Origin of the sequence: Paraburkholderia phenazinium, from assembly GCF_900100735.1 — a bacterium.
Taxonomy (GTDB): Bacteria; Pseudomonadota; Gammaproteobacteria; order Burkholderiales; family Burkholderiaceae; genus Paraburkholderia; species Paraburkholderia phenazinia.
In genome coordinates this window covers 460,697-688,579 of record NZ_FNCJ01000002.1, presented here as the reverse complement: position 1 = coordinate 688,579, position 227,883 = coordinate 460,697, and the positions used below count along the sequence as shown (strand labels likewise).

Annotated in this window: 207 protein-coding genes and 4 pseudogenes (1 of these 211 running past the window's edge); 80 read left to right on the top strand and 131 right to left on the bottom strand. The window is 61.1% G+C overall.

Annotated features, from left to right (window positions below; translation table 11 throughout):
* Positions 1–44 precede the first annotated feature (44 nt).
* The 3 genes from BLQ92_RS06910 to BLQ92_RS06900 all read left to right on the top strand — a co-directional run bounded on the left by BLQ92_RS06910 (position 45) and on the right by BLQ92_RS06900 (position 6,923).
* On the top strand, positions 45–1,586 hold the full coding sequence (locus BLQ92_RS06910; protein WP_090682789.1) for a methyl-accepting chemotaxis protein: 1,542 nt from the start codon (positions 45–47) through the stop codon (positions 1,584–1,586).
* A gap of 63 nt (positions 1,587–1,649) precedes the next feature.
* Positions 1,650–3,389, top strand: coding sequence for an arginine--tRNA ligase (gene argS, locus BLQ92_RS06905; protein WP_090682787.1), 1,740 nt, complete (start codon positions 1,650–1,652; stop codon positions 3,387–3,389).
* 795 nt (positions 3,390–4,184) lie between these two features.
* On the top strand, positions 4,185–6,923 hold the full coding sequence (locus BLQ92_RS06900) for a TonB-dependent receptor (protein WP_090682786.1): 2,739 nt from the start codon (positions 4,185–4,187) through the stop codon (positions 6,921–6,923).
* A 194-nt stretch (positions 6,924–7,117) separates the two neighbouring features.
* On the opposite strand, the gene BLQ92_RS06895 is transcribed toward BLQ92_RS06900, so the two are convergent.
* Positions 7,118–7,762 (bottom strand): HD domain-containing protein, encoded by a 645-nt coding sequence (locus tag BLQ92_RS06895; protein WP_090682999.1) that lies wholly within the window; start codon positions 7,760–7,762, stop codon positions 7,118–7,120.
* A gap of 145 nt (positions 7,763–7,907) precedes the next feature.
* Here BLQ92_RS06895 and BLQ92_RS06890 point away from each other — a divergent pair, with 145 nt between their 5' ends.
* Positions 7,908–8,210 (top strand): hypothetical protein, encoded by a 303-nt coding sequence (locus BLQ92_RS06890; protein WP_090682784.1) that lies wholly within the window; start codon positions 7,908–7,910, stop codon positions 8,208–8,210.
* 97 nt (positions 8,211–8,307) lie between these two features.
* Here the strand turns inward: BLQ92_RS06890 and BLQ92_RS06885 are convergent, their stop codons facing one another.
* Positions 8,308–8,559: a hypothetical protein gene (locus BLQ92_RS06885; RefSeq protein WP_090682783.1), complete on the bottom strand. Its 252-nt coding sequence runs from the start codon at positions 8,557–8,559 to the stop codon at positions 8,308–8,310.
* A 151-nt stretch (positions 8,560–8,710) separates the two neighbouring features.
* On the opposite strand from BLQ92_RS06885, the gene BLQ92_RS06880 reads away from it, so the two are divergent.
* Entirely contained in the window at positions 8,711–9,544 is an 834-nt protein-coding gene (locus BLQ92_RS06880) for an AraC family transcriptional regulator (RefSeq protein WP_090682781.1), read from the top strand.
* On the opposite strand, the gene BLQ92_RS06875 is transcribed toward BLQ92_RS06880, so the two are convergent.
* From BLQ92_RS06875 to BLQ92_RS06865, 3 genes are all read right to left on the bottom strand, one after another.
* A complete protein-coding gene (locus BLQ92_RS06875) occupies positions 9,475–9,963 on the bottom strand; it encodes a hypothetical protein (protein WP_090682780.1) in 489 nt (162 codons plus the stop codon). The genes BLQ92_RS06880 and BLQ92_RS06875 overlap by 70 nt on opposite strands.
* Complete coding sequence (locus BLQ92_RS06870) at positions 9,960–10,943, bottom strand: hypothetical protein (RefSeq protein ID WP_090682779.1); 984 nt, start codon at positions 10,941–10,943, stop codon at positions 9,960–9,962. The genes BLQ92_RS06875 and BLQ92_RS06870 overlap by 4 nt, the downstream gene beginning before the upstream one ends.
* A 275-nt stretch (positions 10,944–11,218) precedes the next feature.
* Positions 11,219–12,796 carry a methyl-accepting chemotaxis protein gene (locus BLQ92_RS06865; protein ID WP_090682777.1) on the bottom strand — a complete coding sequence of 526 codons (1,578 nt, stop codon included), beginning with the start codon at positions 12,794–12,796 and terminating at the stop codon, positions 11,219–11,221.
* A 201-nt stretch (positions 12,797–12,997) separates the two neighbouring features.
* On the opposite strand from BLQ92_RS06865, the gene BLQ92_RS06860 reads away from it, so the two are divergent.
* Entirely contained in the window at positions 12,998–13,423 is a 426-nt protein-coding gene (locus tag BLQ92_RS06860; protein ID WP_090682775.1) for a PRC-barrel domain-containing protein, read from the top strand.
* A 108-nt stretch (positions 13,424–13,531) separates the two neighbouring features.
* On the opposite strand, the gene BLQ92_RS06855 is transcribed toward BLQ92_RS06860, so the two are convergent.
* The 3 genes from BLQ92_RS06855 to BLQ92_RS06845 form a co-directional block, all read right to left on the bottom strand.
* On the bottom strand, positions 13,532–14,191 hold the full coding sequence (locus BLQ92_RS06855) for a M24 family metallopeptidase (RefSeq protein WP_090682773.1): 660 nt from the start codon (positions 14,189–14,191) through the stop codon (positions 13,532–13,534).
* A gap of 225 nt (positions 14,192–14,416) precedes the next feature.
* Entirely contained in the window at positions 14,417–14,923 is a 507-nt protein-coding gene (locus tag BLQ92_RS06850) for a GAF domain-containing protein (RefSeq protein ID WP_090682771.1), read from the bottom strand.
* Positions 14,924–15,108: 185 nt separating this feature from the next.
* A complete protein-coding gene (locus tag BLQ92_RS06845) occupies positions 15,109–15,888 on the bottom strand; it encodes a DUF899 family protein (RefSeq protein WP_090682770.1) in 780 nt (259 codons plus the stop codon).
* 518 nt (positions 15,889–16,406) lie between these two features.
* On the opposite strand from BLQ92_RS06845, the gene BLQ92_RS06840 reads away from it, so the two are divergent.
* Positions 16,407–17,924 carry a GGDEF domain-containing protein gene (locus BLQ92_RS06840; protein WP_090682768.1) on the top strand — a complete coding sequence of 506 codons (1,518 nt, stop codon included), beginning with the start codon at positions 16,407–16,409 and terminating at the stop codon, positions 17,922–17,924.
* A gap of 47 nt (positions 17,925–17,971) precedes the next feature.
* Here BLQ92_RS06840 and BLQ92_RS06835 read toward each other — a convergent pair whose 3' ends face one another.
* Positions 17,972–19,036, bottom strand: coding sequence for a HoxN/HupN/NixA family nickel/cobalt transporter (locus BLQ92_RS06835; protein WP_090682767.1), 1,065 nt, complete (start codon positions 19,034–19,036; stop codon positions 17,972–17,974).
* 160 nt (positions 19,037–19,196) lie between these two features.
* On the opposite strand from BLQ92_RS06835, the gene nikR reads away from it, so the two are divergent.
* From nikR to BLQ92_RS06815, 4 genes are all read left to right on the top strand, one after another.
* Entirely contained in the window at positions 19,197–19,664 is a 468-nt protein-coding gene (nikR, locus tag BLQ92_RS06830; protein ID WP_090682765.1) for a nickel-responsive transcriptional regulator NikR, read from the top strand.
* 95 nt (positions 19,665–19,759) lie between these two features.
* Entirely contained in the window at positions 19,760–20,878 is a 1,119-nt protein-coding gene (locus tag BLQ92_RS06825) for a 3-deoxy-7-phosphoheptulonate synthase (RefSeq protein WP_090682764.1), read from the top strand.
* Between the two features lie 21 nt (positions 20,879–20,899).
* The gene (locus tag BLQ92_RS06820; protein ID WP_143016520.1) at positions 20,900–21,538 is read left to right on the top strand and encodes a TetR/AcrR family transcriptional regulator; all 639 of its coding nucleotides are present in this window, start codon (positions 20,900–20,902) and stop codon (positions 21,536–21,538) included.
* Between the two features lie 40 nt (positions 21,539–21,578).
* Entirely contained in the window at positions 21,579–22,517 is a 939-nt protein-coding gene (locus BLQ92_RS06815) for a CPBP family intramembrane glutamic endopeptidase (RefSeq protein ID WP_090682761.1), read from the top strand.
* A gap of 5 nt (positions 22,518–22,522) precedes the next feature.
* Here the strand turns inward: BLQ92_RS06815 and BLQ92_RS06810 are convergent, their stop codons facing one another.
* The 6 genes from BLQ92_RS06810 to BLQ92_RS06785 form a co-directional block, all read right to left on the bottom strand.
* Positions 22,523–23,086 (bottom strand): GNAT family N-acetyltransferase, encoded by a 564-nt coding sequence (locus BLQ92_RS06810; RefSeq protein ID WP_175772111.1) that lies wholly within the window; start codon positions 23,084–23,086, stop codon positions 22,523–22,525.
* A gap of 97 nt (positions 23,087–23,183) precedes the next feature.
* Positions 23,184–24,653 carry a heavy metal sensor histidine kinase gene (locus BLQ92_RS06805; RefSeq protein ID WP_090682757.1) on the bottom strand — a complete coding sequence of 490 codons (1,470 nt, stop codon included), beginning with the start codon at positions 24,651–24,653 and terminating at the stop codon, positions 23,184–23,186.
* Positions 24,650–25,336 (bottom strand): heavy metal response regulator transcription factor, encoded by a 687-nt coding sequence (locus BLQ92_RS06800; protein WP_074295923.1) that lies wholly within the window; start codon positions 25,334–25,336, stop codon positions 24,650–24,652. Before BLQ92_RS06800 ends, BLQ92_RS06805 begins: the two co-directional genes overlap by 4 nt.
* An 83-nt stretch (positions 25,337–25,419) precedes the next feature.
* A complete protein-coding gene (locus BLQ92_RS06795; RefSeq protein ID WP_090682997.1) occupies positions 25,420–26,859 on the bottom strand; it encodes an efflux transporter outer membrane subunit in 1,440 nt (479 codons plus the stop codon).
* Between the two features lie 38 nt (positions 26,860–26,897).
* Positions 26,898–28,121: an efflux RND transporter periplasmic adaptor subunit gene (locus BLQ92_RS06790; RefSeq protein ID WP_090682756.1), complete on the bottom strand. Its 1,224-nt coding sequence runs from the start codon at positions 28,119–28,121 to the stop codon at positions 26,898–26,900.
* A gap of 22 nt (positions 28,122–28,143) precedes the next feature.
* Positions 28,144–31,347, bottom strand: coding sequence for an efflux RND transporter permease subunit (locus BLQ92_RS06785; protein ID WP_090682754.1), 3,204 nt, complete (start codon positions 31,345–31,347; stop codon positions 28,144–28,146).
* A 645-nt stretch (positions 31,348–31,992) separates the two neighbouring features.
* Between BLQ92_RS06785 and BLQ92_RS06780 the strand changes: the two genes are divergently transcribed.
* The 3 genes and pseudogenes from BLQ92_RS06780 to BLQ92_RS06770 all read left to right on the top strand — a co-directional run.
* Positions 31,993–33,090, top strand: a complete 1,098-nt coding sequence (locus BLQ92_RS06780) for a DMT family transporter (protein WP_090682996.1) — start codon at positions 31,993–31,995, stop codon at positions 33,088–33,090.
* Positions 33,091–33,188: 98 nt separating this feature from the next.
* The gene (locus tag BLQ92_RS06775) at positions 33,189–34,946 is read left to right on the top strand and encodes an IlvD/Edd family dehydratase (RefSeq protein WP_090682753.1); all 1,758 of its coding nucleotides are present in this window, start codon (positions 33,189–33,191) and stop codon (positions 34,944–34,946) included.
* Between the two features lie 209 nt (positions 34,947–35,155).
* Positions 35,156–35,641: pseudogene (locus tag BLQ92_RS06770) on the top strand (dihydrodipicolinate synthase family protein); the annotation flags it as partial.
* Between the two features lie 37 nt (positions 35,642–35,678).
* Here the strand turns inward: BLQ92_RS06770 and BLQ92_RS06765 are convergent.
* Positions 35,679–36,113, bottom strand: coding sequence for a VOC family protein (locus BLQ92_RS06765; protein ID WP_090682749.1), 435 nt, complete (start codon positions 36,111–36,113; stop codon positions 35,679–35,681).
* A gap of 126 nt (positions 36,114–36,239) precedes the next feature.
* Here BLQ92_RS06765 and BLQ92_RS06760 point away from each other — a divergent pair, with 126 nt between their 5' ends.
* The 3 genes from BLQ92_RS06760 (at position 36,240) to BLQ92_RS06750 (ending at position 38,458) form a co-directional block, all read left to right on the top strand.
* Positions 36,240–37,109, top strand: a complete 870-nt coding sequence (locus BLQ92_RS06760; RefSeq protein WP_090682747.1) for a LysR family transcriptional regulator — start codon at positions 36,240–36,242, stop codon at positions 37,107–37,109.
* A 226-nt stretch (positions 37,110–37,335) separates the two neighbouring features.
* Positions 37,336–37,974 (top strand): LysE family translocator, encoded by a 639-nt coding sequence (locus BLQ92_RS06755; protein ID WP_090682745.1) that lies wholly within the window; start codon positions 37,336–37,338, stop codon positions 37,972–37,974.
* Between the two features lie 103 nt (positions 37,975–38,077).
* Positions 38,078–38,458 carry a hypothetical protein gene (locus BLQ92_RS06750; protein ID WP_090682744.1) on the top strand — a complete coding sequence of 127 codons (381 nt, stop codon included), beginning with the start codon at positions 38,078–38,080 and terminating at the stop codon, positions 38,456–38,458.
* A gap of 86 nt (positions 38,459–38,544) precedes the next feature.
* Here BLQ92_RS06750 and BLQ92_RS06745 read toward each other — a convergent pair whose 3' ends face one another.
* Positions 38,545–39,285, bottom strand: coding sequence for a hypothetical protein (locus BLQ92_RS06745; RefSeq protein ID WP_090682742.1), 741 nt, complete (start codon positions 39,283–39,285; stop codon positions 38,545–38,547).
* Positions 39,286–39,803: 518 nt separating this feature from the next.
* Between BLQ92_RS06745 and BLQ92_RS06740 the strand changes: the two genes are divergently transcribed.
* Positions 39,804–40,988, top strand: a complete 1,185-nt coding sequence (locus BLQ92_RS06740; protein ID WP_090682741.1) for an aromatic ring-hydroxylating oxygenase subunit alpha — start codon at positions 39,804–39,806, stop codon at positions 40,986–40,988.
* A 340-nt stretch (positions 40,989–41,328) separates the two neighbouring features.
* On the opposite strand, the gene BLQ92_RS06735 is transcribed toward BLQ92_RS06740, so the two are convergent.
* The 4 genes from BLQ92_RS06735 to BLQ92_RS06720 form a co-directional block, all read right to left on the bottom strand.
* The gene (locus tag BLQ92_RS06735) at positions 41,329–43,038 is read right to left on the bottom strand and encodes a SulP family inorganic anion transporter (protein WP_090682739.1); all 1,710 of its coding nucleotides are present in this window, start codon (positions 43,036–43,038) and stop codon (positions 41,329–41,331) included.
* Positions 43,039–43,378: 340 nt separating this feature from the next.
* A complete protein-coding gene (locus tag BLQ92_RS06730) occupies positions 43,379–44,746 on the bottom strand; it encodes an MFS transporter (RefSeq protein ID WP_244106068.1) in 1,368 nt (455 codons plus the stop codon).
* A 13-nt stretch (positions 44,747–44,759) separates the two neighbouring features.
* Positions 44,760–45,938: a porin gene (locus BLQ92_RS06725; protein WP_090682737.1), complete on the bottom strand. Its 1,179-nt coding sequence runs from the start codon at positions 45,936–45,938 to the stop codon at positions 44,760–44,762.
* A 65-nt stretch (positions 45,939–46,003) separates the two neighbouring features.
* Positions 46,004–47,191 (bottom strand): M20 aminoacylase family protein, encoded by a 1,188-nt coding sequence (locus BLQ92_RS06720; RefSeq protein ID WP_090682736.1) that lies wholly within the window; start codon positions 47,189–47,191, stop codon positions 46,004–46,006.
* A 189-nt stretch (positions 47,192–47,380) separates the two neighbouring features.
* Between BLQ92_RS06720 and BLQ92_RS06715 the strand changes: the two genes are divergently transcribed.
* Positions 47,381–48,283 (top strand): LysR family transcriptional regulator, encoded by a 903-nt coding sequence (locus BLQ92_RS06715; RefSeq protein ID WP_090682734.1) that lies wholly within the window; start codon positions 47,381–47,383, stop codon positions 48,281–48,283.
* Positions 48,284–48,577: 294 nt separating this feature from the next.
* Positions 48,578–49,435, top strand: coding sequence for a PA4780 family RIO1-like protein kinase (locus BLQ92_RS06710; protein ID WP_090682992.1), 858 nt, complete (start codon positions 48,578–48,580; stop codon positions 49,433–49,435).
* 18 nt (positions 49,436–49,453) lie between these two features.
* Here the strand turns inward: BLQ92_RS06710 and BLQ92_RS06705 are convergent, their stop codons facing one another.
* From BLQ92_RS06705 to BLQ92_RS06680, 6 genes are all read right to left on the bottom strand, one after another.
* Complete coding sequence (locus tag BLQ92_RS06705) at positions 49,454–50,557, bottom strand: LacI family DNA-binding transcriptional regulator (protein WP_090682733.1); 1,104 nt, start codon at positions 50,555–50,557, stop codon at positions 49,454–49,456.
* A gap of 24 nt (positions 50,558–50,581) precedes the next feature.
* A complete protein-coding gene (locus BLQ92_RS06700) occupies positions 50,582–51,664 on the bottom strand; it encodes an ABC transporter ATP-binding protein (protein WP_090682731.1) in 1,083 nt (360 codons plus the stop codon).
* Positions 51,665–51,679: 15 nt separating this feature from the next.
* Positions 51,680–52,630 carry a carbohydrate ABC transporter permease gene (locus BLQ92_RS06695; protein WP_090682729.1) on the bottom strand — a complete coding sequence of 317 codons (951 nt, stop codon included), beginning with the start codon at positions 52,628–52,630 and terminating at the stop codon, positions 51,680–51,682.
* Positions 52,630–53,565, bottom strand: coding sequence for a carbohydrate ABC transporter permease (locus tag BLQ92_RS06690; protein ID WP_090682728.1), 936 nt, complete (start codon positions 53,563–53,565; stop codon positions 52,630–52,632). Before BLQ92_RS06690 ends, BLQ92_RS06695 begins: the two co-directional genes overlap by 1 nt.
* Positions 53,566–53,573: 8 nt before the next feature.
* Positions 53,574–54,812, bottom strand: a complete 1,239-nt coding sequence (locus BLQ92_RS06685; protein WP_090682726.1) for an ABC transporter substrate-binding protein — start codon at positions 54,810–54,812, stop codon at positions 53,574–53,576.
* Positions 54,813–54,873: 61 nt separating this feature from the next.
* Complete coding sequence (locus BLQ92_RS06680) at positions 54,874–56,265, bottom strand: GH1 family beta-glucosidase (RefSeq protein ID WP_090682724.1); 1,392 nt, start codon at positions 56,263–56,265, stop codon at positions 54,874–54,876.
* A gap of 295 nt (positions 56,266–56,560) precedes the next feature.
* Here BLQ92_RS06680 and BLQ92_RS41360 point away from each other — a divergent pair.
* Positions 56,561–56,641 (top strand): annotated as a pseudogene (locus BLQ92_RS41360) (GCG_CRPN prefix-to-repeats domain-containing protein); the annotation flags it as partial.
* Between the two features lie 20 nt (positions 56,642–56,661).
* On the opposite strand, the gene BLQ92_RS06675 reads toward BLQ92_RS41360, so the two are convergent.
* Together BLQ92_RS06675 and BLQ92_RS06670 are read right to left on the bottom strand one after the other, a co-directional pair.
* Complete coding sequence (locus BLQ92_RS06675; RefSeq protein WP_090682722.1) at positions 56,662–57,354, bottom strand: response regulator transcription factor; 693 nt, start codon at positions 57,352–57,354, stop codon at positions 56,662–56,664.
* A gap of 41 nt (positions 57,355–57,395) precedes the next feature.
* Positions 57,396–58,724 (bottom strand): sensor histidine kinase, encoded by a 1,329-nt coding sequence (locus tag BLQ92_RS06670; protein ID WP_090682720.1) that lies wholly within the window; start codon positions 58,722–58,724, stop codon positions 57,396–57,398.
* A gap of 395 nt (positions 58,725–59,119) precedes the next feature.
* On the opposite strand from BLQ92_RS06670, the gene BLQ92_RS06665 reads away from it, so the two are divergent.
* From BLQ92_RS06665 to BLQ92_RS06640, 6 genes are all read left to right on the top strand, one after another.
* Positions 59,120–59,656: a universal stress protein gene (locus BLQ92_RS06665; RefSeq protein WP_090682718.1), complete on the top strand. Its 537-nt coding sequence runs from the start codon at positions 59,120–59,122 to the stop codon at positions 59,654–59,656.
* Positions 59,657–59,668: 12 nt separating this feature from the next.
* A complete protein-coding gene (locus tag BLQ92_RS06660; protein ID WP_090682716.1) occupies positions 59,669–59,854 on the top strand; it encodes a DUF3563 family protein in 186 nt (61 codons plus the stop codon).
* Positions 59,855–59,926: 72 nt separating this feature from the next.
* Positions 59,927–60,433, top strand: coding sequence for a universal stress protein (locus BLQ92_RS06655; RefSeq protein WP_090682715.1), 507 nt, complete (start codon positions 59,927–59,929; stop codon positions 60,431–60,433).
* A 180-nt stretch (positions 60,434–60,613) separates the two neighbouring features.
* Positions 60,614–61,015 (top strand): biotin/lipoyl-containing protein, encoded by a 402-nt coding sequence (locus BLQ92_RS41355; RefSeq protein ID WP_090682713.1) that lies wholly within the window; start codon positions 60,614–60,616, stop codon positions 61,013–61,015.
* Between the two features lie 482 nt (positions 61,016–61,497).
* Positions 61,498–63,393 (top strand): DUF3857 domain-containing protein, encoded by a 1,896-nt coding sequence (locus tag BLQ92_RS06645; protein ID WP_175772115.1) that lies wholly within the window; start codon positions 61,498–61,500, stop codon positions 63,391–63,393.
* A 242-nt stretch (positions 63,394–63,635) separates the two neighbouring features.
* A complete protein-coding gene (locus BLQ92_RS06640; RefSeq protein ID WP_090682709.1) occupies positions 63,636–64,403 on the top strand; it encodes a DUF4410 domain-containing protein in 768 nt (255 codons plus the stop codon).
* Positions 64,404–64,410: 7 nt separating this feature from the next.
* On the opposite strand, the gene BLQ92_RS06635 is transcribed toward BLQ92_RS06640, so the two are convergent.
* Together BLQ92_RS06635 and BLQ92_RS06630 are read right to left on the bottom strand one after the other, a co-directional pair.
* Positions 64,411–65,772, bottom strand: a complete 1,362-nt coding sequence (locus tag BLQ92_RS06635) for an ATP-binding protein (protein ID WP_090682708.1) — start codon at positions 65,770–65,772, stop codon at positions 64,411–64,413.
* Positions 65,769–66,431 (bottom strand): response regulator, encoded by a 663-nt coding sequence (locus BLQ92_RS06630; RefSeq protein ID WP_090682706.1) that lies wholly within the window; start codon positions 66,429–66,431, stop codon positions 65,769–65,771. Before BLQ92_RS06630 ends, BLQ92_RS06635 begins: the two co-directional genes overlap by 4 nt.
* A gap of 205 nt (positions 66,432–66,636) precedes the next feature.
* Here BLQ92_RS06630 and BLQ92_RS06625 point away from each other — a divergent pair, with 205 nt between their 5' ends.
* Positions 66,637–67,425: a COG4705 family protein gene (locus tag BLQ92_RS06625; protein WP_090682990.1), complete on the top strand. Its 789-nt coding sequence runs from the start codon at positions 66,637–66,639 to the stop codon at positions 67,423–67,425.
* 309 nt (positions 67,426–67,734) lie between these two features.
* Here BLQ92_RS06625 and BLQ92_RS06620 read toward each other — a convergent pair whose 3' ends face one another.
* From BLQ92_RS06620 to BLQ92_RS06590, 7 genes are all read right to left on the bottom strand, one after another.
* The gene (locus BLQ92_RS06620) at positions 67,735–69,051 is read right to left on the bottom strand and encodes an MFS transporter (RefSeq protein ID WP_090682705.1); all 1,317 of its coding nucleotides are present in this window, start codon (positions 69,049–69,051) and stop codon (positions 67,735–67,737) included.
* A 77-nt stretch (positions 69,052–69,128) separates the two neighbouring features.
* Entirely contained in the window at positions 69,129–70,097 is a 969-nt protein-coding gene (locus BLQ92_RS06615) for an alginate lyase family protein (protein ID WP_175772117.1), read from the bottom strand.
* A 161-nt stretch (positions 70,098–70,258) separates the two neighbouring features.
* Positions 70,259–71,179, bottom strand: a complete 921-nt coding sequence (locus tag BLQ92_RS06610) for an SMP-30/gluconolactonase/LRE family protein (protein ID WP_090682987.1) — start codon at positions 71,177–71,179, stop codon at positions 70,259–70,261.
* Between the two features lie 5 nt (positions 71,180–71,184).
* Entirely contained in the window at positions 71,185–72,027 is an 843-nt protein-coding gene (locus BLQ92_RS06605) for an NAD-dependent epimerase/dehydratase family protein (protein ID WP_090682702.1), read from the bottom strand.
* Positions 72,028–72,046: 19 nt separating this feature from the next.
* A complete protein-coding gene (locus BLQ92_RS06600; RefSeq protein WP_090682700.1) occupies positions 72,047–72,817 on the bottom strand; it encodes an HpcH/HpaI aldolase family protein in 771 nt (256 codons plus the stop codon).
* Positions 72,818–72,853: 36 nt separating this feature from the next.
* Complete coding sequence (locus BLQ92_RS06595) at positions 72,854–74,092, bottom strand: porin (protein ID WP_090682698.1); 1,239 nt, start codon at positions 74,090–74,092, stop codon at positions 72,854–72,856.
* A gap of 178 nt (positions 74,093–74,270) precedes the next feature.
* Positions 74,271–75,026, bottom strand: coding sequence for an SDR family NAD(P)-dependent oxidoreductase (locus BLQ92_RS06590; protein ID WP_143016519.1), 756 nt, complete (start codon positions 75,024–75,026; stop codon positions 74,271–74,273).
* 217 nt (positions 75,027–75,243) lie between these two features.
* Here BLQ92_RS06590 and BLQ92_RS06585 point away from each other — a divergent pair, with 217 nt between their 5' ends.
* From BLQ92_RS06585 to BLQ92_RS06570, 4 genes are all read left to right on the top strand, one after another.
* The gene (locus tag BLQ92_RS06585; protein WP_090682695.1) at positions 75,244–76,302 is read left to right on the top strand and encodes a LacI family DNA-binding transcriptional regulator; all 1,059 of its coding nucleotides are present in this window, start codon (positions 75,244–75,246) and stop codon (positions 76,300–76,302) included.
* Positions 76,299–77,561 (top strand): glucarate dehydratase family protein, encoded by a 1,263-nt coding sequence (locus BLQ92_RS06580; protein WP_090682694.1) that lies wholly within the window; start codon positions 76,299–76,301, stop codon positions 77,559–77,561. Before BLQ92_RS06585 ends, BLQ92_RS06580 begins: the two co-directional genes overlap by 4 nt.
* A gap of 135 nt (positions 77,562–77,696) precedes the next feature.
* Positions 77,697–78,581, top strand: a complete 885-nt coding sequence (locus tag BLQ92_RS06575; protein ID WP_090682692.1) for a 2-hydroxy-3-oxopropionate reductase — start codon at positions 77,697–77,699, stop codon at positions 78,579–78,581.
* On the top strand, positions 78,578–79,516 hold the full coding sequence (locus BLQ92_RS06570) for an aldose epimerase family protein (RefSeq protein ID WP_090682691.1): 939 nt from the start codon (positions 78,578–78,580) through the stop codon (positions 79,514–79,516). The genes BLQ92_RS06575 and BLQ92_RS06570 overlap by 4 nt, the downstream gene beginning before the upstream one ends.
* A gap of 62 nt (positions 79,517–79,578) precedes the next feature.
* Here BLQ92_RS06570 and BLQ92_RS06565 read toward each other — a convergent pair whose 3' ends face one another.
* Positions 79,579–80,160 (bottom strand): hypothetical protein, encoded by a 582-nt coding sequence (locus BLQ92_RS06565; protein ID WP_244106071.1) that lies wholly within the window; start codon positions 80,158–80,160, stop codon positions 79,579–79,581.
* 250 nt (positions 80,161–80,410) lie between these two features.
* Between BLQ92_RS06565 and BLQ92_RS06560 the strand changes: the two genes are divergently transcribed.
* Complete coding sequence (locus BLQ92_RS06560) at positions 80,411–80,752, top strand: hypothetical protein (RefSeq protein ID WP_244106072.1); 342 nt, start codon at positions 80,411–80,413, stop codon at positions 80,750–80,752.
* Between the two features lie 2 nt (positions 80,753–80,754).
* Positions 80,755–81,666 carry a 4-hydroxy-tetrahydrodipicolinate synthase family protein gene (locus BLQ92_RS06555; protein WP_090682689.1) on the top strand — a complete coding sequence of 304 codons (912 nt, stop codon included), beginning with the start codon at positions 80,755–80,757 and terminating at the stop codon, positions 81,664–81,666.
* Here BLQ92_RS06555 and BLQ92_RS06550 read toward each other — a convergent pair.
* From BLQ92_RS06550 to BLQ92_RS39240, 4 genes are all read right to left on the bottom strand, one after another.
* The gene (locus tag BLQ92_RS06550; protein ID WP_090682688.1) at positions 81,651–82,562 is read right to left on the bottom strand and encodes a PTS sugar transporter subunit IIA; all 912 of its coding nucleotides are present in this window, start codon (positions 82,560–82,562) and stop codon (positions 81,651–81,653) included. The genes BLQ92_RS06555 and BLQ92_RS06550 overlap by 16 nt on opposite strands.
* 160 nt (positions 82,563–82,722) lie before the next feature.
* Positions 82,723–82,938, bottom strand: coding sequence for a hypothetical protein (locus BLQ92_RS06545; RefSeq protein WP_143016518.1), 216 nt, complete (start codon positions 82,936–82,938; stop codon positions 82,723–82,725).
* An 80-nt stretch (positions 82,939–83,018) separates the two neighbouring features.
* Complete coding sequence (locus tag BLQ92_RS06540; RefSeq protein WP_090682685.1) at positions 83,019–83,312, bottom strand: hypothetical protein; 294 nt, start codon at positions 83,310–83,312, stop codon at positions 83,019–83,021.
* A gap of 218 nt (positions 83,313–83,530) precedes the next feature.
* Positions 83,531–83,659, bottom strand: a complete 129-nt coding sequence (locus BLQ92_RS39240; protein WP_425194895.1) for a hypothetical protein — start codon at positions 83,657–83,659, stop codon at positions 83,531–83,533.
* Positions 83,660–83,689: 30 nt separating this feature from the next.
* Here BLQ92_RS39240 and BLQ92_RS41350 point away from each other — a divergent pair.
* Positions 83,690–83,982, top strand: a pseudogene (locus tag BLQ92_RS41350) (IS6 family transposase); the annotation flags it as partial.
* Between the two features lie 3 nt (positions 83,983–83,985).
* On the opposite strand, the gene BLQ92_RS06530 reads toward BLQ92_RS41350, so the two are convergent.
* A complete protein-coding gene (locus tag BLQ92_RS06530) occupies positions 83,986–85,494 on the bottom strand; it encodes a helix-turn-helix transcriptional regulator (RefSeq protein ID WP_090682683.1) in 1,509 nt (502 codons plus the stop codon).
* A 262-nt stretch (positions 85,495–85,756) separates the two neighbouring features.
* On the opposite strand from BLQ92_RS06530, the pseudogene BLQ92_RS39865 reads away from it, so the two are divergent.
* A pseudogene (locus BLQ92_RS39865) lies at positions 85,757–85,871 on the top strand (IS5/IS1182 family transposase); the annotation flags it as partial.
* Between the two features lie 107 nt (positions 85,872–85,978).
* On the opposite strand, the gene BLQ92_RS06525 reads toward BLQ92_RS39865, so the two are convergent.
* The 4 genes from BLQ92_RS06525 to metC are packed head-to-tail and all read right to left on the bottom strand — an operon-like array spanning position 85,979 to position 89,441.
* A complete protein-coding gene (locus BLQ92_RS06525; protein ID WP_090682681.1) occupies positions 85,979–86,749 on the bottom strand; it encodes an amino acid ABC transporter ATP-binding protein in 771 nt (256 codons plus the stop codon).
* A complete protein-coding gene (locus BLQ92_RS06520; RefSeq protein ID WP_090682679.1) occupies positions 86,746–87,396 on the bottom strand; it encodes an amino acid ABC transporter permease in 651 nt (216 codons plus the stop codon). The genes BLQ92_RS06525 and BLQ92_RS06520 overlap by 4 nt, the downstream gene beginning before the upstream one ends.
* Positions 87,397–87,398: 2 nt before the next feature.
* On the bottom strand, positions 87,399–88,238 hold the full coding sequence (locus BLQ92_RS06515; protein WP_244106074.1) for an ABC transporter substrate-binding protein: 840 nt from the start codon (positions 88,236–88,238) through the stop codon (positions 87,399–87,401).
* Positions 88,239–88,277: 39 nt separating this feature from the next.
* Positions 88,278–89,441, bottom strand: coding sequence for a cystathionine beta-lyase (gene metC / locus BLQ92_RS06510; protein WP_090682675.1), 1,164 nt, complete (start codon positions 89,439–89,441; stop codon positions 88,278–88,280).
* Positions 89,442–89,542: 101 nt separating this feature from the next.
* Between metC and BLQ92_RS06505 the strand changes: the two genes are divergently transcribed.
* Positions 89,543–90,535, top strand: a complete 993-nt coding sequence (locus BLQ92_RS06505; RefSeq protein WP_244106075.1) for a LysR substrate-binding domain-containing protein — start codon at positions 89,543–89,545, stop codon at positions 90,533–90,535.
* A 66-nt stretch (positions 90,536–90,601) separates the two neighbouring features.
* Here the strand turns inward: BLQ92_RS06505 and BLQ92_RS06500 are convergent, their stop codons facing one another.
* On the bottom strand, positions 90,602–91,849 hold the full coding sequence (locus BLQ92_RS06500) for an NRAMP family divalent metal transporter (protein WP_175772120.1): 1,248 nt from the start codon (positions 91,847–91,849) through the stop codon (positions 90,602–90,604).
* Between the two features lie 542 nt (positions 91,850–92,391).
* On the opposite strand from BLQ92_RS06500, the gene BLQ92_RS39860 reads away from it, so the two are divergent.
* Complete coding sequence (locus tag BLQ92_RS39860; protein ID WP_175772121.1) at positions 92,392–92,532, top strand: hypothetical protein; 141 nt, start codon at positions 92,392–92,394, stop codon at positions 92,530–92,532.
* Positions 92,533–92,637: 105 nt separating this feature from the next.
* Positions 92,638–92,874: a hypothetical protein gene (locus BLQ92_RS06495; RefSeq protein WP_090682673.1), complete on the top strand. Its 237-nt coding sequence runs from the start codon at positions 92,638–92,640 to the stop codon at positions 92,872–92,874.
* A 75-nt stretch (positions 92,875–92,949) separates the two neighbouring features.
* Here the strand turns inward: BLQ92_RS06495 and tcuC are convergent, their stop codons facing one another.
* From tcuC to BLQ92_RS06465, 6 genes are all read right to left on the bottom strand, one after another.
* Entirely contained in the window at positions 92,950–94,269 is a 1,320-nt protein-coding gene (tcuC, locus tag BLQ92_RS06490) for an MFS transporter (protein ID WP_090682672.1), read from the bottom strand.
* Between the two features lie 142 nt (positions 94,270–94,411).
* Positions 94,412–95,188: an FRG domain-containing protein gene (locus tag BLQ92_RS06485; protein ID WP_244106076.1), complete on the bottom strand. Its 777-nt coding sequence runs from the start codon at positions 95,186–95,188 to the stop codon at positions 94,412–94,414.
* A gap of 75 nt (positions 95,189–95,263) precedes the next feature.
* On the bottom strand, positions 95,264–95,995 hold the full coding sequence (locus BLQ92_RS06480) for an ABC transporter permease (RefSeq protein WP_090682668.1): 732 nt from the start codon (positions 95,993–95,995) through the stop codon (positions 95,264–95,266).
* Between the two features lie 26 nt (positions 95,996–96,021).
* Positions 96,022–96,771 (bottom strand): ABC transporter permease, encoded by a 750-nt coding sequence (locus tag BLQ92_RS06475; RefSeq protein WP_090682666.1) that lies wholly within the window; start codon positions 96,769–96,771, stop codon positions 96,022–96,024.
* Between the two features lie 45 nt (positions 96,772–96,816).
* Positions 96,817–97,674 carry an ABC transporter ATP-binding protein gene (locus BLQ92_RS06470; protein ID WP_090682665.1) on the bottom strand — a complete coding sequence of 286 codons (858 nt, stop codon included), beginning with the start codon at positions 97,672–97,674 and terminating at the stop codon, positions 96,817–96,819.
* Positions 97,671–98,669, bottom strand: a complete 999-nt coding sequence (locus BLQ92_RS06465) for an ABC transporter substrate-binding protein (RefSeq protein WP_090682664.1) — start codon at positions 98,667–98,669, stop codon at positions 97,671–97,673. Before BLQ92_RS06465 ends, BLQ92_RS06470 begins: the two co-directional genes overlap by 4 nt.
* Positions 98,670–98,984: 315 nt before the next feature.
* Between BLQ92_RS06465 and BLQ92_RS06460 the strand changes: the two genes are divergently transcribed.
* Complete coding sequence (locus BLQ92_RS06460; protein WP_090682662.1) at positions 98,985–99,698, top strand: alanyl-tRNA editing protein; 714 nt, start codon at positions 98,985–98,987, stop codon at positions 99,696–99,698.
* Between the two features lie 28 nt (positions 99,699–99,726).
* Entirely contained in the window at positions 99,727–100,578 is an 852-nt protein-coding gene (locus BLQ92_RS06455; protein WP_090682660.1) for an AraC family transcriptional regulator, read from the top strand.
* Between the two features lie 41 nt (positions 100,579–100,619).
* Here the strand turns inward: BLQ92_RS06455 and BLQ92_RS06450 are convergent, their stop codons facing one another.
* The 6 genes from BLQ92_RS06450 to BLQ92_RS06425 all read right to left on the bottom strand — a co-directional run bounded on the left by BLQ92_RS06450 (position 100,620) and on the right by BLQ92_RS06425 (position 107,255).
* Entirely contained in the window at positions 100,620–101,078 is a 459-nt protein-coding gene (locus tag BLQ92_RS06450) for a GNAT family N-acetyltransferase (RefSeq protein WP_090682658.1), read from the bottom strand.
* Between the two features lie 81 nt (positions 101,079–101,159).
* Positions 101,160–102,338 carry a glycosyltransferase gene (locus BLQ92_RS06445; RefSeq protein WP_090682657.1) on the bottom strand — a complete coding sequence of 393 codons (1,179 nt, stop codon included), beginning with the start codon at positions 102,336–102,338 and terminating at the stop codon, positions 101,160–101,162.
* On the bottom strand, positions 102,335–103,195 hold the full coding sequence (locus tag BLQ92_RS06440; RefSeq protein WP_090682655.1) for a polysaccharide deacetylase family protein: 861 nt from the start codon (positions 103,193–103,195) through the stop codon (positions 102,335–102,337). The genes BLQ92_RS06445 and BLQ92_RS06440 overlap by 4 nt, the downstream gene beginning before the upstream one ends.
* Positions 103,196–103,484: 289 nt before the next feature.
* Entirely contained in the window at positions 103,485–103,703 is a 219-nt protein-coding gene (locus BLQ92_RS06435; RefSeq protein WP_090682653.1) for a hypothetical protein, read from the bottom strand.
* Positions 103,704–103,755: 52 nt separating this feature from the next.
* Positions 103,756–104,265 (bottom strand): lysozyme inhibitor LprI family protein, encoded by a 510-nt coding sequence (locus BLQ92_RS06430; protein ID WP_143016517.1) that lies wholly within the window; start codon positions 104,263–104,265, stop codon positions 103,756–103,758.
* A 314-nt stretch (positions 104,266–104,579) separates the two neighbouring features.
* Complete coding sequence (locus BLQ92_RS06425) at positions 104,580–107,255, bottom strand: TonB-dependent receptor (RefSeq protein WP_090682650.1); 2,676 nt, start codon at positions 107,253–107,255, stop codon at positions 104,580–104,582.
* Positions 107,256–108,427: 1,172 nt separating this feature from the next.
* Between BLQ92_RS06425 and BLQ92_RS06420 the strand changes: the two genes are divergently transcribed.
* The 4 genes from BLQ92_RS06420 (at position 108,428) to BLQ92_RS06405 (ending at position 111,767) form a co-directional block, all read left to right on the top strand.
* On the top strand, positions 108,428–109,327 hold the full coding sequence (locus BLQ92_RS06420; protein WP_090682647.1) for a phosphate/phosphite/phosphonate ABC transporter substrate-binding protein: 900 nt from the start codon (positions 108,428–108,430) through the stop codon (positions 109,325–109,327).
* On the top strand, positions 109,324–110,184 hold the full coding sequence (phnC, locus tag BLQ92_RS06415; RefSeq protein WP_244106077.1) for a phosphonate ABC transporter ATP-binding protein: 861 nt from the start codon (positions 109,324–109,326) through the stop codon (positions 110,182–110,184). The genes BLQ92_RS06420 and phnC overlap by 4 nt, the downstream gene beginning before the upstream one ends.
* Positions 110,181–110,981, top strand: a complete 801-nt coding sequence (gene phnE, locus BLQ92_RS06410; RefSeq protein WP_090682646.1) for a phosphonate ABC transporter, permease protein PhnE — start codon at positions 110,181–110,183, stop codon at positions 110,979–110,981. Before phnC ends, phnE begins: the two co-directional genes overlap by 4 nt.
* A gap of 129 nt (positions 110,982–111,110) precedes the next feature.
* On the top strand, positions 111,111–111,767 hold the full coding sequence (locus BLQ92_RS06405; protein ID WP_090682644.1) for an LbetaH domain-containing protein: 657 nt from the start codon (positions 111,111–111,113) through the stop codon (positions 111,765–111,767).
* Between the two features lie 157 nt (positions 111,768–111,924).
* Here BLQ92_RS06405 and BLQ92_RS39855 read toward each other — a convergent pair whose 3' ends face one another.
* Positions 111,925–112,245 (bottom strand): hypothetical protein, encoded by a 321-nt coding sequence (locus tag BLQ92_RS39855; protein WP_175772123.1) that lies wholly within the window; start codon positions 112,243–112,245, stop codon positions 111,925–111,927.
* A 697-nt stretch (positions 112,246–112,942) separates the two neighbouring features.
* On the opposite strand from BLQ92_RS39855, the gene BLQ92_RS06395 reads away from it, so the two are divergent.
* Complete coding sequence (locus BLQ92_RS06395) at positions 112,943–113,416, top strand: hypothetical protein (RefSeq protein WP_090682643.1); 474 nt, start codon at positions 112,943–112,945, stop codon at positions 113,414–113,416.
* A 24-nt stretch (positions 113,417–113,440) separates the two neighbouring features.
* Here BLQ92_RS06395 and BLQ92_RS06390 read toward each other — a convergent pair whose 3' ends face one another.
* Positions 113,441–116,383 carry a chemotaxis protein CheB gene (locus tag BLQ92_RS06390; RefSeq protein WP_090682641.1) on the bottom strand — a complete coding sequence of 981 codons (2,943 nt, stop codon included), beginning with the start codon at positions 116,381–116,383 and terminating at the stop codon, positions 113,441–113,443.
* Positions 116,384–116,647: 264 nt separating this feature from the next.
* Between BLQ92_RS06390 and BLQ92_RS06385 the strand changes: the two genes are divergently transcribed.
* From BLQ92_RS06385 to BLQ92_RS06375, 3 genes are read left to right on the top strand one after another with little or no spacing between them, the layout of a single operon-like run.
* Positions 116,648–116,923, top strand: coding sequence for a hypothetical protein (locus tag BLQ92_RS06385; protein ID WP_090682640.1), 276 nt, complete (start codon positions 116,648–116,650; stop codon positions 116,921–116,923).
* 30 nt (positions 116,924–116,953) lie between these two features.
* Positions 116,954–118,243: an NRAMP family divalent metal transporter gene (locus BLQ92_RS06380; RefSeq protein WP_090682638.1), complete on the top strand. Its 1,290-nt coding sequence runs from the start codon at positions 116,954–116,956 to the stop codon at positions 118,241–118,243.
* Positions 118,244–118,284: 41 nt separating this feature from the next.
* The gene (locus BLQ92_RS06375) at positions 118,285–119,004 is read left to right on the top strand and encodes a Crp/Fnr family transcriptional regulator (protein WP_090682636.1); all 720 of its coding nucleotides are present in this window, start codon (positions 118,285–118,287) and stop codon (positions 119,002–119,004) included.
* An 80-nt stretch (positions 119,005–119,084) separates the two neighbouring features.
* On the opposite strand, the gene BLQ92_RS06370 is transcribed toward BLQ92_RS06375, so the two are convergent.
* The 3 genes from BLQ92_RS06370 to BLQ92_RS06360 all read right to left on the bottom strand — a co-directional run bounded on the left by BLQ92_RS06370 (position 119,085) and on the right by BLQ92_RS06360 (position 120,764).
* Positions 119,085–119,903: a PRC-barrel domain-containing protein gene (locus BLQ92_RS06370; protein ID WP_090682635.1), complete on the bottom strand. Its 819-nt coding sequence runs from the start codon at positions 119,901–119,903 to the stop codon at positions 119,085–119,087.
* A gap of 69 nt (positions 119,904–119,972) precedes the next feature.
* On the bottom strand, positions 119,973–120,119 hold the full coding sequence (locus BLQ92_RS06365) for a DUF3096 domain-containing protein (protein WP_090682633.1): 147 nt from the start codon (positions 120,117–120,119) through the stop codon (positions 119,973–119,975).
* A gap of 57 nt (positions 120,120–120,176) precedes the next feature.
* Positions 120,177–120,764 (bottom strand): BPSL1445 family SYLF domain-containing lipoprotein, encoded by a 588-nt coding sequence (locus tag BLQ92_RS06360; protein ID WP_090682631.1) that lies wholly within the window; start codon positions 120,762–120,764, stop codon positions 120,177–120,179.
* A 231-nt stretch (positions 120,765–120,995) separates the two neighbouring features.
* Between BLQ92_RS06360 and BLQ92_RS06355 the strand changes: the two genes are divergently transcribed.
* On the top strand, positions 120,996–121,208 hold the full coding sequence (locus BLQ92_RS06355; protein ID WP_090682629.1) for a hypothetical protein: 213 nt from the start codon (positions 120,996–120,998) through the stop codon (positions 121,206–121,208).
* 40 nt (positions 121,209–121,248) lie between these two features.
* On the opposite strand, the gene BLQ92_RS39850 is transcribed toward BLQ92_RS06355, so the two are convergent.
* Positions 121,249–121,389 carry a hypothetical protein gene (locus BLQ92_RS39850; RefSeq protein WP_175772124.1) on the bottom strand — a complete coding sequence of 47 codons (141 nt, stop codon included), beginning with the start codon at positions 121,387–121,389 and terminating at the stop codon, positions 121,249–121,251.
* A gap of 311 nt (positions 121,390–121,700) precedes the next feature.
* Between BLQ92_RS39850 and BLQ92_RS06345 the strand changes: the two genes are divergently transcribed.
* Positions 121,701–122,186, top strand: coding sequence for a universal stress protein (locus BLQ92_RS06345; RefSeq protein ID WP_090682977.1), 486 nt, complete (start codon positions 121,701–121,703; stop codon positions 122,184–122,186).
* A 60-nt stretch (positions 122,187–122,246) separates the two neighbouring features.
* Here the strand turns inward: BLQ92_RS06345 and BLQ92_RS06340 are convergent, their stop codons facing one another.
* The 16 genes from BLQ92_RS06340 to BLQ92_RS06265 all read right to left on the bottom strand — a co-directional run bounded on the left by BLQ92_RS06340 (position 122,247) and on the right by BLQ92_RS06265 (position 139,978).
* Positions 122,247–122,714 carry a hydrogenase maturation protease gene (locus tag BLQ92_RS06340; protein ID WP_090682626.1) on the bottom strand — a complete coding sequence of 156 codons (468 nt, stop codon included), beginning with the start codon at positions 122,712–122,714 and terminating at the stop codon, positions 122,247–122,249.
* Positions 122,711–124,225, bottom strand: a complete 1,515-nt coding sequence (locus BLQ92_RS06335) for a Ni/Fe hydrogenase subunit alpha (RefSeq protein WP_090682625.1) — start codon at positions 124,223–124,225, stop codon at positions 122,711–122,713. The genes BLQ92_RS06340 and BLQ92_RS06335 overlap by 4 nt, the downstream gene beginning before the upstream one ends.
* A 20-nt stretch (positions 124,226–124,245) precedes the next feature.
* Entirely contained in the window at positions 124,246–124,821 is a 576-nt protein-coding gene (locus BLQ92_RS06330) for an NADH-quinone oxidoreductase subunit B family protein (RefSeq protein WP_090682624.1), read from the bottom strand.
* A complete protein-coding gene (locus tag BLQ92_RS06325; RefSeq protein WP_090682622.1) occupies positions 124,818–125,549 on the bottom strand; it encodes a 2Fe-2S iron-sulfur cluster-binding protein in 732 nt (243 codons plus the stop codon). Before BLQ92_RS06325 ends, BLQ92_RS06330 begins: the two co-directional genes overlap by 4 nt.
* The gene (locus BLQ92_RS06320) at positions 125,546–127,366 is read right to left on the bottom strand and encodes an NAD(P)H-dependent oxidoreductase subunit E (RefSeq protein WP_244106078.1); all 1,821 of its coding nucleotides are present in this window, start codon (positions 127,364–127,366) and stop codon (positions 125,546–125,548) included. Before BLQ92_RS06320 ends, BLQ92_RS06325 begins: the two co-directional genes overlap by 4 nt.
* A gap of 15 nt (positions 127,367–127,381) precedes the next feature.
* Positions 127,382–128,416, bottom strand: coding sequence for a zinc-dependent alcohol dehydrogenase (locus tag BLQ92_RS06315; protein WP_090682620.1), 1,035 nt, complete (start codon positions 128,414–128,416; stop codon positions 127,382–127,384).
* A gap of 33 nt (positions 128,417–128,449) precedes the next feature.
* Complete coding sequence (locus BLQ92_RS06310; protein ID WP_090682619.1) at positions 128,450–129,901, bottom strand: NAD(P)(+) transhydrogenase (Re/Si-specific) subunit beta; 1,452 nt, start codon at positions 129,899–129,901, stop codon at positions 128,450–128,452.
* Between the two features lie 10 nt (positions 129,902–129,911).
* Complete coding sequence (locus tag BLQ92_RS06305) at positions 129,912–130,283, bottom strand: NAD(P) transhydrogenase subunit alpha part 2 (RefSeq protein ID WP_090682617.1); 372 nt, start codon at positions 130,281–130,283, stop codon at positions 129,912–129,914.
* Positions 130,284–130,344: 61 nt separating this feature from the next.
* On the bottom strand, positions 130,345–131,520 hold the full coding sequence (locus tag BLQ92_RS06300) for an NAD(P) transhydrogenase subunit alpha (protein ID WP_090682616.1): 1,176 nt from the start codon (positions 131,518–131,520) through the stop codon (positions 130,345–130,347).
* A 21-nt stretch (positions 131,521–131,541) separates the two neighbouring features.
* Positions 131,542–132,924 (bottom strand): NAD-dependent succinate-semialdehyde dehydrogenase, encoded by a 1,383-nt coding sequence (locus BLQ92_RS06295; protein WP_090682615.1) that lies wholly within the window; start codon positions 132,922–132,924, stop codon positions 131,542–131,544.
* Positions 132,925–132,953: 29 nt separating this feature from the next.
* A complete protein-coding gene (locus BLQ92_RS06290; RefSeq protein WP_090682613.1) occupies positions 132,954–133,235 on the bottom strand; it encodes a hypothetical protein in 282 nt (93 codons plus the stop codon).
* A 65-nt stretch (positions 133,236–133,300) separates the two neighbouring features.
* Positions 133,301–133,888, bottom strand: coding sequence for a hemerythrin domain-containing protein (locus tag BLQ92_RS06285; protein WP_090682611.1), 588 nt, complete (start codon positions 133,886–133,888; stop codon positions 133,301–133,303).
* An 84-nt stretch (positions 133,889–133,972) separates the two neighbouring features.
* Positions 133,973–134,389 (bottom strand): phasin family protein, encoded by a 417-nt coding sequence (locus tag BLQ92_RS06280; protein WP_090682610.1) that lies wholly within the window; start codon positions 134,387–134,389, stop codon positions 133,973–133,975.
* Between the two features lie 109 nt (positions 134,390–134,498).
* Entirely contained in the window at positions 134,499–135,098 is a 600-nt protein-coding gene (locus BLQ92_RS06275; protein WP_090682608.1) for an acetate uptake transporter, read from the bottom strand.
* A 125-nt stretch (positions 135,099–135,223) separates the two neighbouring features.
* Positions 135,224–137,206 (bottom strand): acetate--CoA ligase, encoded by a 1,983-nt coding sequence (acs, locus tag BLQ92_RS06270; protein WP_090682607.1) that lies wholly within the window; start codon positions 137,204–137,206, stop codon positions 135,224–135,226.
* A 405-nt stretch (positions 137,207–137,611) separates the two neighbouring features.
* Positions 137,612–139,978, bottom strand: coding sequence for an HAD-IC family P-type ATPase (locus tag BLQ92_RS06265; RefSeq protein ID WP_175772125.1), 2,367 nt, complete (start codon positions 139,976–139,978; stop codon positions 137,612–137,614).
* A gap of 182 nt (positions 139,979–140,160) precedes the next feature.
* Between BLQ92_RS06265 and BLQ92_RS06260 the strand changes: the two genes are divergently transcribed.
* Positions 140,161–140,403 (top strand): hypothetical protein, encoded by a 243-nt coding sequence (locus BLQ92_RS06260; RefSeq protein ID WP_090682604.1) that lies wholly within the window; start codon positions 140,161–140,163, stop codon positions 140,401–140,403.
* Between the two features lie 12 nt (positions 140,404–140,415).
* Positions 140,416–140,628, top strand: coding sequence for a hypothetical protein (locus BLQ92_RS06255; RefSeq protein ID WP_090682602.1), 213 nt, complete (start codon positions 140,416–140,418; stop codon positions 140,626–140,628).
* Between the two features lie 12 nt (positions 140,629–140,640).
* On the opposite strand, the gene BLQ92_RS06250 is transcribed toward BLQ92_RS06255, so the two are convergent.
* A complete protein-coding gene (locus BLQ92_RS06250; RefSeq protein WP_090682601.1) occupies positions 140,641–141,711 on the bottom strand; it encodes a DesA family fatty acid desaturase in 1,071 nt (356 codons plus the stop codon).
* A gap of 300 nt (positions 141,712–142,011) precedes the next feature.
* Here BLQ92_RS06250 and BLQ92_RS06245 point away from each other — a divergent pair, with 300 nt between their 5' ends.
* From BLQ92_RS06245 to BLQ92_RS06230, 5 genes are all read left to right on the top strand, one after another.
* Positions 142,012–142,521 carry a Spy/CpxP family protein refolding chaperone gene (locus BLQ92_RS06245; RefSeq protein ID WP_244896624.1) on the top strand — a complete coding sequence of 170 codons (510 nt, stop codon included), beginning with the start codon at positions 142,012–142,014 and terminating at the stop codon, positions 142,519–142,521.
* A gap of 57 nt (positions 142,522–142,578) precedes the next feature.
* The gene (locus tag BLQ92_RS06240; RefSeq protein ID WP_090682599.1) at positions 142,579–142,890 is read left to right on the top strand and encodes a hypothetical protein; all 312 of its coding nucleotides are present in this window, start codon (positions 142,579–142,581) and stop codon (positions 142,888–142,890) included.
* A 69-nt stretch (positions 142,891–142,959) separates the two neighbouring features.
* Positions 142,960–143,091 (top strand): entericidin A/B family lipoprotein, encoded by a 132-nt coding sequence (locus BLQ92_RS06235; protein ID WP_425194898.1) that lies wholly within the window; start codon positions 142,960–142,962, stop codon positions 143,089–143,091.
* A gap of 63 nt (positions 143,092–143,154) precedes the next feature.
* Positions 143,155–143,316 (top strand): hypothetical protein, encoded by a 162-nt coding sequence (locus BLQ92_RS39845; protein WP_175772126.1) that lies wholly within the window; start codon positions 143,155–143,157, stop codon positions 143,314–143,316.
* Positions 143,252–144,208, top strand: coding sequence for a lysylphosphatidylglycerol synthase transmembrane domain-containing protein (locus BLQ92_RS06230; protein WP_244896623.1), 957 nt, complete (start codon positions 143,252–143,254; stop codon positions 144,206–144,208). The genes BLQ92_RS39845 and BLQ92_RS06230 overlap by 65 nt, the downstream gene beginning before the upstream one ends.
* Here BLQ92_RS06230 and pgm read toward each other — a convergent pair.
* Positions 144,205–145,872: a phosphoglucomutase (alpha-D-glucose-1,6-bisphosphate-dependent) gene (gene pgm / locus BLQ92_RS06225; protein ID WP_090682595.1), complete on the bottom strand. Its 1,668-nt coding sequence runs from the start codon at positions 145,870–145,872 to the stop codon at positions 144,205–144,207. The two genes, BLQ92_RS06230 and pgm, sit on opposite strands and share 4 nt — an antisense overlap.
* A gap of 247 nt (positions 145,873–146,119) precedes the next feature.
* Here pgm and BLQ92_RS06220 point away from each other — a divergent pair, with 247 nt between their 5' ends.
* Positions 146,120–148,105, top strand: coding sequence for an AI-2E family transporter (locus tag BLQ92_RS06220; RefSeq protein ID WP_090682593.1), 1,986 nt, complete (start codon positions 146,120–146,122; stop codon positions 148,103–148,105).
* On the opposite strand, the gene BLQ92_RS06215 is transcribed toward BLQ92_RS06220, so the two are convergent.
* The 6 genes from BLQ92_RS06215 to BLQ92_RS06190 form a co-directional block, all read right to left on the bottom strand.
* A complete protein-coding gene (locus BLQ92_RS06215) occupies positions 148,090–148,305 on the bottom strand; it encodes a glycine zipper 2TM domain-containing protein (protein WP_090682592.1) in 216 nt (71 codons plus the stop codon). The two genes, BLQ92_RS06220 and BLQ92_RS06215, sit on opposite strands and share 16 nt — an antisense overlap.
* Positions 148,306–148,360: 55 nt before the next feature.
* Entirely contained in the window at positions 148,361–148,519 is a 159-nt protein-coding gene (locus BLQ92_RS06210) for a DUF3309 family protein (RefSeq protein WP_090682590.1), read from the bottom strand.
* 103 nt (positions 148,520–148,622) lie between these two features.
* The gene (locus BLQ92_RS06205; RefSeq protein WP_090682589.1) at positions 148,623–148,817 is read right to left on the bottom strand and encodes a hypothetical protein; all 195 of its coding nucleotides are present in this window, start codon (positions 148,815–148,817) and stop codon (positions 148,623–148,625) included.
* A 272-nt stretch (positions 148,818–149,089) separates the two neighbouring features.
* Positions 149,090–150,610 (bottom strand): amino acid permease, encoded by a 1,521-nt coding sequence (locus BLQ92_RS06200; RefSeq protein ID WP_090682587.1) that lies wholly within the window; start codon positions 150,608–150,610, stop codon positions 149,090–149,092.
* Positions 150,611–150,637: 27 nt separating this feature from the next.
* Entirely contained in the window at positions 150,638–152,023 is a 1,386-nt protein-coding gene (gene gad, locus BLQ92_RS06195) for a glutamate decarboxylase (RefSeq protein WP_090682585.1), read from the bottom strand.
* A gap of 155 nt (positions 152,024–152,178) precedes the next feature.
* Positions 152,179–152,940, bottom strand: coding sequence for a sensor histidine kinase (locus BLQ92_RS06190; protein WP_175772127.1), 762 nt, complete (start codon positions 152,938–152,940; stop codon positions 152,179–152,181).
* A gap of 498 nt (positions 152,941–153,438) precedes the next feature.
* Between BLQ92_RS06190 and BLQ92_RS06185 the strand changes: the two genes are divergently transcribed.
* The 4 genes from BLQ92_RS06185 (at position 153,439) to BLQ92_RS06165 (ending at position 155,616) form a co-directional block, all read left to right on the top strand.
* Complete coding sequence (locus BLQ92_RS06185) at positions 153,439–153,627, top strand: hypothetical protein (protein WP_090682582.1); 189 nt, start codon at positions 153,439–153,441, stop codon at positions 153,625–153,627.
* A gap of 139 nt (positions 153,628–153,766) precedes the next feature.
* On the top strand, positions 153,767–154,012 hold the full coding sequence (locus BLQ92_RS06180) for a hypothetical protein (protein WP_090682579.1): 246 nt from the start codon (positions 153,767–153,769) through the stop codon (positions 154,010–154,012).
* 16 nt (positions 154,013–154,028) lie between these two features.
* A complete protein-coding gene (locus BLQ92_RS06175) occupies positions 154,029–155,072 on the top strand; it encodes a rod shape-determining protein (protein WP_090682578.1) in 1,044 nt (347 codons plus the stop codon).
* Positions 155,073–155,364: 292 nt separating this feature from the next.
* Positions 155,365–155,616 (top strand): DUF1488 family protein, encoded by a 252-nt coding sequence (locus tag BLQ92_RS06165; protein ID WP_090682575.1) that lies wholly within the window; start codon positions 155,365–155,367, stop codon positions 155,614–155,616.
* Between the two features lie 58 nt (positions 155,617–155,674).
* On the opposite strand, the gene BLQ92_RS06160 is transcribed toward BLQ92_RS06165, so the two are convergent.
* The 9 genes from BLQ92_RS06160 to BLQ92_RS06120 form a co-directional block, all read right to left on the bottom strand.
* Entirely contained in the window at positions 155,675–158,455 is a 2,781-nt protein-coding gene (locus BLQ92_RS06160) for a winged helix-turn-helix domain-containing protein (protein WP_090682573.1), read from the bottom strand.
* 107 nt (positions 158,456–158,562) lie between these two features.
* The gene (locus tag BLQ92_RS06155; RefSeq protein ID WP_244106081.1) at positions 158,563–158,910 is read right to left on the bottom strand and encodes a RidA family protein; all 348 of its coding nucleotides are present in this window, start codon (positions 158,908–158,910) and stop codon (positions 158,563–158,565) included.
* Positions 158,911–158,948: 38 nt separating this feature from the next.
* Positions 158,949–160,382, bottom strand: coding sequence for an NAD(P)/FAD-dependent oxidoreductase (locus BLQ92_RS06150; protein WP_090682570.1), 1,434 nt, complete (start codon positions 160,380–160,382; stop codon positions 158,949–158,951).
* On the bottom strand, positions 160,379–160,687 hold the full coding sequence (locus BLQ92_RS06145) for a (2Fe-2S)-binding protein (RefSeq protein ID WP_090682568.1): 309 nt from the start codon (positions 160,685–160,687) through the stop codon (positions 160,379–160,381). The genes BLQ92_RS06150 and BLQ92_RS06145 overlap by 4 nt, the downstream gene beginning before the upstream one ends.
* Positions 160,665–161,768 (bottom strand): NAD(P)/FAD-dependent oxidoreductase, encoded by a 1,104-nt coding sequence (locus BLQ92_RS06140; RefSeq protein ID WP_090682566.1) that lies wholly within the window; start codon positions 161,766–161,768, stop codon positions 160,665–160,667. Before BLQ92_RS06140 ends, BLQ92_RS06145 begins: the two co-directional genes overlap by 23 nt.
* Positions 161,765–162,559 carry an ABC transporter permease gene (locus tag BLQ92_RS06135; protein WP_090682565.1) on the bottom strand — a complete coding sequence of 265 codons (795 nt, stop codon included), beginning with the start codon at positions 162,557–162,559 and terminating at the stop codon, positions 161,765–161,767. The genes BLQ92_RS06140 and BLQ92_RS06135 overlap by 4 nt, the downstream gene beginning before the upstream one ends.
* Entirely contained in the window at positions 162,556–163,455 is a 900-nt protein-coding gene (locus BLQ92_RS06130) for an ABC transporter permease (protein ID WP_090682563.1), read from the bottom strand. The genes BLQ92_RS06135 and BLQ92_RS06130 overlap by 4 nt, the downstream gene beginning before the upstream one ends.
* 14 nt (positions 163,456–163,469) lie before the next feature.
* Positions 163,470–164,534, bottom strand: coding sequence for an ABC transporter ATP-binding protein (locus tag BLQ92_RS06125; RefSeq protein WP_090682562.1), 1,065 nt, complete (start codon positions 164,532–164,534; stop codon positions 163,470–163,472).
* 86 nt (positions 164,535–164,620) lie between these two features.
* A complete protein-coding gene (locus BLQ92_RS06120) occupies positions 164,621–165,649 on the bottom strand; it encodes an ABC transporter substrate-binding protein (protein WP_090682560.1) in 1,029 nt (342 codons plus the stop codon).
* A gap of 140 nt (positions 165,650–165,789) precedes the next feature.
* On the opposite strand from BLQ92_RS06120, the gene BLQ92_RS06115 reads away from it, so the two are divergent.
* On the top strand, positions 165,790–166,689 hold the full coding sequence (locus BLQ92_RS06115; protein ID WP_090682559.1) for a LysR substrate-binding domain-containing protein: 900 nt from the start codon (positions 165,790–165,792) through the stop codon (positions 166,687–166,689).
* Between the two features lie 16 nt (positions 166,690–166,705).
* Here the strand turns inward: BLQ92_RS06115 and BLQ92_RS06110 are convergent, their stop codons facing one another.
* From BLQ92_RS06110 to BLQ92_RS06095, 4 genes are all read right to left on the bottom strand, one after another.
* Positions 166,706–167,977: a type II toxin-antitoxin system HipA family toxin gene (locus BLQ92_RS06110; RefSeq protein WP_090682557.1), complete on the bottom strand. Its 1,272-nt coding sequence runs from the start codon at positions 167,975–167,977 to the stop codon at positions 166,706–166,708.
* Positions 167,974–168,525, bottom strand: a complete 552-nt coding sequence (locus BLQ92_RS06105; protein ID WP_090682556.1) for a helix-turn-helix domain-containing protein — start codon at positions 168,523–168,525, stop codon at positions 167,974–167,976. Before BLQ92_RS06105 ends, BLQ92_RS06110 begins: the two co-directional genes overlap by 4 nt.
* A gap of 194 nt (positions 168,526–168,719) precedes the next feature.
* Positions 168,720–169,085 (bottom strand): GFA family protein, encoded by a 366-nt coding sequence (locus BLQ92_RS06100; RefSeq protein ID WP_090682555.1) that lies wholly within the window; start codon positions 169,083–169,085, stop codon positions 168,720–168,722.
* A gap of 200 nt (positions 169,086–169,285) precedes the next feature.
* The gene (locus BLQ92_RS06095; RefSeq protein WP_280517435.1) at positions 169,286–171,322 is read right to left on the bottom strand and encodes an arabinofuranosidase catalytic domain-containing protein; all 2,037 of its coding nucleotides are present in this window, start codon (positions 171,320–171,322) and stop codon (positions 169,286–169,288) included.
* 600 nt (positions 171,323–171,922) lie between these two features.
* Here BLQ92_RS06095 and BLQ92_RS06090 point away from each other — a divergent pair.
* Positions 171,923–173,155, top strand: a complete 1,233-nt coding sequence (locus tag BLQ92_RS06090) for an NAD(P)/FAD-dependent oxidoreductase (protein ID WP_090682971.1) — start codon at positions 171,923–171,925, stop codon at positions 173,153–173,155.
* A gap of 38 nt (positions 173,156–173,193) precedes the next feature.
* On the opposite strand, the gene BLQ92_RS06085 is transcribed toward BLQ92_RS06090, so the two are convergent.
* On the bottom strand, positions 173,194–174,348 hold the full coding sequence (locus BLQ92_RS06085) for an MFS transporter (RefSeq protein ID WP_090682969.1): 1,155 nt from the start codon (positions 174,346–174,348) through the stop codon (positions 173,194–173,196).
* Positions 174,349–175,359: 1,011 nt separating this feature from the next.
* On the opposite strand from BLQ92_RS06085, the gene vgrG reads away from it, so the two are divergent.
* The 8 genes from vgrG to tssJ all read left to right on the top strand — a co-directional run bounded on the left by vgrG (position 175,360) and on the right by tssJ (position 188,596).
* Entirely contained in the window at positions 175,360–177,729 is a 2,370-nt protein-coding gene (vgrG, locus tag BLQ92_RS06080; protein WP_090682551.1) for a type VI secretion system tip protein VgrG, read from the top strand.
* Between the two features lie 5 nt (positions 177,730–177,734).
* Positions 177,735–180,056 carry a M23 family metallopeptidase gene (locus BLQ92_RS40580; RefSeq protein WP_244106084.1) on the top strand — a complete coding sequence of 774 codons (2,322 nt, stop codon included), beginning with the start codon at positions 177,735–177,737 and terminating at the stop codon, positions 180,054–180,056.
* 87 nt (positions 180,057–180,143) lie between these two features.
* Positions 180,144–180,794, top strand: coding sequence for a hypothetical protein (locus BLQ92_RS06070; RefSeq protein WP_090682549.1), 651 nt, complete (start codon positions 180,144–180,146; stop codon positions 180,792–180,794).
* 211 nt (positions 180,795–181,005) lie between these two features.
* A complete protein-coding gene (locus BLQ92_RS06065) occupies positions 181,006–181,269 on the top strand; it encodes a PAAR domain-containing protein (RefSeq protein ID WP_090682547.1) in 264 nt (87 codons plus the stop codon).
* Positions 181,269–182,597, top strand: a complete 1,329-nt coding sequence (locus tag BLQ92_RS06060) for a hypothetical protein (RefSeq protein WP_090682545.1) — start codon at positions 181,269–181,271, stop codon at positions 182,595–182,597. Before BLQ92_RS06065 ends, BLQ92_RS06060 begins: the two co-directional genes overlap by 1 nt.
* Complete coding sequence (locus BLQ92_RS06055; RefSeq protein ID WP_090682544.1) at positions 182,563–186,222, top strand: ImcF-related family protein; 3,660 nt, start codon at positions 182,563–182,565, stop codon at positions 186,220–186,222. Before BLQ92_RS06060 ends, BLQ92_RS06055 begins: the two co-directional genes overlap by 35 nt.
* Positions 186,219–188,078, top strand: coding sequence for a type VI secretion system baseplate subunit TssF (gene tssF / locus BLQ92_RS06050; protein WP_090682542.1), 1,860 nt, complete (start codon positions 186,219–186,221; stop codon positions 188,076–188,078). Before BLQ92_RS06055 ends, tssF begins: the two co-directional genes overlap by 4 nt.
* On the top strand, positions 188,078–188,596 hold the full coding sequence (tssJ, locus tag BLQ92_RS06045) for a type VI secretion system lipoprotein TssJ (RefSeq protein ID WP_090682540.1): 519 nt from the start codon (positions 188,078–188,080) through the stop codon (positions 188,594–188,596). The genes tssF and tssJ overlap by 1 nt, the downstream gene beginning before the upstream one ends.
* A 116-nt stretch (positions 188,597–188,712) precedes the next feature.
* Here the strand turns inward: tssJ and BLQ92_RS06040 are convergent, their stop codons facing one another.
* Both BLQ92_RS06040 and BLQ92_RS06035 read right to left on the bottom strand, forming a co-directional pair.
* Complete coding sequence (locus BLQ92_RS06040) at positions 188,713–189,273, bottom strand: GNAT family N-acetyltransferase (protein WP_090682539.1); 561 nt, start codon at positions 189,271–189,273, stop codon at positions 188,713–188,715.
* 204 nt (positions 189,274–189,477) lie between these two features.
* Positions 189,478–190,491, bottom strand: coding sequence for a succinylglutamate desuccinylase/aspartoacylase family protein (locus BLQ92_RS06035; RefSeq protein WP_090682537.1), 1,014 nt, complete (start codon positions 190,489–190,491; stop codon positions 189,478–189,480).
* A gap of 376 nt (positions 190,492–190,867) precedes the next feature.
* Here BLQ92_RS06035 and BLQ92_RS06030 point away from each other — a divergent pair, with 376 nt between their 5' ends.
* From BLQ92_RS06030 to BLQ92_RS06020, 3 genes are read left to right on the top strand one after another with little or no spacing between them, the layout of a single operon-like run.
* A complete protein-coding gene (locus BLQ92_RS06030) occupies positions 190,868–191,209 on the top strand; it encodes a helix-turn-helix domain-containing protein (RefSeq protein WP_090682965.1) in 342 nt (113 codons plus the stop codon).
* Between the two features lie 29 nt (positions 191,210–191,238).
* Positions 191,239–191,907, top strand: a complete 669-nt coding sequence (locus BLQ92_RS06025; RefSeq protein WP_143016516.1) for a HipA N-terminal domain-containing protein — start codon at positions 191,239–191,241, stop codon at positions 191,905–191,907.
* Positions 191,908–191,909: 2 nt separating this feature from the next.
* Complete coding sequence (locus BLQ92_RS06020; protein WP_090682534.1) at positions 191,910–192,431, top strand: dihydrofolate reductase family protein; 522 nt, start codon at positions 191,910–191,912, stop codon at positions 192,429–192,431.
* A 72-nt stretch (positions 192,432–192,503) separates the two neighbouring features.
* Here the strand turns inward: BLQ92_RS06020 and BLQ92_RS06015 are convergent, their stop codons facing one another.
* From BLQ92_RS06015 to BLQ92_RS06000, 4 genes are all read right to left on the bottom strand, one after another.
* The gene (locus BLQ92_RS06015; protein WP_090682532.1) at positions 192,504–195,203 is read right to left on the bottom strand and encodes a CoA-binding protein; all 2,700 of its coding nucleotides are present in this window, start codon (positions 195,201–195,203) and stop codon (positions 192,504–192,506) included.
* A 28-nt stretch (positions 195,204–195,231) separates the two neighbouring features.
* Positions 195,232–196,518 carry an ATP citrate lyase citrate-binding domain-containing protein gene (locus tag BLQ92_RS06010; protein WP_090682530.1) on the bottom strand — a complete coding sequence of 429 codons (1,287 nt, stop codon included), beginning with the start codon at positions 196,516–196,518 and terminating at the stop codon, positions 195,232–195,234.
* A gap of 32 nt (positions 196,519–196,550) precedes the next feature.
* Entirely contained in the window at positions 196,551–197,897 is a 1,347-nt protein-coding gene (locus tag BLQ92_RS06005; RefSeq protein WP_090682529.1) for a 2-hydroxycarboxylate transporter family protein, read from the bottom strand.
* 380 nt (positions 197,898–198,277) lie between these two features.
* Entirely contained in the window at positions 198,278–198,772 is a 495-nt protein-coding gene (locus tag BLQ92_RS06000) for a hypothetical protein (protein WP_244106086.1), read from the bottom strand.
* Positions 198,773–200,646: 1,874 nt separating this feature from the next.
* Between BLQ92_RS06000 and BLQ92_RS05990 the strand changes: the two genes are divergently transcribed.
* Both BLQ92_RS05990 and BLQ92_RS05985 read left to right on the top strand, forming a co-directional pair.
* Positions 200,647–203,016: a YjbH domain-containing protein gene (locus BLQ92_RS05990; protein WP_244106087.1), complete on the top strand. Its 2,370-nt coding sequence runs from the start codon at positions 200,647–200,649 to the stop codon at positions 203,014–203,016.
* 21 nt (positions 203,017–203,037) lie between these two features.
* A complete protein-coding gene (locus tag BLQ92_RS05985; protein ID WP_090682522.1) occupies positions 203,038–203,763 on the top strand; it encodes a hypothetical protein in 726 nt (241 codons plus the stop codon).
* A gap of 122 nt (positions 203,764–203,885) precedes the next feature.
* On the opposite strand, the gene galU is transcribed toward BLQ92_RS05985, so the two are convergent.
* Positions 203,886–204,770, bottom strand: coding sequence for a UTP--glucose-1-phosphate uridylyltransferase GalU (gene galU / locus BLQ92_RS05980; protein ID WP_090682520.1), 885 nt, complete (start codon positions 204,768–204,770; stop codon positions 203,886–203,888).
* 574 nt (positions 204,771–205,344) lie between these two features.
* On the bottom strand, positions 205,345–206,355 hold the full coding sequence (locus BLQ92_RS05975; protein ID WP_090682518.1) for a GlxA family transcriptional regulator: 1,011 nt from the start codon (positions 206,353–206,355) through the stop codon (positions 205,345–205,347).
* A 591-nt stretch (positions 206,356–206,946) separates the two neighbouring features.
* Here BLQ92_RS05975 and BLQ92_RS05970 point away from each other — a divergent pair.
* Positions 206,947–207,414 (top strand): GDP-mannose mannosyl hydrolase, encoded by a 468-nt coding sequence (locus BLQ92_RS05970; protein ID WP_090682516.1) that lies wholly within the window; start codon positions 206,947–206,949, stop codon positions 207,412–207,414.
* Here the strand turns inward: BLQ92_RS05970 and BLQ92_RS39235 are convergent.
* From BLQ92_RS39235 to BLQ92_RS05955, 4 genes are all read right to left on the bottom strand, one after another.
* Positions 207,361–207,678 (bottom strand): hypothetical protein, encoded by a 318-nt coding sequence (locus tag BLQ92_RS39235; protein WP_143016515.1) that lies wholly within the window; start codon positions 207,676–207,678, stop codon positions 207,361–207,363. The two genes, BLQ92_RS05970 and BLQ92_RS39235, sit on opposite strands and share 54 nt — an antisense overlap.
* 47 nt (positions 207,679–207,725) lie before the next feature.
* Complete coding sequence (locus BLQ92_RS05965) at positions 207,726–209,135, bottom strand: UDP-glucose dehydrogenase family protein (RefSeq protein ID WP_090682515.1); 1,410 nt, start codon at positions 209,133–209,135, stop codon at positions 207,726–207,728.
* 61 nt (positions 209,136–209,196) lie between these two features.
* Complete coding sequence (locus BLQ92_RS05960; RefSeq protein ID WP_090682513.1) at positions 209,197–210,432, bottom strand: glycosyltransferase WbuB; 1,236 nt, start codon at positions 210,430–210,432, stop codon at positions 209,197–209,199.
* Positions 210,433–210,697: 265 nt separating this feature from the next.
* On the bottom strand, positions 210,698–212,701 hold the full coding sequence (locus BLQ92_RS05955) for a right-handed parallel beta-helix repeat-containing protein (protein WP_090682511.1): 2,004 nt from the start codon (positions 212,699–212,701) through the stop codon (positions 210,698–210,700).
* 300 nt (positions 212,702–213,001) lie between these two features.
* Between BLQ92_RS05955 and BLQ92_RS39230 the strand changes: the two genes are divergently transcribed.
* The gene (locus BLQ92_RS39230) at positions 213,002–213,532 is read left to right on the top strand and encodes a hypothetical protein (RefSeq protein ID WP_143016514.1); all 531 of its coding nucleotides are present in this window, start codon (positions 213,002–213,004) and stop codon (positions 213,530–213,532) included.
* A gap of 112 nt (positions 213,533–213,644) precedes the next feature.
* Here the strand turns inward: BLQ92_RS39230 and BLQ92_RS05950 are convergent, their stop codons facing one another.
* The 14 genes from BLQ92_RS05950 to BLQ92_RS05885 all read right to left on the bottom strand — a co-directional run.
* On the bottom strand, positions 213,645–214,217 hold the full coding sequence (locus BLQ92_RS05950; RefSeq protein WP_175772149.1) for a putative colanic acid biosynthesis acetyltransferase: 573 nt from the start codon (positions 214,215–214,217) through the stop codon (positions 213,645–213,647).
* Positions 214,217–214,960, bottom strand: coding sequence for a glycosyltransferase family 2 protein (locus tag BLQ92_RS05945; protein WP_090682510.1), 744 nt, complete (start codon positions 214,958–214,960; stop codon positions 214,217–214,219). The genes BLQ92_RS05950 and BLQ92_RS05945 overlap by 1 nt, the downstream gene beginning before the upstream one ends.
* On the bottom strand, positions 214,954–216,096 hold the full coding sequence (locus BLQ92_RS05940) for a hypothetical protein (protein WP_143016513.1): 1,143 nt from the start codon (positions 216,094–216,096) through the stop codon (positions 214,954–214,956). Before BLQ92_RS05940 ends, BLQ92_RS05945 begins: the two co-directional genes overlap by 7 nt.
* A gap of 44 nt (positions 216,097–216,140) precedes the next feature.
* Positions 216,141–217,376 (bottom strand): glycosyltransferase, encoded by a 1,236-nt coding sequence (locus BLQ92_RS05935; protein WP_090682506.1) that lies wholly within the window; start codon positions 217,374–217,376, stop codon positions 216,141–216,143.
* A 4-nt stretch (positions 217,377–217,380) separates the two neighbouring features.
* The gene (locus BLQ92_RS05930) at positions 217,381–217,854 is read right to left on the bottom strand and encodes a DapH/DapD/GlmU-related protein (RefSeq protein ID WP_218133029.1); all 474 of its coding nucleotides are present in this window, start codon (positions 217,852–217,854) and stop codon (positions 217,381–217,383) included.
* A gap of 26 nt (positions 217,855–217,880) precedes the next feature.
* On the bottom strand, positions 217,881–218,735 hold the full coding sequence (locus BLQ92_RS05925) for a glycosyltransferase (protein WP_090682505.1): 855 nt from the start codon (positions 218,733–218,735) through the stop codon (positions 217,881–217,883).
* Positions 218,736–218,747: 12 nt separating this feature from the next.
* Entirely contained in the window at positions 218,748–219,812 is a 1,065-nt protein-coding gene (locus BLQ92_RS05920) for a hypothetical protein (RefSeq protein WP_090682503.1), read from the bottom strand.
* A gap of 35 nt (positions 219,813–219,847) precedes the next feature.
* Complete coding sequence (locus BLQ92_RS05915) at positions 219,848–221,290, bottom strand: lipopolysaccharide biosynthesis protein (RefSeq protein ID WP_090682501.1); 1,443 nt, start codon at positions 221,288–221,290, stop codon at positions 219,848–219,850.
* Positions 221,291–221,333: 43 nt separating this feature from the next.
* On the bottom strand, positions 221,334–222,284 hold the full coding sequence (fcl, locus tag BLQ92_RS05910) for a GDP-L-fucose synthase (RefSeq protein WP_090682500.1): 951 nt from the start codon (positions 222,282–222,284) through the stop codon (positions 221,334–221,336).
* Between the two features lie 5 nt (positions 222,285–222,289).
* Positions 222,290–223,408: a GDP-mannose 4,6-dehydratase gene (gene gmd, locus BLQ92_RS05905; RefSeq protein WP_090682498.1), complete on the bottom strand. Its 1,119-nt coding sequence runs from the start codon at positions 223,406–223,408 to the stop codon at positions 222,290–222,292.
* Between the two features lie 69 nt (positions 223,409–223,477).
* Positions 223,478–225,727 (bottom strand): polysaccharide biosynthesis tyrosine autokinase, encoded by a 2,250-nt coding sequence (locus BLQ92_RS05900; RefSeq protein ID WP_090682497.1) that lies wholly within the window; start codon positions 225,725–225,727, stop codon positions 223,478–223,480.
* A 4-nt stretch (positions 225,728–225,731) separates the two neighbouring features.
* Complete coding sequence (locus BLQ92_RS05895) at positions 225,732–226,172, bottom strand: low molecular weight protein-tyrosine-phosphatase (protein WP_090682495.1); 441 nt, start codon at positions 226,170–226,172, stop codon at positions 225,732–225,734.
* Positions 226,169–227,332, bottom strand: a complete 1,164-nt coding sequence (locus BLQ92_RS05890) for a polysaccharide biosynthesis/export family protein (protein WP_244106088.1) — start codon at positions 227,330–227,332, stop codon at positions 226,169–226,171. Before BLQ92_RS05890 ends, BLQ92_RS05895 begins: the two co-directional genes overlap by 4 nt.
* 130 nt (positions 227,333–227,462) lie before the next feature.
* A protein-coding gene (locus tag BLQ92_RS05885; RefSeq protein WP_090682493.1) for an undecaprenyl-phosphate glucose phosphotransferase crosses the window boundary here: on the bottom strand, positions 227,463–227,883 show its 3' end. 959 nt of this gene lie beyond the right edge of the window; only the last 421 of its 1,380 coding nucleotides appear in the window; its start codon lies beyond the right edge, outside the window; the stop codon is at positions 227,463–227,465.

Here is a 227,883-nt window from a genome sequence, read left to right as displayed (position 1 = left end):
AATGCTAGTCCAGACGTCAAACCAGCCGGAGCCTTCACCGCACCATGTTCTCTCGATTCTCAATCAAAATCCGCATCTGGGCGACGGTCGGCTGTCTGGTCGCGCTACTGCTGGCCCTCGGCGCCCTGGACCAGTTCAGCACCGAGTCCGGCCGGGCCGCGCTGCGCGAAACCTACTCCGTGCAGCTCGCCTCGGCAGTCGCTATGGGCGACAGCAAGTACAACCTTGCGATTGCCCGCGTGACCATGGACCGCGCGCTGCTGCACCCCGAGTCCCCTGACCTGCCGACCCTGATCACGAAGACGCGCGGCTATCTGGCCACCTCGAAGCAGGCGCTCGCGCGTTACCTCGCGCTACCCCATGATGCTGACGAACAGCGCCTGGTCGACGCGGTATCCGCGAATTTCGACAAGCTGCTCAACGAAGGCATCGAGCCGTCCTTGCAGGCGCTGCAGCACGGCGACCCGAAGACCGCCGACACGATCACGATGACGACCATGCCGGTCCTCTCGCTTGCGTTGACCAAAAGCACCGACCAGTTGAACGCCTATCTGCTCAAACGCGGCGCCGACAACTACGACAGCTTCCAGCAGACGCTGAAAACCATGAGCATCGTTTCAGCCGCCGCGATGCTGCTAGGTATTGCGATCGCCGCGCTCTGCGCGCTCGGTTTGCAGCGCGCGATCTCGGTGCCCCTCGCCAACGCCTTGCGCGCCTGCGCGGCGATTTCGAAGGGCGACCTTACCCATTCGATCGCAAGCAGCGGGCACGACGAAATGGGTCAATTGATGCGTGGGCTAGCGGCGATGCGCGACGGTTTGCTGGGCACAGTGTCGTCGGTGCGCGACGGCAGCGCGACCATGGTGACGGCAACCCAGGAAATTGCCGCCGGCAACGCCGACCTGTCGCGCCGTACCGAATCGCAGGCGGCCGCCCTCGAACAGACGGCCGCCAGCATGGAGCAACTCACGGCCACCGTGCGGCAGAACAACGCCAACGCGACCCACGCGAGCCAGTTAGCGAAAGAAGCGTCGGAGATCGCTGCGAGCGGCGGCGGCGTGATGGATCGCGTAGTGGGCACGATGGCCGATATCCACGACCAGTCGGCCAAGATGTCGGCCATTATCGGCGCGATCGAAGGCATTGCCTTCCAGACCAACATCCTCGCCTTGAACGCCGCCGTCGAAGCGGCTCGTGCCGGCGAGCAGGGCCGCGGTTTCGCCGTGGTGGCGAGCGAGGTGCGCACGCTGGCGCAGCGCTCCGCCGCCGAGGCGAAGGAAATCAAGGCGCTGATCCAGGCCGGAGCGAGTCGCGTCAGCGACGGCACGGGTCTGGTCGAGACCGCCGGCGCCACGATGCAACAGATCGTGCAAGCGATCCGGCGCGCCAGCGACATCATGACCGAAGTCGCCGCCGCTTCCGGCGAGCAAAGCGACGGCATCGAACAGGTCAACCGGGCCGTCTCGCAGATGGACGAAGTGACCCAGCAAAACGCGGCGCTCGTCGAACAGACAACCGCCGCAGCGCTCTCACTGGATGAGCAGGCCAAGGCGCTGCAACTGGCGGTATCGCGGTTCAGGGTTTGATCGGCCCATGTAGAATCGCTGCAGGGGTCTCCTCGCGCCCCAAAAAACTCAAACCCCAGATCGATGCCGAATCAGACCCTGCTCCAGCTTCTCAACGCCCGCGTCCAGGAAGCCCTCGTGGCAGCCGGCTGCGCGGATGCCACCGCGAACGTTCAACCCGCCGGCCGTCCCGAGCATGGGGACTATCAGGCTAACGGCATCATGGCGGCTGCCAGGTCGCGCAAGCTCAATCCGCGTACGCTCGCGCAGACGGTGGTCGATCATCTGCAACTCGACGGCATCGTCAGCCGCATCGAAATTGCCGGGCCCGGCTTCATCAACATGACCGTCGAGCCAGAGTATCTGGCGAACTGGGTGACGGCCGCGCTCAACGACGGCGGCGGCCTCGCGGTTCCGCGCGTGGCCGAGAGCGCCGCACAGTGTGTCGCGATCGATTACTCGTCGCCCAATCTCGCCAAGGAAATGCACGTCGGGCATCTGCGCTCCACCGTGATCGGCGACGCGTTGGCAAGAGTGCTGCGTTTCGTCGGCCACAAGGTGATCGCACAAAACCACGTCGGCGACTGGGGCACGCAATTCGGCATGCTCACAGCGTGCATGGACGAAGCCGGTCCGGACGATGCCTCGAACCTCGCCCTCGCCGATCTGGAAGTGTTCTACCGCAACGCCAAGAAACGCTTCGACGAAGACCCGGCATTCGCCGACCGGGCGCGCGACTACGTCGTCAGGCTGCAAGGCGGCGACCCACGCGTGCTGGGGTTGTGGAAGCGTTTTCTCGAAGTCTCCATGAATCATTGCGAGGAGATCTATCGCCGGCTCAACGTCGGCCTGACGCATGCCGATGTGTACGGCGAAAGCGCCTATAACGACGATCTGCCGGTCGTCGTGGCCGACCTCCAGGCGAAAGGGCTCGCCGTCACGAGCGACGGCGCCCAGGTCGTGTTTCTCGACGAGTTCAGCAGCAAGGACGGCGAGCCCGCGGCGTATATCGTGCAAAAGCAGGACGGCGGCTATCTCTACTCCACCACGGATCTCGCTGCGACCCGCTATCGTGCCGGCACGCTCAAGGCCGACCGGATGCTGTACGTCGTCGACGCGCGGCAGAAACTGCATTTTCAGCAGGTGTTTGCAGTCGCGCGCAAGGCGGGTTACGTGCCGCCCGAGGTCCAACTGGAGCATGTGGGATTCGGCGTGGTGCTGGGCGACGACGGCAAGCCGTTCAAGACGCGCAGCGGCGACACCGTCAAGCTCGCCGAGTTGCTGGACGAGGCTACGCAACGCGCCTTCAATCTGGTCACTGAAAAGAGTCCGGAATTGCCGGAGCAAGAGCGGCGCGCCGTGGCTCAGGTCGTCGGCATTGGTGCGATCAAGTACTTCGACCTCGCCAAGAACAGGAGCACCGATTACGTTTTCGATTGGGCCAGCATGCTGTCGTTCGAAGGCAATACGGCGCCTTACCTTCAGTACGCTTACACCCGGATCCAGAGCGTGTTGCGCCGTGCCGGTGCATGGGACGCCAACGCTGCCGTGATCCTCGCGGAACCCGCCGAACGGCAACTTGCCCTGCAACTCGCGCGCTTTTCTGACGCTGTACTGGCCGTCGCCCAGGACGCGCTGCCGAATTATCTGTGCGCCTACCTGTATGACCTGGCCGCCGCCCTGATGCGCTTTTACGAAGCGTGCCCCGTGCTCAATGCAAGCGGCGCGACGCGTACGAGCCGCTTACAGTTGTGCAGCCTGACTGCCGATACGCTGCGCACCGGACTCGGCTTGCTCGGGATCGATGTTCTCGAAACGATGTAAGTTCACCACGCTGGCTCAATTAGAATAAAGATTCTAGATGCGCGATCTGCCGATTCAAATCCGCGCATCGAGCATCCTCTCCGACCTCCCCCGCCGCCGCCCTGCCCCCTTCAGTCGGCCTTGCGACCGCCCGATGCACCGCGCATAGCATGTGCCGCCGACGGCGATATCGGCCGCTCTCCCCTCGCTCCGATGCTTCGGCGAGGAAACAACAAGATTTATTTCTATCAAACAAATTTTGACTAGGGCATTGTGTCTTGGTAGTGTCTTGCAACTACTCGTAAGGCATGACTGAAGGTGTATTACAAACCGGTCTACAACCGCGGCGTAGCATCTCCGGCGTGCCGGCGGCGTATCTCAGGCGAGCGCGGCAAGGTGTGCCGAAGCTCGCTCCGAGGCAGGGTTTCCCCCGTGGTTCGTTTCCCGTTGTGCGGTTAAGTTAGTGCAAAACGTGAAGCTGGATTAAAGCATTTCGTAAGGAATGCAGAATGTTTTTGTGTGCTTGAACAAAAGGTGGAGGTGTCGGCAGCATGTCTTGAGCATCAAGTTTCGACGCCCGCCTAGCAAGATAAAAAACGCTGCGCAATTCGATAAAAATCAATTAGTAGTCCGATACTAATAGCAGGCTCCATTCCGCTTTTGCCGTGCTTCGAGCGCGTCAGCAGAGGCACGCGGCAACGCGTGGGAGCTTTAAAGGGAATACGGCGGAGTGACGCCGTGCATCGAGTAGAGAGGTCCAAAAGGCCTCTCTTCGCATAACAGCGTATGGCCTTACTGACAAGTGTGAGGGGAATAATGAAACAAAGGGCATTAGCAATCGCCATCAGAAGAATAATCTGGGCGGAACTGGCACTCTCTGCCGCAATCGCCGTTCCGGCGTTCGCGCAGAGCCAGCCGGCCACAGCGGAGAGCACGCCAGCAGCACCTGCTGCAACGGCACCAAGCGGCACCTCGGGCACCACGCCGGGCACGACTGGCGCGCAAAACGGCACTTCGGGCACGACTGGCACCACCGGCTCCAACGGCAAGGTGCAGCAGTTGCAGCGCTTCGAAGTGACCGGCTCGCTGATCCGCAGTTCGGACAAGGTCGGTTACAACCAGGTTCAGACGGTTTCGCAGAAGCAGATTCAGGACAGCGGCTCGACGACGGTAGCCGACTTCCTGCGCACGACCTCGGCCAACTCGGCCGACAGCTGGAGCGAAGGCCAGTCCGGCAACTTTGCCGCGGGCGCCGCCGGTATTGCCCTGCGCGGTCTGAGCGAGAAATACACGCTCGTGTTGGTCGACGGCCAGCGTGTCGCGCCGTTCGCGTTCTATTCGAACAGCGTCGATTCGTTCTTCGACCTGAACACGCTTCCGCTGAACGACATCGACCGCATCGAAATCGTGAAGACCGGCGCCGTTTCGCAATACGGCTCTGACGCCGTCGCCGGCGTGGTCAACATCATCACCAAGCACAATTTTCAGGGTCTGCAACTCGACGGCAGCGCGGGCAGCACGATCGCGAGCGGTGGCGGCAACGGTACTTACAAGTTTGGCGTGCTCGGCGGCTTCGGCGATCTGAACTCCGATCGCTTCAACGTCACCGTAGCGGCGAGCGCCTATAAGGACAACGGCTCTACGCTGGCCGACCGCAATTCGACGCAGAACCAGGACTTCACCGGTCAGCCGGGCGGTTTGTCGTTGCTCGCGCCGTCGTACTGGAATACGGCCAACGGTCCTCAGGCATTGAACGGCTGCCCGTTCGGCGGCGCGGTGCGTCCGTCGGCCAGCAACTCGCTGACCTCAGGCTCGGCGGGGACGGTCTGCAGCTACAACACGGCGGAGAGCCAGTCCATCGCGCCGATGACGGAGCGTCTCAACGCGAAGATTCACGCTGACTTCAAGATCAACGACACCACGACGGCGTACGCTGATTTTCTGGAAAGCAACAATACGACCACCCAGAACAACGGTCTGTGGGGCAACGTAATCGGCAATCCGCAGTCACCCGCGCTCGTGTGGAATCCGCAGACGCAACTGCTCACGCCATTCAACACGACCGTTCCGGTGACCAACCCGTACAACACGACGGGCGCGGCCACACCGCTCACCTATGCTTTCCCGAACGCGGTATCGGAAAAGACCGACGCCAACTATTACCGCGCGGCAGCAGGCTTGAAGGGTTCGTTCACCCTGCCGTACGGGGACTGGGACTGGTCGGCGGCGCTCAGCCACTCGCAAAGCACGGTGTCGAACACGTACAGCAATGAGCTGAACGTGAACCAGCTGACCAACATCTACCAGAACGGTGCGCTCAACTTCGCCAATCCGGCGGCTACGCCGGGCGCATTCAACGGCCTGTACCAGGACGCGAACAACCTGGGTATCTCGAAGCTCGAAACGGTTGACGCGACGCTGTCCACGCCAAACCTGTTCCATCTGCCGGCGGGTGATGTGGGCATCGGCTTTGGTGCGCAGTTTACCCACCAGAGCGAAGACATGACCCCGGGTTATGAGTTTTCGCAGGGCGTGGTCGTCAGTCCGAATCTTCAAACGGTGGAAGGCCAGCGTAACGTGGCCGCCGTGTACTACCAGATCGACGTTCCAATCATCCACAACCTGACGTTTAGCCAATCGGGTCGTTACGACCACTATAGCGATGTCGGCGGTGCGTTCTCGCCACGCTTCGCCCTGCGCTATCAGCCGGTGCAAGCGCTGACGATGTATACGTCGTACAGCCGCGGGTTCCGTGCACCGACGTTCGTTGAGGACAGCAAGTCGCAAACGCTGGGCCTCCAGGTGAGTCAGTCCGGCCAGAACTATACGTCGATCACGGAGGGCAATCCGAACCTCGCGCCCGAGCGGACGAAAAACCTGAACATCGGCTTCGAACTCTCGCCAACGCGTACAACCGACGTCGGCCTCGACTGGTACAAGATTCGCGTCGACAACGTGATCGGCCAAGGCGCGCCTTCGCAGACTGCCTACGACGCGAATGGCAACCTCCTCTACGCGGTGATCCCGTACCAGAACCTGGGCTACCTCGACACGAACGGTTTCGAAGGCACGTTCCGTCAAGCGCTGCCGACGAAGGTCGGTACGTTCACCGTGTCGGCTGACTGGGCTTACGTGAACAGCTTCAAGATCGGCGCCCCGGGTCAGTCGCCGATCAACGGCGCAGGCAACAACTACACCATCACGCAACCGTTCGGCGGCAGCTTCCCGCGCTGGAAGGGCAACACCACTGTGGACTGGGCTTACCAAAAGTGGGATACAGCGTTGACGTGGGAGTTCACGGGCCCGTACGCGCAGAATCTCTTGCCGGCGCCCGCTCCGAACAAAGTCGGATCGTATAGCCAGTTCAACCTGATGGTGACGTACTCGGGCATCAAGCATTGGACGATTTACGGCGGCGTCGACAACATCCTGAACCGCAAGCCGCCGTACGATCCGATCTTTGCGAACGGCACGTTGGATCAGACGGGCTACGACACGTCGATCTACAACTACCTCGGCGTTTTCGCCCAGATCGGTGCGACGTACAAGTTCTAAAGATCTAAAGACGTAGCAGAGTCAGCAGTACTCGAGTTCCTCTCGGGCCGCTCCGGTTCCCCTTTCTCAGCCACCGGAGCGGCCATTTTTATGGACCAACACAATCGCTAGACGGCTTTCCCCCTTCGCGCCACGCATCGCCCGGTTGTATCAGCAGGACACCTCATTTTTTCTGCAGCACCCTCCGTTGCCATTCAGATTTCATCCGCGAATTCGTCGAGAAAGCGCTCAAGCCGCTCGTGCCTGAGCCGCGCGAGGCGCGCGCCCGTCTCCGTCTGAAATCCCGACGCAAGTTTTAGCAGCTTGGCGCGGAAATGATCGAGCGCATAGCGTGTGTCGTCGAGCGGCCGCGCCTCTGCGTGAGGGTCAAGCGGATCGTATAAGGCGCTGCCCATGCGGCCCGCCACGTAAAAGCAGCGCGCCACCCCCAGCATGCCGATCGCGTCGAGACGATCCGCATCTTGCAGCGTTTTAGCTTCCACCGTGAGCGGCGTCACGCCGGCTGAAAAACTGTGCGCTGCCACCGCGTGCGCCACCGCTTCGATCTTCTGCGGCGGCCACTCGAGCGCATTCAGCAACTGAGCGGCCTTCTGCGCGGACAGGCGCGACGCCTGCGAGCGCAGCGGCGAATTTTTCTCGGTGGGCACGCAGTCGTGCAAGAGAGTCGCGGCGAACAGCACCTGCGCGTCGCCGCCCTCCTCGGCCTGAATGGCCGCGGCATTCTTCCAGACCCGCTGCAAGTGCGACGTATCGTGCGAACCGTCGTCGTTCGCTGCGCCGGCGTGCGACAGCAAGGTTTTAGCGAGGTCCTCAAAGGGGCAAAAGGCTGGGTTCGTCATGGGCATCATCGGTTGAACAGGCCGAGGATTATCGCCTGGCGCAGCCATACCCGCAGGGTATGCATTTCGCTTGCTGCATGCATTGGCAATGCAACGTGCGTCAACCTATTCTGGAAGCGTGTTTACGACGCCCCCGGAGAAAATCATGACTCGCACGCCGACACTAGCGGAGACCGGCTCCGATGCCGGCAACCTGTTGCAGTTCCTCGCATGGGTGGCGGCGCAACCGCGTACCTACGAGGAGACCATGGACGCGTGGCGGACCTCCTGTCCGCGGCTCTGCGCCTGGGAAGACGCCACCACCGGCGGACTGGTGGATGTGATACGCGAAGACGGCACGGCGCGCGCCGACGCCACCGTCCGTTTGACCAGCAAAGGCGCGGCTTGGCTCGACTCGGCGCGCACCGCCGCAACGCGGCCCGAGGCAAGCGGAGCCGCTCGCCTTTAGGCGCGAAAATTCGTATGACAATTTGTTCCGCAACAGATGAATGCGGCAGGCGGAGTGCGCACGCAGCCCCTGCCTGCAGGTTGCCGCGCGCCCAAACTCAATGCGCTTCGATGAGCGTACGCAACGCGGCATCGCGGATCTCCATCACCTCGAAGAGGCCCAGGGCCTGCAACGCCGGCAAGGCGTCGAGGATATCGCGCTCGGCGGCCGCCCGGGTTTGCGCACTGGCGCTACGGTCAGTCCAGACCATGGCGTTGAAAAGAAACGCGCCGACGGTGCCCTTGCGCACGGTCACGCCGTTGAGGTCCGCTTGATTCAGGTGGTCCGGCAACATCTGTTCCGCTCTCATCGCTGCTTTCCTTGATAAGTGAGTAGTGAAGTGGCTGGTCAATCGTCCGCCAGCTTGCGGCGCTAAGGCCACCCTGTGGCGTGACTCCACTGTAGATGGACGACCCCGGCGAGTCTCCGGTATAAAGGCCATTCGATACGTTGTTTCGGCCATGTCCAATCCTTTGATTTCCCCGAGTCGCGCGGAGTCAGCCAGCGGCCCCTTTCTTTTCGCCGTCGAGCAGGCCGGCATGGAGACGCGCGTCACGGCCTCGCACCGTCACGCTCGCGGCCAGTTGCTTGGAGCGATGCGCGGGCTGTTGTCGGTTGGCGTCGACAACCAGCAGTGGGTCGTGCCAGCCATCCATGCGGTCTGGATTCCACCGTATCGCGCGCATTCGCTGCGCTCGCACGGCGCCTACTCGGGCTGGAGCGTCTATATCGAAGAAGCGGCCTGCGCGCTGCTCCCCACCGAGCCTTGCACGATCCGCATGTCCGCGTTGCTGCGCGAGGCGGTGAAGCGTGCTGCCGGTTGGCACAGCGACGTGCTCGACGAGGCGCAGTTGCGCATTGCGGGCGTGATCGTCGATGAGATCCGCGGCTTGCCACGCGAGCGCCTCGGCTTGCCGATGCCGGAAGATGCCCGCTTGCAGCGCATTGCCGAGGCGCTGAGCCGCGACCTCGCGGACAACCGCCGGCTCGAGGAATGGGCCGCGTGGGCGGCTGTCTCGCCGCGTACGTTGAGCCGCCGCTTTGTCGACGAAACGGGTTTCAGTTTTGCCGAGTGGCGTCAGCAAGCCCGTCTGCTGCGAGCGCTCGAGATGCTCGCTACCGACCTGCCGGTTACAACGGTGGCGCTCGAACTCGGCTACGACAACGTGAGTGCCTTCATCGCCATGTTCAAGCGCGCCCTGGGTACCACACCGAGCCGCTATTTTCAGTCGTACGAGGAAACTGCCGCGCCTGCGCGAGGCACATCTGCTGGACCGGACGACGCGGCTGCATAGCGTTCGTCGGTGCGGCAAACGTCGAGCTGATTCGCTACGCTGCCGAAGGCATGCCGATAGGCATGAGAGCCTTTGCCGTACTGACGTGCGAGTTCGGCGAGGTCAAGCACCACCGCATAGTGCAATCCGCAAGACAATGAATCCGGCCGATAAAGCGGGTGTGGCGCCGGCGGCGCATGCAGCGGCAAATCGTCCGAGAGCGGCACCTCCGTAAGCCGCACCTCCGCAAACGGCACCGGCAGCGCGAATGCGTTCGCCGCACCGCCGGTCGTGGCGGCAATCGCGACCACTGCCGAGAGTGCCGCCACCAGCAGCGCTACGCCACCGCCTTTGCGCAAGCAGCGAGTACGTGAGCCGGACGCAGGCGAGCGCATCGCCCTCATATCCTCTTGTGAGTCCAGTTGCATATTGTCGTTCATGCCCAGTGCGCCGGAATCCAGACCGCCCCGACCCAACGGCCCGGCACCCAGACCAACGGCCGTGGCGGCGGTGCGACGTAGACGGCGCGCGGCGCCACATACACCACCGGCGAAGGCGGCGGCGGTGGGACATAGACGACGGGCGGCGGCGGGACATAAACAACCGGCGGCGGCGGAACGTAAGCAACCGGGGGAGCGACGATCACCGCAGGCGAGCGGACCACGACGGCGGTGCTGCCCGTTGTGACGGTGCCAGTCGTGACCGTGCCGCCGGCAACCACCGTGCCGCTGCCCGTGACGGTCGTGGCGTGCACACCGGTCACGCTGCTGGAGGTGGTCACCACACCCGGCGCAACCCGGGTCGCGGAACCCGAGTGATTAACGGTGCCGCCATCGGCGCCGGTCACGGTGCCCGAGCGATAGCAGGAATTCCCGGCGCAATCGGTCGAGGCCGAATGGTTGACCGTATTGCCGTTCGCGCCCGTGACCGAGCCGGAGGACGAATACTGCCCGGGTGCATCACGCGTCACGCTGCCCGAGGTGGTGGCGGTCTTGCCATCCGGGCCGGTCAGCGAGCCGGTGTGGGCGCAGGTGCCGCCTGCGCAACTGGTATCGCCGGCGTGCTGGACCGAATTGCCATAGCGTCCGGTTGCGGTACCCGAATTCGAAAACTGGCCAGGCGCGGTGCGCGTCACGGTGCCGGTGTTGGTCGCCACCCCGCCCCACGGACCCGCCACGCCACCCGCATGCGAACAGCTTCCGCCACCGCAGGAGCCTGCGTGCGCGCCGTTATAGACGCCGCGCGACGTATAGGCCGTGCCACGCGAGCTCCACGCGGACGCGGGCGCACTGGCCAGCACCAATACAGCAGTGGTCGCCGCAACGGCGAGTTTTTGTACGGTAAGGCGGACGCGCAGGGCGCTCGCGAGAGAAGCCAGCGAAGCGCCGGCAGCAGGGAGAGAGAATGATGAGAGGTTCACGGCATGTCCTTCACGGTTCGGGCCACATGGAGCACTTCGACGTGGCGACGAACGGAATATAGAAGGACGGGAGAACTTGAACTATCGAGAAGATATGTCGTGCGATTTCATCGCCGCAGGGGCGGCTGGAACGCCCGCTGGGCGGCCCTGTGCGGGCGCGACCCAAACGGCGTGACATCGCGTGACATAAAGTGTTGCACGGGCAAACCTCGCTGGCGGCGCCGCAGCGTCAGCGCTGCGTCGTTCGACTGAGCGCCAGCGTGGTCACCCTCACCTCAGCGCATCCGCGCCGGCGCAGCCCCCTCCGGCAGCGTGAACACGGCGATGGCCGCTTCGAGCTGGGCGGTCTGCGCCCTCAGTACGTCCGCGGACGCGCTGGCCTCTTCCACCAGCGCCGCGTTTTGCTGCGTGGTCTGATCCATGCTGGCGACCGCAATATTCACCTGCTCGATGCCGGAACTCTGCTCGACCGAGGCGGCGCTGATTTCGCCCATGATGTCCGTCACGCGACGCACGGCCTGCACGACTTCCTGCATGGTCGCACCCGCGCGGTCGACAAACTGCGAGCCCCCCGCGATCTGCGCCGCCGACTCTTCGATCAAGGCCTTGATTTCCTTCGCCGCCGCCGCGCTGCGTTGCGCCAGATTGCGCACCTCGCCCGCCACCACCGCAAACCCGCGCCCCTCCTCGCCGGCACGCGCAGCTTCGACCGCCGCGTTCAGCGCGAGGATGTTGGTCTGAAACGCGATCCCTTCGATCACGCCGATGATGTCGCCGATCCGATGAGAGGACTGCGAAATACCGTGCATCGTATCCACCACCTTGCCGACCACTTCGCCGCCGCGCACCGCCGTCTCCGATGCGTTGTGCGCCAGTTGGCTAGCTTGTTTGGCGTTATCCGCATTCTGTTTCACGGTCGCAGTGATCTGTTCCATGCTGGAGGCCGTTTCGCCGAGCGCCGTGGCCTGCTGTTCGGTACGCCGCGACAGATCGGCATTCCCGGAGGCGATCTCGCTCGACACCGTGGAAATCAGCGTGGCGCCGCTGCGAATCTGCGCGATCGCCTGGGCGAGACGCAGTTGCATGCGCTGCATGGCCGCCAGCAGGCTGTGCGTGTCGCCGCTGCGGGTCTCTACAACCACGTCGAGCTCGCCGTCGGCGATGCGGCTGGCGATCTGCGCGGCATATGCGGGTTCGCCGCCGAGTTGGCGCAAGATGCTGCGTGCAATCAGGCCGATCACAATCGACACCGCGAGGCAGAGAACCAGTGCCGCGACGACGTACTCGGCGAGCGTCATATAAAACACCGCGTCGATGTCGTCGGTGAACACGCCGGTGACGATGGTCCAGTCCCACGGCTTGAAGAGACGCACATAGTTGATCTTCGGCGCCATCTTGTTGGTCACGGGCTTCAGGAACTGCAGATGGATGAAGCCTTCGCCGTCGCGTTCGGCGAGGTCCGAGCCTTCCTGGAACACGCGATGGCCCGCTGGATCCTTGAACTCGCTCATGTCCTTGCCTTCGAGATCGGCCCGCACGCCATGCATCAGCACTTTCGCATGTGCGTCCTCGATCACCAGATAGCCGCCTGCGCCGTCGTAGTGCATCACTCGCAGATCGGCCAACGCGTTGCGCTGTGCGTCGGCGAGCGGCATCGTGCCGGCCGCAGCGAGACCGCTATAGCGCTCCAGTACGCCATGGGCCACGCTCACCACGCTCTTCAGTTCGGCCTCGCGGCCCGCGATCATGGTGTCGCGCGCCTTGAACGCTCCCCATAGTCCAATCGCCAGAATGCCCATGCACATCACCGCCAGCGCCAGCCAAAGCCGCACGTTGAGCCGAAAGCGTTCCATCTCCACACCTTTTCCAGATTGGCGAACGCCTGCACGATACGTGCGTGCAGGCTAGTTATGTCCCTCAGAGGAGTTAACGGCGGCACCGGCGAAAAACTTCAGTCGATACCGAGCGGGCCTAAGCTACGCTGCAAGCAGGCGGTTCGAAAGGTATGATGTGTGAACGCGTCAAACACCGGATCCAACCACGGAGTGAACGATATGGCTTTGTACAAGGCAGTATGCGTAGCAGTGGCACTTGCGGCATGCATCGATGCTCACGCCCAGGTCGCCGGCACTCAGCCTCTGAGTGTCACGGTCGAGCAATCCCAGGCGCTTCTGCAAGGCTGGAGCGTCAAGAAGAGCGTGCTCGGCAAAGCGGTCTATAACGACCAGAATGAAAAAATCGGCACGGTGCGCGATCTGATCGTGGCGCCGGACGGTTCGGTCTCCGCCGCGATCGTCTCGGCAGGCGGCTTCCTCGGCGTCGCCACGCATGATGTCGCGGTGCCCATCGCGGCGCTCGACGTGCACGGCGGCAATCTGTATCTGCCGGGCGCGACCAAAGACGCGCTCAAGGCCACGCCTGAGTTCCAGTACGCCAAGGTGCAGTCGCCGCCCAAGCCCAAGAAGATCGAAGCGCAGTAACGGGATTGGGGAGTCTTTAATCCAGTGCGTCGGGGTTGTTGCGGCTGGCGGAGCCCGCTGCAACAACCCCCCGCCGTCGCGACCTTGTCCGGCGGCCGGCCCGCAAGCTTAGCCGAGCAGGTCTTCGTAAAACGCGCCGAAAGGCCGCGTGGGATGTGCGATCTGTATTTCCAGAATCCACAGGCATGCGTCGGGCCGCTCTTCATAGTCGCTCAGGTTCCCAGCCTTATAGATGGCATGCGGGAAGTCGCTGACGCGATGCCCTTTGATGTCCACGTTCAAACGCCAGCCCAGTGCCTCGGCCCGCTGCGCTGCATACTCGTAGAGCGCCTTGCCGCCCGCACCGGTGGTACGCCAATGCTGCTCGACCTCCGCAAAAATCGTCTTCACCGCTTCCGCGCAGGCTTTCATCCCCGGATCGTCGCCCACCACGAAGGTGGCGCCGGCGTCGCCTTCATGACGGTCCCATACCACGCCGAGATCGACGAAGAAAATATCGTTAGCCGCCAGTTGCGGGTCGGCCTGCGGGGGTTGCTTGAAGGTCTTGAGCGTGTTTTCGCCAAAGCGGATCAGGATTGGATGCCAGATCCGGTCCATACCGAGCTCGTGCAGAATCTCTTTGCAAAGCGCATTGGCCTCCGACTCGCGCATGCCCGGACGGATTTTCTGCGCCACTTCATCAACCACTTTCCAGGTCATCGTGCGTGCGTGATGCATCGCCTCGACGGAAAAATTTTCACCAACCGCCTGCTTCAGATTGCTATTCAAAAATTACCTCGGTTCGATTATCTGTGTATGCGCCGCGGTCGTCATGCGGGCGTAAAAATACGTATGCGCTTGAGTTGAAGGTTTCACCTCAAGTCAATCCACGTTATATCCAGGAAAATATAACGCGAATGCCGACGGCGGTAAATTGAAGCAACCGTCAAAAGGAAATCAAGGATGAAAGGCCGTCGCGAGCGGACGGCCCTGGCTAATGGGGCTGCGAAGCGACTACTTCGAAGCTGGTGCCCACGCGAGTTCGATAAAGACCCGGCACAATGCCTCCATGCCCTTCGCGTCTTCGTCATCGAAGCGCGCAACCAGGGGGCTATCGACATCCCAGACGCCGATCAAGCTGCCATCCGCAGCGACGAGCGGCACCACGATCTCCGACTGCGAAGCCGAATCGCAGGCGATATGCCCCGGAAACTCATGGACATCGCGCACCACCTGGGTAGCGCGAGTCTGCGCGGCGGTACCGCACACGCCCTTGCCAAGCGGAATGCGCACACAGGCCGGCTTGCCCTGAAACGGCCCGACCACCAGTTCGGCACCATCGAAGAAATAAAAGCCCGCCCAGTTCAACCCTTGCAGCGAATTGAACACCAGCGACGAAAAATTCGCCGCATTGGCGATGCGATCGGTTTCGCCGGCCATCAGCGAGCGTGCCTGGGCGACCAGTTCGTCGTATTGGGCCGGTTTGGAAAGTTGCGATGAGGGGGTGGAAGCCTGAAACATGAATGACGCCGTCCGTAGCGGAAACCAAGGGAACGGGGCGGCGCTCGGCGTGGCTCGCCGATCAAGCCGTCCCGTCGTTATGCGAACGCGTATCTTACGCCGCTCGGTTCAGCGGCGCTCGGTGCGCCTGCGGTGTGTCCTCAGTGCCCCTTCTGCTCGAGGCGTCCAGGCTCCAGGCACCCGCATCAGGCGCCGTCCGCCTCCGGCTCGCAGTGACACCGGCTCCCCGCCGTAGTGGCCGCCGCCGGCGCGCCGTACTCCAGCCGCGGATACCAGTCCGTGCCACGGCCGCCCGGCGTCATATCGAGCACCGTCCAGAGCGGCATGATGTCGGGCGCGCCACGCGGATCCTGACCGGGGTCGGCCGTCTCCGGGCCCATCTCGGTGCCCCAGAAATGCCGCAGCACGCCGCCCGAACGGGTGAACACGTTGAAGGTCGAGTTATCCTCACCGTCAGGATCTTCGTCCGAATAGTCGCGGTTGAAACTGTTGCCGCCCGACGAATACACGCGCAGATGACGCCAGCCGCGCTCCTCTTTGAACGCCACAAGGCGCTCGATCGGCGAGCGGGCGATCACCGCGAAGGCGACGCGCTGCAGGATATCGGCCATCTCGCCATCCAGTGCGCTCAGACACGACGTGCACATCGGACACGACCGTTCGGTTCGCGGCCCATACATCCAGTTGTAGGTCACCAGCGTATCGTGAGCGCCGAACATCTCCGACAACGTCACCGGTCCATGCTCGCCCTCGAACCGGTAGTCCTGCGGCACCTGTCCACCGGGCGGCAGCGCCCGCCGCAGGGCCGCGACGCGTTCTATGTGGCGGCGCAGTTCGATTTCTTCGGCTAGCAACGCGTTGCGCGCCTCGCGGTAGCGCGCGTTCTCGCCCGGAAACCGCCGGGCCGACACGCCCAGCAGCCGCGCCGGCTTCAATCCCTGCGAAAATCCATCCGTGTAAATCATTCATCACCTCCTGCCAGGTTTCGGGAAAATCACGGAGCGAAAGGGGCGGCGAAAGGAGCGGCCAAAGGCCCGGCCTTGTTGCGCCACTCGCCCTACTGACACGACGAACCAGCCACCGAAAAATCGACATGCGGCGCCGCCAATCCAAACAGCGGTTTGAAAATGGCTTCGCCGCAGCGACGTATTGGCCAGTAACAAATTGAGCACGAATACGATAGAAGGGATTGTCGTGCTAAAGCGAAAAATGCGACACTGCATTAAAGGCTGCGGGTCCGCATCTAATTTGCCAACAGGCACGGGCATCTTTACCGGCCTCGCGGTATTGGCGTTGCATTTTGAGTGATATAGGGGATAACCATTGGTCATACGGCGGTCCATTCATGGCGTTCAAGCTTTAGCCAGGGGTGCCGTAGACCGGAGTATGTGGATTGCCGGCATAAACGAGCAAAGAAAGCCTTGAAGCGGCGTCAGCCCTTCCGCCAGCTTTCCATTGCCTTCCTGAACTCCGGGGTGAAACCGTGCACCGCCCGCCGAAGCTCTCGCATCTCGCACTGTTAGCTGTCTCGTTCGCCGGTCTGCACGCGATAGGTCTACTGTTATTTCGCGCCCAGGCCACGCTCGTTACCTATCCCTTCCTGGTACTGGCGCCGTTGGCGGGCTTCGCTGGTTGCTGCTGGCGAATCGTAGCCGAGGAGCCCGAGTCGCGCTCATCCTGGATATTGCTGGCTGCCGGGCTATTCCTGTGGACCTGCGGCATCTTTCTGAGCGCCTGGGAGGATCTGCTCCAGCACATCCCGCAGAGCGCCGCGTGGTTCTCCGATTTTTCCTTCTTCCTGTATGGCGTGCCGGTGCTGCTCGCCATTTCGTCGGCTTCGGCGAAACAGAACATTCCTTTCTTCGTCTGGATGGATACCGCGCAGGCCCTGCTAACCGGCTTCCTGTTCTACGTCAGTGTCTTTTCGGTGATGCCGTTTGCGGCCACACCGCTCGAACCCATTTCGAGCACGACACTCGTCCTGCTCTATAACGCCGAAAACGTCATCCTTGCCGCGGCGGCCACCTTGCGCCTTCTGGCGCAGCCGCGCGGCCACGAACGCCGCTTCTACGCAATCCTGTTCTGCTTCCTGTGGATCTACGCGATCGCCGCCGGCGTGTACAACAACTGGGCCGCCTCGAACGACGGGCATACGCTGATGGACCTGCTGATCGACCTGCCCTTCCTCTACCTCGCCGTGGCCGCGGTGGCGCCACGAACGCTGCGCGAGGAGTCCGAACGGACGCCGCACAAGCAGACGCTGGCCCTGTTCATCGAAAACGTCAGCCCCATCTTCTATACGGTGGCGTTGCTCGCGCTCAGCATCTCGCTGATGCGCCAGCACTTTTCTGCGGGGACGGTGGGCATCTTCACCGCCCTCGTCGTCTATGCGATCCGTTCGACCACACTGCAGGGCCGCTATATCCGGGTGCAACGCGAATTGCATGAGGCGCACGACCGCCTCGAACAAATGGCGCTCACCGACGCGCTGACCAATACCGCCAATCGCCGCCGTTTCGACGCGGCGCTCGCGCTCGAGTGGAATCGCGCGATCCGCAACCGCTACCCGCTGGCGCTGCTGCTGGTCGATATCGACTACTTCAAGATGCTCAACGACCGTTACGGTCATCCGGCCGGAGACCGCTGTCTGGTCTCCGTAGCGCTTGCCCTGCAATCGGCCTTGCCGCGCAGCGGCGATCTGCTCGCCCGCTATGGCGGCGAGGAGTTCGCGGCCATCCTGCCCGCCACCGACGAGAGCGGTGCACGCATGGTCGCCCGGACCATGCAGGAGGCCGTGCACTCGCTGAAGATCCGCAACGAAACGTCGACGGGGCCCTTCGTGACCGTCAGCGTCGGAGTAGCCGTGTTCGACTCGCCGCAGTCCGCCGTGCCCGAACTGATCGAGGCGGCCGATCAGGCGCTATACCGCGCCAAGCAGGGAGGCCGCAATCGCATCGAAGCGACCGCGCAGTGCGACTTTCTACGCGACGGCACTCACTAGAAGTATCAGAAACACCAGGCGCGCCAAGGCGCGACCCCGCATAGGGTTCAGAGCGAGTCCGCCCGAACCTCCACCTCTTCGAACCGCTTCCACCGGTAGATGGCCGCCGAGAGCAGCCAGCTGACAATGAATACGCCGATGATCACATAGCCGATCATGCCGAAGTTGTCGTTCAGGCTGCCGATCGCGTCCCAGAACGCGCCCGACAGATGCAACTGGTCGGCGAGCAGCCCGAGCCCCTCGATGCCGCCCACCAGCAAGGCCACCAGCACCGAGATCGTCGTGATGGTGATGTTGTAATAGAGCTTGCGGATCGGCTTGACGAAAGCCCAGCCATACGCGCCCAGCATCAGGATGCTGTCGGTCGAATCGATCAGCGTCATGCCTGCGGTGAACAACACCGGAAACACCAGGATCGACCAGATCGGCAAGCCCTGCGCCGCGCTCGCCGCAGAGATGCCCAGCAGACCGACCTCCGTCGCGGTATCGAAGCCGAGGCCGAACAGAAAGCCGAGGAAGTACATGTGCCAGCTCTTCGTAATCAGCCGGAACAACGGCCGGAAGATGCGCGCGAGAAAACCGCGGTCGGCGAGCAGCATGTCGAAGTCTTCATCCGTATAGGGCTCGCCATTGCGCACGCGGCGAAACGCGCGAATCACCGAGCGCAGGATCACCAGGTTCATCAGCGCAATCGCAAACAGGAATAGCGTGGAGACGATCGTCCCGATCACCCCACCGACCTCCTTCAGGCCGTCCATGCGGCTTTGCAGCGCGAGCGCGGTCGCCGCGATGGCCGCCGAGGCCAGCACCACGATGGTGGAATGCCCCAACGAAAACATCAGCCCGACGCTGACGGGCCGCTTGCCGGCTTGCATCAGCTTGCGGGTGACATTGTCGATTGCGGCGATATGGTCGGCGTCCACCGCGTGGCGCAGGCCGAACGAGTACGCGAGCAGGCTCGTCCCCATCAGCAGCGGGTAATGGTGAAACGCGATGAAAGCCCACACCCACGCAGCCACGTTAAAGGCCAGCAGCAACGCGTATAGCGCGACGATTTTCTGCCGCAATTGAGCGCTGCCGTCGCCAAACAGGGCTTTCATCAGATGTGTCATGGCATGTTTTCCTGAATCCGCCAGGCGGCGTGTGCAGTAGCAAGCGCGCCGTGACGCGCCTGGTTGTTCTTTCCACAATAATACTTATTTCAAAAAAGATCATATCGATCGCGTTCAGATTACGATTAGAGATCGAGCCATCTGACGCAGGGAGACCGACATGCAACGCATCACGATCACGATCGACGACGACCTGCTCGCAGCAGTCGATGCGCTGGTGGCGCAACGCGGCTATACGAGCCGCTCGGAAGCGTTCCGCGATATCGTGCGCGAGACCCAGGTGACCCAGGTGCGCGAGCAACAGGACGCCTCGGATAGCCAGTGCGTCGCCACGCTGACCTATGTGTACGACCACGCCACCCGCGATCTGGCGCGCCGCATCACCCAGGCGCATCACGACCGGCACGATCTCGCCGTTGCCAGCATGCGGATTCATCTGGACCACGAGAGCCTGCTCGAGTCGTCGGTGTTGCGCGGCCGCGCTCATGATGTCGCCGCCTTCGCGGACGGCCTCACGAGCCAGCGCGGGGTGCGCTACGCGCATCTGCATACGATTCCAGTGACCATCGAACACGCGCGGCACCACCACGGCGACGACGCACCGCATCACGAGCATCTGCATGTTTGAGGCGAGGTTTGCGCAGCATGGACAGCACTCGCGCACGAAATGAGCGCCGAGAGTGCCATAATTGAGGGTTAGCAGCGCGCACCCAGGAGAACATTTTGAGCAACATCGACAATCCTTTACATGACCGGGAAGTCGGCGTCGCCGACGCGACCCAGGACACGACCCGCATTGACGACGTCCGGATCGGCGCGGTCCGCCCGCTGATTTCGCCCGCCCTGCTGCAGGACGATCTGCCCGTGCCGCCCGATGTGCAGGCGCTCGTCGAGCAAAGCCGCGCGGCAATCGCCGGCATCCTGCACGGCCGCGACGACCGGCTGGTGGTGGTGGTCGGCCCCTGCTCGATTCACGACCACGACCAGGCGCTCGATTACGCCCGCCGCCTCAAGCACGCCGCCGATGCATTGCGCGACGACCTGCTGATCGTCATGCGGGTGTACTTCGAAAAGCCGCGCACCACGGTGGGCTGGAAGGGCTATATCAACGATCCACGGCTCGACGGCAGTTTCCGCATCAACGAAGGGCTGCGCCGGGCGCGCCAGTTGCTGCTGGAAATCAGCGCCCTCGGCTTGCCCACCGCCACCGAATTCCTCGACCTGCTGAGCCCGCAATACATTGCGGACCTCGTGGCGTGGGGTGCAATCGGCGCGCGGACCACGGAAAGCCAGAGCCATCGTCAGCTCGCCTCGGGGCTGAGTTGCCCGATCGGTTTCAAGAACGGCACTGACGGCGGCGTGCAGATCGCCTCCGACGCGATTGTCGCGGCCCGCGCGAGCCATGCGTTCATGGGCATGACCAAGATGGGCATGGCGGCGATCTTCGAAACGCGCGGCAACGACGACGCACACGTGATTCTGCGCGGCGGCAAGAAAGGCCCGAACTACGATGCCGCGTCGGTGGAAGCAAGCTGTGAGGTGCTGCGGGCAGCGGGCCTGCGCGAACAGGTGATGGTGGACTGCTCGCACGCCAATTCCGGCAAGTCGCACCTGCGTCAGATCGACGTGGCGCAGGACATCGCGCAGCAACTCGCCCAGGGCGAGCAGCGCATTATCGGCGTGATGATCGAGAGCAATCTGGAGGAAGGCCGCCAGGACCTGAAGCCGGGTGTGCCGCTGCGTTGCGGCGTATCGATCACCGATGCGTGTTTGAGCTGGGCCCAGACCGAGCCGGTGCTGGACACGCTGGCCCAGGCGGCGCGTGCGCGGCGCGCACGCTAAGGCGCCCCGGGATGGCGCCGGTTGCGCGCGACCGGCCCTGACGCCTGCCGGCTCCTTCAAAAAAATAGCTTGAGTGAAGCGATCGCTTCATGTACCGTTCGCTTCATGGAACGAAAAGACGAACTGATCGCGAAGGCGCTCGACTATTTCCTCGCCCACGGGGTAGCCGATCTGTCGCTGCGCCCCTTGGCCGAACAGATCGGCAGCAGCTCGCGCCTGCTGATCTATCACTTCGGCACCAAAGACGAACTGATCACGACCGTGATGGATGAAGCGCGCCATCGCATCCAGCAATCGATGGAAGCGATGATGCGCGACGGCGGCAACGCCAACGGCATGATGTCCTTCTGGAAATGGTCGGTCGATCCGGAAAACAGTCCGTATATCCGGCTGTTTTTCGAAGTACACATGCTGGCCATGCAGAACCCGGCGGCCTATGCCCGCTATGTGGAGCGCAATTCTTCCAGTTGGCAAACCCTGATTGAGAATGCGCTGCCGCCCTCGCCGGAACGCCCCGCCATCGCAACCTTATGCGGCGCCGTCATGGACGGTCTGATGCTGGAATTTTTAGGCAGTGGAGACCTTAGTCGTACTACGCAAGCGCTGGAGATTTTCAGCTCGATGTTGAAGCAACGCTTCGCCCCCCGCAGCAAATCCTGAACCTGCTCCCTATCCCTCACTCAATCAGAGGATCATCAGCATGGACAACCCGGCAAGTGCAGCGCCGCGCGCCTCCGCGCGGTTTCGTTTCGGCGGTATCTGGATCGGCCGCGACGGCTTGCGAGCCGGCTGGGCAATCCTGTTGTTTCTGGTGCTCTGCATAGCGGTGATCTTCGCCATTGGGCACGTCGCGTACGTCCTGCATCATCCGTTTCAACTGCATGGCGACTTGACGCCCGGCAACTCGCTCCTGCTTGAAGCAGCGATGTGCTGCGCGGCCTTGATCGCCACTCTGGCGATGAGCCGGCTCGAGCGGAAATCGTGGCTCGACTCTGGTCTGCGCTCGGCGCGGCGGGCGGCGGATTTTGGGCAAGGGGCGTTCTGGGGCGTGGCAGCCATCTCTGCCTTGATGGGTATGCTGGCGCTCACGCACGGCGCGCGGATCGAATTCTCCGGCGCCTCCGCCCAATCCTTGCTCGAGTCGGGTCTGGTCTGGGCTATCGTCTTTATGCTGGTGGGAATCACCGAGGAATTGACCTTCCGCGGCTACCCCTTTTTCAGGCTGGCCCGCGGCACTAATCCGCTTATCGCGGCAACCCTCCTGTCCTTGCTGTTCGGCGCCGTCCATCTGACGAATCACGGCGAAAGCCTGATCGGCGTCACACAGGTGTTCCTGTTTGGTCTGGTCGCGTCGCTAGCCGTGTGGCGCACGGGTTCGGTGTGGTGGGTCATCGGCCTGCACGCCGCATGGGACTGGAGCGAAACCTTCCTGTTCGGCACCGCCGACAGCGGACTCGGCGCACAAGGGCATTTGCTCAGTACCCATCCAGGCGGCCCAGTCTGGCTAAGCGGCGGCTCGGTCGGGCCGGAAGCCAGTGTGTTGATGTTGCCGGTGCTCGGTCTGCTGGCATGGATCGTCGTAAAGACGTTACCGCAGGTTGAGAGAGCGGCGGCAACACGTACGCTTCGGGTTGCCTGAGGCAGTTAAGCCAGGTTGCGGCCTGCTTCGCGGCAGGTCTGCAACCAATTCTCGCGTGAAATGGAACAGATGTGCAGGCCACTGAGGTCGCTATCCCGTTGTTCGCTGTCGACAGGCTGCAGGCCGAGCTTGTCGAGGGTCTTGATGCTGCGCTGATTCCAGAGCGCCGCGCCCGCCCACACTTCCCCGACCGTCATGACGGTGAACGCATAGCGGATCATGGCTCGCGCCGCCTCCGCCGCGAGGCCCGCGCCCCAATACGACGAATGCAGCCAGAACGCCAGATTCCAGCTCGCCGACGTGCCCCGTCGCACGAGCGAGACCTGCCCGATGCCGCGAGCGCCGCTCTGCAGATCGATTGAAAATACGCAGGCCTTACCTTCCTGCGACATGACCAGTATCGAATCGAACCAGGCTTGCAGCTTGCCTTGTCGATAGAGGTCAGGAAGCGGGAGTTCCTGCGGAAATGCCGGTGACTCGATGGCCGCGATTATCGCGTCGTAATCGTCGCGAGTGGCAGGTCTGAGCAAACAACGATCGGTGGGAACAAGGATGGGGGCATTTTCCATTTTTTTCTCAGACTGAACGTTGGACCGAAGTCTCGTTCGGCAGCGCAATCCCCACCACCGCGTACAGCCCACGCGATAAAGAGGCGCTGCCCCAACCTCACATCGCCACTCGTCCTGCAGGCGCCGCCTCCGCCGTGCCCCCGACCGCAGGCACGCCGCGCTCGACCGTGAACGGCGGCGTCTCGCGTACGCCCGGCACTTCGATGCGCGACGCATCGACCGAAAACGCGAAAGTATTGACACCATCGCGGCTTTCGACCGACACAGTACCACGATGCATCTCGGCAATCGCCTTGACGATCGCCAGCCCCAGGCCGTGGTTTTCGCGGCTATTCGTACGCGATGCTTCGGCCCGGTAGAAGCGATCGAACAGGTGATCCAGCTTCGAAGGATCGATCGGCTTGCCCGGATTCGCGACGGCGATGCGCACCCGGTCGTCCGCACGCGAAATCGTCACCGTGACCGTGTCGCCAGGCGCGCAATGCTGGATCGCGTTCATCAGCAGATTGGTGCAGGCGCGACCGAACAGCGAGCGGTTCACCGGCGCCATTGCATCGCCACGCGAGACGGCGCGCACCCGCGCCTCGTCGAAGGGAATCTCGAGAAACTCGAGCGTGCGCGCCACTTCCGCGGCGAGCGACACTTCCACCAGCCCTGTAGCACGCTCGCCCTGATCGGCACGCGCGAGGAACAGCATGTCGTTGATGATGGCGCGCATGCGCTCGAACTCTTCCAGGTTCGATTGCAGCGTATGGCGCAGATCCTCGACCGAACGGTTGCGCGTCAGCGCCACCTCGGTCTGCCCGATCAGGATCGTGACCGGCGTGCGCAGTTCGTGTGCAACGTCCGCGTTAAACGATTCGAGCCGGCCATAGGCGCCGTCCAACCGCTCGAGTGCTCCGTTGAAGGAGTTGGCAAGGTCGTTCAGTTCAAGCGGCAGCGAGGCCGTGTTCAAGCGCTGCGAGCGGTTGTTCGGACTAACCTCGGAAGCGTCCTTGGTGAGACGCCGCAGCGGCGCGAGACCGATACGGGTCACCGAGTAGCTGAGCAGCAGCACCGCGAGACTGCCTAAGGTCGAAAGCGCCGCCAGCGCTGCGCCGAAGGCCCGCATGGTGCGCACGTTCGGCTGGCAGCTAGCAGCCACCTGCAGTTGCACCGTGGGCCGCACGCCGCTCGCCGGAATCGACAAGGTGTTCGTCAGCATAGGCTGCCCGCCCGCCGCCGGCTCCACCCGCGTATACCCGCCGGGCCAGCTACCCGTGACGCGGCCCTGAACCGGCTGGCCGTAGTGGAAACTCGGATCGTCACTGGAAACCGAATACATGGTGGTGCCATCGCGCGGCGACATGTCGGTCAGCTTCTCGCGCGCCATGCGCCACTTCTCTTGCGTCACCGAGTGGGTCACGATGATCTTCGCAATCTCCATGCGGTCGTCGAGCGACTCGCGCAAGTGGCGGTCCAGTTGCATGCGCATCACGAGAAACAGCCCCGTACCGACCAGCGTAAAGACCGACAACGCGACGAGTGCGAACATCATTGCGAGCCGGCGGGCAATCGAGCGGTTCATGACAATTCCGCCTCCTCCCGGACTTCCAGCACATAACCCATGCCGCGCACGGTGTGCAGCAGCTTGGTACGGAACGGACCGTCGAGCTTGGCGCGCAGGCGCTTGATGGCGGTCTCGACCACGTTCGTATGACTGTCGAAATTGACGTCCCAGACCAGTTCGGTAATTGCGGTCTTCGACAGAATATCGCCCTGACGGCGCGCCAGCACGCTCAACAACTGGAATTCCTTGGCGGTGAGGTCGAGCCGCACACCGTCGCGAGTGGCACGGCGGCCGATCAGATCGACAAACAGATCGCCGACGGAGATCAGCGTCGACTCCTGCGAGCGAGTGCGGCGCGCCAGCGCGTGCAGCCGCTCCACCAGTTCGAGGAACGAGAAGGGTTTGGTCAGATAGTCGTCCGCGCCTTCGCGCAGGCCGCGCACGCGGTCGTTAATGTGGTCGCGGGCGGTCAGCATGATGACCGGCGTGGATTTGCGCATGCGCAACGCCTTCAACACGCTAAAGCCATCACGTTTGGGCAGCATCACGTCGAGAACGATCACGTCATAGTCGAACTCGGTGGCCAGATGCATGCCTTCCTCGCCGTCGAGCGCAATGTCGACCACCCAGCCCTGCTCGGTCAGCCCCGAGCGCAGGTAGTCCACCACTTTGTGTTCATCTTCAACGATGAGCAGTTTCATTCGCGCCCCCTGGTTCCTTACATTATACGAAACGCCTCGTTTTCCCGTCCGCGGGCCATGCACATCCTCTCTCGTTGCGAAACTCAGTTGGGATGATTTAGCGCCTGTTTTTCCTCGGCGGGCGCACTGACGTCCCAACCGCCACCTAGCGCCTTGACCAGCGAAACCGACAGGGTCATCTGCTGGCCGTGAATCTGCACGTCCTGGCGCTCGCTCGTGAGCAGCGACTGCTGCGCGGTGATCACGTCCAGATAGGCGACGAGACCGCCTGAATAGCGATCGTTGGCGAGCGACAGGAGCCGTTGCGCGTCGGCCACGGCGTCGTGCGACTGCCGGGCCGCGCCATCGAGCACGGACAATCCGGTCACGCCGTCCTGCACTTGCTGGAATGCGGTGAGCACAGTCTGGCGGTAATTCGCCTCGGCGGCCTGGTAGCCCTCGCTGGCAAATTTGACGTTGGCCGAGCGGCGCCCGCCGTCGAACACCACCTGCGAGACCGCCGCGCCGAGTGTCCACATCAGGCTCGGTGCGCTCAACAGATCGGCAAAATTGGTGCTCTGCCAGCCGATGTTCGGCGTGAGCGTGAGCGTCGGGAAAAAGGCCGCCTTGGCCACGCCGATCTGTGCATTCGCCGCTGCCATCGCGCGCTCGGCCGAGGCCACGTCAGGACGCCGCTGCAGCACATCGCTCGGCACGCCCAGGGGAATCTCCGGCACCTTGGTGTCGATCACCTTCGGCTCGATCGAAAACTGTGGTGCCGGCACGCCGACCAGCGCGGCAATCGCGTGTTCAAACTGCGCCCGTTGCACGAGCAGCAGTTGCGCCTGTACCTTGGTCGAATCCAGTTCCGATTTCTGCTGCAACACGTCGAGCCCGGACACCGAACCCAGATCGTGCTCCGAGGTCACATAGTCGAGCGCCTTTTGCTGCAGGATCACGGACTGGTTCAACACGTCGATCTCGGCGTCGAGTTCGCGCATCGAGAAGTAGTCCGTAGCAAGATCGGTGGTCAGCACGAGCCGCGCGTTGGCGAGATCGTCGCGCGATTGCTCGGCGGACGCCTTCGCCCCTTCCACTTCGCGACGGATCCGGCCGAACAGGTCGGTGTCGTAGTTGATCGACGGACCGACGATCAGGCCGTTCTGCACGGTCTGCTGGTTTGGCGTGCCATAGGAGGTGAGCGGCCGGTTCTTCGAGATCTTCAGCCGTTCGGCCGTGCCGCCGAGATCCACCTCGGGTATCTGCTGCGCGGAGGTATTCGCGAGCGTCGCCTTGGCCTGCTCGTAATGCGCCACCGCAGCGGCGAGCGTCTGGTTCTGGTCGAGCGCCTGGGTCTCCAGGGTGTTGAGCGTCGAATCGCTAAAGCTCATCCACCACGTTGGAGCGAGCGGCGCATGCGACGGCTCCGCCACATGCCAGTACGAGTCGGTGCGCCACTCGGGCGGCGCATCGGCATGCGGCTGCTGATAATCGGGGCCCACGGTGCAGGCTGCCAGCAGCGCGGCACCGAGCGCCGCCGCCATCGTCCGGGCGGGCGGCACGGCAAGCGGGCTCACGCGCTTCACGTCGCCCCCTTGGTCGTATTCGACGCTTGCTGGACGCGCACATGATCGCCGTCGGCAATCGAATCGCTCGGATTGATGATGATCTTGTCGGTCGGCTCGATACCGCTTTCGATTTCGAGCGACTGTCCGAGATCCTGGGCGATCACGATCTTGTGCAGATGCACGACGCCGTTACTGTCGACCACGGCCATCCGCGGACCCTCTGCACGGAACAGCAAGGCATTGCCCGGCACCATGATGTCGGCATGCGCGGTCGCCGGAACAGCCACCTGAACATAGGCGCCCGGGCGCAGCGCGCCGTCGGGATTGGGCAGCCGCACTTCGATCTGCAGCGAACGGGTCGGCACATCGATCGCGCCGGCAATGTGCGTGATGGTGCCGTGGAACTGCTGCCCCGGCAATTCGGCCTGGGTCACCACCACCTGCTTGCCGACCGCGACGTTCTGCGCGTAAGCCTGCGGCAGTTGCACATAGACCCGCAGCGGATCGGACTGGGCCAGCGCGAACAGCGCACGGCTCGTGCCGCTGCCTGCATCGATCAGGTCGCCCACGTCGACGTTGCGCTGCGTCACCACACCGGCGAACGGCGCGACGATCCGCTTGAACGATTCGAGCTGACGCAGGCGCTGCACATTCGCGTCGGCCGCGGCGAGATTCGCCACGCCCTGGGTATAGCTGCTCTGACGTTCGTCCAGTTCCTGTTGCGAGACCGCATCGCGCTGACGCAGTTGCTGCCAACGTTCATACGAACTCTTCGCCAGTCCGAGGCTCGAGTTGATCTGATCGCGCTGCGCCACGGCCTGCGCCAGTTCCTGATCGATTTCCGGTGTGTCGAGGTCAGCCAGCAACTGGCCCTGCTTCACCTGTGCGCCGATATCGACGTACCAGTGCAGCAGGTAACCGGTTGCGCGCGCATAGATCGGCGACTCGACGTAACCGCGCAGCGTACCCGGCAACAGCGTGTTGCCGCTGCCGTCGGTCTGGGTGGGCGAGACCACGTTCACGTATTCCACCGCGTCTTGCTGGGTCGTTTCCGCCACCGAGCGGTTTTGCAGAATGTCCGCCACCACGGTGCGCAAGGCGCCCAGCGCCAGCAGAATCAGCACGACCCAGATGGCCAGTTTGGCGCGTTTCCACTCGCGGTTGCGGGGTGGCAACGCGTGCCCATCCTCGGTTTCCCGCGCGGGGATCGCTAGCGAAGCGTGTGTTTTTTCAGTCATCTCGATCAGCCGTCATTTAACGTTACGCGTGCTTGCCAGCGCCGGCGCTGCCGCCGTCGTCGGAGCCCTGCCCGCCATGCGCGCCACCGTTACGGCGGGCGAGGCGCGTATGGATCGCCGCAAAAACCAGCGGCACAAAAAAGAGCGTTGAAACAGTTGCAAACAGCAGGCCGCCGATCACCGCGCGACCGAGCGGCGCATTCTGCTCCGCGCCCTCGCCGAGACCGAGCGCCATCGGGATCATGCCGATGATCATCGCGAAGGCGGTCATCAGCACCGGCCGGATCCGGCTCGCGCCAGCCTCGAGCGCGGCGGTCAGCGGCGGCGCGCCGGCATGGAGCCGCTGCCGCGCGAACGCCACCATCAGAATACTGTTCGCGGTCGCCACACCCATCGTCATGATGGCGCCGGTCAGCGCCGGCACGCTCAGGTGAGTGCCGGTGAGGAACAGCATCCACATGATCCCGGCCAAAGCCGCCGGTAACGCGCTGATGATGATGAGCGGATCGACCCACGACTGGAAGTTCACCACGATCAGCAGATACACCAGCACGATGGCCATTGCGACACCCACGCCCAGACCGAAGAACGAGGTGCGCATGGTCTGCACCTGGCCGCGCACCACGATCTGGCTGCCGCGCGGCAACGAGGCGCGGGCCTGATCCACCAGCTTGTTCACCTGGGTCGCCACGCTGCCGAGGTCGCGCCCTTCCACACTCACATACAGGTCGATCACCGGCCGGATGTTGTAGTGCGACACGACGGCGAACTGGCTCTCCGGGCTCACCTGCACGAGGTTGCCTAGCAGTTGCGTCGGCCCGTTGGCCACTGCAGAGACCGGCGTGCGCAGCAACTGGTCGATCGACGAGATTTCATACTGCGGCGTCTGCACCGCGACGCTGTATTCGACCCCGTTCTTGTTGTTGAACCAGAAGCTCGGTGCCGTTTGCGAACTGCCCGACAACGAGATGAGCACGTTCTGCGCCACGTTGTTGGCGTTGAGGTTCAGTTGCTGCAAGCGTGTGCGATCCATCTGAAGATTGATCACCGGCTCGTCGAGCTTCTGCTGGATGTGCGTGTCCACCGTACCGGGAATCAGCCTCACCTGCTTGTAGAGCTTGCGCGCTACGTCGAAGTTGCCTACCTGGTCGTTGCCGACAATCTGCACATCAATGGCTGCAGGCAATCCGAAGTTCAGGATCTGCGTCACGATGTCAGCCGGCTGGAAGAAAAATTCCACGCCTGGAAAGCGTTGCGGCAAGACCGCCCGCAGTTTGTCGATATAGCGCTGGGTAGGCTTGTGATCCTCGTTAAGCGCCACCTGAATCTCGCCGTCCAGCGTGCCGATCGTGCCGGCATTGCTATAGGATAGGTTGATCCCGCTATACGGCAATCCCAGGTTGTCGAGAATCGTCTTGAGTTCCGTCTGCGGCACCACCTGGCGCACGACCTTTTCCACCTCGTCGGCAAGGCGCGCGGTTTCTTCGATGCGCGTGCCGGTTGGCGCGCGCATGTGCATGCGGATATCGCCCGCGTCGACCGTCGGGAAGAAGTCTTCGCCGAGCACGAACACGAGGCCCAGCGAGACCACGCAGAAGCCCAGGAAGATACTGCCGAACGTGCCACGGCGCACCAGCACACTGCTCAGGATCACGATATAAGCGGCACGCATGCGCTCGAAGCCGGCGTCGAAGCGGTGGTAGATCCGCATGAACGGATTCGGCTTGCCACCCTCTTTCGGCTTATGGGCATGGCCCATCAGCAGCATCGCAAGCGTCGGCACCAGCGTACGCGAGAGGATGTACGACGCCAGCATCGCGAACACCACCGCTTCGGCGAGCGGCACGAACAGGTATTTCGCCACGCCCGTGAGGAAGAACATCGGCACGAAGACGATACAGATACATAGCGTGGAGACGAGCGTGGGTACCGCGATTTCGCCGGCGCCTTCGAGAATCGCCTCATGCAGGTCGGTTCCCATATGCAAGTGCCGCTCGATGTTCTCGATGGTCACCGTGGCGTCGTCCACCAGAATCCCGACCGCGAGCGCGAGCCCGCCCAGCGTCATGATGTTGATGGTCTGGCCTAAGGCATGCAAGGCGATCAATGAGGTGAGAATCGACAGCGGGATCGACACCGCAATGATGCAGGTGCTGCGCCAGTTGCCGAGGAACAGCAGGATCATCGCTGCGGTCAGTGCCGCTGCAATCAGCGCTTCGCGCACCACGCCCTGCACCGCCGCCTTGACGAAGATCGACTGGTCGAATAGCGCCGTGATGTGCAGATCAGGCGGCAATGCAGCCTGAGCGGTGGGCAGCAGATCATGCAGCGAGTTGACGATCGCCAGGGTCGACGCACTGCCGGTCTTGAGCACCGACATCAGCACGCCCCGGTGGCCATCCTGGCGCACCACGTTGGTCTGAGGAGAGAAACCGTCGCGCACGTGCGCGACCTCCCGCAGATAGGTGGTCGCGCCATTGAGCGTGCGCACGGGGATATCGTTGAGGCCCGCCACGGTGGGGGGCGACCCGTTCATGTTGACGGTGTATTCCTTGGCGCCGATCTTGGCCGTGCCCGTCGGCAAAATCAGGTTTTGTGCATTGAAGGCATTCACCACGTCGGCCGGTGTCAGCCCTTTTGCGAGCAACGCCCGGGTGTCGAGGTCGACTGAGATCAGACGCGACTTACCGCCGTACGGGTAAGGCACAGCGGCGCCGGGAATGGTCACCAGTTGCGGGCGCAGGAAGTTAAGCGCCGTGTCGTTGAGATCCTGCTCCGAGAGTTTCGGACTGGATAACCCGAGCTGGATCACCGGAATACTGGAGGCCGAATAGCTGATCACCAGTGGCGGCGTAGCGCCCGGCGGCATCTGCTTCAACTGCGCCTGTTCGACCGCGACGGTCTGCGCAATGGCAGTCTGAATGTTGGCGTTCGGCTGCAGGAACAGCTTGATGATCGTGATACCCTGGAGCGACTGCGATTCAATGTGCTCGATGTCGTTGACCGTGGTGGTCAGACTGCGCTCATTGACCGACGTGATCCGGTTGGCCATATCCTGGGCCGACAGCCCCGTATAGTTCCAGATGATGCTAACGACCGGAATGTTGATTTCCGGCAGCACGTCGACTGGCGTCGTCAGCAGCACAAATGGCGTCGCCAGCAGAATCAGAATAGCCATCACGATGAACGTGTATGGCCGCTTTAGCGCAACGTTGACAATCCACATTGAAACGCGCCCGAAAAAATGCTGGAAAGAATGAGAAGTCGCCGTAGCGCGAACCTAGGCGCCACGCTAGCGGACGCAATGCCAGAACCGGCAGCCGCGCAAACAGGCACGCCCCCGAAAGCGATGCCGGTCCCACGTTAAATCTGCGCTTATGCTAGATCGTAGGCACCAACGGCTGCATGGCGCCAAAATGGCAAAACCGTCAGGAAGGTAAATGTAAGTTTATGCGGTTCCACACGCGAGTTTCATCTCGTGCCTGACGAGGCTCTACCCTCATTCAGCATAGCCGCTTCCCCTGCCGGCGCGCATCGGGTGTGCTCCCACCCAAAACCGCGTGCATGGCATTCGCTGCCCATCGATCGCGAAGCCGTCGAATCGTCTATTCGGTCAAGAAGACGTCTTGTATTATTGAACGATCAGTCATAATATTCGCATGAATTCCGAGACGTCAGTGTTGCACGTTCAGCGACTCAGGAGCGCTCTGAACGAACTGGCGTGTCCTCCTCAGATTGAATAATTCGGCGGAAATTTAGCGGAATTTGAGCAGGCGAAGTAAACGTCAAGCAATCGGTGTCCAACTGGTCCGATTCGATGACGACGTATGCACTCGTCCTCGTCTTTCATCTATTTTTTGAACAATCATTCATGAATAAACCTCTCGAACCGCCGGTCTCCTTGAACCTTGGGCGCGACGCAACGGCTGCAGCGGCCGTGCCTACGCCGCTCGTCTCCGCCTACGGAAGCTACGCGAAAGGGGTGCTCTGCTGCCTCATCGCGACGGTCTCGTTCGGCCTGATGTTCCCGGTCATGACCAGCGCGCTCACACGGGTCGACCCGTTCACCTTCACTTCATTGCGCTACCTGGTCGCGGGTGCAGCGTTTCTGGTGTTGCTGCAGCGTAGGGAGGGCACGGCGGCGCTCAACCTGAAGGGCGAGCCGCTTGTGCTTGCGTGGCTGCTCGGTTCGATCGGCTTTGCCGGTTTCGGTGCGTTCGTCTTTCTCGGTCAGCAACTGGCAGGCCGGGACGGTGCGCTTACCGCGTCGATCATGATGGCGACTCAGCCCATGCTGGGCCTGCTGGTCAACTCCGTCGTACGGCGCGTGTTGCCGCCGCTCTATTCCTTCCTGTTCATCCTGCTGTCGTTTTGCGGCGTGGCGCTCGTCGTCACCAAGGGCGATATCGGCGGGCTGCTGCATGCGCCGCAGGACTATGCAGCGAATGCGCTGATCGTGGTGGGTGCGCTGTGCTGGGTCATCTATACGTTCGGCGCGACGTTCTTCAAACAATGGTCGCCGCTGCGCTACACGACGATGACGATCTGGCTCGGCCTGACCACCATCATCGGCCTCAACCTGGTGCTGTTCGCGGTGCACGCGCTCCCGGTACCGCGGCTCGCGGCGCTAGGAGCAATCGTGCCGCATCTGCTTTATATGGGATTTTGGGCGGGCTTCGTCGGCATCCTGAGCTGGAACATGGGCAACCGCATCCTGACGCCGCTAAACGGCATGCTCTTCATGGACGTCGTGCCGATGACGACCTTTATCGCGTCCGCGTTGGCCGGCGTCGTCGCGACGCCGGTCCAGATTGCGGGGGCGTGCATGACGGGAACGGCGCTGGTGCTCAACAATCTGTATTTGCGCCGCCGCGGACGGCGGTTGACGCGGGCGTTCCTCAAGACGCCGTTGGAGCTGGAATCGCGAACCGCGAGCGGCAAGCCAGGCACCGGTCGCCACAAGGCATAAGCCGCACCAAAGCGCGCGCGACGCGCCACCAGGCCGCGCAAAGCAGCGCGGATCGGGAGCACAATATTCACCCGCCCCTTCACGATCGAGCCCAAGCCATGACCAACAAGCCCGCCTCCCCGCCGTCCGAAGCCCCCCCTGCCGGTAGCGGTCTGCGCAAAGGCTTAACGCATTACGGCGATAGCGGCTTCTCGCTGTTCCTGCGCAAGGCCTTCATCAAGGGCGCGGGCTACACCGACGCCGCGCTGGAGCGCCCGGTGATCGGCATCGTCGATACAGGCAGCGCCTATAACCCCTGCCACGGCAACGCCCCGCAACTGATTGAAGCGGTCAAGCGCGGCGTCATGCTGGCGGGCGGCCTGCCGATGGAGTTCCCGACCATCTCGATCCACGAGTCGTTCTCGCAGCCCACCAGCATGTATCTGCGCAACCTGATGTCGATCGACACCGAGGAGATGATTCGCGCGCAGCCGATGGATGCCGTGGTCCTGATCGGCGGTTGCGACAAGACCGTGCCGGCGCAACTGATGGGCGCCGCGTCCGCCGGAATTCCAGCCATCCAGTTGATCACCGGTTCGATGCTGACCGGCTCGCATCGCTCGGAACGGGTCGGCGCCTGCACCGATTGCCGCCGCTACTGGGGCCGTTTTCGCGCGGAAGAAATCAGCGAAGCGGAAGTCTCCGCGGTCAACAATCAGCTCGTAGCCAGCGTGGGCACGTGTTCGGTGATGGGCACGGCCAGCACCATGGCGTGTCTCGCCGAAGCGCTCGGCATGACCGTGCCAGGCGGCGCGGCGCCGCCGGCCGTCACGGCGGACCGCATGCGAATCGCGGAGTTGACCGGCAGCGAGGCCGTGCGGATCGCCCACTCGCGCCTCACCATCGACCAGGTGCTGACGGCCGAGGCGTTCGAGAATGCCATGCGCGTGCTGCTCGCGATCGGCGGTTCGACCAATGGCATCGTGCATCTGAGCGCGATTGCCGGGCGCCTCGGTTTTGAAGTGGATTTGCAGGCGCTCGACCGTATGGGCCGCGAAACGCCGGTGCTGCTCGACCTGAAGCCCTCCGGCCAGCACTACATGGAGGACTTTCACAAGGCCGGCGGCATGGCCACCCTGCTGCGCGAACTCAAGCCGCTATTGCATCTCAACGCTCTGACGGTGACGGGCCGCACGCTCGGCGAAGAGATAGAAGCCGCCGGCCCTGGATTTGCACAGGACGTCGTGCGCCCACTGTCTCGGCCGGTTTATCCGCAAGGCGGAATCGCCGTATTGCAAGGCAATCTTGCCCCAGGAGGCGCAATCATCAAGCAATCCGCAGCCGACGCGAAGTTGATGGAACACACCGGCCGCGCAGTGGTGTTCGAAAACGCCGAGGACCTGGCGCGCCGCATCGACGCCGACGATCTCGATGTGAGCGCCGACGACATTCTCGTGCTCAAGAACATCGGACCCAAAGGTGCGCCCGGCATGCCCGAGGCCGGCTACCTTCCGATCCCGAAGAAACTGGCGCGGGCCGGCGTCAAGGATATGGTGCGAATCTCCGATGGCCGCATGAGCGGCACGGCGTTCGGCACCATCGTGCTGCACGTCACGCCGGAATCCGCGGTCGGCGGCCCTTTAGCCTACGTGCGCAATGGCGATTCAATCCGTCTGAGCGTCGCGCAGCGCGAGATCAGCCTGCTGGTGCCGGACGAAGAGTTGGCGCGCCGCGCGAACGAAACACCCACCCACGTGCCGACTGCGGAACGTGGTTACCTGAAGCTGTTTCTGGAGACCGTTACGCAAGCGGACCAAGGGGTCGACTTCGATTTCCTGCGGGCGGCCACGGTGCGCGGCACGATCCCTAAAGCCTGAGTGCGCTGCTGTCTCTGTCCCGGCCAAACACAAAAATAATTGACGTTTGAAGCAATCGCGCCACCCTTCTTCGCCGTTTGCCGTCACGCAATACTGCATTGGCACCTGAAAGCAATACTTCGGTGACCCAATCAAAACGGATTTCGAAGGAGACACGCGCCGTGAGCGTCCCAAGCCCAGCTCTCGCCGGCACACCAGACACGCCGCCCTTGCGTGGCGTCCTCTCGCCGGTGCTAACGCCGTTCAACGCCGACGGCTCGCCGTCGGTAGGCCGCTTCGTCAAACACTGCCGCCTTTTGCTCGATCAGGGCTTGGGGCTGGCTGCATTCGGCACGAACTCCGAAGCGAGTTCGCTCGCCGTGCATGAAAAGCGCCGCCTGCTCGACGCCCTCCTCGATGCCGGCCTGCCACCCACGCGCATGATGCCGGGCACGGGAGCGTGCGCACTGCCGGAAGCGATCGAACTCACACGCCACGCCGTGCAGAGCGGTTGCGCAGGCGTGCTGATGCTGCCGCCGTTCTACTACAAGGGAGTCAGCGACGATGGCCTGTTCCGCAGCTTCGCACAGGTGATCGACGAGGTAGCCGATGAGCGCTTGCGAGTCTACCTCTATCACATCCCGCCGGTCGCGCAGGTAGGTATCAGCTTCGGCCTGATCGAGCGCCTGCTCAAGTGTTATCCCGGCGTGGCGGCGGCCACCGTGCTGAGGCTGCCGCCGCACCGCCTACCCCCTACTTCGCAAACAACGACGCCATATTGGCAAAAGCCTTGAACTCCAGCGCATTACCCGACGGGTCGAGGAAGAACATCGTGGCCTGCTCGCCCACCTCACCCTTGAAGCGCACATGCGGCTCGATGATGAAGCTGATGCCGGCGCGCTGCAGCTTGTCTGCGGTAGCCTGCCACTGATCCATCGGCAAGACGACGCCGAAGTGACGCACCGGCACCGCATCGCCGTCGACCGCGCTGGTGTGCCGATGCCCGGCTTCCTCGGGCGCGAGGTGCGCAACGATCTGATGGCCGTGGAAATTGAAGTCCACCCACTCCGGCGAACTGCGGCCTTCCGGGCAGCCGAGCAGCTCGCCGTAAAACGCGCGGGCTGCCGCGAGGCTGTGGACGGGAAACGCCAGATGGAACGGCGGCAAAACAGCTTCGGTAGCGCTCATGATGATCTAGACCGGGATGTTGAACACGATTGAAACGAGAACTGACGGGTCAGTTTATACATTACATAAATTGTTGAAAAACGATATATTTTTGATCTGACCACCACCAAAATTGATGAATTAGCCATGCTCAGCGAACTGAAGACCTTCATTGCCGTCAGCCAGTACGGGACATTTTCCGCGGCGGGCGCGCGCATCGGCCTGACCCAGTCCGCTGTCAGTGCGCAGATGCAACGGCTGGAAGAAGAACTGGGTTTCGCGCTGTTCGACCGCACCGGACGCTCAGCCACGCTCAACAGCGCCGGCCGCGAGACGCTCGCGCTCGCCGAGGAACTCATGACGCTCTATGCGCGGCTCTCAGAGCGCGGCGCGGATGCGAGCGCGAGCGGCATGCTGCGGGTCGGCGCGATCGCTTCGGCGCAGGTCTCGTTCCTCGCCGACGCCCTGGCGCGCTTTCACGGCGAGCGCCCCGGCTGGCGCGTCCGCGTCGTGCCAGGCGTGTCGCTAAGCCTCTTGGGCCAGGTGGACTCGGGCGAGGTCGATCTGGCCGTGATCATCCGCCCGCCCTTCGCCATGCCATCCGAACTCGAATGGCGCACGCTCGTCAGCGAGCCGTTTGCGTTGCTGGTGCCCAAGCCGCTGGCAAAACAGCCATGGCGCGAACTGCTGCGCTCGGAGCCGTTCATCCGTTACGACCGCAGTTCGTTCGGCGGGCGGCTGGTCGACCGGTTCCTAAGGCGCGCCCGGTTGACGGTGCGTGATGCCATCGAGCTCGACGAACTGCAGGGCATCGTCCAACTGGTGGCGCGCGATGCCGGCGTGGCACTGGTTCCGCAAAGCGCGGGGCTCGGCACGTGGCCTGACAACGTCGTCGCGCTCGAGCTAGGTGACGATACGTTCTACCGCGAGATTGGTCTCGTGCAGCGGCCCCGGCATAGCAGGCAGCCGGTAGCGAGGCTGTTGGCCGATTTTATTGAGGAGGCAGCACGCGAGTGATGGCGGGATAGACGGCACAGATTGCGCAGCACATATTGGCGAGACCCGGCTTCCCGAACCTCGCAGATTGTTCCGACTGTACATGTGCGAACTGTATATGTGCGCACGGTCACTACGTCATGCAGAATGTGCCATCCCCACCGGCTCGGCAATGGCGCAAGTACCACGGTGCACCCAGCGGCGCCACGAGGCCATTCCCCCACCCACCCCTGAAGGCATCGCCCCAATGACAGTCAGCGCTTTTCTATCGGCCAACGTGTTGATCGCCTACACGGCCTACTTCATCGGTACCGCAAGTCCCGGCCCGAGCAATCTCGCCATCATGTCGCTCGCCATGGGGTCCGGCCGCAAGTCGGCCTTCGCCTTCGCGCTCGGCGTCATGTCCGGGTCGTTCTCGTGGGCGCTGCTCGCATCGCTCGGCTTGTCGGCGGTGCTCGCCACCTATTCGCAACTGCTGGTGGCGATCCGTGTCGTGGGCGGCCTCTATCTGCTGTGGCTGGCGTGGAAATCGGCCCGCTCGGCGCTCACACCGCAACAACCGCTCGCCAGCGCGACGCGCGTGCCGGAGTCGTCGCAGCGGCTCTACGTGCGCGGCCTGCTGCTGCACCTCACCAACCCCAAGGCGATTCTGGTCTGGCTGTCGATTGTTTCGCTGGCTATTCCTGCCTCGGGTGGCACGGCCCATACGGCTCCGGTCGTGCTCGGCTGCATGGGCATCGGCGTTTGCGTGTTCAGCAGCTATGCCATCCTGTTTTCCACCGAAACCGCGCGCCGTGTCTATGGCTCGATCCGCCGCTGGCTCGATGGTTCGCTGGCCGTGGCATTCAGCCTGGCGGGCGTGAAGCTGTTGACCTCGCGCACCTAACGGCAAACGCGGGCAAACGCGGACAAACTCGCGAAGGTTCCGCGCGCCCCAGCTTTGCGTTACCGTGACGGGTCTCGCACACACGCAACGCAACGGAAACCGAATGAGCCGCCGGGAACAGCAGGACGCGTCCGAAGCACGCTCGCCGTTACAGGTTCGCCTGTATCTGGCGAGCGTGATCATCCTTGTGGCGGGCCTGATCGGCGCCGCCATTATTTACGCCACGGCGCCGGACCCGGACAGTGCGGAATTGATGTACGGCGCAGCGAACCCGCAATACCAGCTCGAACTGCAACGCATCGGCGGCACGGCCGAAGTGGTGGTGGCACAGTTTCATCAATGGTTCGACGGCCTGTGGCACGGCAAACAGCTTGCTTATACCGTAGCGGTTCTATGCGCGGCATTGGCGGGCGCCTGTTTCATGGCAGGTCATAGCCGGATCTTCGATTCGCTGCACGAACCGCCAGACGATCAGGACAGTTAAGCAGGTATCCCGTTCGCGCCCACCGCTGCGCAATAGTCGCTACCAATGCAGGCAGCGACGCTCAGAAACGCCGCTGCCTGCACCCACTAAGCTAAGTCGCACTGCATGACGCGATGATTGCCAATTCGCTCGACCTCGCCAAGCCCGTTGATCACGCAGGCCTGACCGATCAGCCCTTCGCAGGTCAGACCGGCATCCTTGAGTTGTTGCGCCGTCAGGCTGCCGCTCGCCACCCCGATATACACCCAGTACTGCAGCGGCCGGCTGCCCACACCGAGCCCACCGGCGTCGATGACCACCCCAAAGTTCTTTTGCGCCCGATAGTGTTCGGGCCTCGCGTTCTTGTCGTCGTCCGACTTCCATTCCTCGATGAAGCTATCGTAGCGATTCGCGCGCAGCGCTACGAAATCGTAGACCCAGCCGTCGTTGAAAACCGCTTCGAGGAATGCCCGGCGCGCGCCGTCTGCGCCCATCGCCTTGCACATCACACCGAGCAGGCCGCTGTTCAGGTTCGAGGTTGCATCGTTGAAATGCGCCGGCAGCCCCACAACGGTCCAGCTCGCTGCGACGTCAGCATCGCCGGTGGTCGGCTGATCGAACTCCATGCGGATGCCGCGGGCGTCCCAATCCAGAAATGCCCGCATCAGGCAATCGATGTCATCCGCGAAAAGCCATTCGTCTGGCCCGGCCTGAGCGCCGCCCGGATCGTCGCCACCGCAACTGACGGCAAAACGCGGGCGGCCGATCTGCTCGAGATATTCCTCGAATTGCGCACCGCTCGTAATAACCGACCTAAAGACCTTCGTACCTTGCAAAGGGACTTTCATTGACGATCTCCTTGGGGGACAGGAATTTATAGTTACGTATGGAACCGGCAAGGAACGACACAATACCCAAATTCCGCCTTATCGAAAAGACTACGGTTTAAATTTAATGAATATATAGCGCGAAGATATTAATGGACCGAATAGTTAACCGGCGACTGACTTCCGATTCCACGCCATTACGCCACCGAGCGCGCATCATCCAGACATAAAATCGCAATCCATATGAAAGCAAAACGGAAAACCATTACAGCCACGACTCAACAACTTATATCGACAATTTCATCGTTTGATTTATATCCATTGATCTTTTCAAGCAATGAAACTAATTATCGAGAATTTACAATCCATCTCTAAAAAGCCACGCTCACTACTGCCGATTTAGGCTAAGCTTTCTTTGCAGTCGTTTTCGGTTCCCCGCACGTTGCGACCTTCCCTGGGTCGCAGCTGATGAATGCGCCCGCCAGCGGCGGGCGTCTTTTTGCAAAGTGTTCGGCGCCACGTCTCTTTAGGGAGCGGATATGCGACACGACCGCCAGGTAGCGCTCGTCAAGAGGATACTGGCTCATATCGACGCCGGCACCACCGACCTCAGTCCTTCTATCGGGTTGAATCCGGTAGATGCGTATTTTTCGACGGCCCGCCAGGCACTGGAAAACGAGTGCCTGTTTCGCAAACAAGCGCTCGTAGTGGGACTGAGCGGCCTGCTTCCGGCGCCAGGCGATTACCTGGTCGACGACCTCAGCGGTACGTCCTTATTGCTGGTTCGCACCCCTGCAGGAAAACTGAATGCTTTCCTGAATGTCTGCCGTCACCGCGGCGCACCGCTGGTGGAGGGCTGCGGACACAACGCCCAGAGCTTTGTCTGTCCATACCACGCGTGGTCGTACGACACAGATGGCCTCCCCCGGCAACTTTCCCCGCGCGGCCAATTCCCGGGACTCACGCCGGCGGACCGGAGGCTAAAGCAGATTCCCGTGACGGAAGCGTATGGACTGGTGTGGGTTCACCCGCACGCGGATGGCGTCGAGCCGGTTAATCTGCAAGGGCTGGAAAGTGAATTCGACGCCTATGCGTTGAGCGACTTCGTCCACTATGAAACCCGCCGTCTATCCCGGCGCATGAACTGGAAAATCGCCGTCGAAACCTTCCTGGAAGACGCCCATTTTCCCGTGCTGCACCGGGATACCATCGCTACCCTGTTCGTTCCAGGCCTGGGTGTATTCGACGCATTTGGCGACCACTGCATGATTCTCTACCCCCGCGTGACGATTCATGAATTGCGTGGGCAGCCCGAAGCAAACTGGCGCCTTCTCGAGCATGCTGCGATCGTTTATGTGCTGTTTCCGAATAGCCTCGTGATCTGGCAACTCGATCACGTCGAACTGTGGCGGATATTCCCAGACCCTGGTGGCGACCCTGCCATGTGCCGTGCCGAAGCTTCGCTCTATTCCCCGACCGTGGCCGACAGCTACAAGGCACGAGGTCATTGGGACCGCAACATGGATCTGTTGATGCGCACGGTGGATGGCGAAGACTTTCCTCTCGCCGAAGGCATCCAGCAGGGCTTGCGATCCGGCGCTCAATCGCATCTGACCTTCGGGTGTCACGAGCCTGCACTCATTTACTACCACGCTCGCTTGAATAAAGCGCTTGGCGGATCGGCGCAGGTTCGCTCCGCGTTTGCGCCGCGCTATGCATCGTAAAGAACGCCAGAATGCCAGTGCGCGAAACTGCGCCTCTGGCTGATCGGCACCGTCAAACCTCGTCCTGGCCTATGGACCTCAGCGCGCTGCTGCGAACCTTCTGCCTGCACGACGAGACCATCTGGTCGATGTGTCATTGGACCTCGGCCTGGCCGGGACAGCCGCCAGCCAGCGTGGCCACGGCAAGCCTGCCCAGCGAGACAATGTTGAGCCAAAGTGCATCGGCGGCTCATGTTGGACTGCATACGGCTCCGGGGTCCGCCCCAGCGCCAGACCGCTTCGCCAACCGCCCTGGCGTGCGTGCGGCCAGCGCCTGTGCAATCCGCGGCGCGGCCCGTCCCTACATCACCCCGTTCGCCCGCGGGTCCGAGTCCACTCCCACCGCCGCCAGCGCCTCATGCAAGGTGCTGAAGATGCAGGACGCCTTGACGATCTGCGTAATCCCATGGCGGTCCATATCGGAGCGCAGATAGCGGTTCACGCGCGCGAAGATCACCTCGACGTTCTGCTGCTTGAGCGAATCAAATAGATCGGTCAACGAACGCGCCGCCGAGTAATCGAGGTCCGTGATGGCGCCCGCGTCCACCACGAACCAGCGCAGCTTGCTCGGCGCCTGGTCGATCAGCAGGCGCACCTCTTCGACGAAGAAATGATCGTTCGCATAGAACAGATCCGCGCCGAAGCGGTAGACGATAATCCCCGGTGCGGTCTGCATGCCTGGCTTCGCCGGCATCGGCTGCCAGCGTCCATTGGCTCCCGGCATCAGCATCATCGTATGCGGCCGGTAGCTGTGACGCACATGGCGCAGCAGCGACAGCGCCACGGCAAACAGAATCCCATGCTCGACACCCAGCACCACCACCGCAAGCGCGGTAACGATAGCCAGCGTGAATTCACCCGGACTCTCCTTGCGGATGGCGGCCAGGCTCGGTACGTTGATCAGCCCCACGGCAATCGTGAACACGATGCCGGCCAGTACGCAGTGCGGCAGGTATTGCAGATACCGGCTGAAAAACAGCAGCACCACGACCACCACCGCCGCAAACACCAATTGTGCGAACTGACTGCGCGTGCCGGCGCGATCGGCCATGGCGGTTTGGGTCGGACTGCCGTTGACGACGAAGGCGCCCGAAAAGGCGGCTGCGGTGTTGGCCGCGGCGAGACCCAGAATATCGGCATTCAGATCGACGTTCTCGTGGTAGCGCTGGGCGAACACGCGCCCAGCGGCCGCGCTCTGCGCGACGATCATCACGAAGCACGATGCGGCCACCGGCAGCAGATCGAGAATCTGCCGCCAGCTCGCGGCAGGCAGGCGCAACGGCGGCAAGCCCCCGGCAACCGGACCGAGGATCGCGATACCGTGCCCGGCGAAATCGTAGAGGTCGCTAGCGGCAATCCCGCCGACCACCGCCAGCAAAGGCACGGGCAAGCGCGGAATAAAACGTTTGGCGGCAAGGATGCTCACCACCACGCCAGCTGATATCGCCAGCGTCGGCAGGTTGACCTGGCCGAGACGGCTCAGAATCTGCTCCAGCTGCACCGTGCTGCGCGGCGACGAGACCGCAATACCGAGCATGTCGCCCAGCATCGCGATGCCCACCTGTACCCCCACGCCGGCCAGAAAGCCCACCAGCACCGTGCGCGACAGGAAGTCGGCGAGAAAACCCAGTTTGAATATGCGAGCCACCAGCAGCAGGATCGCGGTCAGCAAGGCGACCATGCCGGCCAGCGCGACGTATTGGCCGCTCGCGATCGGCGCCATGGTGGACAGCTTGCTGGCGAAAATAGTCGCGGTTGCCGAGTCCGCTGCGACGACCAGGTGGCGCGACGCGCCGAAGAAGGCAAACGCCACCAGCGGCAGGAACACCGTATACAGGCCGGTCACGGCCGGCATGCCGGCGATACGCGCGTAACCGAGCACCTGCGGGATATCCATCGACGCCAGCGTGACACCGGCGAGTGCGTCGCGCAGCGCAGCAGCGCGATTCAGCGGGAGGATGCCTTTGAGCAGGCCAAACCGGGTGGCTAGTTTTTCTGGAGATTCTTGCATGCAGGAATGGCATCCCAATCAGATGAGCAATCCCGCATCCTGCCGCGAGTGGGCACTACTGCGCAAGACTCGATTGCGGCCCGAGTGCTACACGGATGCAAGGATCAGGAGCCGCCCGCTAAAACTAGCGCTTGAGTTGTCCGGTCAGGGGGTCCACGATGCGGGCAAAGCCGAACAGCGCGGCGATCGCAAGCGGACAGGCAATCAGGAAAGTGACCAGCATCTTTCACCCCGTAACAAAATTTTTCCGCGAGTGTAAAGGATCGACCGTTCTTTTAAATAAGGTAAAACCCCGCACAATCGCGCTGCCGATTCCGCCTCGCCTGCCCACCTCCCTCAATCAATCCAGCGCAACTACAGGGTCCGCCTCCTTGAACAACAAAAGCCCCCCCAAGCTTACGAAACCGCAAGCCAGCACGTACCACGCAGGAGCGTAGAAACTGCCGGTCAAGCGCCATAAGCCGCTGACGATCAACTGCGCGAAGCCTCCAAAGATCGTCACGCCAAGCGCGTAGATCACACCGAGCGAAGTAGCGCGAACTTCGGGACGCAAGGATTCGAGGATCAACACAAAACCTGTAGGACTCGAAAGCGTCATCAAGCCGACCAGCAGGAAGACCACCAGTGCGACCGTGTAGATGGACGGCCAGACCCTGATCGCATGAAAAGCCGGCAACAGCACGACGAGCGATGCGATCGATACCGGATAGAGCAAGCTCTTGCGGCGTGGCACGCGGTCGGCAAGACGCCCGGCGAACGGCGAGCCGACCAGCAGCACCAGTCCCGCCGTGCAGCCCGCCAGCAGCGATACGGCTGCCGGCATGCCGGTGGTGAGCGTGAGAAACGACGGCAGAAAGAATACGATGGTGTACATCGTCGAGGTGCCGCCGATCACCAGCATCGTGCCGGCCACGATCTGCCGCAACGGCATGCGCGAGCGCGGTTTCACCTGGCGTTGTGCGGCCGCCGCGCCCGCAGTGCCGGCGGCGCCATCGGCGCCAGGCTTGACAACCGCTAGTTGCGCGGCAGGCAGTGTGTCGTCGAGATGCCTGCGCAAGTAAAAGCCGACCGGACCGATCAACAGGCCTATCAGAAACGGCACGCGCCATCCCCATGCCAGCAACGCCTCATGCGACAGGCCGCGCGAAAGTGTCGCCGCGACCAGGGCGCCTGCGAGCGCCGCGCCGCCCTGACTTGCCATTTGCCAGCTCACCAGGGAGCCGCGCCGGCCGGCGCCGCCCGCCTCCATCAGCAGGGTGGTCGCCGCGCCCACCTCGCCGCCCGCCGAGAACCCTTGCAGCAGCCGGCCCACTACGATCAGCAGCGGCGCCACGAGACCGATGCTCGCGTAAGTCGGCGCGAGACCGATGATGCCGGTGCCGAGCGCCATCATCGACACCGTCAGCACCAGCGCCGGCTTGCGCCCCGCGCGGTCGGCATACGCGCCGATCACGATGCTGCCGAGCGGCCGCACGATGAAGCCGACCCCGAAGGTGGCCAGCGACAGCATCAGCGCCCCCGCCTGCGAGCCGACTGGAAAGAACAGCTCGCCGATCACGGCCGCAAAAAAGCTGAAGACGGTGAAGTCGAAAAACTCCAGCCCGTTGCCGAGCGCGGCGGCAAGAATAGTCTTGCGGGTCGCGCGCCGGTCTACGCCAGCGAGTGCCGCGGCGCCAGCGCTCTGGTTGATTGCATTCACAGCGGTCATAGGGACCCCACGCTCAGAAGTTGTGATACATGCCCACGGAAGCCGTGACCGGCGTCGTGCCGGTTTGCGGCGCGGTGCTACCGGGCTGCGTCGGCAGCGGGTTATTGTTCAGGAGTACCGTCGAAATCCCGTAGTTGCGGATAAAGCCGGCTCGCGCATAGAGTCCGGTGCGTTTCGAGAGCGTGTAGTCATAGCCGAGCATCACACCGAGTGCAGAGTCTTTAGCGGGGTTTTCCGCCGCGTCGCGTACCCCCGAGGTGTCGCGGTACACCACCGAAGCACGAAACGCGTGGCGGCCGACCGGCAGGATCGTGCCGAGCGTGTAGACCCGCGCAATGCCGTCGCCCGCCAGCTTCGGGGCGTACTGGTTGAAAGCCCCCGAGAGCACCACTTTGCCCGTGTCGTACACGGCGCCGAGGCCATACAGGTCGTTGCGCACGCTGCCGGTGCCGTTCACGCCGCTTGGCGCCCATACCTGGTTGTAGCTGCCGGAAATGTAAGCCGTGCCGTTGTACCACTGCAGCAAGGCGCCCTGCGCCGCGGCGGCAGGCGCCTGGCCTGCCACGTTGCTCGGGGCATACATCAGTTCGGTGCTGAGGCCGGCAAAGCTCGGCGAGAGATACGTGATCGCATTGTTGACGCGCGCGGCCAGTTGCGTCGCACCGGGGCCGAGGTCGCTGTTGTAGCCATAACCTTTCGGGGTCTGCACCACTGCGGTACCGAGCCACGTGTAGACCGAATTGGTGCCGACAGTGCCGAATACGTCGACAAAGAGCGGCAAGCCCGTGCCGATCTGCTTGCCGAAGCGCAGGCGGCCATAGGTGTTGGACGCGAGTCCGACCCACGATTGGCGATTGAAGAACGAGGTGCTGTCCTGCATCGTGCCGTTATTGGCGAGAAAGCCGCTTTCCAGGTTGAACTCGGCACGCCAGCCGCCGCCGAGATCTTCGCGCCCAAACATGCCGAATTTCGAGGTCCATTCGCCGCCGCTCTGGGTCTGCCAAAGCGATTTGCCGCCGACGCTCTGATAGTTGATGCCCATATCGACAGAGCCGTACAGCGCCACGCCTCCCGTCAAGGCGCCATTGAACTCCGGCACCGCCGACAACAACGTGGCCTGATACGGTTCGGCGTGGGCCGAGCCGGTCCCGAGCGTCAGCAGCGCTGCGCTCATTGCGATGCGTTTTTTCATGGTCTCCCTTCCCTGCTCTTGCGAAGATCCGGCACCGTTGCCGGATCGAAACCGGATCGCCGGACTCAGCCCGCGTGCAGATAGCGCTCGGCGAGTCCGACGAAATAGGCCGCGCCCCAGCTCAGCGCAGCGTCGTTGAAGTCGTATTCGGGGTTGTGGACGGCGCAGCCGCCGCGCGACTCGACGCCGTTGCCGAGCGTCACGTAGCAGCCCGGCACCTGTTCGGTCATCCACGAGAAGTCCTCGCTGCCCATCACCGCATCGGGCATCATGCGCAGTCCCTCGGGACCGGCGAGCGCCTCGATGGTGGCAATGGCGAGCTGGGTGGCGACGGGCTCGTTGACGAGCGGCCGCGAGATCTGCCGGTAATCGACCGTGGCGGTGGCGCCATACGCTTGCGCCTGCCGCTCGGCAATGCTGCGGATGCGCGCTTCGACCAGGTCGCGGGTCGCGGCGTCGAGCGCGCGGACCGAGAGTTTCAGCGTCGCCTCTCCGGGGATCACGTTCGGCGCGGTGCCGGCGTGAATCGCGCCCACCGTGACCACGGCGGCGCGGGTCGGCTCGACATTGCGCGCGACGATCGACTGCAGCGCCAGCACGATATTGGCGGCCGCCACAATCGGATCGCAGCCGAGCTGCGGCATCGCGCCGTGCGTGCCCTTACCCGTCACGGTGATCGTCACGGTATCGGACGAAGCCATCATGCAGCCGTGGCGCAGCGCGAACTGGCCCACCGGCAAGCCCGGCGCGTTATGCAGCGCAAACACCATGTCGCACGGAAAGCGCGTGAAGAGGCCGTCTTCGATCATGCGCGTGGCGCCACCCAGCCCTTCTTCGGCCGGCTGGAAAATCAGGTTCAGCGTGCCGTCGAATTCACCGCGCGTGGCCAAGCGATGCGCGGCGGCCAGCAGGATCGCCGTGTGGCCGTCGTGACCGCAGGCGTGCATGGTCTGCGCCACCGTGCTGGCATAGGGCAGCCCTGTGGCCTCCTGGATCGGCAGCGCATCCATATCGGCACGCAGGCCGATGGTGCGGGTCGAACTGCCGCGCCGCAGTTGGCCCACCACGCCCGTGCCGCCGATCCCGGTCGTCACCTCATAGCCCCATGCCAGCAGCTTGCGGGCAACCAGATCCGCCGTGCGCGTTTCCGCGAAGCCCAGCTCCGGATGGGCGTGGATATCGCGGCGGATCGCAACGAATTCATGTTCGGACTCGCGCAGTTCCGCGAGTAGTTGTGCAAAAGCCTGAGTCATTCCGTGCTCCGTGATGCGACTGATGGGCGGCTGGCAAGCGACAGCGTGGCAACCGCTGCCGCTGCCCTGCCGATGTGTCGCTGTTGTTCGGCCGTCTCGCAGCCGTTGGAATGAAGCGTAAAGAGGCGGACTGAAAACAAAAAAGCACAAATTTTGATCCGCATAACCAACAGTGCTATATTCCACATCATGAAAATTCACCATCTGCGCGCCCTGGTCGCCGTCGCCACGTCCGGGAGCATCAACGGCGCCGCCAAGGCGCTCTACGTCACGCAGCCGGCCATCACCAAGGCGGTCCGCGAGCTGGAAACCGAGTTCGGCGTGCGTCTGCTCGAGCGCAATCAGTGGGGCGTAGTGCCCACGGCGGAGGGCGAGGCGTTGTTGAGCCGGGCGCGCACGGTGGTCAGGGAAATGGAGCGCGCCGAGGAGGACATGGCGCATCTGAAGGGGCTGCGCGACGGCAGCCTCGTGGTCGGCATCACGCCAATCGTCGGCACCACTGGCCTGACCGAGGCACTGATCGAGTTTCGCCAGCGCTGGCCGCGCGTCACGCTGGAATTCCGCGAGCTAGGTTTCAACCAGCTCAACGAACAGTTGCGCAACCGCACGCTGGACCTGGCCTTTGCGGCATTTGCAAGGCCGATGGCCGAGTCGGGCAGCGTGAAAGAGATGTTCTCGTTCGAAACCGTCTTCGTGACGCGCGCCAATAGCATCTACGCAGAGGCCGAGTCGCTCGAAGCGTTGCAGGACGCGGAATGGATCCATACCGACGTCACGGATAACTACCCGGGCTTCATCCGCGAGATTCATGAACGCGCCGGCCTGGCGCCGCCGCGCTGCATCACACGTTGCACCTCGTATGCGCTGTTTTACAGTCTCACGCTCAATCTCGATGCGGTATTTGCGTGGACGCGGCATTCGCTGAGCGAAACGGAACTCGGCCGCTCGTTCGTGCGGCTTAACTTGCCGGTGGCGCCGCCGCCCCTGCAGCTCTATCTGCTGTCGCCGCCCGAAGCGCAGCTCACTCGTCCGGCGCAATATCTGCTCGACTGCATCGAACGAGCCATGCAGCCGAGCTTCGCCCGCGCATAAAAGCGCGCGACATCTGCACCGAGGCTGGCATAAAAGGGAGGTGCAAATCGGCTGCAAATTCTGAGCGCCCCCAACCCTGTCGCTTCGCGCCGGCCCCCCGAGGGGGTCAAGTAAACTTGGGGCGGCCCGGCGTTTTCTTGAGAACCCCCCGCACACCTTATAATCGGGCATGACTTTATCCTCGCTCCAGGCCGCCTCTTTGCAGGCAGCCACGCTCACCCGCCCCGCCGTCCTCAGTTGCGCCCCCTGTTGCAGCCCCCTCGCGTCCCCGTGCCGCTCACAGGCGGTGGCCGCGTGAAGACACCCAAACGTCTGCTCCCGCTCGTCGAAGAGGGCCTGATCGACGAAGTCATCAGCCAGTTGATGAGCGGCAAGGAAGCCACCGTGTATGTGGTGCGCAGCGGCGATTCGACCCGTTGCGCCAAGGTCTACAAGGATGCGAAGCAGCGCAGCTTCCGCCAGGCGGCCTCGTATCGCGAAGGCCGCAAGGTCAAGAACAGCCGGGAAGCGCGCGCCATCGAAAAAGGCAGCCGCTATGGCCGCGAGGTGCAGGAACAGCACTGGCAGAACGCCGAGGTCGACGCGCTGTTTCGTCTCGCCAACGCCGGCGTGCGCGTGCCGCAGCCGTATATCTGCACCGACGGCGTGCTGCTGATGGAATTGGTGACCGACGCGGACGGCAACGTCGCGCCGCGCCTGAACGACGTGGACATGAGCGAAGCGCGCGCGGTCGAACTGCATGCGCGGCTGCTCAACGAGGTGGTGCGCATGCTGTGCGCTGGCGTGATTCACGGCGACCTGTCCGAGTACAACATCCTGCTGGCCGAGGATGGCCCGGTGATCATCGACCTGCCGCAGGCTGTCGACGCCGCCGGCAATCTCGAAGCCCCCGCCATGCTGGAGCGCGACGTCGACAATCTCGCGGCCTACTTCGGCCGCTTCGCGCCGCATCTGCTGAGTGCGAATTACGGCAAGGAGATCTGGGCGCTGTTCGAAGGCGGCGGTCTGCACCCCGAAGTGCAATTGACCGGCCAGATCGAACTCGACACCACGCCGGTCGATCTCGACGCGGTGCTGCAGGAACTCGAAGACACCCGCCTCGAAGAAGAAGCCCGCGTGCGCCACGAGCAGTCGCTGCGCGAGGGCGGCTGAGCGCCCTCCTCGGTTGCGCTACCTGTTGTCGCCCGGGCCGCCTACGCCGCGCCGCGTTCTGCTAGAGGTGCGTGGCGTCACCGCCACTGCCGGGCTCGCCCAAGGCTGCGGCCCTTGCCGGGGCGGCCCCACCGAGGCGCGCATCGTCACCGTCACCGGAAACTCGCGGAATATCTCCCACGAGGTTCCGTAGCATTGATTCACCAGCCAGCGCACCGCATTTTGCGTCAGGTCCGCGGTGGGAATATGCACGGAGGTAAGCGCAGGCGCCGCATAGGCCGCTGAGTAGTCGTCGTCGTAGCCGATCACCGAGAGATCGTGCGGCACTGAAATGCCGGCCTGCTGGAAGCGCGCGAGCGCGCTTACCGCCATCGTGTCGTTCGCACAAAACACCGCAGTGAACGACTGCTTCGACTCAAGCAAGGCCTGCGCCGCCGCATAGCCGCCTTCTGGCGAGAAGTCCGATTCGATCAATGGTACCTGCGCCCGTTCAATGCCGTGGCGCGCCAACTCCGCAAAGAACCCATCGAGACGCGCCCGATTGTCCGAGGCACTGAAAGGCCCCGCAATCACCGCAATCTCGCGATGCCCATGCTCGAGCAGGGTGCGCGCGGCCAGTTCGCCGCCACGCACGTGATCGGCGCAAAACGACGCCTCCGGCAACTGTCCGAAGGCGCGGTTGAGAAACACCATCTTCGGATGCATCCGATGCAGGCGGATCAGATCCTCGTCATGCAGGTCGTGACTGATCACAATCACGCCGTCGCAATCGCGGCCAATCAGGAACTCCACCGCTTCGAGCGCCTGCTCGCGTGGCGACGAGTCGCCACAACCGGTCGCCACCACCACATGACGATGCACGGCACGCAACTCCGTATCGGTCTGCTTGAGGATCGTGCCGTAGTAGGAACCAAAGAAGGTCGGCACGAACAGACCGATCATGCCGAGCGATTGCGTCGCCATCGCGCGGCCGATCGAGGAAGGCCGGAAATTCAGCGCCTCGATGGCGGCCCGCACGCGGCGCGCGGCATCGGCCGATACCGGTCCTTTGCCGGAAATCGCCCGCGATGCGGTCGACATGCCGACCCCGGCCAGCTCCGCCACGTCTTTCAGGGTTGCCACACACGCTCCATCTAACCGTGCCGTTCAAAGACGGGCGCCACTGGCCTCGTCGAACAGCGAAATATGTGCACTGTCGAGCGAAAAGGCCCGCGTTTCCCCCACCGCAATGGGCGCCTTGTCCTGATCGATCGACGCGATCTGGGCGCCATGATAATCGAGCCAAATAACGCGGTGGTTGCCCATCGGCTCGATCAGCGATACCTGGCCTTGCTGCGCGAGGTCCGTGCCGACGCGCACATCCTCCGGGCGTACCCCCAGCACGCACGGCAACGTGGTATCGGGCAGGGTCTTGAACGGATAGCGCGACACATCGAGATCGAGATGCGCCGTGCGAAAGCGCATGCCCTCCTCGCGTCGCTCCAACCGCCCCTGCAGCATATTCATTGCGGGCGAGCCGAGAAAGGTCGCTACGAACAGATTGTCCGGCCGCGCATAGACTTCGGCAGGCGTGCCGATCTGCTGGATCACGCCACCGCGCATCACGGCCATGCGGGTAGCGAGCGTCATCGCCTCCACCTGGTCGTGAGTCACGTAGATCATCGTCGCGCCGAGCCGTTGATGCAGTTGCTTCAGTTCGCGGCGTAACTCGGTGCGCAGCTTGGCGTCGAGATTCGACAGCGGCTCGTCGAACAGGAACACATCCGCCTCGCGCACGATCGCGCGGCCAATCGCCACGCGCTGACGCTGGCCACCCGAGAGTTGCGCCGGCTTGCGCTTGAGCAGCGGTCCGAGTTGCAGCATCTCAGAAGCGCGCGTCACGCGCCGCTCGATTTCCGCCTTCGGCGTGCCGTTGATGCGCAGTGCAAACGACAGATTGCGCTCCACACTCATGGTCGGATACAGCGCATACGACTGGAACACCAGTGAGATGCGGCGATCTTTCGGATCGGCCCAGGTCATATCCTCGCCGCCGATTTCGATGCTGCCGTCCGCGACATCGATCAGCCCCGCAATGCTATGCAGCAAGGTGGATTTGCCGCAGCCCGACGGACCGAGCAGGACGACGAATTCGCCGGCGTTCACATCGAGATCGAGCGACTCGATGACCGTGTTCGCGCCCAACTCGATGCGCAGATTGCGAACCGATACGTTCGATACATTGGTCATGCCCGATTCCTTGGCTTATCCCTTGACTGCGCCGGAAGCAATGCCGCGCACAAACCAGCGGCCGGAGATGAAGTAGATGGCGAGCGGCACCACCGAGGTGAGGATGGTCGCCGCCATGTTGACGTTGTAGAGACGCTCGCCGGTGGTGGTGTTGATGATGTTGTTCAACTGCACCGTCATCGGCAGATTCCTGGTGCCCGCGAACACCAGACCGAGAATGTAGTCGTTCCAGATGCCGGTGACCTGCATGATCACCGCGACGACGATGATCGGCGTGGACATGGGCAGCATCAGTTGCAGGAAGATGCGCCAGAAACCGCCGCCGTCGATACGCGCCGCCTTGAACAGTTCCAGCGGAATCGACGCATAGTAGTTGCGAAACAGCAGCGTCATGATGGGCATGCCGAAGATCGTATGGATCACCACGATGCCCGGCAGCGAGCTGAACAGATGCACGCTCGCCAGCACCCGCACCAAGGGATAGACCATTACCTGCACCGGAATGAACGCGCCCATCAGCAGGATGGCGAACAGCAAGCCGGCGCCGCGCGGCCGCCAGAACGACAGGGCGTAGCCATTCACCGCGCCGACCATGATGGACAGAATCGTGCTCGGCACGACAATGCGCACCGAGTTCCAGAAGCCGACCTGAATGCCGTTGCAATCGAGCCCCGTGCAAGCCGAGGCCCACGCATCGCGCCACGGCGCGAGCGTGAGATGCAACGGCAGCGCCAGAATATTGCCCGTGCGGATCTCGGTCATCGGTTTGACCGAGGTCACCAGCATCACGTAGAGCGGCAACAGGAAGAACAGCGCGGCGGTGATCAGAAACGCATAGACGCCGAAACGTGCGGGTGTGAAGTGGGTGCGGCGTTTCGGGCGAGGTTTGAGCGGCGGATTGACGCCGGGTTTGTTAGCGGGCTGAGCGGGCCGGGCTGATTGGGCCGCTGAAGGCAGCGTATTCATCACACGTCCTTTCTCAAGGCGGCACGGCTGCGCGCATAAAAGAACGGCGCGAGAATCGCCAGCACGGTGGTCAACAAGACGACCGACGCCGCCGAGGCGAGGCCGATATTGGCGCGGCCGAACAGGTAATCCATGATGAACTTGGCCGGCACTTCGCTCGCGGTACCCGGGCCGCCTAGCGTCATCGCCACGACCGCATCGTATAGCTTGATCACCATCACGAACAGCAGCACGAATGCCGTGGACATCGAGGTCTTGAGCATCGGCACCACAATGCTCACATAGACCCGCCAGCGCGGAATGCCGTCGATACGTGCCGCTTTCCAGATCTCGTCGTCGATGCCGCGCAGGCCAGCCAGCAACAACGCCATCACGAGCCCGGACGCCTGCCAGACCGTCGCGATCACGAGCGTATAGATCACCCAGTCCTGATCGACGATCCAGTCGAAGCGCGCATGGACAAAACCGATGCGATGCAAAACCTCCTGCACACCCAGTTCAGGATTGAGAATCCATTGCCACACGAGACCGGTGGCGACGAACGACATCGCATACGGGTACAGAAATACCGTGCGCAAGGCACCCTCCGCCACCACGCGCTGATCGATGAAGATGGCGAGCAACAGACCGATCACCATGCAGGCGAAGATGAAGCACACCCCATAGATCACGATGTGCTGCAGCGACACCATCCAGCGGTCGTTCTGAAACAGCCGCACGTACTGCGTCACACCGGCGAAACGGTCAGACGGAAAGGTGCGCGACAGCGTGAACGACACCTTGACCGTCCACAGCATGGTGCCGAGGTAGGCGAACACGACTGTCGCAACCATCGGCAGCAGCGCGATCCAGGCAGCCAGCGGCCAACGCCGGCCCAGCGGCTTCGAGCGCCTGGTATGTCGTTCCGCTGCCGACGGTAAGCCGAGTGCGCGCATTGCAGCCTTCAGCTCTTCAGCGCGCTGGCAAACGCCTTTTGCGCATCTTCAGCCGACTCGTTCTTGTTCCAGAAGTTGGTGATGACGTCCGTCAACGCACCTTGCAGATCCGGCGAAATCAGCATCTCCGGGTTTGGCAACTGACGCGACTTGTCCTTCATGATCGCAATGCCCTCTTTCGCGCAGATATCCAGGCTGGAGGTATCGACGTCCGGACGGATCGGAATCGAGCCTTTCTTCGCGCTAAACGCAACCTGCGCGGATGGCGAGGTCATCACCGTGGCGAGCAGGTTCTGCGCCTTGATCGCATTGGCGTTGTCCGTCTTCGGGAACACGAACACGTCGCCCGCCACCATATACGGCGAGTGCGGACCGAAACCCGGGAAGCAGCCGAAGTCCTTGCCTGCCACCTGATTGGCGGCCGAGAACTCGCCCTTCGCCCAGTCGCCCATGACCTGCACGCCGGCCTTGCCCGAAATCACGAGTGCGGTGGCGTCATTCCAGTTACGGTTTGGCGAGCCCGCATCCACATAATTGTGCAGACGCTTGAAGGTGGTCAGCACGTTCTTGAAGGCCGCCGAGTTGACCGCATTCTGATCGCGGTCGCGATAGACCTTCATATAAAGGTCAGTGCCGCCGACATCGGCGAACACCGCGTCGAAGGTGATTTTCTCCTGCCACGCCTGGCCGCCGAGCGCGAGCGGGATGAAGCCGGCCGCTTTCAGCTTGTCGAGATCGGTGAACAGTTCGTCGAACGTTTGCGGCTCGCCTGCAATGCCAGCTTTCTTGAAGGCCGGCTTCGAATAGAAGAACCAGTCCTGCATATGAATGTCGACGGGCGCCGCGTAGAAATGCCCGTTGACCTTGATCGAGTCGAGAATCGACTGCGGGAAAATGGCGTTCCAGTTCTCTTTGGCCGCCACCGAGTCGACGTTATTGAGCATGCCCTGATCGATCAGGTCATGAAACTGCTTCGAGGTGTTGAACTGCGCAGCGGTGGGTGGATCGCCGCCGACAATCCGGTTGATGGCTGTGGAGCGCGCCTGATCGGCGCCTGCCACGGCGTTGTCGACCCACAGGCCACCGGCCTTGTCGTAGGCATCGGCAAACTGCCGGATAGCGGCCGATTCGCCGCCCGAGGTCCACCAGTGAATCACGTTAGCCTTCAGCGGATCGGCGTGAGCGACGATGCCATTGAGTGCGAGGGCCAAGGTAACGCCACTCACGAGTTTCCTTCTGCTGTTCATTCCGTCTCCTCCAGGCTTTGCGCCTTTGTTTCAGGTCGACATACAAACCAGCTCAACGTATTCAGTTGCGTTCCTTGCGCTGCGCGAGAAACTTCGCGATCAGTTCGGCACTATGTTTGACGGTGCGCTTTTGAGTTTGATAGTCGACATGCACCACGCCGAAGCGCCGCTCGTAGCCGAAGGCCCATTCGAAGTTGTCCAGCAACGACCAGACGAAATAGCCGCGAATATCGACGCCGGCTTTGATCGCGCTATCCACTGCTACCATGTGGCGTTTGATGAACGAAATACGCTGCGCATCGTCGACGCGCCCCTCGATCACGTGATCGTCCGACGCCATGCCGTTCTCGGTAATGTAGATGGGCGGCAGGTTCGGGTAGGTTTTGTGAAAGCCGATCAGCAGGTCGCGCAAGCCGTCCGGATGCACTTCCCAGCCCATCTGCGTGCGCTCTACGCCTTCGGGCGGCGCTTCGACAAAACCATGTCCGCCGTCGCTCTTTACGTTAGTGCGGAAGTAGTAATTGATGCCGAGGAAGTCGAGCGGCGCGGAGATCGTCTTGAGGTCGCCGTCCAGTACGAGCGGCTCGGTGCCGGGCCAGAGGTCGAACAGGTCCTCCGGATACGCGCCGTTGAGCAGCGGGTCGAGAATCCAGCCGTTGTGCTGGACTTCGAACAGATGGGCCGCGCGGCGATCGGCGGCGCTTTCCGAATTCGCGGTACCACGGCCCACATTGGCGACGATCCCTTTCAGCGAAGCCGGGTCGTTGGCGCGCAGCACGGGAATCGCCGTACCGTGTGCGAGCAGCAGATGATGCATGGCCTGGGTGGCGAAGCGTGCATTGGCGAGGCCCGGCGCATGATGACCGTTGCCGTAGCCGAGATACGCCGAGCACCACGGTTCGTTGAGCGTCATCCATGCATCCACCTGCCCGGCAAGCTCGCGGCTGATCAGGTCGGCATAGTCGGCAAAGCGGTACACGATGTCGCGATTGAGCCAGCCGCCGCGATCTTCCAGATGCTGCGGCAAATCCCAGTGATAGAGCGTGACGAAGGTCTTGAGGCCCTTCTCCTTGAGACGGCCGAGCAAGCGCTTATAGAAGTCGAGGCCCTTCTGGTTGGGCTTGCCGTGTTCGTCCATTACGCGCGGCCACGCGATCGACAGGCGGTAGGCTTCGAAGTTGAGCGCCGTCAGCAGGTCGAAGTCCTCTTCCCAGCGATGATAGTGATCGCAGGCGAACTCGCCGGTGTCGCCCGCCAGCACTTTGCCGGGAGTGGCTGAGAAGGTGTCCCAGATCGACGGCAGGCGGCCGTCTTCGTGCACGGCCCCTTCAATCTGGTAGGAAGCGGTAGCGGCGCCGAGCAGGAACTGCTTGCGCCAGAGCGCGGAATCGGCGGGCGGCGAGAACGGGTCGCCGGTCAGGTTTGGAGATAGAACGGATGCGTCGTTTGCCACGGTTTCTCCCTGCGCCAGGTCATCGAACCGGTTGGGTGGAAACGCAGTGGAAGCGCTTCCACAAGAACCAGCGAACGATAGCAGCGGCCAATTCCTAACAGCAATCAGGGTTTGTCTGGATGGGGTGTGGGTATGCTTGCGCGCACAGGCTGGCGCTGCAGACAGACACGCCGATGTACCTGCAGGTCCTGCTCTGCAATCATGTCGCCTGCAAGTGGCATCGCAACGAAGGGTTCACCGAACAATCGCGCGACAGCGCGACCGTCACGCTCATGCTGGCTGACAAATATGCGCTGTGGCTAGGCGATCGACAAAGGCACACACGGCAGAAGGCTGCGGACCGGGAGGCTGGCGGAATATGCGGGGCCAATGCCGCTATGCAGCCCCTGTTATTGCTCAATCGGCGGGAGACGCGTCGTCCGGACGCGCGCCGCCCAGAATCACGGTCCACCCCAAGCCCCGGACATTGCGAATGACGCCCGGGCCGAATTTCCTGCGTACCGAATGAATCAACACGTCGACGGCGTTGCTTTCCACTTCTTTTCCCCAGCCGTACAGCCTGTCTTCAATCTGGCTGCGCGAAAAGATCGTGCCGGGATGCTCGAGTAGCGCGTGCATCAGTGCAAACTCACGAGCGGACAGCACACCAACCTTGTCGCCGAACTTGAGGGTGCGCTGGTCGAGATTGAGATTAATCATGTCGTCGCCCAGTCGCGAGACGGCGTAACCCGCCTTGCGGCGCAACACCGCACGAATCCGCGCCAGCAATTCGCCGACTTCGAACGGCTTCACGAGGTAGTCATCCGCGCCAATGTCCAGCCCCTCGATCCGCGTGTCGAGTTCGTCACGCGCGGTCAGGATCAGCACGGGTACCGGGTTGCCGCCCGCGCGCGCGGAGCGCAGCAGATCGATACCCGACATGCCCGGCAAGCCAATATCCAGTAGTACTACGGTATAGTCGGCCGCATCCATCGCCGCACGCCCGGCCACGCCGTCACGCACCCAGTCGACGCTGTAGTCCGCGTCTTTCAGCGCCCGCATCAGGCTTTGACCGATCTGGAGATCGTCTTCGACCAATAGGACTCTCATGGATGCCTCCAATAGGGTTTCCGCGTGCGCTGCGATCTCGCTCACGCCTGAACAGCGCTGCGAGCCAGGGGGAAACTGACCGCCGCGACGATGCCGGACTTCCCATCGTTGCGGTTCCTGATGACCGCCTGCCCCCCATATTTCGCCGTAATCGCCTTGACGATGGACAGGCCAAGACCGGTGCCTTCGACCTCAAGGTTGGCCCTGAAAAAGCGGTCGAACACGCGGGGCAAGAGTTCCTCGGAAATGCCCGGCCCGGTGTCCGTCACTTCCACCCATACCGCATTGTCTTCCGTATGCATGCGAAGGTCGATGGTGCCACCATCGGGCGTATAGCGAACCGCGTTGGTGACGAGGTTTCTCACCGCGACAGCCACGTCGGCGCCGATGGCCGTCACCTTGCCGGTGACCATCTCTTCGGCGCCTATGTCGATGCCGCGCGCCGCGGCAAGCGGCAACACACTCGACACCGCATCGACCACGATCGCTGCTACATCGGCGGGCTCGATCGTACCTCCAGGCAGTGGCGCATCGGCCCTCGCAAGCCGCAGCAGTTGTGCGACCAGCTCACCACTCCTCGTGATGCCACCGCGCAACTCGCGAAAGCGCTCCTGATTGCCCGGCGCGATATGCGGCTGCAGATTGTCTGCCTGTAACTGCAACGCGGTCAGCGGGGTTCGCAGTTCGTGCGCGGCGTCGGCGATGAATTTCCGTTCTGTTTCGATCGACTGCGCGAGGCGCCCAATCATCCGATTGATCGAATCGACAAATGGCAGCAATTCCACCGGCACGCGCGATACCGGCAACAACTTCAGTTGCGACACATCGATCCCCTGGACCTCATTGCCTAGCTGGTTCACCTTGCGCAGCGAAACATGAACGATCAGTAGCACCGCGCCGAGCACGAGCGGCAACAACACGAGCGTGGGCCACAACGTCTTCACCGCCGTTTCCCGCTCCAATTCGTCGCGCACCGACGAACGCTGCGCGACCTGAATCAGTGTCTTTGGCTCGCGCAGCGTGTAGATGCGCCATCTTTCGCCGTTGACCTGTTCCGACGTGAATCCTGCCGGCGCATCCTCTGGAAGCGGTAAGGAAGGTTCAGTCGAACGAAACGGCACCTCTGCATTCTGCTTGCGGATAGTGATCACAATATCGCGGCTCGGCTGCGAACCGCGTACTGGCGTCGCCGGAATCGACTCCGCATAGCCATTGCGCATGCGCGTGGCAACCTGTTCGAGCCGCAGGTCGAGCAGCGCACTCATCCCGCTACTGCACAGCTGATAGGAGCTGATGCCCTGCGCGATCGCGACGGCGCTAACAAGCGCACCCAGCGCGACGACGAGATTATTTCTGAGGGAAGGTCTCATTTGACTATGCAAAGAGGAAAACGCCACGGTTGACCGGGCATTGGACAGCTTCCTGTACCGACAGGTCCTAGTCTTGTCCAGTAACCATCTGCGCAGGATACCGCACGGCCGGCCCGTGCAGCAGACCGGAGGCCTGGTCCCTGCGCCCGCAGATTAGCCGCCGGAACGCCACGTCCCGCCAGCGAGCAACCGGGTTCTTGCAATGAAATACTCCCTTACATGATGCTTGCCGCGCTCATTCATCGCTAAGTTTCGGCCGGTAGGATTCGTTGCATTGGAGAGACGCATTCAGCCGATAACGGCGCCGGGACCTGGGTCGAATCACAACGGCAAGAGGACACGCATCATGTCAGATCGCCGCATCGGGTCCATTACACATATAGAGGAGTCTTAAGATGTACAAGCATATTCTTGTCGCTGTTGGCCACAAACCGGATTTGACGACGTTGAAATCCGCCGTGGCAATCGCCATGGAAGTTGGCGCCCGCGTCACCGCGCTTCACGTGGGGAATCCGGCAGCGCATTTCGCCGGGCCGGCCACCGGCGCCCCCAGCGCAACACGCATCACGATTGAAGCGCATGGGTGCACGGTGGCCGACCGGAGCAGGCGCGTTCTCGACGAAGCGCAATGTCAAGGCGAGGTACAAATTCGGCGCTTGCGTTCGTGCGATGCCTCCCTCGGGCAGGTCATCGCCGACGCCGCCCGCGAACTTGGCGCGGACCTCGTGATTGTCGGAAGCAACGACCCGGGATGGTTTCGCCTCTACCTCCAGAACACGCAGAAGGACGTTGTGCGTCGTTGTCCCATGCCCGTACTGGTGATAACCCCGCCGTGCCTGCCGAAGGCACAGCACGCAAAGGCTAGCTCAAATTGCCTGTCGCCATCGTCGCAACGCGGTGGATCGCCGGTCCACCATGAATCGAATCACTGACTGGAGGACATCATGTTTGGAAAATTTTCCAAAGCGCTGAGCGAATTCTTCATCGCCACCGAGGACCAGAAACGCGAGTGCTACCTGGCATCGTCAGTCGATTTCGCCGATCTCGAACACCGCATGCACGCCTTCGAAATGAACCACCAGCCGTTCACCTTGTATTCGAATGGCGCCCCGCGTGACTGGCAGGTTTGACTTCGCGCTAAACGTCTGCCGGCACTCGCCGGCTGTCTTGACTCACTATCCCACTACTCGAACGTACCCACAATGTTCACGAAAATTCTCGTTGCAGTTAGTGCAAACTCGCCCGACAGCGTATTGGCGTCGGCCATCGAACTCGCCCAGAAGTACGACGCGCGGGTTTTTGCGCTGCACGTGGTCGATCCAACCCCCGGCTACGCCGGTCCAGCTGATTACAACTTCGGGCTGATCGTGGAGGCGATGGAAGCACATGGACGCGAAATTGTCACGCGCGTGACGAACGTACTTGACGACCACGCGCGTTCTGCCGAAACCCGCATGGTTACGTTGCCGATGTCGGGCTTCACCATCGGCTACGCGATCGCCGCTTTCGCCGAGGAGTCGGGTGCAGACCTGATTCTTCTTGGTCAAAGGAAATCGGGGTGGTGGCGCTGGTTAAACGAAGACGTTGCCACGGATGTACGGCGTCGCACCGGCACGCCGATCCAGATCGTCTCCGGCAAAATCGCGGACGGCTCGTCGCGTCGTACAGAAAACCTCTGGGCCGATGTACCGGCAACCGGCGCCCGATAGCCGAAGCCGAAGCCGAATTGCGATCATCACAGGTGGATCCAAAAAAATTCGACAAAACATTACGCAGATCCACAAATAGAAATTCGTTCTCCGTTACGATCAAATATCGGCAATACAGTTTCCAGTGCTTACTAACTATTTAATAATCGTTAAGTTTTACAATCGAAAATCAACAGGAAGATGATCGCCCCCATCATCACTCCGGTCAATGACGAACAGGGGCTCGGCGATGCCGTCCTCACGGGGGTGCCCCAACGGCCTGGCACCAGCACTGCGCTATTCGTGGTTGCTTTATTGATCGTACCCTTCCTGGCTTTCGGGGAATACACACGCAAGGAGGAAGTTCAGGGACGCGCCAGTCTCAAGGGCAGCCCAGCCGACATCTTTGCGCCTGCTACGGGAACGGTGGTACGCCAGCTTGTACACGAGGGCGAGTCGGTTAAGGCAGGACAACCACTGCTGGTGTTGTCGACTGATCGAAGCATCGCGACAGGGTCCTCACGGGAAACCATGGGGATTTCGTTGCGCGCGCAAGTCCGGTCTCGAAGACGACCTGCGGCGGGAGAAAGGTATTCTGGTTGAAGAGACGCGAACCCTCAGCACCAGAATTTCTGACCACGAGACTGAAATCTATCACCTCGATGCAGAGATAATCGGCGCTCGCACCCGCTACAACCTGGGTTCGTCAATATTGCTCATTGTTTGAGCCCACGTTTTCTTTTAATAATCCCTGGTTAAAAAAATCTGGAATTAAAACCTGTTTTCCATGTTATATCGTGGATAGTCAGCTTGTGCGTAACAATTGGCTGCTATAGCTTAATCCGATCGACCGGCTGCGCGCCATCGTCCGGCAGTGATTTCGCTCTCGCGATGCTGGTTGTTATGGCGCCTTCTGGCATCTATCGCCTGATAGTGCTTTTTGTTCCATTGATTTTATTCTGGATCTGGCCGAAAATCTAACAAGCATAATAATTACGATTATTACATGAATGCCCATGATAGTATGATTTTGCCTTCCGGACCCATCGAAAATTGATTTAACAAATTCACCTGGAGCAATGTTTGTGAAAATTAAAATATCAAGCAACATATGCAGGTGGGCTATTTCCATTCCGGCAATGCTAGTTGTCGCCACCCACAGCGCAGCTGCAATAGCCGGTGACTTTCGACCCAATACGACAGTCCTCAACGATGACAATGTCTACAACGTCAAAGCTGACGGCACCTATACGCTAGATGAGGTTGTCTCGTACCGGATCGAAACCGATCAAGGTGTCCAGCAGCGAAGCCAGATTCCACTGTATTACAGTCCCTCGCTAGAGCGTCTCGACATACTCGACGCGTATACAACGACGCGAAATGGGAAGCGGATCGACGTCACGCCGGACAAAATCCTGCTGCAACAGAGCGCCGAAAGCGCAGGGGCGCCAACTTTCGACGACGGCAAGGTAAAAACCGTCGTATTTCCCGACGTACAAACCGGTGCCACGTTAACCCTGCATACGCTGCGGACGCAGAAGAAAGCGTTGTTCCCAGGCCAGTTCGCATCCAGTGACAATTTCCTCGATAACAGAGTGTTCAAGTCTGCAAGCGTGACTGTACATGTTCCCGCAGCACTAAAACTCCACGCCGACGCGATCGACATGCAGGGTGGCCTGGTTTCTTCCAGTGACAGCGGCGAGCAAACGTGGCGATGGACGATCAAGGACACCTCGGCGCATGCGCCGGAGTTCGGCGCACCTGACCTCGTGGATCACAGTCCGCGTGTCGTGACCAGTACGTTTCCCAGTTTTGACGCGGTGGGGAGCGCGTACCTTGAACGTGCAACTCCTCAAGCGAGCGTAACGCCTGCGATCCAGGCGCTTTCCGATCAAATCACAGCCGGCTTGACCGACCGGCGAACCCAGGCCGAGGCACTGTATCGTTGGGTCAGCACCAACATTCGCTACGTTGCCATTTATCTGGGATTTGGGGGCGTCGTCCCACACAGTGCGCAGGCGATTATGGACGCACGTTATGGCGACTGCAAAGATCACGTAACATTACTGCAGGCATTGCTTGCAGCCAAAGGTATCGTGAGTAGCCCGGTCCTGGTCAATGCGGAGTCTCGCTACTCGTTACCGGCCGCGGCGGCCCCGCTCGCTGCATTCGATCATGTGATTACCTACTTGCCCGAATTCAAGCTGTATGCGGACTCGACAGCAGGCGTGGCGAGGTTTGGCACACTTCCCATCACGGAGCAAGGCAAGCCTGCATTGGTCGCCGACGACGGCAGCGGGCATGCCGCACTTGTTTCGCTTCCGTTGAGCAATCCAGCGACCGATCATCTGGCAGTCCAGGTTCGAGTCACGCTCGATAGCGACGGCAGCGTCAAAGGTAACGCGGCATTGAAAACCTCAGGTATCTTCGACTGGATGTCCAGAGTGATATTTTCATCTCTGCCTCCTGGAACGGAGTCGCAGTTTGCGGCCAAGCTGTTGAGCTTCTCCGGCCAGAACGGTGAGGGGAATTTTACCCACGGGAACGTTCATGATCTGACGCAGCCTTTCGACTATTCCACGCAATTCGATCTTCCCAGTTACGCGCAACTGCCAGGCCCTGGTGCAATACGCATGCCGCAAGGCACTGCCAACGTTATCGATATCGCAGGCGCGTTCGATGCATTCGGGCCGGCAACGCGCGAGTTTCCTCTCGTGTTCCTGGGGCGTCACATCAGCGAATCGATCGAGCTCGATTTGCCAGACGGACTAAAGGTAGCATCGTTGCCTAAACCGGTCCAGATAGCGTCCTCATTCGGAAGTTACGCGTCGAGCTATTCGCAGACAGGAAATGTCATCACTCTAACGCGCAGTCTGGATATCACCGTGAGCAGTCCTGTCGTCGAGCCGAAGGACTATCCGGAGTTGAGAAAGATGGCTTTAGCCATCAAGCGGGATTCGCTTGCTCAGATTGTTTATTGAAGGCGATAGCCCCGCCTATCTCGCCCCCATGACACGCTTCGACATAATTGAAGCGTGGAGTCCACAGCCCCCTTCCCTCATACTCGCCTCTGCTGACGGTGCGCCTGCAAGAACGTGCGTAAGTTCAGCGGGTGGGTCAGGCATGAATGAGACCGCAGACAAGCAGGCAAGCGCGGGTTCTCAATCATCCGACGATACGTTTAAGCGAGCGACGACACGACCGTGTCAGGGACAGAATGAGCATGTGGACTTCAATTCAATTCGCACGAAACAAAGGCGCGCGCGGCGCGGCGGCAGCAGCAGTTGTGCTTTGCACCTTGCTGGCCGGGTGTGCGGGCGGCGTCACCAACACCACCCAGTATCTGGGCCAGCCGCAAGTGCGGCCCGATAACATTTACGTCTATTCGTTCGACAGCACGCCCGACCAGGTGAAGCTCGACAATGGCGGCCTGATCCAGAAAGTGAAGTCGCAGTTCGACGGCACCTCGGCGGCACAGAAGCAGGCCGAGGAAGCCGCTGAAGTGCGCGAGCAAGTAGCCAATGAGATCGTGCGGCAATTGCAATCCATGGGGCTGCGTGCGATCCGCTCGGACATTCCAGCGCCCGCCGATCAGAACGTCCTGCTGGTGCAAGGCAAGTTCGATACCATCGATTCAGGCAATCGCCGGCGCCGCATTCTGATTGGCCTCGGCGCGGGCAAGAGCGAACTCAGCACCTCGGTGCTGCTTCTGTATAAACCGGCCGGCGGCACGCCGCGCCTCGTGCAGAGCTTCGATGCCAGCGCGGATAGCGGAAAGATGCCCGGCATGGCGGAAACAGCGGGCGTAGGCGCGGCCGCCGGTCATCTCGCCACCTCGGCGGCGGCGGGCGCGGGCTTGCACGGCGTCTCCGAGACCATGAAGGGCGGCGCAGCGGGTAACGCGAAAAAGCTGGCCGAGTCGATCGCCAAGCAAGTGGCGGAAATCGGCAAAACGCAGGGCTGGATGCCGGCCGAGCGCACCAAAGGCTAAATACCGCTCACGCGTTGGTCGCGGCGATGCTCTTGCCCGTCCTGACGAATCCGCTCACTGACACCGTCAGGCCTCCCGCATCAACGTTATTTTGCAACGAGAGCGTCAGGTGTTGGCGCTGCGCGATGCGGGCGGCAATAGCGAGCCCCAGCCCGCTGCCCGTCCCCTTGGTATGCTCGCCACGATAGAAACGGTCGAGTACCCGCTCGAGCTCTTGTTCGGGAATGCCTGGTCCGTTGTCCACCACGTCGAAGCCGAGGCGGTCCGCTGCACGGACGAGCACGACATCGATCTTGCCTCCGTGCGGTGTATAGCGAATCGCATTGTCGATCAGGTTATTCAGCAGCACGCCCAACCCGTGCGGGTCCGTCAGCACATCGTATGCGTCCTCCTGCGTGAGCGGTTGGCGGAATTCCAGCCCCAGGTCGATGTGCTTCTCGTCCGCGAGCAGCGAGAAGTCGCTGACCGCCTGCTCACCGATTCTACGCAAACTGACCGAGGTGCCCTCGCTGGCAGGTTGCGCGTCCTCGCGTGCGAGGGTCAGGAGTTGCTGGACGAGCCGAATGATGCGGTTGAGTCGCATATCGATACGTTCTAGCGTTTGACCGTCGTCCTTCAACGTGCCGTTTTTCGCTGACGCCTGCAACTGCAGTTTCAGCGCTGCAAGCGGCGAGCGAAGCTCGTGTGCCGCATCGGCAATGAACGTGCGCTGTGCCTGCGAGGCGGCGTTCAGCCGTGCGAGAAGGTCGTTGAGTGCCTCGACAAGCGGCCGGACTTCGACGGGCACCTTGCCGTCCAGACGCAGCGGTTCGAGCGAATCGAGCGAACGCGTTGCGAGCAGACGCGACAATCCTCGGATAGGCGCCAGGCCTCGTGCTACGACTAGCAGCACCAGCACGATTGTCACGGGCATGAATACGCCCAGCGGCCACAACGTGTGCAGCGCAAACCGCAAGGCTAGCGCTTCCCGAACAGAGACCGGTTGCGCGACCTGGACGAAGCGATCCGGCTGTTGCAGCCCGAATACGCGCCAGTGATCGTCGCCCTGTTCGATGGTGCGAAGGCCGACTGGCAGACGCGTCAGTACCGCCGACTGCCGCGAGTGATAGACGAGCGTACCCGCCTTGTCCCATATCTCGATGAGAATACGGTCGTCCGAAATACCGCCGACCTGTTCGTCTTGCCGCTCGACCGTCGCCGCCGTCTCGAGATTCGAAGGCAGTGACACGGCGACGGTACGCAGCTCGTAGTCGAACAGTTCGCTCGCCTCTTCGCGCGCCGTATGAAAGATTCCAAATGCGGCGATACCGGAGGCAACGGCAAGACCGCAGATGAGCCAGCCGAGCAGCCAGCGACGGATTGACCTCATTCGCTTCTCTTTAGCCGATAGCCGACGCCGCGCACGGTGACGATCTGTTCTACGCCGATCTTGCGCCGCAAGCTGTGCACGTGGACTTCGATCGTGTTGCTACCCACTTCCTCGCCCCACCCATATAACTTGTCCTCGAGCTCGGCACGGGTGAAAACGCGTGCAGGTTCTTCGATCAGCGCCTGCAGCAACGCGAATTCGCGCGGCACAAGCGTAATGGCAACATCGCCTTTCCTCACCTCATGAGCCGCGGGATCGAGGGTCAGCTCGCCATGCGTATAAACCGGCTGCTTCTGGCCGGTGCGCCGCCGCAACAACGCGCGCGCTCTGGCCGCCAGTTCATCGAGATCGAACGGCTTGACCAGGTAATCGTCCGCGCCGGCGTCGAGACCGCGAATCCGGTCGGTCACTGCGTCGCGCGCGGTCAGGATGATGACGGGCGCCTCGCCGCCTTGCTTGCGATAGCTATTGAGCAAGTCGATGCCGTCTTTCCTCGGCAGCCCAAGATCCAGCAGGACGAGGTCATATACGCCGTTGCCGAGCGAGAGCTCGGCCGCTCGGCCGTCCTGTGCCCAATCGATCGCATAGCCCTCGCGCCGCATCGATTCGAGTACGGTCTCCGCAATCATGTCATCGTCTTCCACCAAAAGCAGACGCATCGCGCCCCCCGAGTTGTCGCCTCACGTCATTGTCGCGCATCCGGACTTAACCCTCCCTTAAGCCTTGGTTAAGCGTTCGTTCAATATCATCCGCTCCTGTGCAAACCGCTCGATCGAGGCTTCGATGCCGGCCGGCGCGTTTCGCGAGCAGATGCACGAGCTTGCATGCACAACGTCCGACCATCCTTCCATAAAGGACCGCGATATGAAACAAAGCACCGCGAACTTTGCTGCACAGGCTGTCAGCAAGGTTCCCGAACTGACGTTAGGCTTCTGGGCGATCAAGGTAGCGGCGACCACGCTCGGTGAAACCGGCGGCGACTGGGTGTCGATGTCGCTGAACCTTGGTTACCTGATCGGTTCGGCAATCTTCCTCATATTGTTCATTGGGCTCGTTTATGCCCAGGTGAAGGCACAGGCATTCGATCGCTTCCTGTACTGGGCGACCATCGTCGCCACGACTACGCTCGGCACGACTATGGCGGATTTCGCAGACCGGTCGCTAGGTGTCGGCTATCCTGGAGGCGCCAGCATGATCGCCGCATTGTTGATCGCCAGTCTGGCGATATGGTACCGATCGGAGGGGACGGTCTCGGTGGAGAGCGTCGTCACCAGCAAGGCCGAATGGTTTTACTGGATCACGATCCTGTTCTCGCAGACACTCGGAACGGCGCTCGGAGACTGGGTGGCGGGCGAGGACCGCGGCGGCCTCGGTATCGGCTACGAATACGGTGCAATGCTCTTCGGAGCAGGCTTGATCGTCGTAGCCGGGCTGTATTTCTGGACACGTGTCTTCCGCACGGCGCTCTTCTGGGCAGCGTTTATTCTGACGCGGCCGCTAGGCGCTACCTTGGGCGACTTCCTCGATAAGCCATTGGCGCAGGGCGGTCTGCAGATAAGCCGGCTATATGCATCGGGAATCCTGCTGGCCTTCATCCTGGCTTGCATTGTGCTGATACCGCAGCGATCCGCAAAGCGCGGTTCGGCCGTGTAACCGGGCAAGCGCTTAAGGTTTCCTTCAGTTGCGTTCATTACTATCGCAGTACCCGAGTGGGAAGGCATCCCGGCCGCCTTCGCACAAGGCACACGATGCAGAAAATGAATGCAGTCTTGTAGTGTAGGTAAGGCGAAAGCAGATATGAACGGACCAGTTGACGAGCCCGCACAACGACCGCAGACCGTCGCTGAGATCATGACATCGATTTACGCACGAGCCGAAGTGGTGCAGGTCGGACCTGAGCACTACCGCGTAACAGCACCGCTCGAGACCATTCCGCGTATGGTCAAGGCGCGAGACTGTACGCTACCGCCGACGTGCAAGGTCGAGTTCTTCGAGCAATCCGTTCCCCAATGTCTCGACGGGCTGGGCCTTCAGCGGCTTGACCACGGTCCATAGCACCGTGGCGCCGATCAGGTCGCCAAAACCGAGCGCAATGAAGAACGGCGTATAGCCCACCCGGCTCACGAACCAGCCGATCACGAGCGTAAAAGCCAGATTGCCGATGCCGGCCACGCAACCCGCGAGCCCGGTGACGGTCCCCACTTCACGACGTGGGAACAGATCGGCTGACATCGAAATCACCGTGATCGACAGCGTCTGGTGCGCAAAGCCGCCCAGGCACAGCAGGAAGATCGCCGTCACCGGACTCTGCACCATCCCTACCCCCGCCATGCCGATCATCAGCACGGCCGCGAGCGTAAACACCATGCGTTTGCCGTCGACGATCGGCGTGCCGAAGCGGCTCTTCAGCCACGCCGAGAGCGAGCCGCCCATCAGGCAGCCGATGTCGGCGGTCACGAACGGCAGCCATGCAGTCATGGCAATCGTCTTCAGATCGAAGCCGCGCGCCTGATAGAGATAAAGCGGCATCCAGTAGACCAGCGTGCCCCATACCGGGTCCGCGAAGAAGCGTGGCAAGGCGATGCCCCAGAAGTTGCGCTGCTTGAGAATCGCCAGAACCGATGGCTTCTCTGCATCGTTCTGGCGCAGCGTGCTCTCCTGGCCAGCGGCAATATAGGCCGCCTCCTCCTTCGACAAGGCCGGATGCCGGTCCGGATGCCGGTAGAACACGAGCCATAGAATGGCCCAGCACAGACCGAGACCGCCGGCGATGACGAAAGCCGTCTGCCAGTTGTAGTGAAGGATCGACCAGGCGATCAAGGGCGGCGCGAGAATCGCGCCCGTCGAGGTGCCGAGGTTGAACACACCTGCCGCGATGCCGCGCTCGCGCGCCGGAAACCAGTAAGCGGTCGCACGCATGCCGCCGGGGATGAAGGATGCCTCCGCCAGGCCCAACGCGCCGCGCAGCAGGAACAGCCCCACCCAGCCGGAGACAAAGCCGTGCGACATGCAGATCAGCGACCAGGCCACCCCGCAGATCAGAAAGCCTGCCCGTAGTCCGATACGGTCCATCAGATAACCGGTCAGCGGCGCGCCGATCGGGTACATCACCATGAAGGCACCGGTAATCCAGCCATATTGATGCGTGTTGATCTGCAGATGCTGCATGACCGTCGGTGCAGCGACGCTCAATGAACTGCGCGCCAGATAGTTGGTGATCGTGCCGAGCGTCAGCAGGCCGATCATCCACCACCTGAGTCCTTTCACCTTGATTGTCATGATCGGGCCTCGTCTCCTCAATGTCTTGCTTGGTGTGTTGTCGTGGTCGGTGCGATAGCGCAGCAGCGCGGACGGTCTCAAGCGAATAAGCCTCGGACCACCGGTTGCGCCTCGAGCGCCTCTGCCATGCGCGTGAACTGCGGATCGAGACGCGCGGCGATCCAGTACAGGTTCGAGGCCTCTTCGCGTTGCCAAAGTCCCGCGTAGCCTTGCACATGCGCTGCTGCACGGCGTGCGTCGAAACCGACTGTGCTGTGCACGAACTCCTCGTGTTGCTGGTCGCCTGCTGCGTATGGCAAGAGCCAGCGCAGCGCCGCCGCCAGCCGTCCCTGCAGCGATACCAGGCCGTACCAGTCGTCACCGTGCGCGGCGGCGATCGAGGCAGCCATCAGCAGCGGCTCGAGGTCGTAGACCACGTAGTGCAATGCATCGCGCTGAGCGAAGTCGTAGGTGCGGCCATCGCTATCGACGTTGCGGGTCACATGGGCAATGAAGCCCTCGCGCGCAGCGGCTATCAGATCGGTGTCGCCGCACAGATACGCACCGGCGCTCGCCAGCTTGATGCGGTGGCTTTGCCAGTTGTTCAGGCCGGTGCTCGGATCGCCCACGCGGCGCGTGCCCAGATAGCCCGTCGCCAACCGGCGGCCTAGCTGGCGGGTCTGCTCGAGCGTCGCCGGCGCTAGCCGCTCCTGCACGAAGTCGAAGCCGAACAGCAGATCGACGAGATCCGCTTCGTCGATCGGGTCGAATGAAGCCGCATAGCTCCCCACCCAGGCTTCGATGTAAGCGGTGGCTTGGGCTGCGTATGGCGCATGGCCGGTGATGCACCACGCGAGTCCTTGCGTGAGCGTCTGGCGCCAGTCCTCCTGCGCAAGCACGCTTGCATCGCGGTCCTGCTCATGCGGCAACAGTCCTTGCGTGTGGACGACGGCACGGGGATGGGACTCGCGTCCAAGGCCCGCGTCGGCCAGCGACCTGATCTGCGCTACTAACGCTGGCGTCACATGTTGCCGTATCTGCACCGCGCGCTGCGCTGAGGACAGCACAAACGTTCCGCTCGCTCGAGCTGCACTGCTCTCCTGTGCGCGTACACCGCGCGGCATCGCGGACATCAACCACATCGCTGGGAGCGCAACGGCTGTACCTAGCAGCCGGCGTCGCTGTATAGAAGCTGAAGGAGAACCGCCTTGTTCGTCATTCCGGCAATTCACAACACACCTGCATATTCTGGTTCCCGCAATCCCGTCACGCCCGGACGAAGTGCAAACAGATGCCCGTCATGCTCCGTATCTCCCGTGGCGGGACGAATCGAGGTGACGAACAGCGTATCGAGTGCAGCGCCACCAAACGCGCACATGGCAGGCTTCGCCGCGGGCACGACAATCTGCCGGTCCAGCTTGCCTTGCGGCGTGAAGCGCAGCAGCAGGCCCGCGTCGTTGGCGCAAATCCAGTAGCAACCGTCGGCGTCGACCGCGGCGCCATCGGGGCGGCCCGCGTAGTGATGCAGGTCGGCGAACACGCGGCGATTGCGCGGCTCGCCTGCCGCAACGTCGTAGTCGAACGCCCAGATCAGCCGGCGCGACGGATGCGAGTCGGACAGATACATCCTCGTGCCATCGGGCGACCATGCGAGGCCGTTCTGCACGATCAACGCGTCGACCACGGGAGCCGACAGGACCCCATGCTCATCGAAGCGGTACAACGCCCCCGCTGGATTGGCCGCGGCCATGTCCTGCACCATCGTGCCGGACCAGAAACGGCCCTGGCGGTCACAGCGGCCGTCGTTAAAACGCATGCCGGCAAACGGAAACGCAGGCGCGGCGAGCTTGCGGCCCGTGACGGGCGCCGTTGTGCCGTTGACGCTCCCTTGCGTCAACGTGAACGCAAACAGCCCCGTCTCGCAGCCGGCGAGCACCGTGCCTTCGCGATCGAACGCGAGGCATGCCACCTTCTCCGGCAACAGCCATTCGCCGCGCTCGCCAGTCTCGACCAGGAGGCGCACAATCTTCTGCGCCGGAATATCGACCCAGTACAGCGCCTTTTCCTGGGCGCGCCATACCGGAGACTCGCCCACCATCGCCGGCACCGCCCCCGCGCCCGTCACGCGTTCTACTGTTACGTTCGTCATCGCGCTCACCGCTTCGGCTCCATCGGCCCGGCCAGCACGAACGGGCCGCCCTGGAAGCGCTGGGTCGGATCGTCGAGGTCCGGGTCGGGCGCCTTGGCGGGAAACAGGTGCTCGAACTGCACCGAGCTGTCCTGCGGCCGAAAGCCGAGAAACGCCGCTTTGGTGTTATCCACCCACTTGCTGCGGTTGTCCGACACGCCGTAGATAATCGCGTGCCCTACCCGGTTGGTGAACAGCGAGCAGCGCACCAGCTCGATGAAGTCGTGATAGCTCAGATAGGTCACCAGCATGCGCGGATTCTTCGGCTGCTCGAACGACGAACCGATTCGCAGACACACGGTCTCCAGCCCAAAGCGGTCGAAGTAGTAGCGCGACAGCGATTCGCCGAAGCACTTCGTCACGCCATAAAGACTGTCGGGGCGCAACGGCGCGTCGATATCCACGACCGAAGTCACCGGATGAAATCCCACCGCGTGATTCGAGCTGGCGTAGACGACGCGCTTGACGCCCTGCTTCTGCGCGGCTGAATACAGGTTGTACAGACCGCGGATATTCGCTTCGAGCAGATCTTCGAACGGCGCTTCGACCGAAATGCCGCCCAGGTGAATCACTGCGTCGACACCGTCGAGCAGTGCGTGCACGGCCTGCTGGTCGGCCAGATCCACGATCGCCGCCTCTTCATGCGCGGCCAGCTCGCCGAGCGGCGCGATATCGCTGACGCGCACGACCTCGGCCCACGCCGCGAGCGCCCCGCGCAACTGCTTGCCGAGATTGCCGGCGGCGCCGGTCAGCAACAGGCGCCGGAAAGGTTTGCGGGTTACGCCGGGTTCGAATTTCGGGTCCGTCATGTGGGTGCCTGTTCCTCGATTACTTGGGTTGATGGCTGATGGCCTGTTTCAGTGCGATGTCTGCGCCGCTACGCAACAGACCGATATCGGTCGCGAGGGCAATATAGTCGAAGCCCTCGCGCACATACTCCGCCGAGAGCACCGGGTCAGGCATCAGAATTCCGACCGGCTTGCCGCAGCGATGCCCGCGAGCCAGCGCGTCGTGAATCGCCGCCTGCACTTCGGGGTGCCTGAAGTTGCCGAGGTGTCCGAGCGCGGCCGCCAGATCGGACGGGCCGATAAACAGCGCGTCGACGCCCTCGACCGCGGCGATCGCTTCGAGATTCGCCAGCGCCTTGACGGTTTCCAGTTGCACGAGCAAGCACACTTCGCGATTCGCCTCGTGCAGATAGTCGCTGTCGCGCCCATAGCGATTGGCGCGCGTCGCCGACGACACGCCGCGAATGCCGGCCGGCGGGTAATGCATCGCGGCGACCGCCCGGCGCGCCTCGTCCGCACTGTCGACCATCGGAATCAGCAGCGTCTGCGCGCCGACGTCGAGCAGTCGCTTGATCTGCACCGTGTCGTTGGTACTGGGGCGCACGACGGCCGACACCGTCGATTGCGCCGCCGCGCGCAACTGGTCCTGGACCATGGGCACTTCGTTGGCGGCATGCTCGGTGTCGAGCAGAATCCAGTCGTAGTCCGTTTGCGTCATGACTTCGACCACATTGCTGCTTGCCAGCATGCTCCAGATGCCGAACTGCTGTTTGCGGGCAAGCAGGTGTGCCTTGAACCGGTTGCGCTGCATGAGAGACCTCGGTGTAGACAGTAACGTTAAGTGACGTCAGAAGTAGTGGCGAATGCCGAAGCCGGCACCCACCGGCGACGCGCCCGGGGCACGGCTCGCCACTGCGGTGACGACCGGATTGGTGTCGTAGTCGTAGGTCGCGAACGAGCTATTGTGGATGCGGCTCACGTAACCTTGCAGCATGGTGCGCTTCGACAGCCAGTAGTGGTAGGCGAACACCATCTGCTGCGCGCCCGTGTGCGGCTGCTCCGCCGACGAGCACTGGCCGTTGGTCGCAGAGCCGGAACAACTGAGCGGACGCGATACGGCATAGTTGAAGATGAACTCCTGCAGGCCGACCTTCTGCATCACCGCGACACTGAAGGCATCGCGATAGGTCTCGCCATTGCCGGCCGCCTTGCCGGCGCCGAAGGTGCCGGTCGAACCGAGGCGGTCCCAGCCCACACCGAAAGTAGTCGTGCCGAACCCGAACAGGTTTGCCTCATAGCGCACCGCCACCCGGTGCTCCCAGTCGTTCGAGTTGCCGGTGGCCGCGACGCCCATACCCGCGCTGTTCGCGCCGGACAGGCCGGCGCCCGCTCCGAGCAGATCCTGGTCGCGGCGCGTTTCGTAAGCGTAGGCGGCATACAGCGGACCTTTCGCGTATTGCGCGCCGGCGCCCCAGGCATACATGCCGTTGTTCGGCGAACCGGCCGTGCCCGACACGCTGCTGTTGGTCGGGGAAGTATTGCCGCCGCCCGGCGAATAGATGAATTGCGCATTCAGCCCCTGCAGCAGCAACGGCGAGGTGTACATGATCGAGTTGGCGAGACGCGCATTCAGGTTCGTCTGGGTCCCGTTGAGCGTGGTCATGACGCCGATGTCGTTGGCAATCGAGGTGCTGCCCGGAATGAAGTTGAGCTTGCCGCCAAGGCCACGCATCGGCGAAGTCACATAACCGAATTGCAGCGTGCCGTAGGTGTTGCTCTGCAGGCCGACGAACTGGTCGCGCGCACTCGGGCCGCTGCCACTATTGACGTTGTAGCCGTACTCGATCTGGAAGATCGCCGCCAGGCCGCCGCCAAGGTCCTCCTGGCCCTTGATGCCCCATGCCGAGCTATTGCTGACCTCGCGCCCGGCCCAGCCGAGATCCGCGCCCTTGTTGGCGCCGGTGGTCCGCACCATTTCCACCGTCGAATCGGCCACCCCGTACAGAGTCACCGAACTCTGCGCGCAGGCATTCGTGCAGACATAGGTCATTGCCGCGAGACAGCTCAATTTTGTCTTACTTAACATTTAGAACTCCAAACTGTGTCGATATTTTTTTTAGTGATGCTGTCTCGAGTAATGAACCGGTGCTACGCAGGGCATGCTCGAGAGATGGGACCGCCGTTTCAGGCGGGTGGGCGGGGTGCGAGTCTGGCGCCCGCTTCCACCGATGCGTGTACCTACACTGCTGCCTGGTTGCGGCAAATCACGCGGCCGCCGTACGAAGTTGCGCCAACAGACCGCCATCGACCGGCAGCACATGTCCGGTGATAAACGAGGCCGCGGCCGACGCCAGAAACAACACGGGCAGCGCAGCCTCGTCAGCAAGCCCATGGCGCGGCAGCGGCAAGCCGAGCGCCGCCGAAGGATCGACATTCGGCGTGTGCGAATGCGGAATCTGCGCCGGAGCAATAGCATTGACACGAATCCCATAACGGCCGAAGTCGACCGCGAGGCACCGCGTCAACGCATCCACGCCACCCTTGCTGACGTCATAAATGGCGTTGTTGCGATGGGCACGCTGCGCACCGGGCGACGACACGTTGACGATCACGCCATGATGTTCGCGCGCGGTCCAGCCGCGAATCGCCTCGAGACTGAGCGCGTACATGGCCCGCAGGTTGACGCCGATGATTTCGTCGAACTCGTCGAGGCTGGTGTCGTCCGTGGGCTTTTTGGTCTTGGTCAGTCCCGCGTTATTGACCAGCACATCCATGCCGCCGCGCTCGGCGGCCTGCGTGACGATCGCTTGCCGGTGCGCCGCGTCCGCGATGTCGCCGGCCAGAACATCGCAGCGCCCGCCCAGTTCTTCGCGCAAGCCAGCGAGCACGTCCCGATTGCGCCCTGCGGCGATGACATGGGCGCCCGCCTGATGAAAACGCCGTACCGTCGCCATGCCGATCGCACCGGTCGCGCCGGTCACCACCACTACCTTGCCGCTGAAGTTGAATTGAGTCTGCATAGCCTTGACGAGTGAAGCGCCGGACGCCTCGAAGGCACCGGCCTGGAAAACGTTTTCCAAATATAATGAGGTGAAAACGTCAAGTCAATCGTTTTCCCAATCGAGCGACCTCAGTGAAAACCCGAGATCGCTATGGAAAGCGTTATGGCATTCATATGCAGACTGTTTACTGCGAATCGAATTTCAACTAGCATTGGAAAACGTTATCCTTAATCAGATGAAAAAAGCTTCCCCTACCATCCGCGACGTCGCGGCCGCCGCTGGTGTTTCCGTCGCCACCGTCTCGAAGTACATGAACGGCACGCAGCGCTTCTCCGCGCCGGTCGAGGCCAAGCTGAAGGCCGCCATCGAACAGTTGGGCTACCGCTCCAACCCGCTCGCGCGTTCAATGATCACCGGCGAAACGCGCACGATCGGCCTTGCGATCCTCGACATCCGCAATCCGCACTTCACCAATATCGTGAAAGGCGCGAACCGGATCGCCCTGCAGCACGACTACACGCTGCTGCTGGTGGACACTGAGGAAAGCCAGGAGCGCGAACGGCCGCTGATCGAAGCGCTCGCGCAACGGGTCGACGGCATGATCGTGAGTTCGCGCATGCCTGAAGATTCGGTGCAATGGATGCTCGATCTGAACAAGCCGGTTGTGCTGTTTGGCCGCAACCAGCACTTCCCGATTCCGAGCGTGGGCACCGACAGCTATCTGGCGGCCTATATGCTCGCGCGCCATCTGCTGAATCAGGGCCATCGGCGTATCGCGTACCTCGGCTTCGAACAATCGCGCTGGAACGCCGAGCGAATTCGCGGCGTGCAGGCCTGTCTCGCGGAGATGGGCTTGTCCGCGGCCGTATACGACGCCCACGCGCCCTCGCCGCAAGCCGGCGAACGAGCGTGTTCGGCCATCATGCTCGGACCGGACCGGCCGGAAGCCGTGATCTGCTACAACGACCTGATCGCGCTCGGCTTCATCAAGGAGGCCCGCGCGCTTGGGTTCAACCTGCCGCAGGATGTCTCGGTAGGCGGCTTCGACAACGTGCCCTACGGCGAATACGCCTACCCCGCGCTCACCACAGTAGATATGCAAAGCGAGCAGATGGGCGAACTGGCGATGCGCAAACTGATCGATTCGCTCGCCGGCAAGAACGACATCGAATACTCGCTACTCGAACCGCGCCTCGTCGTGCGCGACTCCACCATGCGGCGCCCCGAGGCGCCGCACTCCGCCGGTACACCCCATGTGCGTACCGCCCCACCCGAAAAAGGAACCAGCAGATGAAGATCGCCGCCGTCCGTGTCACGCCCATCGCCATTAGCGATCCGCCCTTGCTCAACGCAAGCGGCGTCCATGAACCGTATGCGCTGCGTTCCATCATCGAGGTGGAGACGGACAACGGCTTCGTCGGACTGGGAGAGACATACGGCGACAAGCCGGTGCTCGACGGCCTGCTACGCGTCAAGGACGCGCTGGCCGGACTGAGCCCGTTCGATCTCAACGGCCTGTGGCAACGTATCTGCGCAGCGGGAACGTCGACGGCGCAAGGCGTGCAGCTCGATGTCGCGCCCGGTTCGCAGGCCAGCAATGCCGCGCGCAAGCTGTTCGGCGCCTTCGAAGTGGCGCTGCTGGACGTGCAGGCGCGCTCGCTCGGCGTGCCGGTGCACGAACTGCTTGGCGGTGCGGTGCGCAGGCAGGTGCCGTTTTCCGCGTATCTGTTCTTCAAGTTTTCCAGCGACATCGATCCGTCATACAAGCGCGACCCATGGGGCGAGGTGCTCGATGCCGAGCAACTGGTAGGCGAAGCGCGCACCATGATCGAACGCTACGGCTTCGGCAGCATCAAGCTGAAAGCGGGCGCGCTCGATCCCGATCACGAAGTGGAATGCCTGAAAGCGCTCAAGCGCGCGTTTCCGCAGCACCCGCTGCGCATCGATCCGAACGCGAACTGGTCGCTCGAAACGGCGATCCGCATGGCGCAGCGGCTGCAGGGCGATCTGGAGTACTACGAAGATCCGACGCCGGGTCTCGAAGGCATGGCCGAACTGCGCAAAGCTACCGGCCTGCCGCTGGCGACCAACATGGTCGTCACCGACATGGACGAATTCCGCCGCAACGTCGGCCTGAACGGCGTGCAGATCGTCCTCTCGGATCACCACTATTGGGGCGGCCTGCGCGCCACCCAGGTGCTGGCGACGATGTGCGACACGTTCGGGCTCGGTCTTTCGATGCATTCGAACTCGCACCTGGGCATCAGTCTGATGGCGATGTCGCATCTGGCGGCAGCCGTGCCGAATCTGACCTACGCTTGCGATACGCACTACCCGTGGCAGGACGATGAGGTCATCGAGGGCGGCAAGATCGCGATTGAAGGCGGCTGCGTCACGCTGACGGATGCGCCGGGCCTTGGCGTCGAACTGGACCGCGAGGCGCTCGCCGCACTGCACGAGCAATATCTAGGCTGCGGCATTACGAATCGCGACGACGTCTCGCAGATGCGCAAATTCCGCCCGGACTGGACGCGTCAGAAGCCGCGCTTTTGAGCGGCCGCGCTTGCGGGCGCGATTTGCGGACTGGCTTTGAAGGGTGCGCTTGCCGCCGCGCCCGGGCGATTTCGAACATTTGCGGCCCACGGGGCCTGTTTCACTCTTTAACCGAAAGGTCTACGGACAACCATCATGGCAAAGATCGGCTTTATTGGACTCGGCATCATGGGCGCGCCGATGGCGCGCAACCTGCAGGCAGGCGGTCACACGCTGTTCGCCTACAAACGCAGCGGCGCATTGCCTGACGAACTCGCCAGCGGCGGCGCGACGCTTTGCCATTCCCCGAAAGAGGTGGCTCAACAGGCCGGCATCATCATTACGATGCTGCCGGACACGCCTGATGTCGAAGCCGTGTTGTTCGGCAGCGACGGCATTGCGGAAGGTCTGAGCGCCGGCAAAACCGTGATCGACATGAGTTCGATCGCGCCGCTGCCCACCAAGGCGTTTGCCGCAAAGATCGCCGCGCTCGGTTGCGACTATCTCGACGCACCGGTCTCGGGCGGCGAAGTGGGCGCCAAGGCTGCGACGCTGACGATCATGGCCGGCGGTTCGCAAAGCGCTTTCGACAAGGTGAAGCCCCTGTTCGAACTGATGGGCAAGAACATCACGCTGGTCGGCGACTCCGGGGCGGGACAGACCTGCAAGGTAGCGAACCAGATCATCGTCGCGCTGACCATCGAGGCAGTCGGCGAAGCCCTGCTGTTTGCCTCCAAAGCAGGTGCAGACCCGGCGCGGGTGCGCGAGGCGTTGATGGGCGGCTTCGCATCGTCGCGGATTCTCGAAGTGCATGGCGAGCGCATGATCAAGCGCACCTTCGCGCCGGGCTTCCGGATCGAACTGCACCGCAAGGACCTGGGGCTCGCGCTCGAAGGCGCGAAGGCGCTCGGCGTGCCGCTGCCCAGCACGGCCCTGTGCCAGCAACTGTTCAACCTGTGCCACGCACATGATGCGGACCAGCTCGATCACTCGGCCCTCGTGAAGGCGCTCGAAGTCATGGCGAACCATACGGTCGCATGACGCTTGTGTTGTCCACCGCGAGCCGCCCGCCCGATGCGGCTCGCACTCCCGTGAGCCTGCGGGCCGGCGATCTCGAACTGCTGATCTACCCCGAGCTTGGCGCACGGGTCGGGCGGCTGTTACGGCATCTGCGCAACGACGCGACCTTCGACTACCTGGTGCCGCTCGACCCCGCCGGCTTCGATGCCGCGCTGTGGCCGCGGGCCGGCTGCTTTGCGATGCTGCCGTTCACCAACAAGTTCGCCGCGAACGCCTTCATCTGGCGCGAGCGCGTGGTCCGGGTGGCGGATCCTGAAGCAGCGGGTTTCCTGCACGGGTGGGGGTTGCGGCGAGCGTGGGCGGTAACGGACGTCACCGAGAGGCATTGCGTGATGACGCTCGAGGTAGCCGCCAGCCATGCGTGGCCTTGGGACTATGAAGCAAGCCAGACGATCTCGCTCGATCCCCGCGGCGTCAGTTTCGCGCTTGCTGTCGTCAACCGTTCGCCTGAACCGATGCCAGCCGGCCTTGGTTTTCATCCGCATTTTCCGCTGCACAGCGGAGTCCGGGCGCGGGTCGAGGCCTCCGCGCGATGGCTAGCCGGCGCTCGCAGCAATGGACTACCCGAGAATCGCGAGACACTCGCTGCGCCGCTGCAGTTCGGAGCAGCGCCAGCAGTGGCCACGGCGCGGCCTCCCTGCAGCCCCCTCGGCCCTGCGGCGACCTGGTTCTGCGAAACCGCCGCTTGCGACAACGCACTCCTCTACCCGGCCGAAGCACGCCGCGTCCGCATAGCCAGTAGCGAGGCCCGCTACACCGTCGTGCACGCCCCGCCCGCTGGCCGATACCTCTGCATCGAGCCGGGCAGCCACCTGGCTGGACGCTTCGACGCAGAGCGCGATATCGCGCTGCCGGGTCAGCCGCTCACGCTGTCGATGCGTATCGAAGCGGGATAGCGCGGCTAACCCACCGGGCTATGCTACGAGCGATAGCCGAAGACTCGCACCACCCAGCACGCTCAAAGCACCCCGTCGCCGTTCTGATTGAGGCTATCCGGCGACTTCTGCGTCATGCGCAGCACGCCGGAGCGGTCGAAGTAGAAGTTATATAGCAGCTTCCACGTGCCGCCTTCCTGATACCGGTAGCTCCACACTTCCTGGTTCTTCAGCGGCATGGATACGGTTTCCTCCGGCCGGCCGAAATTCGTCAGCACGTCGTGCTCGGTCCATATGCCGACCTGCGCCTTGGCGAACTCGTTGGGCTGCAGCACCTGACGCACGCTCTGCACCGTGCCGTCGGCGGCGACATCGGCGGCGACGGTGGTTTCACCGAACGGCTGGGTCGTCCACATCAAGCGCTTGCCGCCGTCGGCGAGCGGATACACCTCGGACGGCTGCCCAAGGCGGGCGGTCAGCGTCGCCGCATTGGCGCCGGGCTGATAAGCCAGTGGATTCTGGGCGCAGCCGGCAAGCAATAACGCAGCGAGCGCGCCCACGCCGGCGGCGCCGCTCAGGCGCCATGAAGTCGCGGGAGTCTTCCCTGAGTCAGGCTTTAGGGCAAACGAGCGCCGCGCGGCAGCAAACGAATTCCGGGTATCCATGACAGACCTCGCTTTCTCGGATTGAGATGCCCATTTGACACCTATTCTCGAGGCCGCGCGCCTTCATGACAGAAACTTCACCTTGCCGACGGCTCGCTGCCATGTTTGCGTCATCTGGCTGTCAGCTAGTGCGTAGGGGCAAAGCACCACCGCATTTTTCCGCCAGGCGTGCGGATTTTAGCGTGGTGTTTACACCGAGGCGTCTAACCTAGTCACTGTGTTGAACAACCGCAGTAACACAAACCCACACATGGCACATCCTCAGTCACTGCAAGTCTTCGACGTTGGACCGCAACGCACGCCAACCATCGCCCGCCACAACGTCATCCCCTTTCCTTCGCCACGGGTGCAATTGCCGGTGACCCTGCTCGGCCACTCCGAGCAAGACGCTCGCGCGCAGCTCAAGGCTCTGTTGCACTCCCCGCTCGGCGTCTACGTAGTTAGCACCGAAGTCGTGCGCGACCAGGCCCAGGTGGACCTCGACATCGCCCCGGACGACCTCGACTTCACCCTACATGCGTTGCTCACGACGCTGCCCCACGCGATGATCGGCGCGCTCAAGCGCCGCCCCCTCAGCAGGGAGCACCACTAATCATGTACTCAGGCATCTGGTTGCCTCTCGTCACGCCGATGCGTAACGGCGAAGTCGATATCGACGCCCTGCAGCATCTGGCCGATTACTATTCACGCACGGAGATCAGCGGTTTTGTTGCCCTCGGTACGACCGGCGAAGCGGCATTGTTGTCCGAAACCGAGCGGGTCACCGTACTGCAGGCCATTACCGATGTGGTCGGCGGCCGCCTGCCGGTGCTGGTCGGCGTGGGCGGGCCGGACACCCGCGAGGTGGTGCGCGAACTGCGCCGCTACGAACATTGGGATTGCAGCGGCTATCTGGTCTCGCCGCCCTCCTACATGTGCCCGGATCAGGCCGGCGTGCAATGGCACTTCGAACAGGTTGCGAGCGCAACCGACCGCTCGATCGTGCTGTACAACGTACCGCATCGAACCGGCGTAGCGATCGCACCGGACACGGTCGCGCGCCTGACTGAGCTCGATAACGTTGTCGCCATCAAGGAATGCGTGAAGGATAACTTCGCCAGGCTGCGCACCGTGCCGATCAGCCTGTTGTGCGGCACGGACGAGGCCTTCCTCGACTGCATTCACGAGGGCGGCGCCGGTGGCATTCTGGCCAGCGCCCATGTTTGCGCAGATCTGCTGATCGAAGTGCAGGCGCTCGCCGAGACGAAGCGCGTCGCAGAGGCTCAAACCCTGTTCGCCGGCTTGCAACCGTTGATCAAGCTGCTGTTCGCCGCACCCAATCCGTCTGCGATCAAGGCCATGTTGGCGTTCGATCATCCGATGACCGATGAAACCCGCATGCCGATCAGCCGCGCCTCTGCGGAACTGGTGGCACGCCTGAGCGAAGCCCGTGAGGTATTGCAGGATTTGCGCGCGGAATTTGCGGTAGCAGGCATCGACCCCACCCTCACTCAGTCGGCGACATAGTCGACAAAAAGCTGGCAGACGGCTGTCGCATCGTCGCACGCATGCAGTTGCTCGCGGAACTGATGATCGCAAAAGCGCTCGGCTACGTCGGCGAGCAGACGCAGATGGGTCGAATTCGCCCATTTCGGCACCAGCAGCACGACGATATCGCTGACCGGCTTGCCGTCTGGTGCATCGAAGGGAATCGGCCTGGCTGGGCGCACATACAGGACCATCGCATGCCGCAGGCCTTTGATCTGGCCATGCGGCACCGCGACGCCCTGGCCAAGCCCAGTCGAACCCATCGCCTCACGGGCTTCGAGCCCTGCAGTCACAACGGCAGCCGGCAATGCATAGTGCTGTTCGAAGAAACGCCCTAGCGCGACGAACAGATCCTGGCGGTTAGCGACGTCCAGACCGAGCAGCACATGCTCAGGCGAAATCAGCCGCGCAATCGCACTACCGGCGGCGCTGCTGCTGTCCAGTTCCGCCGTCGCATCGGTCTGCTCCTCCCCAGCGGCTGCAGCAACGGCATCGGCCGGATTGACGCGGGGCGCCGAGTCGGCATGCATCAGGCCACGCCAGGAGTCGGTGGGAGTGTCGGGGACTTCGAAGAGTTGGCCCAATTCGGCCGTGGGCGCCAGATGGGCGACCCGCTGGATCGCCCCGTCGACCGCTGTCCTCGGCAGATAGAGCGAAAGCCTCACGCGTCCGGTTCCGGCCAGCGGTGCGACCCGAATGGTCCACGGCTGGTCGCCGCAGTCGCGTGTCAGCGCCTGGCGCAACGGTGTGGCGTGTTGTGCGTCGAGCGTGATGTGCATCATCACATTGCGGCCCGGCCCGGTTTGCGGCCGGGACCGGACTGCGCTCTTGCCCGCGCCGAGCAGAGCGCGCAGGCTCGTCATTGGGTGCGTCATGTCGCCCCTCGCTTCGTTTACTTGATGTCAGGCTACACGAATCGGCGTCAAGCTCGCGTAAAAAGATTGGAGGTATCGGCATGTGCCAACCGCTTTTCCCGTCGCGCTCACCGCGAGCGAACGCGACCGGAAAAGCGGTCGAAATACCATGCCGCCTGTCTCAGAGGCCGAGAATGCGCCGGGCTTCGAGTTCAGCCAACTCCAGCGCAGCATCGGCACTGCGCATTGGTCGGCCGCAGCCGCGTCCTGTGATCTGCTCTAACGTCTTGTCGTTACGCGTAGTGGTCACACGGAGCGCGCCTTTGAACATCTGACCCGGAGCGGGAAACACGCAGGCCTCTACGGTCATGTTTCCCTTCGTTTGTTTGAATGCCATGCTATTCCTCATACTGTTGAGCGGGCCGCTCTTTTGGCGGCTCGCCGTCTTTTTCGCTGTGTTCGGTATGTTCTGGGTATTCAGTGCGCCGATCCGTTGATCGCCAGTCCGGCCGGTCGTGCTTCGAAGCGGTACTGCAGATGGGTCGGATAATGCGGATCGACTTCGCGCACCAGCCGGTCGATTTCCCGTCTGAGTTCGTTTGCCCCGTCCACGCCAAGCAACTGGGTGGCCTTGGCAATGCCCTCACCGAATTTCTCGACCATCAGCGCCGCGAGCGCCGGCGTTTCCGCACCGCGCGCCACGTCGCCGCGGCGATTCTCCGCATAGCGCCGGATCTCCATGATCAGCGCCTTGATCTCGTCATTGGTCATGGTGAGCCCCCTTCTTCTGTTTGTGGCCACGCTACGGCGCCGCGCAAGCGTCGTCGTTGATTTTCAGCGCGGCGCTACGCTTTTACCTGGCAATCCGAATTCTTTGACGAATCCATCTTGATGTATCTATTTCAGCACATGCTCCATCAAGAACCTGAAAAACCGGATGCCATCTGTGCAAAGAATGTGTAATGACGCGTGCCGCCCTATTGGCTTGGCTAGTTCTCGACGCCGATCAACCGGTAGCCGACACCGCTCTCGGTAACGATATGCTCGGGTTGGGCCGGATCGCATTCGAGCCTCTGGCGCGGGTGTCCCATGTAGATGCGCAAGAAGGGCGCTGTCACGTTGACGGGTCTGTCGGGTAAGATCGCGCGATGAAGAATTCCAAATCGCTCTATCACTGTCATCGCTTTCCGGCGGTGGTGATCAGTGTGCCGTTCGCTGGTACTTCAGGTTTCGGCTGAGCTTGCGCGACATTGAAGAGTTGCTGTTCGAGTGTGGCGTCGTGGTGAGTTACGAAACCGTTCGCCGCTGGTGCGACAAATTTGGCGCGGGGTTCGCGCATCGCGTCAAGGCTGCCCGGCGCAAACCGGGAAGTACCTGGCATCTCGATGAGATGCGTGTGACGCTGCGCGGTGAACCTTATGTGTTGTGGCGAGCCGTCGACGCGTCAACGTGACAGCGCCGTGCGCACTGTTACTCCAAAAACTCTCTGTACGGCCTCAATTCGCGAACTTACATCGAGCTTTTCGAAGATGTTTTTCAAGTGCCACTTGACCGTCTCAGGCGCCAGTTTCAACGAACGACCGATTTCCTTGTTCGAAAGGCCACAGGCAACGTGGTTGAGTACCTCGAACTCCCTCGCCGTTAGAATATCTGACGACGTTGTCACGGCATCAACAGGCAGGGGCGTTGCAGCCGGTGGCAGTTTTCCGACCCACCCTGGCAACGTGTAGAACTCACCGTGCTCCAGCATCTCCATTGCACAGTTCTCCATCCACTGTGCAGCCTGCTCTGGGTCGCCCGCGGCCAACGCATGCCTGACTGCCTCGGGCCACAGACGTGATCTTGAAAACCACTGGGACGCACGACGATGCAACAAACGAACCTCTTGTGGCATCTGGCGTAGAAGGCGCCGTCGAAGCGCCTCGGACAGCAGGGCGTGATAGCGGTACCATCCTTGTGTTTCATCTAGCGGCCAGATGAACACGCTATGCCGCTCGAGCCAGTCAAGTTTTGCCCAGCTTTCGTTCCCCCCGCCCATGATGGCATCGCACAGCGCAGGGGTAAGTCGTTCAAGAATCGATGTGTACAGCAAAAACTTCAGCATAGGGGGCGGCAGATGCGCAAGCACCGTGTCGTTCAAGTACCGATCGATTCCGAAAGCGGCTCCGGTGAGGTTGCTGGCGACCTTAGCCGCATCGCTCACCTCGCGTAGCGCAAGAGAAGCCAATTGCAAACCGGCGACCCACCCTTCAGTCGCCTCGTTCAACAACTCAACGCTGGTCCGGTCGAGCGGTACGGCACCTGTCTGGTCAAAAACAGCCTGCGCGTCGTTGGTCGAAAAACGGAGATCATCGACATCAATACGCACTAGCTCGTTTGGCGATCTAAACTGACCAAGCAACAAGGCAGGTTCGCCTCGCGCTCCGAGCAGGATATGCATGTTTTCGGGTGCATAGCGCAGCAAACGGGACGCAATCGCGAGAACTGGCATCGCGGTCAGGCGGTCGGCGTCATCCAGAATGAGGAAAACGCACCGGCCGTATGCGGCGATCCCATTCAAGAGCGCTGAGATGACTGTTTTAATGGGGGTGAGCGCGTCATGATTCAAGAGTTGTTGCGCTTGCCAGGAGATGTCCTCCGACGTCCGGGAAAACGCCGCCACCAGATATGCACCGAACTGCTGCGGATCATCGTCTTCTTCGTCAAGGCTGAGCCATGCAACCGGATGCTTTTGCTCCGACAGCGCTTCACACCACCCAGCAAGCAGGGTTGTCTTGCCGAAACCCGCAGGGGCGGTCACGACAGTTACGCCGCGCGCCGGTGCCTCATGCAGCCGCTGGAGCAATGCGGGGCGTTGCACGCAGCCAGGTGGAAGACGGGGAGGGATCATTTTGGTCTGGATCAGCGCCACGCTCCATTGGCGACCAGTACTATCGGAAGATGTTGTATCCATGACTACTCTACTTATCCACCCGACGGGCGCCCACACGAAACTTCAGGTCGGTACGCTTGTCATTGTGTACATCGAGCTTTTCTGTTGCTCAACACTGCGTAATCACACGACCTGACCTGGTTCACGCTCTGTAATGAGCACGACAGCGATACGACATTTATCGGCGGGGTTAAGATACGATTTCAAAGAGAGCTTAAATTGGTTGTTATCCAGTTAGTTATCCTGTTTAACCTTGCGCGTTTTAATCGACAAAACAAGGGAGATGAGAAAGACGATCATTGACGACAAATTGCAAAAAATTGATCGAACCATTGTTGCCATGGCCGAGGCCACGGCGCTCGAAGTATCCGGGCCGGAAGCCGATACCGGATCGCAGCTACTTCTCTTATGGCCGATCGCAGCCGGGCGCGAATAGCGGCAGGCGACCATAACCGCTGCGCGACCGGCAGTACGCAGGAACGATCGGTCGCGGCGTCTTCAACGTTCAGGTCTCGATCAGATGAAGGAACTGCCTGACGCGTGGACTGCTGCCCTCACCAAAGAAAGATTGCGGTGTCGTGTCTTCGGCAACCACGCCGCCGTCCATGAAAACAACCCGATCCGCGACATCTCGCGCAAACCGCACTTCGTGCGTGACGATCAGCATCGTCATACCCAGCTTTGCAACATCGCGCATGACGTTCAGGACGTCCTCTCGCAGCGCTGGATCGAGAGCGGAAGTGGGCTCGTCGAAGAGTATGACTTCAGGGTCCATCGCGAGCGCCCGCGCGATCGCTACGCGCTGCTTCTGACCGCCGGACAGCCGTCCCGGATACTCGTTGGCTTTTGCCGCCAGGCCAACCTGCGTCAGCAGGTGCATTCCACGCTCCGCTGCCTGCGCGCGGGGAACGCCCTTGACGCTGACCGGGCCTTCCATCACGTTTTCCAGCGCTGTCCGGTGCGGAAAGAGGTTGAACGACTGGAACACCATTGCCGTGCGCTGGCGAATCGCGCGGATCTTCTTTTGATTTTCGCGTGACGGTTTCGATGCACCGGTGCATTCGACATCAATGCCGCACACAGTCACGGTGCCGGCATCCGGCACTTCGAGGAAATTCAGTGAGCGCAGCAGCGTGGTCTTGCCCGAACCGGACGGACCCATCACCACGATAACTTCGCCTTTCGATACGCTGAAGTCGACGCCGCGCAACACCCGGTTGTCGCCGAAGGCCTTCGAAAGTCCACGAACTTCGATTGTCCTGCTATCCGTATTCATACAAAACGCCTCGACAAGCGACTCTCAAGGACCGTCTGGACTATCGTGAGAATCTGGTTGATGCCCCAGTAGATGATGCCGACCATCAGGAACATTTCCATGTAGCGAAAGGTGGATGCGCCAACCTGGTCGGCCACGCGGGTCAGTTCTACCACCGTGATGGTCGAGGCGAGCGACGTATCTTTGATCAGTGCAATCAGGCGGCTGCCGACCGGCGGAATGGCGATGCGCAGGCCCTGAGGGAGGATAACCCGCGTCATGGCTTTCCAGTAACCCATGCCCAGCGACATCGCCGCTTCCCACTGGCCCTTGTCCACTGCGTTGATGCCGGAACGGAAGTTCTCGCTCAGGTACGCTGCGGAGAACAGCGTTAGCGCGAGAAGCGCGGCCGGAACCGGGTCAAGTGTGAGGCCATACCGGGGCAAGCCGAAATAGATAAGCAGTATCTGCACGAGCAGCGGCGTGCCACGGAAGATCGAAACGTATGCGAATGCGAGCGCACGCAGTACGCCCATGCTCGAGAGACGGGCCAGCGCAACGAGCAAACCCAGCGTCGAGCCAAGCACGAACGACGTTAATCCGAGGAAGATCGTCATCAGCACCGCGCTCCTCAACAGCGGCAGCGAGCGCATGAAAAGTTCGGTCATGATTACTCCTTTTGCGCCTTGGCTTTCGCGATCATGCCGGCCATATCGTAATCGCTCCCAACCCACTTCTTCGCAATGGCCTCAATCGTCCCGTCAGCCATCATTTCGGCGATCGCCTTATTGACTGCTGCGCGCAGGGCCGGTTGGCCTTTCACGATAGCCGGCGCTGACAGCTGATAGATCAAGGGGTCGCCCACTTCCTTCACGGGTAAGTGGTTGACGTTGGCGTACTTCATGCCGCCGAAGTGCGAAATAATCACCGCGTCGATCCGCCCACTGCCCAGATCGTTAAAGATGAGCGCCCCATTGTCGTAGGAACGGATATCGGAGTCTTTCAGGTGTGCTCGTGCCCATGTTTCATTGCTCGAGCCGGTGACCACACCCACCCGCTTGCCTTTAAGCGTGTCTTTGCCCTTGATGTCCGTGTTGCCGGCAGGTACGAAAATACGAAAATCCTCCACGCCGTATGGATCGCTGAAGTCAACCTGTTGCTCGCGTTCCGGCGTAGGTGTCAGATCGTTCATGACGAGGTCGTATTTGCCCGTCTTCAAGCCTTCCACGAAGTTCTTGAACGAATCGGCGACGAATACTACATTCGGCACACCGATGCGCTTGCCGACTTCCTTTGCAATCGCGACGTCGTAGCCGACGGGATTATTGCTGTCGTCAAGCATGCTCCACGGCGGACTGCTCTGAGTGTTGGCCACGCGCAGTGTGCCGTTCGCCTTCGCCTGCGCAAGCAGGTCTGCCGCTTGCACAGTAGCGGGAAAGCTGAACGCCGCGCCAAGCGCCACGAAACTCACTGCCGTGAGAGCGCGTCTCCATCCATTGATTGTCTTCATCTCGTACTCACTCATCCATGTCAGTTGAACGGAAAAATACTAGGCACCGGCTGCGCGGGTTCGTCTGAAAGCGTCGAAACCGGCAAACAGGTCTTCAAGTAGCATCGCCGGGTCCTCCAACCCGATCGAAAGGCGCACGATGGGCTGGTCGGTCAGCGGGAATGCGCGCTCGGCCTGCAACGCGGCCGGGTAGTAGGCAGCAAGGCTATGCACGCCCCCCCAGCTCGCACCGATGGCGAAATGCTGGAGCGCATCGAAGAACGCGCTGAACGCAGCCTCCGGCGCGGGCTGAAGAATCAGGGAGAAGAGACACCCGCTGCTCGCAAAGTCCCGCTTCCAGATGGCGTGGCCGGCATCCGACCGTAGCGCCGGAAATAGCACCTTGCTCACTTCCGGGTGGCGTTCGAGTTCCCTCGCAATCTGCAGCGTCGAGGCGCTCTGGGCGGCGAAGCGAACCTTCAGGGTGTCCAGACCGCGCATCACGAGGAAGCAGTCGTCGGGGCTGGTCTGCTGGCCGAGAACGCTCTGCGTCTCGCGCACGGTCGCGTAGTAATCCGCGTCGTTCATGCTGATGCAGCCCATCAGCAGATCAGAATGGCCCCCGAAGAACTTCGTCGCGGCTTCGATGCTGAAGTCCACGCCGTGTTCGAGCGGCTTGAAAGCGAGCGGGCTTCCCCAGGTGTTGTCCATCATCGTCAATACGCCGTGACGTTTCGCGACTTCGACGATCGCCGGGATGTCGGGCATCTCCATCGTCACCGTGCCCGGCGACTCCATGCAGATCATGCGGGTGTTGGGCTTGATGTAGCTATTAATCTCGGCCCCGATCGCAGGCGGATACAGTTCGACTTCGACGTTGAAGTGCGCCAGCCACTTGTCTGCGAACGTCTTCAGCGCGCCGTAGCAGGCAGCAGACACGAGCAGGTGATCGCCACCGCGCACGAAACCCATGAGAGTCGTCATCAGCGCGGACTGACCGGAGGGCGTCACCACGCAATGCGCACCGCCTTCGAGTTCGGCGATGCGCTGCTCCAGTTGGCGAGCCGTTGGCGTCCCGGTGATGCCATAGCTGTAACCGTCCGGTTGCCGCTCCTTACGGCGCGTAAATTCGGTCAGAGTATCGAATACGACCGTGGATGCCCGCATGACGGCGGGCGAGAGGCTGCGGAACGGCTTCGGCGCTTTCGGGGTATGACTTGTCATCATGCTCTCGGTGATTGCGTGGTGGTGTATTGATGACTGCAGTTTACTTTCGCCCGGGTTTGCATCAACATCGGAAATAATTAGGTCAATAAGTACAGGTTATGAGGATCCGCGATATCGAGGTGTTCAGGGCGGTCATGAACGCGGGAAGCACGAGCAAAGCGGCGGCCCTGCTCGGCATTTCGCAACCGGCTGTGAGCCAGGCCATCAGGCGTCTGGAAACCATGGCGGATTTCTCGCTGTTCGAGCGCGTACGCAGCCGGCTCGTTCCCACCCAGGAAGCCGTCGCCCTGATGCGGGAGGTGGATCAATATTTCCGCGGATTCGAGGTCATCGAGCATCGAATTCGTAGTTTGCGGTCCTACGGATTGGGGCGGATGGCGATCGCCTGTCTGCCGGCACTCGGCACCGGCTTTCTGCCTCGTGTCATCGGGGCGTTCGATGCTCCGTCCAGAAACGTGCAAATCTCGCTACAGGTAATGAGCTCGCGCGAAGTGCATGAGAAGGTCTCGGCGGGCCAGGTGGATTTCGGCCTGATGTCCGACGAGATGTCGATGGCCGGCCTGGAGCACTCGGTATTCGCGCGGATGCCGGCTGTAGCAGTGATGAACCGGCATCACCCTTTGGCCGCGCGTCCTTTCATCGCCGTCGCGGACCTGCCTGAATTTCCCTTCATCGCGCTGAATCCCGAAGACAGCACGAGGCTTCGGCTGGAAACCCAGCTCACAGCGTGCGAGATCCGCCTCAAGCCGGTCGTCGAGACGCCGTATTCGCACACGGTATGCGAACTGGCGCTCGCGGGAGTCGGTATAGGCATCGCTCATCCGATCGTGACGCTGGACTTCGCGGAGCGAGGTCTCGTCGTGAAGCCGATCGATGTCGAGGTCATGTTCACAGGAGTACTGGTGTTTCGCCCCGGCACCCCACTCACGGAAACCGCGAGGCAGTTCATGCGGCATATGCGAATGCAGCTTGAACGTGACCAGAAGGCGCTCAAACTGGCGCTAGGCGCTGCGGCGGCAGAGGAGGACGAAGCCGCGGTTCGCAAGCGCAGTCGGCGTCCGGCAGCGGGGCGTGTTTCCCCAAGCCGCTAGTGCGCTGCTTGCCGGACTATCGGCGGTCACTATAAAACCGTCTCTTCACGCGGGAGCCACGCGTCTTCAGGACATCAAGCCCCAGACTGCGCCGACGAGGCCGGCGGCACTGACGAGGGCGGCCACGCCCGAGACCAGCCACAGATAGATGCCGCGTGGACGGTGCGCTTCGGGCAGCGAGGTCACGCTCAGCGCAATCAGCAGGCCGACCACCAGCGGCAACATCAAGGCATTCACCACCTGGGCCGCGACGTTCAACGACACGAGGTTAGGCGCCAGCCAGACCAGATACGCGCTGCCGGCAACCGACGCCACATACACGCCGTAAAACCATGGCGCGCCTGTTGGCCGGTCTTCGAGCGAGCGCTTGTAGCCCGCCACTTCGCCGAGCCCCCAGGCAAGCGACAGTGAACAGACAATCGCCGCCACCATCGAGGCGCCGAGCACGCCCGCGCTAAACAGGACGCGTCCCGCCTGCGGTCCCACCACGGTGGCGAGGGCATTGCTGATCTCCCCTACGCTATCCAGCGTGTGCGACTTGCCATCGCCTGCGAGCGTGGTGGCGGCAGCGACCAGCACCGCTGCCGTCAGCGACTGCGTGAGGATCGCGCCGAACGCCGTTTCCGTGCGGGCGGCACCATAGTCTTGCGCGCTGAGTTTCTTGTCGGCGACGGCGGCTTGCTGATAGAACACCATCCACGGGTTGAAGGTCGCACCGATCAGCGCCGCCGCCATATAGGCAAACTGGCTGTTGCCGAACGGCAGGCTCTTCATTTGCCGGAACGCATCGGGTATATCGGGGTGAGCTTTCCAGGCCACCACGAAGAACGTCAGCTCGAACGCGCCGATGAACATCGCCACCTTGTCGACCCGCTTATGCGAGCCCGTCGAGACGACCGCGATCAAGGCCAGCACGGCAAGCGGCAAAGTAATGGAGCGCGATACGCCATACATTTCGCCAACCCCCGCCACGCCGGTAAACTCCGTCACCAGCGAGCCGAGCACCGCAATCACCAGCCCGGCCGCGGAGATCCACGCCCAGACGGCGCCGAAGTTTGCGCGAATCAGCTCGCCGTGCCCGCGGCCGGTGAAGATGCCGAGCCGCACGGTGAGTTCCTGAACCATGTAAAGCAGAGGGATCAGGCCAAGCAGCACGACCAGCAGTTGCAGGCCCCACTGGGCGCCTGCCTGCGCTGCCGTGACGACATTGCCGGCATCGCAGTCCGCCAGCATGACGAGCAGGCCCGGCCCCCACAACGCGAGCCAGCGCAGATTGGAGGAGGCCTTCGGTTTGAACAGGGATGCACCGGACATGCGTTCTAAACAGGAAGCAAAGGTTGAGTTAGGCGAGCGTGCCGAATCTCACGGCGCGGCCCAGTTTGCCTGTATGAAACCGGCATGACACCGTACGATAGCAGGATATGCCGGCGGCGGCGGCGCCGGTGTCGGCCGCCGCATGGAAAAGGGGATCTCGAGCGTAAGCTGGACCGCGCTCGAAGCGGAGCCGACACCGGCATAGCCATGGCAGCTTGCGGGGCGCCCACACTCTCTTTACAGCCTTTTTACTTGCCGCCAGATTTGTACCAAGCCTAGAATCCTATCAACGTCAACCAGAGGACTCCGACCTTGTCTAGTCGATGTCGAGGAATTTCCAGTAGTTACTCTGCCTGACCAGCAGGACGCCCGCGCTCTCTTCTCCCAGCCGCCGTCTTGCCAGCAGGCAGACGGTGCGCGCCGTAGCAATGCTCTCCGTGCACCCCGCATTTGCGCCAGATGGACGCAGCGCTCAGGCATGCCCGTCTGGTGGACCTTGAACCGCGTTAAACAACGCGAAGCGTTATGCACGGGGAAATATCATGAGCTTCGGTCTGCTGCTGTCCCAACTGCCCCACGTCCAGGAATCGCGTGGCCACTACGACGAGATGCTCGCGCTGCATGCCTCGCAACCGCGCGGTTTGGCGGCATTCTGGCAGCGCATCAAAGAGCTCTTCGCGTAGAACCGTGCCGCCCGTTCGCGGGCGGCCATGCAGTCAACCAGGCAATGCAGCGCCGTGCAGCCTCATACAGTGTGATGCACGGGCGCAACCCACAGGATGTTTGCCATGAAGGCAACTCAACGCAATAACAAAGCCGCAGGGACGCGGTATCTCAGTGCGCATGAAATCGCCACGCTGCTGGTGCTGCTTCAGGCGCCTGTCGATGTGATGGCGGCGACGCCCGATGTAGCAGCGCTTCGCGACGCCGGTCTCGCCCAGGTGGTGGACGCGGGACCGGGCAACGTTCGTTTCGCGATCACCGAGGAAGGCAACGCGGTGCTACGCGTACTCGGCGCTCGATAGCCTGAGCGCATGGCCGCTTGACTCAGGGGGATGTGAACCTGCTAAAACAGACCACTCCCCCGTATGTCTTCCGCTTCACCCCAACTTTGCCTGCAACTCGGCCGCTCCCCCGCGCCGGTACAGCACCAGCGTCGCGGAGAAGCCGCACAACGCCGCGAAGATCAGCCAATACGCGGGCGCTGCCTTGTCGCCGGTCATCTCGATCAGGAAGGTCGAGACGGCCGGCGTGAAGCCGCCGAACAGCGCAGTGGCCAGACTGTACGCGAGCGAAAAACCGGCCACCCGCACCTCGACCGGCATCACCTCGGTCAAGGCCGCCACCATCGCGCCGTTATAGGCGCCGAAGAAGAACGAGAAGTACAGCAGCACCGTTAGCATGCGCAGGAAGCTCGGTGCGTGCGCGAGCCACTCGAGCGCCGGATACGCGGTGACGATCGCCAGCGCGGAGACGAACAGCAGCAGCGGACGCCGGCCGATCCGATCCGAGATCGCGCCACCGATAGGCAGCCAGATAAAGTTGGACACGCCCACCAGAAACGTGACGACGAGCGCATCCGCCGTGCTCAGGTGCAGCACTGCGCGGCCGAAGGTCGGCGTATAGACCGTGATCAGATAGAAGGTGGTGGTGGTCATTGCCACCATCATCATGCCGGCAGTGACCGTCTTCCAGTTGGCGAGCATCGAACGAAACACCTCGGAGGTGGCCGGGTGATGGCGGCGCGCCTGAAACTCGGCGGTTTCCTGCAGCGAGCGGCGCAGCACGTAGAGAAACGGCACGATCAGGCAGCCGACCAGGAACGGCAGGCGCCAGCCCCACGCGCCGATCTGTGCCGACGTGAGCAGCAGGTTCAGCGCGTAACCGAGCGCTGCCGCCACCACAATCGCCACCTGCTGGCTGGCCGACTGCCATGCCGTGTAAAACCCCTTCTTGCCCGGCGTCGCCATTTCGGCCAGATAGACCGACACGCCGCCCAATTCCGCGCCCGCCGAAAATCCCTGCAGCAGACGTCCTATCAGAACCAACGCCGGCGCCAGCAGGCCGATGGTGGCAAACCCTGGCACGCAGGCGATCAGGATCGTGCCGCTCGCCATGATTGCCAGTGTGACGATCAGGCCGCGCCGGCGCCCGACCTTGTCGATATAGGCGCCGAGGATGATGGCCCCTAAGGGTCGCATCAGGAAACCCGCGCCGAACACGGCAAAGGTCTGCATCAGCGAGGCAAACTCGCTTGCGGCCGGAAAGAAGGTTTTTGCAATGTAGGTGGCGTAGAAGCCGAACAGGAAGAAGTCGAACTGCTCGAGGAAGTTGCCGCTCGTCACGCGCAGCACCGCCCCGAACTTCGAGAGGCGTGGTGCGCTGCCGCCCAGCGCCTCGGTGGGTTGATCCGGTTGCATGTCGTCTCCTGAATCGTTTAAATATGCCGCGACTCGTTATTCATTGTAGGTTCGGCGCCGCCCGTAGTCACATATTAGTCTTCGATAAGCAAGCCGCCAGGGCGGCGCTTTTCGACTGACCATTACAGCAGCGCCGCCGGCCCTATCGGCCCTCTTGCCCAGTTTGCCCCGCCATCCTGTCGACCATGGGCCAAACCATCTCCAGTTCCAGCGCGATCGAGCGCGCGAGCCCCTCCATATCCGGAAACAACGACGCGTTGGTAATGTTCATCCGGTACAGCGCGCGCATCGCGTCGTCCCGAACCGAGCGCGGCACGACGATTTTCCGCAGCAGCTCGTAATCACTCGAGTAATTGTTAAGAATTTCATCGAGCGGCTCCTGCAGCAAACCCGGCAACACAAAGGTTCCGGCCTGGGCAATCAGCCGCTGGTCCATCTCCGAGGGCTCGCCGAACCAGATCACCGGATTCTTGTCGGTCAGAAAGAATTTCTCGAAGTTGCCTTTGCGACGTGGATCGATCATGTCGCGAGTCAGATGCGGCGTACGCGTCGGAATGGCGTGATTGGTCCACAACGCCGGCGTATTCACGGCGAAAACCGCAGCATCCGACACGGCGCGCTCCAGCGCAAAGAAAGCCGCAACGAACGGCGACTTGGTGAAATCGAGCATCCGCGTCGGCGCGCCGTGGTGCTGCATCAGGCCGAGGCAACGCAGATCATCCGAGAGCGCGCGCACGTCGGAGAGATAGTTATGGGCCTTGCGGCGAAAAATGCGGATGGCGCGCTGCTCCTGAATCCGCCATGTCGAGCGGTCGGGCACAAACGCCGCCAGGTAACGTGACAGCGAACTCTGCAACAACCAGTTGGCATCCTGCTGACCGCGGAATGCCCAGCCGTCGAGCTCGGCGGTCAGAGTCATGAACTGCTGCCAACTCGAAACCACGGTGGTCTTCACCTTGGGTATACCTCGCTCAGTTTGTTCACTCGATCCCGCTCAGCGATGTTTCAGGCGCCGGTCGGCCATCATCAACAAGCCATTGCACGAGAGCGCGAACACAGTCAGAAACAACGCGACCGCCATGATCGTGCGGATATCCCCAAGGTTCATCGCACTCGTCAACATATAGCCGAGCCCGCGTTGCGACGCGAACATCTCGCCGATCAACACGCCGAGCAAGGTCAACGAGAAGCCCAGCCGCAAACCCGCCACCACTTCCGGAAAGATCGCCGGCAGCACGACATGGATAATCGTGCGGACAAATGACAGGCGCATGGTCTTCGACGCGCGCAGGTAGACCGGCCGCATCTGGCGGATCGCGTTCATGGTGAACATCAGGATCGGAATCAGGCCGTGCATCACGCCAAACGCCACTTTGGCGGACAAGCCGAGCCCGAATACGAGCAACACCAGCGGATACAACGTGACCTTAGGCAGCGAATACAGGTTCAGCAGGATCGGCTCCGCCACCACGCCAGACAGGCGGTTCACACCCAGCAGCACACCCAGCGTCACGCCGCCGGCCAGCGCAATCACCAGTGCGTAGACAAGGGCTCGCCCAGTCTCGCCGACGTTGTCCCAGAACGCTGCCGTGCCGAGCATCTGGACCAGCGCCTCGACCGTGCTCCAGGGCGAACTGAGGGAGCCGTTGCCGAGCGCCCAGTGCAGGCACTGCCAGCACACCACAATGACTAGCGCGACAAGCAGCGGATCGACGAATCTTTTCATGACGGTATTTCCCGGTATCCGCATGCCTAGCGCTGCCGGCGTGCCTGGAACCGTTGGTCGATCCGGTTCAGCACGACGTTGACCAGCGTCACCAGTACGAGCACGAACAGCATCAGCGAATACATGTCGTCGTTCTGGAAGTTGTTGTACGCATAACCGATTGCGTAGCCGATGCCCGAACCGGACAGAATGAATTCCGATGCGATCACGCCGATGAACGCATACGCCACCGCGAGCTTCACGCCGGTGAACAGATACGGCAGCGTGGCAGGCAGTTTGATGTAGATCGCGGAGCGCCAGGGCGAGAGCCGCATCACCTGAGCGCTCTTATGCAGCGCGCGCGGAATCCGGTCCAGCCCGTTGAGCGTCGCGGTAATCATGGTCACGACCGAGAGCATCACCGCAATCGCGATGATCGGCAGCGAGCCGACGCCGAGCATGACAATAAAGATCGGATAAAAGATGAAGGTGGGAATCGCGTAGTAGCTCGACAGCAGCGGCTCGATCGAGCGGCGCACCGGCGGCAGCGCGTGAATGCCAAGCCCCAGCACGAAGCCGAGCAGCACGGAGACAATCGACGCGGCGACAATGTTGACGAGGCTTGTGACGATGTCGTGGTCGAATTTGCCGCCGCGCAGCAGGTCGATACCGTGCGTGAACATCGCGGATGGTGGAATCAGCACACTGGACGCAATGACGCCGCAACGGCACAGCAGCTCGATCAGCCCGATAAAGCCCCCCACCACGGCGATACGGATCAGACTTTCGGCTTTCACTTCGAACTCCCAGGTTCGCAGAAAAAAACCACACGCCCCACGTGCCTAGTGCGCACCCATTACCTTCGACGATTCGACCCGCAGCTTTTCCCACAAACGGCCATTGATCTCGCTGAAGCGCGGCGTCGAGAAGAGGCGGCTGTCGCGCGAGCGCTCCCAGCCGGTCTCGACGATATCGATGAAGCGCCCCGGCCGCGCCGACATCACGCCAACCCGGTCAGACAGTATCGCGGCTTCATCGAGCGCATGGGTGATCAAAAACACCGTTGCGGAGGTTTCGCGCCACAGACGCAGTAACTCGTCGCCCATCAGCAAGCGCGTCTGCTGGTCGAGCGCGCCGAACGGCTCGTCGAGCAGAATCAGGCGCGGCTGCAGAACCAGCGTTCTGGCGATGCACACGCGCTGCCGCATGCCGCCCGACAACTGCGACGGGTATGCCTTGGCGAAATCGTTCAGGCCCATGAAGCCCATCGCATAGTCGACCCGGCGCTTGATCTCCGCGCCATCCACCCCCGCCATGCGCAGGCCGAACGAAATGTTGTCGCGCAGATTCAGCCACGGAAACGACGCATCCTCCTGGAACACCACGCCGACCCCGCCGGGCACGCCCTTCACCGGCCGGCCTTCGAACATCACCGTGCCGGAACTCGGCATGGCGAGTCCGGCAAGCGTATCGAGCAAGGTGGACTTGCCACACCCGGACGGCCCGACCACGGAGAAAAACTCACCCTTGGCCAACGTCAGATCGATCGGACCGAGCGCATGCAACAACTCCTTCGAATCGCTGCGCGTGAAATAGCGGGTGACACTGGTGAGTTCGACATGTGCCTCGGGCGAGGCCGGCGCATGTTGCGCGGGTGATCCCACGACCTGCAGAGTTGGACCACCATTGCGCGCTTTCATAGCGAGCTCTTCGCTTTCAGATCGGCAGGCAGGAAACTGGTATCGACGAGCTTCGGCCAGTCGACCTCTCCATTCAATTCGCCGACGAGCCTCAAGCCGTCCGTCACGCGGTCAAGTTCGGCGCGATTGAATTCGCCTTCACTCCACATGCGCGACTTGACCATATTGTCGACGGCTTCGCGTGCGACCTCCGGCGTGAGCTTGAAACTCGTCTCCAGCAGCTTCGCGGCGCCGGCCGGGTCGGCGTACACGGCATCCACGCCGGCGCGGCGGCCGGCAATAATGGCGCGCAATTCGTCGGGATGCGCCTTGGCAAATTCGCGGGTGGTAATGCCGACCGAGGTGGTCATCGGTTGCAGAATGTCGCCCGCCCGATAGACCGTGCGGTAGTTGGCCTTGCGCACGATCGACAGCGGCTCGATCAGTACCGCGCCGGCAACCGCGCCCTGTTCCAGCATCGTCAGACCGTTGACGTAGCCGCCCGAGGCGACCCGGGTCACCTTGCCTGCGTCGACGCCCTTTTGCTTGAGCACCATCAGCAACAGCATTTCGGAGACGCCTTTGGGCGTTGTAATCGCGACCTTCTTGCCGGCCAGGTCCGCGACGCTCTGCACGTTGGTGCCGGGCATGGTGACCATCGAGGCTTCCGCGACGCTGCGTGTGCCGACATTGACGATCACCAGATCGAGACCTTGCCGTTGCGCGGCAAGCGCCGCCGCTACCGCAACTTCACCGTACGGCGTTTTGCTGGCAAGGATATTGCGCACCGTCGTGCCGCCGCCGCTCGACGTCAGAATGCCGGTGATATCGACGCCGGCCTTCTTGAAGAGGCCCTTGTCCATCGCGACGGCATATGGGAGGCCGTACAGGCTGCTGCCCCACTGCGTGACGGAGATTTCATCCGCCCGCGTTACCGGTGCGCCAATCAGGCCAGCCGCTAATAGCACCAACGACGCGCCGAACGTCGCGCCGATCCGCCTGACGAACCACTTCATATAAGGTACTCCCGACCTTGCAATCAGATAACTAACGAAACTGTGCACCGCCAGATCGCTCAATTCAAGGCGCCAAATAAGCGTACATGCGTTAATGGCAAGCTCAGTTGCAACGACCATGCCATGAAGCGGGGCAAGACAACGCCATTCTACAGATTTCGTGCCAGAACCATGGCGGCCCGTTCTGCACCAGCGCGAATGCCGTCGGCACCATTGCGACGCGCAAAACAGCACTTTTGACCAAGACGGGCCCCGCACAGAGCCGACTATACTGTCCCCATCGAAACCCCGTGCGCCTGATGCCAGTTTGCTGCGATGCCCCATTATCTTTGCCATGACGAGCCCGATCTGCTCGAGTTCGAAACCAGCGTAGTCGAAGCGCGTCCCGGCGCCGTGCTGCTGTCACGCTCCGCGCTCCACCCCGGGGGCGGCGGTCAGGTCTGCGACACCGCAACGCTCAGACATGCACACGGCGAAGCGCGCATCGTGGGGGTGTCGGTGGAAAACGGCTGCTATTGGCATGAGCTCGATACGCCACTCGAACTGGCGGGCGAGGTTCTGGTATCGATCGACGCGCAACGGCGCTCGACGCTTGCCCAGCTCCATACCGCGACCCACATCCTGAACGCGCTCGTCTACCAGCAGTTCGCCGGCGCGCTGGTGACCGGCGCGCAGATCAACGCGGATGGCAGCGCGCGCATGGACTTCGACCTGCCTGAGGCCGATAACGACGCCTTGCGAGCGCTTGACGGACCGCTCAACGACGTGATTCGCCAGGGTCTGGAGGTGCGCGCCAGCTACCTCGACCTGCGCGACGCCCAAGCGACGCCCGGACTGATCCGCAGCCTGTCCGTCGCGCCGCCGCCCACGCCGGACGGAACGATTCGCATCGTCGAGATCGCCGGGCTCGACCGTCAGGCATGCGGCGGCACGCATCTGACGAACACCGCACAGTCGCGCCCGGTCCGCATGACGAAGATCGAGAACAAGGGCCGCCGCAATCGCCGGGTCCGAATCGAGCTGACGTAAGGCAACTTGAGATATCCAGGAAGCAGCCATGGCAAGCGGCAGCTCAAAACAGGAAGTCCTTTTCTGGCGTGATGGCGCGCTGGAGGGCGCGGCACTCGCCACCGCGCGTTACGGTGCACACGAGTTCGAGCGCCACGTGCATGACGAACTCGTGATCATGATGACCGAGCTCGGCGCAGGACAATGCCACACACGCGCCGGCAGTGATGTGTCCGGCGCCGGTACCGTGCTGGTCTTCGAGCCTGGCGAATACCACTCTGGCGCGGTCTGGGAAGATAAGGCGTGGCACTACCGCGCGATCTACCTCGACATGCACGGGCTTGCGGCGCTAAGCGCCGTCTTCAGCGACGACTCGCGCGGCGACCGGCCCTTGTCCATCCCGCCCGGACTTTATCCCGATCCGCAGTTGTGCAGACTACTGTTGAAAGCGCATGCGAGTCTCGACGAGACCAACCGAACGCCGCTCATGGAACGGCAAGCGAACTGGTGGGCGGCCATGGGCATGCTGTTCGGCCGCTATGGTCAGCCAAGACCCGTCATCAACGAACTGGGCCGCGACACGCAAAAGATGGCGCGGGTGCGCGATTACATCGCGGCTCAGTTTGCGCGCGACATCCCGATCGACGAACTGGCGGCAGTGGCGAACCTCAGCCGGTTTCACCTGATACGCGCCTTCCGCAAGGAATACGGCCTGCCACCGCATGCCTATGCGAATCAAGTCCGCTTGATTGCTGCGAAGCAGTTGCTTGCCCTTGGCCGCAGTGCGGCGGACGCAGCTGCGAGTGCCGGCTTCTACGATCAAAGCCACCTTAACCGGGTCTTCAAGCGCGCTTACGGCATCACGCCCGGCGCTTACGCCGCGCTAAAGCCCGCCTTCTAGACTGACGGCGCGGATACGCCCGCACCGTACCCTACGCTAGCTCACAAGGCAAGCTTGTAGCCGACGTGGCTCGCTACGAAACCAAGCTTCTCGTAGAAGCGATGCGCGTCGGCGCGGCTCTTGTCGGTAGTGAGCTGGACGAGGTTGCAACCACGCACGCGGCAGGCCGCGATCGCCCATTCGAACATCTTGTGGCCCAGGCCCGAGTCGCGCCGGTGCGCAGCGATTCGGACTGCTTCGATCTGGCCGCGCCAGGCGCCCATACGGGCAATCCCTGGGATGAACGAGAGTTGCAGCGTGCCGATCACCTCGTCACCGTCGACGACGACTACCAGTTGCTGATTGGCATCGGCCTCGATGGCGCGAAAGGCCGCGACATAGCGCTCGTCGAGCGGCAAGCCGGTTTTCTCGCGCTGACTGCCGAGCTCATCATCGGCCAACAAGGCCACGATGGCTGGAACATCGGCGAAGATAGCGGAGCGAAAGACAATCTGTTCCATGTGAACACCCTGGGTGAACGGTTGCGAAGCAACAGGGAGTCTGACATGTTTCAGACGGGAGCTGCGACTGAGCGCAGCGTCCTAGCTGGAGTGGCGCTGGACGGTGCTCCATTCACGCACGCCGCCCTTGCCGAAGGAAGGCGGAATGCGCGCGAGGCATTCCTGGTAGACCGCCTCGGTGCGCTCCGCGAAGGCCTGCAGCGAAAACTGCGCAACGCTCCTCGCGCGCGCGGCCATGCCCGCCAGCGTCAACTCGAGCCGGTTGCCAAGCAGTCGCATCAACAATTGCGCCATGCGTTCATGCTCGTGCGGCGCGACGATCCAGCCGTTCACGCCAGCATCCACATTTTCCGGCAGACCGCCCGAGTCGGAGACGATGACCGGTTTGCCCATCGCCATCATCTCGCGACACGCAAACGAGAGCGTTTCCCGTTGCGACAGCACAAAGCCCACGTCGAGCGCCGCCACCACAGGACGCACGTCGCTCAGCACGCCGGTGAAAATCACATGATCCGTCATGCCCAGCGCGGCGACTCGCGCACGTTGCTGGGTATCGGGCAATTGACCCGCTACGACAATACGGATCCGCTCGCGCTGCGAGGCCGGCAACAACGCCACCGCGGCCACCATATTCAGCCAGCCCTTGTTGCTCTCGGTGCCGGCAACGCTACCCACCAGCAGCGCATCGCGAGGAATCACCGGGCACCAGCGGTTGCGCAGCCGCTCGACCACTTCGGTTCTGACCGGCGCAAAGCGGCGCAGATCGACGCCATGGTGCACGACCCACACCACCTTGCGGTCGTAGACCGTCTTGGCGAGGCGCCGCCGTGTGTAATTCGACACGCAGATCACCGAGTCGGTGCCAAGCTTCCCCTTGAGCCATGTGCTCAAGCCGCTCACGGGCAGATCGTTGTGTTTCGTGAAGACGATGCGCGGCCGCGTCCTTCTCAAGCCGAGCGCCGCCAGCATGACGATGCGGTGATCGGCCGAGCCGTTGACGTGCACGATGTCGAAGCGCTTGTTTTCGATGAGCTGGCGTAGCTTCCAGCCCGACCCGACCATCGCGCCCAGCCGGTTGCGAAACTCGAGCGCAACCACCTCGACACCCGGAATCTCGCTCGCGCTCTGATAGAGCCGGCTCGAGAGCGGCGCTGCAATCGTTACGCGATGGCGCGCGCTCAGTGCCCTGGCGAGGCTAAGGATATAGGTGGTATGGCCGCCCCCATCGCCGTCGTGAAAGTTCGTATACAGGATTTTCATGACCACGCTTCGTTCCGGAAGTGCCTGGCTCGCTTGAACCAGTAATACGCGCGCCCCCAGATGGGATCCTGGTAACGGTGTATCTTTCGCGCCAGCCATTGAGCGTCCTTACCGTTGTCGACCAGGCGGTGGATGCGGTAAGTGTCGCTACCCGGCACGTTGCGTCGCAGGTTCCGGGTCGTGTAGAGATACTCGTACCCGGCGGCCTTCGCGGCATCGATATAGTCGGCGTCGAAATAGCCTTCGGGCCAGCACAGGTGACGGGAGGTCGAGCCGAGGCGCTCGGTCAGAATCGCTTTCGACTGCTCGAGGTCCGCGCTGATGTGCTGACGCTTGCTGGCGGTGTCGCCGCACAGTTGGTCCCAGCGCAGATGGCTGTGCGTGTGGCTATGGAACTCGAACGTGCCCGCCGCGCGCATCAGTTCGACCTCGCTCCAGCGCACAGTCACCTCGTCGGCACGACCGTCATGGACGAGCCGTTCGCAGGCCTGATGCGTGCGCAGCGGCCCGGCACGCTCGGCGCCGATCGAGCGGAACGCGCCGTCATGGACACGGCTGGTGACCAGAAACATGATTGCGTTGAGTCCATACCGCAGCAGAATCGGATGGGCATGGACGTAATTGTCCAGATAGCCGTCGTCGAATGTGAGCACAATCGATTTACGCGGCATTGGCGCGCCGCGTAAAAAGCGCGCGAATTCATCTGCCGTCAGCGTGACGTAGCCGTTCTTTGCCAGCCACTTGATTTGCGACTCGAAGTTCTCCGGGGAAATGGTGAGCGAGCCACCAGCCGGTGAAACATGGTGATACATCAGTACCGGTATCGATTTCGCAAACGATTCAGTCGTTTGTATCATTTACTATTCAAGCCAAAAGGTGCTTTATCGATTGCGAATCGAAAATGCCGGTTAATTTCAAACGGAGGAGCGCTTTCTCTTGACAAACAACCGCCTTGGCGGCATTGCCCACACAGTCAATGCCTTTACGAAGTAATCTGATTTAATATTAGAGCGAACAAACTCCTCGATCTACGGTTGCTTTGTAGAGATTTGTGTCGCAATGTCGAAAGTCTTCATCAAACTCGACAAAAAACCCGCGAGAGGCGGGTTTGATTGGTTCTTGGCCGGGTGTTCTGTGGGGGGGGTATTAAACGCGAAGCGCAAGCCGTCGCAACTGACGGACCACTTCGGCAACGCTGCCCGTGACGATGTTGTTCCGGAAGGCGCGCGTTACCACCTGGCTCGACATTGCGTCGTAATACCAGACACCCACCTTCCGCCCGCTCAGCTCGACGATACCGCCAACGCTATCTTCCGGCCCATCCTCCACGGAAACGACCAGCCTTACCGATGGCCCGTGACGCATACGCTTTTATCCTTGTTCCGCCGAGTGTTCATCCATGCGCGGCACACCGCGTTCACTTCGAAGCCGCACCTGTCACCGGCGCTGCCGCCAGTAATGACTCGCTCTTGAGCTGCCTGACGGCGTCGGCTGCCGTCAACGCCAGCTTCTGTTCGGTCAGCGAGGTTTCGAAAGCGTCGCGCTGCGCCTGCTTCGCCTGCTCATAGTCGGCATCCAGTTCGGCAATACGCCGCTGATACCAGCTCAGGACGCAAGCTTTGTCAGTACAGTTGTGCTGGCGCCAACGCCATTGTTCGATGCGGGCGGATTCCACCGAGCGCGGATCGAGGCTCGCCTGCGTCGCACGTTGGTAAGCCGCTGCCAGCCGCTCATCGAGACTGGAGAGTTGCGGGTCCTGACAGACGATTTTCTCGGACGCCGAAGCCTTGCTGGTGCAATGGAAGCTTGCCGCCGGTGCGGCGCCGGCGAACGTTGCGCACGCCACCAGTGCGCAGATGGAAAGGACCTTGGATCGTGTTGCAAAGCGCCGACTAGCGAATGGAAAGGCAGTGTTCGATGTAGACATGACTCACCCTGTACGAGGAAACGACCGGATCGCAGCGGATTGCGCCGGGCTGCACGCGGGCTCACGACAGCCCTCGACCACGCCGAAGGATGCGGCTCGCGTGGGGGCAGAATAGTCGCCTTGCGGCGTATCTAGACTCGAAAGAAAGGCCCTGGCGTCACAGTGCTTACGAAACGTTTCCCGCTTCGAGCGCGCTTCGCGAGCGACGGCACGGGCAAACGACACCGGCAAACGACACCGGCCAAAGAGACGCGCCGCTCCGATCCCGTGGCGCGGAACCGGAGCGGCGCATTCCCGCCTCCTCTACTCAGACATCAAAACTTGTACGTTGCGCCGATCTGTGCATAGCGGCCAACGTACGTGTACAGCGACGAGTCATAGTAGCTGCGGCTTTCGTACTGCCAGACCGGATCGTACGGAGGCGCGCGGTTGAAGATATTGTTGATGCCGGCATACAGCGTCCAGTGCTTGAAGCCTGAATAGCTCGTGTATAGATTGAACTGGCTATACGAGGCCACGGCCGGCGAGCCGGAAACGATCGTCTGCGCGTACGGTCCGGTGAACTGCCAGGTCAACGTGGTTGTCCACTTGTGGTACGCCCAGCTCAGGTCCGTATTGCCCTTCCAGCGCGGGAACGACGCGCCGAATACCGTATCGATCGCACCGTTGTTGCCCGCGTAATCGTCGGCTACACCGCCATTGGGCATCGTGAAGTGCCACACATAGGCCCAGTCCGCTGACAAGGTAAAGGTGCCAATCCTGGTCGGCAACGACTGGCGGAACGTTGCTTCGAAGCCGTCCGTATGCAGGTAGGAAAGATTCTCGAACGACACGTTGTAGACCGACTGCCCCGGATTGGCCGCCACCAGCGCCGCAATATCCTCCTGACCGATCACATTGCTGACGTCGATCTTGTACCAGTCGAAACCAAAATCCGTATTGCGGGCTGGCGACAACTCGAAGCCGACGTTGTAGTTCTTGGTGCGCTCCGGCTGCAGGTTGGGGTTGCCGACCGTATTCTCGTTGACGTTCTCGCCATTGACGGTCTGGAACACCAGATTCGCCTTCTCCGATGTTTCGATCAGCGTCGGCGCACGGAAGCCGCGATCGTACGAGGTATACATCGTGAGGATCGACACCGGCTGGTAGCGCAGCGCGAAGCGCGGCGAGAACGCACCGCCGAAGTCGCTGTAATGGTCGTAGCGGCCGGATTGACTGAAGGTCAGGTTATGAAGGATCGGAATATCGATCTGGTAGTACACCGCCGCGACGTTACGCTCGCCATCCACGGCTTGCGTAATCGGACTCAGGAACGCCGTCGAACCGGCGCCGATATATTCGCTCTGATGCTGGAACTGCGCACCGAAACCCACGCCTACGTCGCCGCCTGGTAACTTGAACAGGTCCGGCGTCGAGATCGTCGCATCGAGCGTATCGAGCTTGGAAATTGCCTGATCGTACGAGGTGCCGAACAGGCCTGGCAACGAGTTAAGCGTATTCGCGTTGAAGGTGCTCTGCGTGACGCTGCTCAGGTAGTTCGACAGGACCGACGAGTTGATCTGATTGGTATAAGCGTTGGACACTTCGCTCTCGGAGTGCCCATAGGATGTCGACCAATCCCAATCACCGAGGTTCTGCGTGCCGAACGAGCCTTTGAGGCCGGTCGAGGCACGGTAGAAGTTCGATGTTGTGTTCACCGCCTGCGCATTCGGGAAGTAATAGGTCAGCGCGGTCCCGCCTACGCTGGCGGGAAACGGCGCAATGGTGCCGCCCGGCCCGTAATAGAGCGTCTGCCCGAGGTTGTCCCCGGAGGTAAAGCCGGCCAGGCCGGTCAGCAGGCTGGTGGTGTCGTAGCTCTCCCAGACGTCGGCGAATGCTTGCACGTTGTCGCTGATCTTGAAGTCGCCATGCACCTTAAGGTTAGTGCGCTCCACTTGCGGTGCAATGGACTGCGCGCTCGCCCCGTTGCGGGAACACACTGTGCCGGCTTCCTGCGCCTGCACGTTGGTGGCCGCCGAGGTGACGCTGCTCCCTGCCCCGCAATTGCTGAGCGCCTGCGCGCCATTCGCGGTGCTCCAGTACGAGCTGGGCTGAGCGAAGAAACCGCCGTTCTGACCGGTGTAATTCTGGCTGCTGGTGATATCCCGTTCGGCCATCGTGACGCCGCTGGAGCGATAGTAGCTCGCGGCAGCCGTGATATTGAAGCCGTCCGAGGCCAGGTTGCCGAAGCCGCCCAACACGCTGAAATTCGTGGTGCCCTCGCCGCCGTGTTGCGCCCCGCCGATGCTGCCGTCAAGCTGCAAGCCCTGAAAATCTTTCTTGGTGATGATGTTGACTACGCCGGCGATGGCGTCCGAGCCGTACTGCGAGACCGCGCCGGTCTTGACGATCTCGATGCGGTCGATCATGTTGACCGGCAACGTGTCGAGGTCGAAGAAGGTGTCGGTGCCGTTCGAAGCGAAGCCGTAGGGCGCCACGCGCTGGCCGTCCACCAGCACTAACGTGTACTTTTCACTCATGCCGCGTAATGCGATGCCCGAGCCACCCGGCGCCAGATTGCCGACCGTGCTTTCGCCCCAGCTACTCGCCGAATTGGCGCTGGTCTGACGCAGATAATCCGTCACCGTGGTGGCGCCGCTGTTCTCGATGTCCTTCTGCGAGATCGTCTGGACCTGGTTAAAGCCGGTCTTATCCGCGCTGCGGATCAGCGAACCCGTGACTTCGAATTTTTTCATCTGCGTCACTGCACCGCTCGACGTGCCACTGGTCGAGGTGGCCGTCGTTGCCGAGGCGGCTTTGGCCGGTTGGGCCGCGGTCGCTGGCGGTGCCGCCGGTACCGCGGTGGCTGGCGTTACCGCCGTTGCCGAGGCCGCATCGGCGGCTGCCGCAGGTTGGCTTTGCGCGTATGCCGGCGCACCGCATACCGTCGATAGCGCCAGTTCGGCCCAAACGATTCTTTGGATGGCGAGCGTCAAACCCCGTTGTTTCATTTCCCCTCTCTCTTTTGTCAGTAGGGACCACACCCATAGTGAGAAGCCTTGTGGACTCATCACCCCGATCTGCAAGCACGGCCGGCTCATGGGCCGGCCGTTCATGCCGAAACTTGAATTTCGTTTCTTTTCATTACGCGTCGTAGTACTAATTACATTTATATTGCCGCGCCCTTCCGGATTGACCTGAACAGCACACACCAGGGCGAACACGCGTGCAGCGTCCTTCACCTCAATGAATGGCGAATCTGGGCGGACTTACGGTGACAGCGGCGTGGATACTGAACCCTGTACGCATGCAGCACGGCGGCATCCAATGATTCGTCATGCGAACCATATGGTCACTTACCCACTCCAACAGGCGGTCTCGTGCGGCAGGGGAAAGTTATCAAGTCACAATCCCTTCATCAAACTTTTTTTGACGTCCGTCGCACTTTAAGCAACGGTTTTTCCTTTCGTCGCCTTACCCGAGGACGGAGGGGGTTCCCCGAACCGCAGGCTGCCGGCGCCGGAATTCGTCCGTTCACGGGTCGGCCTGCCCGGTCGCTTACACAGCATTACCCCGTCGCACAACTGCCTTTTTGAAGGCCTACGATGGCGTCACACTGCCTCTTCACTCGTCGCAGTGGTCGTAAAACACTTGTCCTCGTCCGCCTTATGACCGTAGGGCGGACTTTTTTGCGGCCGGGTAGCGGCGCAATCTTCCGTCTGCTCGAACAGTAGGCGCGTCGCAGTATCTGCGGATGTCACGGTCTTGTCATTCCCATCGGTTTCAATAACTTCGCTGCTGCAAGTTCATGTCTGCAGGCAGCGAAGAATTCCTGAAGCGCGCTTTGTTGGTGCATCTTTTTCTGCCCCAGAACGTCTAGACGATTAGATGTTGAAGACTGCCTTGCCGGACGCCGAAGCGCACGGTCAAGCGCCCTTTCGTCTGACTACGTGCTCTCGATTCTGCTGAATCTCACCTGTGAAGCAGACCGGAAAATTCCTCTAGACGTCTCCATATGTACACCGATGTGTCATATGGGATTCCTAGAATGATCCGAACTGCATACGGGGTCCGGGGCTAACGGCAGCCGCCACCCTTGAGATAAGTGGCACGAGCGGGGACGGTATTTCGGGTATCGATCATCGAGCGGTTCAGTGCGGTACAAACATAACTTGAGGAATATATGAAGTTGTCCAAAGTTTTTACCGCCGTAGCACTGAGCGCTAGCCTCTTCTACGGCGCGGCACATGCGGCCGGCGCCTGCCCGAACGACGGCGTGGTTCGCTTCGGCGTCGAGCCGTACGAATCGGCGCAGCGCATGCTGCCCGTGTACACGGATCTGGCGAAGATGATCGGCGACAAGCTCGGCTGCACCGTGCAACTCTACGTTGCCACCAGCTACAACGCCGAGATCGAGGCCATGCGCAACGACAAGCTCGAATTCGGCCAGTTTGGCCCGCTCGGTTACGTGCTCGCTCACCAGGTAGCGCACGCCGAAGCGGTCGCGACGTTCGCCGGCGAACACGGCAAACCGGCCACCTACTACGCCTCCATCGTCACGTGGCCCGGCTCCGGTATCAAGACGCTGGCCGACACCAATGGCCGCTCCTTCGCTTACGCCGATCCGGCCTCTACGTCGGGCCATCTGTTCCCCGCCTACGGTTTGAGCAAGAACGGTATCGATCCGGACAAGGGCATCAAGGCGATCTACGCGGGCAGCCACACCGCTTCGTTCGAAGCGCTGCGCAACCATAAGGTCGACGCCGGCGAGCTGAACAGCGAAGAGATTGCCAGCGCCAAGCTGCACAACGAGTACGACCCGGCCGCCTACGTGACACTGTGGCAATCCGAGCCGATTCCGCTCGATCCGCTCGCGGTGCGTGGCGATCTGCCTGAAGATTTCAAGGCGCGCCTGGCAAGTGTGTTGAGTTCGCTCGATCTGCACCAACTGCCGGAAGCCGACCAGAAATTCCTGGCCTCGAACGAGAATCCCGAGTTGAGAACGGTGCCGCAGACGGATGCCGCCTACAACCAGATTCGCGATCTGGTCTCCACGCTTCATATCGACCTGGCCAAACTGTGAACACCCTCTCTAGTGCTTCCGGCGACCTGCCGCTGGACCCGGTAGGCGCATTCGTGACGGCCGGGTCCAGCAATCCGGGGACAGCGCAACGCACCTCGCTCGCCCCCGGCGTCAAGCTCGCCGTCCGTGAACTGACGATGCGCTACGACAACGGCCACACCGCGTTGCGCAACCTCAACCTGTCGGTCCGGGCCGGCGAGATGGTGGTGGTGCTGGGCAGCAACGGCAGCGGCAAGTCCACCTTCATGAAGTGCGTGGTGGGACTGAACCGGCCCACCGGCGGTGCGGTCGAGCTGGCGGGACGCGATCTGGCCACGCTCTCGGGTAAAGCCTTGCGCGAGGCGCGCCTGCCGCTCACGCTGATTTCCCAGAATGCGAATCTCGTCAAACGCCGCAGCGTGCTGGCGAACGTCTGCTGCGGCACCCTGGGGCGCCACCGCACGATCGGGACCGCGCTCGGAAGGCTGCCACGCGAAGAAATCGAACCTGCCCGCGCCTACCTCGACGAAGTCGGCTTGCTGCATCTGGCCAGCCAGCGCGCCGGTACGCTCTCCGGCGGCCAGGCCCAGCGCGTCGCTGTAGCGCGCGCCCTGGCACAGCGCCCTCACGTCCTGCTCGCCGACGAGCCCGTTGCGAGCCTCGACCCCGAAGCCGCGGACGAAGTCATGCGACTGCTACGGCGTCTGGCCAGCGAGGACGGACTCGCGGTAGTTTGCGTGCTGCACCAGCCCGATCTCGCAACCCGCTATGCCGACCGGCTGGTGGGACTGCGCAGCGGACAGCTGGAGTTCGACCGGCCTGCTTCAGCGGTCTCCAGTCAGCAGATTGCGAGCCTCTACCTGGCCGAGGCAGCATGAACAAGGTGCTTGAGATGCGCGTCCCGGCCACTTCATCCGGAGTGCGAACCTTCTGGTCGGTGTGTGTAATCGTCGTCATCCTCGCGCTGTTCGTGCAGGCATGGATCGTCGTGCAAGCCCGTCCGCAGGATCTGGTCACCGGTGCGCACGGGATGGCCGACATCATTTCGCGCGCCATGCCGCCGGCCTTCGATCAGTTCGTGCCGAATCTGTGGCCCGTGCTCGAAACCATCGATCTGGCGATTTTCGGCACCGTATTCGGCATCCTGCTCGCCTTCCCGCTGGCGATCCTCGCCGCCGCCAACGTGACGCCCGCCAAGCCGCTCTACTACGCGGCACGAGCAATCATCGGCGTGACCCGCGCGGTGCCCGATCTGGTGTGGGCGCTGCTGTTCGTCACGGCGGTGGGGCTCGGGCCGTTTCCAGGCGCGCTGGCGCTCGCGGTCCACTCGATCGGCATGCTGGGGCGACTGTTCGCCGAGGTGATCGAAGACATGGACATGGGCCCGGTCGAAGCGCTCACGCTGACCGGCGCCGGGCGCCTGCAGGTCTTGAGCCACGCAGTCGTGCCGGGCGTGCTGCCCTCGCTGCTCGGCATCGGACTGTTCCGCTTCGACGAAAACCTGCGCTCCTCGCTGGTGCTCGGCTTCGTCGGCGCGGGCGGCATCGGCTTCCAGTTGCTCACGGCAATGAACCTGTTCCAGTACCAGACGGTGTCGTTTCTGTTGATCGCCACCTTTGTGCTGGTCGCCTGCGCGGAGCGCGTGTCCGCTTATCTGCGCGGCCTGGTCGCCTAGCCGGGACCGGCCCGGCGGCGGCAACACTGCCGCCGGCGCATGTCCTGCGCTCAGCTAACCGGCTAGTCCCCAAGACGGCGCGCCTTTCGGGCAAAGTCGTCCCCTCTTTATCGAATCACGAGAACTCGCATGCTTATTGATCATGGCGTCCCAACCGACCCGTGGACGCTTGGCCGCACCTTGACGGCAGAGCCGGAGATCCATTCGTCGTCGCTGGTTCGCGCCAGCGATTTTGGCCGCTATACCTACCTTGGGCCGCGCAGCCATGTCGCCCAATCGGTGCTCGGCGACTACGGTTACGCGATGGGCGACAATCAGATCGCCCATGCGCAGATCGGCAAGTTCGCCAATATCGCCACTGGCGTGCGGATCAATCCGCCGAACCACCCTGCGTGGCGCGCCACCCTGCACCACTTCACATATCGCTCGCGTTCGTACGGCTTTTCCCTCGACGATGACGCCGGGATCTTCGAGTGGCGTGCGCAGGATCGCGTCGAAATTGGCCATGACGTGTGGATCGGCCACGACGCCATCGTTATGCCAGGGGTGAAGATCGGCACCGGCGCGGCGGTCGGCTCGGGCGCCGTGGTAACCAAAGACGTGCCGCCTTTCGCGATCGTAGTGGGCGTGCCGGCGCGGGTGCTGCGCTTTCGCATGGACGCGCAGACGGCGGAGCGCCTGCAGCAGATTGCCTGGTGGGACTGGGACGCCGCACAGATCGATGCGGCGCTAGGCGATTTCCGCGAACTCAGTGCGCTCGAGTTCGCGGAGAAATACGGTCGGTGAGACGCGAAGCTCGGCCGGGTCTGCTTGCTGATGAGCCTCTCGTCTTCGCGCTGAGATCCAGCCAATGCGCATACAAAAGGCACATGGCAAGCGAAGGCGGCGCCCGGCGATTCAAGAAATCCAGATAGCCTGCCGTTATCCCGTTAGGCGGTTTTTATTAACCCACCGCAACGGACCCTACCCTGACCATGCAGATCCAGAACTCTCTCTCCGTCAGCAACACCGCGGCCACCACGCAGGCAACGACCTCGACGCCCGCAACCACCACCACGACGGCCACGACCGATCCGTCGCAGGCATCGAATAGCAGCAGCGGCGGCAGCGCCACATCGAGCAGCACCAGCACGGGTTCGACCACCAGCACCTCGGGCACAGACAAAAGCCAGGACGCAGGTGGAGCCGGTGGCGGGGGCGGCGGTGGCGCGAGCAATAGCAGCTCCGCGACCGCTTCGACGATCGAGAAGCTGAAACAACTCATCAAATCGCTCCAGGCAGAGCTCGCGCAGGTCGAACGGCAGAAGCCGCACGGATCATCGCAAGCGGCACAGGGCACGCAAGGCTCTCAAGACCAGCAAGCCGCGGCGAACGCGCAAGCGCTCAGTGGGAACGGCGAGGCAAGCGCGATTGAGGGGGCCATCCAGATAGCCACGGCAGAGCTCGTGCAATTGATGCTGTCCTCGGGCCAGACCACGGGCATTGTCAACACACAGGCGTGAGCCATAAGAACGGGTCTATGACCGGCATCTCTCCGGCCTCATGATCCAGCACGCATAAGGGTTCATCGCCTCGTCCCGTGGATTCTCCGAATTGACCCGCGCTGAAACGTCAAAGGTACGATGTGGGCGGAACTCATGCGTGTCTCCAAAACCTGGTGGGGGTTCGTCGCGGCCATCTGCCTGGACGACTGCGTGGACACAAAGATAGCGGGATGCCGCCGGCTAACCCATCTCTGAGAGAACATCTGGTCTATGTACGCAATGGCATAGGGGCTTCGCGGCACGCCGCGTGGGCGTGCGCGGCGTCCACAACGCAAGCGTCGGGCCGCCTCGGCGCGCGGAAGCAGTTACATACGCAGCTTTCCACCCAGGTGAGCGGAAAGGTGATCAAATAGAAGGACGTATACCATTCGCCGTCAATCGCATTGGTCAAATTGCTTTGTCCACATGGGAGCAGGCATGAACACGAAACACGGTAAAAAGGAACACCTCGAAGCCGCAGCATCGCATCACGAGCAAGCAGGACGTTTTCACCGCGAAGCATCGCGGCATTTCGAGGAAGGCAAAGACTTCAACCACGCCGCGCATCAGGCGGTGATGGCGCATGGTCATGCGTTGCACGCCATCGCCGAGGCGAACGACGCCCTCAAACACCCCGCCAGTGCGCCGCTCGTCGTCCCTCCCGCGCCCGGCTCCGCCGACGGCAAAACGAACGCAGCTCAGCATCATGCCCTCGCAGGCGAGCTTCACGAGCAGGCCGCGCAGCATCTGCGCAGCGCCGTCAAGCACTTCGATCAGGACCGTGGCGCCGTGGCTCACGAGGCGCAACTGGCGCTCACACTGGCACTGCGCGCGCTTTCGCATGGTAACGAAGCGGCGAAGCAGCATGTGCTCGCATTACGCGACAAGGACCCAGCGAAAAGCACCGCCTGACCGTGCAAACCGGCAGGCCTGACGCTAGCGGTTTTGCCGGCCGGCCAGCGCGAGGCGCTCGGCCAGTTCGCGAAGCTGCGCGTTACTCACGCCCCGGTTGGTGAGATCGCGCTCCGTTGTCGCGATGGCTGTGGCGTTGCCCAAGCCGTCAGAGAGCACCGACAAGGTGATCCAGATCGTAATCACCCGTCCGTCTTTCGTGACACGCTGGGTCTCGTAGGAATGCAGCGCCTCATTGTTCGCTGCATGGTGGATGAAGTCGAGATGATCCTGCCTCGCGCCGCCTGGCAGCATTTCGGAGACGCTCATCAGCAACGCCTCGGCTTCGCTATAGCCATACATGGCGCTGGCCGCCTTGTTCCAGGCAATAAAGCGGCCCCTCAGGTCAAACACCGTTACCGCATCGTTCGAATCCTGAACCACCGCGGCAAGACGCCGGGAGCGTTCGTCCGACAGTTTGACATGCGTAATATCAGTCCATGTCACCACCACGCCAGCGGGCGGTTTTCCGCCCATCGCCAGATACGGTGTAATGCGCCGGACATACCATTGCGCGGTCGCGGTCTGGATTTCCTTCTCGACCAGCGGGTCCGATCCCATCAGGACCCGTTCGACATCCTCCGGCAAAGCGTCGGCGAGCGGGTTGCCAAGAACGTCGACGACGACGCGTCCAATGTCGGACGGCGCGAGCCCCAGAATCCGCCCCGCGCCTGGCGTAAAGCGTCTGATCACGCGCTGCTGGTCAAGCATCAGCGTTGCGATTTGCGTGCTGGCAAGCAGATTCGTCACGTCCTCATTCAGGATTTCCAACTGACGAACTTTCAGCTCGAGTTGAAAATTGACGCCATTGAGTTGCTCATTGACTGCCTGCAGCTCTTCTTTCGACGTCTCGAGCTCCTCGTTGGCCGAACGCAATTCCTCATTGATGGAAAGAATTTCTTCGTTCGATACCCGTAAATCCGTATTGCTCTCTTCCAGTTCCTCGATCGTGCTGCCCAGTTCCACCTGCGTCGTGCGCAGCTCGCTCTCCAGGTGCCAGAGGTCGGAGTCCAAACCAGATGGCAGTGGCGACAAAGGGCGGTCCACCATCGGCACACGGGCGAAGATAACGAGCAATGCCTTGCCTGCATGCGCCGTGTCGAATGACCGCGTCACGGTGATCTTCACCGCCGCCGCACCGCCGTCGGAGACAACTTCGCTCACTGGCGTAGCGGCCCGCTCCTGAATCGCCCGGCGCAAGACGATGCGCAGCTTGAGGCGCAGGCCTTCGCGCGCCATGTCGAGAATATTTCCGGTGGGCTCACCCGCGGGCTGCGTCAGGTACTCATCGGTCGAGCCGCTCACGTAGAGCACCTGATGAGCGGAGTTGATCAGCACCGATGCACCATGGTGCTCCTCGAGCAGCGCGGTGTTGACCAGTTCTGCATATCCCTTGCTGCGCACGCCGATGCGACTGGCGGGTGGGAATTCCTCGGAGCGTGCCGCTCTGGCAGAAAACCGGTACCCGGAGACGCCCGGAACCACGACTGGACTGCGCTGGTAAATACGCCAGGCCCGCGACACTTCCCGAAACTGGTTCGAATCGGGATCGGTACTCTCGGAGCGTCCCAGAAACAGGTAGCGCATCGGATTGAGTGCAAAGTGGAACAACTCGAACACGCGCCGCTGGGCCTCCGGTTCAAGATAGATCAGCAGGTTCCGGCAACTGATCAGGTCCACGCGGGAAAACGGCGGATCGGCAATCAGGTTCTGCGGAGTGAACAAAACCGTCTCGCGAAGCTCCTGGCGGATCTGGTAGCCCTGTTCATGGGCCTGAAAAAAACGCTCGAGCCGCGCTTCGCCGAGCGGCAAGGCGACGCCTGGTGCATAAATGCCTTGCCGGGCGCGTCCCAGCGCCGCGCGGTTGACGTCAGAGGCCAGAATCATGAAAGTTCGGGTCGAGCGGCGCTTCTTGAGTTCCTCGGTCAGCAGCATGGCCATCGAGTAGGCCTCTTCGCCTGTCGCACATCCCGGCACCCAGACGCGAATGGGTTGTTCGCCCTCGGGCTCTTCGAGAATGCGGGTGAGGACCCGCTCCGAGAGCGCGCTCCATGCCTCGGGATCGCGAAAGAACTCCGTGACGCCGATCATCATATCGAGGCTCAGTGCTTGCGCTTCCTCTGGCCGGGTTTTCAGAAGTTCGCAATACACGTCGAGGCTGTCGATTCTGTTGACGGACATACGCCGCGCAACCCTACGTTCCAGCGTGCCCCGCTTGTATCCCCTGAAATCCAGTCCGGCCTCGGCAAGCGCCCCAAGAACCGGTTCAAGGTCGACCGGGTCCGCGTTGTCCAAAGCGCCCGGAGCTGCCGTGACGGTTGAGCGTGCGATGTAATCGAACAGTGCTGCAGGCATGTCTTCAACCGGCAGCACATAATCGACCAGCCCCGTCGCAATCGCGTGGGCGGGCATCGCGCTATGCTCGGCGGATTCGGGCGTTTGCGCCATCACCATACCGCCCTCGGCTTTGATGGCTCGCAGGCCGGCCGAGCCGTCCGCGTTGGCGCCAGTGAGCACAATCCCGATGGCGCGATCATGCTGGTCCGCGGCCAGCGACGTGAAGAACTCGTCGATCGGCATGGGAATGGCAGGACGCTCGACGGCAGCGTGCAGCCTGAAGGCGTCCCGCTCGATACCGACCGATACTTTGGGAGGGATCACATAGATATGTCCCGCACGCAGCATGGCGCCATCCTCGATGAGGGACACGGGTAAAGGCGTGTCTTTGGCCAGCAGGTGCGGGAGATAACTCGTTGAGTCAGGGGCGAGATGGACGACGATCACAAACGCTACGTCGTTGGGGATCAGGGTAGCGGCCCTGAAAAACAGGCTCAGCGCGTGAAGGCCGCCTGCGGATGCGCCGATCGCGACGATTCGAGGAGCCGTGGCCGGCAGGGGCGCCGCGGAGATGTATTTGGAATCGTTCATGGCGCACCGCTGGAAACTGCTAGAGCACCAGTTTAGCGCGTAACACGCCGCGACCGTTAGAAGTTCAGCATCCCGGCAAGCGGCCTCCATTATTTCGGATCGCCAAATAACCTCGCGAGGCCGGCGCACGCTCGTCCACCGCGAGGTTGAACGCTAACGTACAGACTCGCCAACAAATAGCGTGCATCGTGGCGAAAGGCGGCCCCAAGGTAGATTACGGTTCGCCGGAGCGTGCTACGACTCATCCTGGAACCGGGAGTTCACATGGCTAGGCATTTTTTTCATGAGTTCAGCGAAGACGAACAAGCCGACGCAGAATCGATTTTCGCAAGCCATGGTTTCGATATCAGCGATTTCGATATCCATGACGAGGATCCCAACCCGGCTGACGCCAGTGCCGGACAGGTTCGACGGCAAGTCAGGGTGACGCGACGGAGCAACGGCAAGTCCAGTGTCTATGGTGCTGGGCAAGGCACGGCGTGGCACGCCGATTGCGAGCGTGACTTGGCAGCCGGCGTGTTCGGCGTCAGTTCAGTCTAGTCCAGTTGCGTTAGCGGAGCCCACCCGAAGATGGATACGGCAATACCCGAACCGGAACAGCAGCCGACCCGGCCAAAATTGCTCGCCGCGCTGGGCCCCGGCCTCATTACCGGCGCCTCCGACGACGACCCAAGCGGGATCGCAACCTATTCCCAGGTCGGCGCCCAGTTCGGCTATGGACTCACCTGGACCTTGCTTCTCAGCTATCCGCTGATGTCAGCCATTCAGGAAATCAGCGCGCGCATTGGCCGCGTCACCGGATACGGCATTGCCGGCAATCTGCGCCGCCACTATCCACGCTGGCTCTCCACTAGCGTCGTCAGCCTGCTGATGCTGGCAAACGTCATCAATCTCGGTGCCGACCTCGGTGCGATGGGCGCCGCGCTCAAGCTTCTGATCTCGGGCCCCGTGCTGCTGTATGTCTGCCTGTTCGGCTTGCTGTCGATCGCGCTGGAAGTCTTTACCCGCTATGCGCGCTACGTCTCGGTTCTGAAATGGCTGTGCCTGTCGCTGTTCGCCTACGTGATCTGCGCGTTCGTCGTGAAGGTGCCGTGGCAAGTAGTGGGCTGGGCGACCATCTGGCCGCCGCTCTCCACCAAACCCGACTATATTGTCGCGATCGTCGCGGTGATGGGCACGACCATCAGCCCCTACTTATTCTTCTGGCAAGCCGAACAGGAAGTCGACGACCAGCGGGAACGGCGCGGCGCGCATCCGCTGACCCACGCGCCGTGGCAAGCAAAGGCGGAATTCTCGCGGATCCGGATCGACACTTACCTGGGTATGGCGTTGTCGAACGTCATTGCGTTCTTTATCGTGGTAACGACCGCAGCGACGCTGCATGCCCACGGCATAACCAACATCCAGACCTCCGCCCAGGCGGCTGAAGCGCTGCGTGCCGTGGCTGGGCCCTTCACATTTGGGATTTTCGCCGCCGGAATTATCGGCACAGGGATGCTAACCGTTCCCGTGCTGGCGGGCTCGGCCGCCTATGCGGTGGGCGAGCTGCTGTCGTGGCGTGTTGGTCTCGCGCGCCTTCCTCTGCGAGCGAAGGCCTTTTATGGCGTAATCGCCACGGCAACGCTTATCGGCGTCGGGCTGAATTTCACCGCTATCGATCCGGTCAAGGCGCTGTACTGGAGTGCCGTGCTCAACGGCATCGTCGCCGTCCCAGTGATGGGGGTAATGATGCATCTGTCCATGCGCGCCAGCATCATGAGGGGATTCACCTTACCCCTGCTGCTGCGCGTCCTGGGTTGGCTCGCCACGGCGATGATGGCGGCAACCGTCGTCGCGATGGCCGTAACGGTGTTTGCCTAAGTGCCTTATAATGGGATAAGGGTCACACCGGGATCGCATCAATGTCAAACGCGCATCATCCCCAAGAAAATCACCTGCTATCGGTCTTGCCCGAAGCAGAGTGGAAGCGCATCGAACCGCACCTCATACCGGTCGAGTTGCCGCTGGGACAGGTCGTCTACGAATCCGGTGACCGCCTCGATCACGTCTATTTCCCCACCAACGCCATCATCTCGCTGCTCTACGTCATGGAAGACGGTGCATCGGCCGAGATCGCGATTGTGGGTAACGAAGGGCTCGTCGGTATCGCGCTCTTTATGGGTGGCGAAACCACCCCCAGCCGCGCCGTCGTACAAAGCGCCGGACACGCCTACCGGCTGGACGCCCGCATGCTGAAGGAAGAGTTCCATCGCGCCGGCCCGATGCAGCGACTGCTGCTTCGCTACACCCAGGCGCTGATCACCCAGATGGCGCAAACCGCCGTCTGCAACCGGCATCACTCGATCGATCAACAGTTGTGCCGCTGGCTGCTTCTGAGCATTGACAGGCTGCCTTCCAACGAGTTGAAGATGACTCAGGAACTGATCGCCAATATGCTCGGCGTGCGCCGGCCCGGCGTGACCGAAGCCGCCATGAAACTGCAGGAGGCAGGCTTGATCCGCTATAGCTACGGTCATATCGAGGTACTGGATAGGCCGGGGCTGGAAAAGCGTGTCTGCGAATGCTACGGCGTTGTAAGAAGGGAATTCGAACGTCTGTTGCCCGATCTGCGCGCGATCTAGCGCCACTTAGACAAACAGGCCACGGCACCTGTTAAAGGCGCGTGACCTGCAAAAGGCCGGAATCCCCCCGGCGTCGGCACTCAGGGTGCGGTTATGCGCTCATCCGGCGCTGCCGCCCTCTCATTGGACCAATAGCCCTGTCGGCCGTAAAACTCGTGCAGCGCCATTTCGTAGTCCCGGTCGACCGGAATCGCGTCGTCGTACGCCGGGCTGTGCTTGATGGCATCGCGCGTCAGCGTCGTGGAAACGGTTGAGCCGAACCAGTCGATCAGCTCGATCCACCCTGTGGCCAGCAGAACTTCCTTGCCGCCGGGCCACCAGTTGCGCGTATCGACGCTCAGGTAGCGGATCACCCAGCTCTCGTCGTCGAAGATGAAGCCTGACACGTGGCCAATGGTGCCGTCGACCGTTTCGATGTGGTAGCCCTTCACCCTTTCCGTGCTGCGCAGATGGACGTCCGCCGGCGGCTCGTCGGGGTCCGGGTCGACCACCGGGAAAGCGCCCAATGGCAGCGCGGCAGTTGGAGAGAGGCCGTCGAAGGCCGGATAGGCTCCCATCCCCCAGACGTTCGCTCCGCCCCAATAGGTCGGATAGCCGTAGTACCGCAGATACTGAATCTCGTGCTGGCGCGACACCGGCTTATGCGCGTCGATGTTCGGACTATCGCGCACCTGTTGCCGCGTGAGTCTCACGTGCACCTCTTTGGAACCGGGGTCCGCGTGCAAAACCGCATACGGCGAAATCAGCACCTGCCGGTCTCTGAGCCAATCGCCCGTTTCGACCACCAGGTAGCGCACGCCCCACGCCTCGTCATCGAAGTAGAGTTGCGTGACGGTGCCGACGTCGCCGTCGCTCGCCTTGACGGTGGATCCCTGCAAAAACTCTATGTTGCGCAACATGTTCGACACTCCGTTTCTGCTTTGCGGTACCGGGTTCGACGCGTCGTCTCTCGGGTGAAAAACGCGCGTTCAGTGAAGGTGGCTTCCGAAAAGCCCCAGCAGTCCAATCACAATCAGATAGATCGCCACGATGTAGTTCAGCAGGCGTGGCACAACAAGAATCAGAATGCCGGCGATCAGTGAAACCAGCGGACCGGCACTAGTGAGCATAGGCATGATTCACTCCTCGCTCGTTGGCGGCTTGCGCCGTGTACGAGCCACGACCCGCTCGCATTACAGGGTCTTGAGCCGGCTGACCTTCGTGCCTTCGAGTGTCGCGCCCGCCATCAGGCCGGTGTTGGTCAGCACGAACGCGTCCACCTGACTGCTTGCCGTCGTCGTGTCGACGTTGCCGTTCGCTCCGACCTTCAGCAATGCTACCGACGCATCGCCGCCCGCCGACCAGCCTTCGCTGTTGCGGAATTTCGCCAGCGAGTCGTCGGTCATGAACAGAAAGACGATCGCCTTCGACTGCGCACCGATCTGCCAGCCGATCGAGCCGGTTGCCGTGCTGTAGTACCCAACGGTATGGCCGCCGACCCGCAGCGAGCCCTCGCCATACTGGCCGCCGACACCGAATCCCGCGTCGATGACCGACGGGAACACCAGCACGCCACGAGCCTTTTGAACCAGTTCGCGCGATCCGTTTGCAGCGTTGTAGAGGCGCCCCAAGGTCGAGTCCACACCGGCGTCGATACTGTGACGCTTGTCCATCTGCGTGCTACTGGCGTCGGACGTGCCCGTCATCGTGCAACCTGACATTGCAAGCCCAACCGCGAGGATCGAACCGGGTGTTGTGAACAGAAACTTTCTTCGTAGCATGATGGCCTCCACTTCTCTAGATAGTGACTCTGAGACTACGCTCGATCGACTCGGGAAGCGGTACGTCAGCGTACAAACTGCCCGGCGTTACACGACGTGTCTTTAGCGCAGTTGCCCCCACTACCTCAGGCGATGCAATCGGCCTCGCAACTTGTACGGTAACGTGCAGACTCTCTGTCTGAATCGGCCTATCGTGCAGTCGAGGCGTTGACCAGCCTCCCAAGGAAAAACATGTCACTGCATGAATTCGCCAAAGATCTGGCGCATCTCGAATACGTCGTCCCGTTGCTCGAACGAGGTAATCCACTCTCAATGTCGTACTGGCGCCAGCGAGTCGCGTGTCTGGAGGCACAGCAGGCACTGCTGCCCGATGGCAAGAAACGCGTAGCCCGCTTGCTTAAACTCTTCAACGAGTTCGAGCGCGTATCGGGTTCTGCCCGATAGCACGCTTGTGCTATCGAAAGCTTCAGCGTGGCATCCGGCTTTACAGACCGTAATGCTCACGCAACCTGTCCTGAGTGCGCTGTCTGGCCGAGGTGGCACGCGCCAGACGTACCGGCTGGTGCGTGTACCGGTACAGCGAGGCGCCGAACATCAAGCCCATTCCTAATACGATTCCCCACATTGCAGCAGTCATATCGATCCCTTTAGGTGGTTCGCGATCCAAAGCCGATCCAAAACGCGGCGCAGATTTCCATGCCGGCTGTAAAAACCTCATGGACACAACGTTCCAATCTCCAAGCATGTTCCGCTCAAGCAGCGCGCACGTCTGTACGCTGCGGGACCGTCTCGCGCCGGCAAAGCAGCGGAGAACTTTCGGACGCCCTTTCGAACGCCTATTACCGTCCTCCAACGGACAGACGGCTCTCTCCGCTAGCAGGAAAATGCTGCATCCGGACTGTGACCGAGACATCCGGCAACTTCTTCGAGGCCAGTATGTACAAGCACATTCTGGTGGCGATGGATGGCAGCGAGACTTCTGCGCGCGCCTTCGATGCCGCCTTGACACTTGCTCGAGACACCGGCGCGGAGTTGCAACCGCTTTATGTCGTCGACAACCCGCTAATGGTCTATGACTCAATCGGCTACGACCCGTCGATCTTGCGAAACGCCTTTTTCGAAGAAGGCAGCCGGATTACAGCCGAAGCACAGTCGACGATGACTCGCCACGCTGTTCGCGGCGCCCCGCGGATCATCGAGGTCGAGCCGGTGGGCAATGGCATTGCACACAGCATCCTGGCCGCTGCAGCCGATCTGAAAGCCGATCTGGTTGTGCTGGGAACGCATGGCCGGCGCGGCTTCCAGCGGCTTTTCCTTGGCAGCGTCGCAGAGCGATTCGTGCGCATGGCCACTTGTCCGGTGCTTCTGATTCCTGCCGAGCATGCGCCGTCGGCTCATGCCCAGGCTACGCGTGGCGTTTGAAGTCGCAACGCTTGCCGCGCTTGGCGGCGCAGTGCCGCGCAGTGCGTTATACCCCCCCAGCTACTGCCTCGAACCAGGCGCTGTCAACCAGCCCTGCCCCCACGCCAGCGCCTGCGCCAGATGTTCGAGCGCTTCGCGTCCTGGCGGCTCCCCCAGTTCGAAACGCATGCCACGGATTGCCAGCAGCGTACATGGCGGAGGCTCAGCGCGGTAAAGCTCGCGGTATACCTGCATCACCGACGCCGGCGAGATAGCGTGAGTCGTAAAGCTGGCGTCGCGCGATGCGCGCAGCGAGGTCGCCTCAAAAGGGGCCGCGCAACTGAGGCTGGCGTCGACGAACAGCACATGCTCGCGAGACACGAGGTCGAGTGCGTGCTCGATCTGTAGCTGATAGTCCTCCAGAAAATCGACCCGGATGCCGGTTGCAGCCCCGGACAGCGTGCTTAGCTGCTGGACGAACAAGGCGCCGAGCGCGTCGTCGCCGCGGCTCAGGTTGCCCCATCCGAACACGAGCAGCGGGGCGCTCATGCGCGAAGGCCCGTGGATGCCGCCAACTGATGCACGACTTCGCCGCCGTACGACTTCGTGACATGGTCGAGCGGCTCGCCGTGGGCGCCCAGCAGCACCACGTCCAGGGGCATGCGCCCCAATGCATGGGTGGCGCATGACAGGCATGGATCGAAAGCACGAATGGCGACTTCGATGCGATTGAGCAAGCCTTCGGTCAGTTCCTTGCCGTCCAGATACTCACGCGCCACCGAGCGCACCGCCTCGTTCATGGCCTGGTTGTTGTGCGTTGTGGAGACGATCAGATTGCACATCGCGACGAGATCGTCGGCACCCACACGGTACTCGTGAATCAGCGTGCCGCGTGGCGCTTCGATGATGCCTACGCCCCCGCCCTGACGCTCGCCACCGGCCATCAACTCGCCTTGCAGGATGTCCGGATCGTCCAGCAGATCCCTGATCACCTCCACGGTATGAAGCACCTCGATCATGCGAGCCCAGTGATAAGCGAGCGTCGCATGAACCGGAGCGCCTTTACCCCAGTCGATGAATTCCTTGCGCTGCGCCTCGGCCAGAGGGCTCGGGATGAAGTCGCAGTTCTGCACTCGTGCAAGCGGCCCGACGCGATACCAGCCAGTATCGCGGCCCAGACTGCGCAGATGCGGAAACTTCATGTAGGTCCAGGAACGCGTTTCTTCCTCGATCAGGTCCATGTAGCGCTGGTCGTTGACGCCGTCGAAGATGATCTGCCCGTCGGCATCGCGAGCGCGCAACACGCCATCGTAGAGATCCATCGCGCCGTCCGCGCGCACCAGCGACAGCATATTCGAGCGGAAGCTACCGAAACTGTCATACAGTGTGCGGTTTTGCGCGTGCAACTGCTTGGCGACGTCCACCGCTTCGCTCGCCCACGCGATCATTTGATCGACGTCCCGGTAGAGCATGTCGCGATCCGCCCGGCTGACATGCTTGTTCATCCCGCCCGGTACCGAGCCGGTGCCGTGGATGCGTTTGCCCGAAGTGACGCGAATCAGTTCCTGACCGAACTTGCGCAACAGAATGCCTTTTCTGGCAATGTCGGGATGCGCCTGCACCACGCCCACAATATTGCGCAGGTTCACATCCGAATCGAACCCGAACAGCAGGTCGGGCGACGCCAGATAGAAGAAATGCAGCGCATGCGATTGCATCACCTGGCCGTAGTGCATCAGCCTGCGGATCTTCTCGGCACTGCGAGTGATGGGCCGCGCGCCGACCACAAGGTCCAGCGCCTTGCATGCCGCCAGTTGATGCGACACCGGGCAGATCCCGCACAGACGCTGCACCATCACCGGGACTTCCCAGTAGGGGCGGCCTTCGATGAACTTCTCGAAGCCACGAAATTCGACGATATGGAGCCGCACCTGCTGCACATGCTGCTGGTCGTCGAGCAGGATCGTCACCTTGCCGTGGCCTTCGACGCGCGATACCGGGTCGATGGCTATCCGGCGCAGGCCTGTTGGGTTGGCGGCGGTCTCGAGGTCGAAGCTCATGGCGGTTTAGTCTCCGGCGCTCAGTCGTAGTGCATGAGTGCGTGGCTCAGGTGCGGCGTGCGCCCGGCCATCAGGTCGTTCAGAAAGCTCCAGAAGGCATCCGCCGAGGGCGGGCAACCGGGCAGGAAGTAGTCCACATGCACTACCGCGTGAATCGGGCGCACCTGCCGGAGCAAGAGCGGCAGTTCGGGATCGTTCGGAATCGCACTGCCTTCGCTCAAACCAGGACGATCGTGGTAGACCTCATTGAGCACGTCCGCGAGATCGAAGCGGTTGCGCTCGGCCGGCAGGCCGCCATTGATGGCGCACGCCCCCATCGCCACCAGCGTCTTGCAGCGGGCGCGAAAGGCGCGCAGCACCAGCACGTTCTCGGAATTGCATACACCGCCTTCGATCAAACCGAGATCGCACCGGCCGACTTCCTTGATGTCCGTGAGCGGCGAGCGGTCGAATTCGATGTGCTCGATCAGTTCAAGCAGGCGCTCGTCGATGTCGAGGAAGGAAGTGTGGCAGCCAAAGCAACCCGCCAGCGACACCGTAGCCACCTTCCACTTGCGCGGCTGATGGCTGGCGTCGACGCTCGTGAGCGTGCTCATGAGGCCTCCTGCGTGTCGGGATCGGCGGCCGTGTGCGGGTCGTAGCGGCGCTCCCCGATCGGGATCGCGAAGCCGCGCCGCTTGGGCAGGATCGCGCCCACCGGGCAGATACTGGCGGCGCGGTCGGTGAGCTCCATGGTGGTATCGGCTAGCTGGCCGCTCATGCTGTTGACCACCAGATGGGTGCCGATGCCGTGTCCGGCGATGGCGAAAACATCCTTGCCATCAATGTCATGACTCGCCCGCACGCACAGTTCGCACAGAATGCAGCGGTTGAAATCGATCAGGAGGTCGGCATGACTCGCGTCGACTGGGCGGCGCGGGTAGAACTCGTCGAACAGCACGTCCTCCATGTTCATCTCGTAGGCCGTGGCTTGCAGCAGACAGTTGCCGCTCTTTTCGCAGGACGGGCAAAAGTGATTGCCTTCGACAAACAGCATCTGCAACAGCATCTTGCGCTCGGCATTGAGCTCATCCGTGTTGCTTTCGACCACTTCGCCCGCGGCAGCCTGCAGAGTACAGGCCGAGCCGGGGCGGCCCTTGACCTTTACGGTGCACACGCGGCAGGAACCCTGCGGATGAAAGTCCGGATGCCAGCACAGGTGCGGGATATAGCGCCCCGCGCGCCGCGCCGCCTGCAGAATCGTTTCGCCCGGCTCGAATGGCACCTCTTCACCGTCGAGCGAGAAAGTGACAGGGGCAGCGGCAGGTTTGGCGAGAGCATTCATGACGGGGTCTCCAGATGCGCCGCCGCATCGTCTCTGCCGGTCAGGCGGCGCTCGTCCGCCAGTTCGGCATCGAGATCGAAGGCCGGCTCGAACCGCAGCGACTGCAGGCGTCGCTCGTAGGCAGGACGGAATTTGACGATGGTGTCGTGCAACGCGTTGCAGGCCGCGCCGCCCAGGCCGCAATGGGTCGTGCCGTGCATCAGGCTATCGAGTCCGGAGAGCACCTCGACGTCGCGCCGTGAGCCCCGCCCAGCGGCGAGCTTGTCCATGGTCTTGACGACCAGCGCGGTGCCGACACGGCACGGCGTGCAAAATCCACAACTCTCTTCAGCGAAAAAGCCCGCGTAGTTGCGGGCGACTTCGAACATATCGCGCGAGCGGTCGAACACCATGAATGCGCCTGCCGTCGGCACATCTTCGAACGCGATGCGACGGCCGAACTCGAGGGCAGAGAGGCACTTGCCAGATGGGCCGCCAACCTGCACCGCCTGGGTGTCGTGCGCGCCGCAATCTTCCAGAATGCGATCGATGCTGGTGCCCAGCGGATACTCGTAGATGCCCGGCCGATCGCAGTCTCCCGACACCGAATGAACGCTCGTGCCGGTGGATTTCGGCGTGCCGATAGCGGCCCACCACGTGCCGCCCTGTAACGCAATGTGCGTCGCGGCGCAGAGCGTCTCGACGTTATCGACCGCGGTAGGCTGTCCGAGGTAGCCGTTTTCGGCCGGGAATGGCGGGCGAATGCGCGGTGTGCCGCGCTTGCCTTCCAGCGACTCGATCAGCGACGACTCTTCCCCGCACACATAGGCACCGGCGCCCACGTGAATCTCGATGTCGAAATCGAAACCTGGTTGCCCCTGAATCGACGTGCCTAGCAGATGCGCGTCGCGCCGGCGTTGCAGCGCGTCGAGCAACGGCTCCAGCAAGTAGCGATACTCGCCGCGTAGATACAGCATGCCGTGCCGGGCGCCGATGGCGAGCGCACCAATCGTCATCCCTTCGAACACCATGTCCGGATGACGTGACAGCAACACACGGTCCTTGAAGGTGCCAGGCTCGCCTTCATCGGCATTGCACACCATGTAGTGTTCGCTGCCCTTTGCATCCCGGCACAGTTGCCATTTCATGGCAGTGACGAAACCTGCGCCGCCGCGCCCACGCAGGTTCGAGCGCTTCATTTCGTCAAACAGCGCCGGTACGCCACGCGCCAGAGCGGCCGCGATGGCTTCGCCCGGATGCAATGAAGTGGCGAGGAGGACATCGGCGCGCCGCACATGATCGTTCACGCGCGACCAATCCATCGGCCAGTCGGCCACCGGCACGCTTGCTTCGATGAGTTCCGCAAGTGTGGCGACACGCGCGGCATCGAGCCGCGTGACGACCTGATGATGGTTGATCAGCAAGGACGGCCCTTGATCGCACATACCGGTGCAGGAGCAGAAATCCACGCTGACGCGGCCGTCGGCGCGCACCTGGCCACGCTCGACGCCGAGCCGCTGGCACAGATCGGTCAGCAACGACACGTTACCGAGCATGCGGTCGGTGATGTTGTCGCTAAACAGCACCCGGTACTCGCCCACCGGGCGGGTATGAAAGAAGCGATAAAACGTCGCCACACCCTCCACGTGAGCCAACGTCAGACCCAGCCCGTCGGCGAGATCAGCCAACATGGCGCGCGGCAGCCAGCCGTGTTGCGCTTGCGCTTCGCGTAGAATCTGCACGAGCGCATGCGGATTGCCGCGATGCCGCGCCAGCAGCGAGTTGATCGCATCGCCGGGAACGTCGGCGAGTTGAGCCAGACCGGGTCCGGAAGCCACGATAGCGCCCTCCTCTCAACCCTTAGCGAACTCGAGGACCACGCGCGACGGGACATCGCCGTGCGCGAGGCGATGGAACACACTGTTGATCGCCGACAGCGGCTGCAGCTCGATGTCCGCCTTGACCTTGCCGTCAGCGGCGAAGGCAAGCGCTTCGGCCATATCGCGCCGATTGCCGACGAACGAACCGCGAATCGTGATGCAGTTCGCCACGACGTCGAACAGAGGCGTCGGAAACTCGCCCGGCGGCAACCCAACCAGCACACAGGTACCGCATTTGCGCGTCATCCCCACTCCTTGCTTGAATGCCCCCAACGACGGCGCCGTGATCAGCACGCCATGCGCGCCGCCCCCGGTGACCTCCCTGACGGCAGCGATCGGATCGCCGTCCTTTGCGTTGACCATGGCATCGGCGCCCAGGCGTTTGGCATGTGCTAGTTTGCCGTCGTCGATGTCCACTGCGCACACGTGCAAGCCCATCGCCTTGGCATATTGAATGCCCAGGTGCCCAAGACCGCCGACGCCGGAGACCACGACCCATTCACCCGGCCGCGCCTGGGTCTCCTTGATGCCTTTGTACGAGGTGATCCCGGCACAGATGAGGGGCGCCGCGTCGCGCGCCGCCAGATGGGCTGGGATATGCGCCACATAGTTCGGGTCAGCAACGATGTATTCGGCGAAGCCGCCGTTCTTCGTATAGCCGCCGAACTGCGCTTCGGCACACACCGGCTCGCGCGCTGCGAGGCAAAACTCGCAATGTCCGCAAGCGGAATAGAGCCATGGCACACCGACACGGTCGCCCTCCTTCACGGCCGTGACACCCGCGCCGAGGGCGGTGACGATACCAATGCCCTCATGGCCCGGCGTAAACGGCAAGGTAGGCTTTAGCGGCCAGTCACCATTTGCGGCATGCAGATCGGTGTGGCATACGCCGCACGCTTCGGTCTTGACCAGGATCTGGCCGGGGCCGGGCTCGGGAATATCCAGTTCCTTTATCACTAACGGCTTGCCGAACTGTTCGACTACCGCAGCTTGCATTTTGGACGTCATGGTTTGTTCCTCGGTTGCGATGGGTTCAGCGTACTAGGCCACAGCGGGCAATCCGAGCCCTCTGACCGCTTCGCTCATCTTGATGAGCACGGTCTGGGCGTCGCCATAGACCATGTTGCAGTTGTCTGCGTAGAAGAGTTCGTTGACGATGCCGGCGTAGCCCTTGCCTTCACCACGCTTGATCACGTACACCTGCCTGGCGTGGTCGGCGTTGAGAATCGGCATGCCGTAAATGGCCGACGATTTGTCGGTACGCGCGGCCGGGTTCACGACGTCGTTGGCGCCGATCACGAGCGCCACATCGGTAGTAGCGAACTGGTCGTTGATGTCTTCGAGCTGGAAGATCATGTCGTAAGGCACACCTGCCTCGGCCAATAGCACGTCCATCTGGCCCGGCATGCGGCCGGCCACCGGGTGAACCGCAAACTTCACCGATACGCCGCCCGTCTGCAGCAGCTTGACGAATTCGTATAGCTTGCCTTGACCCTGCGAGACCGCGAGGCCGTAACCCGGGACGATGATCACCGAGGCCGCATAGCGCATCGCGATGCCTGCGTCGCCTGGCTGGGTCGGCTTCAGGCTGCCCTTGATCTTGCTCTGCTTGCGCGTAGCGACCTCGCCGAAGTTGGTGAAGATCACATTGCTCACGGAACGGTTCATGGCCTTGGCCATCAGCAGCGTCAGCAACATGCCGGCTGCGCCGACCACCATGCCGGCAATCATCAGTGCGGGGTTCTGCAACACATAGCCCTCAATGCCGACCGCGAGGCCGGTAAAGGCGTTAAAGATCGAGATCACCACCGGCATATCGGCGCCGCCGATTGGCAGCGTCATCAGGATGCCGAGTGCGAGGGCGCAGCCGAAGAACAGGTAGATCCAGGTCGGCATCGCCAATATCAGCGCTGAATTGTCCACGCTTGCAACGACGATATAGGCGCCGACCACGAAGGTAGCCAATAGCACGAGCCCATTGAAAATCTGCCGCCCTTTCACTCGTACCGGTTTGTTGATGACCCCATCGAGCTTGGCCCAGGCGATCAGCGAGCCCGACAGGGATACCGCGCCGATCAGCGCGCCCAGCAAGGTCATGATCAGCGCGGTCGCGCCTTGCGCCTTGTTGCCGAACAGTTCCACCGCGGCAATCGCGCCGGCCGCGCCGCCGCCCATGCCGTTGTATATGGCCACCATCTGCGGCATGGCGGTCATCGCCACCTTGCGGCCGCCCCACCAGGCCACCCCGCCTCCCAGCGCCAAAGCAACGACGGCGAGGCCCAGGTTGACCGGCAGGTTGGGCCGGGCCGCCGCGCCGACATCGAAGGCGTACAGGAAGCTCGCGAGCACGGCCACGGCCATGCCGATGCCGGCGACGAAAATGCCGGAAGGCGCCGTCACCGGCGACGACATGCGGTGCAGGCCATACAGGAATAGAAAGGCAGCAGCGAGATCGACCGCGCCGATGCCGAGTTGGGGGATCAGGGTCAACATGGCGGCGTCCTCAATGCTTCTTCACGTGGATGGACTTCACGGTGCCGGACTTGCTGTGTGCACCGTGTGCGCCGTGTCCGGCGGGGTGGCCGCTGGTCTTGAACATGGCGAGCATGCGGTCGGTGACGGCATAACCGCCTGCGGCATTTCCCGCACCGAGAAGCACAGCAAAGAAGCCGATCACCTGCTCCTGTACCGTACTCGCGTTGAGCAGCGCATAGATGCCGCCCACCACGACAATGCCGTGCACGAAATTCGAACCCGACATGAGCGGCGTATGCAGGATGGCCGGCACGTGTCCGATGATCACCCAGCCGGCAAAAGCGGCCAGCATGAAGATGTAAATCGCGACGAAGCCGGAAATGCTGATCTGGAAGTCCATCTCTATGTCCTTGGTCGGAGCGTGTTCGTGCCGGTGCTGATACCGGTGCTTATGCCGCAGTTCATGCCGGTGCAACCGGTGCGGCTTTCGCGGGCGGCTTTTTCGCCGCAACGACAGGCTTTGCCGCCTCGTCGCTCGCCTCAGCCTTGTTCTCGCCCGCGTGGGTGAGCACCGTTTTGGCGAGGACTTCGTCGCTCCAGTCGATCTCGATGATGTTGTTTTTCATGATCAACGCGAGCAGGTTGTACTGATTCTTTGCATACAGTTCGCTCGCATCCTCGCCGAGCAGCGAGGGCACGTTCAGCGGCGCGACAATCGTCACGCGGCCGATCCGGGTGGTCTCGCCGGGCCGCGTGTCTTCGCAGTTGCCGCCGCCTTCCGCCGATAGATCGACGATCACCGAGCCGGCTTTCATACCGGCCACTTGCGCGTGGCTGATGAGCTTGGGCGAGGCCTTCCCGGGAATCGCAGCGGTCGTGATGATCAGATCGGCGCTCTGGATATGCTTCGTCAGCACGTCCGCGACCTTGATCTTTTCCTCTGCGCTCAGCTCACGGGCATAGCCGCCTTTGCCGCGCGCATCGATACCGGTATCGACGAAGGTGGCGCCCAGCGAGAGCGCCTGCTCATGAGTTTCGGGCCGCACGTCATAGCCCTCGACGACCGCCCCAAGCCGGTGCGCCGTCGCGATCGCCTCCAGCCCTGCGACACCGAGGCCCATCACCAGCACGTGGGCAGGTCCGATCGAGCCTGCCGCGCTCGTGATCTTGGGCACCACGCGAGCAAGATGGGTCGAGCCGAGTTGCACCGCGTAGTAACCGGCCAGCGCGGACTGGCTCGAAAGCGCGTCCATCGACTGAGCGCGCGTAATGCGTGGCACCCGCTCCATCGCGAAGCAGGTGATCTTCTTATCGAGCAGGCGCTTCACCAGCGCGGGTTCGTTGTGCGCATAGATGAAGGAAACGAGGATCGCGCCCTCCTTCATTGCATTGACCACCTCCAGCGCGGGAGGCTGCACCGCGAGCACGACATCGGCGTCTTCGACCAGTGCAGTGCGATCGGTTATGAAGGCGACGTCCTCGAACGCTGCATCGTCCAGATGAATCGCTGCGCCCGCCCCCGGCTGCATATGCAGCCGGGCACCCAGTTTGACCAGCTTCTGGACCACGGAGGGCACGAGCGCCACACGGCGCTCATGGGCCCGGGTCTCCGTCAGAACGGCAACGTTGATATACATGGCGGGCTTTCCCTGTGGCGATCAGGCCGGTGCGTCGAGATGGGCGGTGCGAACCAGCTTCGTATTGACGAACTCCTGGATGCCCATGTTGCCGAGCTCACGACCGTAGCCAGAATCCTTGATGCCGCCAAACGGCAGTTCTGCATCGGACCAGTCGATGTTATTGATGAACATCATTCCGGTTTCGACACCGCTCGCCACGCGTTTGCCGCGCGCTACGTCTTCGGTGAAGACCGAGCCGCCCAGACCGAAGTCCGAGTCGTTGGCGAGCGCAATCGCTGCGGCCTCGTCCTTGACACGGAAGAACGACACAACCGGGCCGAAGAACTCGTCGCGGAAGGCCGGATTGTCCGGCTTGATGTCGGTCAGGATCGTGGTTTCCATGAACGAGCCCGGACGGTTGATACGTTTGCCGCCCATCACTAGCGTTGCGCCGTGCGCCACCGCATCGTCGACCTGCTTGAGCAATTGAACCAGCGCCGCCTCGGTGGACAACGGGCCGTGCGTGGTCTTCTCGTCCATCGGATCGCCCGCTTTCAATTCGGAGAGCGCGGTCTTGAACTTCGCAAGAAATTTGTCAGCGATTGAGTCGAGGACAATGAAGCGCTTCGCTGCGCAACAGGTCTGGCCGGCGTTATACATCCGCCCCCATACCGCCCACGGCACGGTCTTTTCGAGGTCCGCGTCGTCAAGCACGATGAATGCATCGCTACCGCCTAGCTCCATCGAAGTCTTCTTGAGATTCTGCCCCGCTCGCGCTGCAATACTCCTGCCGGCCTCGACGCTACCCGTCAATGCCACACCCTTGATACGCGGGTCGTCGATGATCCGCTCCGACTGTTCATGGGAGATCAGCAGGTTGGTGTAGGCACCCTTAGGCGCGCCCGCGTCGAGCAAGAGCTTCTCGAAGGCAATCGCGCATTGCGGTACGCACCCTGCATGCTTGACCACTAGCACGTTACCCGCCATCAGTTGCGGACCGGCGACACGTGCGAGCTGGTAATACGGGAAATTCCACGGTTCCACACAGAAGAGCACGCCGAACGGGCTGTTTTCCATGTGAGCTTCACCGACTTTCGGCTTGAGCTTGGTTGGGGCCAGGAAGGCTTTGGCGTGTTCAGCGTAGTAAGCGAGGATGTCGGCACTGAACTTCACTTCGCCACGTGCTTCGTCGATGCGCTTGCCCATTTCGAGGGTGGCCAGTTTGGCGAAATTGTCTACGTTCGTGCGCATCAGCGTCGCGGCCTTAGCCACGATTTCTGCACGCTGGGCGTAGGTCGTGTGCTTCCATGTCTGGAAACAGGTCTCGGCAGCGGCGATCGACTTTTCAAGCTGCTCGTCGGTCAGCTTGTCGAAACTCTTTAGAACCTTGCCGGTGTTAGGGTTGACGCTTTGATAAGCCATGGTTGTGTTCTCTTTAGAAAGTACGTTGTTTACCCATGAGCCAATGAGTCGCCCATGATCTCGTCGTGTTCGGCCGCGTCGGACAGCAGGAATTCTTTCCTCGCTTCATCCACTACATGGCGGACATACGCGCTATAGCCAGCGCGGCCTACCGTTTCAATATCCCAGTTACACGCTTCAGCATCCGGCGCGTGCGCTTTGGGCAACGGTAAGGAGACTTCCCAGGGATAGCCGGACGCTGGCGGTTTCAGCAGTACCCGCCGGTGGACTTCCTGCTGGATCTGCTCGGCAGTAAGCACCTTTCTGAACATGATGACCTCCTTGGGTCCAGGTATGGCCGGGTGTTGGTTGACGGCACCCCGGTTGCCGGCGGGCGTCAGACGTCCTGCGCAAACGGTTCGTGTACGCCCGCTGCACTCGCTTCCGCGGTGATGACCCGATACAGTTCGGCGAATCGCTCGTCTACCGTAGCGTCGAAGAGCGGATCAGGCTGGGCATACGCACCTGAGCTTTCGATCTCATGCCATTCCGCGCTGCTGAGGTTTTGCTCCGCGGCGGGGAACAGCGTCAATTCCTCGATGACCATGTTGTGCCGTAGCCGCTCGGCGTAAAGCCGGACGCGGCTATCGACGAGCTGCTGCGACATGTTTTCGCCGCGTACCGCGGACTCCAGGTCACGCAACAGATCACGACCATCCCGGATCAACACCTGGTGCTGGGTCTCGATTTCGCGACCCAGTTCGACTGCGAGCGCTTTCTTTGCCAGCAGCTTCTCGACCATCCGGTCTTCGATCACGTGGTGTGCAAGGTCGGCGAAGCGTGTCAAATAGCACAGCACGTCGACCAGCAACGCGATATTCGGTGCTGTCGCATCCGTGCGCTGGCACGATTGAAGATTGAGCAGGCCCACCAGGCGCCCTAGCCTGACGTGTTCCGCCTGAAGTTTCTCGACGATGACGCGCATGGTGTCCCTCCGCGTATTAGGCGCCGCTTTTGATCCGGATGCGCGAGGCGCGATCACGATCGCTCGCCGCGCAACTCAACCCGTCTACTTGTGCTTTGCGGCCGTCTTCGCTTCTTTCACGTCCTGCGCTGCGCGCTGACTGATGGCCGCCAGCGTCTCGGTCTGCGCCTTCTGCGCCATCTCGGCCAGTTCGCGCATATCGTCGAAGATCTTCTGAAAGGTCTGCTGGACGAAGTCCGCGCGCTGCGAGAGACCTTCCACGGGATTGCCGCTGCTCGCTTTCTGCACCTCCGCCTGAATCTCCTGCACTCGCTCGTTAAACATCTCGGCCTGCTTCTTCACGAGGGCCTGCATGCCTTCGTATGCCAGTTGATTGGCTGCGGTTAGCGCTTCGATGTTCTTGCGCTGTGTCTCGATCACCGAAGTCATATCGAAGCCAGGAAGCTTCACTTGCTCCATCAGCTTGCTGAAATCGATGACCGAATGGGTGGACGTTGTCATGATGAATATCCTTGCGACAGTGACTGGGTCAGACAATGAAATGAAGCGGCGTCGACGCTAGAACCGCAACAAACAGCAACAAGCGGCCCACGTCCCGCCGTACCAGGCGTTACAGAGCGACCGCGTGCCGCCTGAAATTTCTCGGCTCGCCGATGGGCAAGACGATACGGTCGTAGACCTCGTTGATCAGATCGGCCGCCGACAGGTAGAAAGCCAGTGCGGCAGTGACCAGACCCATATAGCCGCCGGCCATGTGCAGCAAGCCGGAGCCGGTCCATTCCCCCGCGGCCAGCAGGACGAACGTGATCCAGAGCGCCAGGAAAATGGACTGCAGTGCGCGCGGCGAGCGAAACGTGGCCAGCCACATATAGAAGGTGAATACGCCCCACAGGAACAGGTACCAGCCGACGAAGGCAGGCGGCACCTTGTCATGCAGAAACAGCACGAATAGCGCAAACGACCACCAGAACGCGCCGTAGCTCAGAAACGCGGTCGCACCGAACGTATTGCCGCGTGGCAGCTCCATGATCCCGGCGATCGCCTGGGCGGTGCCGCCATAGGCAAGCGCACAAGCCAGCACGATTCCCATCGAGTCGCCGGTAAACCAGCCTGCGTTGATCATGCTGAGCAGCCATGTCGTCAACGCAAAACCCGCCAAACCTAGCGGGGCAGGATTCGAAAGCCTCGGTAAAACTGTTGCATCACGCATGACCTGCTCCTGATGTCCCGCCAACGCGGTCCAGACGACCGGCTGGCGGAGACTTGCTGCTATACACCTTTCTGGACACCCGGCGCCCCACGCGCAGCGTCGGTGCCGGGCTGGGCCGGTGCTAATCAACCAAGCTGGTCGAGAATGGCCGGATTTTCGAGCGTCGACACGTCCTGGGTGATTTCCTCGCCTGCTGCAAGCGAGCGCAGCAAACGGCGCATGATCTTTCCCGAACGCGTTTTCGGCAGGTTCTCGCCAAAGCGGATCACCTTCGGCTTCGCGATCGGGCCGATTTCCTTGCCGACCCATGCCCGCAGTTCGTTAGCAATCTTCTCGGCTTCTTTGCCTTCGGGACGTGGCCCCTTCAGCACCACGAAAGCGACGACGATTTCGCCCGTTGTCTCGTCCGGGCATCCGACCACTGCAGCCTCCGCAACAAGCGGATTGGCCACCAGCGCGGACTCGATCTCCATCGTGCCGAGCCGGTGCCCGGACACATTCAGCACGTCGTCTATGCGTCCCGTGATGGTGAAATAGCCGGTGTCCTTGTCGCGCACCGCGCCGTCGCCGGCGAGATACAGCTTGCCGCCCAGTTCTTCCGGGAAATAGCCCTTCTCGAAGCGGGCTGGATCGCCCCACACCGTGCGCAGCATCGACGGCCAGGGGCGCTTGATCACGAGGAGCCCGCCTTTGCCGTCCGGCTCGTCCTGGCCGGTCTCGTCGACCACCGCCGCCATGATCCCGGGCAGCGGCAAGGTGCAGGAACCCGGCACCAGCGGCGTCGCGCCCGGCATTGGCGCAATCATGTGGCCACCGGTTTCGGTCTGCCACCAGGTATCGGCGACAGGGCAGCGGCCACCGCCAACGTGCTCGTAGTACCACATCCATGCGGCGGGATTGATCGGTTCGCCGACCGTGCCGAGAATGCGCAGCGTCGACAGATCGAAGCTCGCCGGATGCACCTTGACGTCCGCCTCCGCCAGCTTGATCAGCGAGCGGATCGCGGTCGGCGCGGTATAGAACAGCGTCACCTTGTGGCGCGCGATCATGTCCCAGAAGCGGCCCGCGTTCGGATAAGTCGGTACGCCTTCGAACATGACCTGGGTAGCGCCCAGTGCTGTCGGGCCATACGCGATATAGCTGTGCCCCGTGATCCAGCCGATGTCGGCGGTACACCAGAACACGTCCGTGGGCTTCCAGTCGAAGGTCCACTTCATGGTCTGCGCGGCCCACAGCAGAAAGCCGCCGGTGCTGTGCTGCACACCCTTGGGCGTGCCGGTCGAACCCGATGTGTAGAGGATAAAGAGCGGATGCTCGGCGCCAACCCATTCGGGCGCGCATTGATCGGACTCGGCCTGCATGAGTTCATGCATCCAGAGATCGCGGCCATCGTGCCACGCCACCTTTCCTCCGGTGCGCTGGTAGACGATCATGCTCTTGACGGCCTCACAGCCGCCCATCGCCAGCGCTTCGTCGGCAATACTCTTCAGCGGCAAGGCCTTGCCGCCGCGCATCTGTTCGTCGCAGGTAACCAGCGCTATCGCGCCCACGTTGACGAGCCTTTCATTGAGCGACTTCGACGAGAAGCCGCCGAACACCACCGAATGCGTAGCGCCGATCCGCGCGCAGGCCTGCATCGCGACCACGCCTTCAACCGACATCGGCATATAGATCACCACACGGTCGCCCTTCTTCACGCCGCGCTTTTTCAGTGCGTTGGCGAAGCGGCATACGCGTTGCAGCAGGTCCTGATAGGTGACATGGGTGACGGTACCGTCGTCGGCTTCGAAAATCACCGCGACGCGCTCGCCATTGCCCGCCTCGATATGACGGTCCAGGCAGTTATACGACGCGTTCAGTTCGCCGTCCTCGAACCAGGTGTAGAAAGGCGCCTTGGACTCGTCCAGCACCTTGGTGAACGGTTTCTTCCAGGTCAGCGTCTCGTTGGCAAGACGCCGCCAGAAGCCCTCGTAATCGCGTTCCGCTTCGGCGACAAGCGCACGGTACGCATCCATGCCGGAAATCGCCGCCTGCGCCGACATCGCTGCAGACGGAAGGAAGACCTTCGGTTCCCGAAGTATCGAATCATTGACGTCGGTGACTAGCATTTTTTGCTCCCGTGCGGGTTTAGCCATGCGGCCGCGACGACCCCGTCACAATTCAGTTCGCGCAGGACATGCAACTCTGCACGCGCAGGGAAAGGCGATTGCGCCCTTGGAACGAAATCAGGCAAAGCGATCTGTCTTGCCACGCCATTGCATAGCAGCGACTGTTTGCGCCACGAACGCGGCGGAAAGAAATAGTGTTTTCGGATGATGGGCATGATGGCCACGCCTTGCTGGAGGGGGCGGCCCGGGCGAGCGATCGAAGAAAATCATACTGCGCGAGGGTGTCTCGAGCGCCTTTGGGTGAGAGACGCAAGGCGCCTGTAACCACGGTGCGCTTAACCCCGGTGGAGGTCGGTACGGTGCCGTACAAGTGCGGACAAAGCGAGACGCCGGAAACGTCAGGCTTCAGGTAATCTGCAGATGAGCGAAGATCGGAATCTTCGCCGCGTCCAGCACGACCGCAAACGCCACCGCAGCCGCAAGTACAACCGCAACCGTCACGGCGGGCAGCGGCGTCATCGCGATCCCACCGATGGCCAGTATCGAAGCAATCAGGACATCGGTCACCGACGACAGCACCAGCCAGAGACTCGGACGCGCGCCCCACATACGCCGGCGCTGGCGAATCGCGTATAGCGTCGCCTGACTGCCGAACACGAGGATGACAAAGGTCAGGGTTCGCAATGCGTCGGTACCCAGATCCAGCTCAAACTTGCCGATCGCCAGCCCGCCAGTGCAGAAAGCCAGTAACGCCACGCCTAGCACCCCACCCGCAAGCGTCAGGTTGCCGATTCTCCATGCGTTCGGAGACGGCGAAGGATCGACATTGTCGGTCGTCAGCGACATCGCGAGAAAGTCCCCGGCAATCATCAGGATCACCATCAGCAATGGGTTCAGGACCGCATGCCCCGTCATGACGAGGCCGAACAATAGCAGTAGCGCAGTTACGATCTTTTTGAGGATCGAGTTGAGCGTATAGGTCAGGATGCGCTGGAACGTCACGCGGCCTTCCTTCACCGCCGCGACGATCCCCGCGAGGCCGGGTTCGGTCAGCACCATGCCGGCGGCCGATTTGGCGACATCGGTGGCAGTCGACACAGCAATGCCGATTTGCGCCTGGCGCAGCGCCGGTGCGTCGTTGGCGCCGTCGCCGCACATGCCGACGATATGACCGCTCTGCTGGAACGCCTTGACGAGCTTGTATTTGTCCTCCGGCAGCACCCCGGCGAACACGCTGAACGCCTCCGGTTTTACGCTGTCCGGGATGGGTCCCGGCGGACAGATCGCGCCGTCGAGCCCTACCGCATGCGCGACAATGGCAGCGGTTGCCGGTGCATCGCCCGTCACCATCACAGCGCGCACGCCAAGGCCGTGCAGTTCCGTCACAAGCGCCGCCGAATCGGCACGCGGTGGGTCACTGAGCGCGATCAGCCCCACCAGTTTCAAGGCCCCAGGATCTCCCGCTGCGACGGCCATGACCCGGAAACCATGTCCCTCGAGTGCCTGTGCATGGTCTGCCGCGGTTGGCGACGGTTCGGCCAGCCCCGCAACAACGGCGAACGCGCCTTTCACGATACGTTGCAGGTTACCGCGCGAATCCGTGGCACTCGCTTCGGACATCTTCTTTGCCGGGTCGAACGCCGTGAACTTGACCAGTTTCGGTGCGTTGGCATCGACGCTGCCCGCTGCAGCAGTGCGGATTGCGGTATCGACGGGGTCCTGGCTGCCCTCTGCGCTCGCTAGTGCTGCGAGCGTCAGCACCTGCGGCTTGCCGAAACCCGGCATCGGTAGCACGGTCGTCACGCTCAACGCGTTGCACGTCAGCGTACCCGTCTTGTCCGCGCACAGCACATCCATCGTGCCGGCTTCGTCGACCGCGGTCAGACGCGTGGACAGCACGCCACGCGCGGCCAGTGCACGAGCGCCGAGCGCGGCCGATAGCGTGAAGGTGGCGGGTAGCGCAACCGGGATCGAAGCGAGTACGGCGGTCAGCACGAGCGGCACGATATCGGCAAGCGGCATCTGGACAAACAACGCGTAGGCAATCAGCGCGGCGATGACAACACCGTTGAACACCGCCAGATTGCGCACCACCAGCAGCACCGCCTTCTGCTCGGAACTCACCACATGAGCGGTGCGAACCAGCTCCGCCGTGCGGCCGAAGCGTGTCCGCGCGCCTGTCGCCGTCACGACGGCCACCGCCTCGCCGCGTCGGACCAGCGCGCCGGCAAAGGTCTGCGCACCCGCACTGGCTTCGATCGGTACCGATTCGCCGGTGAGCATCGAATGGTCGAGCAGCACGTTGCCCGAGATGAGGCGCATATCGGCCGCCACGACACCGCCCAGAGATAGCTTGACCACATCGCCTGGCACCAGGTCCGCGGCCGGGACGATCGACCATTCGCCGTCGCGCTGCACCGACGCGCTCAGCGCCAGACGCGATTTCAGTGCTGCGAGCGTGGCCTGCGCGCGGCTTTCCTGCAGCAACCCGAGCGCGGCGTTGAACACCAGTAGTCCGGCGATAATCCCCGCCTCGAGAAATTTGCCGAGTGCACACTGCAGCACGATGGCGGCCTCGAGCATCCACGGTACCGGCGCCCAGAATTTCCCGAGCGCCATGCGCCATGGATGCGCCGACGTATCTGGCATGGTGTTCGGGCCAGACGCTCCAATCCGCACCCGAGCTTCAGCGCTGCTCAGGCCACCGGCCGGTGGCGCCATTGACAGGCCTGCTGGGTCGTTGGTGGGAGCCGTCGCTGTCGTGGGGGTCATGGGGTCTTCTCCTGTGCTGCGCCGATGCCGGCTAACACCTCCTGGAAGCATGGCCAGGTCCGCAGGCAAGGTCGGTACGGTACCGTGCAGACAACCACGCGGATACTGCTTAACGTCTGAATGGGAATCGGCATTGCGTTCGCCGATTGGCGAACCGGTTTGTCTCACAGCGGGAGAGCAGCATGATTGATGACCAGGTGAGTGCGGAAGAACTAGCAGAAAGCAAGAAACAGAGAGAAGCAGCGGAGACCGCGACCGATGACGGTATGCCGGTTGCACCTACGCCGGCCGCACCTACGCCGGCCGCACCGAAAAGCAACACGAGAGGCGTTGGGGCGATCCAGTACAAAACGCTGAAGCAGTGGGTGAAACACTCAACAAAGTGGCTAGGTTCCGGAGCCACGCCTACCCACCAGGCTCATTGAGGAGTTGACGAAATGACCTTGAATTACGCAGGCAGGTCGCACGACGAAGCCATGGCAGCGCGGCACAAGCAGAAACAGAAGGCGCAGGAACAGGCAGGCGGCGAGATGGCGGTGGAAGGGACGGAGGCGGACGCGGAGCATAGTTGCGGCAGGCTCTCGGAGCGCGGCAAGCAGGTATGGCGCAGTGGAAGCGGGATCGACGGCGGGGGCAAGGAGTTGAAGTAGTCTCGCCGTCGTTCAGGCGTACTGGCGAAGCCGCAATGAAAACTCCTCGATGGCGTCAATCCCGCTCAGTTCGGCGCGACGGCACCAATCCTGCAACTGCAGGAGTAACTGCTCACGTGAGACATTGGAGCGTTCCCACATCGCCACGAGTTCCTCACGCAACTCAACGTAAATATGCAGCCTCTGGTCGCCCTGCTCCTGTCGGCTCACGCGTTCCGCTACCTTCGTATAGCTCGCCATGACCTCGTAGCGGTTACGCAGTACCGCCTGCAGCGTGGCGTCATCGAGCACCGTCTTGCCTTTGACCAGATGCGGTCTCGGCGCCACTTTTCTGACTTTCGCCAGTCCCAGCGCTGAAAGAATAGAAATGTACATCCAGCCAATGTCGAGTTCGTACCACTTGTTCGACAGCCTGGCGGATGCCGCATAGGCGTGATGATTGTTATGGAGCTCTTCCCCGCCGATCAGAATGCCAAACGGAATGACATTCGTACTCGCATCTGCCGTGTCGAAGTTGCGGTAGCCCCGAAAATGGCCTACGCCGTTGACTACGCCGCCCGCCCAGAACGGAATCCAGATCATCTGGACGGCCCATACCGAGACGCCGAGGATGCCAAACAACGCCACGTCGAGCACCATCAGCAGGCTTACGCCGAGGTTCGGGTACCTGGCATAGAGGTTCCGCTCGATCCAGTCGTTCGGCGTGCCGTAAGCGAATTTTCGCAGCGTCTCTTCATTCCTGGTTTCGGCACCGTAAAGCTCGGCACCGCAGAGCAGAACCTTCCAGATGCCATAAGCCTGCGGGCTATGAGGATCTTCAGCGGTCTCGCACTTCGCGTGATGCTTGCGGTGCACTGCCGCCCAGTGGCCGGTCACCATACCTGTCGTCAGCCATAGCCAGAACCGGAAGCCGTGGCTCACAACCGGATGCAGTTCGAGCGCGCGATGCGCCTGACAGCGGTGCAGGTAGACCGTCACACTGATAATCGTCACATGGGTCAATAGCAGCGTGGTGAGCACAATCTGCCACCACGACAGGCCAAGCAAGCCGTTCGAGAAAAAATCCAGTGAAGTACGAAACAAGTTAGCCCTCTTTCTACGGAATCCGTGAGTATTTCGCGCCTCTTGAGCGCCTCGTCATGCCCATCACGACAGATCGCGACCACACGATGTGCGCAACTGCCGGGCATGTCGGTACGGTCCCGTACCGGACTCCATTGCATCGATGCGATCTCTATCTTCCAAGAGCGGCATCCCACCGGCTTGCGCACAAAAGTCCGCCATCGGACAGACGTCGGCCTGGAATGGTGGCATTACTAACTTGTTCTACGAATTCGCTCGCGGTGCATTCACAGCATTGGTACCTTGCAGGCGATTCGATCCATGACCGAATTCCCAGGGGAAAAAACCATGAAGCGCACGACCACTTCTTTCCAACGCCGGCCGGTGCCTGTGCTCGCCGCAGTTCTGCTTCTCGTCATGGCGACGTTCGCCGCGTCGTCAAGCGCGGCCACGCCAGCTCAGACTCAGCCCAGCGCGCATGCCATGACCGTGTCGACCCATACGCCGGTCGATACGCGCATCAACAGCCTTCATGCGAGGCTTCAGATCACTGCTGACCAGGAATCTCTCTGGCAACCCGTTGCGCAAGTCATGCGTGACAACGCCAGCACAATGGATTCGCTCAGGCAGTCCCGTACGGCTAACGCCAACAATATGAGCGCGGTCGACGATCTCCGCTCCTATGGCCAGGTTGTCGATGCTCACGCGGACGGCATCAAGAAGCTCACGTCGGCCTTCGAGGCGCTTTACAACAGCATGTCGGATACGCAGAAGCACAATGCCGATCTGATTTTCCGCAGCGACACCCACCATGCAGCCAGGAAGGGATGACCCGAACCTGCGCCGCGCACTGCTGCGCGGGCGCCGGTCCGAACCGAGGAATACATCATGAAAACTTCATTCACGCGCACGCCTGACAAGAGCGCGACGAGACCACGACTTTTGAGCGCATCAGGCCTCGCGGTAGCGATCGCCTGCCTCGTCATGGCAGCGCCTCTGCAAGCGCAAGAGGAACATCATGGCGGCCAGCAGCATGCCCAAGGCCACGGCGCCCCACGCCAGGCATACCGGCATGACGATCATCGCCACTATGGCCACGCTTATGGCAATTCGGGCTATGGCTACCAAGGCTATGATGCGCCGCCTCTTGTTTATGCCCCGCAGGCGGCCCCGGGAATCAGCTTGTTCCTGCCGCTCTAGTTTCATTGGAAACGTATCCGGCTAGCAACCGCTGCCGGTAACCAGAACCTTTCGCAGGAGGACACCATGATGCGACTCATCGTTCTGTTTATGATCGCCGGTAGCGCTCTTCTCGCGGGCTGCAACACTGTTGCGGGCGCGGGGACGGACATATCGAAAAGCGGCCAGGCCATCCACAACACCGCCGAGGACTCGAAGTAAGCGACGCCAGCTATCGGTGTTGGGGATGTTCAAGAAAAAAGTTGCAGCAGAAGGGGGTTGGAGATGAAGAACCAAAAACGTATATGGATGCTGATCGCACTCTCGCTGATTACGGCCCTGAGTGCGTGCATCCTCGTCCCGGCCGGCGGCGACCATCACGGTGGCGACTATCACGGTGGTGATTACCACGGCGGCGGCGACTATCAGGCGCACGACCATTATTAACCTCAATCTTGCGGACGATGTCCCGCTGTCGGCAGGAAGGCCGGTTCCGTCTACCGAGACAGGACTTGTCAGGATCGCGCCTGGCCTGCTCGGCAAAGCATCCCGACTACGCTCGCTGATGTTTTGGGTGGTGGGTTTCGTAGGCGTTCTCGCCGTCATTCTCGTCGCCATGCATTTCGGTTCACTCGAAAAGATGGTTGCGCTGGTGCGATCGGCGCGTCCTGTGTGGCTGCTCGCGGCGCTCCTGGTGCAGGCAGGAACCTACATCAGTGCCGCCTTCGTATGGCGTCAGGCGTTGCATCGTGCAGGGCAGCCATTGCCGCTGCGGACCCTCGTTCCGCTGGGCGTGGCGAAAGTCTTCACGGACCAGGTCCTGCCGAGCGGCGGCATCAGCGGCACGATGCTGGTCGTACGCGGACTGATTCGAAGGCACATCCCCCCGGAGATCGCGATGGCCGCCATGCTGGTCGGCCTCGTGTCTTACGATATCGCCTACCTGATCGTCGTGCTCGCCAGCGCCGCTACCCTGTGGCTGCAGCACCGAATGAACCTGCCATTGCTGATCGGCGTGACGATTTTCGTGCTGGTGACGGTGGCGGTTCCCGCTTCTGTCCTGGGGCTCAAGCGCTGGGGCAAGCGCCGGCCGATCGCGTGGGTCAGCAAATGCCTCGGCGTCACCGCCCTATTGCGGGAACTGACCGCTGCACCAACCCATCTCCTGCGTAGCCCCAGCCCGCTCCTGCAGACCGCAGCACTCCAGTTGTGCATCTTCGTGCTCGATGCCTTCACACTCTGGCTCGCCTTCAATGCGATTGGCGAAGTGCCGCCGCTCTGGACCGTATTCGTCAGCTTCGCGATCGCCTCGATGGCGGCGACCGAGGGCTGCGGCTAAACGCTCTCATGGGCGAGCGCATTTTCGTCAAACGTACCATCCACCATCGCCTGGGCTTCCTCAACAATACGCGTCAGGTGATCTTCATCGAGGAAGCTCTCCGCATAGATCTTGTAGATATCTTCGGTCCCTGACGGACGTGCCGCAAACCAGCCGTTCTTCGTGATCACCTTGATGCCACCGATGGCGGCGTGATTGCCGGGAGCCCGGTCGAGCACCTGCTTGATCCGTTCGCCGGCCAGTTCGGTATGGGGAAACTGCACCGGCGAAAGCCGGCCCAGTAGCGCGCGCTGCTGCGCCGTTGCGACGGCTTGCACGCGACGTTCGACCGGCTCACCCATCCTCTGGGTCAGATCCCGGTAAATCTCAGCCGGATCTCGACCGATGCGGGTCGTCATCTCGGCCGCCAGCAACGCCGGTACGATGCCATCCTTGTCGGTCGTCCACGCCGTGCCGTCGAGCCGCAGACAACTGGCGCCCGCGCTCTCCTCCCCGCCGAAACCGAGCGAGCCGTCGAGCAAGCCGTCGACAAACCACTTGAAGCCAACCGGCACTTCGTAAAGCGTCCGGCCCAGCCGTTCAGTCACACGGTCGATCATCTGACTGCTGACGATGGTTTTGCCCACCGCCGCATGGGCCTGCCACTGGGGGCGATGAGAATACAGATAATCGACCAGAACCGCGAGATAGTGATTCGGCGGCAGCAGTCCGGCGTGCCGCGTGACGATGCCATGGCGATCGTGATCGGTGTCGCACGCGAAGGCCACATCGAAGCGATCTTTCTGGTCGATCAGCGTTTGCATCGCATACGGCGACGATGGATCCATACGAATCCGTCCATCCCAGTCGACGCTCATAAAGCGGAAAGTAGGATCGACGTCGTCGTTGACCACGCTCAGGTTCAACCCATAACGCTCGGCAATCGGCCCCCAGTAGTGCACACCGGCGCCACCCAGCGGGTCGACGCCCAGGCGGATCGGCGCGCCTCGGACCACATCCATATCGACGACGCTGAAGAGATCGCCAACGTAGGCATTGAGGAAGTCATGCCGGTGCGTCGTCGTGACGCGCAGCGCTTTCGATAAACACATACGCAGCACGCCATCAAGCTTGCTTTCGAGCAATCCGTTCGCGTTCGCTTCGATCCAGCCGGTCACGATCTCGTCGGCCGGGCCGCCACTCGGCGGGTTGTATTTGAAACCGCCGCTTTCCGGTGGATTGTGTGACGGCGTCACCACGATACCGTCCGCCAGTCCCGCAGTCCGGCCGCGATTGTACGTAACGATGGCGTGCGACACCGCCGGCGTGGGCGTGTATTCGCCGTTTTGCGCAATCATGACCTCAACGCCGTTGGCGGCCAGCACCTCGAGCGCACTTGCGTAAGCGGGTTCAGACAAGGCATGGGTGTCGACGCCAATAAACAGCGGGCCGTCGATACCCTCCTGCTTCCTGTAACGGCAGATCGCCTGCGTGATGGCAAGCACATGCCACTCGTTGAAGCTGCGTGCGAAAGCCGAGCCGCGATGCCCGGAGGTGCCGAACGCGACACGCTGCGCCGGGATCGCGGGGTCGGGCCTGTCGGTGTAATACGACGTGATCAGCCGCGGGACGTTGACCAGTATTTCACGAGGTGCCGGTTTGCCGGCAAGGGGATTGATGTTCATCGCGATATCGTTTGGTAGTCGAAACTCATGATGGCGACACTCGGGGTTCGCCTGCATCTATCTTTCTGACTACAACTGTCTCTCGCGTGACAGGCAGATGTCTGTACGGTATCGGGCAATGAACCTTACGGTTTCCGAACGAACCAGCCGGATGGAGCATCACTGTACGCTGTCGTACCGCATCGCCACCAGCGATAGCGTAGCGTCAGATTTATTCAGTGGAACGTACTTGCGAGAACCGGCAGTCATGTCCAAGCTGATCGAACCGCGTTTTACGAGGCAAGCGACGCAGGTCGATCCTCCTGAAACGCCCAGCATGCAGGGGCTCATCACTTTCGCGGTAGGGGTGGCGGTCGTCGCGGGTCTCTACTTTGCGCGTGAAGTTCTGATTCCGGTCACGCTTGCCGTGCTGCTGAGCTTCCTCGTCGCCCCGCTGGCCAATTCTCTGATTCGCCTCAGGATCGGACACGTTGCTTCGGTTCTCCTCGCTGTACTCCTTTCGCTCTCGGTGATCGTCTTGCTTGGCGGTGTGATCGCCAATCAGTTGACGGACCTCGCAGTCGGCATGCCCCGGTATCAGGCGACGATAGAAACCAAGATCGACGCCGCACGCGCGCTGACCTTCGGCAAACTGAACGATCTGGCAAGCGCCGCCGGCGCGGCGCTTCAACAGGTAAGCGTCGATCAACAGCAAGCCGCTCACGGAACCGCGTCCGCTTCGCCGGCAAACCAGCCTGCCGCCGCCGTTCCGGTCGAGGTACGCGAACCGGTCCCCACCGCCTTCCAGCTGGTCCGGCGCATGCTGTCTCCGGTTGTCAGCCCGCTTGAAACGACCTTCATCGTATTCATCGTCACCATTGTCATTCTGCTGCAGCGCGACGACCTGCGCGATCGCGCTATCCGGCTGTTCGGGTCAAGAGATCTGCATCGGACGACCACCGCCATGGATGAGGCCGCGCGCCGCCTCAGCCGGTATTTCGTTTCGCAACTCGGCGTGAATGCCGGCGTAGGCGTGGTAATCGGCGCGGGCCTGTTCTTCATCGGCGTACCGAGCCCCATACTGTGGGGCATTCTCGCTGCCCTGTTGCGCCTGGTCCCCTACGTGGGCATCTGGATCTCGGCCCTTCTGGCTACGGCACTTGCCGCCGCAGTCAGCCCCGGGTGGTCGATGGCGATCTGGTCGCTGGCCCTCTTCCTGACCGTCGAGCTGCTGGTCGGTCAGGTGGTCGAGCCCCTGCTCTACGGTCATAGCACTGGCCTTTCCCCGTTTTCGGTGGTCGTGGCGGCAATCTTCTGGAGCTGGATCTGGGGGCCCGTCGGGCTGATCCTGTCCACCCCGCTGACGCTCTGCGTTCTCGTTCTGGGGCGCCATGTTGCGAGGCTCGAATTTCTCGACGTGTTGCTCGGCGACCAGCCGGCGCTGACTCCAATCGAAAATTTCTACCAGCGCGCACTCGCCGGCGACCCGGACGAAGCACTGGAGCAAGCCGAAGTACTGCTACGCGATCGCTCGCTCTCCGCCTATTACGATGAGGTCGCAGTCAAAGGATTGCAGCTCGCCGCCAACGACGTCATGCGAGGCGGCGTCACTGCCGCACAACTGATGCGGATTCAGACCACGGTGAACGACCTCATCGAGGGCCTGGACGGCTTCGCAGATATCGATCCCGCGCCCGTCAATGCCGACGACAACTGGGGGGCGTTGGCGCCGTCCGCGGTTACGCAAGACACACCGCGCCCGCAAGCCGCCCCTGCCACCCCGCAGATGAACGAGCAAGCTACGCTGGCAGAGCGCGAAGGCAATCGGGTTCTTTGTATAGCCGGACGAGGACCGCTCGACGAGTTGGCCTCGTCCATGCTCGTTCAGGTGCTGGGAAAGCATAACCGCGATTGCCGGGTGGTCCCGCACGATGCGGCGTCGCGTGCGCAGATCGACAGTCTCGAGCTCACCGCGGCGACCATCGTGTGCATTTTCTATCTGAACATAGACGGGATTCCGTCACACCTGCGCTACCTGCTGCGGCGCCTGCGACAGCGCCTGCCGGACGCATCGATCGTGGTGGGTCTCTGGTCGGCGGGCGATACGGATGAGTGGAGCAAGGATCTCCAGGGTGCGATCGGCGCCGACCACTATGCCACGTCTGTTCGGGATATGGTCAGCGCTTGCCTTGCCTCGACAAGGGCGGCCGGTGCGATCGCCCCAGAGACTCGGCCGGACTATTTCCCGACCTGATTGCCAACGACACCACCGACGGCAGCGCCGCCGACCGTGCCCAGGGGACTGCCGCCCGTCAGGACGGCACCTGCGACGCCGCCCACCCCCGCGCCGACTACCGTGTCGGCATCCCGGTGGGACATGTCGCCGCATCCGAGCATGGCAGTCACCGTGAACAGCATGGCCATCCCGGTCGCGATGGAACGATTTTTTCTCATTTTGTACCGCCTATCTATGGTTGAACGCTGCGACCCAGACATCGGGCCGGAGGTATTACAATCGCCCCATCAACAACATGGCGATCACCACGATCAGCACGACGCCGAGTACGCCACTCGGGCCGTAGCCCCATCCATTGCTGTATCGCCACGACGGCATGGCGCCGACCAGCAGGACAATCAAAACGATAAGAAGAAGCAATCCTAGTGACATGGTAAGTCTCCCTGTGCCGCGAACAGATAGGCAAGTGGCCGACCGATTCGACGTAGGCGTTCGCAACCCAACGTCCTGTCGCCATAGTTGAGGTTGATTCGAGCTATGCGGCGCGCTGGTTCAACCACACCCGGCCTGCCGCCGTCATGTTGATGACGCCACAGGAACGCGATTCGTATGCAAGCCCGGACCTGAGTAGTTCTTCCGCAATCGAGTGCGGGGTCGCTGCCTGGGAGTCTGGAATCCGATCAAGCGATTTGAGAGTCTGGACAGCCTCGGGGGAAAGTTCGATGTACATGATGGCCTCCTGTCGACCGGAGTTGGCGCTTTAGCGCTTACTCCGGTCCCATGCATAGCGCTCGACCGGAGTTGGCGCTTTAGCGCTTACTCCGGTCCCGTGCAACATGGTTGCACTTGTTGAGATCAGCATGGGCTGAACGAGTGTGGACGTCTGTACGGTAGCGTCTACTTAAACCGCTCTTTCAGAAATATATCTGGGCGGTTGACGCCATCCTGTTTCGGACAGCGCAACGCTCCAGACATCTCCCACCGTGATGCCGCACCGCCCGCTCAATTGAGCGGGGTTTGCGCCGGTTGCACGATCGGCGCATCGTGCCCACTCACCCAGTCGCTGCGACGTACATGATGAATGATCAACGGAATGCCCGCGAAGAGGACGATCCCCAACGTAACCAGCCCCATATACAGCGCGGGCGAGCCGACCGGCAACTGGTCCGGCGGGAAGAACGACACAATGAAGCTGAACAGAACACCGGCGAAGCCAATCCCTGCGGTCAGCCACATGCCGGCAAGGCCACCGGGCACCTTGAACGGTCTGGCCAATGCCGGTGCGCTATAGCGCAGCTTGATCGCCGCCCCGTACATCAGCATGTAGGCGATCAGGTACAGCGCGATCGTCATTGCGGAGATCAGAAAGAACGCGACCGATACATCGCGGATCACGAAGTAAAAGCACGAAATGACCGTCACAATGAGCCCCTGCACCAGCAGGATGTGAGTCGGCATGCCTTTACTGTTCTTTGCCTGTAGCAACGGTGGCAGTTCACCCTCGTGAGCGGTTTCAAGCAGACCGCGCGACGGACTGCCCAGCCACGCGAGCACGCCGCTAATGGCCCCGACGCCAACCAGCAGCGACAGCGCGGACACGGCCCACCCCATGTGCCAGATATCGGTTATCACCGCGCCGAACGTGTCGAACACGCCCGATTGCAACGAGATCTTTTCGTAAGGCAGAATCGCAGCGATCGGCAGCGCGCCCAGCGCGAAGATCAGCACCGAGATCAAGGCTCCCAGGCCGATCGCAGCGGGATAGCCGCGACTGGGACTACGCATGTCGATCACATGCACGGCCTGCACTTCGACGCCGGCGAACAGCAGCACGATCCCGGCAAGGAAGGCGATAGTGCCGAAGCCGTGGATGGCCGGCCAGTAGCGTGCCTGCCCAGCCTCCGACAGCGAAGGATCTTTCAGATGCTGCCAACCAAGCGGATGGCCAGTGCTGATCCAGTAGCCCAGCAGCGCAAGCAGCACGACACCCGGCACGATAGTGCCAATCACGAAGGTCCAGTTGGCAATCTTCGCGAACACCTCGACGCCCTGCAATACCACCCACGTAGCAAGCCAGTAAGCGACGATGCAGAAGATACCGACGTAGACGCCATTCTGCGCGAGCTCAGGTTTCCCTATCGTGTAAGCGACGGCTGCCGCGCCAAAGGTCAAGGCCACCGGAAACCACACGACGTTCTGGATCCACTGCAGCCAGATCGCGAGGAAGCCCCAGCGCGTGCCGAATGCCTCGGCGACCCAGGTATAGATCCCGCCGCGCCGGTCGGCGAACGCGCCACCCAGTTCCGCCGAAATCAGCGATGCGGGAATCAGGTAAAAGATCACGGTGAAGGCGAGATAGACGAACATCGTCATCTCTTCCTTCGCCAACAAGGGCAAGCCGCGCAGACTGGTGACGACCGCCGCCGCGGTCATCAGGCCAATCGAAGTCACGCTGAGATATTTTCCACGCCTGGCGGTAGCCGTTTTGACTGTGGTCGTGGAAGTGCTAACGATGTTGTCCATTTCATGCGCTCCTATGAGCTTGCGGCATCAATCGTGGTGGAAGGTCGGGCCGGCAGTCGAGTGTGGCACCGGGTTCTTCATCAGATGGGCGATGGCGTGCTTGATATCCTCGAGCAACATCGCCGCCATATCGCGCGTGACGCCGCGCCGGATCAGAATGCGCTGAACGATGGTCTCCTCGCGGCCGGCCGGAAGCTTGTACGATGCGATTTGCCAGCCGCGCATGCGGACCTGATCCGACAGATCGAACAAGGTGAAGCCTGCGGTGGCCGGATGCTTCAGCTTGTAGCAGACGGCAGGTAGCGCGCCACGGCCGTCGTAGACGAGTTCGAGCGCATCGACCTTGGCGAGGCCGTCGGCAAGCGCCTGCGCGGTATCGGCGCATTCCTGCTGGATATGCCGGTAACCCTCGCGGCCGAGGCGCAACAACATGTAGTACTGCGCGATGATTTGCCCCGCTGGCCGCGAAAAATTCAGCGCAAACGTCGGCATGTCACCACCCAGATAATCGACACGGAAAATCAGATCCTCGGGAAGGTCTTTCGTACTGCGCCATACCACCCAGCCCACGCCGAGCGGCGCGAGGCCGTACTTGTGCCCCGACGCGTTGATGGACTTGACGCGCTCCACGCCGAAGTCCCACTCCAGGTCCGGCTGAATGAACGGCGCAACGAAGCCGCCGCTCGCCGCGTCGACGTGGATCGGAATATCGATGCCGACGTCGCGTTGCAAGGTGTCCAGTGCATTCGCTAGCGCCTTGACCGGTTCGTAGACGCAAGTAAAGGTGATACCAAGCGTGGCAACCACACCGATCGTGTTTTCGTCGCAATAGGCTGCCAGTTGTTCCGGTTGCAGGCCAAGCGAGTCACCGCTGAGTGGGATCTCACGCATTTCCACATCGAAATAGCGCGCGAATTTTGCCCAACATACCTGCACGGGGCCGCAAACGAAATTAGGCTTGTCGGTCGGTTTTCCCTGGGCCTCGCGCCGCTTCTTCCACTGCCACTTAAGCGCCAGGCCGCCCAGCATGCACGCCTCGCTCGATCCGGTAGTCGAGCATCCGGTCGTTTTCCATGATTTGGGCGCATGCCACAGGTCGGCGAGCATATGAACGCAGCGCATCTCGATCTCGGCGGTCTGCGGATACTCGTCCTTGTCGATCATGTTCTTGTCGATGGACAGATCCATCAAACGACGGACCTCGTCATCAGCATAGGTCGTGCAAAACGTGGCGACGTTCTGGCGCGAGTTGCCGTCCATGAACAGCTCGTCGCGAACCAGGTCGAACACGGCGCGACGATCGGAAGACGTCTCCGGAATGCGGTACTTCGGCAGCGACGAGCCGGAAATGGTCGCGGCATATTCATCGGCCACGGCATCCGGTGTGGGCGGCGGCGACTTGAGAAAGGTCATGGTGAAGTGCTCCAGAGTCACGAGAGTGTCGGGGCAGTTGCAGCCACGCTGCAACTGAGGCAATAGTGGCCGGAGCAAGCAGCACATAGCCGCATCTGACGCTCCGGAGTCAGAGAACCTTTGAGGTGAATGCTACGAGGACGCCGTGCGCGCCATCACGCTGGTTGCCGCGTGGCGCACTGGTCTACTACGATAGGCAGACGCAGCGTGAATTCGCTGCCGGTGCCGGGTCCGGCGCTGAACGCCGACACCGTCCCGCCATGCGACTCGGCAACGGCTTTCACGACAGCCAGACCAACCCCCAGGCCACCGGCACACGCTCCGATCGTTCTGCTCGCCTGAGCGAACAGTTCGTATATATGCGGCATATGCGAATCCGATATCCCCATCCCATCGTCCTTGACGGATAAGACAAGCTCGTTGTGGTCCGCGAGCACTTTCACCGTGATACACCCGTATTCCGGCGTGTACTTCAGCGCGTTGTGCAGGAGATTGTTCACGGCCTGCGCGAGGCGAACCGCATCACAGTCGACGCGCAGCGTTCTGTCGGCGATCTGCACCGTCAACGTCTGCTTGCGCCGCGCTGCTGCCACCGCAGCGGCAGTGAGCGGAGCAGCCAGCACCGCGACGACGTCAACCTGAACCTTGGTGACGCGCAGCGCCCCACGCTCGACCCGCACCGCGTCCATCAAATCCTCGGCAAGCCGGGCAATCTGGGTAATTTGCCGATCGATCATATCGACCGAGCGCAACACTTCGGGCCGGTCGGCCGATGTCCTGCGGATCAGATCCGCAGCGAACTGCAGCGGCGTCAAAGGCCCGTGAAGCTCGTGCGCCACCATCGCAAGGATTTCATCCTTGAGTCGCAGCGCGTCAAAATGATGGACCGGCTCCGAGGCACGCGGGGACAGTCCCATGGTGGAGCCTTCCTGCACAGGCTCCATCGTTTCGTCTGCGATAGCTTCACGACGTGAGTTGGGCGTGCCTACGAACCACCGGAAAGAGCTTTGATGAACTGACATATTGACCTCAGATCGCACGCTCGATGAGAGCGACCTGGAGGGTCACGACTGCGCGCGGGTTAAGGTGACAGGATTCCACTAACGATGCGGCAAGTCTGTACGGTACCGTTCGGGTCGATAAAATGCCTCGTTGGTTGCCCCGGCTACCCCGCTGGCGGCGGAATCGCTGTACTTCCTATACAGAGGGTATACAGTGAGTCCAATCCGCAATCGGTTTTCGATGCAACTCGTCAAGGACAGGCGTCTAAAGTCCCTCAGGTCATGGTCCGGTCGGTCAGTGCCGGAGCGCCCCATGCGCCACCCCTCACCAACTGGACGAAATACATTCTTCGCGACCTGGGCAGATGCGCTTATCGCCCGCGAGGCGTTCTATTTTGAATACCCGGAGTAATCATGATCGACGATCAAGTCAACCTCGAAGAACTGGAAGAAAGCAAGAAACGGCGGGGTTCGCAGGAGAGCGCAGCTAAGGACGATGTGCCGGTCCCACCGAAGGCGCCGGCCGGCGTCCCCCCTGGAGTAACGAAGCAGTGGCTAAGAGATGCCCGGAAATGGTTCGGCGCTGGTGGTCGCAGTGTCTAGTGAAATCTGGCGGGTCAAACGAAACGCCAGTTCGTCGACTCACGGCGAGCACAGGAAGAGCCGGCCAGACGCCGGCTTTTTTTAAGTCTGCAAGGCGTGCGCGTAGCATTGTGCAACGGTGCGGGAGCGGGAGGTTCTCATGCAACGAAGCGTCGAATATCGCGGATTCGAAATTCACATTGATTTATCGTCCACCTCGGCGGACATGTTCGACGTGTGGTTTCGTATCGAAGGCCCAGTGAAGCTGCCGGGCGTGGCGGCGCTCGGTGAGCGCATCAAGATCCGCGGCGGCCCGTTTTCCCAGCGTTGGGCTTACTTCGTTGCGGAGATCGCCGGTCAGGCCGCGGTCGATTTAATCCTTGGTCCCGCTGACGAGACCAACTGACCACACAGGATTTTGCATGTTCGGTTTTCTGCGCAGCTATTTCTCCAACGACCTGGCGATTGATCTCGGTACCTCGAACACCCTGATCTACATGCGCGGGAGAGGCATTGTCCTCGACGAACCGTCGGTTGTGTCGATCCGCCAGGAAGGCGGCCCAAATGGCAAAAAAGCCATTCTGGCGGTCGGCAAAGAGGCCAAGCAAATGCTTGGCAAGGTGCCGGGCAACGTCGAAGCCATCCGCCCGATGAAGGACGGTGTCATCGCCGACTTCAACATCACCCAGCAGATGATCAAGCAGTTCATCCGCATGGTACACGCGCCGCACATTTTCGCGCCGTCGCCGCGCATCATCATCTGCGTACCGTGCGGGTCGACCCAGGTGGAACGGCGCGCAATCAAAGAGGCCGCGCATAGCGCAGGCGCGGCGCAGGTCTACCTGATAGAAGAACCCATGGCCGCCGCAACCGGGGCCGGCCTGCCCGTATCCGAAGCGACCGGCTCGATGATTGTCGATGTCGGCGGCGGCACCACCGAAGTCGGTGTGATCTCGCTCGGCGGGATCGTTTATAAAGGCTCGGTGCGCGTAGGCGGCGACAGGTTCGACGAGGCGATCGTCAACTACATCCGCCGTAACTACGGCATGCTGATCGGCGAACAGACGGCCGAAGCGATCAAGAAGGAAATCGGCTCGGCGTTTCCGGGCTCCGAAGTCAAGGAAATGGAAGTGAAGGGCCGCAATATGTCGGAAGGCATACCACGCAGCTTCACCATCTCCAGCAACGAGATCCTCGAAGCGCTGACCGACCCGCTGAACCAGATCATCTCGGCGGTCAAGATCGCGCTCGAGCAGACACCGCCGGAACTCGGCGCCGATATCGCCGAGCGCGGCATCATGCTCGCGGGCGGCGGTGCACTGCTGCGCGACCTGGACCGGCTGCTCGCCGAAGAAACCGGCCTGCCGGTGTTCATTGCCGATGCGCCGCTGACCTGCGTCGTGCGCGGCTCGGGCATGGCGCTCGAACACATGGACAAATTCGGTGGATTCTTTTCCTATGAGTGACCGGTGAATTCCGTAATAAATGACGCTAGCAACGCGCAAAGGGTATACAGTGGGATAAGGCGGGTCGCGCTTCGCGACCACCTGCTCCGGGACCCATCATGCGACTACAAACCAAACCAGCTTCGCCCCCCGTCGGCGGCTCAAGCGCGTACGCACTCGAGCGCAGGACGCACGCCCTTATCCTCGAAACGGCGGACGCTTTACGCGCCGAACAGAGACGCGTGAATTTTGCCTTGATCGATTCGAATGCCAGCAAGTGGCGTTACTCGGTTACAGGCGTAAAGGGCTGATCGTGGCACTTCAATTCCCCAATCCCAGCCGTAGCTACGATGCCGCGAGGCATTGTGTATGTTTCTGGGGATACGACAACTCGCGCGAAATCACCTTCCAGGTTGATGACGCGGTGCTAAGAACCCTGCAACCTGACGCAGGCTCCGACGAGCGTTCGATACTCGGCGCCTTCGACCAGGTTCGCGAAAAACTCCTCGAAATCGCCAAGAAGCAGTATGTTAGCGGTCCTCAGAACAGGTATTCGATTTCCTGAGTTTTTTGAGTTTTTCTGAGCGGCAGCCAGGTCGCTAACGCTGCCGCCTCACCCATCACTACATGGCTGATCGGCCCTCTCCAACACCGAGTCCCAAAACTCTCTGCACGGCTTCGATTCGCGAACTGACATTGAGTTTTTCGAAGATGTTTTTCAAATGCCATTTGACTGTCTCGGGCGCCAGTTTCAACGACCGGCCGATTTCCTTGTTCGAAAGGCCACAGGCAACGTGGTTAAGAACCTCGAACTCCCTCGCACTGAGAATATCCGACGACGTCGACACGGCCTCCACAGCCGTGGGCGATGCAGCCGGTGAACCGCAAGCGTCGTCGAAAGCTGCCAGCAATTTGTCGACATAAGCCGTTTCGACGTTAGAGACGTCCTCTGAGACCGGGCGAAGCCGTTGCAGTAACGCACGCACCGGCTGCCCTTCATCCACGAAGCTACTGATCATGCCGCTCGCCTCCCCGAGGCGTAGCGCTCGTCCAAGCGTGACAAGCGCCCTTTCAGAAGCACCGCATTGTTCTAACGCGATGGAAAGCAGCACGGAAATAGCCGCCTCGCAACAACGCCACCCCATAGCGACCACCGTATCGAGGGAACGCTCAAGAAGAGGGACCGCCTGATCGGCAAGATCCTCGGCCATCAGGACGCGAGCCTGAAGGACGCAGTAGCTTGTCCAGGTTTCCACCGTGGACCCCTTGCGCCCTTCGCACATCATCGGCACGCTCGCGCTGAGTTCGTCGGCAATTTGCCTGGCCTCTGCAATTCTGTCGTCTACAAGCAGCAATCTCACCGTCTCAGCATCGCACGCCAGCTTCAGACGTAGCCAGCTTCGGGCTACGGCGACCTGCCGAGCGTCTTCGAGAACAGCCAGCGCCGCACCTGTCTCTGAGTCTCGCCACAGAAGGCGCGCTGCCGCATACGTATGCCGGACCAGTGCCCCGAGCCGGGAAATCTCCAATGCAATCGTCCAGCGGCCCGTGATCAACTTCCGCGCTTCAGTAAGCTCATTACGTTCGTAGTAGATCGACGCAAGACTACCCGCCACCATCACCGCACAGGCCGAGGAGTGCCCCAAAGCGCTTTCGGCGCGCGGCAGCGTCACCTCGAAAATTCGCGTGGCTTCAGACAGCTCGCCATGTACCAGCGCAGCAAGACCGTACATCGCGTGTCGATTCATATCCGAGTAGATCTGCGCCTGACTCTGCTCCAATCGCTCGTTCGCGAGATCCCAGATGCGACGTATCTGGTCAAACCTTCCCCTATACATCAAGCCAAAGAATTGCGCTGTTTGCGCATAGCGCTTTGCCCACGATGCCGTAGACGCCAATGAGGCCTCGGCGGCACGCCCCAGCTCAAGCGCGCGTTCGCTGTCGTCACTAATAGCGGCGATCATTGCGCTGATAGCGTTCACCTCCGCCAGTGCAGCGTCATCAACCCTGCTAGTCTCATCGTGCGACATCCGCTCAATCTCGTCCGCAACAAAGCGAATCTCTTTCGTGGCGCGGGATGTCTGGAACAAGAACGCGAGCGCCCACGCTTTCGCAAGATGCAAGCGTAGCCGCCCCTGAATCACATCCGCTGGAAGTTTGCCGATCCACCCTAGCAACGTGTGCGACTCGCCGCGCTCGAGCATCTCCATCGCACAGTTCTCGACCCACTGCGCGGCCTGCTCCAGGTCGCCCGCGGCCAGGGCATGCCTGACTGCCTCGGGCCACAAACGTGCTCCTGCAAACCATTGGGAGGCACGACGATGCAGCAACGGAACCTGTTGCGGCATCTGGCGGACAAGACGCCGCCGGAGCGCGTCGGACAGCAGTGCGTGATAGCGGTACCAGTCCTGTCGTTCATCAAGTGGCCGGATGAACACGTTATGCCGCTCGAGCCAATCGAGCTTTGCCCCGCTTCCCCCGCCACCTCCCATGATGGCATCGCACACGCCAGGAGTGAGCCGTTCGAGAATCGACGTGCACAGCAAAAACTTCAACATAGGCGGCGGCAATTGCGCGAGCACGGCATCGTTCAGGTAACGATCGATCCCGGTGCTGGTCCCAGCAAGGTTAGTGGCGACCCTCGTCGCATCGCCTACCTGAGTGAGTGCAAGGGAAGCCAGCTGCAAACCCGCCACCCACCCTTCGGTCGCTCTGTTCAACAGCTCGACGCTGGTTCGGTCGAGCGACACCGTACCTGTCTGGTCAAAAAACGCCTGTGCCTCGTCGATCGAAAAGCGCAGATCGTCGACACCAAGACGCATGATCTTCTCTGGCGCCCTAAGCTGACCGAGCGTCAAGGCAGGTTCGCCGCGCGCTCCGAGCAATACGTGCATGTTTTCGGGGGCGTAGCGCAGCAGACGGGACACAACCGCAAGAACAGGCTTCGCAGTCAGGCGGTCGGCGTCGTCCAGGACGAGGAAAACGCACCGGCCGCATGCGGCGATCCCATTCAAGAGCAACGAAATGACTGTTTTAATGGGGGCCAGCGCATCGTTATTCAGGAGTTGCTGCGCTTGCCAGGCAATGTCCTCCGAGGCACGGGAAAATGCCGCCACCAGATACGCAACGATCTGCTGCGGATCATCGTCTTCCCCGTCGAGGCTGAGCCATGCAACCGGATGCTTTTGCTCCAATAGTGCTTCACTCCATCCGGCAAGCAAGGTTGTCTTGCCGAAACCCGCGGGGGCGGTCACGATAGTGATGCCGCGCGCCGGTCGCTTAGGCAACCTCTCAAGCAACGCGTGCCGTTGCACGCAGCCCGGTGGAAGACGTGGCGGGATCATTTTGGTCTGGATCAGCGACACGTTCCATAGGCGATCGGCAATTTCCGAAGGTGCTTCCATGCTAGCTCTCCTGCCCCCTCCCCATCCGACGACGCCCCATAGGAGACAACGGCCCCCTTGCCTTCGCAGAAGAGCGAACCGGGGATGGGAGCGTCACAGTATCCAGTCTATGCGCAAGCAGGGGGTTGCTGCTCGTTCGCCGCAGCCGTCACATTAAATTCCACCAGCAACTCGGGCAATCCGAGCGTAGCCTGCACCGTGCAGCGGGCCGGCAGGTGCTGCGGATCGACCCAGTTTTGCCAGACGGCGTTCATGCGATCGAACAACGCCATATCCTTCAAATAGATCGTGACCGACAGGAGTTGCTGCTTGCTGCTGCCCGCCTGCTCCAGCAAAGTATCGATGCGCCCGAGCGCTTCGGTGGCCTGCTCCTCAATGGTACGCGCCTCGGGTGCGCCAGACGAGGTTTGGCCCGCGAGGAATAGCAGGTTACCGGCGCGCACCATTTTGCTCATACGAGCATTACCAGGGGTTCTAACGATAGGGGACGCGTTCATTTGGGTGCAAACTCCGTGGGTTTTGCGGCGTTGATGTCGGGGATGTGGGACTCGGCAAGATCGCCGAGACTCACCGGTTTGATGGGCGGACGAATACGGTAATAACCGACCTCCGCCACGGGCTTCGCCTGTGCCTCGGCGAGCAGTTCGGCGACGGTCAGGCCACATAGGCGTCCCTGGCACGGTCCCATGCCGCAGCGGGAGAACGACTTGGTCTGGTTGGGTCCAGTGCAGCCGAGGCGCGCCATCGCACGAATCTCGCCTGCGCGCACTTCCTCGCAACGGCAGACGATGGTTTCATCTGCGGGACGGCGAAATACGTCCGCTGGGCGATATAGCGTGTCGAGGAAAGGGCGCACGGCACGATGCCGCTCGAGTTCGCGCCGTAGCGGTGCGGCTTGCTCATCACGCGCCTCACGGCTGACCGCACCGAGCCGATGAGACAGGGCCAGCGCGCTCAGCGCGCCCGCCGTCTGAGCGGCGATTGCGCCTTGGATACCGCCGCCGTCACCCGCAATGAAGAGACCCGGCACCGTGGTCTCACCCCATGCGTCGGTGCACGGATGCCAGCAAAGTTGGGCCTCGTCCCAGCGATGATCGCAGCCGATCGAGCGCGTGAGTTGCACGTTCGGCACGACACCCTGATGCAGCAGGACGACGCTCGCGGCAAGCCGTGACGTGCGCCCCTTCGCGATGTATTGGACGGCCTCTGCACGGCCTTCGCCTTCCACCGAGAGTTGAGTGACGTGCCGGATATGTGGAATACCGCTACGCCGGATCGCACTCAGCAGACGTTGGCCCTTGAGCAGATACGCCGGCGTACGCAATGCGCCGGGCAAGTCTGCAAGCGCGCGCCAGTAGTTGCGCGAAGGCGTCGTGTCAAGAATGGCCGCCGGCACCCTGCCCGCCTGAATGAGCTGCCATGCAAACAGATACATCAGCGGTCCGCTGCCTGCGAGCACGACCGGCCCCTCGGGTAGCAGCGCGGACGACTTGAACAGCGTCTGCGCGGCGCCCACCCCCATGACCCCAGGCAGGGTCCAGCCCGGAACCGGGCACGGCCGCTCGTAAGCGCCGTTGGCGATCATCACGGCTTTCGCCTGGATCTGTCCGCTCGCCGCGGTACCGCTGCGGCGTGTGAAGCTGATCTCCAGCGAGCGCGTGATTTGCCACACGAGGGTTTCGGGCCAGTAGCGTATGCCCGATTGCGCAAAGCGCGAGACGAGACCCGCGCCCCGGGTGTAGTCGTCACCGAGCAGCGCCGCATCCGGCAGCGGCGAGCGCCCGACATTGCGATAGATCTGCCCGCCCGGCATCGGATTCTCGTCAAGCACCAGCACGTCGAGACCAGCACGCGCCGCATCGAGCGCGCATGCCATGCCCGCCGGGCCGGCCCCTACGATCACAAGGTCCACCGTTTCGATTGTCATACGAGTGCCCTCGCGCCAGCCATGGCTTTCACTTCCATCCCGTCGCGCACGCGCACCATGCAGGCCTGCTGGTTCGGCAAGCCGTCGATTTCGACCAGGCAATCGAAGCACACGCCCATCATGCAATACGGCGCGCGCGGCGCAGCACCCACAGGGGTATGACGGAAGACAGTGACGTCGGCGTACAGCAGTGCGGCCGCCACGCTGGCGTATTCCGGCACGTCCACACTGCGCCCATCGACGACAATCCGCACGGTGCGGGGCGAGGCGCCGTCGATCTGACTAAACAGAGAAACGTTTTGCATAGAAGTAGTCAAGAAGAGAAGGACGTTGGCCGCCGAGCAACCAGGCGACGAGCAATTCGCAATGCGCGGCAGCAAGCGTCACGCCGCTGTGGCAGGTTGCGACAAACGCACCGGGATGCGTCACGGATTCTTCGTAGACAGGCATGCTGTCCGCTGTCATCACGCGCAGTGCGCCCCATGCGCGCACAACCCGCACGTTTTTCAGCAGAGGGAACTGCGACACGGCCTTGCGGGCGATGTGCGCGACGATCTCAGGCGTCACGCCGTCGTCCATGCCCACGTCCTCTGCCGATTCACCGAGCAATACCGAGCCCTCAGCAGTCTGTCTCACGGACATCGTCGGGTACTTGAGGAACGGACGCACGCGTTCGGTCACGAGGATCTGACCGCGCAGCGGAACGACCGGCGCGGTGAGTCCGACCATCGGCGCAAGTTCTCGGTTGCCGAGACCCGCGCACAGCACGACGCGCCCAGCTTCGAGCGTGCGCTTGCCGGTGTCGATACGAAAGCCGCCGTTCGCGCGTTCAATCGACCGCACAGGCGCCTCCGGCACGTAGGCACCGCCTGCTCGCTCAAAGGCGAGGAACAGCGCTCGCAGCGTATGGAGCGGGCTGACATGGCCGTCGTTCGCCGAGTAGACCGCACCGGCCACGTTCTGGCCGACCTCCGGGATGCGTTCACTCAGTTGCTGGCGGTCGAGGATGTCGTAGGTGAGGCGCGCATCCTGGGCGTGTAATTGGCGCAGCGCATCCACACTGCCCGCCAGCGCGTCATCGGTCATCGCGATGCTGATGCCACCCGGGCGCGAGTAGCCGATACTGAGCGACGACGCTTCTTCAAGCTCAGCCGCGAACGCTGGCCACAGCAGCGCCGATTCGAGCGACCAGCGTCCGTAATCGACCTGCTTCCTGCCTTTCCCAGAGACCCAGATCAGGCCGAAGTTTCCACGTGCGGCACGTACGCTGGAATCCTCTCCATCGAGCACGATCGTCTTCTGGCCGCGCTTGGCGAGCCCGTAAGCGATCGCCATCCCCACCAGACCGCCGCCAACGATCGCAAAATCGTATTCCTGTTTCATCAATGCTTCCCCATCAGAACCTTGTCGAGCCCTACGAGCCTGTCTAGTACGAACATCAGGCCAAGCGTGACCGCCATGATCACCGTTGCGACTGCCGCAACCATCGGATCGACGGTTTCAGTCATGCTCATATAGATGCGCACCGGCAGCGTGATCGTGGTCGGCGCCGCGATGAAGATCGTTGCGGTCAGCTCGTCGAAACTGCTTGCAAAACCCAGCACCCAGCCGGCGGCAATACCCGGCACCAACGCGGGCAAGGTGATGCGCCGAAAGGTGGTCCATGCATTTGCACCAAGCGAGACGGCGGCGTGTTCGGCATCGCGCGTCGTCGCCACCAGCGAGGCCATGACGAGCCGCAGGCAGTACGGGAACACCAGCATCACGTGCGCCATCACGAGCGAGACGAACGACCCGGACACGCCAACCCGCGTGAACAGTTGCAGCAGCGCGACACCCAGCACGACAGGCGGAATCATCAGCGGCGAGAGCAGCAGCGAATTGATCGCGTTGCGCCCGGCAAAGCGGTAGCGGATGAGACCCAGCGCGGCCGGCACGGCCAGCATCGCCGCCAGTGTGGCGGAGAGCGTCGCGAGCCACAGACTGTTCGCAAATGCCTGAGTGAAATCCGGATCGTCAACGATCGCTTTGAACCAGCGCAGCGAAAAATGAACGGTCGGCACGCTGAGCACATTGCTCGGCGTAAAGGCGACCAGACAGACGATCGCCAGCGGCGCGATCAGAAACACGGTGAACGCGGCGTGGAAGCCGAGCGCCACAGGACCGTTTCGATTCATGATGTAGCCTCCCCAAAACGGCGCTTGAGGCGTCGCTCGACAAAGCGGCTGTAGAGCGCAATAGCGCCGAAATTCAGCACCAGCAGGCAAACCGCAATCGCGGCGCCCATCGGCCAGTTCATGCTGTGCAGGAATTCGTCGTAGGCCGCCGTTGCGACCACCTTGATGCGCCGGCCGCCGATCAGCGCAGGTGTCGCGAATGCGCTCGCGCTCAAGGCGAACACGATCAGGCTGCCGGACAGAATGCCCGGCGTGGCCTGCGGCAAAACGATGCGGCGCCATACCGTGAGCGGGCCTGCTCCGAGCGAGATGGCCGCGTTGGCGATCTGGGGATCGACGCTTTGCAACGAGGTCCAGACGGACAACACCATCAGCGGCACCAGTGCATGCACCAGCACGACCACCACGGCCCCAAACGAGAACAGCATCTGCGGTGCTACCTCAAACAGATGCAGGCGCACCAGCAATTGCGCGACGACGCCCTGACCGTCCAGCAGGATCGACCAGCCAAGCGTGCGCACGACGGCCGAGATAAACAACGGCCCGAGCGTCAGAATCAGGAAGAACGCGCGCCAGCGCGCCGACATACGGAAGATGATGTAGGCCTCGGGCACACCCAGCACGACCGTTCCGAGGGTCACGCTAATCGCGAGTCCGAACGTGCGCAGAAAGATCTCGTGATAGTACGGATCGACGACGATCGCCGCGTAGTTATGCCAGGAGTAGACATCGAGCACGCCGCCCGAGGCCGCGTCGAAGCCTTGCAGGCTCAGCACGGCGACGAGCACCATCGGAATGATGAGCAGCAACGCGAACAGCAGCGTGACGGGCGCGACGAGCAGCGGTCCATTAGGCCGCTTGCGGCGCGAGGCTTCCGGTGGCAAACGTCGGATCATGGGGCGAGCGGCGCTCATCGTGCGACACCCTCGGTATGCGGCGCAAGCGGACGCAGTGCGCCGCCGGACCAGTCGAGGCCGACCGCGTCGCCGACCTTCGCCACATGGCCGCCGCCGTTCGCAAGCTGCACCTGCAGGTCGCCGATGGCGGTACTCACGTTGACCGACCAGCAGTTGCCGTGGAACGCGCACGCCTTGACGAGGCCATCCACGTGTCCCGCGCCGCTGGCGACCAGTTCGATGCGCTCGGGACGCAGCGAGAATGCGTATTCGCCGTACTCGTGCGGCGCGTCAAGCGGCAGACTCGCGGGCCCTACTCTGAGTACGCGCTGCGCGCCGTCGCTCGTCACCCGTCCATGCAACACATTGGCGCGGCCAATAAAATCCGCGGCAAAGAGACTGCCGGGATCGTCATAGATGCCGGTCGGGGTATCGAAGCGGACCACCGCGCCCTGATTCAGCAGCGCGACGCGGTCGCTGATTGCCAATGCTTCAGCCTGGTCATGAGTCACCATGATGGTCGTAGTGCCGACCTTCTGCTGGATGGCGCGCAACTCGGCCTGCATGTCGTGACGCAGTTTCGCGTCGAGGTTGGACAGCGGCTCGTCCAACAGCAGCAAGGGCGGCTCGATCACGAGAGCACGCGCGAGCGCGACTCGCTGACGCTGCCCGCCCGACAGTTCGCGAGGGTACTTCGCCGCATGGCGGCCGAGTTGAACCAGTTCGAGCGCGGCCATACACCGGCGCTTGCGGGCCGCCCCGTCGACGCGCCGCATCTGCAGCCCGAACTCGACGTTCTCCGCAACCGTCATATGCGCAAACAGCGCATAGCTCTGGAACACAATGCCAAGGCCGCGTTTTGCAGGCGGCGTACCGATCAGCGACCGGCCTTCCAGGCTGATATCGCCCGACGTCGGTTCGACGAAGCCGGCAATCATCTGCAGGGTCGTCGTTTTGCCGCAGCCCGATGGTCCCAGCAGCGAGACGAATTGCCCACGCGCGACGTCGATGCTAAGGCAGTCGACCACGACGGTCTCGCCGTACTGCTTGTTCAGGCGTTCGATCCGTAAATAAGTCATGAGTTTGGTAAACCTTGCGATTCCTCTGGCGACCACAGAAAGGCACCCGGCAGCGTCGCCCACCGCGCACGGGTGCCAACAGCCGGTCAGCGTTCTACGTCACGATTCCATTGCTGGGTCCACGTCGCGCGCTTGTCGTTGACCACGTCCCAGTCGACCTTGAGCATGTTCGCGACCGCAGTGGGACTCGCGACACGCGCGGCCACCGCTGGCGGCAACTGGGTTAGTTTGTTGGCCGGCGCGACGCCTTCTTCGTCTGCATACAGCGCCTGGATTTCCGGCGACAATGAGAACTGCACGAACTTCTGGGCGAGATCGTTCGGCGCGTCGTGTTTGACCGGACACATGCTCAGACCCAGTGCGACTGCCCCTTCCTTCGGTGCGACGAACTTGACCGGCACGCCCTGGTTGCGCAACGCCTGCGTGCGGCCATCGCCCCATGCGGCAATCGCGATGCTGTCGCTCTGGAACAGCTCGGAGATCTTGCCCGGCGACGGGTCAAACGACAGCACGTTCGGTGCGATTGATGCCTTCATCGCCTCGAATCCGGGCTGGATGTTGTTCTCGCCGCCACCGTTCAGACGGGCGAGCACGATGAGCGCCTGCAGTCCATAGCCGTTGCTGATGGTGGGGAACTCAACCTTGCCCTTGTAGCGTGGATCGGAGAGGTCGTGCCACGAGGTCGGCGGCGCCCACCCCTTCGCTGCAAACAGACGCTCGTTGTAGACGAGGCCGGTGGCATTCATCCCGATGGTCACCGCCTTGTTGCTCTTGAAGCGGGCTGCGTCATACAGGTTCTTGTAGACCGGCGCATCGGTGAGGGTGTCGCAAAAGCCGAGCTGGATCGCCTGATACATCGGACCGTCGTCGAGAAACACGACATCGAGGTTTTCCTTGCCTTTTTGCGCCTGAAGGCGCGCCATCGTCGTCGTGGAGTCGCCCGGAACGACCACCACCTTGACGTTGTTGGCCTTCTCGAACGGCGGAATGATCTTTTCCCGCAGGAGTTGTTCGAAGGATCCGCCGAAGGCACCGACATAGAGCGTCGTTTCAGCGTGGGCCTGCGCGGCGGCAAAAACGCCGGCGAGCATGATTGGGACGATACGTTTGCGCATTGAAGTCTCCATCGATAGCGGAATGTTATGCTGCTATTTATCCGGCTCAATCCCGGCATGAAGACAGTTTTGTGCGCCAAATAGGTACCGTCAAATCAGAAATTTGCGGCGATATATGCCTAAATGTTATGGGGTAGGAAATGAAGAGCCGGCAGCTTGAAGCGTTCCGGGCGGTGATCCTGCGGCAGTCGATTACGCGGGCAGCCGAAATGCTGCATGTCACGCAGCCAGCCGTAACACGCCTGATCCTCGATCTGGAGACGGAAATAGGTTTCAGTCTGTTTACACGCGAGAAAGGCAGGCTGTTCCCGACTCCGGACGCGTTACTGCTCTATCAGGAAGTGGAGCGCTCATTCGTCGGCGTTGAGCGCATCGCCCACGCAGCGCAGCAGATTCGCTCGCTCACAAGGGGGTCGCTGAACGTCGCGGCGGCTCCCGCATTGGCGTTGAACCTGCTACCGGAATGGATTACCGATTTCACACAGGTGCATGAAGGGGTGACGGTGTCGCTACTCGTTCACGGTACGAAACTGGTCGCGGAACTTGTGGCGAGCGAGCAATGCGACATCGGCTTCGTGACGTACACGACATGGCAGCCTGGCGTGCGGCTCGAGACACTGTTCAATGCCGATATGAAATGCATTGTGCCTAAGGGACACCGGCTTTCGCGCAAGCGGGTCATTACCCCCGAGGACCTGGCCGGCGAGAAGTTCGTTTCGTTTCCGCGCGAGTACGATACGCGCCGCATCGTCGACGAGACCTTCGCCGCGCGGCAAATCGAGCGTGTGATGAGCGCGGAGTGTCAGTTGTCAGCCGCGATCGCAACCTTTGTGGCGCGCGGCGCCGGCGTGTCGATCATCGACCCGGTGTCCACCGGCTATTTGACGGATGAGGTTTCGGTCCACGATTTTGCGCCTGCGATTCCGTTCGAATACGGTGTCGTGACATCCGACCGGCAACCGCCGTCGCGTCTCACTAGCGCCTTCCTGGAGTTCGTGCGAGAGAAGGTGAAGGAACGGACGGGGCGCCCGCAGGCCTGATCAACCGCCGCCCTGCTCAACCATCCGCGAGGCGAAAAGCTCCGGCCATTCGATCCTGCTCTCGAGCGGGCAGCCTAAGGCCATTCGCGATAGTTCTCCATTGACTGACCGTGCCCCGGAAGTCTTCAATGATCTCATCGGCCTCGCTCAAACGCAGCCGGAAGTACCCGGCCACCTCGCGCGCCAAGTCGAGATCCAAGGCGTTGTCTGCTTCGGTGATGTTGAGCTTCAGGCCATCGGCAGCGGGGACCGGGTTCATGTCGTAGGCTTTGGAGAGCCGCCATCCGGCGCCCGGGACCAGGATGAAACCGTGGTTACGCAGGTGGTCGTCGGTGTTCGAAACGAGAATGTTGAAGACAATTCTCGACCATAGCTCGCGCAGGTCAGCCTTGGTTTGCACCCCGTGCCTCATGAGGACCTCGGCCAGCTCCAGATAACTGGCCCCCGTGGACGCATCGTCACCGTCGACATGACGGGTCATGGTCATCGCCGAGGCAAAGTGAAGACGCCGGCCGCGCTCTGTGCGATCGAACCGGCGGACCATGAAGCAGTGATAGTCACTGGCGAATTTCCGCGCCTCAGCGACAGCCACGTTCAGACCACAGCCAACAGCCAAGGCATTGACGACCATCTCCCAGCCCCCTACATCGTAATCGTCGCGGGTGCTCGGAAACTTGGCGATGTATAGGCGCCCATTGTCGTCCGCGACGCTTGCCTTGGGTCTGGCGCCTCCAAGCGAACCGCCAGGGGCAATGAGCATCCTCAGCCAGTCCTGCCCCTCCTGAGCCACGTTATCAGGGTCGTCCTCCAAGGCCCGGCTCGCGCGTTCCAATTCATGAATTTCGGTAAATGGAGGAGCGGCCTCGCCAATCCGGTCATCAAGAAACTCGCCCGCATCATCGAGTTTGTAGCGTAAGGCGCCCACACGGTAGAGGTCATGCACGCCCAACAGGTAGTCCGATTCGTAGAGCCGCGCACCCCTACGCTGAACGCCAGCACGAATGTCCCGCTCACGCCTGCGATTCATAAGCAAGCGGCCCCATCGATCGGGGCTCGAATCCGCGAAGACCCCGAACTTGTCTTGCGGCGGAGTGGGAAACTGCGGACCTTCAAATAGTCCGATGCCAGGATCAAGCTGTAGATGGCCGAGGTCAGCGTCATTCAACGCTGCAGGATCATACTGGAACTCAAATAACTCGCTCGCGCGGGTTCTGCGGCTATGCAGGAATCCAAGTTTTTTAGGCTCTCGCAGGCCGTCCCAGTCCGCATACACACCGATCGTCGTCATTTTTTTTCGTGCTCTTTACGCACTCTCTTCACCGGCTTCAGAAGCGAAGCAAGGTCCGCCGCCGTGGTTCCGGGTGGTTTCGCAGATTCCTGACCTGTACTGACCTTGGGAACACGAGCCCAACCTGGCGCACCAGTTTTTTCGGACGGCGTTCCTTTCGCAGTACCTGGCGATTTTTGCTTGCTTGCTACACCCGCGCGCCGATCCTGACCTACTGGGCTCGTAGTGGCGATGGGCTGGGCAGTTCGGCCGCTGCTTCGCGTCACCAGGCGTGCATCCTGCAGTTGACGACCGAGTTCGTCCGCTGCCGCCAGTTTTGCCAAATCATTCTCAAGCCCCAACACCTGCATGACGGAGAGGTAGGCACCCATCGTCACCCCCGAAGCACCGGCCTCAAGAGAGCGAAGCGTCATCGGAGACATCCCGGCCCGCTCCGCGACCTGCCTGGCAGTCAACTTCCGGCGCAGGCGAGCGAGCTTAAGCCGCTCACCCAACTCGGTCAGCAACTGGTTCGTATACGGTAAGAGAGGTGCCGTCTTCTTCGCCATCGCGCTGATATTCCAGCCATTTCTGCCAAAGTTAGCCAGAATATTAGCACATTTCTATGCTAATACTCGATCAAACCCGAGAAAACAGGCAACGGACGGCATTCACAGCGCCAATATTATGGCAATATTTTATAAAAATCGCCATAATATTAGCACTTTTAAGTGGAGAGAGCGCGTATGCCGCTCAGATTCAGCTACCCCACCATCGGCAACGAGGCGCCGTCGATGACGCTGATTTCGAGGGCCAACGGATCGAGACCTTCGACGCAGCCGAGATTGACGCGGTAGCCGTCCTTGTCGCCTACCCCGTCGCCGATGTACACAAAGATCCCGCAGGATTTGCAGAAGTAGTTGTTCAATACTTTCTCGTTCCAGACGTATACGCCCAGATCGCTCGCAACATGGTGCGGCGTGAAATCTGCCGATGGAATATAGCCTGACGAGAGCACCGCCCCTCTTCGTAAGCAGAGCGAGCAGTTACAGCGCCTGCCGCTCGCGATCTCGGGGCTGCGGAACGAGAAGCGGACGCGGCCGCAATGACAACGCGCCTTGTACTCCATAGGGTGACCTCCGAATGCTCGATCGCGTACTGGGGACGTGGCAACGAACAACGCTTCCGAACGCCAATATTATGTCGAGATTCGATTGAAATCGCCAAAACATTGGCACTTTTGCGTGACGGATGCGTGTTCGACTATGCGGCGGAATGCGGCCGGCCCGGCCACTGCCGTGGACCGGACGCAACCGCCGCGATTCACGCCTACGTACCCGAGGCAGTCAGGATCGAGAGGCTTGGGCAATAATGCGTCGCACCGAGGTACGCCGCTTGCTGCGAGCGATCTCCAGCGGCATTCGACGTCGGCGGATCGATAAACACAGAGGCATTATTCGATCCCGCGGGGGCCGTGAAGCTCATCGTCACCTTCCACCAGCTCCCCACCTTCACCGCGCTCACTGAGCTCGCTTGCCCAGCCCCCCACGTCCCGCGCACGGCCTGACCGGTATTCGTATTCAGGACCCAGGCGAATTCCGTGTTGTTCGAGTCATCGGTTTGTATCGAGCCGCCAGGAAAGACCGTCGCGTTGGTCGTAGCAAGCACATAGTCGGTGAAGCTATAGGTTTGTCCGCCCTGCACCCGGATGACTTCGTGGATATTGGCCACCGCCGATCCATTCGTACCGGTCACCGTCGCCGCATGTGTGCTGCTTCCCGTGACATCGGTCGCGGGCACGGCAGTGCCGCCATTTGACTGGCTCCATGCATCCGGCGTGGCCAGACTCAGCGGTGAATTCACCAGGTTGTCTGCATAGCAGGCAGCGGAGGTCTTATCGGCTGGCGGCCCATAAAAGCTCGCAATGCTGGCCTGGATAGCGTTGTCTGTTGCATCGGATGTCGCCTTGGTGATGATTGCGCCTTCGGAGAACTGGATAGGCGCAGCGCTGCCGTCGCCGCCTTCGCCGAGCGATAGGCCACCCTGCCATTGCCCATTGAAAGCATGGCCCGCACTGTTCCCAAAGTTATAAGCTTCGGGGGGAGCCGCGTCATAGAGTGCTGTCAGAACGCTTTGCGAAGCCGAACCACCTTTGACCGCAAAGAGATTCGACGCCGCCACCGGAGAATACTTGGAAAGCACCGTGACAAATTTCTCTTTCCACGGTTGCTGCGGACCGTAGAGATAGACGCCCGCCTCGGCATCCACCCCCGGCCAATTGATATCGGTTCCATTACATACGGGGTCCTTTACATTGGGTGCCTGGGCCGAATCGCCATCGCAATAGCCAAACACCGCTGCGTTGCCGTTTGAGAACGCCAGCGCGAACATTTCACCCTCGACTTCTCCGTGTGCATAGGTGCTGGAGTTAGCACTGCTTTCCATATTTCCGTAGGTGCCGCAGCACGTGGACGACTGATCATAATGTGCCCCCGCCACCATATATTCGGCGATCTCGGTGTCCCCGATCGACTGGTTCACTGTGCCGAATCTATTGCGGTAGGCTTGTCCGGCCAACGTAGCGAGCACCGGAACCTGGGCGTCATGCAGCGACACAAAACTGAGCTTGGCCGGCGTGCCGGCAAGCGCCGGCAAATCGTTACCGATCGATACCTGGAGGGTCGGCGACTGGGTGGTCAGCGCGGTGGGAGGCTGCTGCAGTTGAACGGTCAGTGTCCCGGCGGTTCCAGGCAGCGTGATCGTCGCAAAGCCGTTGAGGACCGGAACGGTGGTCGTCTGCGACCCTGCACCACCATTCGGGACGGTCAGCGACTCGGTTCCGTCTGGATTGAGCGTGAGGGTGGCCGTCACATTGCCGAACGCTCCGCTCTTGAGAGGCGCAACCAGGTCGATCTGATCGTAAATGTAGGAGATCGAGCAGGATGTATTGTTGCAGAACGTATTGGCGCTTCTGACATTGGCTGAGCCGATCAGCGCCCGGTCAGCGCCATTCGGCAAGGTGCTCCACGTATAGGGATAGATGTTCTGCGTTGTGTTATCCGATGCCCGTTGAATCTGGAACAACGGGCCGCTGTAGTTCTTTGTCAGCAGGCGTGTCACGCTGTGGGCCGCGGAGCACGGCGTATTGGCGGCGGCTGCCGCATCGCAGGGCAGCGGCAGCTCGGTTGCCGCTGCCGTGGATGTAGCGGTATTCGACTGGGTTGGCGCGGTCGTTGGTGACGAACTCAGATTCGACGCGTCCGTTGCTTGAGTCTGCGCAGACGTGGAGTCGGTACCCCCACTACACGCAGCAAGCGCGACAATTATCGCCAACAAAGCAGCAATTGATCCAATTCCTCTGGACATCATGACCTCCTCCTATGGAAGCAAGCTTCGGATTAGTCTCATCACGCTTAGTTGTACAAATTGAATTGAATAGGTACGGGACAGTGATTGTTCGCTCCGGGGACAGCCTCCGGCACTACGCGGCAACACATATTATTACTAATATTATGCAATGACATCGCTCCGCCATGTAAGGATAATCCCTTATACGCCGTGCGGTAGAGCCAGAACCCCCGACCCGAGGCGCAAGCAAGCGCCACCGATGGCCACGGGTTCATAGATATTATTGCTAATAATGCCTTCCACGATTGCACGCCGCTCGGACCGGCAGTCGATCTGCCGAAACACCGTTTACTGGGGCGCATGCTGAGAAGATCACCCAAAGGATGGAGCGCCGGCTCGCCCCTGATGTCCCGCGGCCTTGTTTAAAGCGATCTGATTCAAGGCTTGCCGCCAGGACGGCTGCGGCACTTCCTTCCTCGTATATGATTACTCGCGTCGTTGCTGGCCTTGCTGCGCTAGCCACGATTCGCCCCAAGGCCGAGCGCGAGCATGAGCGCCCTTTGCATTAACCAGTCCGGCCCGCATCGCGCCGGCATTTCGCCTGAACTCATGACCAGAATCAAATTCGACACCGTCGTACTCGGCTCGGGCATTGTAGGTGTGTGCGTCGCCGCGCATCTGCAGAAGCGCGGCCGTCAGGTCGCGCTGATCGACCGCAAGCTGCCTGGCAACGAGACGTCGTTCGGCAACGCCGGCTTGATCCAGCGTGAAGGTGTCTATCCGTATGCGTTTCCACGCGAACTCAGTACCTTGCTGCGCTATGCGCGCAACCGTTCCCCGGAGCTTCGCTACCATGCCAACGCGCTCCTCAAAACCGCGCCGTTCCTGTGGCAATACTGGCGCAATTCGCACCCGGCAAAGCACGCAGCCATCGCCAGGTCCTACGCGACGCTGATCGAACATTGCGTGAGCGAGCACCGTGCGCTGGCTGCCGAGGCCGGCGCTAGCGAGTTGTTGCGCGCGAGCGGCTGGATCAAGGTGTTCCGCACCGAGGCGGCATGGGACGCAGAAACCCGCGTCGCTGAAAAATGGCATCGTGAATATGGCGTCGCCTTCGAAGCGCTCGACGCCGCACGTCTGCAACAGGCTGAGCCCAATCTCGCCCCGAGCTTGTCCGGCGGCTTGCGCTATTCGGCCTCCCATTCCGTGAGCGACCCCAACGCGCTGGTCACCGCCTACGCAAAGTATTTCGAAGCGCTGGGCGGACGGTTTTTCATCGGCGACGCGGACTCGCTTCGCGAGGGTTGGGAACTCGATACGCAAGCCGGAACCATCACGGCATCGTCCGTGGTCGTCGCGCTGGGGCCGTGGTCGGATCGCGTGGCCAAACGGTTCGGTTACGACTTGCCGCTCGCCGTGAAGCGCGGGTACCACATGCACTACGCGCCGCAGCCGACGGCCCGTTTGCATCATCCGGTGCTGGACGTCGAGAAGGGCTATCTGCTGGCCCCCATGGCACGAGGCATCCGTCTCACCACTGGAGCGGAAATCGCGCTGTGCGATGCACCGAAGACACCCTTGCAGCTCGCTGCCGTCGAACCGGTGGCTCGCACGCTGTTTCCACTCGGCGAGCGTCTCGACGACGAACCCTGGATGGGCCGGCGTCCATGCACCCCCGACATGATGCCCATCATCGGGCCCGCGAAAAATCAGCAGGGCTTATGGTTCGCATTCGGCCATGCGCATCACGGATTGACGCTCGGCCCTGTCACCGGCAGGCTGCTCGCCGAAATGATGACCGGCGAAGAAACCGTGGTGGATGGGCGGCCATTCAGGGTCGAACGGTTCTAGTCGTCATCGGAGCCGGCTTCGACGCCCGCCTCGACGCGTCAGATCTTCCTGGTTCTTACTTTCAGCTTCACCTGAAGCAAGGTCAGCGCACCCAGCACGAACACCGCGATGGTCCACATGCCATCATGGTGCAGCAGGACCGAGGCGGTCGCGGCAATGCCTGCCAGCCCTTGCTGCAGGAAACCGCATAGCGCCATGGCATGCGCGCCGTAATCCTGCGCATCGCTGACGGCGGTCGCCATGCTGTTGGGAAACAGCACGGCCTGGCCAAAAATAGTCAGGCAGTACAGCTCGATAAAAATCCACAGCCCGGCGAAGTGGGTCAGCACGCCGCCTGGCAAGAACACCAGCATCAAGGTGGTCGCCAGGGCGATCAGCGTGGCGCCGGCATGCATCAGCCGCACGCCGCCAACCCGGCCCACCAGGCGATTGACCAGCATGGCGCCGCTGAAATAGGCCACGCCGATCAAAAGACCGATGCTGCCGAAGCCCGTCACGGCCAGATGAAAATGCTCCTGAAAGACGAACGGACTCACTTCCTGCAAGGTCACGGTGGTGGCAAATCCCAGGCCTCCCGCGCAGGCGGGCCACAGGAAACCGGGGCGCTGCAGCACCTTCCAATACGTGGCGGCCATACCCGACGTGACGGCGGTGCGGCGCCCCGCCTTCAAAGGCAACGAATACGACAGCCCGACGGCGAACGCGGCGGTAATAGCCATCAACACAAACCCTGCTTGCCAATGGCTGTACTGGCCAATCAGCCCACCGATAAACTGCCCGCCGCCGAGTGCCGTGATGAAGGCAATCGACAACACGGATAGCCGTCGCGCCAGTTCATCGCCACGCCAGTTATCCCGAACGATAATTCTCGCGATGATCGCAGCACCCCCGCCCGCGATGCCCTGGATGGCACGGAGCACTAACAGTTCAGGTGCAGAAGTGCAGGTTGCGAGTAGCAGGCTGCTGGCAATGAACAGCAGCAGGGAAATCAGCAACGGGCCGCGCCGCCCCCACCGTTCCGCTGCGGCGCCCCAGAAGAGGACGGGCAGCGCCGCGCCGATCACATAGGCGGAGATCGACAACTCGACGGTACTTCGCGTCATCCGCAAGTCGCGCATGACGATGGGCAAGGATGGCAGATAGACCGTCGTCGCCATCTGCGCCATAAATACGATCAGGCACGCTACCGCCATGGCGCGGAAAGCCGAAGACGCACTTTCCGGCGACGCATCGATGCAATTGCCAGGCTGAACAGCTCTTTTTGTATTGGTGAACAATTGCATGGAATTTCCAGACATAGCCAGCCCGGAATCGTATCAAGAAGAGCGACAGCGCGCTTTCGACATGCCGGTCCATGCAGCGCGCATCGTTCGTTAGGTGCGGGGTGTCGAGACAAAATAAAGTTGTGTAGTGCCAAAAGCAAAGTTGCATAGTACCGCTCCCCTACCGAGTTGGACGCTCACGCCCACTCACCCAGGTTACCCATCTTCGCGAAGGATAGATCGTCGCGCTCCTGCGCGATCACGGTGTTGACCTGAAATGGGAAGGCCCCTGGCCGGACAAGACCTTTGCAAGGCCAGGACGGGCGTACGTGAAGAAAGGCTCCGGGGCTGCTCGCCCTGTAGCTCGCACGGGTTCGAACACTGAGCAGACACCTGTTGATACTTCCGCCGTGGCATTCGAACCAGCCCAGCGAAAACGGGCCTGAATCCTGCCGTTCACCCGGGGCTTCACGGTCAACCGCTTGCGCGGGTTCCGAAGGTCCGATTGCCGTCCAGGTCATGCGTCTCACGACGCGTTTCACCGTTCAGGGGGTACTGCCATATATCTCAAATCAATAGTTCGCAAACGTCTCTGTCCGGGTCCTCATGCCGGTGGACAAAGCTAGAAAGTCATCAAACGTCAGGAGCGTACTTTCCACGGATCTTCATGATGCAGCATCTCGGCCGCTGACCTCCGGAGACAGGTGGCTGTGCCCAGATATCTCCCTCCAGTAGATCGGACATTCATCTCCTATCACGCAGTTCAATCTCAAAAAATAGGCGCAATCCGATTTAATGATATTTGATTTGATTGTCGAAAATTTCCAACGCCTTCCCGTCATTCCAATTGACGCTTTCCTGTTGCTGCCCCTAAATTCAATCGGTAAAAGTTGCGACCGCAACGATTTCGTATCGTTCCTCACAACCGTACAGGGATGGCGTATGAATGCTGCGACAAAGAACTTTACGGATGCGCTGCGCCACCCGAGCGCGCGGCTCACCCAGCATCTGAAAATATGGATCGGCGCACAGGATCTCGACCTCGATGTGCTCGACTTCAAGGTACGCGGCGGGCTCTGCAAGGACTACAAGGTCGATATCACGGTCACGTCGCCGCGCCTCGATATCGACGGCAAGGACTATGTCGGGCGGCGCGCGGGCCTGCAGGTTGACGAGCGGGCCGCGGTGCCCTCGGCGAGCTGGACCAGTCCCGTCGACCATGCGGCGGCCACCTTCAATGGAGTGGTCACGCGCTGGAAGCGCATCCGCACGAGCCGCGATGAGGCTGCTTACCAGGTGCGCATCAAGCCGCGCTTTGCTGCCCTGTGCAAGCGGATCATCAAATCCGACGTACTGAAGGATGTGACGTTCGAGGAGATGGCCCGCCAGCTGATGGTCGATGGGCAGAACTTCGACGCCTTCGACATCGAGTTCCATCTCGAAGGGCCACAGGAGAAGATGGAGCAGGTCGTGATGTACGAGGAGTCGATCTGGAACATGGTCACCCGTCACGCGAAACGCAATGGCATCTTCTGGTTCTACCGGCAGGAGCGCGGCGAGAACGGGCTGCTTGACATCCTCGTGTTCGCGAACAATCCGCGCGCCTATATCCGGTCGCTCAACCTGCCGCTGCTGGCCGGGTCGGGCCTGCACAGCAACTGGCACGAGGCGGCGCAGACGGTTCACGAGCAGCGCGTGCTGGTGCCGGCGACGGTCGAGCTGTGGGAGCGTAACTACCGCACGCCGGCAGACCCGCTGCGGGCCACGGCGAACGTCTCCGACGAAGCGGGCGACCGCTCGGTGTTCGGCCAGATCAGCCGCAGCACGGAGTTTCACCTGACGCCGGCGCGGGGCGAGGCGCTCGCGCAGACACGACGCGACGAGCAGATCGCCCGTCAGGTGACGCTCGCGGGCAAGACTGATGCGAAAGGCATCGCACCCGGTGTAGTCGTCAAGCTGACCAATACGAAGATGCCCAGCGCGGAATACGGATTCGTGGTGACCTCGTTCAGGATGGAAGGCAGCCGCACGAAGCCCGCCTATACGCGCTTCAAGGCGATGCCCGCGCATCTGACCTACCGGCCCCGCTTCGATTTCGAGCGCGATTGGCGTTTTCTGGGCGGTCCCGTGGCGGGCGTTGTCACAACGTTGGACTCGGCCCCGTATGCATACCTGGATGAATTCGGGCGCTATCCCGTTCTGCCGAAGTTCCTGCAGGGTTCGGGCAATACCGATAACAAGCTGCTGAACCTGCGCCTGCTGCGTCCCTCGTCGTCGTACCAGGGCGGTTTCCACTCGCCTCTTCTGCCCACGACGGAGGTGATGCTCGAGGCGGCCCATGGGGACGTGGATCGGCTTCACATCAGTGGCGCGCTGCACGATTTTTCCCATCAGGATCCGGTGCGTGGCACGGATGCGTTGTTTAGTTATGCCATCTGGCGCTCGCCGCTGCTGGGGGCTGAGGTCGTTTTCAATGACCTGCAGGGCAAGGAGAGTGCCCGCATTGCGACGGTGTACAGCCAGACGGCGGTGAACCAGGGCTACCTGCTCAACAGTAAAAAGCTCCCGCGCGGCACGGGGTACGAGGCGACGACCCGGGCGTGGGGTACGTTTCGCGCAGCGAAGGGGCTGTTCTTCTCGGCCGACGCGGCGGCCGGAGCCGATACCCCACACCTCGACATGCCTGCCGCCGTCGTGCAGCTAAAGGCGGCGCTACAGCGCGTGACCGAGCTGGCTGCGGCGACTACGCAGGCCAAGGCAGACCCAGCGGACCGGGCCACGCAGGCGGCGCTTCTGGACGGACTGAACCAGCTTCGTGACGCGGGGCTGCTTGCCAGCGCTCCGGGCGGCATGGCGTTCGTGACGCCGAAATCGGTACAGCACTCGGCGGGCGAGAACGTGATTGTCACTGCAGGCCAGGATATGGACGTGAGCGTCGTGAAGCGGCTGCGCATGGTGGCGGGCGAGCTGATTTCGCTGTGCGCGCACAAGCTTGGCATCAAGATTTTCTCGAAGGGCAAGATTGAGGTGCAGGCGCAGGGCGCTCCCATGGATATCTTCGCCGACCAGCAGTTGCACGTCTCGAGCGCCACCGCGAACGTGCTCGTGGATGCCAAGACGAAGGCGATGATGGCCTGCGGCGGCGCGTCAATGACTATCGAGAACGGCAACGTCGTGTTCAACTGCCCCGGCGAATTCCGCATCAAGGCTGCCTCATTTACGTTCGAGGGGCCGGGCAATACGGCGGTCACCCTGCCGCAACTGCCGGTGAGCAACTACCAGCCCAACTCCCGATATAGTCACACGCAATAACGATCATGATCATCAGCCCACCGTTTCTGCCCGACGCCGGTCTTTCAGCCCCGACCGGCACGAACCCCGATCCGATGATGGACGCCGTTGACAAGTTCGAGTGTGCACACGGCGTCTACCCGATCGCCTTCGACCGGCGCTGGCATTGTGGCGTGCATCTTCAGCCGGACACAAAGGGGAAGGTGTATGCGATTGCCGATGGCGAGGTCGTTGCCTATCGGGTCTGTCAGCACGCGATTGACGGTGGCGCGAGCCATACGGGCTTTGTGCTGCTCAAACACACGACCGAGACCGGCGATGGCCGCCCGCTGACGTTCTATTCGCTCTACATGCATCTGCTTCCGCTGGTGGAGTATCAGCAGCACAGCGCGAACGCCAACGAGATGCCGGAGTTCCTGCGCATGCCGACCGGTGATGCCGCTGCGCAGGTGCCGCCTGCGGAACCGGGGAAAGGCAACAAGGTTAAGCGCAAGGATGTGCTGGGGTGGCTCGGACAGTACGAGGGCATGCCTCATCTGCATTTCGAAATCTTCATGATGCCGGCGGATTTCGACGCGTACTTCGGGCATACGCAACTCGGCAACGCGACGCCCACGCCACCGGCCGGCACCGACTGGTGGGGGCACGCGTATTTCGTCATTCCGGCTGGCAGGAGTTTTTTAAGCTTGCCGACAGGCGCCGTTACTGATGCTCACCAAAAGCACAAGCTGCATGGCATTGAATTCGAGCTTGGGCAGGCGGGCTCGAACAACTTGCCGCTGCTTGTGGAGACCTACTTCGGCAAAGGCGCGAAGTACACCAACGTTTGGACGGTCGAGGCAGACGGTACCCGCACGCTGCTTACGTCACAGCCGGTGCCCGAAGCCGATTACGAATACGATCTGTACAAGCGTGCCACCGCGCTTTACCCGACGTGTCCGAGTGACGGCTACGAGCTGCTGCGTTTTGGTCGCATCCTGTCCACGCCCCAAACGCTGGCTGCTGATGTGCGCGTGACGTGGATGAAGGTCACCTGGGCTTCGGGCCAGGTGGGTTACATCGATATCAACGACGCAAACATCCACAAGTTCTCGGACGCGGATTTCCTGTCCTTCATGGGCTGGCAGAAGGTGAGCGACAGCAATACGCCATTCGGCAGCGACGGACTGTGCGATGTGGGTGCCTTAAAGAAGCTGCTGAACGATGCCTGGAATAATCACGAAACTGCCTTGGAGCAACCGCAAACAACGGAAGCAGCGAAGGCTGATGCGATTTTCAGCCTGAAGAGTAATGAACAGGTACGCCACCAACTGCGCGGCTTCGTTTGTCAGGCGCCCAGCGAATGGGACAGCACGCATAACGAACAGCGCTATGCGAAGTTGCTCGACAAGGGGGAGTTTTACGATGGCAACATGCAAGGCTATAACGATTTCCTCAAGTACCTGAAGGAGGTCCAGTTCTGGGACAAGACCGGCTTGCCCGCTGGGCAAAAGCTCTGGTTCTTCCATCCGCTTGCGTTCATCCGGCATTTCAGGAGGTGCGACTGGCTGAGCCTGCAAGAGCAGATTCAACTGCTGCCTCGTAATTCGATATCTGATGCTGGCAGCCAAATATCGTGGGTTGAGAGTAAGAAGCGATTTACTGAGGGCAACAGCGATGCTAGGGGGCAATCACCCCAAGGCATGTGGCTGGCACTCAATCACATGTTTCTCAAATATGGATTTAATAGTAGTCTCCGGAAGGCCCACTTTCTTGGACAGATTTTCAAGGAGACGGGGGCTTTATGCTCAACAAGGGAGAACGGAAACGCGGATTATTTCCGGAAAATGTATGAAAACTATACCGCTAGTGATGCTGCCTATGATTTCGATAACAAGTACAATTGGCTTAAGAATCTCGGTTTCCTAAAAAATCGGGATCGTGCCGCATACATAGCCCAGCGCCCCGGCGAAGTTCACAAGAAAGCCGTAGCCGGTGAAAACACTCAGCCGGGCGATGGTGCTCGTTTCTGCGGTCGCGGTTTGATTCATCTTACATGGCGAAAAAGCTATCGCGAATATGGAGAATATCGCGACAAGGATTTTACGACCGATCCCAACCCGACGCTTCTGCAAGCGGATGCGGAAACCGCTGCGGATTCTGCTGGCTATTTCTGGGTTAAGACTCGTATTAACAGAAAAGCCGACCATGGCTCGAGCAACACAGATGTCCAGGGTTGTTTTAGCTTGGTGGGTGGTGCGGGCGGCTTGCCAGCACGTCAGCAGTTCTTTCGTTACACCTACTTCATCCTTGGCGAAGCACCGGATATGCAAGCAGATAGCACATTGGAACGTCAGAAGGAGGGGTGATCGCGATTTGTCTCAGACTCCTTTCGCTGCTTTTACTCGCTGGCTGGGACAGCCTTTCATGTCGAATTTAATAGAGGCTTTGTTGTTATGAATAATCGACGGTTTTTTACATTACAGTTTTTGTTGATATTGCTTTTTCTGTCCTTTGTGCAGCAGGCCTGCGCAACCGACGTTCCTGTGGAAGTTCAGGCTGCAGTGAGTGCTCGCACCGACGCGAGCCACAAACTGCAGCTACCGATCATTGACGCGGCACCGGCGATGCAAGGGGTGTACATCTACTTTGTGATGAACACGTCCGACGAGCCAGGTTACACGAAAGACAATCGGCCTTACATGTTGGATGCACATTTATTGTTCGCTGACGAAAATCATCTCTGGCACGATAAGCTATTCGATCGTTACGTAAAAGATGACGGTATACCAGGGATTGCCACTGTCTTTTTTGCGAACGCAGATCATGATTCGAAAGAGAGGGAAGTCATAATTTTAGTACGAACTCCGCTCAATCATTACGATTACGGCGGAGAATATTACGACGGATATATCTACAAGTTAACTGGAAGCGCTCAAAAAGGCGCTGTTTTCGCGGGATTGCAGAGTGACGCGAGTGCGCCCTTTGTAGATCAATGTGAATGCAGTTTTCGAGATGGCCACTCTACGCATGCACAGTATAAAGACGCCGAATCGATTCGAAAGGTGCTGGAAAAAAGATATCATGCCACTCCTAAATCAAAATGAGAGATTGAAGTTTATTATCTTGGTTTTGACGTTTTTGCATTTCCGACAAGCATCAACCCACTTTGTTTCGCTTGATGTGCACCGCTGTCACTTTGCGGATACGTCGATTTTTTCAATGTGCGTTCAAGCAAAACAGATAATTTAATCGAACCTGGTGCCACGAATCATTTGGCTTCCAGTAACGGTTAAAACGGCAAGTAAAGGTACAACGATGAAATCCCCAATCCGTAAAGGCGACAAACTCGAACACGGCGGCGAAGTGACTGGAAAGTGCTCGCCATGGGCTGTATTCATGGGCAGGCCGCTGGCCCGCAAGGGCGACGAGGCGGTCTGCGACCTGCACGGCCCGACCGCCATTGACGAGGGAGCCGCCAAGTTGCCCGACCGTGACCAGAAGTTGTTCGCGCTGCACGACCATCGCTGCGCATGTGGTTGCCGGTTGATCTCGTCCCTGAAGAACGTCAACTTCGAGTAATGCCTGTCGAACTTTCTCAGGCGGGACGCCCTAGTGCCTATCCGCACCGCCCACGCTTCTGGCCGTGGTGGTTCTGCATCTGGCTGGCCTGCGCCGTGTTCGGAGCCGCTATCGCGCTGCTGCTGTGGCCGAAGGGCGAACGTGCAGGCGGCGCAGGGTTCTGGTTCTATGTCATCGGTATTCCTAACGGGATTTTCGGACTGCTCTTCGCGATCGAGCGCGTTGGCTACGAGGCCATGTGGTATCGCGCGTACCACCGCAACGCGTATCGCGGCCGCTGGCTGGCGCAGCGTATCCGTGTCGCGCAGAAGCCGCTACGGGTGCTGGGCGTCGGCTACTGTCTGCCCCTGAACCGCCAGACGCTTGCACAGGTGATCAATGCCGCCGTGCGTCTGCCGCGGCAGCAGCAGCCCCGCACAGGCCCGGGTGTCATCGAGCATTGCCGCTTCGATGATCTGCCGCAGACATTCGACGAATCCGACGCGAGAGATCTGGCTGCGGAGAGCGGGTCCGATGGTGTGGTCGACGCGGCTCCGAAGAGGCCCATTACCCAGCTTGCACTCAGGATCGCCGATGCGCTCGAACAGGTCGCCGCGAGCCTGCACGCGCTCACGCGCTACGAATCTGCCCACTGGCCGCAGGTGCGGGTGCTGGCCGAACCCGGCGAGGAAGCGTTGCGTGAGCAGCAGGTGCGTGACGCCCTGCAACTGGCCGGCCTGCCGCCGCTTGCCGTACAGGCGGTGCCCGCTTCGCAAGGGCTGCTCGTGGCCGACGCCTGGCTCGACGCCCGCGAGGCACGGCCACTACTCGTGATCGCAACGGCATGGCACGAAAAACAGCCTCCCGCTGGCAGCACGGAGGGCTGTCTCGCCGTGCTGCTCGATGCCGGCTTCTACCGCCTGCCTGAAGAGGTGCCGGTGCTGGCGAGGCTGCATCGCCCCGTCGAGGGCATGGCCGACGAGATCGAGTACTGCTTCGCGAATTCCGTGATATGGGGCAGTGTCGATTTCGCCGCCGTGACGCGCGCATGGATCACGCGCGCCGTCGAACGATGCAACCGGGGGCTGCGCATCGCGAACCTGGATGCAATCGCGAAGAGCGAGGCTCAATGCGAGCCGGCCCGCATCGTTGGCGATTTTGGCAGCGGCAGCGGCTGGCTGGCCGTTGCGGCCGCCGTCGAATGCGGCGCAGCGGATGGCCCTCAACTGATCATCGATGGCGCGCAGTCCGCCATTCTTCACGTCCTTCCTGGCGCACCTGGGAAGGATCCTTCGTTGCCTGAACACTCCCTGCATGACCGATCCGAAACTGAACTTGCGACCGCTTGACCCGGCTCACGTGGCGGAGTCTGCGCCATCTGGACGCCTCGCGCTCTGGGGGCTGCTGGTCGCAGCCCTGATCGCCGCCACCGTCGCGGCTGGCCTTGTGTGGCTCCGGGGCGATCTCTTCGATCTCGCGCCCGGCGAGGCACGCATGCGGGTGGTGATCGCCATCCTTATCGCCCTGATTGTTGTCGTCGCCATTCACCTCATCCTGTTTTTTATCGGCGCGTACGCCGTCGCCGGACGGTTGTTTCGCAGGGAGACTGGCGACCAGACGAAAGCATCGAAACCGCTGAAACGCGACGCACGTCTGCAACGCCTGTACGAGGAACTGCATATCGCGCACGGCTGGTTCTGGCGCTACCGGATGCCGTGGCTGATGGTGAGCGGCAGCGATGAACTGATCGCCGAGGTCGCGCCGGGCCTGAAACAGGCGGGCGTCATCCACGTGGCCGATGTGATCCTCGTGCACGCGGCGCCGGACGGCATCGACGCGGCGCTGTGGCGCAGACAGGTGAAGCAGTTGCGCAGCAGGCGTCCGGTCGACAGCCTGGTTCAGGTGGAGCGCACAGGTGACGGAATCCGACCGGACGCAGAGCGTGCGCGTACGCTCGCCGGGATCGCGTCCGACCTCGGGTGGGCCGCGCCCGTCACATTCCTGCACGCGGTGCCCGCGACCGGCAGACAACCCGAGCGGTTCGATGCGGTCGGCGCCGTCGTGCGTGGTTCCGCGCGCCAGTCAGCCAGTCATGCCGCCGCAGGACTGAAGGACCAGCTCACAACCCTTGAGCAGCAGACGGCCGACAGCGGCGTGCAACTATGCCGTGAGCCGGAATGGATCACCTGGCTCGTGCAGGTTTCGGCCTACATCGGCGAGCAGCGCGAGCGCATTGTGACGGGCTGGGAAGCGCTCATTGCCTCGAAGTGGCTCCGGGCTCCGCTGGCTGGCGTGATGTTCGCCCCCACCTTTCCGTTCGCGGGTGTGGTCCCTGTGCCAATCGCGGCAGATGCAACAGCCCCCCAGGCGCCATCCGCTGCAGTGGATGGCGCCGTAGCGATGGCGGCTGGTTCCGCCACGAACGCGGGCACTGTCGTAGCCCTGCGCGTGCAGCCCGCGTCGCTCCTGCCTGCCTGGCAGGAGATCGGCCGCGGTGTGCGCCATCATCACGGTCGCCGGGTCGGCTTCTACTGGCCGAACGCGCTGGCCGCACTCATGATGGTCGCGGCGATCGGCTGGTGCGCTGCAATGACGGTCTCGTTTATCGGCAACCGGCATCTGATCCACGACGTACAGGCGAGCGTCGATGCCACGCTCCCAGCTGCCCCAGGCACGCCGGCGGCGTTGCGCGCGCAACTCGCCTTGCAGCAGGAGATCGAGACGCTCGAATACCGGCAGCAGCACGGCGTGCCCTTGTACCTGCGCGCGGGACTGAACCACAACGACGAGATCCTCGATTCGCTGTGGCAGCCGTACCAGACGGTGGCCGTACGTAACCTGATGCAACCGGTCGTCCAGGCACTGGAAGGCCAGCTCGCCCAGCTCTCGCAGGTCCGCGTCGACGAGCAGCAGGGCCACGACGCGCAGCAGCACGCCTACAACCTCCTCAAGGCGTACCTGATGCTTGCCACCCCGTCGCGTGCCGACGCGTCGTTCCTCAAGACCCAGTTGCTGGAAGTATGGCCCGCGCCCGCCGGTATGCGCGCGGGAGAATGGCTCGATACCTCGCAGCAACTGGCGGACTTCTGGGCCGAACATCTCAGGGCGCATCCTGCCTGGCGGATCAGCGCGTCGATGCCGCTCGTCACCCAGATGCGCTCGACGCTCGTCAACCAGATCGGGCTGGCGGGCAGTGACGATGTGCTGTACCAGCGCGTTCTCGATGCGGCGCACGGCAAGTACGCGGACGTGTCGCTTGCCACGCTGCTCGCCGGCGCTGATGCGCAGGGGCTTTTCACGACCACGCAGACCGTGCCGGGCATTTTTACGCGCGCCGCGTGGGAAGGCGTTATCGAGCAGGCCATCGATGACGCCGCGAAGCAGCAGCACGTCGAGGGAGACTGGGTGCTGACCGACGACGGTCCGTCTGCCCAGGTAAACGCAACCACGGTCCAGGGCGTGATCGGCTCGGCGCGTGCCGTTCTCGACGCGAAGCACGACACCGATCATCTGCGCGAGCGGTTGCGCACACGTTACTTCAGCGATTACACCGCCGCGTGGGCGAGCATGCTCAACAGCTTCCAGTGGATTCCGGCCACCAGCTTCTCCGGTGTGGTCGACCAGCTCACGCGCCTGACCAATGCGCAGACCTCGCCGCTGCTGGCGGTCATGAAGTCGGTGCAGCACCAGGGCGAGGCGGGCCGTCCATTGCAGGCCCTGACCGATACGCTGGTGCGCAAGGCGCAGGGGCTGCTCGGTGGTGGTGACAGTGACCAGGTGCAGGCGCTCGTGGTCAACCCGCTGGACAAGTCGTTTGGCCCGCTGCTGGCGCTGCTCGGTGACGCAAGCCCGGCCACGGGCGGCAGCCAGGCGGCCAATGGCAGTGCCACGAATACCGCTGCGCCCGGTGGCGTCAGCCTTTCCCGTGTGCTGACGGCCGACACGACCGTGCGCCTGAAGCTGCAGCAGATCCAGTCGAGCCCGGACGCGCAGTCAATGGCGCGTGCCCTTGCGCAGGCGGTGTTCCAGGGCAAGCTTTCGGATCTGTCGCAGGCGCGTGACGACGCGGCGCTGACCGCCGCGAGCCTGGGCGCGCAGTGGGCAGGTTTCGGACAGACCCTGTTCGTGCAGCCGCTCGACGCCGCTTGGCAGGCCGTCCTCCAGCCCGCCGCTGCCAGCCTGAACAATGCATGGCGCGCAGGCGTGGCGGCACCCTTCCAGTCGCTGTTCGCCTCACGGTATCCGTTCTCGCCGACGACGGCTGACGCGTCCTTCGCCGAGTTTGGCCGTTATGTGCGGCCCGATACCGGGCTGGTCAACCGCTTTATCGAGGTCGAGCTGTCCGGTGTGCTCAAGCGTCAGGGCGACCAGTGGGTGCCGAACGAACTCGCGCCGCAGTCGTTGCAGTTCGATCCGAAGTTCCTCGCCATGCTGCGGCTCATCGGGCCGATGGCCGCGCACCTCTATGTACAGGGCGAAGCCGCCTATCACTTCGAGCTCATGCCGCTACCGACGCCGGACGTGACGCGCACGGAACTGACGGTGGACGGGCATCAGGTCGTCTATTTCAACCAGCAGGAAACCTGGACGCCGCTGGGGTGGCCTGGCAACGGGCTGGATAGTCATGCGTCGCTGACCTGGCAGACCCTGAACGCGGGGCTGCGTGTCGCGTTCGATGCCACGGGCGACTGGGCGTTCCTGCGCATGCTGGAGAAAGCCCAGGTGAAGCCGCTCGACGATACGCGCTACGAACTGGTCTGGAATGCCGGGGCGACTGGCGGGGATACGCAGTCAACCGACAGCACGACGGCACCACTGCACTACGTGCTGCGCGCGCAGGCGGGTGCAGGGCCGCTCGACCTGCTGAAGCTGCGCGGCTTCCAGATGCCGGAGCGCATCTTCGTGACGGGCCGCGCCGGTGTGCTGACCGGCCTGCCGTCCCTTCCGCCATTGCCACCGGAGATGCAACCATGACTGCACCGTGGAAATCGTTCCAGCAGGACGGCGGGAATCCGTTCCTGAGATATTTCGACGCCGAGATGCGCTACCTGCGTGAGGCTGGCCGCGAGTTCGCACGCGACCAGCCCGACGCCGCGCGCCGCATGGGCATGCAGTACGGTCAGGAGGGCGATCAGGTCCGGGCGGTCAACGAAGCCTTTGCGTTCCTGGTGGCCCGGCACCGCATGAAGCTCGATGACGCGATGCCGGAGGTGACCGCGGGATTACTCGACAACCTCTATGAACACATGGCGCGGGCGATCCCTTCGCTGTCGATTATCGAATGCAGGCCCCTGAACCGCAGGAGTTCGGCCACGGCGCAGATTCCTGCCGGAGCCGTAGTGCGCTCGGCACCGGTTGGTCCCGATAGGGTACAGTGCCCGTTCCGCACGACGCAGGCGGTCGAGCTGCTGCCGCTGTCGGTCGAGGACGCGGTGCTGGCGGTGCGCGCAGACGGACGCACCGTTATCCGCCTGACCCTGGGCCTCTGGTTCGGGGACCAGCGCGAGCACGTGGACCTGTCGCGCATCCGCCTGTACCTGCACGGTGACCGGCCCGCCGCCGCCGCGCTATACGCGGCGCTCACGCGCCAGGTTGCCGCGATCGGGCTGCGCCTGTCGTCGATACGCGACGGCGCACTTGAGCCGCTGGCCGGCGTGCACTTCGAGGCGGCGGGGTTCGGTCCGTCGACACGACTGTGGCCGGTCACGAACGCTGAACGCAACCAGCAGCTCGACCGCGAGCAGACGCTGCTGGAGTATTTCGTGTTCCCGCAGAAGTTCCACTTCGTCGACCTGTGCGGCTTCGATAGCGCGAGGGTGCCGGCGGGGGAAACGCGGATGACCCTTGAGATCGAACTGGATGCCCGCATGCCCGGCGACCAGCCGGTGGGCCGGGAGAGCTTTCGCCTCTTCTGCACACCCGTGATCAACCTGTTCGAGGTCGATGCGCGGCCGCTGCAGCCCGCCGACTGGCATGACAAGGAGCACCGCGTGCGCGCGCAGGCCGTCCTGGCGGATCATGTCGAGCCGTATGACGTGCTGGCGGTGACCGCCGCCGATCCGGAGGGCAGCGCACGGCATGCCTACCAGGCGTTTACCAGTTTCCGGCATCGTGGCTGGTTGCTGCGCTATGAGAAACCGGAGCGGTACTTCCATACCGAGACGCGCTACGGCGTAGTGGGACGGGAACTGTGGGTAACACTGGCGGGGCAGCTCTGGGCGGGGACGTATCGCCACGCAGAGGATGACGAGGACCGTCCGCAGCCGGACCGCCATCTGACCGTGCGCGCGCTGGCGAACAACGGACGCCTGCCGCGCCTGGCGCTTTCGGAGGCGACGATCACCGAGGCTGTGTCGGGCTTCACTGGCATCGCGTCGGTGCGCAACCTGACGGGACCGAGCCTGCCGCAGTATCCGCCGCGTTATTACCCGGGCTACGAGTGGCGCGCGCTGGGCCATTTCACCGCGAACGGCATGAACGAATTCAACCGGATGCTCGGGGAAGGTGCTCCCGCACTGCGCGAGGTGCTCGAACTCTACGACTGGACAGCGGACGACGCGGTCCCCCAGCGCATCGACGCGATCCGGACGGTGCGCTTTTCCCAGGACCAGGTCCTGCGGCGCGGCGACATGTTGCGGGTCGTGCGCATCCATGTCGACCTTGACGCAGGCGCTTTCGCCGGGCCGGGCGACGCCGTGCTGTTCGGCGACGTGCTGAACCACTTCCTGGGGCGCTACACGGCCCTGCAGTCTTCCATGCAACTGGTATTGGCCATCGATGGCCAGGAGACGGTCTATCCGCGTACCGATTTCACGGGAGCGCCATTTTGATGAGAACCAGGATCATGCGGGACGCGCTCGGCGTGGGCCTCGCGCTGACGCTCAGCGCGTGCGGGACATGGCAGTCGGTGAAAGATGGCACCGTGAGCGCAACGAAAGCGGTATTCGAGACGAAGGTCAAGCAGATGAACCTTGTCATCACAGCGCGCGGCGCGCTGAACCAGGATGCGCGCGATGCATCGCTGCCAGTGGTGCTGCGCATCTATCAGCTCAAGGATGACAAGCCCTTCGCGACGGCGACCTATGCGCAACTGCTCTCGGGTACAGATGCGCTGAAGGCGGCGACAGTCTGGAGCCGGGATGTGACGCTGGGGCCGGGCCAGACGCTGAAGATATCGGAACCGATTGGCGATGAGGCGAACTTTGTGGGCGTGGCGGCGTTCTTCCGTGACACGGCCAACGCCGAGTGGTCGGTACTGATTCCGAAAGCGCAATGGAAGAAGACCGACCCGGTCAGGCTGACGGCTGCGCAGCGCAATCTCGAACTCGATACGGAGCGGCATAAATGAGGAGCCGGTCTCTCTACATGGCAGCGGTTGCTCTACATTGGTGCCCGCAGTGTGCCTACCTCGAACTGAAATACGATTTCGCGGGATGAGGGAGACAACGCATGCATTAGACAACTTTATTTTGTCTCAACACCGGGCACCGCCGGTTCGGTTGCCCGTAGGTCTTCAAGCGTAGCGATCCGCCCGGGTTCAAGCAGATCCTTGCCGAAGCGCAATTGCACCAGAACTTCAGGATCGAGACGGGTATCGAACAGCGGCGCATAGCCGGAATCGATATAGAGTCCCCATGCTTCCGGCTGCTTGAAACCGGTGGTCAGATAAACCCGGCTATATCCCTGCCGTAACGCGCGGATCTCGAGTTCCTCCACTACCCGCCGCGCCAGCCCCTGGCGGCGCAGATCAGAACGCGTCCAGATGCGCTTGAGCTCCGCCGTGCGCTCGTCGTAGCGCTTGAACGCCCCGCCACCGATCGTCTCGCCCTCGCGGATCAACACCAGAAACGCGCCTTCGGGTGGGGCGAACAGCGCCGCCGGATAACGCGCGAGTTCCTCCGCGGCCGCAGCGCCGTTATCGCGTCGATACTCGCTGTATCGTGTGGCGTATTCGATCTGCAAGGCATCGATCAACGGCTTCGCGTTTGCGGCCAATGGGGTGGTGTCGTGGATGCTGTAGGTCATGGTCGTCGCGGGGCCGAACGCAACGACGTTCGGTCCTCAAGATGGTTCGGTTTGCACAGGATGAACGTGACGATAACGTTTAGTCATGCGAACGCTAACCAAGCAATAGCTATAAGGATATTGGCTCGAAGTGCGTTGCAGCGATAACAGCAGTCCGTCAGTTGAGTCGATTCCTTTAGTCACTATCGCGGACAGATCGCTGTTTTATTGATCGACTGGTTCGGCGAGATGCAACAGGCAGTCGCCACGTTGCACGAGAGCGGGCACGCGTTTGCACACTACCTCACCAGCGCTTGCGAAGTGCAGCGTCACCGGTTCGCGCAACGGTGTCTCGGGAAAGTGGATTCGCGCGGCCGGTTGCCCTGCACTCACCTGCTCGCCCAGTTCTATCAAGGGCTCGTATAGCCCGCGGTCGTATGCATAGACGTAGTGCCGGGACCCCGACACCCGCATGAAGCGAGTGCTGCCCGGTGCGCTGTCAGGCAGGAGCGGTCCGTGTAACAGGCCAATGAAGCCGAGCAGATGCAGCAGTCCCTGGCGAGCTTCACGCAGCAGTTGCGGTTGCACGGTGCCGCCGCCCCCTAGCTCCGTCAAGATTGAGATCGCCCCCTGACGACGTGCCGCTGTCGCGGCGTGAACCGGATTCGCCGGGTGCAGAAACGCTTTCGGCAAGCCGAACGCCGCGAGCAGCGCGCGTAACTGCACGGCCTCATCGGCGTCGCGTGGCTCGATCGCAAGCATGTTGGCGCCGTGATACGTGAGCGAACTGCCGCCGGAATGCAGGTCGATCAGGTACTGGGCACGCGCGAGCAAGCTATGCTCGATGTAGTCTGCGATCAACTCGGTCGGCGTGCCTGCCGGGTCACCTGGAAAGGTCCGGTTCAGATTGCCGCCGTCAAGCGGCGACGTGCGCAGCCCCGCTTCCGCAGCTGGAAAGTTCGCCATCGGCAACAGGATCAGTTGGCCCCGAACCATGCTTGCGTCGACTTCGCGAATCAGTTGCGAGACGAGGATCTGCCCTTCGTATTCGTCCCCATGGTTGCCGGCCATGATCAACACCACCGGTCCGTCGCCGTTCCGAATTGAAGCGATCGGGATCGGGATCCAGCCGTACGCCGAGCGGTGCACCGAATGAGGCAGCCGCAGGTAGCCCGTATGCTTGCCGTTCGAATCCAGGTCGATCTCACTGCGGATGGGGTTGGTTTGCTGTGATTCCATGGTTATCGGTCGCGGGTCTTCGGTGAGGTGAATTCGACCGCAAGGGCCTGTGGGTAGGTCTGGGCGGCCCCGCGCAAGCGCCCTATTCTCGATCAGCCTGGCTTCAAGCGGTACCAAGATATCTACCAATCCATATCCACGGCGAAGCTAAGGTGAGTTGTCGAGGCGCGCGAGTTTCGGCACTGGGATGCCTTCCGCCGCCCGTAAAGGGCGTGCGGAGGGCCTATGTTGACCTGAAGAGTTTATGCTCGTCAAATTGAGCATAACTAGATTTATGATCGATTTTAGATGCATGGCAACTTGATATTTGGGCGGCCGCCTCTACACTATGTTCGTAATTTCGCTCACAAAGCCCATTAAGCTCGATTTTACGCACATGAAAATTGACCAGTCTGCCGTTGCGAGTGCGGCCGTCCTGCTGCAGGCGCGGGACCTCGGGGAGCGGCTCGCGCGTCTGCGGGTTGGGCGCCGGGTCCAGCAATCAGAGGCCGCGTTGCGTGCAGGCGTGTCACGAAACACCGCGTACCGGATCGAAAAGGGAGATCCCGGTGTGGCGTTTGGTCAGTTGCTTCGCTACCTCGACGCCATCGCGCCAGGAATGACGCTCGCGAGCCTGCTCTCCGAAGAAGACCCGTCGGTAAAGGCACAATCGCTTCGCGAACGGCAGCGGCGGGTAAACAAGCCTTCATCGAAGGATCTTGACGAGCTGGACTTCTGACACAAATCGCTGACGGCGCAGGATCGCTGATGGCACACACAGATAAACGATTGGCAGTCTTCGCTCATCTTGGCGACGAGTGGGCACCGGCCGGCCTGCTCGATATGACCGAGCAGGGAAACGAACTGGTGGCATCGTCGTTCACCTACGGTCTGCAGTACGCGAGGCGCGCCAACGCGGTCGAAATCGACCCCGTCACGCTCTCGCTGGACACGGCTCTCGCCGCGCCCGGTGCCCCCATGTTTCCGGGCACACTCGAGCCGCCGATCTCCGGTGGAATTCGTGACGCCGCGCCCGATGCCTGGGGGCGCCGGCTCATTGAGGCTCGTCCGCGGGTACCCGCTAACAGCCTGCCCGAATCGACCTACCTGCTCAATGTGGGCCGGCAGCGTGTGGGTGCGCTCGATATTCGCACAGACCGCAACGACCTGCCGGAGGAAGGCGATGGCGAATCGGTCTCGAACCTCGACTACCTGCTCGAAGCAGCGGAACGCGTGGAGGAAGGACTGCCCATTCCCGTGCGGCTGGAGGCGATCCTTCGCGCCCGACCACGCAGCGAGAGAACGGCGGGTACCGTTTGTCAGCGCGCTTACGCTCGTCGGATGCTCCGAGCACGATGCACCGCAAAAGAGTTACCACGACATCGCGGCGGCAGAGTTGCGCAGGCAGATCTGGGAGTGAACACATTGAGGGCTTAGCCATGAAAGCGTCCGTCTTTGTCGGAACCAGTCTCGATGGCTTTATCGCAAGAATTGATGGTTCGCTTGATTTTCTCCCGCCTGGTGGTGGCGAACCCCATGGCTACGATGAGTTTATGGCCACAGTGGATGCGCTCGTGATCGGCCGCAACACATACGAAACGGTGCTGGGTTTCGATGCATGGCCGTATGCGCAAAAGCCTGTGTTCGTGCTGAGTACCCGCCCACTTGCGAAGCCTCCCTCGGGCGCGGTAGTTGAACATATCCAAGGAACACCCGCGTACGTCGTCTCCCTGCTCGAGAAACGTGGTGTCCAACATATCTATGTGGACGGCGGCATCACCATTCAGGCCTTTCTGGAAGCGGGTCTCGTCCAGCATCTAACCATTACGCGTGTGCCCGTTCTCATCGGCACCGGCATACCGCTCTTTGGCGCCACCACGCGCGACATTCCTCTCAAACATATCGCCACACGCCAGTACGCAAGCGGTCTCGTTCAGAGCGAGTACGAAGTCGGCGTCTAATGCCTCTACATGGCCAGCCTGAGTCTGGCCATGCCCCTACCCACGTTGGCAGCACGATGTTATTGATCCCGCTCACGCCACAAACTGGCACTGCGACGCCGGCGTGCGCGTGTCCATATTGCGGCCGCGGTTCATGTGGTCATCAACCTCAGCAGCGCAGCCAAGCATGCGTGGATACAGGAAGATCGTGAACGCCGCCGTCTCGAGCGCCCCACCGGCATATCCGCCGCTGCGGTATGGCTGCCACAGCATCTTCAACAACAGCGCAGCAATCACCGCGTCGACGTTGACGCAATAGACATTGCGCGACACGCCGGCTTCGAACAAGCTCTGCACGAGCGTTCCGTAGAACTCGTGGAACACGTTGTATTCATTGCGCCCAGCCATCAGTTCGCGAATGAAGACCTCGCGCGGATCATAGTTGACTGGCTTGTCCTTGAACACCGGGTGATTGACGCCCGGAATCTTCTGGATGTCGAGGCTCCCAGTGTTCTTCTTGTTCGACTTGTAACGGGCATAGGCCTCGACATACTTCAACGCGAGTGCCTTCAGGTCGATGCCATGGTTCGGATCGCCCGGATCGACGAGGCCTGTATCCTTGAACTGATCGATCAGGAAAGCGATGCCCTCATAGCCATTGCCGCCGTGGGTGTAGCCCGTATGGGTCAAGAAGCCAATGAGCCCCTTGTTGAGCTGTACGCGCTCGGGGTCCTCAGGTCCATCGGCCGAGACCGCACCCTTGGCGCCCTGGGCCGAAATCGTGCCCGGCCCGTTGGATAGCAGCAACCCCACCAACACCTGGAAGGCAAACAGGTCGGCCGGCTGCGGCGCAAAACCAAGCAGTGCGACGAACGCCACTTCGCTGATCGGCCGGTTCTGCAGAATATCGCTCGTCGCGATGCCACAGAAGCTGTCTGGCTGATGCTGGTCCGCTTTGACTGATGCACCGATTAACGCGCCGAACAGGCGCAGCCACCACGGCAGGCTCTCGGCGGTCAGGCGCGAGACGCGTTTGCGCAGCAGCGGCCCCCACGCCAGGGTAGCGCTAATCGCGGCAAGCACGGCATCGGCAGTGGGATGCCCGGGTAGTCCTTGCAGATAACGCACGAAGACCGACTTCGCGCCTCGCGCGCGCAGGCCTTCGAGCATTGCCTCGGCACGCGGGTCGGGTGCCGCGCCGACGAACAGGTTCGGAGTGTCGATGCTGATCCCGCTCGTGTCGAAGCTTTCGTCAAGCGCATCGCTCAAGCCGGCTGCCATGAAAGCGTCGATCAGCGCGCGCGTCGCCTCGCGCGCCTCACCCTGGCAGCGCGGTCCGAGGATGCTGGCGGCAGCGGCCAGTACCGTGTTAGGTGCATTGCCCGCCTCGCGCGCGGCCTGCGCCGCAGCGAGCGCCGGATGACCGTACAGGTTGAGGCCCGCGCCGATCGCAACGTTGATCAGGCGCCGGTCGTTCTCGCCGCCAGGCTCGTGCAATAGTGCGAGGCTGACGTTGGCCTCCAGCGGATACTGTGCGGCGTCCAGCATCGATACGCCGTAGAGGCTCGTGACCTGGGTACGAGAATCCATCTGCGAGGCGCCCGAGGCGTCCTTCAGCGTCTGGCGCGGCGGCACCGCGCCGATCTGCAGGTTCAGCGCCGTAATCTGTTCGTTATACGGTGCACCCGCTTCGACGACCGGCAGATCGAGCTCGGGCGGCAAGCTCAGACCGTGGCTCGCGCCGAACCATGGCTTGAGTGCCAGATTGCCCTCCGACGCGAAGTCCGGCCGGCAGGCGTTCTCGCCCATCACCGCAGTCAGCGCGGCCGGAATATGGGCGATGTTGGTCACGAGCGCGCCCTTGGCCGAGAACACGGGGTGCTCGGGTGTGAAGATACCGTCCACGCCGAATTTCTCCATGAACCAGCCCTCCTTGCTGAGGGCATCGTCGGCGCCACCGGCCATCGCACCGGCATGCCCCACCGCACGCGTGAGCTTGGACTTCCAGCGCCCGACCACGCACGCCACCACCGGCTTGGTGAAGTTGGCGTCGAGCTCGTAGTAGCCGCCCGGCTCCACATAGAGCACCGCCGCCTTGCTGCGTGCATCGTTGGACAGCGCAAAGGCGAACTCAGGCGCCGCGAAGTGGATGTAGACATCCTTGCCGCAGGAAATCGAGGTGGTGGTCCCCCAGCCGGCCATGCGCAGATAAGTAGCGATGGTGGTGGTGAAGTTGCCCGAGTTCGAGAAGATCGCGATCGAGCCGCGGCGCAAGGCTTCCTCCGGATGGTCGCCACCCAGCGCGCCGCCGATGCGCACCTGGTTCCAGGCATCGGCCACGCCCAGGCTGTTGCCGCCGAAGATGTCGATACCGTTGGACTGGCCCATCGCGCGGATTTCGCGCGAGTCGTGCACCGCCAGCTTTTCGGTGACGATAAAGATCTTCTTCAGCTTGGGATTGACGCGAATCAGTTCGGCCACGCCGTCGCGCGCCGCTGCCGGCGGCAGGTAGATCACGCCGCAGTTGAAGCGGTGGCCGTCGTTGATGCCTTCCAGCACGTTGTTATAGACCGGCACGTTGCCCAAGGACGTCTCCAGCACCTGGCCGCGCTTGCCGGGCGCGGTGCCGAACACCACATTGCCGCCCGAATAGACATGGCCCACCGGCGTCACATCGCTCGACTCGCCGCCCAGGATGTTGAGCACACAGACCCGGTCTTCGCGCGTCGCCACCTGGGCGAGCGAACTGATGCCGACGAAATATTTGAAATCGCCTACGCCTTGCTTGTACATGACACGCTCCTTGTGCGCGGGGCAACCTTCAGGCGGCCTGGCTCGACGCGAGGCCTAGCTGTGCGGCTACCTGCTCGCGGCCGCCGGCTTTCATCCACGCATCGACCTTCTTTGCGTACAGCACGACCTCGCTCATATCGGAGTCGAAGCCGAAAAACCGGTACGGCAGGCCGAGCGCATCGAGCGTGTCGCGCATCGCACCCATGCCGCGTATCAGGTTCGGACCGCCGCGGCCGATCACCACATAGAGCGGGGTCGCGCCATGGCGGCTGAAGTGCTCGCGCAACGCATCGGCCATCGCGCGGAAGGTCTCGAAGATGTCCGTGTTGTTCGACTTGCCACCAATGATGAACAGCACATTGGTCTGTTTGATCCAGTGCTTGAAGCAGATGCTGGCGACCTCCTTCATCTTCTCGTAAGGCGGGTTGCCGCCGAAGTCAGAGGAGATGATCGCGTCGTCGCCCAGCATCTGCGTGACGAGCGAATTGGCCCCGCCGCCGAACGTCGGCGCGAGGATGGTGCCCCCCGAATTGATCACGTAGACGTCGCTCTGCCCTTGGTAGGTACGCAACTGGTTGATCTCCTGTTCGAAGTCCGAATAGTCGACGGCGAACAGGCTGGCCGGCAGGTTTAAACGGCGCCAGCGCGGGTCGTCGCGATCGAAGCCACATTTGAAATCACAGGCCACCGGCGTCATGCGCCCTTTCTTGTCCTCGCGCATGCGGATCGGATTCAACTCGAGCGTGGTCATGCCGTAGTCGTGGTACAGCTCCCACAGCTTGGGCAGATGCTGCACCAGCGGCGAAATGATCTGCCGCGGTGCGCCCAGCGCGGACAACGCATTGGCCACGACAAAGGCTTTCAAGCCGGTGAGCGGATCGAACGGCACCTGCGCGACCTGGTTGCGTTCGAGTTCCTCGATGTCGATGCCGCCATGATGAGTGAGCGTCATGGTCGGCGCGCGGAAATGCGTCGAGTCGGTGATCGAGAAGTAGACCTCATGCTCGGCGGGCACCCCGGCTTCGAAGGTGACGCCGTTGGCCTTGGCCACCGTGTTGCCGACGCGGTGCTCGACAAAGTACAGACGCTCTTTTTCCTTCAGCGCGGTCTTCAGGTCAGCGGCCTTGCCGATCAGTCCGGACTTGCCCTTCTTGCCGACACCGCCCTTGAACACCGGCTTGATAAACACCAGGCCATGCTTGTCGATCATTGCGCGAATCTCTTCTTCGCTCGCGTCTGGACCTAGCACCTCAGTGGTCGGGAAGTCGACGAACTGGAGCATTTTGGCTCCGTGCAGCATACCGGTGACTTGCATGGCGACCTCGCTGTAAAGAGGGTCTCGCTAGGCTAGAAAACGTGCGACAGGACAATCAGCACGGTCGTGACGGTGATCGCTCCGCCGATGCGCGTCGCGATCTGCGCGAACGGCATCAGCGTCATGCGATTGGCCGCGGTCAAAATGGCGACATCGCCGGTACCACCCTGGCCGCTGTGGCAGGCGTTCACAATGGCCGCGTCGATCGGATACATCTTCATCCAATGTCCCACCAACGCACCGATCGCCATCAGCGTCGCGACCGTCGACACGATGGTGACAAGGGTCGCCAGGGTGAACGAGGCCATCAGCTTGTCCCATGGCGTAAGCGATACGCCGATGGCGAACAGCAACGGATAGGTCACCGCCGTGGAAAAAAACTTGTAGACCACATAAGCGCCCTGCTGCAACTCGGGCGACACTGCTTGCGTCAGCTTCACGACCACGGCAATGAACAGCATCGCGACGGGCGCCGGCAGACCGAAAATCCGCTGGCACAGAATCCCCACCACGTAAAGCGTCAAGGCGGTGATGCCCGCCGCGGCGATATGGGTGACATCCATGTGCCCTGAGATCTCTTGCTGGGCAGGATCCATCTCGTCGTGCTCGCCGGGCTGCAAGCGCCCTTCACCGGTGAAACGCGGGTATCGCTTGCCGACGAAATTCAAGGTGCCGGCGAAGATGATCGCCGCGAGGCTGCCGAGCATGACCGGCGGCAGCACAGTGGCAAACAGGATTCCCGGATCCTGATGCAGGATGCCTGCGTAGCCGACCGTCAGCGGAATGGCGCCTTCGCCGACGCCACCGGCCATGATTGGTACGACGATAAAAAAGAACGTGTGATAGGCGCCGAGACCCAAGATCGTGCCGACAGCGGTGCCCACGGCGCCGGCCACAATCGTGCCCACGCCGAGCGGCACGAAAATCTTGAGGAAGCCCTTGATCAGGACTTGCCGGTCCATGCTCAAGATGCTGCCCACAATAATGGAAGCAATGAAGAGGTAAAGAAAATTGGTGGACTTGGTGAAGTCGATCGTGACTTTCACGATCTGCGCCGGCAGCAACTTGTAGTACACCAGGGCAGACGGGATAAAGGTGGCAAAGATGGCGGCGGCGCCGATTGCGCGGATGACCGGAATGCGCTTGCCGATCTCGGCCAGTGTGAAGCCGAAGAACGCGAACATCACGATTACGAGCGAAATCTCGTTCGGCAGCTTGTTGAGGTAAACCAGTCCGGCGATGAGAGCGCCAGCAATCACGTAGATCGGCAAAGGAATGATGCCGATGCGGATTTCCATCAGCCGCCACCATCCTTCGGGCCAGAAGGCCTGCTTCTTCGCGTGATTGGGCGGTAGAGGCGTGGAAGCCGCTGTTTTCATCAATGTCTCCGTTGGCTTCACGGATGTCTCGAACGGCTACCTGCTTGCTGACACGCCGCCGGCATCTGGCCGAATACGGTCGCTGCACCGCCAGAGGTGTTCGGCTTGCACCTCTGAGGTCTCACGCGAATGACTTCGTCACCGGCAATCGAGGGTCGCGCCCTTGACGGGTGCTATCTATGCCGGGAGTCTTGAACCAGTTTATATTCAGCCCGATGCCGCCTCAAGGCATGATTGACGCAGGTGATCGCGCTGCACATGGGACAAACCCTGGCTACGATGCAACGCAACATGGCGCCGATGCTGATCCCCCGCCCCTCCACGGGATGAGGATCACAACGAAATCGCCGTGAGCGGGCAGATCGTGAATCCGCGCCGGGTTATGGCCGGCTTCCGGCGGAAGGCAAGCCAAGAATGATCTGGGCGACGCACAAGCGGTAAATCTCCACCACCGCTGGAGCCTTATAGTCGAGATGCAGGTGATCTAAAAACGCATCTCCTAAGGTTTTGGCGTCGAAGCTCATTGACGAGGTTCGCATGACAAGTTCTGCCACACCTTGAGCCCGGCTCGCCAGCGTTACACGCTGCAGCAAGTCAAAGTCGCCGCCATTGAGATGCAGCCAGAGATGCGTAGACTCCACCACATGCTCTGTCGCGAGCCACTTGCCGGTCAGATAACGCTTGATGAGTTGCGACACCACGAGATAGGTCAGGAGTTCGGCCTGCGCACCAATGTTGGGATAAGTTGACCGCGGCATAATAAATTTTGGCGTCGGACCGAGTTCAACCGTATCCAGATGCTCCCATCCTTGGCTTACATAAGGACACCTGATAAAACGATTACTGAGATCACAGAACAGGCAGAAGCGGTGCAATCAAATCAGATCCGATACGGCACCTAATGAAAACACCATGACATAAACAGCAGAACTCCGATTACGACGCATACCCAGTCAGAACCATTCATAGAACGCAAAACAGATCGGCATGCGCGAAGTCGCCTGAAGAAAAAAAGCCTGCACGCACCGAGGAGCGGCAGGCCCAAACCCCGAAGGGGCGCGGACCGGTTCTGCCACACCTCGGAGCGCCGAGGCGATCATAGGTCGAAAATACAGCGTGACCGCGTCAGTGGCGGAACAGACCAAGCTGTTGACTGAACGCGACAACCCGCAAAAAAGACGGCCGCCTCAGTAACGAAGGCGGCCGCATGGAACATTCTCCATGTTCAACGCGAGAGCGGGGACTCTCGAAACGACAGGCTATCACCATGAAGCTAATTGCTTCCGCCAAAACTTTGACCGATTCGGTCGATCTTAATTTTTCAGTACTTTTATGTACCTTAGGAATTCGAATCAAATGCGTTGCAAGTCATCTATTCATGGCGATTTCTTTGTAATCCTTGGTACGAGGCGCCGTATTTAACTCGTAGTGTCGTGCCCGGGAAGCAAGCAAAAAAAAGCCTGCCGGAGGGTTTGCGGCAGGCTAACCTTCGAGGGATTTGCAAATCAGAGAGACCCTCGAATGGACCGAGGTAGAGTTTAGGTTGGAAAGACCGTACAGCCCCCTAAAGTGGCGGATAGGGCCAAGCTGTTGACTGAACAGGACCAAGGCTTGTGGAACCGCTTCTCTCGGCTGCAGCGCACCCCGCCCTCGGTGATATCGACATCCGAAATGAATCGAATGGATGCGCGTTCGATTTCTCAAAACTGAGACACGCAGTCAAGCCTCGCTAAAAAAGCATTCAAACTTACGCCGGTCCAGCGACGACTTCGCCGTCGATCTGCCAAGCGTCACCGCCCCGCGGACAATTTCCACGCGCTATTCATCGTGGGCGTTACCGAGATTGCCTGCCACGTTACCGACTGCGTATCGCGGCCGACTGGCGAAACTCTGCCGCCGACACCTTGGGACAACGCCAACCGGATATCGCCAGTCATCAACGGAATACCAGGGCCAGGCACGAGATGATGCCAACTGGGAGCACTACAACTGAGGACCACCCCATTAGCTTCATTGCGCTTTTCAAGGCAGCGTCCAATGACCCGCCCGGTCCCCGGGAGCGGAAACCAAAGCTAACCAGCCGGTTGACATGTTTCGTCACGATCCATGCCGCGTGGATAAGCCTCAAGAACAGATAGAGCGCGATCCACGCAAAGCAAAACGTCGAAAGCGTCGATAAAGCGCTACTCATACAGGCTCCGTGCCCTGTTCCGCTCGCCAAGATGAGCGGCTCTATCGTGCATTGCCGTCGCGGCACTGGAACGCGAGGACATGCGCAATCGAATATTCCATCTTTAACAGCCTGGTGTTTGCCAAAACAATGAAGAATTACGCCAATGCCATGATCGGCCGACCCGAGAATCTACCGGCTCTCGGCGTGCTGCAGTCGCCAACATCAGGTCGCATTCGGACACCCGGTGGCGGAAGTTTTAATCGTTCTATAGGATCGACCTCAACGACTAAACCTCCGTACTAGAGACTCGGACGTTGCAGCAATAAAAGATGTGATGCGAGCCTTCAGGATAGCGAAGCAGTGTCGATTGGTGAATGACGCCTGAGACTTCGTTAGAGAGAGTGCCGCGCTCGCCGTCGCCAGATGCGCCAGAACGCTTGTGGCCGCGCCATCCCAGATTCAGTCAGTCGGGTCAACCCGAAACCGCTCAGGCGGATTCCGTTTGTATATCAAGCGGGATCCGGATTTCCTACGCCCGTCAAAGGGTTCGTCACCCAAGAAAAAGGATCCTGCAGCTTGCGCACAAATCGGCCTCAATTCGCCCCGCAAGCGCTGGCACTCGGCGCTGCACTTGCATTTTCCGCGTCGGCGCATGCGGTCGATCCGGCGTTAAGCTCTCTCGGGCAGGCAGGCGGCCTGGTCATTCCCTATGCATTCGCATTGCCTCAGGGCGTTGGCGAAGCGCAGTACAACGATTACATCGACCCTCGCTACGGCAAGCAGGCGACGAGCTCCCAGATCTACTGGGGTGCGTTCGGGTTGCTGCCTTATGTAGAGTTGGCGGGCGGCCTGGCAAACTATCCCGGGGATGTACCGCCGCCATTCCCCGGCGCGGACCACATCATCCTTCGTCACCTGATGGCCGACGTCAAACTGGAAGTGCCGCAGTTCTTCAAATATCAGCCGGCGATTGCGTTCGGCATGACCGACATCGGCGGTCAAACACACTTCTTTCGCTCCAGGTACGCTGTGGTGTCGCAGCCCTTCGGGCCGCTCAACCTGACCGTGGGCTATGGGCAAGGCGACCGGCTCGATGGCCCGTTTGGCGGTGTTCAGTTGTCGCTCTGGAATACCGGACTATCGCTGCTGGCGGAGGACGACTCGAAGACGCCTTACGTGGGCGTGCGTTATCAATCGCCCCGCATTAGCTGGCTTGCCGACGCAAACGTCATCGGTACCGTGACGCGCGCGGTCCGATCGACGGATGGCGTATCGCCGCGCACCTCGGTCTCGGTGGGAATTCAGATACCGTTCGGCAAGCGCTTCAGTCCACAGCGCTGCGAGAACGGTCTGTGCGACGAGACTCACACACAGGTTGAGCAGGGACCAACCGATGCGGATGCCGGTGCAGCGATTTTGCTGCGTAGCTTGCCGCCGCCGCGCCAGGTGGAAGTGGCAGACCACCCGAACGACCCTTCCCAGGAAGCGATTTCGTTTGTACCGCCGCTTCAATCCTATGCGTCGGTCGCCGTGGCCGATGCCTCCCCTGCGGCGCCCGCTCAGCACACGCCGGTCATTCCCGAGCCGCTGGACACCTCGGCGCTCGATGCAATCGCCGCGCAACTGTTTGCCGCGGGCCTCGAACGGGTGCGCGTCGGGATCAGCGGGCAGGATCTGATCGTCGAGTACGAGAACCACCGCTACAACCAGAACGAAGCTGACGCGCTTGGCATCGTCCTGGGCGTTGCGACCATCGACGCACCGCGCAGCATCGAGCGAATTCACGCGGTCATCAAGAAGGACAATCAACCGCTTGCCGACGTCTCGGTCGATCGTGAAGCCTATGCGCAATTCCTTGCCGGCGGGACACCTGCAGCGGCAAGTGCATCGATGACCATGCATATGCAGCGGACCTATGACGCGGACTCGATCGCATGGCATGGAGATGATCGGCGCCACGGTCTCACGCGGATTCAGATCGTGCCGGTTACGAGCTATCTATACGGCACTGAGTACGGAAACTTCGACATTTCTCTTGGGGCGAATATCCAGGGGTTCGTTCCGCTTTGGCGAGGTGCCGAGTTGTACGCTAGCTATATTGCGCCGGTGTACAACACCAAGAATATGGACGACGGCCGTGTATTCAGCCAATACCGCCTGCGCGGCGGGCTATCCACTGCGGCGTTGACGCAGAGTTTCTGGGTCATGCCGCAAGTCCTGAACGTGGCGGCGGTGGGCAAGTTCGACTACGACTACCTTGGAATCGAAAACGAAACCACGGCGTTCGTTCCAGGCCGCCCAGACATCGTCCGCCTGCGCCTCGCCTATCTGCACCAGGAACCAGGTCAGGACACGCTGGCGCATGAAACGAACGCCTTGCTCAGCTATAGATGGGTGCAGCCTGCGTGGAATCTATGGATCGAGGCTGGCGTAGCGCGCTATGTCGGAGGCGACAAGGGGCCGTTCATCACGTTCACGCGCTGGTTCGACGATGTACAGATCAGCGTATATGGCGAACATAGCGGCCGAGGTAGCTTTGCGGGTGCCGGCATCAGCTTCCCGCTCACACCCCGCCAAGGCATGAAGCCCGGCATTACCCAGGTCTACGGCGCCGAAGCGTTTGCGCTCGATTTCCGCACCCGCGTTGGCTCGACCAACTACCTGACGTCTGATGCGGCGCAGAACCTGAGCCTCCCGTATAGCACCGACCAATATCTTCTCAACCAGGCGCGCTTCAGCGCGGGGTATTTCGCAACGCAACTCTACCGAATGCGCGACGCGTACGACCGCTATGCAAAACCTGATGGCGCCCCGTCGAAACCGGAGCGATCTGGCGAGCCAATCGGTCCTTCCGCTGCCACAACAGTGGCGCAGCCCGATAGCTGTGAAGCCGGTTTGCAGAGCGTGACGAAAACGCAGGCTCAGCCGCCTGCCAATTGTGAGTGACTTTACTTTTGGAGAGAAATCATGAAGCTATTTGACGCCTGCACGCGGCGCACGCTGCGGTACGGATCGATTGCGCTGGCAAGCAGCGCGCTCATCGCATGTGGCGGAGGTGGAGGTAATCCCACTGCAACCATCCAGGGAACGGCAGCGGTCGGCGTTGCGTTGGCCAATGCGAGTATCCAGATGAGCTGCAAGAGCGGCTCCGCCACCACGACTACGAATTCAAACGGAGCCTTTTCGGCTACGTTCAAGTTCAGCGGCCCATGCCTGCTGACCGCTACATTCGGTTCGCTCTCACTCAGCTCATTTGCTTCCGGTTCCGGGACATACAACATCACGCCGCTCACGCAGGTGCTGCTGAGCTACCTTGCCGGGCAGCTCGGCACGACGCTCAACGGTTTGCTTGCTGGCATCACGACCAATACCACCTACCAGAACGCGCTGACGAATAGTACGGTGATAGCCAACGCAGAAAACGCGGTGGCGCAACTGATAAAGAGCGAGTATGGCGTAACGCTATCGACGAACTCGTTCCTCACCGTCTCGTTCACCCCGGGGCAACCTGGCGCGGATGCCGATCTCGACAGTCTCCTCACGGCTGGAGCGATTACGAGCGCTGGCCAGCCCGCCGCCGCGCTTCTGGCTGCGGCGCTTGCCGCAGGTACTGCCGCGCCGATCTCAGGTGGCGGCGTGACGCCGACCGGTGGTACGGGGGGAACGGGGGGAACGAGTACGCCGCCGGCCTGAACGGGACATACGCTGCCCCCCGCAACGACCCGGACGTTTGCCTGCCGCCCCTCTGGGACGCGCAGGCTTTTTTATTGCCAGGCCCGAGCCGCAACCTGGCAGCGCCGCAGTAAGTCTATCGCTTAACCAACCTGCGGCACGCCCAGATGCTCCTCCAGGTAGGCCCTGAAGGCGGCGCTTACTTCCGGATGGCGCAGCGCAAACTCCACGGTGGCCTTCAGGTAGCCGAGCTTGCTGCCGCAGTCGAAGCGCGTGCCGTGATACTGGTACGCGAGCACCTGTTCGTCGGCGAGCAGCGACTGGATCGCGTCCGTCAACTGCAGTTCGCCGCCGGCGCCCGGCTTGAGCGCACGCAGATGTTCGAAGATTCGCGGCTTGAGCACATAGCGGCCGACCACGCCCAGGTTCGACGGCGCAACTTCGGGCGCTGGCTTCTCGACAATACCCGACATCTTGATGATCGACTCCTCCCATCCCTTACCATCGACGATGCCATACGACGCAGTCTCCGAGTGCGGGATCTCTTCGACGCCGATCACCGAGCTGTGATAGTGATCGAACACATTGATCATCTGCGCCATGACAGGCGGCTCGCCGTACAGCAAGTCGTCCGCGAGAATCACCGCAAACGGGTTGTCGCCCACCAGCTTCTCGGCGCACATCACCGCGTGACCTAGGCCGAGCGCCTCAGGCTGACGCACGTAGAAGCAATCCACATGACTCGGCTTGATGCTGCGCACCAGTTCGAGCAGCTTGGCCTTGCCGCGCGCTTCGAGTTCGGCTTCGATCTCGTACGATTTGTCGAAGTGATCCTCGATGGCCCGCTTGCTGCGACCCGTGACAAAGATCATTTCGGTGATGCCAGCCGCCATGGCTTCTTCAACGGCGTACTGGATCAGCGGCTTGTCGACGATCGGCAGCATTTCCTTCGGGCTCGCCTTGGTGGCAGGGAGGAACCGGGTGCCAAGACCGGCTACTGGAAATACCGCTTTTGTAACTTTCAGCATATGAGATCCCAAGTGTCATTGAAGAAACTGGCACAGAAGAATGAAAAAAGCCTGCTCTCCTGAGGGAGGGCAGGCTCAAGTTCCGAGGTACATCTGCTCGCCCTTCGGACCTCGTACCTGTGCCGGCCCATCAGACGACCAGCAGACACGATAGCCTTGCCATAATCCATGTAACCCGGAGTGGCGGAAACGATCCTTATTTTGGCAATCGAACACGCGCTGCAGGGGCTCCCCTCTTACCGAAACCGGAATTGTGTTCATTTTTCTCTCGATATAAGCCCATTCCGGCAACCCGAGCTACACAGTTTTTCGAAATCGCAATCGTTTGCGAACCTCGAATTATGCTATTTCGATTCATTTCGTCCGCCCTCCGATTTATGCGTTTACATGCAACATTCCTTATAGAAATATATGCAAATCTTGATCATTTATTTTGATTGCCATCGATTCATATAAGCGTATCATTCGGCGCGATGAACGACTCTGCAACACCACATCGAATGACGCACAAATCGTAATCGGCATTCTTTACGGCCGCTAAACCGTGATTAACGCTGCGCGGCCCCTGCTGCGACTACACGCTGATGGTGCGCTTGCTCGCGCGGTATTCGGTCGGCGTTGTCGAAAGATGTTTGCGAAAGAGTTTCGAGAGCCAGCCACCTCCCCCAAGTCCGCAACGGCGAGCGATCTTGTCGACCGGCAGATCGGTTTCGACGAGGAGGCGGCAACACATGTCAAGTCGCACGTAAGACAGATACTCGGACGGTGTTACGCCCATTTCTATCTTGAAGCGGCGCAGGAAGTTTCGCTCGCTCATGGCGGCAACCTGCGCCGCCTCCTCGATCGCAATCGGGCGGTCGCCATTCGCTTCCAGCCACTTGATCGATGCCTGGATCTTCTCGCTCACGTAGGTAGGCGCATTCTCGCGAACCGTCGCCGTAAAGCGCGTCTGCTGAGGCCGCGGCAAGACATGCTCGGTAATCTGGCGGGCAACTTCAACGCCGAAGTCCTCTTGAACCAGCGCCAGGGCACTTTGCAACGGACTCGCGTATTCCGTCGAGGCACCCAGCTCGGGAGGACTGTATTGGGACGTTTTCGGTGCGCGCGCACCCCATGACGGGGCGCTGCCGCCACGTCCGAACCCGGCGGCTTCGAGCAGCCATCGCCCTTCGCCAAGCGGGACCACCAGCCCGCTGCGCGGGCATTCCCGGCGCAGCCAGTCTGTCAGGCGCTCATCGCGTACTGCATTGCGAACCCCACCTCCGCCGCCGATAAATAGCGCGTGGAACCCGTCCGCATAGCGGCGCGCCTCGACGCCTTCCGTCCAGACGAACACCGAAGACGAACTGTCGACGCGGCCACCCGCCGCCGACAGGAGACTGACCTTGTAACGCATCTGGCCGCTCACGGCGCTCTCCTCGTCCGTAAGCGCATTCGCCGACTGGAATATTTCCAGAACCGTGGCCGCCTCCGGCAGCGCAAAGCCACTAAACAAGACTATTCCAATGTTTCTCACCGGTCGCACGTCCCGCAAGAGGGGGCGTTGCTCCACGCTGTTATTGTGAACCGCCTCAAAGCACTCCATCAGTTTTCCCCGGAAATTGGTGGGCATTCCAGCTTTCTTTGAACTGGATTTATTAACAGAATTTATCCTACAAAAGAATCTACCCTATCTTTATGTAGTGGCGGAATCTGCCAACATGTTGGCGGATTCAATCAACGTTGAAGATGCATGCAATTTGAATGTGGAGACTATGGCAATTCCCCAGATTCGTGCACCGCAGAAAGGAAGAGAAAGATAAGCAAACGAATTCTCACCCGATTCAGCGACTATCAAAAATAGCATCGAAATTCGCTAAAAGTGCGGTAGGCGATGGCATTCTACGTGCACAAAAGCGACTATCCAGCTGACGAGTGCCACTCAGGAGCCGCACATCTTATGCGGATCGACACACAACGGAGCAACGAAGCATCACTGCATGGTCTGCTATATGCAGGGGGTGCCTGAATGCAGGGCGTGTCCGAAAACGCCAACCTCGAGCTGAAGATAGCGCCTCCTCCGGCCAGACCGCCATCTGTCGTAAGCCGAAATTACCTTGTCGGGTTTCGCCAGGCCTCGCACAGGTCAGTTCGCTTCGGTCACGATGCACGCTGGCCGGACCATCCCTGCGTTCCCATGCTTCCAACCGAAAAATTCCTGCAAACTGTCGACGCCACCCCTCTGGTCGCCATCGATTTGATTATTCCAAACGCGAACGGCGCATATCTGCTTGGACACCGCATCAACAAACCCGCGCAAGGGTTCTGGTTCGTGCCGGGCGGTCGCATCCGCAAGAACGAACGCCTCGACGACGCGTTTCGCCGCATTGCACGCGATGAACTCGGCCGCGCAGCTGTCGAGCGAAGCGACGCCGATCTTGTAGGGGTATACGAACACCTGTATGACGACAATTTTAGCGGGCAACCCGGCATCTCGACCCACTACATCGTGCTCGGCTACAAGCTACGCCGCCCGATTGACCTGGAAAATCTGCCTAACACCCAGCACACCGCCTACCGCTGGGCGACCGAGGAAGAAATCGTCGCCGACTCAAGCGTTCACTTGAACACGCGAGTCTATTTTGGCGAGCCCCTGCCGCGCTAGGCCAAGCTTCCCCTGCTCCTCACGATCAGCAGCAGCCGTGATCGCAACGTTGGTCGCCTCGCACACGGCGCTTAAACGCGCCAAGTCTTTCTCGCTAGCCGGCAATGCCTCGCAGGCGCCTTTAACTAGCGCGAGATAAACCCGCGCGCTGTCTGAAGCAACCTTGCCGTTTGCCACGTCATCTCGATGTGCCCACAGCAATTTCACGGTTGCTTCGACAAGCTCGCTGGTTTGCTCCTCTATGCTGGACAGATTATTCGGCATCGGTCTCTCTTGAGTGAAAGTATGCTGGATCATGTAAGAGCCGGCGCTTACCCCTGCGCGACGAGCAAGGTCTGCACGGCATCCCCGACGCTCGGCACATAGGGCCGGCCTACGCTGTAGTACTCGATCCCCAGCTCCGCCATAGCAAGCGGCTCATACAGGTTTCGCCCGTCAAAGATCAACGGCTCGCTCAGCGCCTCGGTCAGCGCGCTAAAATCCGGGCTCTTGAATACCTTCCATTCGGTGACGATCACTAGCGCATCGGCGCCGTCCACACTCTCCTCTTGCGTCTTCGCAAACGACAGTCGCGAGTGCGCCTGCGGAGCATCGCGCAGGTCGAGCGCGAAAACGCGTCTTGCTTCGTCAATCGCCACGGGATCGTAGGCGCACACAGCTGCACCACGCTTGAGCAGCCCGCTCACCAACTTGCGGCTCGGCGCCTCGCGCATGTCGTCGGTGTCCGGCTTGAACGCCAGCCCCCATACCGCGAAGGTACGCCCTGTCAAATCCGCGCCGAGCCGACCGGTAATCTTGTTGATCAGCACGTCCTTTTGGTCCTCGTTCACCGCCTCTACCGCCTCGAGAATGCGCAAAGCCTGACCATACTCGGCGGCAGTCTGCACGAGCGCGCGCACGTCCTTGGGAAAGCATGAGCCTCCGTAGCCGGCACCCGCGTACAGAAAGTCGTAACCGATCCGTGGGTCCGAACCGATACCACGACGTACCGATTCGATATCGGCCCCGACGCGATCCGCGAGATTCGCGAGCTCGTTCATAAACGAAATCCGGGTCGCCAGCATGGCGTTCGCCGCGTATTTGGTGAACTCGGCAGAACGGACATCCATGTAGCGTGTACGTTCGTGGTTGCGGTTAAACGGTGCATAAAGCCGCTTCATCTGCTCGCGAGCGCGCTCGCCAAGCTCGTCTATATCGCTGCCAATGACGATACGATCCGGTCGCATGAAGTCGTCTACCGCGGCACCCTCCTTAAGAAACTCGGGGTTCGAGACGACCGAAAACTCATGGCGCGCGCCGCGGCGCGTCAACTCGCTGGCAATCGCGTCATGCACGCGCTGCGCGGTTCCGACCGGAACCGTGGACTTGTCGACCACCACCTTGAAACCGTTCATATGACGACCGATGCTTCGCGCTGCAGCCAGCACGTATTGCAAGTCGGCCGAACCGTCTTCATCAGGCGGCGTACCGACCGCAATGAACTGCACATCGCCATGCGCAACGCTTGCTGCGATATCGGTGGAGAATTGCAGGCGCCGGCTGGCACGATTTCGATCGATCAGTTCCTTCAAACCGGGTTCGTGAATCGGCACGCCCCCGCTGTTAAGGATGTCGATTTTGCGTTGATCAACGTCGAGACAAAAGACGTCGTTACCAATTTCCGCAAGACATGCGCCAGTGACCAGACCAACGTAGCCGGTGCCGATAATGGTGATCTTCATGTTGCCCTTTGTAATGAGAAGACGCTTGCGATTCCAGAAGTCCGAACGCCGCGCCAGATGTCTAAGTGTCGGAAGTCCCGGCGCGCAACGCACACAACTTCGCCTCGAATTCACGCAGGACGGCGTCGCGCGAGAGCACGGCCTGGGCGAACTCGCGACCTGCCTTGCCGAGACGCGCGCGTTCGGCCGAGTTGCCGGCCAGTCTTTCGATCGCCAAGGCCAGCAAGCTCGCATCTCCCGGCTGCACCACCACGCCACGAGGGGATACGGCTTCGTACAATTCAGTGCCAGGGCTAGCCATTGCTATCACCGCCCGGCCGCTTGCGAGCATGCCAGTCAGCTTTGATGGCATCACCAGATCCGCCGCGTCAGCGCGCTGGGGCAACACGTGAATGTCGGCCAGATTCAACAGTTCGTTCAACCGGTCAAGCGGTTGCAGGTCGATGAAGCGACAGTTGCGCAAATTGCCGCATATCGCTGTGATGGCCTCCCGCGCCGGACCGTTGCCGCAGAACACAAAGACTATGTCGTCGCGCTGGGCAAACCCAATTGCGGCCGCCGCGAGCACTTCAAGGCCCTGTTTCGCGCCCATGTTTCCCGAGTAAAGGACCACTGTTGCAGCGTCGGGGATATTCAGTTCGTCCCTCATCCTGCTATGTCGTCCAAGCGGATAAATCGACTCGGTGTCCGCCCAGTTCGAGAAGCGCACCACCTTGCTTTGCTCGACCCCCTTACGTAGCGCGTGTTCAACCATCTTTCCCGAGATCGTAGACACGGTATCGAAGCGCTTGAGCAGCATCCGCTCCAACGCTAGTGCCGTACGCTTTAACAGCGAGCCTTTGAGCATGCCCAAACTGAACGCAGCGTCTACCTCGTAATCCTGAATATGCAGCCACGCATACGCGCCTGTCAGCCGGGCAACCAGCCAGCCGGCGGGTGCGTTCATCAAGCTCGGCGCGATGCAGACGACCACATCCGGCCGCCAGAACGCGTGACGCAACAGTATCGGGAAGCTCGACAACGCAAAACTCGCCAGGTGGACAATGCGCCGCGCCCCCTTCGGCTGCGCGGGTACCCATAACGGCGTACGCCAGATATGCACGTCGTTGCGCTGCTCGTTCGCGTAGCGCAATGCAGAGAATCCCTTGGCGACACGCCATTCGGGGTAATACGGGGGCGCACAAACGACGCGCACCTGATGACCGGCCGCGGCGAGCGTTTCCGCCATCTCGGCGCTGTATTTGCCGATCCCGGTAAGCTCCGGCGCGTAGTTGATGCCGTATAGGAGAATCTTCATTGGCCTCCAGCGCGATAACGCTGCAAATGCTGCAGTGCATAATGCACTGTATCTTCTGCGATGCGCATCTCACTGGGCCGCCATGATATTGGTCGAGTCCGCCAATCGTCGTAGCTACCTGTCGGGGATGCCGCTTCGTCGAGCGTGGAGACAACGGCGCCCTCGTCGCGGCCTCGAAGATCTCTCAGCTCGACTAACGAAATGTGACTGACAATTCCGCGCCACATTTGACGCCGAATCGCTGCCCCGCGCCCACTCACATCCATCATTTCATTTGCGTCAGTGGGGGCGGGACAAACCCCTGTGGCAACAAACCCAACCTGCTGAGCGACCGGAAGTCGAGTGAAGCCGGACTTTCAAGGTCAGGAAAGACTTGAACATTACTATCACAAACGTTATCGGAGTAATCAAACCAGTTCGAATTTCCGAACACACTTTGCCCATTTTGCTTCGCACACTGGGTTCTGATCATCACATTTCTACGTATGACGTTATATTTCGGCGCCCCCGGATCGTCCGAAAGCACTTGATTAAAATGCGCATATTTCTGGAAGGCAACTGGCGCATTCAATACGGACGCGTATCGCTTTCTTAGCTCGCTGTTGGCGTCGGTTACCGAACTGGTCTGCCATGTCTTTCCGCGGTCATCCGCCAGGATCGCCACAGGCGTATCCAGGAACACGTTATCCCGAACCAGGTTGTCCCGTCCCCCACCTATGAAAATTCCGGTACTCACTTTTGAAAAAATATTACCGTAAATTTTCGCGCCACTAGCCTGATCGTCCAGATACACGCCATAGATCAATCGGCCATCCGATGAGGATATGTTATTAATAAAGTTATACCTTATGACATAGCCGCGCTCGGTCCAATCACGTCCAAAATATATCGCACCAGCATCACTCACTTCCTTGTCGACATCATGTATGTGGTTATACTCCAGCACATGATCGTTTCCGTGCAATATAATCGCAACGTGCTGTGCATCATATATCTCATTTCCAGAAGCAGTATTCCCCACCCCACTCATAGAAATTGCGGGCCGGTAGGTCCAGTCGAACTGACTATATCGATAAATATTGCTGTTAAATACGCCAAGATTCCCCGGACTGAGGGTAGCGCGGTCCCCGCCTTCAATATCCACCCCGCCGCTGCCGGCATCGTGGATCGAGCAGTTATACACACCGCCATTTTTCCCAGTCAACTTTACGGGCAACAGGCCAATATTCCGGATCTCGCAATTTTCAAGCTTGACGTTGTCGGCATTTCGAATATCAATCGCAGTGCCACGCGAAAGCTCGAAGTTCACGCCGTCAATATCGATGTTACTGCCACCAACAATGGTCAGTAAGTGATTTGCGTTGGCGACCTCCACGATCTGCTTCTTATTTGTATCTTTCGGCAAAAGATAAACCGTCCCGGCAGGGCTATCCAGATACCAGTTACCCGGCGACAGCATGCCTGCTGCGACATTCTCGAAATAAATTCGCTGCCCTTTTTTGATCGGGCGCCGGGGAGACGTTAATACGTCAAGAGTATTTCCCGCCCCGCCAGATGAGCGAACCTGCAGGGATTCCATTGAATAATCGTTCGACCAATATCCTACCGCCCACAGATCCGACTGGACCGAAATATCTTCCGGCAACGGTCGATCCAGGCGAACTTGCGTCGGATACGCTGCCACGATCTTCACAAATTCATCGCTCGGCCATCTCGCAATTTGCATCGGCATGTGGTCGACATAGACTGCCGAATAGGCACCTTCGGAATTCCGCTCAGTTCCATGATTAAATGGGCCCTGGACATTGACGCCAGCAGCCCGAAGGTCGCACTTCACCATTCGATCCGCGGTCGACGAAGGAAAACGCTTTTTTTCGGTTTCCGAAAGCGGAGACGGGTTTTCAAGCGCGACACCCCCGCTAACCCAGACCGTCCCTCTTTTTTTTGCGTAGATTCTCAATGGAGCCCTGGAAGTCCCGGAAAGCTCGCTCGGTATATCTATAGGGTTGCTGATTCGATAGACACCCGGATATAGCTCGATCTTAAGCGGCTCTGTCGACGCAGGGTGTTGCTTTTTGTAGGTTTTCAATATTTCAATTGCAGCAGGCAAATCCTGGACAACCGGCGTACCTCCCCCCGCTGCCCCCTGCGCAACAGGCGTCGCCACCACACGAACCGTCATCGCGTCCGATTGATCCACGTGACCGATAGAGGCCAACGTGGCTATTGCCAATCCGAATTGCAGGAGCGTTGCCTTTGGTTGATTCATCTTTGCTTCCTTTCGTAGTAATCCTATCAATCCAGGATTGGACTTCTTGCAACCACGGACAAGCGCGGTTTGATCAGCTGACGCAGCATCCGCACAGTACGACCTGCCAACAACCGGACGACCCGTGCGCAGCGGATGCTAATGACGCACTTGGTTCGAGACCAGCTTCCAACTCCGCTGAGCGGCATGCTGCTGGCAATCACGATCATTATCATTAAGGAAGCCTAGACAGATGAGCCGGGATGCGCGACGATGGTATCCAGGCACATTGTGAGGGCGGAAACGCCCACCGAGGACTCTATGCAAATTATTTTCAATCCAACCATTACACTTTCGCTCCTTCTTGCCGTCGCCTCTGTACCATGCGCCGCTCAATCCGCCTCGGCAGGAGCCGATTCGCAAACAACATCGGCACACGGAAAATCTAAGTCAGGATCGCAATATGGGGCGCTGCAATCGAAAGCCAACCAGCAGTATCTGGACCTGAATGGTATGGGCGGCGACATTTTGGGCGCCCCCCGGGACTACAGTGATGCCGATACTGCCTACCTCGGAGCCCCTTCCATCCCATTCATCCCGCCGGAGGACCGCAGCGCCGATGACACCTCCCTTCCTACAGGGCAAGGGCTCTCTCTTAGCTCGGAACGATCCGGCGGCACTTCGTCATCCGATACCTCTTCCGACACGCTTGGGACCGATTTGAGCCAGGCTCCCAAGTCGAAACAAACACGCATCGGCCACTCAGGAACGACTCAGGCTACTCGCAAGTCGCCTACCGGAACCCTCGATGCCGGCGGCGACGTCCACCCCGTATATAGGAATCCTTGGTAACTCTCTTCACCGTATCAATCCGCAAGCTCGAGGCAATCGCCAGCCGCGATGCCTTGCGCATACAAAAGACAGAACGCCTGCTCGCAAGGCTTTGAGGGTTCATCAGGGCAGACTAGTTGCCGCTAGTTCGACGCTTGATTGGTACGCATGGGTGCCCCGTGCAGATCATGTCGGACGGCATGTCCTTAAATACCGAACTGCGAGCCCCGATTACCGCACCGCGAGCAATTGTCACCCCTGGCGCTACAAATACGTCTGCACACACCCACGCCTCATCCTCAATCACGATCGGGCGGCCGCGAATCTCGAACGCCACGCTTGCTGGATCGTGATCTCCAGCGCATAAGTAACTACGCTGTGACACAACGGCATTACGTCCAATCTTTACGTCCCCTAGACAATAGATCACCGCGTCGTCACCTACCCAGCTGAAATCACCGATCTCGAATTTCCATGGGTAAGTCACTGTCGCAGCAGGCCGAATCTTCACTCCACGGCCCACGCGCGCACCAAATAACCGCAGCAACATAGATCGCCATCCGTACAGAAACTGCGGCGAAAGTCGAAACAGGGTGGCTTGGGTTAGCCACCAAAGCTGGACGACCACGGCGCTGCGCCCTCTGAAACCCGCGGGTAACTGAAATCGATTCAACTCTTGCACGGACACTCGGCGGCCGTTCCCCATCACGTGTTCCTCCGCAGCCGCAAATACTGCCACAGCGTAAAGCTACAAGCTAAAAATCTACGGCTCGCGGAAATTACTCTTCTAAAATAACTCAATTCAAGTACATCGCGTTGAATCAAGTAGGCTTGTCTGATCAGCGGGATGATCTTGATCGTCGACACCCCACCCACATAAAACTTCGCAACAACCGAGTTGAGATAGTCGACCTTCACACCTTTTCGCGCCAGACTTGCTGCCAGAAAGAAATCGCCGCATATGGAGAAGGAGTGCAGGAAATACTCTCTCACCAGAAGACTACGTCGATACAAAGTCGCCTGCTGATTTGCCGGTACCGAATGCCAGATCGACTCATAAAAATTGCGTGCGCGCCGAACGGCAATGGACGACGACCCGACCATAAATCGCGCATCACAGAGCAACACATCGGCTTCCCGCAACTTGTTTCTTACACTGAATACGCTGCCGGCGCCATCAAGCTCATCCCCGGCATTTAAAAACCACACGTACTCCCCCGTTGCTATCTTCACTCCCTTCCACATGGCATCATAAATTCCATTGTCGGGCTCTGAAATATAGCGGCTGATTCCCTGAGTTGACTCGATCAACTCTTTGGTGCCGTCCGTTGAACCGCCATCAACCACAATCCATTCGAAATTCTGGCTGTTCTGAGCCTGCAGCGATTGCATTGTCCGTAGCAAACCGGCCATATCATTCCAGCACACCGTAATGATGGAAATTAACATGTGGCCACCCTGACAGCTCGCCCTTGGTGCCGCTCTGGAAGCACTTTCCTGCCAACAACAAACACGACCGCTGACAACATCACAAACCGATCATAATAGAGCGGACTTCCGTTAATCATGCAGAACGCACAGAACAGAATGAAAAATTTCCAGCCAAATAGCCGGAAGAAAGCACCAAATACAAATATCACATAGAGACCCGAGAGCAATGCTTTGCCGAGCAGAAAATTGTCAAAGATATTTTTTTCGGCGCCTAGCGAAGACGCATACATCAGAGCGCGCTGTTGATCCAAACCCAATATATTCCAGTGCTCGACCAGCACGCGAAATGGAAAATATAAGCGCTGCATGGTCGACGCGTCTTCGCCACTCACGACTGTCGATAGCCGCGCAGCAAGCAAGCTCATACCCAGAACACACGCCACCCCTACCATCAGGCGCTGAATTTTATTTAATCTTCCGTAAAACGATAGAATAATGATCGGCAAACAAGCCAAAGACGACAGCGATGCACTCAATATCGTAATAGTGACTCCAACCAGCAGTAACTTGCGAAGCTTAAGCACCCCGGCAACGAAGCAGACACAGAGTCCGAACGCCCCGAGTGACGACGGTTCAGAAAATGTCGCGGACGGCCGGCTAAACGAGCCATACCGTTCGTACAATTCCGCACTTAGGGTGCCGTAGTCCAGATTGTAGTAATTGCCCGGAATAAAGAATTTCCCCGAGTGGATAAACAATGCATCCATGGTTTGTACCGCAGCTAAAGCGGCCACACCGATCGAAACCAGTGTAAATGCCCGAACGCACTTTTCATCGACTTCCGAGCTGCTTGAGGCCAAAGTAGCCAATAGAGCAATTGAGGCGAGCTCTCGCAGATTCGTCAAGAAAAGCGGATCGTCCTGCCTAAATATGGAAAATAGTATCGCTGCCGCAGCAGCGATACCGACCGGGCCGATTAAAGCGCGTGCAAGATAGGAAAAGCGCACTAATGCTAAATATCCCCCAACGAGAGCGAAAAGAGCAAAGCTGACCGAGGCGAATTCGCTCCTTCCCAAGTGCACGAAAGGCAAACAAAAAATCACGACAATGCCAAGCAAACTGGCCAGGCCACCGGATGAACTGCGTCTTTCCAAGATATGCGTTCTGACGACAGGCGCTGAAGAGTACATAAATCCCCTTAATTTTTAGCAGCGTCAAGAAATACATTTCTGTATTGCTCGGCTATCACCGAGAACGAATATTTTCGGACGGCAGCGTCGCGACACCACGCAGACATCTCGGAATTACTTCGTTTATCCAGGCATTTTTCAATCGCCAACCCTAGCGATTCCGGGTTGTTCGGTTCCGCCAAAAAACCCGTCACCCCGTTTTCCACTATGTCAGCGAGGCCGCCGACGTCGAAAGCAACCACGGGCGTTCCACACGCCAGCGCCTCGACCCCAATGTTCGGCAGATTATCCAGACGCGAAGGAATCACCACTGCGTCAACCGCCGAATAAACAACCTTCAGACTGACCTCATCGTTGAGATACCCCAAGAACTTGATTGAGAGGTCACGGCATAGCTCGGCACTTCCGCCGGTGTCTTCGCCCAACACGAGGTACTTGGTATCGTTACGCAGCACGGAAGTTGATTTGACAGCCTTCATCAGCAAATCAAATCCTTTCCGACTGTCACCCGTGCCGCCGAAAGACGAAAAAAGAACATACCGCTCGCCTGGCTCCAAATCGAGAACCTTCCTCGCAAATGCTTTGTCCACTGGCGCCCAAAAGGACGTATCGATCGCGTTCGGGACCACGTGCACTTTCCAGTTACTCATCAGCGCACTCTGCTGAGCACAGGTTGCCAGCCACCTACTCGGGGCGATAACCGTCATCGGGGCAAGCCAGCTGCGTTGCTTCCTGAGCCACACCCACCGGTTCAGGTCGAAGCCCTTTTCGCTTTCGTGCCGAGTCCCTTTCGTGTACCCATCTCTCCAACGCGCATCCAACGTGTAGTGCTCCGCGCCACAGAATCCCCACATGTCATGTAGCGTCCACACGATTGGCTTTCGAATCCGCCCCAAACCCTCAATGGACAGCATTTCATTGCAGATCCAATGCAGGTTCACTACGTCAACGTCTTGCGCATTGAGATACTTTGGAAGGTCAGAAGGCAGCACCCCAAAGGAATGAAGAACCTTGTTCGATGTTTTAAAAAGCGATTGCACCTTCGCACCCACTCTTGGGCGCAAAAGATGATAAATTTTTTCCAGATCGCTTTCTGGCCCCTGTATATCCGGGCGTTCTGAGATCTTTTTCCGAACAAGAAGGCGTGCGTCCAAACCGCTATGCAAAAGCGCATCGAATAGCCGTGTACCTGCGCGAGCGGCGCCCCCACCGTGATCCGAATAATTGACTAGCAAGGCCTTCATAGTATTAGCGTATCTGTCTGGCTGGATTTCCGATCATGACCGCCCGAGGCGGCACATCCCTGGTCACTACAGCAGCGGCGCCGATTTTCGCGCCCTGGCCGATCGTAATGCCTCCGATAATCACGGAATTCGCGCCCAACTCCACGTCGTCTTCGATAACAGGCGACGGACCTTGAGTACCGTCCGTTAGCATCTTGCAGCCAACAGTGACGCCGTGACGAATATCGACATTCTTCCCAAAAATCGCATGTTTATTTATCACGATTCCATAACCGTGATGAATCCGGAAACCCTGTCCTATCTTTGTTGCCGCCGGTATTTCGTATCCAAGGACAAGCTCGGTCAAATATTTGTATCCCAGCAGAACCGGGACCGCCCAGATCAAATTGAATCCTGACAAGCCCCGTTTCTTAACCGACGCCTGATGCGCTAGCCGATACAGGCCGACCATCATCGAACCGCGCGGGTTGTCGATCAAACAAAGCTTGGCTCTGGTCCACAAACTCACAGCAACCTCGCTTTCTTTTTCAAATAGATTTCCGCGTACTTCGTGAAGGCACGCACGCCATACCGGGCCGAGGCAAGTACTTCAGAAAGAGGAAAGTGAGCTTGCGGGTAAGCAAAAACATTCAACTTGAGGAGGCGGGCATCTTTATGAGTAAACAATCGCCCGTGTTTCTCGCAAAAAGTCTCATATGCCGATACATATCGACTAGCGCCGCCTAACGAGATGCGGTGATTCGCAGATTCCACATCGACCACATAGGTGCCATCGCGAGAGATTTTTCTCCCCAGGCCGAATTGCTCAACCAATCGGAACCAGAGTTCGTAGTCCTGCCAGGCTGGCATCGCCGCGTCGAATCCGCCAACAGTACGCAGCCGCGAAGTTTCTGTGAAAATCTGGCAGCCGACAAAATTGGACAGCTTGAGCATATCCAGCGAAACAACATCCGGCAATGTACGCCGGACTCGCCCACTGGCCCTCTCGATCAAAAAGTCTGTAAACAAAAATGCCGCGGGATTCCGCGAAAACAAAATATCCTTGCTTTCTACAAACTCTGCTATACGAGTAGGCGTAAAATAATCGTCATCGTCGAGGCCGGTGATAAATTCACCTCGAGCCCGGCTTATCGCCTCATTTCTTCCACGACAAGCCCCAACCGATATCTCGGACCTGACATAAACAATGTTGTGGCTGGCTTTAGCCAGATCCAGCAAGTACTCCTGAGTCCCGTCAGTCGATCCGTCGTCGAAAATTACCAGCTCTATTTCTTTATACGTCTGCGACAACACAGAATTAACCGCTCTCCTGAGCAGTTCAAGCCGGTTGTGCGTTGTAAGGTAAACGCTAATTAACATAATACCGATCCTTCAAATACCGGAAATTGCCAATGCGCTTGCTGGATAGCTGCACATCAGAGCCCTTTGATTTTCCGCATTGACCCAATTTCCCGAATATATGAAATCCCGGTATGCCCCCAATCTGTCCTTCACCACATCGACGAGAACATCATCACGACCCCATGTGTCGAATTCTCTTTCAAACGTTATGACACGTTTAAGCCGCCTCGAAAGCGCGGACACCCCCTCGCAAAACGTACCGCTCCCGGCAATGAGCGTTTCCGCCTTTAGAAGAGTTCCAATGTCATCATGCAACTTTCCGCCTATCCTGGACTCAACCTTGAACGATCCGGACTGGCGCAAATATTCGAGAAGCGGCTTGATTACGGGGTTTGCATCGTCCTCTGCGACCACGACTACCTTTGCGCATGCGATAGAAGCAAGAACGCTTTGATAAAACGAAAGCGGTGGTTGGCCGTAATCCGGGTGCGCGCCCGCCCCTCTGAAAATGTCGCCAGATCTAATATGAATAACAACCGTTCCAACATCGAAATCGGCCGATGGTTCCTGGATACGGATTAAGTTCGCCACCGACCGAAGCGTATCGCTGCGCCTTTTGTGCGGCCCGTATAACGGCCCGAGTGTCGCCCGGTAATAGTAATAGCCGTCCAGCACCAGACGTTCCCGGTGCATAAAAGGCAATTCGCCTGTCCGTATATTGACGCCGCCACTGCTCGTTCCGGAGCGGAGATACCAGAATCCCGGAGCGTATACCGTCGGAATTTCGTTAGTCTCGGCGAATTCCACGGCGTTTGCCAGTTGGATCAGCGAGTTCGAAAATCGATGCGGCGCGCGAATACTAAGCGCTGATATCACGGGCGCTTTCGTGGAGGCGCGGGCACGTCCTGAGCGAGCGTTTCCGGAAAACAGTTGATAAGGGTCTTTTCTAAACGCGTACCGCAGGTCGACATCCGTCGCAGCGCCACGGAAGCTTTCGAGACTAAGGGCGCTCTGCGTACAGAACACTTGTTCCAGATCGCTTTCCCAATGCAGAGACGCGGCCCGAACTACACGCCGGAATGCGGATGCAAACATAAGTTATCCTTCCTGCAAGAAATACCGGACCCGTCTCATGTCGCACGTCGCAACTTTAAGACGAGGGAAGCGTAACTGCTCGGGTAGAGCCACCGCACGGCCACTCCATACGCCATTGCGCCAGCGCATGCGCCGACCAACAGTCGAACAACATGCCCTAAATTCCCTTCAAATTCCGGCACGAAGAGCAACGCAATTGAGCTGGATAAGGCGAGTAGCGCAGTGGCGCAAGCGGGCCGAATCAACGCACGGAAGACGAAATTCGGGCTGGCGTTGATGCATTTGGAGCCAAAGTAATATATTGGGTACAGCAACAAGATGTTTGCCAGCGCGTACCCCTGGGCAACGCCCAAAATGCCGTAGCGCAAACCGAGTGCTATTCCCCCCACCTGCACAGCCGACGAAAAAATGCCCCAATAGAAAAACCGCTTGGTCTTACCGGTGCAGGTATATAGAAGCCCAGAAGTCGTGGTGATGGCCTGAATCATGCCAATCGGGGCTAGATAGAATATGACGTCCGATACCCTCACCCAGGCCGGTCCCAATACGACGGCAACGAAGTCAATTCTCAGTAGCCAAAAGCCCGTCATTGCCGGGAATGCGAGTAGCGCTACGCGCTGCACCAGCTCTGCATATACGAGATCAACCCTTTCTCCGGAATCGTAGGCCCGGGACATGACAGGCAACATGGCACGATTGAACACGGACGAGATGTTCTGCAAGGGGAAGAGCATGAACTTATACGCCAACCCGTAAATTCCGAGCGACGCGGCTCCCAGGAATTTCCCGATCAAAATAGCATCGGAATTTCTGGCGAAATAGTTAACCGTAACAAACCCGAAAAGATTCGAACTATACGAACTGACCTCCTTAAAAGACCCCCATTTGAAGCGAAAACGAGGTCTCCATGGATTGATGTACCAGTAAGACAATGTGGAAAGCGAATTTGCCAATATCGCATTTGCAACAAGTGCGTAGACGCCAAATCCGAACCTGGCCAGGAGTATCGAAATCACCAACGCAATATACGTACTGGCCGTCTCCACTACGGCTAATTTCTGAAATTGCAGCTCACGCTCAAGAAACGCTTGCTGAACTGCCCCGAGCGAAGCGATCGGGAATGAAATGCTGATCCACAAAAGCACGTTCTCAAGGCGCGGTTCCGAAAACAGCCTCGCGATGACATGCGACGCCCCGGCTATGGTTGCGCACGCCGCAGCGCCTACCAGAATATTGAAAGCAAAAACCGAATTGAGCGTGTCCTCAGTCAGGTCTTTTTTCTGAATGACAGCTTGTCCAGTTCCCATGTCGCGAAATAGCAGCGCGAACGTGAGAACTGTGGTTGCCATCGCCATCAGGCCGAAATCTTTAGGGCTAAGCAAATGAGCAAACAGTGGTGCGCCAATCAACTGGGCCAGAATCTTTGCAGCCTGAATGCCGCCAACCCACTTTACCGAGCCGAAATGATTTTTTTTCATAAAATCTTGGAGTCTCAAAGGTGTGCACGTACCTTGGAGAGAGCTATCTCGATTGGTAATCGCGATACGCCGCTGAGAGCCCGCTGCGAAGGTCGAATTTTGACTGCCACCCGAGCTTTCGAAGGGTCTCCGTGCTCGACAATTTCCTCGGAGTACCGTCCGGCTTGCTTGTATCGAACAGAATTTCGCCGGAATAGCCAACCGTCTCTGCGACCAGAGCGGATAGATCAGCGATACTGATGTCGACACCCGATCCGACATTGACGTGGGACAGTGTCGGGCTCGTACTCTTTTCGTAGATCTGCCGGTCGAGGTTGTGCACAAAAACGCTCGCGTCAGCCATGTCGTCGACGTACAGGAATTCGCGCTTCGGCGTGCCCGTACCCCAAACCACAACGTTGGCCGCGTTATTCGTCTTAGCTTCGTGGAATCGATGAATCAGAGCAGCGATAACGTGACTGTTTAAGGGATGGTAATTATCACCATCACCATAAAGGTTGGTTGGCATCACGCTACGATAGTCCGTGCCGTACTGCCGGTTGTAGCTTTCACACAATTTAATTCCCGCAATCTTCGCAACTGCATAGGGCTCGTTCGTCGGCTCAAGCGGCCCTGTGAGCAAAGCCCCTTCCTCAATCGGCTGCTCGGCGAATTTCGGGTAAATACACGTCGAGCCAAGGAACAGCAATTTTCTTACGCCAGCCTGGTACGAGGCGTGTATCACATTCGCCTCGATCATCAAATTTTCGTAAATAAATTCGGCCGGATAGCTGTTGTTTGCATGAATTCCACCCACCTTGGCCGCAGCGAGATATACCTCATCTATCTGATTATCAGAAAAGAATGTCTTAACGGCATGTTGATCCAGCAGATCAAGCTCGCTGTGACTACGCGTTATGATGTTTTGATAGCCAATTTCTCTGAGTCGCCGAACAATGGCGGAGCCAACCATACCCCGATGGCCAGCAACGTACACTCGCGCGTTGGTATTCATGTTGTTTACTCGTTGTATTCGAATGCTTTGAATCCAGCCAGCGTGACCAGCGCATCGCGTTTCGCAACCTGGTAATCAGAGCGGGTCATTTCGGCAACTAGCGACTCAAACGAGGTCGTCGGCTTCCATCCAAGTTTTTCGTGGGCTTTAGTAGGATCGCCCAGCAGCGTCTCCACTTCGGTCGGCCGGAAATAACGCGGATCGACACGAACGATGACGTCGCCCGGCTTCACCTTTGTTGCGGTTCCATCCGTTTTTGTTACAACGCCGATCTCGTCGACACCGGAACCCTCGAATTGCACCGTGATGCCCAGATGACCCGCGGCGTGCTGAACGAAATCTCGAACGCTATATTGAATGCCCGTTGCGATGACGAAATCTTCCGGCTGCTCCTGCTGGAGCATTAGCCACTGCATCTCGACGTAGTCGCGTGCATGCCCCCAATCGCGCAGTGCCGAGAGATTCCCCAGATGGACACAGTCCTGAAGTCCCGTGGCGATACGTGCAATAGCGCGCGTGATCTTTCGCGTGACAAATGTTTCGCCACGTACCGGCGACTCGTGGTTGAACAGAATGCCGTTGCAAGCGTACATGCCGTACGCTTCGCGATAATTGACCGTGATCCAGTAGGCATACAGTTTGGCTACCGCGTAAGGGCTGCGCGGATAGAACGGTGTCGTTTCCTTTTGGGGCACTTCCTGCACCAGCCCGTATAGCTCGGAGGTCGATGCCTGATAGAAGCGTGTCTTCTTTTCGAGCCCCAGGATTCTGATTGCCTCGAGGATCCGCAGCGCGCCTATGCCGTCTGCATTAGCCGTGTATTCCGGCTCTTCAAAAGAAACGGCAACGTGGCTTTGAGCGGCCAGGTTATAGATTTCGTCAGGCTGGACGCGCTGGATGATCCTGACCAGGCTTGTCGAATCCGTCAGGTCGCCATGATGCAGGACGAAACGCGCGTCCGGGGAATGGGGATCCTGGTAAAGATGGTCGATTCGATCAGTGTTAAACAGTGACGTCCGGCGCTTAATGCCATGCACCTCGTAACCTTTGCCTAACAGTAGCTCGGCAAGATACGATCCATCTTGACCCGTCACTCCGGTAATCAGTGCGACTTTTCGATTCATTTTCCTGATCCTCAGTTTGATTCAAGTTGCGACACAACGGGTCGCGGCAAAGACTGGTGAACCGATGTTTCACTCAGTACTGCTTTGATATCCGTAATACCCAGAGTAGTAGGCCCCGTACCCGATCCGCCTTTGCGGCACATCGGAGAACAACACGCCCTTCACCATCACACCACCGTTGCGCAGACGCTTTGCGGTCTCCGCGATTTCGGACATAGGGTTACGGCCATGCCTAACGACCAGCAATGTGGTGCCGGCGAACTTTCCGATGAGCGCCGCGTCGGTGACCGCTAACACAGGCGGCGTATCAACGATCACGATGTCGTAACGCGTGGAGAAATACTCCAGCATGCTTTTGAAGCGCTCACTCATGAGCAACTCAGCCGGGTTGGGCGGCAACGTTCCTTTCGGGAGAAAGTCAAGACCCGGCAGAACGTCATGCAACACGGTGCCTTCAATATCCCTTCCGCCGATTGCATCGGACAGTCCCGGATTTCGATTGACCCCGAGGTACGTGTGCGCATCACCTCGGCGCATATCCGCATCTACAAGCAATACGCGCTTGCTGCTCGACGCGAGCACTGCCGACAAATTCACCGCCATAAAGGACTTCCCAACTTCGGGACGCGGTCCTGTGATCATCACAATATTGTTGGGAGCTTCGAGCAAGCCGAACTCAAGCGCCGTTCGCAAACTCCGGATGCCCTCCACGGCCACGTCCTCAGGTGCACTTGCCGCCAGCACGTTCTGTCCTTGGTGGCCTCGGCGGACATTCCTCCATAGCTGAATCTGCGCCTCGCTGTGCGGCACGACCGCATATACGGGAAGACCCAGTGCTTCTTCAATTTCTTCGCTGTGCTCAACGCCACCAAACAGCGTCTTCCGAACGAAGGCAGCAACGGTGCCAATGACGAGGCCTAAGACTGCCGCCAAGCCGACGGTCATGACGCGCCGGGGCCTGACAGGAACATCATCGGCTACTGCATAGTCGACCACGCGCACGTTACCCACTTCACCCGCTTTCACGATGCGCAGCTGTTGGGCCGCATCGAGAAGATTGGTGTACAGCTCGGTATCGACCCGCACGTCACGCAGCAAGCGAAGTGCCGACTGCTCGGTATCGGGAAGCCGGATCACCTGTTTGTCGAGCGACGTCCCCTGCGCCTGCAGCAGATTGATTTGAGCGGTCAATGCTGCAACGGCAGGGTGCGTCGGGGTGAAGCGCTGGATCATCTCGACACGCTGCTGCTCGAGATCCGCGAGCTTGGTCTTGCTGTCGACGATCTGTTGCAGGAGCAGGCGGCTCTCCTCGCTCAGATCAACCGTTCCCTTTTCGTTGCGAAATGCGTTATACCGGTCTTCAGCTTTGTCGAGTTGGGCCCGCAGTTGCGGCAACTGCTGGTCAAGAAACGCGAGTGTGTGTTCAGCCTCGGCGGATTTTCTGTCGATGTTCTGTTGAACGTATGCGCTAGCGATCGTATTCAGGATCAGCGCTGTGCGCGCGCTGTCTTCGCCATCGAGCGTCGCGCCGATTACACCCGATTGCTTGGTCTTTTCGGCGATGGTCAGCGCGTCCTGCAGCTGATCGATCGTCCCAAGCGTGGACGAGCGGGCGACGATAAATTGCGTACCGGGTCTGGCAACTAGCGTATCAACCTGAATTTCGATTGGGCCGCTAGCCGCCGTCCCAGTTGCAGGAACGCCCGCGCTGCCCTCTTTGCCATCCTTGGACAAGGTCCCGGCTTTACCTCGAAGGACGATATCTCCGTCCTGATCCGCCAGATCGAAGTTGCCGTTTTCACGCGCGGTCAAGACAAAGGTCGTGCCATAAAGCGATTTGGGCACCTCGAACAGCGGAACCTGAATGCTTTCGCCGCCCCACGCGAATTTACTCAGTCCAACGAATGCCGGAGCAAGCTCGCCCGGCGCCGCCTTGCGTGCAACGGCCCTTCCGATCAATGGGAAGTACCGTGGATACGCGTTGATATCCAGATGCAACCTCTGCACGGTTTCCGTGACGACGAGCCTTGAACGGATCAGCTCGATCTCGGCCGCGGCGGTCTGCTTCGTATCGAAAATCGAGGCGAGTTCTCCGAGCGCGTCCTTCGTGGAACTCGCGCTGTCCTCGACCTGGATCATGACGTCTGCCCGATAAATCGGGCGGGCCAGAACAGCATAGAGAATGCCCAGGATCACCACCGCAACCGTGATCCCAGCGATCAGACGCCAGCTTTCGACCACCACGGAAAGGTAATCGGCCAGGTGAATCTGGTCCCCGCCTGAGGACTCGTCGGATTGTCGTTTATATATAGAAGCCATGCGTTCAGTGAACCAGTGGGATCATTGCCTCGAGCCAGCGTGACACGCTGCGCTCAATCTGCGCCAAGGACATCTCAAACGCCGCCCGGCCACGCCGGTACGGGTCTAGCACGTCCAGCCCTTCATGCTCGCCGAGGCGATACACTTTCCCCTTGACGAAGGAATAGGTCGCTTCAATCCTCCTTCGTTGCTCGAGTGTCATCGTCAGCACAAGTTGTGCTGCGCGCACGTCCTGCAAGGACAACGCGGATGCGATATGTCCGCTTATATCTATCCCACGTTCGGCCATGAGTTCGATCGCAATCGTGTCTGCCTTGCGACCCACTAGCGCACCCAGCCCGGCCGACGTAATCCGGGCGCGGGGCAACTCATGGGCCAGCAAGCCTCCTGCCATCGGACTTCGACATATGTTCCCTTCACACACAATCAGAATGGTGTCGATCATTTCGCCACCACCGCGCCATACAGACTCGCGTTAATCGCTGGGATCAACAGGTTCAACACCCGGCTCAGGCGAACCAACCCATTGCCATCGATGTATACGACGTCCTTAGGTTGCAGCTCGAACTGATTCGCGAGGATCATCGACACCGGCGATCGTGCGTCAAGATGGAAAACCTGCGGATTTACATCCTGCGATCCGCGAATCACATAGAGTTGCGACGCGTCCGCAGTCGTATTGTTCAGGCTCCCGGTCTGAGAAATGGCTTCGCTTAGCGACAGTCTTCCGTTCTTCATCGGGATCGCAGTGGATGGCTTAACGACCTCACCCATGACATACACACCGTTGTCGTCTCGCGATACCACGCGAAGCAAATCGCCATTCTTCAAGATGATCCGCGACGGATTCTGGCCATTCGCAAGCAACTGTGGAAGGTTCAGCGGATGTGACACACCGTCCCGCACCAATACCATCCGGCTCTGATCCGCTGTCGGACTAAAGCCGCCCGCGCGACTGACTGCGTCATAGAGCGTCATCGGAATGTCGTTGATCGGCTGGGGACCTGGAACGTGCACTTCTCCGTCGACATAAACCTGCTGCGATCGAAACGATGCGATACGCACGGTTACCTGCGGCCTGACGAAGACCTGTCCCAATCGCTCAGAAAGCGCCCGCTGGACCTCATCAGTTCGCAACCCTTCTACATGAAGAGTGCCGATGTACGGAAAGCTCAGGTTTCCTCTCTGATCGATAATGAACCCAGCCATAGGATCGGAAGCTCGCGTGGTTGACTGCTGCTGCGCACCCAAAGCTGCGGCCAACTCCGGATGATCCCAAACCGTGATCTCCAGAACGTCGCCGATCCCCAACCTATAGGTATATGGCCCGGAACTCTCAAACAACCCCCGCCCCTCTGCCGCACCTGCCTTGTCCGCCGCGTCGCGCATCTCTTTGATTAGCGAGCTGGTGATATCCGTAATCGGAACTTGAACATTGGTCGCCGGCGTCTGTGCGTTCCCACTGGTCGCAGGCAAGGTCGCCGGCTCAATCATCCGCATTCCCGGTGCAAATGCACACGCCGACAATGCAGCACATGCCGTCGTAATCGCCAGAAAACGAACGCCGTGCTTTCTGAATAACGCTGCCTGCTTTCTGAACTGCATACTCCTCCACCTCATCAAATCGACCTGATATCGCGTGCCAACCGCACAGACGCGCCGGTCGCCCGCTTCATAAGGACCGTTGCCGGATTCGCGTATCGAAGATGTTCCTAAACACCGCTTCGGCGGGGAATCAATAAGCGTTGCTGCTAACCATCCCCTTCGCCACGGTCGCCAGGACGATCCTCATGTCCAGAGCAAACGACCAATTGCGCAAGTAGTACAGATCGTGCTCCACGCGCTTCTGCATCTTTTCGACGCGATCGGTCTCACCGCGGAACCCGTTCACCTGCGCCCAACCCGTAATACCAGGCTTGATCCGATAACGATGGATATAGCCGTTCACAACCTTTTGATAGAGCTCATCGTGCTCGATTGCATGGGGACGCGGGCCGACCACCGACATCTCGCCGCGCAGCACATTGAAAAACTGGGGTAGCTCGTCAAGACTGGTCCGCCGCAGGAAACGACCCACACGCGTAATGCGTGAATCGCCCTTGGTAGCCTGCGTCACCACGCCCGCCTTTTCGACGTGATGGCGCATCGTGCGGAAC

What these genes read in the sequence shown, in the direction of transcription:
- BLQ92_RS06910 (WP_090682789.1), top strand. Translation starts at nt 45, where the DNA reads ATGTTCTCTCGATTCTCAATCAAAATCCGCATCTGGGCGACGGTCGGC.
- argS (WP_090682787.1), top strand. Translation starts at nt 1,650, where the DNA reads ATGCCGAATCAGACCCTGCTCCAGCTTCTCAACGCCCGCGTCCAGGAA.
- BLQ92_RS06900 (WP_090682786.1), top strand. Translation starts at nt 4,185, where the DNA reads ATGAAACAAAGGGCATTAGCAATCGCCATCAGAAGAATAATCTGGGCG.
- BLQ92_RS06895 (WP_090682999.1), bottom strand. Translation starts at nt 7,762, where the DNA reads ATGACGAACCCAGCCTTTTGCCCCTTTGAGGACCTCGCTAAAACCTTG.
- BLQ92_RS06890 (WP_090682784.1), top strand. Translation starts at nt 7,908, where the DNA reads ATGACTCGCACGCCGACACTAGCGGAGACCGGCTCCGATGCCGGCAAC.
- BLQ92_RS06885 (WP_090682783.1), bottom strand. Translation starts at nt 8,559, where the DNA reads ATGAGAGCGGAACAGATGTTGCCGGACCACCTGAATCAAGCGGACCTC.
- BLQ92_RS06880 (WP_090682781.1), top strand. Translation starts at nt 8,711, where the DNA reads ATGTCCAATCCTTTGATTTCCCCGAGTCGCGCGGAGTCAGCCAGCGGC.
- BLQ92_RS06875 (WP_090682780.1), bottom strand. Translation starts at nt 9,963, where the DNA reads ATGAACGACAATATGCAACTGGACTCACAAGAGGATATGAGGGCGATG.
- BLQ92_RS06865 (WP_090682777.1), bottom strand. Translation starts at nt 12,796, where the DNA reads ATGGAACGCTTTCGGCTCAACGTGCGGCTTTGGCTGGCGCTGGCGGTG.
- BLQ92_RS06860 (WP_090682775.1), top strand. Translation starts at nt 12,998, where the DNA reads ATGGCTTTGTACAAGGCAGTATGCGTAGCAGTGGCACTTGCGGCATGC.
- BLQ92_RS06850 (WP_090682771.1), bottom strand. Translation starts at nt 14,923, where the DNA reads ATGTTTCAGGCTTCCACCCCCTCATCGCAACTTTCCAAACCGGCCCAA.
- BLQ92_RS06845 (WP_090682770.1), bottom strand. Translation starts at nt 15,888, where the DNA reads ATGATTTACACGGATGGATTTTCGCAGGGATTGAAGCCGGCGCGGCTG.
- BLQ92_RS06835 (WP_090682767.1), bottom strand. Translation starts at nt 19,036, where the DNA reads ATGACACATCTGATGAAAGCCCTGTTTGGCGACGGCAGCGCTCAATTG.
- nikR (WP_090682765.1), top strand. Translation starts at nt 19,197, where the DNA reads ATGCAACGCATCACGATCACGATCGACGACGACCTGCTCGCAGCAGTC.
- BLQ92_RS06815 (WP_090682761.1), top strand. Translation starts at nt 21,579, where the DNA reads ATGGACAACCCGGCAAGTGCAGCGCCGCGCGCCTCCGCGCGGTTTCGT.
- BLQ92_RS06810 (WP_175772111.1), bottom strand. Translation starts at nt 23,086, where the DNA reads ATGGAAAATGCCCCCATCCTTGTTCCCACCGATCGTTGTTTGCTCAGA.
- BLQ92_RS06805 (WP_090682757.1), bottom strand. Translation starts at nt 24,653, where the DNA reads ATGAACCGCTCGATTGCCCGCCGGCTCGCAATGATGTTCGCACTCGTC.
- BLQ92_RS06800 (WP_074295923.1), bottom strand. Translation starts at nt 25,336, where the DNA reads ATGAAACTGCTCATCGTTGAAGATGAACACAAAGTGGTGGACTACCTG.
- BLQ92_RS06795 (WP_090682997.1), bottom strand. Translation starts at nt 26,859, where the DNA reads ATGGCGGCGGCGCTCGGTGCCGCGCTGCTGGCAGCCTGCACCGTGGGC.
- BLQ92_RS06790 (WP_090682756.1), bottom strand. Translation starts at nt 28,121, where the DNA reads ATGACTGAAAAAACACACGCTTCGCTAGCGATCCCCGCGCGGGAAACC.
- BLQ92_RS06785 (WP_090682754.1), bottom strand. Translation starts at nt 31,347, where the DNA reads ATGTGGATTGTCAACGTTGCGCTAAAGCGGCCATACACGTTCATCGTG.
- BLQ92_RS06780 (WP_090682996.1), top strand. Translation starts at nt 31,993, where the DNA reads ATGAATAAACCTCTCGAACCGCCGGTCTCCTTGAACCTTGGGCGCGAC.
- BLQ92_RS06775 (WP_090682753.1), top strand. Translation starts at nt 33,189, where the DNA reads ATGACCAACAAGCCCGCCTCCCCGCCGTCCGAAGCCCCCCCTGCCGGT.
- BLQ92_RS06765 (WP_090682749.1), bottom strand. Translation starts at nt 36,113, where the DNA reads ATGAGCGCTACCGAAGCTGTTTTGCCGCCGTTCCATCTGGCGTTTCCC.
- BLQ92_RS06760 (WP_090682747.1), top strand. Translation starts at nt 36,240, where the DNA reads ATGCTCAGCGAACTGAAGACCTTCATTGCCGTCAGCCAGTACGGGACA.
- BLQ92_RS06755 (WP_090682745.1), top strand. Translation starts at nt 37,336, where the DNA reads ATGACAGTCAGCGCTTTTCTATCGGCCAACGTGTTGATCGCCTACACG.
- BLQ92_RS06750 (WP_090682744.1), top strand. Translation starts at nt 38,078, where the DNA reads ATGAGCCGCCGGGAACAGCAGGACGCGTCCGAAGCACGCTCGCCGTTA.
- BLQ92_RS06745 (WP_090682742.1), bottom strand. Translation starts at nt 39,285, where the DNA reads ATGAAAGTCCCTTTGCAAGGTACGAAGGTCTTTAGGTCGGTTATTACG.
- BLQ92_RS06740 (WP_090682741.1), top strand. Translation starts at nt 39,804, where the DNA reads ATGCGACACGACCGCCAGGTAGCGCTCGTCAAGAGGATACTGGCTCAT.
- BLQ92_RS06735 (WP_090682739.1), bottom strand. Translation starts at nt 43,038, where the DNA reads ATGCAAGAATCTCCAGAAAAACTAGCCACCCGGTTTGGCCTGCTCAAA.
- BLQ92_RS06730 (WP_244106068.1), bottom strand. Translation starts at nt 44,746, where the DNA reads ATGACCGCTGTGAATGCAATCAACCAGAGCGCTGGCGCCGCGGCACTC.
- BLQ92_RS06725 (WP_090682737.1), bottom strand. Translation starts at nt 45,938, where the DNA reads ATGAAAAAACGCATCGCAATGAGCGCAGCGCTGCTGACGCTCGGGACC.
- BLQ92_RS06720 (WP_090682736.1), bottom strand. Translation starts at nt 47,191, where the DNA reads ATGACTCAGGCTTTTGCACAACTACTCGCGGAACTGCGCGAGTCCGAA.
- BLQ92_RS06715 (WP_090682734.1), top strand. Translation starts at nt 47,381, where the DNA reads ATGAAAATTCACCATCTGCGCGCCCTGGTCGCCGTCGCCACGTCCGGG.
- BLQ92_RS06700 (WP_090682731.1), bottom strand. Translation starts at nt 51,664, where the DNA reads ATGACCAATGTATCGAACGTATCGGTTCGCAATCTGCGCATCGAGTTG.
- BLQ92_RS06695 (WP_090682729.1), bottom strand. Translation starts at nt 52,630, where the DNA reads ATGAATACGCTGCCTTCAGCGGCCCAATCAGCCCGGCCCGCTCAGCCC.
- BLQ92_RS06690 (WP_090682728.1), bottom strand. Translation starts at nt 53,565, where the DNA reads ATGCGCGCACTCGGCTTACCGTCGGCAGCGGAACGACATACCAGGCGC.
- BLQ92_RS06685 (WP_090682726.1), bottom strand. Translation starts at nt 54,812, where the DNA reads ATGAACAGCAGAAGGAAACTCGTGAGTGGCGTTACCTTGGCCCTCGCA.
- BLQ92_RS06675 (WP_090682722.1), bottom strand. Translation starts at nt 57,354, where the DNA reads ATGAGAGTCCTATTGGTCGAAGACGATCTCCAGATCGGTCAAAGCCTG.
- BLQ92_RS06670 (WP_090682720.1), bottom strand. Translation starts at nt 58,724, where the DNA reads ATGAGACCTTCCCTCAGAAATAATCTCGTCGTCGCGCTGGGTGCGCTT.
- BLQ92_RS06665 (WP_090682718.1), top strand. Translation starts at nt 59,120, where the DNA reads ATGTACAAGCATATTCTTGTCGCTGTTGGCCACAAACCGGATTTGACG.
- BLQ92_RS06660 (WP_090682716.1), top strand. Translation starts at nt 59,669, where the DNA reads ATGTTTGGAAAATTTTCCAAAGCGCTGAGCGAATTCTTCATCGCCACC.
- BLQ92_RS06655 (WP_090682715.1), top strand. Translation starts at nt 59,927, where the DNA reads ATGTTCACGAAAATTCTCGTTGCAGTTAGTGCAAACTCGCCCGACAGC.
- BLQ92_RS41355 (WP_090682713.1), top strand. Translation starts at nt 60,614, where the DNA reads ATGATCGCCCCCATCATCACTCCGGTCAATGACGAACAGGGGCTCGGC.
- BLQ92_RS06640 (WP_090682709.1), top strand. Translation starts at nt 63,636, where the DNA reads ATGTGGACTTCAATTCAATTCGCACGAAACAAAGGCGCGCGCGGCGCG.
- BLQ92_RS06635 (WP_090682708.1), bottom strand. Translation starts at nt 65,772, where the DNA reads ATGAGGTCAATCCGTCGCTGGCTGCTCGGCTGGCTCATCTGCGGTCTT.
- BLQ92_RS06630 (WP_090682706.1), bottom strand. Translation starts at nt 66,431, where the DNA reads ATGCGTCTGCTTTTGGTGGAAGACGATGACATGATTGCGGAGACCGTA.
- BLQ92_RS06625 (WP_090682990.1), top strand. Translation starts at nt 66,637, where the DNA reads ATGAAACAAAGCACCGCGAACTTTGCTGCACAGGCTGTCAGCAAGGTT.
- BLQ92_RS06620 (WP_090682705.1), bottom strand. Translation starts at nt 69,051, where the DNA reads ATGACAATCAAGGTGAAAGGACTCAGGTGGTGGATGATCGGCCTGCTG.
- BLQ92_RS06610 (WP_090682987.1), bottom strand. Translation starts at nt 71,179, where the DNA reads ATGACGAACGTAACAGTAGAACGCGTGACGGGCGCGGGGGCGGTGCCG.
- BLQ92_RS06605 (WP_090682702.1), bottom strand. Translation starts at nt 72,027, where the DNA reads ATGACGGACCCGAAATTCGAACCCGGCGTAACCCGCAAACCTTTCCGG.
- BLQ92_RS06600 (WP_090682700.1), bottom strand. Translation starts at nt 72,817, where the DNA reads ATGCAGCGCAACCGGTTCAAGGCACACCTGCTTGCCCGCAAACAGCAG.
- BLQ92_RS06595 (WP_090682698.1), bottom strand. Translation starts at nt 74,092, where the DNA reads ATGTTAAGTAAGACAAAATTGAGCTGTCTCGCGGCAATGACCTATGTC.
- BLQ92_RS06590 (WP_143016519.1), bottom strand. Translation starts at nt 75,026, where the DNA reads ATGCAGACTCAATTCAACTTCAGCGGCAAGGTAGTGGTGGTGACCGGC.
- BLQ92_RS06585 (WP_090682695.1), top strand. Translation starts at nt 75,244, where the DNA reads ATGAAAAAAGCTTCCCCTACCATCCGCGACGTCGCGGCCGCCGCTGGT.
- BLQ92_RS06580 (WP_090682694.1), top strand. Translation starts at nt 76,299, where the DNA reads ATGAAGATCGCCGCCGTCCGTGTCACGCCCATCGCCATTAGCGATCCG.
- BLQ92_RS06575 (WP_090682692.1), top strand. Translation starts at nt 77,697, where the DNA reads ATGGCAAAGATCGGCTTTATTGGACTCGGCATCATGGGCGCGCCGATG.
- BLQ92_RS06570 (WP_090682691.1), top strand. Translation starts at nt 78,578, where the DNA reads ATGACGCTTGTGTTGTCCACCGCGAGCCGCCCGCCCGATGCGGCTCGC.
- BLQ92_RS06565 (WP_244106071.1), bottom strand. Translation starts at nt 80,160, where the DNA reads ATGGATACCCGGAATTCGTTTGCTGCCGCGCGGCGCTCGTTTGCCCTA.
- BLQ92_RS06560 (WP_244106072.1), top strand. Translation starts at nt 80,411, where the DNA reads ATGGCACATCCTCAGTCACTGCAAGTCTTCGACGTTGGACCGCAACGC.
- BLQ92_RS06555 (WP_090682689.1), top strand. Translation starts at nt 80,755, where the DNA reads ATGTACTCAGGCATCTGGTTGCCTCTCGTCACGCCGATGCGTAACGGC.
- BLQ92_RS06550 (WP_090682688.1), bottom strand. Translation starts at nt 82,562, where the DNA reads ATGACGCACCCAATGACGAGCCTGCGCGCTCTGCTCGGCGCGGGCAAG.
- BLQ92_RS06545 (WP_143016518.1), bottom strand. Translation starts at nt 82,938, where the DNA reads ATGGCATTCAAACAAACGAAGGGAAACATGACCGTAGAGGCCTGCGTG.
- BLQ92_RS06540 (WP_090682685.1), bottom strand. Translation starts at nt 83,312, where the DNA reads ATGACCAATGACGAGATCAAGGCGCTGATCATGGAGATCCGGCGCTAT.
- BLQ92_RS06530 (WP_090682683.1), bottom strand. Translation starts at nt 85,494, where the DNA reads ATGGATACAACATCTTCCGATAGTACTGGTCGCCAATGGAGCGTGGCG.
- BLQ92_RS06525 (WP_090682681.1), bottom strand. Translation starts at nt 86,749, where the DNA reads ATGAATACGGATAGCAGGACAATCGAAGTTCGTGGACTTTCGAAGGCC.
- BLQ92_RS06520 (WP_090682679.1), bottom strand. Translation starts at nt 87,396, where the DNA reads ATGACCGAACTTTTCATGCGCTCGCTGCCGCTGTTGAGGAGCGCGGTG.
- BLQ92_RS06515 (WP_244106074.1), bottom strand. Translation starts at nt 88,238, where the DNA reads ATGAAGACAATCAATGGATGGAGACGCGCTCTCACGGCAGTGAGTTTC.
- metC (WP_090682675.1), bottom strand. Translation starts at nt 89,441, where the DNA reads ATGACAAGTCATACCCCGAAAGCGCCGAAGCCGTTCCGCAGCCTCTCG.
- BLQ92_RS06505 (WP_244106075.1), top strand. Translation starts at nt 89,543, where the DNA reads ATGAGGATCCGCGATATCGAGGTGTTCAGGGCGGTCATGAACGCGGGA.
- BLQ92_RS06500 (WP_175772120.1), bottom strand. Translation starts at nt 91,849, where the DNA reads ATGTCCGGTGCATCCCTGTTCAAACCGAAGGCCTCCTCCAATCTGCGC.
- BLQ92_RS39860 (WP_175772121.1), top strand. Translation starts at nt 92,392, where the DNA reads ATGAGCTTCGGTCTGCTGCTGTCCCAACTGCCCCACGTCCAGGAATCG.
- BLQ92_RS06495 (WP_090682673.1), top strand. Translation starts at nt 92,638, where the DNA reads ATGAAGGCAACTCAACGCAATAACAAAGCCGCAGGGACGCGGTATCTC.
- tcuC (WP_090682672.1), bottom strand. Translation starts at nt 94,269, where the DNA reads ATGCAACCGGATCAACCCACCGAGGCGCTGGGCGGCAGCGCACCACGC.
- BLQ92_RS06485 (WP_244106076.1), bottom strand. Translation starts at nt 95,188, where the DNA reads ATGACTCTGACCGCCGAGCTCGACGGCTGGGCATTCCGCGGTCAGCAG.
- BLQ92_RS06480 (WP_090682668.1), bottom strand. Translation starts at nt 95,995, where the DNA reads ATGAAAAGATTCGTCGATCCGCTGCTTGTCGCGCTAGTCATTGTGGTG.
- BLQ92_RS06470 (WP_090682665.1), bottom strand. Translation starts at nt 97,674, where the DNA reads ATGAAAGCGCGCAATGGTGGTCCAACTCTGCAGGTCGTGGGATCACCC.
- BLQ92_RS06465 (WP_090682664.1), bottom strand. Translation starts at nt 98,669, where the DNA reads ATGAAGTGGTTCGTCAGGCGGATCGGCGCGACGTTCGGCGCGTCGTTG.
- BLQ92_RS06460 (WP_090682662.1), top strand. Translation starts at nt 98,985, where the DNA reads ATGCCCCATTATCTTTGCCATGACGAGCCCGATCTGCTCGAGTTCGAA.
- BLQ92_RS06455 (WP_090682660.1), top strand. Translation starts at nt 99,727, where the DNA reads ATGGCAAGCGGCAGCTCAAAACAGGAAGTCCTTTTCTGGCGTGATGGC.
- BLQ92_RS06450 (WP_090682658.1), bottom strand. Translation starts at nt 101,078, where the DNA reads ATGGAACAGATTGTCTTTCGCTCCGCTATCTTCGCCGATGTTCCAGCC.
- BLQ92_RS06445 (WP_090682657.1), bottom strand. Translation starts at nt 102,338, where the DNA reads ATGAAAATCCTGTATACGAACTTTCACGACGGCGATGGGGGCGGCCAT.
- BLQ92_RS06440 (WP_090682655.1), bottom strand. Translation starts at nt 103,195, where the DNA reads ATGATACAAACGACTGAATCGTTTGCGAAATCGATACCGGTACTGATG.
- BLQ92_RS06435 (WP_090682653.1), bottom strand. Translation starts at nt 103,703, where the DNA reads ATGCGTCACGGGCCATCGGTAAGGCTGGTCGTTTCCGTGGAGGATGGG.
- BLQ92_RS06430 (WP_143016517.1), bottom strand. Translation starts at nt 104,265, where the DNA reads ATGTCTACATCGAACACTGCCTTTCCATTCGCTAGTCGGCGCTTTGCA.
- BLQ92_RS06425 (WP_090682650.1), bottom strand. Translation starts at nt 107,255, where the DNA reads ATGAAACAACGGGGTTTGACGCTCGCCATCCAAAGAATCGTTTGGGCC.
- BLQ92_RS06420 (WP_090682647.1), top strand. Translation starts at nt 108,428, where the DNA reads ATGAAGTTGTCCAAAGTTTTTACCGCCGTAGCACTGAGCGCTAGCCTC.
- phnE (WP_090682646.1), top strand. Translation starts at nt 110,181, where the DNA reads ATGAACAAGGTGCTTGAGATGCGCGTCCCGGCCACTTCATCCGGAGTG.
- BLQ92_RS06405 (WP_090682644.1), top strand. Translation starts at nt 111,111, where the DNA reads ATGCTTATTGATCATGGCGTCCCAACCGACCCGTGGACGCTTGGCCGC.
- BLQ92_RS39855 (WP_175772123.1), bottom strand. Translation starts at nt 112,245, where the DNA reads ATGAGTTGTTTCAGCTTCTCGATCGTCGAAGCGGTCGCGGAGCTGCTA.
- BLQ92_RS06395 (WP_090682643.1), top strand. Translation starts at nt 112,943, where the DNA reads ATGAACACGAAACACGGTAAAAAGGAACACCTCGAAGCCGCAGCATCG.
- BLQ92_RS06390 (WP_090682641.1), bottom strand. Translation starts at nt 116,383, where the DNA reads ATGAACGATTCCAAATACATCTCCGCGGCGCCCCTGCCGGCCACGGCT.
- BLQ92_RS06385 (WP_090682640.1), top strand. Translation starts at nt 116,648, where the DNA reads ATGGCTAGGCATTTTTTTCATGAGTTCAGCGAAGACGAACAAGCCGAC.
- BLQ92_RS06380 (WP_090682638.1), top strand. Translation starts at nt 116,954, where the DNA reads ATGGATACGGCAATACCCGAACCGGAACAGCAGCCGACCCGGCCAAAA.
- BLQ92_RS06375 (WP_090682636.1), top strand. Translation starts at nt 118,285, where the DNA reads ATGTCAAACGCGCATCATCCCCAAGAAAATCACCTGCTATCGGTCTTG.
- BLQ92_RS06370 (WP_090682635.1), bottom strand. Translation starts at nt 119,903, where the DNA reads ATGTTGCGCAACATAGAGTTTTTGCAGGGATCCACCGTCAAGGCGAGC.
- BLQ92_RS06365 (WP_090682633.1), bottom strand. Translation starts at nt 120,119, where the DNA reads ATGCCTATGCTCACTAGTGCCGGTCCGCTGGTTTCACTGATCGCCGGC.
- BLQ92_RS06360 (WP_090682631.1), bottom strand. Translation starts at nt 120,764, where the DNA reads ATGCTACGAAGAAAGTTTCTGTTCACAACACCCGGTTCGATCCTCGCG.
- BLQ92_RS06355 (WP_090682629.1), top strand. Translation starts at nt 120,996, where the DNA reads ATGTCACTGCATGAATTCGCCAAAGATCTGGCGCATCTCGAATACGTC.
- BLQ92_RS39850 (WP_175772124.1), bottom strand. Translation starts at nt 121,389, where the DNA reads ATGTGGGGAATCGTATTAGGAATGGGCTTGATGTTCGGCGCCTCGCTG.
- BLQ92_RS06345 (WP_090682977.1), top strand. Translation starts at nt 121,701, where the DNA reads ATGTACAAGCACATTCTGGTGGCGATGGATGGCAGCGAGACTTCTGCG.
- BLQ92_RS06340 (WP_090682626.1), bottom strand. Translation starts at nt 122,714, where the DNA reads ATGAGCGCCCCGCTGCTCGTGTTCGGATGGGGCAACCTGAGCCGCGGC.
- BLQ92_RS06335 (WP_090682625.1), bottom strand. Translation starts at nt 124,225, where the DNA reads ATGAGCTTCGACCTCGAGACCGCCGCCAACCCAACAGGCCTGCGCCGG.
- BLQ92_RS06330 (WP_090682624.1), bottom strand. Translation starts at nt 124,821, where the DNA reads ATGAGCACGCTCACGAGCGTCGACGCCAGCCATCAGCCGCGCAAGTGG.
- BLQ92_RS06325 (WP_090682622.1), bottom strand. Translation starts at nt 125,549, where the DNA reads ATGAATGCTCTCGCCAAACCTGCCGCTGCCCCTGTCACTTTCTCGCTC.
- BLQ92_RS06315 (WP_090682620.1), bottom strand. Translation starts at nt 128,416, where the DNA reads ATGACGTCCAAAATGCAAGCTGCGGTAGTCGAACAGTTCGGCAAGCCG.
- BLQ92_RS06310 (WP_090682619.1), bottom strand. Translation starts at nt 129,901, where the DNA reads ATGTTGACCCTGATCCCCCAACTCGGCATCGGCGCGGTCGATCTCGCT.
- BLQ92_RS06305 (WP_090682617.1), bottom strand. Translation starts at nt 130,283, where the DNA reads ATGGACTTCCAGATCAGCATTTCCGGCTTCGTCGCGATTTACATCTTC.
- BLQ92_RS06300 (WP_090682616.1), bottom strand. Translation starts at nt 131,520, where the DNA reads ATGTATATCAACGTTGCCGTTCTGACGGAGACCCGGGCCCATGAGCGC.
- BLQ92_RS06295 (WP_090682615.1), bottom strand. Translation starts at nt 132,924, where the DNA reads ATGGCTTATCAAAGCGTCAACCCTAACACCGGCAAGGTTCTAAAGAGT.
- BLQ92_RS06290 (WP_090682613.1), bottom strand. Translation starts at nt 133,235, where the DNA reads ATGTTCAGAAAGGTGCTTACTGCCGAGCAGATCCAGCAGGAAGTCCAC.
- BLQ92_RS06285 (WP_090682611.1), bottom strand. Translation starts at nt 133,888, where the DNA reads ATGCGCGTCATCGTCGAGAAACTTCAGGCGGAACACGTCAGGCTAGGG.
- BLQ92_RS06280 (WP_090682610.1), bottom strand. Translation starts at nt 134,389, where the DNA reads ATGACAACGTCCACCCATTCGGTCATCGATTTCAGCAAGCTGATGGAG.
- BLQ92_RS06275 (WP_090682608.1), bottom strand. Translation starts at nt 135,098, where the DNA reads ATGCGTGATGCAACAGTTTTACCGAGGCTTTCGAATCCTGCCCCGCTA.
- acs (WP_090682607.1), bottom strand. Translation starts at nt 137,206, where the DNA reads ATGCTAGTCACCGACGTCAATGATTCGATACTTCGGGAACCGAAGGTC.
- BLQ92_RS06265 (WP_175772125.1), bottom strand. Translation starts at nt 139,978, where the DNA reads ATGACCCCCACGACAGCGACGGCTCCCACCAACGACCCAGCAGGCCTG.
- BLQ92_RS06260 (WP_090682604.1), top strand. Translation starts at nt 140,161, where the DNA reads ATGATTGATGACCAGGTGAGTGCGGAAGAACTAGCAGAAAGCAAGAAA.
- BLQ92_RS06255 (WP_090682602.1), top strand. Translation starts at nt 140,416, where the DNA reads ATGACCTTGAATTACGCAGGCAGGTCGCACGACGAAGCCATGGCAGCG.
- BLQ92_RS06245 (WP_244896624.1), top strand. Translation starts at nt 142,012, where the DNA reads ATGACCGAATTCCCAGGGGAAAAAACCATGAAGCGCACGACCACTTCT.
- BLQ92_RS06240 (WP_090682599.1), top strand. Translation starts at nt 142,579, where the DNA reads ATGAAAACTTCATTCACGCGCACGCCTGACAAGAGCGCGACGAGACCA.
- BLQ92_RS06235 (WP_425194898.1), top strand. Translation starts at nt 142,960, where the DNA reads ATGCGACTCATCGTTCTGTTTATGATCGCCGGTAGCGCTCTTCTCGCG.
- BLQ92_RS39845 (WP_175772126.1), top strand. Translation starts at nt 143,155, where the DNA reads ATGAAGAACCAAAAACGTATATGGATGCTGATCGCACTCTCGCTGATT.
- pgm (WP_090682595.1), bottom strand. Translation starts at nt 145,872, where the DNA reads ATGAACATCAATCCCCTTGCCGGCAAACCGGCACCTCGTGAAATACTG.
- BLQ92_RS06220 (WP_090682593.1), top strand. Translation starts at nt 146,120, where the DNA reads ATGTCCAAGCTGATCGAACCGCGTTTTACGAGGCAAGCGACGCAGGTC.
- BLQ92_RS06215 (WP_090682592.1), bottom strand. Translation starts at nt 148,305, where the DNA reads ATGAGAAAAAATCGTTCCATCGCGACCGGGATGGCCATGCTGTTCACG.
- BLQ92_RS06210 (WP_090682590.1), bottom strand. Translation starts at nt 148,519, where the DNA reads ATGTCACTAGGATTGCTTCTTCTTATCGTTTTGATTGTCCTGCTGGTC.
- BLQ92_RS06205 (WP_090682589.1), bottom strand. Translation starts at nt 148,817, where the DNA reads ATGTACATCGAACTTTCCCCCGAGGCTGTCCAGACTCTCAAATCGCTT.
- BLQ92_RS06200 (WP_090682587.1), bottom strand. Translation starts at nt 150,610, where the DNA reads ATGGACAACATCGTTAGCACTTCCACGACCACAGTCAAAACGGCTACC.
- gad (WP_090682585.1), bottom strand. Translation starts at nt 152,023, where the DNA reads ATGACCTTTCTCAAGTCGCCGCCGCCCACACCGGATGCCGTGGCCGAT.
- BLQ92_RS06190 (WP_175772127.1), bottom strand. Translation starts at nt 152,940, where the DNA reads ATGGGACTGTCCCCGCGTGCCTCGGAGCCGGTCCATCATTTTGACGCG.
- BLQ92_RS06185 (WP_090682582.1), top strand. Translation starts at nt 153,439, where the DNA reads ATGATCGACGATCAAGTCAACCTCGAAGAACTGGAAGAAAGCAAGAAA.
- BLQ92_RS06180 (WP_090682579.1), top strand. Translation starts at nt 153,767, where the DNA reads ATGCAACGAAGCGTCGAATATCGCGGATTCGAAATTCACATTGATTTA.
- BLQ92_RS06175 (WP_090682578.1), top strand. Translation starts at nt 154,029, where the DNA reads ATGTTCGGTTTTCTGCGCAGCTATTTCTCCAACGACCTGGCGATTGAT.
- BLQ92_RS06160 (WP_090682573.1), bottom strand. Translation starts at nt 158,455, where the DNA reads ATGGAAGCACCTTCGGAAATTGCCGATCGCCTATGGAACGTGTCGCTG.
- BLQ92_RS06155 (WP_244106081.1), bottom strand. Translation starts at nt 158,910, where the DNA reads ATGAGCAAAATGGTGCGCGCCGGTAACCTGCTATTCCTCGCGGGCCAA.
- BLQ92_RS06150 (WP_090682570.1), bottom strand. Translation starts at nt 160,382, where the DNA reads ATGACAATCGAAACGGTGGACCTTGTGATCGTAGGGGCCGGCCCGGCG.
- BLQ92_RS06145 (WP_090682568.1), bottom strand. Translation starts at nt 160,687, where the DNA reads ATGCAAAACGTTTCTCTGTTTAGTCAGATCGACGGCGCCTCGCCCCGC.
- BLQ92_RS06135 (WP_090682565.1), bottom strand. Translation starts at nt 162,559, where the DNA reads ATGAATCGAAACGGTCCTGTGGCGCTCGGCTTCCACGCCGCGTTCACC.
- BLQ92_RS06130 (WP_090682563.1), bottom strand. Translation starts at nt 163,455, where the DNA reads ATGATCCGACGTTTGCCACCGGAAGCCTCGCGCCGCAAGCGGCCTAAT.
- BLQ92_RS06125 (WP_090682562.1), bottom strand. Translation starts at nt 164,534, where the DNA reads ATGACTTATTTACGGATCGAACGCCTGAACAAGCAGTACGGCGAGACC.
- BLQ92_RS06120 (WP_090682560.1), bottom strand. Translation starts at nt 165,649, where the DNA reads ATGCGCAAACGTATCGTCCCAATCATGCTCGCCGGCGTTTTTGCCGCC.
- BLQ92_RS06115 (WP_090682559.1), top strand. Translation starts at nt 165,790, where the DNA reads ATGAAGAGCCGGCAGCTTGAAGCGTTCCGGGCGGTGATCCTGCGGCAG.
- BLQ92_RS06110 (WP_090682557.1), bottom strand. Translation starts at nt 167,977, where the DNA reads ATGACGACGATCGGTGTGTATGCGGACTGGGACGGCCTGCGAGAGCCT.
- BLQ92_RS06105 (WP_090682556.1), bottom strand. Translation starts at nt 168,525, where the DNA reads ATGGCGAAGAAGACGGCACCTCTCTTACCGTATACGAACCAGTTGCTG.
- BLQ92_RS06100 (WP_090682555.1), bottom strand. Translation starts at nt 169,085, where the DNA reads ATGGAGTACAAGGCGCGTTGTCATTGCGGCCGCGTCCGCTTCTCGTTC.
- BLQ92_RS06095 (WP_280517435.1), bottom strand. Translation starts at nt 171,322, where the DNA reads ATGTCCAGAGGAATTGGATCAATTGCTGCTTTGTTGGCGATAATTGTC.
- BLQ92_RS06085 (WP_090682969.1), bottom strand. Translation starts at nt 174,348, where the DNA reads ATGGCGGTAGCGTGCCTGATCGTATTTATGGCGCAGATGGCGACGACG.
- vgrG (WP_090682551.1), top strand. Translation starts at nt 175,360, where the DNA reads ATGAATGCTGCGACAAAGAACTTTACGGATGCGCTGCGCCACCCGAGC.
- BLQ92_RS40580 (WP_244106084.1), top strand. Translation starts at nt 177,735, where the DNA reads ATGATCATCAGCCCACCGTTTCTGCCCGACGCCGGTCTTTCAGCCCCG.
- BLQ92_RS06070 (WP_090682549.1), top strand. Translation starts at nt 180,144, where the DNA reads ATGAATAATCGACGGTTTTTTACATTACAGTTTTTGTTGATATTGCTT.
- BLQ92_RS06065 (WP_090682547.1), top strand. Translation starts at nt 181,006, where the DNA reads ATGAAATCCCCAATCCGTAAAGGCGACAAACTCGAACACGGCGGCGAA.
- BLQ92_RS06060 (WP_090682545.1), top strand. Translation starts at nt 181,269, where the DNA reads ATGCCTGTCGAACTTTCTCAGGCGGGACGCCCTAGTGCCTATCCGCAC.
- BLQ92_RS06055 (WP_090682544.1), top strand. Translation starts at nt 182,563, where the DNA reads ATGACCGATCCGAAACTGAACTTGCGACCGCTTGACCCGGCTCACGTG.
- tssF (WP_090682542.1), top strand. Translation starts at nt 186,219, where the DNA reads ATGACTGCACCGTGGAAATCGTTCCAGCAGGACGGCGGGAATCCGTTC.
- tssJ (WP_090682540.1), top strand. Translation starts at nt 188,078, where the DNA reads ATGAGAACCAGGATCATGCGGGACGCGCTCGGCGTGGGCCTCGCGCTG.
- BLQ92_RS06040 (WP_090682539.1), bottom strand. Translation starts at nt 189,273, where the DNA reads ATGACCTACAGCATCCACGACACCACCCCATTGGCCGCAAACGCGAAG.
- BLQ92_RS06035 (WP_090682537.1), bottom strand. Translation starts at nt 190,491, where the DNA reads ATGGAATCACAGCAAACCAACCCCATCCGCAGTGAGATCGACCTGGAT.
- BLQ92_RS06030 (WP_090682965.1), top strand. Translation starts at nt 190,868, where the DNA reads ATGAAAATTGACCAGTCTGCCGTTGCGAGTGCGGCCGTCCTGCTGCAG.
- BLQ92_RS06025 (WP_143016516.1), top strand. Translation starts at nt 191,239, where the DNA reads ATGGCACACACAGATAAACGATTGGCAGTCTTCGCTCATCTTGGCGAC.
- BLQ92_RS06020 (WP_090682534.1), top strand. Translation starts at nt 191,910, where the DNA reads ATGAAAGCGTCCGTCTTTGTCGGAACCAGTCTCGATGGCTTTATCGCA.
- BLQ92_RS06015 (WP_090682532.1), bottom strand. Translation starts at nt 195,203, where the DNA reads ATGTACAAGCAAGGCGTAGGCGATTTCAAATATTTCGTCGGCATCAGT.
- BLQ92_RS06010 (WP_090682530.1), bottom strand. Translation starts at nt 196,518, where the DNA reads ATGCAAGTCACCGGTATGCTGCACGGAGCCAAAATGCTCCAGTTCGTC.
- BLQ92_RS06005 (WP_090682529.1), bottom strand. Translation starts at nt 197,897, where the DNA reads ATGAAAACAGCGGCTTCCACGCCTCTACCGCCCAATCACGCGAAGAAG.
- BLQ92_RS05985 (WP_090682522.1), top strand. Translation starts at nt 203,038, where the DNA reads ATGAAGCTATTTGACGCCTGCACGCGGCGCACGCTGCGGTACGGATCG.
- galU (WP_090682520.1), bottom strand. Translation starts at nt 204,770, where the DNA reads ATGCTGAAAGTTACAAAAGCGGTATTTCCAGTAGCCGGTCTTGGCACC.
- BLQ92_RS05975 (WP_090682518.1), bottom strand. Translation starts at nt 206,355, where the DNA reads ATGGAGTGCTTTGAGGCGGTTCACAATAACAGCGTGGAGCAACGCCCC.
- BLQ92_RS05970 (WP_090682516.1), top strand. Translation starts at nt 206,947, where the DNA reads ATGCTTCCAACCGAAAAATTCCTGCAAACTGTCGACGCCACCCCTCTG.
- BLQ92_RS39235 (WP_143016515.1), bottom strand. Translation starts at nt 207,678, where the DNA reads ATGCCGAATAATCTGTCCAGCATAGAGGAGCAAACCAGCGAGCTTGTC.
- BLQ92_RS05965 (WP_090682515.1), bottom strand. Translation starts at nt 209,135, where the DNA reads ATGAAGATCACCATTATCGGCACCGGCTACGTTGGTCTGGTCACTGGC.
- BLQ92_RS05960 (WP_090682513.1), bottom strand. Translation starts at nt 210,432, where the DNA reads ATGAAGATTCTCCTATACGGCATCAACTACGCGCCGGAGCTTACCGGG.
- BLQ92_RS05955 (WP_090682511.1), bottom strand. Translation starts at nt 212,701, where the DNA reads ATGAATCAACCAAAGGCAACGCTCCTGCAATTCGGATTGGCAATAGCC.
- BLQ92_RS39230 (WP_143016514.1), top strand. Translation starts at nt 213,002, where the DNA reads ATGCAAATTATTTTCAATCCAACCATTACACTTTCGCTCCTTCTTGCC.
- BLQ92_RS05950 (WP_175772149.1), bottom strand. Translation starts at nt 214,217, where the DNA reads ATGGGGAACGGCCGCCGAGTGTCCGTGCAAGAGTTGAATCGATTTCAG.
- BLQ92_RS05945 (WP_090682510.1), bottom strand. Translation starts at nt 214,960, where the DNA reads ATGTTAATTTCCATCATTACGGTGTGCTGGAATGATATGGCCGGTTTG.
- BLQ92_RS05935 (WP_090682506.1), bottom strand. Translation starts at nt 217,376, where the DNA reads ATGAAGGCCTTGCTAGTCAATTATTCGGATCACGGTGGGGGCGCCGCT.
- BLQ92_RS05925 (WP_090682505.1), bottom strand. Translation starts at nt 218,735, where the DNA reads ATGTTAATTAGCGTTTACCTTACAACGCACAACCGGCTTGAACTGCTC.
- BLQ92_RS05920 (WP_090682503.1), bottom strand. Translation starts at nt 219,812, where the DNA reads ATGTTTGCATCCGCATTCCGGCGTGTAGTTCGGGCCGCGTCTCTGCAT.
- BLQ92_RS05915 (WP_090682501.1), bottom strand. Translation starts at nt 221,290, where the DNA reads ATGAAAAAAAATCATTTCGGCTCGGTAAAGTGGGTTGGCGGCATTCAG.
- fcl (WP_090682500.1), bottom strand. Translation starts at nt 222,284, where the DNA reads ATGAATACCAACGCGCGAGTGTACGTTGCTGGCCATCGGGGTATGGTT.
- gmd (WP_090682498.1), bottom strand. Translation starts at nt 223,408, where the DNA reads ATGAATCGAAAAGTCGCACTGATTACCGGAGTGACGGGTCAAGATGGA.
- BLQ92_RS05900 (WP_090682497.1), bottom strand. Translation starts at nt 225,727, where the DNA reads ATGGCTTCTATATATAAACGACAATCCGACGAGTCCTCAGGCGGGGAC.
- BLQ92_RS05895 (WP_090682495.1), bottom strand. Translation starts at nt 226,172, where the DNA reads ATGATCGACACCATTCTGATTGTGTGTGAAGGGAACATATGTCGAAGT.
- BLQ92_RS05890 (WP_244106088.1), bottom strand. Translation starts at nt 227,332, where the DNA reads ATGCAGTTCAGAAAGCAGGCAGCGTTATTCAGAAAGCACGGCGTTCGT.